The organism is Streptomyces odontomachicola (assembly GCF_039605595.1).
Taxonomy (GTDB): domain Bacteria; phylum Actinomycetota; class Actinomycetes; order Streptomycetales; family Streptomycetaceae; genus Streptomyces.
Map to the genome: position 1 here is coordinate 1 of NZ_JBCFOK010000002.1, position 225,039 is coordinate 225,039.

At 72.0% G+C, this 225,039-nt stretch carries 213 protein-coding genes, 1 pseudogene and 1 riboswitch (1 of these 215 only partly in view); of the genes and pseudogenes, 106 read left to right on the forward strand and 108 right to left on the reverse strand.

Annotation, left to right across the window (positions count from 1 at the left end; translation table 11 throughout):
- Positions 1–184: 184 nt before the first annotated feature.
- Positions 185–1,585 carry an MFS transporter gene (locus ABEE00_RS02680; protein ID WP_345743556.1) on the forward strand — a complete coding sequence of 467 codons (1,401 nt, stop codon included), beginning with the start codon at positions 185–187 and terminating at the stop codon, positions 1,583–1,585.
- A gap of 61 nt (positions 1,586–1,646) precedes the next feature.
- Complete coding sequence (locus ABEE00_RS02685) at positions 1,647–2,567, forward strand: LysR substrate-binding domain-containing protein (RefSeq protein WP_345743557.1); 921 nt, start codon at positions 1,647–1,649, stop codon at positions 2,565–2,567.
- Positions 2,568–2,570: 3 nt separating this feature from the next.
- Here ABEE00_RS02685 and ABEE00_RS02690 read toward each other — a convergent pair whose 3' ends face one another.
- Positions 2,571–3,323 (reverse strand): oxygenase MpaB family protein, encoded by a 753-nt coding sequence (locus ABEE00_RS02690; RefSeq protein WP_345743558.1) that lies wholly within the window; start codon positions 3,321–3,323, stop codon positions 2,571–2,573.
- Between the two features lie 152 nt (positions 3,324–3,475).
- Here ABEE00_RS02690 and ABEE00_RS02695 point away from each other — a divergent pair, with 152 nt between their 5' ends.
- From ABEE00_RS02695 to ABEE00_RS02710, 4 genes are all read left to right on the forward strand, one after another.
- Entirely contained in the window at positions 3,476–4,042 is a 567-nt protein-coding gene (locus tag ABEE00_RS02695; RefSeq protein ID WP_345744051.1) for a toll/interleukin-1 receptor domain-containing protein, read from the forward strand.
- Between the two features lie 32 nt (positions 4,043–4,074).
- A complete protein-coding gene (locus ABEE00_RS02700; protein ID WP_345744052.1) occupies positions 4,075–5,517 on the forward strand; it encodes a toll/interleukin-1 receptor domain-containing protein in 1,443 nt (480 codons plus the stop codon).
- Entirely contained in the window at positions 5,517–7,391 is a 1,875-nt protein-coding gene (locus tag ABEE00_RS02705) for an SPFH domain-containing protein (RefSeq protein ID WP_345743559.1), read from the forward strand. Before ABEE00_RS02700 ends, ABEE00_RS02705 begins: the two co-directional genes overlap by 1 nt.
- A 177-nt stretch (positions 7,392–7,568) precedes the next feature.
- On the forward strand, positions 7,569–8,984 hold the full coding sequence (locus tag ABEE00_RS02710; protein ID WP_345743560.1) for a M14 family metallopeptidase: 1,416 nt from the start codon (positions 7,569–7,571) through the stop codon (positions 8,982–8,984).
- A 74-nt stretch (positions 8,985–9,058) separates the two neighbouring features.
- On the opposite strand, the gene ABEE00_RS02715 is transcribed toward ABEE00_RS02710, so the two are convergent.
- Entirely contained in the window at positions 9,059–10,273 is a 1,215-nt protein-coding gene (locus ABEE00_RS02715) for a cation:proton antiporter (protein WP_345743561.1), read from the reverse strand.
- Positions 10,274–10,623: 350 nt separating this feature from the next.
- On the opposite strand from ABEE00_RS02715, the gene ABEE00_RS02720 reads away from it, so the two are divergent.
- The 4 genes from ABEE00_RS02720 to ABEE00_RS02735 all read left to right on the forward strand — a co-directional run bounded on the left by ABEE00_RS02720 (position 10,624) and on the right by ABEE00_RS02735 (position 12,819).
- Entirely contained in the window at positions 10,624–11,061 is a 438-nt protein-coding gene (locus tag ABEE00_RS02720) for a DUF7144 family membrane protein (RefSeq protein WP_345743562.1), read from the forward strand.
- 137 nt (positions 11,062–11,198) lie between these two features.
- Complete coding sequence (locus tag ABEE00_RS02725; protein WP_345743563.1) at positions 11,199–11,744, forward strand: GNAT family N-acetyltransferase; 546 nt, start codon at positions 11,199–11,201, stop codon at positions 11,742–11,744.
- Entirely contained in the window at positions 11,720–12,547 is an 828-nt protein-coding gene (locus ABEE00_RS02730; RefSeq protein WP_345743564.1) for a class I SAM-dependent methyltransferase, read from the forward strand. Before ABEE00_RS02725 ends, ABEE00_RS02730 begins: the two co-directional genes overlap by 25 nt.
- 80 nt (positions 12,548–12,627) lie before the next feature.
- A complete protein-coding gene (locus ABEE00_RS02735; protein WP_345744074.1) occupies positions 12,628–12,819 on the forward strand; it encodes a hypothetical protein in 192 nt (63 codons plus the stop codon).
- Between the two features lie 593 nt (positions 12,820–13,412).
- On the opposite strand, the gene ABEE00_RS02740 is transcribed toward ABEE00_RS02735, so the two are convergent.
- Positions 13,413–13,997 carry a TetR/AcrR family transcriptional regulator gene (locus tag ABEE00_RS02740; RefSeq protein ID WP_345743565.1) on the reverse strand — a complete coding sequence of 195 codons (585 nt, stop codon included), beginning with the start codon at positions 13,995–13,997 and terminating at the stop codon, positions 13,413–13,415.
- 71 nt (positions 13,998–14,068) lie between these two features.
- On the opposite strand from ABEE00_RS02740, the gene ABEE00_RS02745 reads away from it, so the two are divergent.
- A complete protein-coding gene (locus ABEE00_RS02745; RefSeq protein WP_345743566.1) occupies positions 14,069–14,962 on the forward strand; it encodes an NADP-dependent oxidoreductase in 894 nt (297 codons plus the stop codon).
- 262 nt (positions 14,963–15,224) lie between these two features.
- The gene (locus tag ABEE00_RS02750; protein WP_345744053.1) at positions 15,225–17,192 is read left to right on the forward strand and encodes an APC family permease; all 1,968 of its coding nucleotides are present in this window, start codon (positions 15,225–15,227) and stop codon (positions 17,190–17,192) included.
- A 45-nt stretch (positions 17,193–17,237) separates the two neighbouring features.
- On the opposite strand, the gene ABEE00_RS02755 is transcribed toward ABEE00_RS02750, so the two are convergent.
- Positions 17,238–17,942 (reverse strand): class I SAM-dependent methyltransferase, encoded by a 705-nt coding sequence (locus ABEE00_RS02755; protein WP_345744054.1) that lies wholly within the window; start codon positions 17,940–17,942, stop codon positions 17,238–17,240.
- A 191-nt stretch (positions 17,943–18,133) separates the two neighbouring features.
- On the opposite strand from ABEE00_RS02755, the gene ABEE00_RS02760 reads away from it, so the two are divergent.
- Entirely contained in the window at positions 18,134–18,739 is a 606-nt protein-coding gene (locus ABEE00_RS02760) for a dihydrofolate reductase family protein (RefSeq protein ID WP_345743567.1), read from the forward strand.
- Here the strand turns inward: ABEE00_RS02760 and ABEE00_RS02765 are convergent.
- The 3 genes from ABEE00_RS02765 to ABEE00_RS02775 all read right to left on the reverse strand — a co-directional run bounded on the left by ABEE00_RS02765 (position 18,736) and on the right by ABEE00_RS02775 (position 21,752).
- Complete coding sequence (locus tag ABEE00_RS02765) at positions 18,736–19,554, reverse strand: dienelactone hydrolase family protein (RefSeq protein WP_345743568.1); 819 nt, start codon at positions 19,552–19,554, stop codon at positions 18,736–18,738. The two genes, ABEE00_RS02760 and ABEE00_RS02765, sit on opposite strands and share 4 nt — an antisense overlap.
- Before the next feature lie 215 nt (positions 19,555–19,769).
- Positions 19,770–20,288, reverse strand: coding sequence for a flavodoxin domain-containing protein (locus ABEE00_RS02770; protein WP_345743569.1), 519 nt, complete (start codon positions 20,286–20,288; stop codon positions 19,770–19,772).
- 681 nt (positions 20,289–20,969) lie between these two features.
- Entirely contained in the window at positions 20,970–21,752 is a 783-nt protein-coding gene (locus ABEE00_RS02775; protein ID WP_345743570.1) for a helix-turn-helix transcriptional regulator, read from the reverse strand.
- 311 nt (positions 21,753–22,063) lie between these two features.
- On the opposite strand from ABEE00_RS02775, the gene ABEE00_RS02780 reads away from it, so the two are divergent.
- On the forward strand, positions 22,064–24,424 hold the full coding sequence (locus ABEE00_RS02780) for an MMPL family transporter (RefSeq protein WP_345743571.1): 2,361 nt from the start codon (positions 22,064–22,066) through the stop codon (positions 24,422–24,424).
- Positions 24,425–24,672: 248 nt separating this feature from the next.
- Here ABEE00_RS02780 and ABEE00_RS02785 read toward each other — a convergent pair whose 3' ends face one another.
- Both ABEE00_RS02785 and ABEE00_RS02790 read right to left on the reverse strand, forming a co-directional pair.
- Complete coding sequence (locus ABEE00_RS02785; RefSeq protein ID WP_345743572.1) at positions 24,673–24,903, reverse strand: hypothetical protein; 231 nt, start codon at positions 24,901–24,903, stop codon at positions 24,673–24,675.
- 434 nt (positions 24,904–25,337) lie between these two features.
- The gene (locus ABEE00_RS02790; RefSeq protein WP_345743573.1) at positions 25,338–25,988 is read right to left on the reverse strand and encodes a LysE family translocator; all 651 of its coding nucleotides are present in this window, start codon (positions 25,986–25,988) and stop codon (positions 25,338–25,340) included.
- Between the two features lie 149 nt (positions 25,989–26,137).
- On the opposite strand from ABEE00_RS02790, the gene ABEE00_RS02795 reads away from it, so the two are divergent.
- Both ABEE00_RS02795 and ABEE00_RS02800 read left to right on the forward strand, forming a co-directional pair.
- Positions 26,138–27,100, forward strand: coding sequence for a phosphotransferase family protein (locus tag ABEE00_RS02795; RefSeq protein WP_345743574.1), 963 nt, complete (start codon positions 26,138–26,140; stop codon positions 27,098–27,100).
- 89 nt (positions 27,101–27,189) lie between these two features.
- Positions 27,190–27,873, forward strand: coding sequence for a nucleoside/nucleotide kinase family protein (locus tag ABEE00_RS02800; RefSeq protein ID WP_345744055.1), 684 nt, complete (start codon positions 27,190–27,192; stop codon positions 27,871–27,873).
- 16 nt (positions 27,874–27,889) lie between these two features.
- Here the strand turns inward: ABEE00_RS02800 and ABEE00_RS02805 are convergent, their stop codons facing one another.
- The 3 genes from ABEE00_RS02805 to ABEE00_RS02815 form a co-directional block, all read right to left on the reverse strand.
- Positions 27,890–28,393 (reverse strand): hypothetical protein, encoded by a 504-nt coding sequence (locus tag ABEE00_RS02805; protein WP_345744056.1) that lies wholly within the window; start codon positions 28,391–28,393, stop codon positions 27,890–27,892.
- A gap of 165 nt (positions 28,394–28,558) precedes the next feature.
- The gene (locus ABEE00_RS02810) at positions 28,559–29,122 is read right to left on the reverse strand and encodes a class I SAM-dependent methyltransferase (RefSeq protein WP_345743575.1); all 564 of its coding nucleotides are present in this window, start codon (positions 29,120–29,122) and stop codon (positions 28,559–28,561) included.
- Positions 29,123–29,141: 19 nt separating this feature from the next.
- The gene (locus ABEE00_RS02815; RefSeq protein WP_345743576.1) at positions 29,142–29,822 is read right to left on the reverse strand and encodes a hypothetical protein; all 681 of its coding nucleotides are present in this window, start codon (positions 29,820–29,822) and stop codon (positions 29,142–29,144) included.
- A gap of 129 nt (positions 29,823–29,951) precedes the next feature.
- On the opposite strand from ABEE00_RS02815, the gene ABEE00_RS02820 reads away from it, so the two are divergent.
- Positions 29,952–30,791: an SDR family oxidoreductase gene (locus tag ABEE00_RS02820; RefSeq protein ID WP_345743577.1), complete on the forward strand. Its 840-nt coding sequence runs from the start codon at positions 29,952–29,954 to the stop codon at positions 30,789–30,791.
- A gap of 127 nt (positions 30,792–30,918) precedes the next feature.
- Here ABEE00_RS02820 and ABEE00_RS02825 read toward each other — a convergent pair whose 3' ends face one another.
- From ABEE00_RS02825 to ABEE00_RS02835, 3 genes are all read right to left on the reverse strand, one after another.
- Complete coding sequence (locus ABEE00_RS02825) at positions 30,919–31,161, reverse strand: hypothetical protein (RefSeq protein ID WP_345743578.1); 243 nt, start codon at positions 31,159–31,161, stop codon at positions 30,919–30,921.
- Positions 31,162–31,533: 372 nt separating this feature from the next.
- Positions 31,534–32,406 (reverse strand): helix-turn-helix domain-containing protein, encoded by an 873-nt coding sequence (locus tag ABEE00_RS02830; RefSeq protein WP_345743579.1) that lies wholly within the window; start codon positions 32,404–32,406, stop codon positions 31,534–31,536.
- Positions 32,407–32,466: 60 nt separating this feature from the next.
- Entirely contained in the window at positions 32,467–33,291 is an 825-nt protein-coding gene (locus tag ABEE00_RS02835) for a polysaccharide deacetylase family protein (RefSeq protein ID WP_345743580.1), read from the reverse strand.
- A 246-nt stretch (positions 33,292–33,537) separates the two neighbouring features.
- Here ABEE00_RS02835 and ABEE00_RS02840 point away from each other — a divergent pair, with 246 nt between their 5' ends.
- Entirely contained in the window at positions 33,538–34,464 is a 927-nt protein-coding gene (locus ABEE00_RS02840; RefSeq protein WP_345743581.1) for an NmrA family NAD(P)-binding protein, read from the forward strand.
- Between the two features lie 19 nt (positions 34,465–34,483).
- Here the strand turns inward: ABEE00_RS02840 and ABEE00_RS02845 are convergent, their stop codons facing one another.
- Complete coding sequence (locus tag ABEE00_RS02845; RefSeq protein ID WP_345743582.1) at positions 34,484–35,749, reverse strand: NADH:flavin oxidoreductase/NADH oxidase family protein; 1,266 nt, start codon at positions 35,747–35,749, stop codon at positions 34,484–34,486.
- A 130-nt stretch (positions 35,750–35,879) separates the two neighbouring features.
- Here ABEE00_RS02845 and ABEE00_RS02850 point away from each other — a divergent pair, with 130 nt between their 5' ends.
- Together ABEE00_RS02850 and ABEE00_RS02855 are read left to right on the forward strand one after the other, a co-directional pair.
- Positions 35,880–36,464 carry a TetR/AcrR family transcriptional regulator gene (locus ABEE00_RS02850; protein ID WP_345743583.1) on the forward strand — a complete coding sequence of 195 codons (585 nt, stop codon included), beginning with the start codon at positions 35,880–35,882 and terminating at the stop codon, positions 36,462–36,464.
- 17 nt (positions 36,465–36,481) lie between these two features.
- Positions 36,482–36,628 (forward strand): annotated as a pseudogene (locus tag ABEE00_RS02855) (GrpB family protein); the annotation flags it as partial.
- 29 nt (positions 36,629–36,657) lie between these two features.
- Here the strand turns inward: ABEE00_RS02855 and ABEE00_RS02860 are convergent.
- Both ABEE00_RS02860 and ABEE00_RS02865 read right to left on the reverse strand, forming a co-directional pair.
- Positions 36,658–37,545, reverse strand: coding sequence for an alpha/beta fold hydrolase (locus ABEE00_RS02860; RefSeq protein ID WP_345743584.1), 888 nt, complete (start codon positions 37,543–37,545; stop codon positions 36,658–36,660).
- A gap of 114 nt (positions 37,546–37,659) precedes the next feature.
- The gene (locus ABEE00_RS02865) at positions 37,660–38,304 is read right to left on the reverse strand and encodes a TetR/AcrR family transcriptional regulator (RefSeq protein WP_345743585.1); all 645 of its coding nucleotides are present in this window, start codon (positions 38,302–38,304) and stop codon (positions 37,660–37,662) included.
- Between the two features lie 100 nt (positions 38,305–38,404).
- On the opposite strand from ABEE00_RS02865, the gene ABEE00_RS02870 reads away from it, so the two are divergent.
- Complete coding sequence (locus ABEE00_RS02870) at positions 38,405–39,574, forward strand: FAD-dependent monooxygenase (RefSeq protein WP_345743586.1); 1,170 nt, start codon at positions 38,405–38,407, stop codon at positions 39,572–39,574.
- 141 nt (positions 39,575–39,715) lie between these two features.
- Here the strand turns inward: ABEE00_RS02870 and cpt are convergent, their stop codons facing one another.
- Both cpt and ABEE00_RS02880 read right to left on the reverse strand, forming a co-directional pair.
- On the reverse strand, positions 39,716–40,246 hold the full coding sequence (cpt, locus tag ABEE00_RS02875; RefSeq protein ID WP_451918497.1) for a chloramphenicol phosphotransferase CPT: 531 nt from the start codon (positions 40,244–40,246) through the stop codon (positions 39,716–39,718).
- 31 nt (positions 40,247–40,277) lie between these two features.
- Entirely contained in the window at positions 40,278–40,715 is a 438-nt protein-coding gene (locus ABEE00_RS02880) for an ester cyclase (RefSeq protein ID WP_345743588.1), read from the reverse strand.
- Between the two features lie 150 nt (positions 40,716–40,865).
- Here ABEE00_RS02880 and ABEE00_RS02885 point away from each other — a divergent pair, with 150 nt between their 5' ends.
- Both ABEE00_RS02885 and ABEE00_RS02890 read left to right on the forward strand, forming a co-directional pair.
- Entirely contained in the window at positions 40,866–41,297 is a 432-nt protein-coding gene (locus ABEE00_RS02885; protein ID WP_345743589.1) for a DUF6153 family protein, read from the forward strand.
- 88 nt (positions 41,298–41,385) lie between these two features.
- Positions 41,386–42,996, forward strand: a complete 1,611-nt coding sequence (locus tag ABEE00_RS02890; RefSeq protein ID WP_345743590.1) for a multicopper oxidase family protein — start codon at positions 41,386–41,388, stop codon at positions 42,994–42,996.
- Positions 42,997–43,006: 10 nt separating this feature from the next.
- Here the strand turns inward: ABEE00_RS02890 and ABEE00_RS02895 are convergent, their stop codons facing one another.
- Positions 43,007–43,495: a GNAT family N-acetyltransferase gene (locus ABEE00_RS02895; RefSeq protein WP_345743591.1), complete on the reverse strand. Its 489-nt coding sequence runs from the start codon at positions 43,493–43,495 to the stop codon at positions 43,007–43,009.
- Positions 43,496–43,600: 105 nt separating this feature from the next.
- Here ABEE00_RS02895 and ABEE00_RS02900 point away from each other — a divergent pair, with 105 nt between their 5' ends.
- Positions 43,601–44,005, forward strand: coding sequence for a VOC family protein (locus tag ABEE00_RS02900; protein WP_345743592.1), 405 nt, complete (start codon positions 43,601–43,603; stop codon positions 44,003–44,005).
- Between the two features lie 68 nt (positions 44,006–44,073).
- The gene (locus ABEE00_RS02905; RefSeq protein WP_345743593.1) at positions 44,074–44,559 is read left to right on the forward strand and encodes a pyridoxamine 5'-phosphate oxidase family protein; all 486 of its coding nucleotides are present in this window, start codon (positions 44,074–44,076) and stop codon (positions 44,557–44,559) included.
- Positions 44,560–44,577: 18 nt separating this feature from the next.
- Here the strand turns inward: ABEE00_RS02905 and ABEE00_RS02910 are convergent, their stop codons facing one another.
- Entirely contained in the window at positions 44,578–45,873 is a 1,296-nt protein-coding gene (locus tag ABEE00_RS02910) for an oxygenase MpaB family protein (protein WP_345743594.1), read from the reverse strand.
- 43 nt (positions 45,874–45,916) lie between these two features.
- On the opposite strand from ABEE00_RS02910, the gene ABEE00_RS02915 reads away from it, so the two are divergent.
- Positions 45,917–46,519 carry a TetR/AcrR family transcriptional regulator gene (locus ABEE00_RS02915; protein WP_345743595.1) on the forward strand — a complete coding sequence of 201 codons (603 nt, stop codon included), beginning with the start codon at positions 45,917–45,919 and terminating at the stop codon, positions 46,517–46,519.
- On the opposite strand, the gene ABEE00_RS02920 is transcribed toward ABEE00_RS02915, so the two are convergent.
- Positions 46,486–47,658 (reverse strand): Lrp/AsnC family transcriptional regulator, encoded by a 1,173-nt coding sequence (locus ABEE00_RS02920; protein ID WP_345743596.1) that lies wholly within the window; start codon positions 47,656–47,658, stop codon positions 46,486–46,488. The two genes, ABEE00_RS02915 and ABEE00_RS02920, sit on opposite strands and share 34 nt — an antisense overlap.
- A 138-nt stretch (positions 47,659–47,796) precedes the next feature.
- Here ABEE00_RS02920 and ABEE00_RS02925 point away from each other — a divergent pair, with 138 nt between their 5' ends.
- The 5 genes from ABEE00_RS02925 (at position 47,797) to ABEE00_RS02945 (ending at position 56,327) form a co-directional block, all read left to right on the forward strand.
- Positions 47,797–48,693 carry a polysaccharide deacetylase family protein gene (locus tag ABEE00_RS02925; RefSeq protein ID WP_345743597.1) on the forward strand — a complete coding sequence of 299 codons (897 nt, stop codon included), beginning with the start codon at positions 47,797–47,799 and terminating at the stop codon, positions 48,691–48,693.
- A gap of 57 nt (positions 48,694–48,750) precedes the next feature.
- Entirely contained in the window at positions 48,751–50,100 is a 1,350-nt protein-coding gene (locus tag ABEE00_RS02930) for an MFS transporter (protein ID WP_345743598.1), read from the forward strand.
- Positions 50,100–50,921, forward strand: a complete 822-nt coding sequence (locus ABEE00_RS02935; RefSeq protein ID WP_345743599.1) for an SDR family NAD(P)-dependent oxidoreductase — start codon at positions 50,100–50,102, stop codon at positions 50,919–50,921. Before ABEE00_RS02930 ends, ABEE00_RS02935 begins: the two co-directional genes overlap by 1 nt.
- The gene (locus ABEE00_RS02940) at positions 50,918–53,188 is read left to right on the forward strand and encodes a 2-dehydropantoate 2-reductase (protein ID WP_345743600.1); all 2,271 of its coding nucleotides are present in this window, start codon (positions 50,918–50,920) and stop codon (positions 53,186–53,188) included. Before ABEE00_RS02935 ends, ABEE00_RS02940 begins: the two co-directional genes overlap by 4 nt.
- A gap of 2,266 nt (positions 53,189–55,454) precedes the next feature.
- On the forward strand, positions 55,455–56,327 hold the full coding sequence (locus ABEE00_RS02945; RefSeq protein WP_345743601.1) for an SAM-dependent methyltransferase: 873 nt from the start codon (positions 55,455–55,457) through the stop codon (positions 56,325–56,327).
- Between the two features lie 7 nt (positions 56,328–56,334).
- On the opposite strand, the gene ABEE00_RS02950 is transcribed toward ABEE00_RS02945, so the two are convergent.
- Both ABEE00_RS02950 and ABEE00_RS02955 read right to left on the reverse strand, forming a co-directional pair.
- Positions 56,335–57,246, reverse strand: a complete 912-nt coding sequence (locus ABEE00_RS02950) for a helix-turn-helix domain-containing protein (protein ID WP_345743602.1) — start codon at positions 57,244–57,246, stop codon at positions 56,335–56,337.
- A 104-nt stretch (positions 57,247–57,350) separates the two neighbouring features.
- The gene (locus tag ABEE00_RS02955; RefSeq protein ID WP_345743603.1) at positions 57,351–57,584 is read right to left on the reverse strand and encodes a DUF397 domain-containing protein; all 234 of its coding nucleotides are present in this window, start codon (positions 57,582–57,584) and stop codon (positions 57,351–57,353) included.
- A gap of 489 nt (positions 57,585–58,073) precedes the next feature.
- On the opposite strand from ABEE00_RS02955, the gene ABEE00_RS02960 reads away from it, so the two are divergent.
- Both ABEE00_RS02960 and ABEE00_RS02965 read left to right on the forward strand, forming a co-directional pair.
- A complete protein-coding gene (locus tag ABEE00_RS02960; RefSeq protein WP_345743604.1) occupies positions 58,074–58,340 on the forward strand; it encodes a GlsB/YeaQ/YmgE family stress response membrane protein in 267 nt (88 codons plus the stop codon).
- Positions 58,341–58,438: 98 nt separating this feature from the next.
- Positions 58,439–58,594, forward strand: a complete 156-nt coding sequence (locus tag ABEE00_RS02965; RefSeq protein WP_345743605.1) for a hypothetical protein — start codon at positions 58,439–58,441, stop codon at positions 58,592–58,594.
- 53 nt (positions 58,595–58,647) lie between these two features.
- On the opposite strand, the gene ABEE00_RS02970 is transcribed toward ABEE00_RS02965, so the two are convergent.
- The 5 genes from ABEE00_RS02970 to solA form a co-directional block, all read right to left on the reverse strand.
- Positions 58,648–60,309 (reverse strand): gamma-glutamyltransferase, encoded by a 1,662-nt coding sequence (locus ABEE00_RS02970; protein ID WP_345743606.1) that lies wholly within the window; start codon positions 60,307–60,309, stop codon positions 58,648–58,650.
- Positions 60,310–60,473: 164 nt separating this feature from the next.
- On the reverse strand, positions 60,474–61,748 hold the full coding sequence (locus ABEE00_RS02975) for an MFS transporter (protein ID WP_345743607.1): 1,275 nt from the start codon (positions 61,746–61,748) through the stop codon (positions 60,474–60,476).
- Positions 61,745–63,574: a hydantoinase B/oxoprolinase family protein gene (locus tag ABEE00_RS02980; protein ID WP_345743608.1), complete on the reverse strand. Its 1,830-nt coding sequence runs from the start codon at positions 63,572–63,574 to the stop codon at positions 61,745–61,747. Before ABEE00_RS02980 ends, ABEE00_RS02975 begins: the two co-directional genes overlap by 4 nt.
- Complete coding sequence (locus ABEE00_RS02985; protein ID WP_345743609.1) at positions 63,571–65,631, reverse strand: hydantoinase/oxoprolinase family protein; 2,061 nt, start codon at positions 65,629–65,631, stop codon at positions 63,571–63,573. Before ABEE00_RS02985 ends, ABEE00_RS02980 begins: the two co-directional genes overlap by 4 nt.
- A 128-nt stretch (positions 65,632–65,759) precedes the next feature.
- A complete protein-coding gene (solA, locus tag ABEE00_RS02990; protein WP_345743610.1) occupies positions 65,760–66,896 on the reverse strand; it encodes an N-methyl-L-tryptophan oxidase in 1,137 nt (378 codons plus the stop codon).
- Between the two features lie 204 nt (positions 66,897–67,100).
- On the opposite strand from solA, the gene ABEE00_RS02995 reads away from it, so the two are divergent.
- A complete protein-coding gene (locus ABEE00_RS02995) occupies positions 67,101–68,057 on the forward strand; it encodes a MurR/RpiR family transcriptional regulator (RefSeq protein WP_345743611.1) in 957 nt (318 codons plus the stop codon).
- Between the two features lie 50 nt (positions 68,058–68,107).
- Here the strand turns inward: ABEE00_RS02995 and ABEE00_RS03000 are convergent, their stop codons facing one another.
- Positions 68,108–69,364 carry a DUF3326 domain-containing protein gene (locus ABEE00_RS03000; protein WP_345743612.1) on the reverse strand — a complete coding sequence of 419 codons (1,257 nt, stop codon included), beginning with the start codon at positions 69,362–69,364 and terminating at the stop codon, positions 68,108–68,110.
- Between the two features lie 107 nt (positions 69,365–69,471).
- Positions 69,472–70,428 carry an alpha/beta fold hydrolase gene (locus ABEE00_RS03005; RefSeq protein ID WP_345743613.1) on the reverse strand — a complete coding sequence of 319 codons (957 nt, stop codon included), beginning with the start codon at positions 70,426–70,428 and terminating at the stop codon, positions 69,472–69,474.
- 131 nt (positions 70,429–70,559) lie between these two features.
- Here ABEE00_RS03005 and ABEE00_RS03010 point away from each other — a divergent pair, with 131 nt between their 5' ends.
- Positions 70,560–71,144 (forward strand): TetR/AcrR family transcriptional regulator, encoded by a 585-nt coding sequence (locus tag ABEE00_RS03010; protein ID WP_345743614.1) that lies wholly within the window; start codon positions 70,560–70,562, stop codon positions 71,142–71,144.
- A 753-nt stretch (positions 71,145–71,897) separates the two neighbouring features.
- Here the strand turns inward: ABEE00_RS03010 and ABEE00_RS03015 are convergent.
- The 6 genes from ABEE00_RS03015 to ABEE00_RS03040 form a co-directional block, all read right to left on the reverse strand.
- Entirely contained in the window at positions 71,898–72,707 is an 810-nt protein-coding gene (locus ABEE00_RS03015) for an amino acid kinase family protein (protein WP_345743615.1), read from the reverse strand.
- Complete coding sequence (argC, locus tag ABEE00_RS03020; protein ID WP_345743616.1) at positions 72,704–73,780, reverse strand: N-acetyl-gamma-glutamyl-phosphate reductase; 1,077 nt, start codon at positions 73,778–73,780, stop codon at positions 72,704–72,706. The genes ABEE00_RS03015 and argC overlap by 4 nt, the downstream gene beginning before the upstream one ends.
- Positions 73,777–74,658 (reverse strand): ATP-grasp domain-containing protein, encoded by an 882-nt coding sequence (locus tag ABEE00_RS03025; protein ID WP_345743617.1) that lies wholly within the window; start codon positions 74,656–74,658, stop codon positions 73,777–73,779. The genes argC and ABEE00_RS03025 overlap by 4 nt, the downstream gene beginning before the upstream one ends.
- The gene (locus ABEE00_RS03030) at positions 74,655–74,855 is read right to left on the reverse strand and encodes a lysine biosynthesis protein LysW (protein ID WP_345743618.1); all 201 of its coding nucleotides are present in this window, start codon (positions 74,853–74,855) and stop codon (positions 74,655–74,657) included. The genes ABEE00_RS03025 and ABEE00_RS03030 overlap by 4 nt, the downstream gene beginning before the upstream one ends.
- The gene (locus ABEE00_RS03035) at positions 74,852–76,102 is read right to left on the reverse strand and encodes an isopropylmalate synthase (protein WP_345744057.1); all 1,251 of its coding nucleotides are present in this window, start codon (positions 76,100–76,102) and stop codon (positions 74,852–74,854) included. Before ABEE00_RS03035 ends, ABEE00_RS03030 begins: the two co-directional genes overlap by 4 nt.
- Before the next feature lie 117 nt (positions 76,103–76,219).
- Positions 76,220–76,849 carry a glutamine amidotransferase-related protein gene (locus ABEE00_RS03040; protein ID WP_345743619.1) on the reverse strand — a complete coding sequence of 210 codons (630 nt, stop codon included), beginning with the start codon at positions 76,847–76,849 and terminating at the stop codon, positions 76,220–76,222.
- A gap of 412 nt (positions 76,850–77,261) precedes the next feature.
- Between ABEE00_RS03040 and ABEE00_RS03045 the strand changes: the two genes are divergently transcribed.
- Positions 77,262–77,690 (forward strand): VOC family protein, encoded by a 429-nt coding sequence (locus ABEE00_RS03045; protein ID WP_345743620.1) that lies wholly within the window; start codon positions 77,262–77,264, stop codon positions 77,688–77,690.
- Between the two features lie 321 nt (positions 77,691–78,011).
- Here the strand turns inward: ABEE00_RS03045 and ABEE00_RS03050 are convergent, their stop codons facing one another.
- On the reverse strand, positions 78,012–78,248 hold the full coding sequence (locus ABEE00_RS03050) for a chaplin (RefSeq protein ID WP_345743621.1): 237 nt from the start codon (positions 78,246–78,248) through the stop codon (positions 78,012–78,014).
- Positions 78,249–78,497: 249 nt separating this feature from the next.
- Between ABEE00_RS03050 and ABEE00_RS03055 the strand changes: the two genes are divergently transcribed.
- Positions 78,498–79,100, forward strand: a complete 603-nt coding sequence (locus tag ABEE00_RS03055) for a TetR/AcrR family transcriptional regulator (RefSeq protein ID WP_345743622.1) — start codon at positions 78,498–78,500, stop codon at positions 79,098–79,100.
- 110 nt (positions 79,101–79,210) lie between these two features.
- Complete coding sequence (locus ABEE00_RS03060) at positions 79,211–79,597, forward strand: hypothetical protein (protein WP_345743623.1); 387 nt, start codon at positions 79,211–79,213, stop codon at positions 79,595–79,597.
- 10 nt (positions 79,598–79,607) lie between these two features.
- Here the strand turns inward: ABEE00_RS03060 and ABEE00_RS03065 are convergent, their stop codons facing one another.
- Both ABEE00_RS03065 and ABEE00_RS03070 read right to left on the reverse strand, forming a co-directional pair.
- Entirely contained in the window at positions 79,608–80,249 is a 642-nt protein-coding gene (locus tag ABEE00_RS03065) for a TetR/AcrR family transcriptional regulator (protein WP_345743624.1), read from the reverse strand.
- Between the two features lie 55 nt (positions 80,250–80,304).
- On the reverse strand, positions 80,305–82,008 hold the full coding sequence (locus tag ABEE00_RS03070) for a carboxylesterase/lipase family protein (protein ID WP_345743625.1): 1,704 nt from the start codon (positions 82,006–82,008) through the stop codon (positions 80,305–80,307).
- 232 nt (positions 82,009–82,240) lie between these two features.
- On the opposite strand from ABEE00_RS03070, the gene ABEE00_RS03075 reads away from it, so the two are divergent.
- From ABEE00_RS03075 to ABEE00_RS03085, 3 genes are all read left to right on the forward strand, one after another.
- Entirely contained in the window at positions 82,241–83,176 is a 936-nt protein-coding gene (locus tag ABEE00_RS03075) for a TauD/TfdA dioxygenase family protein (protein WP_345743626.1), read from the forward strand.
- A 69-nt stretch (positions 83,177–83,245) separates the two neighbouring features.
- Positions 83,246–83,455, forward strand: a complete 210-nt coding sequence (locus tag ABEE00_RS03080; protein ID WP_345743627.1) for a hypothetical protein — start codon at positions 83,246–83,248, stop codon at positions 83,453–83,455.
- A 102-nt stretch (positions 83,456–83,557) separates the two neighbouring features.
- The gene (locus tag ABEE00_RS03085) at positions 83,558–84,586 is read left to right on the forward strand and encodes an NAD-dependent epimerase/dehydratase family protein (RefSeq protein WP_345743628.1); all 1,029 of its coding nucleotides are present in this window, start codon (positions 83,558–83,560) and stop codon (positions 84,584–84,586) included.
- A gap of 9 nt (positions 84,587–84,595) precedes the next feature.
- Here ABEE00_RS03085 and ABEE00_RS03090 read toward each other — a convergent pair whose 3' ends face one another.
- The gene (locus ABEE00_RS03090; protein WP_345743629.1) at positions 84,596–85,801 is read right to left on the reverse strand and encodes a sensor histidine kinase; all 1,206 of its coding nucleotides are present in this window, start codon (positions 85,799–85,801) and stop codon (positions 84,596–84,598) included.
- Positions 85,794–86,561 carry a response regulator transcription factor gene (locus ABEE00_RS03095; RefSeq protein ID WP_345743630.1) on the reverse strand — a complete coding sequence of 256 codons (768 nt, stop codon included), beginning with the start codon at positions 86,559–86,561 and terminating at the stop codon, positions 85,794–85,796. Before ABEE00_RS03095 ends, ABEE00_RS03090 begins: the two co-directional genes overlap by 8 nt.
- 208 nt (positions 86,562–86,769) lie before the next feature.
- Between ABEE00_RS03095 and ABEE00_RS03100 the strand changes: the two genes are divergently transcribed.
- From ABEE00_RS03100 to ABEE00_RS03110, 3 genes are read left to right on the forward strand one after another with little or no spacing between them, the layout of a single operon-like run.
- Positions 86,770–87,453: a glycosyltransferase family 2 protein gene (locus tag ABEE00_RS03100; RefSeq protein WP_345743631.1), complete on the forward strand. Its 684-nt coding sequence runs from the start codon at positions 86,770–86,772 to the stop codon at positions 87,451–87,453.
- A gap of 17 nt (positions 87,454–87,470) precedes the next feature.
- Entirely contained in the window at positions 87,471–88,118 is a 648-nt protein-coding gene (locus ABEE00_RS03105) for a TIGR04282 family arsenosugar biosynthesis glycosyltransferase (protein ID WP_345744058.1), read from the forward strand.
- Positions 88,115–88,768, forward strand: coding sequence for a methyltransferase domain-containing protein (locus ABEE00_RS03110; RefSeq protein WP_345743632.1), 654 nt, complete (start codon positions 88,115–88,117; stop codon positions 88,766–88,768). The genes ABEE00_RS03105 and ABEE00_RS03110 overlap by 4 nt, the downstream gene beginning before the upstream one ends.
- A 51-nt stretch (positions 88,769–88,819) precedes the next feature.
- Here ABEE00_RS03110 and ABEE00_RS03115 read toward each other — a convergent pair whose 3' ends face one another.
- Positions 88,820–89,941, reverse strand: coding sequence for an epoxide hydrolase family protein (locus ABEE00_RS03115; RefSeq protein WP_345743633.1), 1,122 nt, complete (start codon positions 89,939–89,941; stop codon positions 88,820–88,822).
- A 53-nt stretch (positions 89,942–89,994) separates the two neighbouring features.
- Positions 89,995–91,539 carry an MFS transporter gene (locus ABEE00_RS03120; protein WP_345743634.1) on the reverse strand — a complete coding sequence of 515 codons (1,545 nt, stop codon included), beginning with the start codon at positions 91,537–91,539 and terminating at the stop codon, positions 89,995–89,997.
- Positions 91,540–91,590: 51 nt separating this feature from the next.
- Between ABEE00_RS03120 and ABEE00_RS03125 the strand changes: the two genes are divergently transcribed.
- A complete protein-coding gene (locus ABEE00_RS03125; RefSeq protein WP_345743635.1) occupies positions 91,591–92,175 on the forward strand; it encodes a CGNR zinc finger domain-containing protein in 585 nt (194 codons plus the stop codon).
- A 210-nt stretch (positions 92,176–92,385) separates the two neighbouring features.
- Here the strand turns inward: ABEE00_RS03125 and ABEE00_RS03130 are convergent, their stop codons facing one another.
- From ABEE00_RS03130 to ABEE00_RS03150, 5 genes are all read right to left on the reverse strand, one after another.
- Positions 92,386–92,871 carry a hypothetical protein gene (locus ABEE00_RS03130; RefSeq protein WP_345743636.1) on the reverse strand — a complete coding sequence of 162 codons (486 nt, stop codon included), beginning with the start codon at positions 92,869–92,871 and terminating at the stop codon, positions 92,386–92,388.
- 373 nt (positions 92,872–93,244) lie between these two features.
- A complete protein-coding gene (locus ABEE00_RS03135) occupies positions 93,245–93,721 on the reverse strand; it encodes a hypothetical protein (protein WP_345743637.1) in 477 nt (158 codons plus the stop codon).
- Positions 93,718–95,022, reverse strand: coding sequence for a molybdopterin-dependent oxidoreductase (locus tag ABEE00_RS03140; RefSeq protein WP_345743638.1), 1,305 nt, complete (start codon positions 95,020–95,022; stop codon positions 93,718–93,720). Before ABEE00_RS03140 ends, ABEE00_RS03135 begins: the two co-directional genes overlap by 4 nt.
- A gap of 221 nt (positions 95,023–95,243) precedes the next feature.
- Positions 95,244–96,614 (reverse strand): hypothetical protein, encoded by a 1,371-nt coding sequence (locus ABEE00_RS03145; protein ID WP_345743639.1) that lies wholly within the window; start codon positions 96,612–96,614, stop codon positions 95,244–95,246.
- 103 nt (positions 96,615–96,717) lie between these two features.
- Entirely contained in the window at positions 96,718–97,329 is a 612-nt protein-coding gene (locus tag ABEE00_RS03150; protein WP_345743640.1) for a SigE family RNA polymerase sigma factor, read from the reverse strand.
- Between the two features lie 453 nt (positions 97,330–97,782).
- Between ABEE00_RS03150 and ABEE00_RS03155 the strand changes: the two genes are divergently transcribed.
- The 7 genes from ABEE00_RS03155 to ABEE00_RS03185 all read left to right on the forward strand — a co-directional run bounded on the left by ABEE00_RS03155 (position 97,783) and on the right by ABEE00_RS03185 (position 104,332).
- Positions 97,783–98,385, forward strand: a complete 603-nt coding sequence (locus ABEE00_RS03155; protein WP_345743641.1) for a hypothetical protein — start codon at positions 97,783–97,785, stop codon at positions 98,383–98,385.
- Positions 98,386–98,473: 88 nt separating this feature from the next.
- Positions 98,474–99,274: a response regulator transcription factor gene (locus ABEE00_RS03160; RefSeq protein ID WP_345743642.1), complete on the forward strand. Its 801-nt coding sequence runs from the start codon at positions 98,474–98,476 to the stop codon at positions 99,272–99,274.
- Between the two features lie 2 nt (positions 99,275–99,276).
- Positions 99,277–100,518, forward strand: a complete 1,242-nt coding sequence (locus ABEE00_RS03165) for a sensor histidine kinase (RefSeq protein ID WP_345743643.1) — start codon at positions 99,277–99,279, stop codon at positions 100,516–100,518.
- A 151-nt stretch (positions 100,519–100,669) separates the two neighbouring features.
- On the forward strand, positions 100,670–101,044 hold the full coding sequence (locus ABEE00_RS03170) for a hypothetical protein (protein ID WP_345743644.1): 375 nt from the start codon (positions 100,670–100,672) through the stop codon (positions 101,042–101,044).
- A gap of 725 nt (positions 101,045–101,769) precedes the next feature.
- Entirely contained in the window at positions 101,770–102,117 is a 348-nt protein-coding gene (locus ABEE00_RS03175; protein WP_345743645.1) for a MerR family transcriptional regulator, read from the forward strand.
- A 279-nt stretch (positions 102,118–102,396) separates the two neighbouring features.
- The gene (locus ABEE00_RS03180; protein WP_345743646.1) at positions 102,397–102,600 is read left to right on the forward strand and encodes a cold-shock protein; all 204 of its coding nucleotides are present in this window, start codon (positions 102,397–102,399) and stop codon (positions 102,598–102,600) included.
- A gap of 229 nt (positions 102,601–102,829) precedes the next feature.
- Complete coding sequence (locus ABEE00_RS03185) at positions 102,830–104,332, forward strand: DEAD/DEAH box helicase (RefSeq protein WP_345743647.1); 1,503 nt, start codon at positions 102,830–102,832, stop codon at positions 104,330–104,332.
- 380 nt (positions 104,333–104,712) lie between these two features.
- Here the strand turns inward: ABEE00_RS03185 and ABEE00_RS03190 are convergent, their stop codons facing one another.
- Entirely contained in the window at positions 104,713–104,934 is a 222-nt protein-coding gene (locus tag ABEE00_RS03190; RefSeq protein WP_345743648.1) for a hypothetical protein, read from the reverse strand.
- Positions 104,935–105,047: 113 nt separating this feature from the next.
- A complete protein-coding gene (locus ABEE00_RS03195) occupies positions 105,048–105,758 on the reverse strand; it encodes a hypothetical protein (protein ID WP_345743649.1) in 711 nt (236 codons plus the stop codon).
- A gap of 373 nt (positions 105,759–106,131) precedes the next feature.
- Here ABEE00_RS03195 and ABEE00_RS03200 point away from each other — a divergent pair, with 373 nt between their 5' ends.
- Both ABEE00_RS03200 and ABEE00_RS03205 read left to right on the forward strand, forming a co-directional pair.
- Positions 106,132–108,474, forward strand: coding sequence for a collagenase (locus ABEE00_RS03200; protein ID WP_345743650.1), 2,343 nt, complete (start codon positions 106,132–106,134; stop codon positions 108,472–108,474).
- A gap of 117 nt (positions 108,475–108,591) precedes the next feature.
- Positions 108,592–109,305 carry a GntR family transcriptional regulator gene (locus ABEE00_RS03205; protein ID WP_345743651.1) on the forward strand — a complete coding sequence of 238 codons (714 nt, stop codon included), beginning with the start codon at positions 108,592–108,594 and terminating at the stop codon, positions 109,303–109,305.
- A 12-nt stretch (positions 109,306–109,317) separates the two neighbouring features.
- On the opposite strand, the gene ABEE00_RS03210 is transcribed toward ABEE00_RS03205, so the two are convergent.
- The gene (locus tag ABEE00_RS03210; protein WP_345743652.1) at positions 109,318–109,839 is read right to left on the reverse strand and encodes a hypothetical protein; all 522 of its coding nucleotides are present in this window, start codon (positions 109,837–109,839) and stop codon (positions 109,318–109,320) included.
- 97 nt (positions 109,840–109,936) lie between these two features.
- Positions 109,937–110,638 carry a hypothetical protein gene (locus ABEE00_RS03215; protein WP_345743653.1) on the reverse strand — a complete coding sequence of 234 codons (702 nt, stop codon included), beginning with the start codon at positions 110,636–110,638 and terminating at the stop codon, positions 109,937–109,939.
- Positions 110,639–111,308: 670 nt separating this feature from the next.
- Here ABEE00_RS03215 and ABEE00_RS03220 point away from each other — a divergent pair.
- The 7 genes from ABEE00_RS03220 to ABEE00_RS03250 all read left to right on the forward strand — a co-directional run bounded on the left by ABEE00_RS03220 (position 111,309) and on the right by ABEE00_RS03250 (position 121,519).
- Positions 111,309–112,055 carry a DUF2637 domain-containing protein gene (locus tag ABEE00_RS03220; protein WP_345743654.1) on the forward strand — a complete coding sequence of 249 codons (747 nt, stop codon included), beginning with the start codon at positions 111,309–111,311 and terminating at the stop codon, positions 112,053–112,055.
- Between the two features lie 281 nt (positions 112,056–112,336).
- Positions 112,337–113,974, forward strand: coding sequence for a phytoene desaturase family protein (locus tag ABEE00_RS03225; RefSeq protein ID WP_345743655.1), 1,638 nt, complete (start codon positions 112,337–112,339; stop codon positions 113,972–113,974).
- 238 nt (positions 113,975–114,212) lie between these two features.
- Entirely contained in the window at positions 114,213–114,416 is a 204-nt protein-coding gene (locus ABEE00_RS03230) for a cold-shock protein (RefSeq protein WP_345743656.1), read from the forward strand.
- Between the two features lie 293 nt (positions 114,417–114,709).
- On the forward strand, positions 114,710–116,470 hold the full coding sequence (locus tag ABEE00_RS03235) for a DEAD/DEAH box helicase (RefSeq protein WP_345743657.1): 1,761 nt from the start codon (positions 114,710–114,712) through the stop codon (positions 116,468–116,470).
- Between the two features lie 284 nt (positions 116,471–116,754).
- Complete coding sequence (locus ABEE00_RS03240; protein WP_345743658.1) at positions 116,755–118,167, forward strand: family 2B encapsulin nanocompartment shell protein; 1,413 nt, start codon at positions 116,755–116,757, stop codon at positions 118,165–118,167.
- 32 nt (positions 118,168–118,199) lie between these two features.
- Positions 118,200–120,395: a terpene synthase family protein gene (locus ABEE00_RS03245; RefSeq protein ID WP_345743659.1), complete on the forward strand. Its 2,196-nt coding sequence runs from the start codon at positions 118,200–118,202 to the stop codon at positions 120,393–120,395.
- Between the two features lie 323 nt (positions 120,396–120,718).
- The gene (locus ABEE00_RS03250; protein WP_345743660.1) at positions 120,719–121,519 is read left to right on the forward strand and encodes a bestrophin-like domain; all 801 of its coding nucleotides are present in this window, start codon (positions 120,719–120,721) and stop codon (positions 121,517–121,519) included.
- A gap of 178 nt (positions 121,520–121,697) precedes the next feature.
- On the opposite strand, the gene ABEE00_RS03255 is transcribed toward ABEE00_RS03250, so the two are convergent.
- Positions 121,698–122,114, reverse strand: a complete 417-nt coding sequence (locus tag ABEE00_RS03255) for a Fur family transcriptional regulator (RefSeq protein ID WP_345743661.1) — start codon at positions 122,112–122,114, stop codon at positions 121,698–121,700.
- A 278-nt stretch (positions 122,115–122,392) separates the two neighbouring features.
- Here ABEE00_RS03255 and katG point away from each other — a divergent pair, with 278 nt between their 5' ends.
- On the forward strand, positions 122,393–124,612 hold the full coding sequence (gene katG, locus ABEE00_RS03260; protein WP_345743662.1) for a catalase/peroxidase HPI: 2,220 nt from the start codon (positions 122,393–122,395) through the stop codon (positions 124,610–124,612).
- A gap of 180 nt (positions 124,613–124,792) precedes the next feature.
- Here katG and ABEE00_RS03265 read toward each other — a convergent pair whose 3' ends face one another.
- Together ABEE00_RS03265 and ABEE00_RS03270 are read right to left on the reverse strand one after the other, a co-directional pair.
- On the reverse strand, positions 124,793–125,785 hold the full coding sequence (locus ABEE00_RS03265; protein ID WP_345743663.1) for an aldo/keto reductase: 993 nt from the start codon (positions 125,783–125,785) through the stop codon (positions 124,793–124,795).
- Between the two features lie 307 nt (positions 125,786–126,092).
- Entirely contained in the window at positions 126,093–126,869 is a 777-nt protein-coding gene (locus tag ABEE00_RS03270) for an AraC family transcriptional regulator (RefSeq protein ID WP_345743664.1), read from the reverse strand.
- Positions 126,870–126,950: 81 nt separating this feature from the next.
- Here ABEE00_RS03270 and ABEE00_RS03275 point away from each other — a divergent pair, with 81 nt between their 5' ends.
- Positions 126,951–127,769 carry a sulfite exporter TauE/SafE family protein gene (locus tag ABEE00_RS03275; protein WP_451918486.1) on the forward strand — a complete coding sequence of 273 codons (819 nt, stop codon included), beginning with the start codon at positions 126,951–126,953 and terminating at the stop codon, positions 127,767–127,769.
- 200 nt (positions 127,770–127,969) lie between these two features.
- Complete coding sequence (locus tag ABEE00_RS03280) at positions 127,970–128,566, forward strand: STAS domain-containing protein (RefSeq protein ID WP_345743666.1); 597 nt, start codon at positions 127,970–127,972, stop codon at positions 128,564–128,566.
- Here ABEE00_RS03280 and ABEE00_RS03285 read toward each other — a convergent pair.
- Positions 128,541–128,969: an ester cyclase gene (locus ABEE00_RS03285; RefSeq protein ID WP_345743667.1), complete on the reverse strand. Its 429-nt coding sequence runs from the start codon at positions 128,967–128,969 to the stop codon at positions 128,541–128,543. The two genes, ABEE00_RS03280 and ABEE00_RS03285, sit on opposite strands and share 26 nt — an antisense overlap.
- 188 nt (positions 128,970–129,157) lie before the next feature.
- Entirely contained in the window at positions 129,158–129,595 is a 438-nt protein-coding gene (locus ABEE00_RS03290; RefSeq protein WP_345743668.1) for a hypothetical protein, read from the reverse strand.
- A 207-nt stretch (positions 129,596–129,802) separates the two neighbouring features.
- Here ABEE00_RS03290 and ABEE00_RS03295 point away from each other — a divergent pair, with 207 nt between their 5' ends.
- The 4 genes from ABEE00_RS03295 (at position 129,803) to ABEE00_RS03310 (ending at position 133,694) form a co-directional block, all read left to right on the forward strand.
- Positions 129,803–130,114 (forward strand): hypothetical protein, encoded by a 312-nt coding sequence (locus tag ABEE00_RS03295; RefSeq protein WP_345743669.1) that lies wholly within the window; start codon positions 129,803–129,805, stop codon positions 130,112–130,114.
- A gap of 72 nt (positions 130,115–130,186) precedes the next feature.
- Positions 130,187–130,633: a helix-turn-helix transcriptional regulator gene (locus ABEE00_RS03300; protein WP_345743670.1), complete on the forward strand. Its 447-nt coding sequence runs from the start codon at positions 130,187–130,189 to the stop codon at positions 130,631–130,633.
- Positions 130,634–130,638: 5 nt separating this feature from the next.
- Complete coding sequence (locus ABEE00_RS03305) at positions 130,639–131,064, forward strand: VOC family protein (protein ID WP_345743671.1); 426 nt, start codon at positions 130,639–130,641, stop codon at positions 131,062–131,064.
- Between the two features lie 185 nt (positions 131,065–131,249).
- On the forward strand, positions 131,250–133,694 hold the full coding sequence (locus ABEE00_RS03310; RefSeq protein ID WP_345743672.1) for an excinuclease ABC subunit UvrA: 2,445 nt from the start codon (positions 131,250–131,252) through the stop codon (positions 133,692–133,694).
- 70 nt (positions 133,695–133,764) lie between these two features.
- On the opposite strand, the gene ABEE00_RS03315 is transcribed toward ABEE00_RS03310, so the two are convergent.
- The 4 genes from ABEE00_RS03315 to ABEE00_RS03330 form a co-directional block, all read right to left on the reverse strand.
- Positions 133,765–133,908, reverse strand: a complete 144-nt coding sequence (locus ABEE00_RS03315) for a hypothetical protein (RefSeq protein ID WP_345743673.1) — start codon at positions 133,906–133,908, stop codon at positions 133,765–133,767.
- Positions 133,909–134,051: 143 nt separating this feature from the next.
- Positions 134,052–134,744 (reverse strand): hypothetical protein, encoded by a 693-nt coding sequence (locus ABEE00_RS03320; RefSeq protein WP_345743674.1) that lies wholly within the window; start codon positions 134,742–134,744, stop codon positions 134,052–134,054.
- Positions 134,741–135,343: a sigma-70 family RNA polymerase sigma factor gene (locus ABEE00_RS03325; RefSeq protein ID WP_345743675.1), complete on the reverse strand. Its 603-nt coding sequence runs from the start codon at positions 135,341–135,343 to the stop codon at positions 134,741–134,743. Before ABEE00_RS03325 ends, ABEE00_RS03320 begins: the two co-directional genes overlap by 4 nt.
- 324 nt (positions 135,344–135,667) lie before the next feature.
- Positions 135,668–136,660 (reverse strand): phosphatase PAP2 family protein, encoded by a 993-nt coding sequence (locus tag ABEE00_RS03330; protein WP_345743676.1) that lies wholly within the window; start codon positions 136,658–136,660, stop codon positions 135,668–135,670.
- A gap of 131 nt (positions 136,661–136,791) precedes the next feature.
- Between ABEE00_RS03330 and ABEE00_RS03335 the strand changes: the two genes are divergently transcribed.
- A complete protein-coding gene (locus ABEE00_RS03335; protein ID WP_345743677.1) occupies positions 136,792–137,940 on the forward strand; it encodes a beta-ketoacyl-ACP synthase 3 in 1,149 nt (382 codons plus the stop codon).
- Between the two features lie 126 nt (positions 137,941–138,066).
- Here ABEE00_RS03335 and ABEE00_RS03340 read toward each other — a convergent pair whose 3' ends face one another.
- Entirely contained in the window at positions 138,067–139,491 is a 1,425-nt protein-coding gene (locus ABEE00_RS03340; protein WP_345743678.1) for an FG-GAP and VCBS repeat-containing protein, read from the reverse strand.
- 233 nt (positions 139,492–139,724) lie between these two features.
- On the opposite strand from ABEE00_RS03340, the gene ABEE00_RS03345 reads away from it, so the two are divergent.
- Positions 139,725–141,014 (forward strand): alpha/beta fold hydrolase, encoded by a 1,290-nt coding sequence (locus tag ABEE00_RS03345; protein WP_345743679.1) that lies wholly within the window; start codon positions 139,725–139,727, stop codon positions 141,012–141,014.
- A gap of 22 nt (positions 141,015–141,036) precedes the next feature.
- Here ABEE00_RS03345 and ABEE00_RS03350 read toward each other — a convergent pair whose 3' ends face one another.
- The 3 genes from ABEE00_RS03350 to ABEE00_RS03360 are packed head-to-tail and all read right to left on the reverse strand — an operon-like array spanning position 141,037 to position 143,950.
- On the reverse strand, positions 141,037–142,326 hold the full coding sequence (locus ABEE00_RS03350) for a glycosyltransferase family 2 protein (RefSeq protein ID WP_345743680.1): 1,290 nt from the start codon (positions 142,324–142,326) through the stop codon (positions 141,037–141,039).
- Complete coding sequence (locus ABEE00_RS03355) at positions 142,323–143,663, reverse strand: beta-ketoacyl-[acyl-carrier-protein] synthase family protein (protein ID WP_345743681.1); 1,341 nt, start codon at positions 143,661–143,663, stop codon at positions 142,323–142,325. The genes ABEE00_RS03350 and ABEE00_RS03355 overlap by 4 nt, the downstream gene beginning before the upstream one ends.
- A complete protein-coding gene (locus tag ABEE00_RS03360) occupies positions 143,660–143,950 on the reverse strand; it encodes an acyl carrier protein (RefSeq protein WP_345743682.1) in 291 nt (96 codons plus the stop codon). Before ABEE00_RS03360 ends, ABEE00_RS03355 begins: the two co-directional genes overlap by 4 nt.
- 172 nt (positions 143,951–144,122) lie before the next feature.
- On the opposite strand from ABEE00_RS03360, the gene ABEE00_RS03365 reads away from it, so the two are divergent.
- Positions 144,123–144,791: a sterol desaturase family protein gene (locus ABEE00_RS03365; RefSeq protein WP_345743683.1), complete on the forward strand. Its 669-nt coding sequence runs from the start codon at positions 144,123–144,125 to the stop codon at positions 144,789–144,791.
- Here ABEE00_RS03365 and ABEE00_RS03370 read toward each other — a convergent pair.
- From ABEE00_RS03370 to ABEE00_RS03385, 4 genes are all read right to left on the reverse strand, one after another.
- Complete coding sequence (locus tag ABEE00_RS03370) at positions 144,679–145,764, reverse strand: NAD-dependent epimerase/dehydratase family protein (RefSeq protein ID WP_345743684.1); 1,086 nt, start codon at positions 145,762–145,764, stop codon at positions 144,679–144,681. The genes ABEE00_RS03365 and ABEE00_RS03370 overlap by 113 nt on opposite strands.
- Positions 145,764–146,954, reverse strand: coding sequence for a GNAT family N-acetyltransferase (locus ABEE00_RS03375; protein WP_345743685.1), 1,191 nt, complete (start codon positions 146,952–146,954; stop codon positions 145,764–145,766). Before ABEE00_RS03375 ends, ABEE00_RS03370 begins: the two co-directional genes overlap by 1 nt.
- Positions 146,951–148,384 (reverse strand): aminotransferase class I/II-fold pyridoxal phosphate-dependent enzyme, encoded by a 1,434-nt coding sequence (locus ABEE00_RS03380; protein WP_345743686.1) that lies wholly within the window; start codon positions 148,382–148,384, stop codon positions 146,951–146,953. The genes ABEE00_RS03375 and ABEE00_RS03380 overlap by 4 nt, the downstream gene beginning before the upstream one ends.
- Positions 148,385–148,698: 314 nt before the next feature.
- Positions 148,699–149,433, reverse strand: a complete 735-nt coding sequence (locus ABEE00_RS03385) for a hypothetical protein (protein ID WP_345743687.1) — start codon at positions 149,431–149,433, stop codon at positions 148,699–148,701.
- Positions 149,434–149,698: 265 nt separating this feature from the next.
- On the opposite strand from ABEE00_RS03385, the gene ABEE00_RS03390 reads away from it, so the two are divergent.
- Entirely contained in the window at positions 149,699–150,130 is a 432-nt protein-coding gene (locus ABEE00_RS03390) for a nuclear transport factor 2 family protein (protein WP_345743688.1), read from the forward strand.
- Between the two features lie 144 nt (positions 150,131–150,274).
- Here the strand turns inward: ABEE00_RS03390 and ABEE00_RS03395 are convergent, their stop codons facing one another.
- A complete protein-coding gene (locus tag ABEE00_RS03395; RefSeq protein ID WP_345743689.1) occupies positions 150,275–150,991 on the reverse strand; it encodes a type III effector protein in 717 nt (238 codons plus the stop codon).
- A gap of 171 nt (positions 150,992–151,162) precedes the next feature.
- Here ABEE00_RS03395 and ABEE00_RS03400 point away from each other — a divergent pair, with 171 nt between their 5' ends.
- Together ABEE00_RS03400 and ABEE00_RS03405 are read left to right on the forward strand one after the other, a co-directional pair.
- Complete coding sequence (locus ABEE00_RS03400; RefSeq protein WP_345743690.1) at positions 151,163–151,606, forward strand: Hsp20/alpha crystallin family protein; 444 nt, start codon at positions 151,163–151,165, stop codon at positions 151,604–151,606.
- Between the two features lie 202 nt (positions 151,607–151,808).
- The gene (locus tag ABEE00_RS03405) at positions 151,809–152,243 is read left to right on the forward strand and encodes a DUF2267 domain-containing protein (protein ID WP_345743691.1); all 435 of its coding nucleotides are present in this window, start codon (positions 151,809–151,811) and stop codon (positions 152,241–152,243) included.
- A 66-nt stretch (positions 152,244–152,309) separates the two neighbouring features.
- Here ABEE00_RS03405 and ABEE00_RS03410 read toward each other — a convergent pair whose 3' ends face one another.
- A complete protein-coding gene (locus ABEE00_RS03410; protein WP_345743692.1) occupies positions 152,310–153,575 on the reverse strand; it encodes an aromatic acid exporter family protein in 1,266 nt (421 codons plus the stop codon).
- Positions 153,576–153,764: 189 nt separating this feature from the next.
- Between ABEE00_RS03410 and ABEE00_RS03415 the strand changes: the two genes are divergently transcribed.
- Positions 153,765–153,923: a hypothetical protein gene (locus ABEE00_RS03415; RefSeq protein ID WP_345743693.1), complete on the forward strand. Its 159-nt coding sequence runs from the start codon at positions 153,765–153,767 to the stop codon at positions 153,921–153,923.
- A 107-nt stretch (positions 153,924–154,030) separates the two neighbouring features.
- Here the strand turns inward: ABEE00_RS03415 and ABEE00_RS03420 are convergent, their stop codons facing one another.
- Positions 154,031–154,816, reverse strand: coding sequence for an ArsR/SmtB family transcription factor (locus ABEE00_RS03420; protein WP_345743694.1), 786 nt, complete (start codon positions 154,814–154,816; stop codon positions 154,031–154,033).
- A 167-nt stretch (positions 154,817–154,983) separates the two neighbouring features.
- Between ABEE00_RS03420 and ABEE00_RS03425 the strand changes: the two genes are divergently transcribed.
- A complete protein-coding gene (locus ABEE00_RS03425; protein WP_345743695.1) occupies positions 154,984–156,369 on the forward strand; it encodes an MFS transporter in 1,386 nt (461 codons plus the stop codon).
- 29 nt (positions 156,370–156,398) lie between these two features.
- Here ABEE00_RS03425 and ABEE00_RS03430 read toward each other — a convergent pair whose 3' ends face one another.
- Positions 156,399–157,091 carry a DUF4232 domain-containing protein gene (locus tag ABEE00_RS03430; RefSeq protein ID WP_345743696.1) on the reverse strand — a complete coding sequence of 231 codons (693 nt, stop codon included), beginning with the start codon at positions 157,089–157,091 and terminating at the stop codon, positions 156,399–156,401.
- Positions 157,092–157,305: 214 nt separating this feature from the next.
- Entirely contained in the window at positions 157,306–160,377 is a 3,072-nt protein-coding gene (locus tag ABEE00_RS03435) for a DUF11 domain-containing protein (RefSeq protein ID WP_345743697.1), read from the reverse strand.
- A gap of 389 nt (positions 160,378–160,766) precedes the next feature.
- On the opposite strand from ABEE00_RS03435, the gene rph reads away from it, so the two are divergent.
- A complete protein-coding gene (rph, locus tag ABEE00_RS03440; RefSeq protein ID WP_345743698.1) occupies positions 160,767–163,442 on the forward strand; it encodes a rifamycin-inactivating phosphotransferase in 2,676 nt (891 codons plus the stop codon).
- Positions 163,443–163,473: 31 nt separating this feature from the next.
- Here rph and catC read toward each other — a convergent pair whose 3' ends face one another.
- From catC to ABEE00_RS03475, 7 genes are read right to left on the reverse strand one after another with little or no spacing between them, the layout of a single operon-like run.
- Entirely contained in the window at positions 163,474–163,782 is a 309-nt protein-coding gene (gene catC / locus ABEE00_RS03445; protein ID WP_345743699.1) for a muconolactone Delta-isomerase, read from the reverse strand.
- A 10-nt stretch (positions 163,783–163,792) separates the two neighbouring features.
- Complete coding sequence (gene catA, locus ABEE00_RS03450) at positions 163,793–164,677, reverse strand: catechol 1,2-dioxygenase (protein ID WP_345743700.1); 885 nt, start codon at positions 164,675–164,677, stop codon at positions 163,793–163,795.
- 31 nt (positions 164,678–164,708) lie between these two features.
- Complete coding sequence (locus tag ABEE00_RS03455) at positions 164,709–165,812, reverse strand: mandelate racemase/muconate lactonizing enzyme family protein (protein ID WP_345743701.1); 1,104 nt, start codon at positions 165,810–165,812, stop codon at positions 164,709–164,711.
- Entirely contained in the window at positions 165,809–167,248 is a 1,440-nt protein-coding gene (locus ABEE00_RS03460; protein ID WP_345743702.1) for an MFS transporter, read from the reverse strand. Before ABEE00_RS03460 ends, ABEE00_RS03455 begins: the two co-directional genes overlap by 4 nt.
- A 38-nt stretch (positions 167,249–167,286) precedes the next feature.
- Entirely contained in the window at positions 167,287–168,267 is a 981-nt protein-coding gene (locus ABEE00_RS03465) for a PDR/VanB family oxidoreductase (RefSeq protein ID WP_345743703.1), read from the reverse strand.
- 41 nt (positions 168,268–168,308) lie between these two features.
- A complete protein-coding gene (locus tag ABEE00_RS03470) occupies positions 168,309–168,860 on the reverse strand; it encodes an aromatic-ring-hydroxylating dioxygenase subunit beta (protein ID WP_345743704.1) in 552 nt (183 codons plus the stop codon).
- Positions 168,853–170,157, reverse strand: a complete 1,305-nt coding sequence (locus ABEE00_RS03475) for an aromatic ring-hydroxylating oxygenase subunit alpha (RefSeq protein ID WP_345743705.1) — start codon at positions 170,155–170,157, stop codon at positions 168,853–168,855. The genes ABEE00_RS03470 and ABEE00_RS03475 overlap by 8 nt, the downstream gene beginning before the upstream one ends.
- A gap of 262 nt (positions 170,158–170,419) precedes the next feature.
- On the opposite strand from ABEE00_RS03475, the gene ABEE00_RS03480 reads away from it, so the two are divergent.
- Genes ABEE00_RS03480 through ABEE00_RS03495 form a run of 4 tightly spaced genes read left to right on the forward strand, consistent with a single transcriptional unit; the run spans position 170,420 to position 173,242 of the window.
- Positions 170,420–170,950, forward strand: a complete 531-nt coding sequence (locus ABEE00_RS03480; RefSeq protein ID WP_345743706.1) for a flavin reductase — start codon at positions 170,420–170,422, stop codon at positions 170,948–170,950.
- A 23-nt stretch (positions 170,951–170,973) separates the two neighbouring features.
- Positions 170,974–171,273 (forward strand): hypothetical protein, encoded by a 300-nt coding sequence (locus ABEE00_RS03485; protein ID WP_345743707.1) that lies wholly within the window; start codon positions 170,974–170,976, stop codon positions 171,271–171,273.
- Positions 171,270–172,595, forward strand: coding sequence for an amidase (locus tag ABEE00_RS03490; protein WP_345743708.1), 1,326 nt, complete (start codon positions 171,270–171,272; stop codon positions 172,593–172,595). The genes ABEE00_RS03485 and ABEE00_RS03490 overlap by 4 nt, the downstream gene beginning before the upstream one ends.
- A 50-nt stretch (positions 172,596–172,645) precedes the next feature.
- Complete coding sequence (locus ABEE00_RS03495; protein ID WP_345743709.1) at positions 172,646–173,242, forward strand: nuclear transport factor 2 family protein; 597 nt, start codon at positions 172,646–172,648, stop codon at positions 173,240–173,242.
- A 61-nt stretch (positions 173,243–173,303) separates the two neighbouring features.
- On the opposite strand, the gene ABEE00_RS03500 is transcribed toward ABEE00_RS03495, so the two are convergent.
- On the reverse strand, positions 173,304–174,254 hold the full coding sequence (locus ABEE00_RS03500) for an AraC-like ligand-binding domain-containing protein (protein WP_345743710.1): 951 nt from the start codon (positions 174,252–174,254) through the stop codon (positions 173,304–173,306).
- Positions 174,255–174,476: 222 nt separating this feature from the next.
- Here ABEE00_RS03500 and ABEE00_RS03505 point away from each other — a divergent pair, with 222 nt between their 5' ends.
- The 5 genes from ABEE00_RS03505 (at position 174,477) to ABEE00_RS03525 (ending at position 179,345) form a co-directional block, all read left to right on the forward strand.
- A complete protein-coding gene (locus ABEE00_RS03505; protein WP_345743711.1) occupies positions 174,477–175,115 on the forward strand; it encodes a response regulator transcription factor in 639 nt (212 codons plus the stop codon).
- Positions 175,112–176,872: a PAS domain-containing sensor histidine kinase gene (locus ABEE00_RS03510; RefSeq protein ID WP_345743712.1), complete on the forward strand. Its 1,761-nt coding sequence runs from the start codon at positions 175,112–175,114 to the stop codon at positions 176,870–176,872. Before ABEE00_RS03505 ends, ABEE00_RS03510 begins: the two co-directional genes overlap by 4 nt.
- A gap of 51 nt (positions 176,873–176,923) precedes the next feature.
- A complete protein-coding gene (locus ABEE00_RS03515; protein WP_451918487.1) occupies positions 176,924–178,063 on the forward strand; it encodes an acyl-CoA dehydrogenase family protein in 1,140 nt (379 codons plus the stop codon).
- 143 nt (positions 178,064–178,206) lie between these two features.
- On the forward strand, positions 178,207–178,569 hold the full coding sequence (locus ABEE00_RS03520) for a hypothetical protein (RefSeq protein WP_345743714.1): 363 nt from the start codon (positions 178,207–178,209) through the stop codon (positions 178,567–178,569).
- Positions 178,566–179,345 (forward strand): SDR family NAD(P)-dependent oxidoreductase, encoded by a 780-nt coding sequence (locus tag ABEE00_RS03525; protein ID WP_345743715.1) that lies wholly within the window; start codon positions 178,566–178,568, stop codon positions 179,343–179,345. The genes ABEE00_RS03520 and ABEE00_RS03525 overlap by 4 nt, the downstream gene beginning before the upstream one ends.
- Here ABEE00_RS03525 and ABEE00_RS03530 read toward each other — a convergent pair.
- Positions 179,335–180,372 carry an amidohydrolase family protein gene (locus tag ABEE00_RS03530; RefSeq protein WP_345743716.1) on the reverse strand — a complete coding sequence of 346 codons (1,038 nt, stop codon included), beginning with the start codon at positions 180,370–180,372 and terminating at the stop codon, positions 179,335–179,337. The two genes, ABEE00_RS03525 and ABEE00_RS03530, sit on opposite strands and share 11 nt — an antisense overlap.
- A gap of 54 nt (positions 180,373–180,426) precedes the next feature.
- Complete coding sequence (locus ABEE00_RS03535; protein WP_345743717.1) at positions 180,427–181,152, reverse strand: SDR family NAD(P)-dependent oxidoreductase; 726 nt, start codon at positions 181,150–181,152, stop codon at positions 180,427–180,429.
- Positions 181,153–181,302: 150 nt separating this feature from the next.
- Here ABEE00_RS03535 and ABEE00_RS03540 point away from each other — a divergent pair, with 150 nt between their 5' ends.
- Complete coding sequence (locus ABEE00_RS03540) at positions 181,303–182,349, forward strand: Lrp/AsnC family transcriptional regulator (RefSeq protein WP_345743718.1); 1,047 nt, start codon at positions 181,303–181,305, stop codon at positions 182,347–182,349.
- A gap of 65 nt (positions 182,350–182,414) precedes the next feature.
- Here ABEE00_RS03540 and ABEE00_RS03545 read toward each other — a convergent pair whose 3' ends face one another.
- Complete coding sequence (locus tag ABEE00_RS03545) at positions 182,415–183,095, reverse strand: ankyrin repeat domain-containing protein (protein WP_345743719.1); 681 nt, start codon at positions 183,093–183,095, stop codon at positions 182,415–182,417.
- A gap of 189 nt (positions 183,096–183,284) precedes the next feature.
- Here ABEE00_RS03545 and ABEE00_RS03550 point away from each other — a divergent pair, with 189 nt between their 5' ends.
- On the forward strand, positions 183,285–184,565 hold the full coding sequence (locus tag ABEE00_RS03550) for an APC family permease (protein WP_345743720.1): 1,281 nt from the start codon (positions 183,285–183,287) through the stop codon (positions 184,563–184,565).
- A gap of 81 nt (positions 184,566–184,646) precedes the next feature.
- Here ABEE00_RS03550 and ABEE00_RS03555 read toward each other — a convergent pair whose 3' ends face one another.
- The gene (locus tag ABEE00_RS03555; protein WP_345743721.1) at positions 184,647–185,984 is read right to left on the reverse strand and encodes an amidohydrolase family protein; all 1,338 of its coding nucleotides are present in this window, start codon (positions 185,982–185,984) and stop codon (positions 184,647–184,649) included.
- Positions 185,985–186,160: 176 nt separating this feature from the next.
- Positions 186,161–186,769 (reverse strand): TetR/AcrR family transcriptional regulator C-terminal domain-containing protein, encoded by a 609-nt coding sequence (locus ABEE00_RS03560; RefSeq protein WP_345743722.1) that lies wholly within the window; start codon positions 186,767–186,769, stop codon positions 186,161–186,163.
- A 76-nt stretch (positions 186,770–186,845) separates the two neighbouring features.
- On the opposite strand from ABEE00_RS03560, the gene ABEE00_RS03565 reads away from it, so the two are divergent.
- On the forward strand, positions 186,846–188,096 hold the full coding sequence (locus ABEE00_RS03565) for an FAD-dependent monooxygenase (RefSeq protein ID WP_345743723.1): 1,251 nt from the start codon (positions 186,846–186,848) through the stop codon (positions 188,094–188,096).
- Positions 188,097–188,157: 61 nt separating this feature from the next.
- Here the strand turns inward: ABEE00_RS03565 and ABEE00_RS03570 are convergent, their stop codons facing one another.
- Positions 188,158–188,793: a GntR family transcriptional regulator gene (locus ABEE00_RS03570; RefSeq protein WP_345744059.1), complete on the reverse strand. Its 636-nt coding sequence runs from the start codon at positions 188,791–188,793 to the stop codon at positions 188,158–188,160.
- Between the two features lie 242 nt (positions 188,794–189,035).
- On the opposite strand from ABEE00_RS03570, the gene ABEE00_RS03575 reads away from it, so the two are divergent.
- A complete protein-coding gene (locus tag ABEE00_RS03575) occupies positions 189,036–190,280 on the forward strand; it encodes an amidohydrolase (RefSeq protein WP_345743724.1) in 1,245 nt (414 codons plus the stop codon).
- 33 nt (positions 190,281–190,313) lie between these two features.
- On the opposite strand, the gene ABEE00_RS03580 is transcribed toward ABEE00_RS03575, so the two are convergent.
- Positions 190,314–190,487 carry a hypothetical protein gene (locus ABEE00_RS03580; RefSeq protein ID WP_345743725.1) on the reverse strand — a complete coding sequence of 58 codons (174 nt, stop codon included), beginning with the start codon at positions 190,485–190,487 and terminating at the stop codon, positions 190,314–190,316.
- Between the two features lie 307 nt (positions 190,488–190,794).
- Between ABEE00_RS03580 and ABEE00_RS03585 the strand changes: the two genes are divergently transcribed.
- Positions 190,795–191,898, forward strand: a complete 1,104-nt coding sequence (locus tag ABEE00_RS03585; RefSeq protein ID WP_345743726.1) for a GNAT family N-acetyltransferase — start codon at positions 190,795–190,797, stop codon at positions 191,896–191,898.
- Positions 191,899–192,006: 108 nt separating this feature from the next.
- Here ABEE00_RS03585 and ABEE00_RS03590 read toward each other — a convergent pair whose 3' ends face one another.
- Entirely contained in the window at positions 192,007–193,212 is a 1,206-nt protein-coding gene (locus ABEE00_RS03590; protein ID WP_345743727.1) for a cytochrome P450, read from the reverse strand.
- A 259-nt stretch (positions 193,213–193,471) separates the two neighbouring features.
- Between ABEE00_RS03590 and ABEE00_RS03595 the strand changes: the two genes are divergently transcribed.
- Entirely contained in the window at positions 193,472–194,161 is a 690-nt protein-coding gene (locus tag ABEE00_RS03595; RefSeq protein ID WP_451918488.1) for a GbsR/MarR family transcriptional regulator, read from the forward strand.
- 68 nt (positions 194,162–194,229) lie between these two features.
- Here the strand turns inward: ABEE00_RS03595 and ABEE00_RS03600 are convergent, their stop codons facing one another.
- The gene (locus tag ABEE00_RS03600) at positions 194,230–195,510 is read right to left on the reverse strand and encodes an FAD-binding protein (protein ID WP_345743729.1); all 1,281 of its coding nucleotides are present in this window, start codon (positions 195,508–195,510) and stop codon (positions 194,230–194,232) included.
- 225 nt (positions 195,511–195,735) lie between these two features.
- On the opposite strand from ABEE00_RS03600, the gene ABEE00_RS03605 reads away from it, so the two are divergent.
- The gene (locus ABEE00_RS03605; RefSeq protein ID WP_345743730.1) at positions 195,736–196,164 is read left to right on the forward strand and encodes a VOC family protein; all 429 of its coding nucleotides are present in this window, start codon (positions 195,736–195,738) and stop codon (positions 196,162–196,164) included.
- A 61-nt stretch (positions 196,165–196,225) separates the two neighbouring features.
- On the opposite strand, the gene ABEE00_RS03610 is transcribed toward ABEE00_RS03605, so the two are convergent.
- Entirely contained in the window at positions 196,226–196,846 is a 621-nt protein-coding gene (locus ABEE00_RS03610; protein ID WP_345743731.1) for a GNAT family N-acetyltransferase, read from the reverse strand.
- Entirely contained in the window at positions 196,843–197,340 is a 498-nt protein-coding gene (locus ABEE00_RS03615) for an NUDIX hydrolase (protein WP_345743732.1), read from the reverse strand. Before ABEE00_RS03615 ends, ABEE00_RS03610 begins: the two co-directional genes overlap by 4 nt.
- Positions 197,341–197,462: 122 nt before the next feature.
- A riboswitch (cobalamin riboswitch) is annotated at positions 197,463–197,639 on the forward strand.
- Positions 197,640–197,676: 37 nt separating this feature from the next.
- Between ABEE00_RS03615 and ABEE00_RS03620 the strand changes: the two genes are divergently transcribed.
- From ABEE00_RS03620 to ABEE00_RS03635, 4 genes are read left to right on the forward strand one after another with little or no spacing between them, the layout of a single operon-like run.
- Positions 197,677–199,326 (forward strand): ABC transporter substrate-binding protein, encoded by a 1,650-nt coding sequence (locus tag ABEE00_RS03620; protein ID WP_345743733.1) that lies wholly within the window; start codon positions 197,677–197,679, stop codon positions 199,324–199,326.
- 1 nt (position 199,327) lies between these two features.
- Positions 199,328–200,275 (forward strand): ABC transporter permease, encoded by a 948-nt coding sequence (locus tag ABEE00_RS03625; protein ID WP_345743734.1) that lies wholly within the window; start codon positions 199,328–199,330, stop codon positions 200,273–200,275.
- Entirely contained in the window at positions 200,272–201,111 is an 840-nt protein-coding gene (locus ABEE00_RS03630; RefSeq protein WP_345743735.1) for an ABC transporter permease, read from the forward strand. Before ABEE00_RS03625 ends, ABEE00_RS03630 begins: the two co-directional genes overlap by 4 nt.
- Entirely contained in the window at positions 201,105–202,613 is a 1,509-nt protein-coding gene (locus ABEE00_RS03635) for an ABC transporter ATP-binding protein (RefSeq protein ID WP_345743736.1), read from the forward strand. Before ABEE00_RS03630 ends, ABEE00_RS03635 begins: the two co-directional genes overlap by 7 nt.
- A 22-nt stretch (positions 202,614–202,635) precedes the next feature.
- Here ABEE00_RS03635 and ABEE00_RS03640 read toward each other — a convergent pair whose 3' ends face one another.
- Both ABEE00_RS03640 and ABEE00_RS03645 read right to left on the reverse strand, forming a co-directional pair.
- Positions 202,636–203,544, reverse strand: coding sequence for a PDR/VanB family oxidoreductase (locus ABEE00_RS03640; RefSeq protein ID WP_345743737.1), 909 nt, complete (start codon positions 203,542–203,544; stop codon positions 202,636–202,638).
- Between the two features lie 12 nt (positions 203,545–203,556).
- Positions 203,557–204,186: an MSMEG_1061 family FMN-dependent PPOX-type flavoprotein gene (locus ABEE00_RS03645; RefSeq protein WP_345743738.1), complete on the reverse strand. Its 630-nt coding sequence runs from the start codon at positions 204,184–204,186 to the stop codon at positions 203,557–203,559.
- Between the two features lie 177 nt (positions 204,187–204,363).
- On the opposite strand from ABEE00_RS03645, the gene ABEE00_RS03650 reads away from it, so the two are divergent.
- Positions 204,364–205,011 (forward strand): TetR/AcrR family transcriptional regulator, encoded by a 648-nt coding sequence (locus ABEE00_RS03650; RefSeq protein ID WP_345743739.1) that lies wholly within the window; start codon positions 204,364–204,366, stop codon positions 205,009–205,011.
- 105 nt (positions 205,012–205,116) lie between these two features.
- Here ABEE00_RS03650 and ABEE00_RS03655 read toward each other — a convergent pair whose 3' ends face one another.
- From ABEE00_RS03655 to ABEE00_RS03675, 5 genes are all read right to left on the reverse strand, one after another.
- Positions 205,117–206,637 (reverse strand): AMP-binding protein, encoded by a 1,521-nt coding sequence (locus ABEE00_RS03655; protein ID WP_345743740.1) that lies wholly within the window; start codon positions 206,635–206,637, stop codon positions 205,117–205,119.
- Between the two features lie 170 nt (positions 206,638–206,807).
- Positions 206,808–208,046, reverse strand: coding sequence for a DUF4185 domain-containing protein (locus tag ABEE00_RS03660; RefSeq protein ID WP_345743741.1), 1,239 nt, complete (start codon positions 208,044–208,046; stop codon positions 206,808–206,810).
- Between the two features lie 207 nt (positions 208,047–208,253).
- The gene (locus ABEE00_RS03665; protein ID WP_345743742.1) at positions 208,254–208,724 is read right to left on the reverse strand and encodes an NUDIX hydrolase; all 471 of its coding nucleotides are present in this window, start codon (positions 208,722–208,724) and stop codon (positions 208,254–208,256) included.
- 55 nt (positions 208,725–208,779) lie between these two features.
- Positions 208,780–209,991 (reverse strand): M20 family metallopeptidase, encoded by a 1,212-nt coding sequence (locus ABEE00_RS03670; RefSeq protein ID WP_345743743.1) that lies wholly within the window; start codon positions 209,989–209,991, stop codon positions 208,780–208,782.
- A gap of 90 nt (positions 209,992–210,081) precedes the next feature.
- The gene (locus ABEE00_RS03675) at positions 210,082–211,548 is read right to left on the reverse strand and encodes an MFS transporter (protein WP_345743744.1); all 1,467 of its coding nucleotides are present in this window, start codon (positions 211,546–211,548) and stop codon (positions 210,082–210,084) included.
- Positions 211,549–211,684: 136 nt separating this feature from the next.
- Between ABEE00_RS03675 and ABEE00_RS03680 the strand changes: the two genes are divergently transcribed.
- Entirely contained in the window at positions 211,685–212,704 is a 1,020-nt protein-coding gene (locus ABEE00_RS03680; protein ID WP_345743745.1) for an Lrp/AsnC family transcriptional regulator, read from the forward strand.
- Between the two features lie 80 nt (positions 212,705–212,784).
- Positions 212,785–213,771, forward strand: coding sequence for an aminoglycoside phosphotransferase family protein (locus ABEE00_RS03685; RefSeq protein WP_345743746.1), 987 nt, complete (start codon positions 212,785–212,787; stop codon positions 213,769–213,771).
- Positions 213,772–213,800: 29 nt separating this feature from the next.
- Here the strand turns inward: ABEE00_RS03685 and ABEE00_RS03690 are convergent, their stop codons facing one another.
- Together ABEE00_RS03690 and ABEE00_RS03695 are read right to left on the reverse strand one after the other, a co-directional pair.
- Entirely contained in the window at positions 213,801–214,499 is a 699-nt protein-coding gene (locus tag ABEE00_RS03690; protein ID WP_345743747.1) for a class I SAM-dependent methyltransferase, read from the reverse strand.
- Positions 214,500–214,503: 4 nt separating this feature from the next.
- Positions 214,504–215,967 (reverse strand): MFS transporter, encoded by a 1,464-nt coding sequence (locus tag ABEE00_RS03695; protein WP_345743748.1) that lies wholly within the window; start codon positions 215,965–215,967, stop codon positions 214,504–214,506.
- A 55-nt stretch (positions 215,968–216,022) separates the two neighbouring features.
- Between ABEE00_RS03695 and soxR the strand changes: the two genes are divergently transcribed.
- From soxR to ABEE00_RS03715, 4 genes are all read left to right on the forward strand, one after another.
- Positions 216,023–216,448: a redox-sensitive transcriptional activator SoxR gene (gene soxR / locus ABEE00_RS03700; RefSeq protein ID WP_345743749.1), complete on the forward strand. Its 426-nt coding sequence runs from the start codon at positions 216,023–216,025 to the stop codon at positions 216,446–216,448.
- Between the two features lie 197 nt (positions 216,449–216,645).
- Positions 216,646–217,137, forward strand: coding sequence for a hypothetical protein (locus ABEE00_RS03705; protein WP_345743750.1), 492 nt, complete (start codon positions 216,646–216,648; stop codon positions 217,135–217,137).
- Between the two features lie 15 nt (positions 217,138–217,152).
- On the forward strand, positions 217,153–218,406 hold the full coding sequence (locus ABEE00_RS03710; RefSeq protein ID WP_345743751.1) for a DUF6973 domain-containing protein: 1,254 nt from the start codon (positions 217,153–217,155) through the stop codon (positions 218,404–218,406).
- Entirely contained in the window at positions 218,403–218,864 is a 462-nt protein-coding gene (locus ABEE00_RS03715) for a hypothetical protein (RefSeq protein ID WP_345743752.1), read from the forward strand. Before ABEE00_RS03710 ends, ABEE00_RS03715 begins: the two co-directional genes overlap by 4 nt.
- Before the next feature lie 37 nt (positions 218,865–218,901).
- Here the strand turns inward: ABEE00_RS03715 and ABEE00_RS03720 are convergent, their stop codons facing one another.
- Complete coding sequence (locus ABEE00_RS03720; protein ID WP_345743753.1) at positions 218,902–219,789, reverse strand: M23 family metallopeptidase; 888 nt, start codon at positions 219,787–219,789, stop codon at positions 218,902–218,904.
- A gap of 75 nt (positions 219,790–219,864) precedes the next feature.
- Positions 219,865–220,470, reverse strand: coding sequence for an ArsR/SmtB family transcription factor (locus ABEE00_RS03725; RefSeq protein ID WP_345743754.1), 606 nt, complete (start codon positions 220,468–220,470; stop codon positions 219,865–219,867).
- 268 nt (positions 220,471–220,738) lie between these two features.
- Between ABEE00_RS03725 and ABEE00_RS03730 the strand changes: the two genes are divergently transcribed.
- Positions 220,739–222,439 (forward strand): BCCT family transporter, encoded by a 1,701-nt coding sequence (locus ABEE00_RS03730; protein WP_345743755.1) that lies wholly within the window; start codon positions 220,739–220,741, stop codon positions 222,437–222,439.
- A gap of 76 nt (positions 222,440–222,515) precedes the next feature.
- Here ABEE00_RS03730 and ABEE00_RS03735 read toward each other — a convergent pair whose 3' ends face one another.
- A complete protein-coding gene (locus ABEE00_RS03735) occupies positions 222,516–223,334 on the reverse strand; it encodes an SAM-dependent methyltransferase (RefSeq protein WP_345743756.1) in 819 nt (272 codons plus the stop codon).
- A 151-nt stretch (positions 223,335–223,485) separates the two neighbouring features.
- A complete protein-coding gene (locus ABEE00_RS03740) occupies positions 223,486–224,415 on the reverse strand; it encodes an alpha/beta fold hydrolase (protein WP_345743757.1) in 930 nt (309 codons plus the stop codon).
- A 101-nt stretch (positions 224,416–224,516) separates the two neighbouring features.
- On the opposite strand from ABEE00_RS03740, the gene ABEE00_RS03745 reads away from it, so the two are divergent.
- A protein-coding gene (locus tag ABEE00_RS03745; protein WP_345743758.1) for a LysR family transcriptional regulator crosses the window boundary here: on the forward strand, positions 224,517–225,039 show its 5' portion. 422 nt of this gene lie beyond the right edge of the window; 523 of the gene's 945 nt are visible here — the first part of the coding sequence; it begins with the start codon at positions 224,517–224,519; its stop codon lies off the right edge, out of view.

Here is a 225,039-nt window from a genome sequence, read left to right on the forward strand (position 1 = left end):
GGCGGGGGGGCCGGGGTGGGGCGCGGTGTGGGGCGGGGGCGCGCCCCCCGCCCCGGGCCGCCCCGGGGGGGGCCCGCCCCCGTCCACACCGGCGAGGCGACAGGCCCCGCCCCCTTCTTACGAGGAGAGCACCGCACCCCCGCACACCCCGGCAGGCCCCACCCACCCCTCCAAGGAGTCGCGCATGCCAGCCAGCACCACCGACGCGAGAGCGGCCGAGGCTGAGTACGAGGCCGAGGCGGCCACCGACGTCGTCGCCCTGCGCAGGAGCGTCGCCGCGGGCGCCATCGGCGTGTTCGTGCACTGGTTCGACTGGGCCGCTTACGCCTATCTGGCCGGAACGGTCGCGACCGTCTTCTTCCCCGCGGAGAACAGCACCGCGGGGCTGCTCGCCGTCTTCGGCGTCTTCGCCGTGTCCTTCGGCATCCGCCCCATCGGCGCGATGGTGTTCGGGCCGCTCGGCGACAGGATCGGCCGCAAGCGCACGCTGTCGCTGGTCATCTTCATGATGTCCGGCGCGACCCTGACCATCGGACTGCTGCCCGGGTACGCCGCGATCGGGGTGACCGCTCCGGTCCTGCTGGTGGTCCTGCGGCTGATCCAGGGGTTCGCCGCGGGCGGCGAGTTCGGCAGCGCGGCGAGCTTCCTGGCCGAGAGCGCGCCCAGGAAGCGGCGCGGATTCGGCGTGAGCTGGCTGGAGGTCGGCTCCCTGCTCGGCTTCCTGACCGGCTCGTTCGTCTTCCTCCTGCTCTCCACCGCGCTGGACGGGGGCCAGCTCACCTCGTGGGGCTGGCGCATCCCCTTCCTCATCTCGGCACCGCTCGGCGTCATCGGCTTCATCATCCGCAACAAGATCGAGGACACCCCCGAGTACCGCACCCTGGAGGCGCACGACACCGTCCCGCGCAGCCCCGTACGCGAGCTCCTGCGCTCCCACAGGAAGCAACTCCTGCAGGCCATGGGCCTGATGACGGCCATGCACGTGCCCTTCTACATGGTGCTCACCTACCTGGTCACGTACGAGACCGACCACCTGCACCACTCCGCCGACAGCGCGGCCGCGCTCTCCACCACGATCTCGCTGCTCGGGCTCGTCCTGGTCCCGCTCTTCGGCTGGCTCTCGGACCGCGTGGGCCGCAAGCCGGTCTTCGTCGGCGCCACCACCGCGCTGCTGGTCCTGTCCACGCCGGCGTTCTGGCTCATGCGCTCCGGCATGGCCGGTACGTGGATCGGCGGACTGCTCCTGGGCGCCGTACTCGCCGCGATCCTGGGCACGTACGCGGTGTGGTCGGCCGAGGTCTTCCCGACCCGTACGCGGCAGAGCGGGCTGTCCATCGCCTACAACCTCACCGCGGCGCTGTTCGCGGGGACGGTGCCGTACCTGATGACCGTGCTGATCTCCGCGACGGGGAGCGTGCTGGTCCCTGGCCCCTACATGATGGTGTTCGCCGTCGGGGGACTGGTCGCCGCGCTGACCTTGAAGGAGACGGCGGGGAACGCGCTGCTGCGGCCGGAGGATGTGGCGGAGGCAGGGCATGAGCCGGAGGTGGCGGAGGCGTCCGGCGCTGTCGCCGAGGGTCGTTAGCGGGCGTCGCGGATAGGGTCGCCGCTGCACGGCTGACCGGCTATGGGCGCGAGGGGCAGAAATGACGTCACCGGTGGGATTCACCTTCGTACAGCTCCGGTATTTCCTGGTGGCCGCTGAACGCGCCTCCATGACGGAAGCCGCCACGGAACTGCACATCGCCCAGTCGGCCGTGTCGGCGGCCATCTACAACCTGGAATCCGAGCTGCGCGTCCAGTTGTTCATCCGCCGGCGCGGGCGCGGGCTCACCCTGACCCCAGCGGGGGAGCGGCTCAAGCAGCAGGCGCGCGAACTGATGGCTCGTGCACGGGACGTGGAAAGGGAGGCGCGCGGAGACAGCGGCGCCCTTTCAGGCCCCGTGGCCGTCGGCTGTTTCCTCACCCTGGCCCCGCATTACCTGCCGCCGCTGTTCAGCGAATGCATGAGCCGCCACCCCGGCATCGAGATCGACGTCCTGGAGGCCGAGACGGACCAGCTCGTCGACGCACTGAAGGCCGGGAGCATCGACTTCGCCCTGACCTACGATCTGGGTCTTTCGGCCCAATTGGACCTGCACAGCGAAACCATCGCGCAGGCCCCCGCGTACGTCATCGTCCCCGCCGACCACCACCTGGCCGACCGGGGCACCGTGGAACTCGCCGAATTGGCGGCCGAGCCCCTGGTGTTGCTCGATCTGCCGCACAGCCGCGACTATTTCCGCTCGCTGCTCACCTCGACCGGTACGGCACCGAATGTGCGCTACCGCACCCAGAGCTATGAAACCGTCCGCTCCCTGGTGGCCCGCGGCCTGGGCTATTCCGTACTGAACCAGCGCACCGCCACCGACCAGACCTACGGCGGCGGCCAGATCGCCCAACTGCAGCTCCGCGACCCGGGCCCGCCCCTGCAGGTCCAGATCGTGTCGGTGAAGGGAATGGCCCAGACACCGCGTGCGCGGGCGGTCATGCAGTTGCTGAGGGAGGAGGCGGAGGCGCGGCCGTGAAAATCAGCGGTAATTGGCCTTTGCCAGCCGTAGGAGGAGCGGGGCGATAACCCGCGCGGAGACGGTGGGATTCCCGGCGCCGACGACGCGGCGCAACGGCGGGTCGAGCATCGCATCGGCGCAGGAACGCACAACGGGAGCCAGCACTTTGGGCGCCCTGTTGGTGAGCACGTCGCGGGTGGCATTCCACAGCGCCGCGGCCTCTTCCGTGGGGGCGAAGTGCTCCCGCTCGTACGCGTCCATCCACGCGGCGAGCGCGTGCCAGGTGGCGGGCACATCGCGGATGTCCATGCGCTCGGCGAGGGCGAGATAGAAGGTGTGGGCGGCGGCCTTCTCGGCGTCGGTGGTGGCGCGGCTGCCGCGCCGGTCGCACCAGCGCATCGGCGCGACCTCGAAACAGGCGAGGACGTAGCGGAATTCGTCCTGGGAGATGTCGAACCGCGAATGCATCCGATTCATCGCCCCGATGACCTGCTTGCCGCGCTCGCTCTCCAGCCCCTCTTTGAAGAGGACGTACATCATGTCCCCGGTCGCTTTGGCACGGGCCGCCGGCGCGTCGACGAGCTCACCGCTCCCCGCGAGGGTCCGCGCGATGGAGGGAATGGCGAAGGTGCGGTAGAAGCCGAGATTGATCCCGAAGAGCATGTCCCACGCCAATTCGCCGGAGACCAGGGCGCGTTGGAGTATCGCGGCCTGCTGGAGGTCGAGCGATGACGGTGAGCTCATACAGGCACCGCTTTCCTGCGCCGGGTCCATGGTGACCGGATATGTGCCACCCAGGCCCGAGGCTACCGCCCCGCCGAGCAGGGCTCGGGGCGCGTACGTGATGAGCGCACCGCACGACGCGAGCGCATATGCGCCTTGCGATGAAGCGGGTGACGGGCCGTCACCACCGGGGTAGCGTGGACATGATGGACGGGGAGTCGATTCTGGGGGCTGTCGGGACGGTTGCCACGGTCGTGGGGACGTACTTCAGCTATGTCACCGTCAGAGGGCAGTTACGTCGCCGGCACAGGAGCTCCGCCGACGATGACGAACCCCCAGCCCTCCCGGAATCCGGGAGCTATGACGCCTTCATCTCCCACACCGAGGCGGACTCCGAGCCGGCCGAGAGGCTGGCCTCCCGCTTGCGCGAGGGTGGGCTGAACGTCTTTCTGGCCAAGTGGATCGGGCCCGGCCTGATCGAGTACCTGGAGAAGGAGCGGGCACTCCTCGCCTCAGCCAACGGGGTCCTGCTCTTCAGCCGCTCCAGCATGGCGGACGCCGCGATCCGCGAGGAGTACGCGGCCCTGCTCCAGCGCGTGCACTCCGGCGGGCGGCGGTTCGTCCCGGTCCTGGTGGACGACGTGGCACTGCCGCCCTTCGCCCGCATCCGCAGGCCGCTGGACCTTCGTGACGCGAGCGCGTCGGAGTACGAGGAGCACGTCGCGGCGCTGATCGGGGCACTGCAGCCGCTCCGGGATGATGCTTCCTGAGCGCCGGGCAGGAAGGCCGGAGCACGCCGGCCATCGATGTCTTCCTTTCCTACGCGGCCGACGACGCCGACCGGGCGCGGGAGTTGGCCGACCGACTCGCCCGGCGCGGGCTCCAGGTGTTCTTCGACGAGTGGCACATCCTCCCGGGTGACGTGGTGGTGCATCAGCTCGATGCGGCGATCCGCGCGTCCGCCAACGCCATCCTGCTCATCAGCCCCGCATCGGGCACCTCGCCGCGGGCCCTCGAGGAGTACGCGGCCTTGGCGACCGCCGGCGCACAGCATGACCTGCGCTTCATCCCCGTACTGGTCGGCGACGTGGACCTGCCGCCCTTCGCGGCGAACCGGGTCTGGCGCGACTTCCGCAACATCGTCCCGGAGGAGTACGAACTCAAGGTCGAGGAACTTGCCGCCGTCGTGCGGGGCGCGCCGCCAGACCCAGCCCTGCCAGAGGCGGGGGAGCCGGCAGCGGGGTCGGTGAGCCGGGAGAACATCGACGCCGCTCTGCCCTCCTCGCCGCGCCCGGTCACCGAACCGGAACGGCCCGCCCTCGTGGTCTGCTACGCCTCCGCCGACCTCGATTATGCCCAGGCCCTGATCGGCCAGTTGAGGGCCGACGGACTGACCGTCTGGTCCGTCGGTGATCTGCGGCCCGGGGACGCGCAGTTCTGGAGCATCCGCCAGCAGTTGACGTACGCCACGGCAGTGGTCGTCCTCATGTCGCCCCAGTCCCAGGACTCCGACGACATCACCCGGATGATCCTGGAAGGGCTGCGGCACGAACGGCCCTTCTTCCCGGTGCTCCTGGACGGAGAACGCAACTACCACCTGGCGCACACCTGGTACGTCGACGCACGCGACGGACGGCTCCTGAGCCCGCACGAACTGGAGATGCTGCGCCGGCTCGACGAAGCGGCAGCCGAACACCGGCCGCTCGACCCGGCCACGGTGCTGCCCGCGCCGCTCGAGAGCCCACCGGTGCGGGCCGTGCGTGTCCCCGCTTCCGTCTCCCTCGACCGGCTCCATCACGCCCTGTGCAGCGGCGAGTTGGAACACGCCGACCTGCTGACCACCGCCCTGGTACTGGAGGCGGCCGACCGGCTCGACGACGGCTGGATGCGCGAGCGGCACGCCCGCGGCCTGCCCCTCGACGTCCTTGCCGGGATCGACGCGGTCTGGTCGGCGCAGACACAGGGGCGGCAGGGCTTTCGCGCGCAAGCGGCACTGGCCGGGGTGCGCGCCCCGCGGCACGCGGACTTCCTGGCGCTGTCGGTGGCGTGCGGGTGGCGCGGGTCCGTGGACGACAGTGTGTCCCGGCATTATCGGGAGTTCGCCGAATTGGCCGGTCCAGGCCGCCGCACCGGCTTCTTCCCGACGCTGCGCAATCCGCAGTCCGAGGGATTCCCGGACTGGTACGACCAATGGATGTCCACGGTGCTGGCTACGCATCTGCGTTTGAGGAATGGGGGATCATAGTGCTGGATAAGCCATGGTATTTACTCAAGCGATTCCAGATCACCGCGGGTGTTCTGGTCGTGCTGGTGGTCATCGGAGTGTCCGTTCCGGTGCTGTTGTCCGTCATCTTTCCGGTGCTTTTCGTTGCAGCCGTAGTCTTCGCGAAGGGGTTCGTGTACATCTCCCGTGACAAGGTGGGCATCGTCACCCGGGAGTACGGCAGGGCCCATCCGGACTTTCGCAGGATCACGCCGCACACCACACGCGGCGTGCTGGCGCAGACGCTCCTTCCGGACCGCAGGCGCTGGTTGTTCCCGGGGTTGTACACGGTCCGTCCCGTGGACCGGGTGTACGTGCCGGAGGGCAGCATCGGCATGGTCATGGCCAAGGAGGGCCGGCGCCGTCCGCCCGGCCGCACCGTGGCCCTTCCGGTGGAGTGCGACAACTTCCAGGACGGCCAGGCGTTCCTGCTCGGGGGAGGTGAGCAGGGCAGGCAGGCCACGACGCTGAGCGGCGGCCAGTGGTACTCCATCAACACGGACCTGTTCGAGGTCACCACCGTGAAGCGCACCTACGTGCCGGCCGGCACCATCGGGCTGGTGCGCGCGCGAGAGGGCGGCATCCGACCGCCGGACCGCTTCTTCGGGCCGCACGTGGAGTGCAGCAACTTCCAAGACGGTGCGAAGTTCCTGGCAGGCGGCGGAGAACAGGGCCGGCAGATGGCAGTCCTGGCCGGAGGAGCGCACTACGACATCAACCCCGCGCTCTTCGACGTCACCACGGTGGACAACCTCGGCGGCGACTCACCGGACGCGGGCGGCGACGAGGTTACCGCCGAGCACCTGCGGGAGATCTCCGTACCGATCGGCTACACCGGCGTCGTGACCACGCTCGATGGGGGAGCCCCCGCTTCGGGTGACGATGAACTGGGGCCGGTAGTGCCCGGGCATCAGAGTTTCCGGCTGCCGTGGGTGTTCCTGGAGCGGGGAGGCTGCCGGGGCGTGCAGGCGGAGACCCTCGGCGAGGGCACCGTATACGCCCTCAACCCCTGGTTCGTGCGCGTCATGCTGATCCCCACCCGGGTCCTCATCATGGACTGGACCGAGAAAAGCGCCTCGCAGTCCAGGAATTTCGACGCGGACCTCGAACAGATCGTGGTGACCGTCCAAGGCCACAGGCTGCACGTGGAGATGAGCCAGACCCTGCAGATCCCCCGGGAATCCGCCCCCAAGCTGGTCCGTACGTTCGGCGGCACCCAGACCTCGGGCATCGGCGGCCTGGAGGTCGACCCGCTTCCTGTGCAGCGATTCGTGGAACGGGTGCTAGGGGCCACGGTCGAGTCGTACTTCAATGAGATCGCCGCCGCTACCAGCATCGCCGACTTCCTGAACACCTATTCCGAGATCCGCACCGACCTCACGGCGCAAGTGCGCAATGCCCTGCTGGCTTGGGGAGTGGAGGCCAAGCGCACGACACTGGGCCAGTTCCGCGCCGAGGACCAGGGGCTCAACGAAGCCCTCAAGGAGAAGTTCGCTGCCGAGACGCGCGGGGAAGTCCTCGAGGTCGAGCTCACGAACGAGCGGACCAGGGACGAGATCGACGAGATCCGGGTACGCAGCGAGCGCCGACGGGCCGCTCTCGAACTCGAAGCGGAGATCGAGGCGTTGGGCCGTGACAATGCCGCGGTGATCCGTATCGTCCGGGAGATCTCCGGAATGCAGGTGCCGAATTACATCGGCGGCGGGGACATCTCCAGCTATATGGAGGCCCTGCCGATGACCGCCGTGGGCAAACTCATGGACCAACTGCGAGAACTGCATTCGGATCAGCAGCTCGATACGTCCACATCACGACTGCGGCTGTCCAAGGGGGAGTCTCCCGAGGCAGAAGCCTGAGAGAGCGGAGAGCCGGCTCGAGGCGGCCATGCCGCCCGCGCACGGCGTTGAGGCGCTGCAACACCTCCCGTGGCCCGGAACAGGCCGGAATGCCCCTGTGCCCCGGCACCCCGCGCCAGCACGATGGTCCCGCACAGCCCACCCCCACCCGTCGCACTGGGAACCCCAGGAGTTGCGATGCCACAGGAGAATCAGCGCAGGAACCGCCGCCCCGCGATACGCCGCTTACGCAGCAGGACCGTCGCCGCAAGCGCCGTACTGGCTCTGGCGCTTGCGGTCCCGGTCACCGCGCAAGCGACTGCCGCGCCACCGGACAGCGGACGGAGCGGGCAGAGCGGACAGCAGGAGAAGACCGCGCAGGACAGACCGGCGAACAGCGAGAAGAGCTATCGGGTCGGCGGCGTTGGGACGCGGCAGGAGCGCAGCCGGATCGCCGCGACCGGAGTGTCGATCGATGCCGTACGCCGCGGCTCGGTGGTCATCACCGCCGACGCGGCCGGCGTGCGTCAGGTCAGGGAACTGGGCCACGCGGTGACCGAGCTGCCGGGGCCGCCGCGGCGTACGAAGGCCGGCCAGGCGCCCAAGCCGAAGGACTTCCCGCCCAAGGACTCCGGCTACCACAACTACGACGAGGCCATGAAGGCCGTGGACGGGTACGTCGCGAAGTACCCGGACATCATGAAGAAGCAGGTCATCGGCACCTCCTACCAGGGTCGCAAGATCGTGGCGGTGAAGGTCAGCGACAACGCGGCCAAGGACGAGGCCGAGCCCGAGGTCCTCTTCACCCACCACCAGCACGCGCGCGAGCACCTGACCGTGGAGATGGCGCTCTACACCCTGGGCGAGTTCGGCGCGCAGTACGGCAAGGACCCGCGGATCACCAAGCTCGTCGACAGCCGCGAGCTGTGGATCATCCCCGACGCCAACCCGGACGGCGGCGAGTACGACATCGCCACCGGCAACTACCGCATGTGGCGCAAGAACCGCCAGCCCAACCAGGGCACCAGCCAGGTCGGCACCGACCTCAACCGCAACTGGGCCTACAAGTGGGCCTGTTGCGGCGGCTCAAGCTCCAACCCGCGCAGCGAGACGTACCACGGTGCCAAGGGCGAATCGGCCCCCGAGGTCAAGGTCATCGCGGACTTCGTACGCAGCCGGGTGGTCGGCGGAAAGCAGCAGATCACCGCGAACATCGACTTCCACACGTACGGCGAACTGGTGCTGTGGCCCTACGGCTACACGACGAAGGACACCGCCGAGGGCCTCTCGCAGGACGACCGCGACGCGTTCGCGACCGTCGGCACGGCCATGGCCAAGAGCAACGGCTACAAGCCGGAGCAGTCCAGCGACCTGTACATCACGGACGGCTCGATCAACGACTGGCTGTGGGGCAGCCAGCGGATCTTCTCGTACACCTTCGAGATGTATCCCGGCTCGGGAGGCGCGGACGGCTTCTATCCGCCCGACGAGAAGATCGCCAAGGAGACCTCGCGCAACCGCGAGGCCATGCTGATCCTCCTGGAGAACGCGGACTGCATGTACCGCTCGATCGGCAAGGAGGGGAAGTACTGCAAGGCCGAGCGGCAGAGCTGACGGTTCAGGGCTGATGGCCCGGCCCCGCAACTCCCGTAATCAAGCCGGGAGGTGCGGGGCCCACCGCGCCGCGCTCACCAGCTCTCCGACTCCGTCGCGTACTCCTGCCCCGGCGAGGCCGCGCACTGGCGCGGGCGCAGCTTCACGGTGAGCAGGGGGAAGACGAGTACGGAGATCATCGCGGCGCCGACCAGGGACGCCGCCTCGGACCTGCCCAGCACGCCCTCGTCGACGCCGATCGTGGTGATCGCGACGACCAGCGGCAGGCAGGTGGAGGAGTACAGCGCCAGCGCCCCGCGGTCGGGTCCGCGCAGGTCGCGCGGCGCCAGCAGCCAGGCGGGCAGGCCCCGTACGAGGAGGAAGAGCACCAGGAAGGCCGGGAGGAGCAGCAGGGCCCGGCCCCCGCCGAGCAAAGCGGCGAGGTCGAACTTGATGCCAGTCACGATGTAGAACAGCGGCACGAGGAAGCCGAACCCCATCGCCTCCACCTTCCCCAGCACCTCCCCGCTGCTCTCCGGCGCCGCGCGCAGGAACACCAGCCGCGTGAGCACCCCGGCGACGAAGGCGCCCAGCAGCACGTCCAGGCCGAAGGCCTGGGAGAGCGCGAGCATCGCCACCAGGACGAGCATCACGAAGCGGACCGCGAACTGGCCGCTGGTGTGCAGCGTGCTGCGGATGATCCGGCTGAACCACGAGGGCCGCGGACGCAGCGCCCACCACACGGCCGCCGCGGTCACGGCCGCGAAGACGGCGAGCACCGCGGCCGAGGTCCCCGGCGCGCGGCCGCCGAGCAGCACCGCCATGGCGATGATCGGCCCGAATTCGCCGACCGCGCCGAAGGCCATCACCACTTTCCCGAAGCGCTCGCCCAGTTCCCCGCTCTCGCGCAGCATCGGCAGGACCGTGCCCAGCGCGGTGCTGGTCAGCGCGGTGCCGATCACCACGGCCTGGGAGCCGTCGCCGGCCGTGAGCGCCAGCCCGACCCCCAGCCCCAGGGCGAGGGAGAGCACCCAGGCCACCGAGGCCCGGCGCAGGACGGCCCCGCGGATGGCGGCGAACTCGATCTCGTAACCGGCCGTGAAGATGAGCATCGACAGGCCCAGTTCCGAGAGCGTGTCGATGACCTCGTCCTGCTGTGCCCAGCCCAGGACGTGCGGGCCGATGAGGATGCCCAGCACCAGCTCGCAGATGACCAGCGGCACGCGCACGTGGTACGCCGCGCCGTGCGCCAGCAGCGGGGTGAGTGCGGCGACGGCCATGATCAGGATGAGGGTCGGCGACTGGGTCATGCGGCCGCCCCCGCATCGCCCTGAGCACACGCGTACGTTCCCCCGCCACGCATCGGCACCCGGCCGCCACGCGTCGGCACCCTTCGCCCTGCCGGGGCGGAGGCCGGGGGAACGGTACGGACGCGCATCCTCCGAGCGTCGCGGCGGGGGAGGGGGAGCGCATGCGGGGCGGACCGGGCAGGGGAACGCCGGTGCCGCGCGCACCGGGCCGGCGCCGCGGGCGGCCGCTCGTCACTCGTATGGGCGCCACGAGATGGCCGCGCCCGGGAGGCCGCCGCAGGCTCGACCTGTCTGTCGCGCCGTCGGCGCCCTGCTGCGGACGCCCGGCTGGCACAGGGAGGAGCAGCGGCATGTCCGACACAGCCAAGAACTCCACGGGGACGAACTCCACGGGGGCCGCGCGGAAGGGCGGCGACGCCGACGCCTGGGCCAGCGGCGGAGTCGTCTTCGCCGGCGCGCTGATGCTGCTGGACGGCGTGCTGGGGGTGCTGGCGGGGATCGCGGGCATCGCCGAGGACGACGTCTTCACCCGCCTCGGCAGCTACGTCTTCAAGTTCGACCTCACGACGTGGGGCTGGATCCACCTGATCGTCGGCATCCTGGTGGCCCTGGCCGGAGTGGGCGTCCTCAACGGCTCGGCGTGGGCGCGCATGGTCGGGGTGGGCCTGGCGTCGGTGATGGTGATCCTCCAGTTCCTGTGGCTCCCGTACCAGCCGCTGTGGTCCCTGATCTCCATCGCGCTGGCGGTGTTCGTCATCTGGGCGTTGACGGCGCGGCGGTTGCCGTGAGGTTGCCTGGGGCGGCGGTCGCCGCGCCGTGCGAGACCGGCAAGGGGCGTCGGCGCCGCGGATAGGGCAGCCCGCGCCGCCGGAGGGCCGGCCGCTCGCTAGGCTCCCTTGTCCAACGGACCGGGGAGGAACCTCACATGAGCGGCACCACGTTGCCCTTTCCTGAGCGCATCGAGCTCACGGGAGAAGGCCTCGTCCTGCGTGACTGGACGGAGGCGGACCTGGCCGCGATGCCGGATCTGTTCGACCACCCCGACATCGCGTACTGGACGCCGATGGCGTCCCCCTTCGACGCGGCGGCGGCCCGCGCACGGCTGGACCGGGACCGGCAGCTACGCGCGGAGGGTACGACCATCTTGCTCGCCATCACCGTGGACGGACGCGCGCCGCTGGGCGAGGTGATGCTGCGGCGCGCTCCTGAGGGGATGGAGGTCGGCTACGCGGTCGGCCCGGCGCACCGCGGTCAGGGGCTGGCCGCGCGGGCGGTCCGGGTGGCGGCCGCGTACGCCTTCGAGCAACTGGGCGCGGAGCGGGTGGTCCTGGAGCTGGAGGCCGAGAACGGCGCCAGCGTCGCGGTGGCCTCCAAGGCGGGATTCCGCCTGCTCGACGTGCCGCTGATCGAGGGGGAGGAGAAGGGGCGGCCCTACACCCTGCAGACGTGGGGGCTGTCGCGGGCATCGTGACCCACACCGGGATCCCGACCGCCGCGCGCCCCCAGCGGGCCCGCTCCAGAGAGGCAGCCATGGCCGATCACATCGCGCAGTACGACGAGGACGCCGCCCAGCACTACTTGGGGCTTCCGCTGATCCGCAAGTACGCGGAGTACCCCACATTGAAGAACGCCGTCGGGAGTCTGCGCGGGAAGCAGGCGCTCGACCTCGCCTGCGGGACCGGCATCTACACCCGTGCCCTGCTGGAGTGGGGCGCGGAGCGGGTCGTGGGGGTGGACGCGGCCGCGGACATGCTGCGTGTCGCCGGGCGGCTCACGCCGGCCGGCGCGCCGATCACGTACGAGGAACACGACGTGCGGGACATGCCGTTCCTCGGCGCATTCGACGTGGTCACCGCTGTGTTCCTGCTCAACTACGCCCGCAGCAGGGAACAGCTCGACGCCATGTGCGAGCGGATCGTGGCCCACCTGAAGCCGGGCGGTCGCTTCGCCGGCAGCATCACGAACTCCGGCTACGACCCCGAGCACCCGCACGACACCCGCTACCAGGTCACGTACGGGCGCATGCCGCAGCACGCGGACGGCGACACCATGAGCTTCACCCTCTACGACCAGGACCGGCCGATCACGCTGGAGACCGTGTACTGGACCAACGAGACCTACCGCGCGGCGCTGAGCGAGGCCGGGCTGGTGGACGTCGAGGTGAGCGGCTGGCAGGTCTCGGAGGAGGGAGTGGCGGAGTACGGGGCGGAGTTCTGGGCCCCGTGGGTGGCATCACCCGCCCTCGCGGTGGTCACCGGCCGGCTGCCCGAGTAGCCGGGGCCTGCGGTGAGGCCGTGGCGTCTGGCGGAAATTCACGGGCGCGCGGCACCCCCCCCGTACGCGACACCCCCCGTATGCGGGGCCGATCGGCCCCCGGCCTCGCAGGTCACGAGGCCGCCGTGGTGCTCCTGCGGCGCCGGGCCGTCATGGTGCTGGTCTTCGTCGGCACCTTCGACGGGCCCTCCATCGAGCCCGCCACCCTCAGGCGCGAGACCACCGTGATGGTGCTGACCGTCGCCGTGGTCGTCGTCACCGGCAACCACTGAGGAGCGGCGGTCGGTGCTGACTGCCAGCCACCAGCCACTGACGACCGGCGGCCGCTGCTGACCGCCGACCACCGGTGACCCGAGTCGCCCAGGACGCGGGGCGCAGATCGAACTCACGCCGCCGAAGCCGGAGTTCCAGGAGACGTGGACCCTGGAATTCATCCGGCCCATCGAGGCGTAGCAGCGCAGGGACCGGATGGGGCGGCACGGGCCCGGCCCGGTCGCCCCATCGTTCGGAGCCCCGCTCGGGGCCTGCTGACGACCTCTTCAGTGCCCCGCGGCGCGCGCCTCCTCGCGTAAGCAGGTGGGGCAGGGCTGTGCGGGTGCGATCAAGTCCTCCAGGCAGCAGGGTTCTCGGCAGGTGCACGGTGGCCGGTGTCGGGACAGGAGCAGCAGCGCGCCGGCAGCGGCGGCCCTCAGGGTGGTGCGTCGTGTCATCGGGGCGCCAGCTGCCCGCGCGGATCTTGCGGCAACCTCCTTACGGGCGGCGGACATGTTGCATGTGCGACGGCCCTCACCGGTACGGGTGGAGCGGCGGGGGACAGGTGCAGGGCAGGCGCGCCGTCAGTGCGCGACGGCCGCCCCGCGCTAATTCACGGCAGTGACGCGCCTGCCGCCTCCCACGCCGCCCCGACCATCGCGAAGATCTCGTCCAGCGCCGCCTCCGGATCGTCCGCCTCGCGGGCCAGCGCGTACGCGTCGATCACGAAGCGCGCGACCGCCCGGCAGGCGGTGGTGGTCTGCGGCAGGTCGGGCGCCTGGTCGAGGGCGTCGGCCAGGGACTCCGCGTGGCGCAGGCGCATCGACTCCTCGTACTCCCGCAGTGCGGGCGTTCCCTCGATCATGCGCCAGACCGGCGCCGCGCCCTCCGCCGTGCAATGGCGTACGAGATCCCGAACCTCCTTGCGCAGCGCGGGAATCAGGGGCTCGTCCGGCGCCCTGTCGGTGACCGCGCCGGTCAGGCGCTGCTCGAAGTCCGCGTCCTGCGCGAAGACCAGCGCCTCCTTGGCGGGGAAGTGGGCGAAGAGGGTGGTCACGGCCACGTCGGCCTCGGCCGCCACCTCGCGGATGCCGACCGCCTCGTACCCGCGTTCCAGGAAGAGCCGCAGCGCGGTGTCGGCGATCTTCTGGCGGGTCGCGGCCTTCTTGCGTGCGCGGCGTCCGGGCGGCTCGGTCATGCCGTGACCCTAGCAGTTACGGAAGTGCAACGACTCAAAAACCCTAACGGTTAGTGCTACTGTTCCGCGGCATGAAGAGAGTGAGCTTCGCCGAATTCGGCGGCCCCGAGGTTCTCCGCCTCACCGAAGCCGAGGAGCCCCACGCGGGCCCCGGCCAGATCCGCATCGCCGTACGCGCGGCGGGCGTGAACCCCGTCGACTGGCGCCTCCGCGAAGGCCAGAAACTGGGCGCCCATCCCATCCGACTGCCCACAGGCGTCGGCCTGGACGCCGCCGGAGTCGTGGACGAGATCGGCGAGGGAGTCGAGGGCGTCGCCCTCGGCGACCCCGTGTTCGGCGAAGGCATCGACACCTACGCCGAGTTCGCCGTGCTGACGGCCTGGGCCCGGATACCCGAGGGGATTTCGTACGAGGAGGCGGCCGGCTACCCCTCCGTGGTGGAGACCGCGCTGCGCGTCCTCCGCGAGGTCGGCGTACGGAGTGGGCAGACGCTGCTGGTCAGCGGCGCGGCCGGGGGCGTGGGCTCCGCCGTCCTCCAGATCGCCCGGGACCGCGGCATCACCGTGATCGGCACGGCCGGCGCCGCGAACCAGGACTACCTGCGCGACCTCGGCGCCCTCGCGACCACGTACGGAGAGGGCTGGCCCGACCGCGTGCGGCGGCTCGGGCACGTCGACGCGGCGCTGGACCTGGCGGGTTCGGGCGTCATCCGCGAACTCGTCGAGCTGACCGGGGACCCGGGGAAGGTCGTCTCCATCGCCGACCTCGACGCGCCGCGGCTGGGCGTGCGCTTCTCCGGCGTGGCCGGGAGCGTGCCGGACGCGCTCGCCGAGGCGGTCGGGCTCATCGCGCGCGGCAGCCTGCACATCCCGGTCGCGAAGTCGTACACGCTGGCCGACGCCGCGGCGGCGCACATCGACAGCGCGGCGGGGCACACCCGCGGGCGCCGGGTCCTGATCGTCTGAACGCCGCCCGGGGCCCCTGAGCGACTGAACGCCCGGGGCCGGCTGCGCGTAGTCCTCACGCGGGCCCTCTCGTGGGGCCTCCCGTGAGTCCTCACACGGATCCTCGCGTGGGGACCGCGCGCAGCCCGGGCGTGCCCGGCGCCGTGCCCCGGCGCCCGGTGCCCTGTGCGTACGCCGCCGTGATGGATACTCGCTGCGGAGCGCGAGCGCACACGGCACCGACAGACACGGAGCACCCAGCATGACCAGCAGCGACGCGGCGATGAGCGAGGCCACCCACGCCCGCGGCGAGAGCCGGGACCGGTCCGGGAGGCTGCGGAGCTGGCTGCTGGAGGGGCTGGCCGAGCAGACGGCCCGTCACCCGGGCCCGCACGGCACGCCGGCGGCCGAGCACAAGGGCCACCCGTGGTGGCGGGTGATGTGCCTGACCGGCGTCGACTACTTCTCCACCCTCGGCTACCAGCCCGGCATCGCCGCGCTCGCCGCCGGGCTGCTCTCGCCGCTCGCCACCCTCGTACTGATCGCGCTCACGCTGCTCGGCGCCCTCCCCGTCTACCGGCGCGTGGCGCGCGAGAGCCCGCACGGCGAGGGCTCTATCGCCATGCTGGAGCGGCTGCTGCCGTGGTGGACGGGCAAGCTGCTGGTGCTCGTGCTGCTCGGCTTCGCCGCGACCGACTTCATGGTCACAATGACGCTGTCGGCGGCCGACGCCTCGGCGCACGTCGTGGAGAACCCCTTCGCGCCGAGCTGGCTGCACGGCGAGAACACCTGGATCACCCTCGTGCTGCTCGCCGCGCTCGGCGCCGTCTTCCTCAAGGGCTTCCGCGAGGCGATCGGCGTGGCCGTCGTCCTCGTCGGCACCTTCCTCACCCTCAACCTCGTGGTCCTGGCCACCGCCGCCTGGCAGGTCCTCACCCACCCCGCCCACATCGGCAGTTGGACCGACGCGCTCTCCAAGGGCCACTCCTCGCCGCTCGGCATGATCGCGGTGGCGCTGATCGTCTTCCCGAAGCTGGCCCTGGGCATGTCCGGATTCGAGACGGGCGTCGCGGTGATGCCGCTGGTACGTGGGGGTTCGGCCGACACCGAGGCGCGGCCCGAGGGGCGCATCCGCGGCACGCGGAGGCTGCTGACCACCGCGGCGCTCATCATGAGCTGCTTCCTGCTGGTCTCCAGCCTGGCGACGACGCTGCTGATCCCGCAGCACGAGTTCGCGCGCGGCGGCTCGGCCAACGGCCGCGCGCTGGCCTACCTCGCGCACGAACACCTCGGCAACGCCTTCGGCACCGCCTACGACGTCTCGACCATCGCGATCCTCTGGTTCGCCGGGGCGTCCGCGCTCGCCGGGCTGCTCAACCTCGTACCGCGCTATCTGCCCCGCTACGGCATGGCGCCCGAATGGACCCGCGCCGTGCGGCCGCTGGTGCTGCTGTTCATGGCGATCGCGGTGTTCATCACGCTGTGGTTCAACGCGAACGTGGACGACCAGAGCGGCGCGTACGCCACCGGCGTGCTGGTCCTGATGCTCTCCGCGTCCTTCGCCGCCACCATCGCGGCCCGGCACCGCGGCCACCGCGCCGCCATGGTCGGCTTCGGCGCGATCACGGCGGTCTTCGCGTACACCACCGTCGCGAACGTCGTGGAGCGGCCCGACGGCATCAAGATCGCCGCACTGTTCATCCTCGGCATCCTGCTCTTCTCCTTCGCCTCCCGCGTCCACCGCGCCTTCGAACTGCGCGCCTCCGACGTGACACTGGACGAGACGGCCGCGCGGCTGGTGGACCAGGCCGCGGGCCACGGACCGCTGCGGGTGATCGCGAACGAGCCGAACGAGCGGGACGAGGCCGAATACCGCGAGAAGGAGTACAGCCAGCGCGAGCAGACCCACATCCCCGACGGGCGGCCCGTGCTGTTCTTGGAGGTCACCGTGCAGGACTCCTCCGACTTCACCACCGAGCTGCATGTGCACGGGGTGGAGCAGTACGGCGCGAGCATCCTGCGCGTCGAGGGCCCCGGCGTCCCCAACACCATCGCCGCCGTCCTGATGATGATGCGCGACCGCACGGGCCGGGTCCCGCACGCCTACTTCAACTGGACCGAGGGCCACCCCCTCGGCCACCTGATCCGCTTCCTCGTCTTCGGCGACGGCGAGGTGGCGCCGGTGGCCCGCGAGGTTCTCCGCCGGGCGGAACCGGACCCGGAGCGGCGGCCGCGGGTGCATGTGGGGTAGAGGCGCGGGTGTACGGGGTTGCCTTGCGGGCTCAGAACCGGCTCATCAAAAGGGCCTGAACTCCTTGAAGTCCGGTGTCGCGGGCGGGATCGGCAGTCGGTAGGCGCGGGCCCGCGGACGGCCGTCGTCCTCGGCGGCCGTGCCGTCGGCCAGGGCGCCCGGCACAGGACACCACCCCAGGTTGGTCTCGAAGTACGCCGCGGCGGCGCTGACCGAGGACCACCACACGTCGTCCAGCACCACGACGCCGCCGGGCCGGACGATCTCGTTCAGGAAGTGCAGGTCGACGAACACGTTGTGGAAGTGGTGGCTGCCGTCCACGAACGCCGCGTCAGCGCCGAAGCCCGCACCGGCGAGCTTCGGGAGGAAGCGCTGCGACGGTTCGGTCACCAGCTCCGCGACGCCGTCCAGCCCGGCGCCGCACAGCAGCTCCCAGCCCACACCGTCGTACGCCGTGTACTGGTACGGATCGATCACCACATGCCGCGGGGTCGGAGCACCGGCGCGCAACAGCGCCTCACCGATGGCCAACGCCGAGCCGGCATAGCCGAGCCCGACCTCGACGACCGTGCCCGCGTGCTCCTCCACGAGCAGATCACGCACCTGATCGCCATCACGCCCCGGAACCGTCACGGTGCCGAAGTCCGGAGCCCCTTCGGGCCTCCGCGGCGGCCCCCGCTCGACAAGCTCACGCCGCACGGCGGCGACCTGCTCCGCCCACTCGTCCTCGGCCCCCTCGGACCACACCATCGAACTCACCGGCCACACTCCTCATCACTGCCGCTGGGGACACATGCCGGGGGCCACTGTGACATCTGGAGAGTCCGTGGAAGTGCGCGGCAACCTGTGGCCCGGCGCCGGGATTCCGCGCCGGGATCTCCTGCCCCGCTGATGAATTTCCGGCCGCCGTACGGTCCACCCTTCGACGAAGGGAGTGCGTCATGCGCAAGGTCATCGTGTGTACGTTCCTGACGCTGGACGGTGTCATGCAGGCGCCGGGCGGGCCGGACGAGGACGTGCAGAGCGGGTTCGCGTACGGCGGGTGGCAGAAGCCGGTGACGGACGACGAGGTCGGCGCGGCCATCGCGGATTGGTACAGGCACTGCGACGCGCTGCTGCTGGGCCGCAAGACGTACGAGATCTTCGCCTCGTACTGGCCGGCCGCCGACCCCGCCAACCCGTTCACCGACCGGATGAACAGCACGCGGAAGTACGTGGCATCGCGGAGCCTGACCTCCGTCGCGTGGCAGAACTCCACGCTGCTGGAGGGCGAAGCCGCCGATGCCGTACGCGAGTTGAAGGCGTCCGACGGCGGCGAGATCAACGTCGTGGGCAGCGGCGACCTCGCCCAGACCCTCATGCGGCACGCCCTCGTCGACGAGTACCGCCTGACCGTCCACCCGGTGATCATCGGCACCGGCAAGCGGCTGTTCGCCGACGGGGCGATCCCCACCGCGCTGGGGCCGGTCAGCGTCTCGACGACGAAGGGCGGCACCGTCATCGGCGTCTACCGGCCGAAGGGGAGGCCCAGCTACGACAGCTTCTAGGCGGCTCCGGCTCCGGCTCCGGCTTCGGTCCCGTCCCGGGAGGCTCGGCCCTGGCGCAGGTGCCGCGTCAAGAAGCGGGCCGCGGCCTCCCCCGCGAACTGCGGGACACCGGTGTGCCCGCCCATGTTCGCGTGCAGCGTCTTCTCCTCGGAGGCGAAGGCGTCGAACAGTTCCAGGGCCGCCTGCCGGTCGTTTCCCTCGTCGTCCCACTGCAGCAGGACGTGCAGGGGAAGGGTGAGCCGCCGGGCGTCCTCGTACGTGACGCGCGGCATGAAGCTCCCGGCGAAGAGGACGGCCGCCGCGATGCGCGGCTCGACCAGCGCCAGCCGGATCGCGATGGAGATGACGCCGCCCGAGTACCCGACCGGGCCGTCGGCGATCTCGGGCAGTGCCAGGAGGGCGTCCAGCGTGGCCTGCCACTCCGGTACCGCCTTGTCGACCAGCGGGAGGACGAGCCGGTCCACGATGTCCTCGCCGACCGGTTCGCCGGCCTCCAGCGCCCGGCGCAGGTCGGCGCGCGCCTGTTCGGCGACGGGGGAACGGGGCCGGTCACCGCTGCCGGGCAGCTCGATGGTCGCGGCGGCAAAGCCCTCAGCGGCGCACTGCCGGGCCCGGCCCAGCAGCCGGGGGTGCATCTTGTGCAGTCCGCCGGGGTGGCCGAGCAGGATCAGCGGCGCCGGCGTGAAGGAGGAGTCGGACGTGGAGTCGGACGTGGAGGCGGATTCGGGCGTCCACAAAGTGCCGGGAATCTCGCCCAGGATGAATTCGCGCTCGAGAACGCCGTCATCGAGGCGCCGCGCAGAAGCGAAGTGCATGGTCGGCATGGTCGTGCCTTTCGGGAGTGCGCTGAACGGCGCTCCCGGACGACCTATCGCCCGACCGTGACCCTGGAGGAGAGCACCCACGTCGATACGTTCACGGGTACCACCTCCTCGTTCTCTCGCACGGCCTCCGGAAAGGTAGCAGCGGCCGCCGTGGGCCGCCAACGGGTTTTACGGGGGCGTCGCGCGGGCCGAGGGGGCGGGGGCGCTTACGAGGACGTGTCCTCGCCGAATTCGGCGTCGAGTTCGCGGCCGATGCTGCGCGCCCATTTCTCGACGCGTTCGCGGTCGCGGAAGTCGCCGCCGCGCCCGGCGGCCACGATGCGCCGGGCAACCCAGCCGCGCGCGGCCTCGTCCAGGCGGCCGCCGAAGACGACGTGTTCGCGCGCGTCCACGCGGATGGTGGCGCGCTTCGCCTGGGGTACGAGGGGCAGCTCGCGTTCCGCCGCCGAACCGTCCAGCGGCCCGCTGCTGAACAACCACACAGGACGCCGGGCCAGTTGCCTGCCATGACGGCGCGCGAACCGGCGCGCGTCGCGGTGCCAGCGCCCCGCGTACAGGGCACCGCCCAGCACCACGGCGTCGTACGCCTCGGGCGGGGGCATCTCCGCGGCGGAACGAGCCCGCGCCACGCACCCGTGCTTCCGCAGGACGTCCGCGATCCACTCGGCGATCTCCGCCGTCGATCCGTTCTTGCTGCCGTACGCGACCAGCACGTGAGGAGGCACGCGATCACCCCGATCCGGTCCGTGCGAACGAGGGCCCGACAGCTTGAGTGTGGGTGCGGGCAGGGGGTTGGGGGAGGGGCCGCATGGCCCTGCTCTGGGGGTGCGGGCGCATCGCTCTGGAGGGTGCGGCGCATCCGGGTACGCGGCGCACCCGGCGCGCCGGGAATTCGCTCGCCGCGCCCCGTACGGATGGCTACCGTCGTCGGCCGTGGTGGACAGGGGAGATCCCGAAGATCCCAAGCCCGAAGATCCCAAGGAGGTCGTCCGGCGTGGCTACGACGCCGCGTCGCGGCGCTACGACGCGGCGTACGGCGGCCCGGCGAAGTATCGGCCGTGGCTCCTTGACCTGCGTAAAAGTTTCTTTCGACGCGGTCGTCTCCTTCTACGCCCTCATCCACCTCCCGCTGGCCGAACAGCCGCCCCTGCTGCGAAGATCGCCGGCTGGCTGCGTCCGGGAGGCTGCTTCGCGGCGACGACAGGGCATGGCGCGTGGACCGGCACCGAGCAGGGCTGACTCGGCAGCGGAGCCCCGATGTGGTGGAGCCACACGGACGTCGGCACGAACCGCGAGTGGATCACGCGGGCGGGGTTGGTGGTGGAGCGGGAGGAGTTCGTACCGGAGGGTGCTGGCGGGCATGCGTTCTTTTGGGCGCGCCGCCCCTGAACGGGCCCTGGGGTCGCCTACAACCACTCGATCGCCGCCGCCAGTTTGGACGGTGACAGGCCGAACATCTCGCGGGTCACCCGTGTCAGATGTGCCGAGTCCGTGAAGCCCGCAGCCGAGGCGGCGTCCGTGAGGGAGGCGCCGGCGCGGACCTCCCGCATGGCGCGGCGCAGGCGTTCCCAGCGGCGGCAGTGGGTGAAGGAGAGGCCCAGTTCGGCGGTGAAGAGGCGGCCCAGGCGCCCGGCCGAGATGCCCACGTCCTCGGCCAGGGACCGCAGCGTCACCGGGTCGTGGACCGTACGGGGCAGGCGGGCCAGCGCCTCCGCGAGCGCTGGATGGCGCGGGCGGCCCGCCTCGTACGGCAGGTCGCAGACCGCGGCGAGGAGCGGGGCGAGCGCCGCGACAACGTCCTCGCGCGTGGTACGGGGCGGAAGGTGGCGCATCGGGTCGCCGGGCGCACCGCTGTACGCCTCGGCCGCTGCCGCCCAGGTAGTGACGTCGAGACGGCTGTTGGGCGTCGGCGCCGTCGACGCGATGCGCGCGTCCAGGGCGCGCGCCGCCGTGCTGTGCGCGTCCAGCCACACCATGACGCCGTGTGCGCCGTACGACTCCGTGACGTGCGGCGCCCCCGCCGGTATCACCGCCGCCGTCACTTCGCGGGCCGGAGCGCCGCCGTGCGGGGTGCTCAGAGTGACAGTGCCCCCGTTGGTCACGAGCAGCATCTGCCAGGCGCTGTGGGCGTGGGCCGGGGCGGTGGAGAAGGGGCCTCGGTAGATGAGCCGGCCGGGTTCGAGGAGCACCGAACCGGGCCAGGTCCGGGCGCTGTTGGCCGCTTCGCCCGGGCCTCTCGGCCTCTCCGGCTTCGGGCTGTCCGGACGCCTCGCAGCCGCGTTCTGACGCACCGTCGGCCCCCTCGGCTCGACCTGCGAATCGCCGCCAGTTTAGGGCGGTTGCTGCGTACGGGGCCGGCGCGCGCAGCACGGGTCGTGCGGAAGGTGGCGGCTGCGTACAAGGCGGGGTGTGGTCGGGGCCGTGACACTCGGCGGTATCCCAGTGGCCCATCCACGAGAGGCCGACGCCCATGTTCGATCGGGACCGGGACGGGAACCGTGTGCATGCTGTGCTGTACCGCAGGCGGGCCCTCGTCCTGTGGATCAGCGCCGTGCTGATGGTGCTCGCCGCCGTCGGTGGGTTCGGGGTGGAACACCGGCTGCAGCACGGCGGGTTCACGGATCCGCGGGCCGAGTCGGCGCGCGCCGAGAAGGTGTTGTCGGAGCAGTTCCCGGGCGCGGACGACGATCTCGTCATCCTGCTGACCGGGCCTGGCCGTGAGCGCGCAAAGGGAATCGGAGCCGGCGGTGTCGACGACGCCCGAATCCGCCGTGTGGGAGCGGACCTGACCCACCGCGCCCAGCACGACCCCGGCGTCCGCGCCGCCACCTCGTACTGGACGGCCGGCGGCGCCCCAGAACTGCGCTCCACCGATCACCGCACCGGCCTCATCGCACTCTCTCTGCGCGGCAACGAGGACCGGCAGGCCAAGACGGCCGAACGGCTCGTACCCGAACTGCGCGCCCACGACGGCGGGCTCGTACTCCAGGCGGCAGGCAGCGCCCAGGTGCAGGCCGAGGTCGGCAAGCGCACCGAGCACGACCTGCTCCTGGCCGAGGTGCTCGCCGCCCCGGTCACCACCGTCCTGCTCCTGCTGGTCTTCGGCAGCGCGGTGGCGGCAGCCCTGCCGCTGGTGATCGCGCTGCTGTCCATCCTGGTCACCCGGGCCGTGCTCAACGCCCTGGCGAGCGCGGCCTCGGTGTCCGTGTACTCGATGAACCTGACCACCGCCCTCGGACTCGGCCTTGCCATCGACTACAGCCTCTTCGTACTCGCCCGCTTCCGCGAGGAGCTGCGCGCCGGGGCCGAGGTCCCCGAAGCGCTGCGGCGCACGCTGCGCAGCGCCGGGCGCACGGTCGCCTTCTCCGCGCTGACCGTCGCGTTGTCGCTGGTGGCGCTGCTGGTCTTCCCGCAGTTCTTCCTGCGGTCCTTCGCGTACGGCGGCATCGTCGTAGTGCTGACGGCGGCGGCCGGCGCGGTCCTCGTGCTGCCTGCGCTGCTCGCCGTGCTCGGGCACAGGGTCAACCGGTACGACGTCTTCGCGCGCTGGCGACGTAAGGCCCCTGTTGTCCCTGTTGCTTCGGGTTTCGCACCCCGTACGGCGTCCGAGGGTCGCTGGTACCGCTTCGCGCACGCCGTCATGAAGCGCCCGGCGATCTACGGCAGCGCCGTCGTGATCCTTCTCGTCCTGCTCGCCTCGCCGTTCCTCCAGGCGTCGCCCGGGCTGTTCGACGATCGCTCGCTGCCTGCTGGTTCGCAGGTGCACAGGGCGACGGAGCGGTTGCGCGAGGGGTTCGCGCCTGCCGCGACCCGTGCGATGCCGGTCGTCGTCGAGGGTGTCGGCGGGGGCGATGGTGTGGGCGGCCGGGACTTCGCGGCTCTCGACCGGTACGCCGCCGCGCTGTCCGGGGTACGGGGCGTACGTATCGTCTCCGGGCCGACCGGCGACTACGCGGGCGGGCGCCACATCCCCGTAACCGCCTCCTCCGCGCTCCAACAGCGGGGCGGCGACGTCCTGTTCACGGTCGTGTCCGCTGCCGCGCCGGACGATGACGCGACGGGCGCGCTCGTGCATCGCGTCCGCGCCCTCGATCCGCCGACCGCCGCCGCCGGAGTGGGCGCGGCAGGCGACAAGGTGAGCGTCTCCGTCGGCGGCCGGGCCGCGGACATCGCCGACAGCCGCGCAGCGATCGGCCGGGTCACTCCGGCGGCGGTCGGCATCGTCGTGGGCTCGTCGCTGGTGCTGCTGTTCCTGTTCACCGGGAGCGTCCTGATGCCGGTGAAGGCGCTGGTCCTGAACGTGCTCAGCCTCAGCGCCACGTTCGGCGCCATGGTCTTCGTCTTCCAGGACGGCCACCTGGACCTCCTCGTCGGCAGCCCGCCGCACACCGGGCACATCGACGCGGCCATCCCGATCCTCACGTTCTGCGTGGCGTTCGGCCTGTCGATGGATTACGAGGTCTTCCTGCTGTCCCGAATTCGCGAGCGCTACCTGCAATCACGCGACAACACCGAGGCGGTCGCGTACGGGCTCCAGCGCACCGGCGGCATCATCACCGCGGCCGCCGCGATCATCGCCGTGGTCCTGGTCATCTTCGCGATCTCCGGCGTCACGCTGCTCAAACTCCTCGGCGTCGGCCTCGCGCTCGCCGTGATCCTCGACGCGACACTGGTGCGCGCCATCCTCGTACCGTCCTTCATGCGCCTGGCCGGCCACGTCAACTGGTGGGCCCCGGGGGTGCTGCGGCGGGTGCATGGGCGGGTGGGGTTGCGTGAGGGGGGTGCTGATGAAGCGGGGGTTGGTGCTGGGGCAGGCGCGGAGGCGGGGGTGGCCTCTGCGCGGGGGCCGGCGCGTGGGTGAGGCGGGTGGTGCGTCACGGCCCGCCTTTGTGCTCAAGCGCCGCGCTGGGTATGCGTGTTGGTCGCCGGTCGCCGGTCGCCGGTCGCCGGTCGCCGGTCGCCGGTCGCCGGTCGCCGGGGCTCGGTTGCTGGAGCTCGAAGGGGCCGGCCGAGGTGGGCAGCGTGCTCGTGCTCTTGGTGTTGATGGGCCGGCGAGGCGCGGCCACGGAATGCTGACCGGCCAGAACGCCGGTAGGCCGGGAGGCGTGCTCAGTGGGTGAGCAGCAGCAACCCGCCCACGACGACGATGATGCCCACCGTCAGCAGCGCGACGAGCCGGGGGCTGCCTCCGGACCGCCCGTTCCCCGAGGTGGGGGCGAAGAAGAAGCCCCCGTCACCGCCGTGATGGTGCCCACCGTGATGCCCTCCATGGTGTCCCCCGAAGTGGCCGCCCCCACCGTGATGCCCGCCGCCACCGTGTCCGCCTGCGCCACCGTGCATGATCCGTCTACCTCGTGGGGTTGGTGTGCGGTTCCGTAGGCGCCGTGATGCGGTCATTGGCACCTACACGTACAGGGACGGGATGCGGGCGATGTCTGGTTCCAGCAGAGCGGAGGGGCGCGGGGCGGGCGCAGCCGCCGGCAACCGCACCTTGGGGGCGAACGCACTCAGGGCTGGGCGAGGCTGCATGGGGCGGCGCCCCGATCCGGGACCTCGCTACCGGCTGCCCCCGAGCTGACGGGACGAGCATGCCGCTCGTGGGCGGCGATCAGAAACGCAGGGCACCGCGCGACACCGGACACGCGCAGGTCAGCAGTCAGCCAGACGAACGCCCGACGGGGAGCCGCCCGACCTCGTCGGCCCCGGCACGCACCGAATCCGCGCTGCGAGCAGACGCACAGGAGCGACGCTCACCCGGGGAACACCCCACCGGCTCACCGCAGCGCCACCGCCGTCCCCGACCGCTCAGTCGCGATCTTCACGGCGAAGCCCGCCAGCGCGGTGCCCATCACGTACCGGTGCAGGCGCTGCCACAGCGGGTGGCGGGAGAAGAAGCCGGCCACGGAACCCGCCGTCACGATGAAGAACGCGTTGCCCGCGACCCCCACCGCGATCTGAGTCAGGCCCAACAGCAGCCCCTGGAGGCCGACATGGCCGCGGTCCGGGTCCACGAACTGCGGCAGCAGCGAGATGTAGAGGATGGCCACCTTGGGGTTGAGCAGGCAGGTGAGCAGGCCCATCAGGAACAGCTTGCGGTCCCCGTCCTGCTCCAGCTCCTGCGGCGCGATGGGGGAGCGTCCGCCGGGGCGGACCGCCTTCCACGCGAGCCAGAGCAGGTACCCGGCGCCGGCGAGCTTGATCGCCAGGTAGACCTCCGGCACCAGCGCGAAGACGGTGGCGATGCCGGCGGCCACGGCGAAGAGGTACGCCAGGAAGCCGAGGAACACCCCGGCCAGCGAGATCAGCCCGGCGCGGCGGCCCTGAGCGATCGAGCGGGAGACCAGGTAGATCATGTTCGGCCCCGGCGTCAGCACCATGCCGAGCTCCACCAGTGCGATTCCCGCCAGTGCTTCCAGCCCGATCACGGCACAACCCCCGTAAGCCCGTACGCTCGTTCGACGATACGCAACCTAGCAGGTCATGGCCGCCACCTTCCGTGGAAGTGCCGGTACGGAGGCGTCCTGGATGGTGCGATGGCCGGGTGAACCCTCACGAACCGGCAGCCCTCCGACCGTTGACGACGGCGTGGGTCAACCGGCACCTGGAACCCGGCGAACGGATCACCGCCACCGAACCACTGCACGGCGGCATCACCGCCGAAATGCGCAGGCTCACCATCGGCAAGCGGGGCGGAGGCACCCGTCACCTGGTGCTGCGCACCTTCGCCGACCCGTTCCGCGAGGAGCACGCCGAGGACTGGCTGACCGGAGAGGCCCATGCGCTGACGCTCCTCCCGGGGAGTGGTATCCCCACTCCTACGCTTGTCGCGGTCGATGCTGTTGCCGAGCAGTGCGAGTACCCGTCTCTGCTCATGACACATCTGGCGGGCCGGACGGTGCTCGACGACGAGGGGGCGGAAGCGCGCGTACCGCTGCTGGCCCGCCTACTCGTAGCCATCCACGCGGTGCGCCCCCTCGAACCGCCCCCGCCCTACGTGACGTTGACGACCGCCGACACCGTCGTGCCCCCGCGGGGCGCCGACGCGGCGGTCTGGGCTGCGGCGATCGACGTGATCCGCAAGCCCGCGCCGTCGTACGAGCCGCATGAGCCGCGTGAGCCGTACGAGCCGAATCGGGGGCGGTTTCTGCACCGGGACTTCCAGCCCGGGAACGTGTTGTTCGACGTGCCGCCGTCGGGGCCGGCGGACGCCCGGATCACCGGCGTCGTGGACTGGGCGCAGACCTCCTGGGGCCCGGCCGACCTCGACGTCGCGCATTGCTGCACCAATCTCGCGATGCTGCACGGCCCGGCGTGGGGCCCGCGGTTCGCCGAGGCGTACGAGGAGGCCGGCGGCGTACTGGCCGCGACCGCGAGCGAGCGGCTGTATTGGCGGGTGCGGGATGCGTTGGCGTTCTCCGAGGAGGTGCGGCAGGTGTCCCAGCCATGGCGGGAGGCGGGGAGGACGGAGCTGACCGCTCGTGTGGTGGAGGAGCGGTTGGATGCGTATGTGAGTGCCGTGATGGACGGGCTGGGCTGAGCTGGGCCGAGGAGCGAGATGAACGTGCCGTCGTACGAGATCTGACCGCGCGGGCCCGGTTCTGTCCGAGCATGAACGAGACTGATCCCATGACCCTGCACCTCATCTCCGTCATCGGCAGCAGTCCCGGGGTCGGCAAGTCCACCCTGTGTCGCGCGGTGGCCGGTTGGCTGAACGGCCTCGGCCTTTCCGTCGACCATTTCGAGGAGGCCGACATTCTCACGCGGTCGGCTTTTCGGCCCGTGGCCGAGGAGTTCGCCGAGGGGAATTCCGACGTTCAGCCCGCGACTTTGGTCGAGTGCACCCGCGCCTATGTCGCGGAATCACTCGCGGAAGGCCGGGATTACCTGGTGACGGATGCCCTTCTCCCTTTCATCCCGTCCCTCGTGGCGTGGGGGCACGACGAGAAGACCCTCGCCCACGTCATGGGCGAGCTGGCACGGGCCGCGGAACCGGCCCAGGTCACCGTGGCGTACGTCCACGACGATCCGGAGAAGGCGCTGCGCCGCGCGGTCGAGCGGGAAGGCGACGGGTGGGAGGGCTGGTACGTGGGGAAACTCGCCGGCTCACCCGGCACCCGGAATGTTCACGACCTCCCGTCGGCCGCCGCCCACCTCCGCTTCGAGGCGGCCTTGACCCGTCGCCTTCTCGCGCGTACGCCGTGGAATGTGCTGAACGTGGATGTGGGAGAGCTGAATGCGGAGGAGGCGTACGCCCACACCCGGCGGTGGTTGGCGACCGCTCTGGAAATGCCGGAACGGCCTTCCACGTAGTCGCCGCTGACGCCCCTCAGCGCTTCACGGCAAGTCCCCGCTCGTTGCGGGTGACCGTGGGCCATGGGCGTCGGGCGTGGTCGAGGGCCTGTTTCAACCAGGCGGTGATGCTGGGCAGTTCGGAACGGAGCGCTTCGAGGTCGATATGGAAGGCCTGCTCCTTTCCTATCTGCTGGAGGAATGCGGGCAGGTCGCGCAGCCGCTCGTGAATCCACGTGAGGGGGTCCTCGGTGAGGGCGGGATCGAAGACGCGCTGTCCGGGCTCGCCGTCCGTCACGGCCGGGTGCCAGTGGATGCGGTCGGCGCGCCCCGGGGCGGATTCCAGGAGGTCGAGCCGGCAGAAGGCGGGTTGCAGCACCCAGCGGTCGGAGGCGTACACGCTCCCCTCGTGCTGTTCGTCGACGACGCGGAATTCGATGCGCAGGCCGCGTTCCCGCACGTCAGGACCTTCCGGTGCCGCGGGATCGAGGAAGTCGATCTCCTCCGCCGTCAACGCCAGCTCCCCGAACTTCCAGATCATCTGCACCGCCCGCTCCCTTCCACAACCGCGTGATCGCGTACGGGGTCTCCCTACCCATCCACCGCGGGCCACACGGACCGCCGCCGCCGGCGAAGATGCCGAGGCCCCGCAGCAACGCGTCGGCCATGCCCGGGATGCCACACACGCTGCCCTTCGTGGGCGTACTCAGCGGCGTAATACGAACACCCGCAGCGTCCCCAGGTCGTAGTACACGGCATACCAGGTCCGCACCAGCACCTCCGCATCGTGCTGCGTGATGCCGATGGTGCGGCGGTGGGCCGGCAGCCGTTCGGCGAGTGGGGTGGTGAGGACGAGGTGGCCGCCGGGTGACAGCAGCAGGCGGGCGGCGGCGCGGAGCCGGGGGCGGTTGAGGAAGGCGTACGCGAGCCGGGCGGTGATCACGTCGTAGCCGGCGCGCGGCAGACCGGAAATGCCCTGGTCGATGTCGTGCTGGTGGAAGCTCAACCCCTCGCGGCCGCCGTGTCGTTCGCGGGCCAGGGCGATGGCGCTGGGAGCGAAGTCGATGCCGGTGACGTGGAAGCCCTGTTCGTGCAGGGCGCGCGCGTACTCCCCGGTTCCGCAGCCGACATCCAGCAGCCGCCGCCCGTCCGCCGCCCCCAAGTGGTCGGTGAAAAGGGCGAGTTCCTCGTCGGTGACGGGGCTGAAGTTCTTGCCGTCCCGGTACCAGCGGTGCCAGTGGTCCACCGGGAGTGCAGGTGGCGCAGGCATAGGGGACATCTCCCGTCGTTCAGGGCGCGGCGCGCGGGGCGGGAACAGTGCGGAGGCGGCGTACTGGGGAGCACAGCAGCAGCGCGGGCGGCACGAGCAGCAGCGCGGCCGCGAGCGCGAGCGCGGGGCGTGCGCCGACCGCGGTGGCCAGGGCGCCCGCGGCGAGGGCGGCCAGGGAACGCGGCCCGTACGCCAGCCACGTACCCACTGCCTGCTGTCGGCCCTGCATGCCGCTGTCGCAGGCGAGTTGGCGCACCGACCGCTGCGTCGAGCCGGTCGCGACCGCCGCGCCGAGCTGGAAGGCGAGGCCGGCCCCGATGGCGATCTGGCCGGTCAGACCGGGTACGGAGAGCAGAAGCGGAAGCTGCGCGGCGGGCGCGATCAGGGCCCCGGCGAGCATGACCCGGAACGGGCCGCGCCGCGGCACCAGGCGCCGCGCGAGCAGTCCGCCGCTGATTAACAACGGCAACCGTCGGTACCGGTCCACCACCGCACCCGCCAACAGCGCGGTGAACAACGGCGGCAACCGCTGCGCCGCAGTGAGCAATGCGGCCTGCCACACGCTCGCGTCCAGCACGGTGACGGCGATGAGGGGGAGCGCGACCGTGGAGACGGCGCCACCGCTGATGCTGATGGTGAGCGTGGTGAGGTAGTGACGCCAGTCGGTGCGCCAGGTGGGGTGGGGGGAGGTCACGGTCATGGTGTGCGGTTCGACTCACCGGCCGGTGGGTGGGTTTCGCGGCACATTGCGTCACGGCGGTGCGGCAAGGAAGTCTGCGCAGGGCCAAGGGAGTTGGCATCTCCCGAGGATCTCCTACCGTGTCGCGGCATGACGATCCTGATCATCGGCGGCAGCGGGTTCCTGGGTGCTGAGCTGGCCAGGCAGGCGGCAGCGGCCGGGCACACGACAGCCGCAACGTTCGCGACCAAGCCCGGCACCGCTCGCGGGGTCATGTGGCACGCCCTCGACCTGCGGGATCCTGCGAGTGTCGAAGCCGTCCTGACCGAGGTCGGTCCGCGCATCGTCATCAACGCGACGAGTGGCGGATCCGACTGGGCGGTGACGGCTGAAGGGCCTGTACGCCTGGCGATGGCAGCGGCGAAGTACGACTGCCGCCTCGTCCACGTATCCAGCGACGCGGTGTTTTCGGGCGCCCGCGTCCACTACGACGAAACCTGTCTCCCCGACCCCGTCACCCCTTACGGAGCCGCCAAGGCCGCAGCGGAGACGGGAGTCGGCCTCGTACACCCGCGTGCCGTCGTCGCGCGCACCTCGCTGATCATCGGCGAGCGGCGGTCCGCGCATGTCCGCCTGGTGCACGAGCTCGCGGCCGGCGCGCGAAGCGGAGTGCTGTTCGCCGACGACATCCGCTGCCCCGTACACGTTGCCGACCTGGCCGCCGCCCTGCTGGAACTCGCGGTCGGTGAAGGGGCCGGCGTGCGCCATCTGGCGGGTTCCGATGCCGTGAGCCGCTACGAGCTCGGCACCCTCATCGCCCAACGTGACGGGCTGGACGCTTCCCGGCTCACGGCAGGTCTGCGACCTACCGGCGCGCTCCCCGGCGCTCTCGACGTTCGCCTCGACAGCCGCGCCACCGAACGCGACGTGCACACCACGTTGCGCGGCGCTCGCCAATTCCTCGCCGTAGCAGGACGGTCGGGAGGCTGAAGGCCTCGCCAACAGCGGTGCCAATCCGGAGCGTTCAGGCAGACGGCCCCTCCGACGCCGTCCCGGTTTCCAGGAGAGGCGGAGGGGCCGCTGGGTCTTTCCTGCGGTGGGCTTTATGCCCGGTGGATCAGTGGTATTCCAGATCCGCCGAATCGTCCGTGTTCATCATGCAGGAGTAGCGCTTCCAGCTTTCGGGAGTGCCGAGTTCCTTGTGGGACTTGTCGACGGCTTCCATGCAGTTGTGGACGCCGTGGACCGTGTACTCCTTGCCAGGGGGCGGAGTGTCGGCCGCCTGAGCTGCGCCGACAGCGGCACCGGAGAAGGCCAGGATTCCGGCGCCTGCGATGGCCACGCGCTTGAACTTGCCCATTCTTTCCTCCCTTTCTCACATGCGCCGCGCGGCAGGCGGGCAACAGTGCCCGGCATTGCTGTGGTCGACCCGTCGTGGTCGCGACGGAAAGCAAGAGACCGGGGCCCGTGACCGGCCGCGCCAACGCAGTGCGCGCATCGGGGAATTCCCCGAGCGCCTGACATTCGCTACTCGATCACGCCGCGCGCCGCGCCCTCAAAGCCCCGAGGGCTCTTGTTACGGGGCCCTGACACCCCGTATGCGGAACTCCGACATGGTCACGGCGGAGAGCCCCGCGGCAGCGGAGAGGGCGAGTTAGGGCTGGATCCCCTGCGTCGTGGCCCGCGGCAAGGGGCAGGCGTCCTGTGTTGCGCGCTCCTAGGTTGCGCGTTCCTACGTTGCGCGCTCCGCCGCGTCCGGCAGGCGGAGCAGGGCGTCGGCTGTCGCCTCGTCCGCCGGGTGGAAGGCCCAGATGCGGTGGCCCTCGCTGCCCGGGAGGTCCAGGACGTGCTGGTCGAAGGCGAGTGTGGGGTACCCGTCGAGGGTCCGGTGGCGGAAGACCTTGCGGTCCATGGCCTTCTCGTACAGCCGGTGCTCCTCCCAGGCGGAGGCGAAGACCTCGCTGTGCGTGGCCAGTTCGCCCACGAGCTGGGTGAGGCGGGCCGCTCCCGTACCGGCGCCGGCCTGCGCGCGCAGAGCCGCCACCATGCAGCGCGCGACCTCGGGCCACTCGGTGAAGAACGACCGCGCGCCGGGGGCGAGGAACACCATGCGCGCGTAGTTGTCCCGCGGCTCCAGCCCGTCGTGGAGGAGGTCGCCGAGCGCGTTGGCGTCCACGATGTCGAGCCACCGGTTGACGAGGAGGGCGGGCACCGCCATGGAATCGAGGAGCCGGCGTACGGATTCCAGGCGGCCGCCGTCCATGGGACGGGACGCGCCCGCTCCGTCGGGAGAGGCGGCGAGTACGCGCAGGTGGCGGGCGGTGACGGAGTCCAGCAGCAGCGCCTCGCACAGCCCCTCCACCACCGCGCGGGACGGCCGCCGCTCCCGGCCTTGTTCGAGACGTACGTAATAGTCGGTGCTGATCCCCGCCAGCAACGCCACCTCGTCCCGCCGCAGCCCTGGCACCTGACGCCGTGCGCCAGCGGCCAGGTGGTGATCTTCGGGCCGCACCTGGCTCCGCCTGGCACGCAGGAAGGCCGCGAGGGGTGCGTCGTCCGGTACGGCGGCGCCGCGGTCCCGTGACGGGGTTGGAGGAGCCTTCATGGTTCCAGCGTACGAAAGTCCACGTCAGAGCCCCGGCCGGGCCATTCCGGGTGACACCGGTCAGTGGTGGTCGGGCGTGAGGAGGGTGCGCAGGTCGGCGATGCGGTAGCCACGGGCGTGGGCGGCTTCGATGATCCGCGGCAGGGCGCGGGCATCGATGACCCCGCCCCGGTCGTGCCGGTCGTGGGCCTGGCCCGGCTGGGTGCCGACGTGCATCTGGATGATCGCGCCCGGCCGGAGCGCGGCCACCGCGCGCCCGACCGCCTTGCGTACGGTCATGCCGCCCCGTGCGCCCTTCCAGCCGTTGGTGTCGGCGGTGAACTCGATGTCGGCGAAGCCGAGCCGGTTGACCTCGGCGATGGTCCCGGGGCTCGTCTCGCTGTAGGGGAAGCGGAAGAACGGCATCGGGGCCGTGCCCGTCGCCGCCCGGATCGCGTGGTCGGCCCGGAGCACTTCCTGCGCCCGCCGCTCGCGGGAGACGTTCTGGAAGTGGGGGTGGGTGTGGGAGTGGTTGCCGATGCCGTGACCTGCGGCGACGAGGGCGCGGGCCGTGCCCGGATGCCGCTCGGCGAAGTCGCCGGTGAGGAAGAAGGCGGCGGGGGCGTGATGGCGGCGCAGGGTACGGAGGACCGCGCGGGTCCCGTCCGTGTTCCAGGCGGCGTTGAAGGTGAGCGCGATCATGCGGCGGTGGGTGGGGAGGGTGCGGTTCTCCGAGCCGTACAGGTCTCGTACCGAGGTGGAGGGGGCGGTGGCGGCTGGCGAGCGAGTGGTGGAGGTGGGGGCCGGGGGAGCGGGACTGCTCGCGAGTGCCGTGGCGGCGAGTACGGCGGCGAGGGTGCGCAGGGTGGTTCCGGTCCTGGTCGTGGGCCTCGGGGGGAGTGTCACGGCGGCACGTTAGCGGGCGGGAGGTGGTGGGGGTGGGGTTATTCGTGGGGCTATTGGGTGGTTCGTGGGATGGGGGTTCGAGCGAGCCCTGCGCGTCGTACGGAGGTGGCTCGGGGTGGGAGTGGCGCTCCTACCCGGCCGTTCTGCTGGCCGCCTAGCGTCGCCAGCGCCTGCCCGTCAACGGCGCAGCTCAAAGGCGTGGCGCACCCCGCCGCGCCGCAACACTCAAGGAAAAGGGACACATCCATGTACGTCATCACCGGTGCCAGCGGTCGTACGGGCCGGGCCGTCGCCGAGTATCTGCTGAACGCCGGGCACCTCGTCCGGGTCCTCGGCCGCTCGGCCCGGCGGCTCGACGACCTCGCCGCGCGGGGCGCCGAGGTGCGGGAGGCCGAACCGGGCGACCCGGCCGCGCTGACGGACGCCTTCCGTGGCGCGGCTGGCGTCTACGCGGTGATCCAGCCCAACTACCTCCCCGATCACCCCGACTTCGGCGCCTTCCAGGACCGGATCGCGGCCTCCCTCACCCAGGCGGTCGCCGAATCCGGCGTCACCCGCGTCGTCGGGCTGAGCAGTTGGGGAGCGCGCCACGCCACGGGCACGGGCCCGGTCGCGGGACTCCACCGTTTCGAACAGCGCCTCTCACGCGTACCCGGGGTCGACACGCTGTGGCTGCGCGCCGGTTACTTCATGGAGAACCTGCTCGACCACGTCGACACCGCCCGCACCGACCACCGCATCAGCGCCCCCTTCGCGCCCGACCTTCCCCTGCCCTTCGTCACCACGCGCGACGTCGGAGCCCGGGCCGGGCGGGAACTCGCCACCGGGACGTGGCACGGTACGGAGGTCCTGGAACTCCAAGGGGAACGCGATGTGAGCATGCGCGAAGCGGTGAAGGTCATCGCGCACGCCGTGGGCGAGGACGCCCTCATTTACGAGCAGACCACCCTCCCCGACTTCCACGCGGAACTCCGCCGCAACGGCGTCTCCGACAACGTCGCCGCCATGATGGTGGAGGTCGGCGAATCCGTGAATTCCCGCCATGTGCGCATGGAACAGCCACGTACAGCTCGTACGACCACGCCGACTTCCATCGAGCGATTCGTGGAGGAGGAATTCGCTCCCCGGTTCCGCGCGGGCCGTGCGTCGGCGGCCGGCTCGCCTCGCGGCTGATTCCGTACGGAGCCGCTGATCACGCCGCCCTGTCCGCCTCCGTACCCGCGCGCCGACCGGCCGTCAGCCAGGCGCTGTACCGCCGCAGCGCCCGCCGCTGTTGGAGCTGTTCGCAGAGCAGGGCCCGGGCGGGGTGGGCGCGGGGCTTGGGGGCGGTTCCGCGGGCGAGGCGGTGCATCTGGTGGCGTACCTGCGCCATGGTCGCGGCCGAGGCGAGCGCCTTGTCCGACCAGGCCGCGCGCCGGAGCTCCCCGTCGCCTTCGCGGCCGCCGCGCCAGCGTTCGGGCAGGTCAGGGGTGAGGGAGAGCGCGGTGCCGATGCCGACGAGCGCGACCCCGCTGGCGAGCACCCGTTCCGCGGTCTCGCGCCGCGTGATGCCGCCGGTGAGCATCAACGGCAGCGGGCTCGCCTCGACCAGGTCCTTCGCCAGGTCGAGGAAGTAGGCCTCGCGCGCCTGGGTGCGCTCGTCGGCGGGCCGGCCGGTCATCGCCGGGCTCTCGTAGCTGCCGCCGGACAGTTCGACCAGGTCGACACCCAGCGGCGCGAGCATCTCGATCACCTGGCGCGCGTCGTCGGCGTCGAATCCGCCGCGCTGGAAGTCGGCGGAGTTCAGCTTCACCGCGACCGCGAACGACGGGGCGACGGCGGCGCGTACGGCGCGGACGACGTCCAGCAGGAGGCGGGTGCGGTTCTCCAGCGAGCCGCCCCACGCGTCGGTCCGCTTGTTGACCAGCGGGGAGAGGAACTGCGACAGCAGGTAACCGTGCGCGGCGTGGATCTCGACCCCGTCGAAGCCCGCCTCCTCCGCGCGGCGCGCCGTCACCGCGAACCGGCCCACCGTGGCCTCGATCTGCCCGGCCGTCATGGCGACCGGCCGCCCGAACCTGCCGCTGTGCCGGCCCAGGTCGACGCCCACGTCGGACGGGCCCCATACGACGCCCGGCATGCCGGCCTGCACCTGGCGGCCGGGGTGGTTGAGCTGCATCCATATCCGGCCGCCGCCCGACCTGCCCGCCTCGGCCCACTCGGCGAACGGCTTCAGCGGCGCGGCCTCGTCGAGTACGACGCCGGCGGGCCCCGTCAGCGCCTCGGCGTGCACCATGACGTTGCCGGTGATCAGCAGGCCGGTGCCGCCGGCGGCCCAGCGGCGGTACAGCGCCAGCAGGCGCGGGCCGGGCTGCTGGCCCGCGTCGGCCAGGTTCTCCTCCATGGCCGCCTTCGCGATCCGGTTGTCCAGCACCTGTCCTGAGTGCAGGGACAACGGCGAGAACAGTTCGCTGGTCATCCGAATCCCTCTCTGTTCGGGTTGGCGGCCCGGAGCGATCGAGGCCAGCCGGGGCGGTCGCCTAGAATGTGTACGCCGCTCACATTAGACGGAGAATGTAAGCGGTGCATACATGAGAGGGGTGTGGCCCGTGCCACAGGCGAGTACGTACCACCACGGCGACCTGCATGCCGCCTGCCTGCGCGCCGCGCGCGAACTGCTCGAAGAGGACGGCAGCGCCGCGCTGTCGATGCGGGCCGTCGCGCGCCGCGCGGGCGTCTCGCCGACCGCGCCCTACCGCCACTTCCCGGACCGCGAAGCGCTCGTCTCCGCGGTCGCCGCCGAGGGCTACCGCGAACTCGCCGAGCACCTGTCCGCCGCCCACCCCTCGCCCGCGACCCCCGACGAACTCGCGTCCGTCGCCGTCGCCTACGTGCGCTTCGCGCTCGACCATCCCGCGCTGTTCCGCGCGATGTTCGCCGAGCCCTGCGACCACGGCAACGAGGAGCGGGCCGCCGCGACCAGTGCTATCGCGGAGTACGTACGCGGCATCGCGCGCAGCGCCTTCCCGGGCGCCGACCCGGACGCGCTGTGGACCCCGGTGTGGGCGCTGGTCCACGGCCTGGCGTTCCTGCACCTCGACGGCAAGCTCGACGCGTCGAAGCCGGAGACGGTCGCGGAGCAGGTCCGCGGCGCGGTCCTCGGGTTGTTCGACGCTGTGGCGGCGGCGCGGTAGAGCTTCTCGAGGCAGCCGTGCCCGGGTTGTTCGTGACATGCGAGCACATCGGCGCGACAGCCGTTCCGGGTATGGCGGCCAAGCCGGTCATCGACCTGATGACGGCCGTCCACGACCTCACGCACGCCGCACCCCACAGGGTGGCGCTCGCCGGCCTCGGCTTCGACCTGCACGGCCCACACGCCGCCGCCGTTCAACTCCAGCGCTTGACGAATTCCATCGCCGCCGCATCGACTTCCGCCGGATGCGACGCGCTCAGGAAGTGCTGGCCGCCCTCGACGACCTCCAAACGCGCCTCGGGGGAGTGGGTGAAGAGCTGGATTTCCTCCTCCGCGTTGGCCACGGAATACACCTGGTCTGCTGTGCCGTGCAGCCACAGCACAGGGGCGGTGACCTCGTCCAGGCGGCCGTGGAGGCCGTCGCGGTCGCGGAGGTTGACCGTGCTGAGGCGCAGGCGGCGGCGCCCCGCTTCGCCGGCGTAATGCGCGCGGTAGGCGGCGAGCCAGAATTCCCGCTCTTCGGCCGATATCCCGCCCAGTGCCGTGTCGAATACCGCGTCCACGATCTCGTCCGGAACGACCCAGTCCTCGCCGACCGGTTCGGCGAGCGCGTCGATGAGCGGGGTGTTGAATTCGATGCCGTCCCAGCAGCCCAGTTCACGGCTGCGCGGGCTCTCGTAGTCCATCGACGTGCCGAGCGTGATCAGCCCCTTCACGACGTCCGGCGCGAGCAGCGCCATGCGCACCGCGATCCAGCCGCCCTGGGACGTCCCGAGCACGAACGCCTCGCGAATTCCGAGGGCTTCGAGGACTTGCAGGTTCGCGATGGCACTGTCCCAGTAGGTGAAGTGCCGGTACGCGGACCTCGTACGGCCGTGTCCGTACGGTTCGAGGGAGAGCAGGTTGACCGCGGAATTCAGCGCGGGATCGGCGAATTGCGGCCGGTAGAGATCGGCAGAGGTGGTGTACGAGTTGATGAGGACCAGCGTCGGGAGCGCGGGGTCGTACGGTTTGCCGAAGGTGTAGCCGATGCGGGACCCGCCGAGGTGCGGGATTTCGACGGTCTGCTCGTTCTGGCTCATGGGGCGTTCCTCCCGCGCGTGACGGACATCGAGATCATCAACTCCACGTGAGGCCCCAACTGCCGTGCCGGCGGGGTTATTCCGGTGGACCGATCCGGGGCCCGACCCGCTTGCTCACCGCGGCCCGGAACGGTCCCGCCACGGCCGCAGGGCGACGTCGGTGGCCTCGCGGACGCGTTCGCCGAGCCGCCCCGCGTCCCGGGAGAGCGCTTCGGGGCTGTCGAGCAGGGCTTGGAGCGCTCCCGAGACGGCGCCGACGAACGCCCCGACCAGCGCTGCCGCTTCGACCTCGTCGAGTTCGTCGGGGAAGGCGCCGTGCAGGCGGCGCGCGATGGTCCGCTCGGCCTCGCGCTGGAGTTGCAGGGCTCGGCCGCGTACCACCGGCACGGTCTGGATCAACCGCATCCGCACCCGGGTCAGTTCGCCGACCACGCCGAAGTCCGTCTCCGCGACATTCCGCAGCGCGCGCAGGAGCACGTCGGCCGGCCGCTCATCGGCCGCCCGGGTGGCGATCGCGTGCAGCGCGGCCTGCACGCGCGCGTCGGTGTCGGGGAAGAGCAGCTCCTCCTTGCTGGAGAAGTGGCTGAAGAACGTACGCGTACCGATTTCCGCGCGCGCGGCGATGGCGGCGACGGTCGTCTCGTCATAGCCGTCGCGCTCGAAGAGTTCGACCGCCGCGTCGATGAGCGCCTGCCGCGTACGTGCCCGCTTGCGCTCACGGAGCGTCTGCGTCTGCCCGCTGCCGTCCGGATTTCCCATGGCACAAGAGTACGCAACGAGTGCTAGTCTGCACTCACTGCAAGTCGGCACTGGATGCAGAAAGTTGGGCGCGGGAAGGCGTCCTGGCGGGGAGGTCGAGATGCACCACCGCACAGTGTTGATCTCTGGAGGCGGGATCGCCGGTACGACGCTGGCCCACGGGCTGGCCCGGCGCGGCTTCGCCCCCACGGTCGTCGAGCGGGCCGCGGGCGCGCGCAGCAGCGGAAGCCCCGTGGACGTGCGCGGGCCCGCGGTCGAAGTGGCCGAAGACATGGGCGTCATGCGGCAGTTGCGGGACGCCGCCACGCGGGTGGAGCGGCTGACCTTCGTCGACGGCGGCGGCCGGCCGAGGGGCGGCCTGCCCCTCGGCGCCTTCGCGCACGACGCCGACAGGGCGGTCGAACTGCCCCGCGCCGACCTCGCCGCCATCCTGTACGGGGCCGTGCGGGACGACGTCGAGTACGTGGCCGACGACTCCATCAGCACGCTGGAGCAGGACCCGCACGGCGTGGACGTCACCTTCGAACGCGGCGCCCCGCGGCGCTTCGACCTCGTCGTCGGTGCCGACGGCCTGCACTCGAACGTGCGCCGGCTGGTGTTCGGGCCTGAGCGCCGGTACGTCCGGCACCTCGGCATGTACGTGGCGACCCTGCCGTTGGGGCGGCCCGCCGAGAGCCCGTACGAGGTGCTCACGTACAACTCTCCGAACAAGGCCGTCTCCCTCCATCCCGGGCGGGGCTCGGCGCTGGTCGCGTTCATGGTCCGGCGGCGGGAGGTGACCGGGTTCGACTACCGGGACGTTGCGCAGCACAGGCGGCTGCTGCGGGAGGCGTTCGCGGGTGAGGCGTGGCGAACGCCCGAATTCCTCCAGCGACTTGAGGAGGTCCCGGACCCGGATCTCTACTTCGACGCGGTCAGCCGGGTCCGCCTCGACCGCTGGTCACAGGGCCGGGTGGCACTTCTGGGCGACGCGGCCTCGTGCGTCTCCCTGTTCGGCGACGGCTCCAGCCTCGCGATGGCGGGCGCGGCGACGTTGGCCGCGGAACTGGCCGCCAGTTCCGGTGACCATCGAGCGGCCTTGTCCCGTTACGAGGCCGCCCACCGGCGCTTGGCGACTCCGAAGCAGCGCCAGATGACGGCGGCGTCGAGGTTGCTCGTGCCAGCGACGAGGGCCGGGATAGGGGCCCGCAATGCCGCTACTCGTGTGTGGGCTGCCGCGGCTGGGGTGCGCGGGGGTGCTCGCAGGAGTGCGGCGGTGGGTGGTGGTTGAGGGTCCTGGTTCGCGAAAGGTTCGCCGGCTCCCGGCAGGGCTCGCGCGCCGGCGTCGCGTCTGCTCGCTGAGGGTGAGAGCCCCGCCCCGCGAAACGTTCGCCAACTCGCAGCAGCGCCCGCGCGCCGGCGACACGCTCGCTCACTTCACCCGCGCCGCGATGCTGCGCGCGCACTCCATCGCCTCCGCATGCGTGGTGTCGACCTCCAGGTCGTAGGTCACGCCCTGGTGGACCACCTCCGCCTGGGACGCGGCCATCCCCGCGGTCCGGTCGCCTCGTGCGAGCTCGCGGCCCGCGGCCACTGCCGCGTCACACCTCACCCCGACCCACAGCACCCGCAGTCCGCCCAACGCGCTCTGCCATCGCTGCTGCGAGTACGCGCCACCGAGGAAGACCTCGTCGACGATGACCCGGGCGCCCGCGCGGGCCATCGCGGCGACTCCCGCGATCCATGCCGCTTCCAGCGTCCGGAATTCAGGGCCGACGGCCACCTCTCCGTCCGGCGCGAATTCGATTCCGCCGTCCGACGTCCGCATGGACGCCGGCATCGCCTCGACCAGCGTGTCCGTTCCGAGCGCCAGCCACGGATCCGGCAGCACCGCCTGCAGGCACCGCACGATCCCGGACTTCCCCGAGCTGGAACCGCCGTTGACCACGATCACCTGTGTCATCACCGCGCCACAGTAGAGGCGCGCGGCCCGGTCAGGGTGCGAGCTGGCGCAAGAGGCCGCGGGTGTCCGTGCGTACCCACTCCTCCACGAGGCGTCCCCGGTCGTCGAAGCGGAAGATGTTCATGAGGTCGAACACGACACGCTTGCCGTTGGGCGGCAGCGGGCCGACCGGGGACTGGGTGAACTCGCGGACGAAGGTGCCCTCGATCCAGGTCTGGCACGCGATGTACTCGCCCTCGGCCACCACGATGCCGCGCCGGATCGACCGGTCGTCGAACGCCGCACGTACGGAGTCGAAGTACGCGCTGAGCCCGGCGAAATCGGAGTCGAAGCCGTCAGGACCGTGGAAGCGGAACTTCTCCGTGTCGAAGTACGCCGCCGCCTCGGCCGGTTCGTCGCCCGATAGCTCCAGCTCCCCTGCGCGAACCAGCCGTGCCACGAGTTCGTTGCGCGTGAATCGCTGGGTCATGACGCCCAGCCTGCCCCGCCCAAGTCACCCGATCCAAGGACGATTCGGGCCGCAGGAGCGCCCGCCGACCCCCGCACTGCGAACCGCGTAAACCCCCTGGGGGTAAGGTGCGGACACCGGTTGACGCTGAGGGAGAGGGAGTCCGGAGCGATGCGGGCAGGGCGTGGCGGAGGTGTGGGGCTCCGCTGGGTGTACGGGGTGCTGGGCATCCTGTGCGTCGCGTTCGCGCTGCTCGTGCACCACACGTTCCCGGGGACGAACGCTGCGGAGGGCGGGACCCGGGCCGCTCCAACCCCTGCGCAGGCCCCGGCCGTTCGCGTCGTCCCGAGCGAGGGCGACGGCGCGCACGCAGTCGCCGCGCGCCACCACGTACCCCCGAAGCACCCCGACACTCTGAGCTGCTGCACCCACACCACCCAGCTCTGCGCGGCGCCGAACATCGACTCCGTACAGCTCCTCGCGCCTGATCGGGACGAGCCGCACCCGTACGCCAACCAAGCGGCCGCACAAGGAGCTTCGCCCGCAAGCGCGGTGGGGCGCGCGCCGCCCGACCTCTTCCTCCTCTCTCTGCTGCGCAGATAGGCGCGCCCGGCAGCGGCGCGGCGGCACCGCATGTGCTGCTGCGGCGCCGCCGAGCGCCCGTCCAGCAGTCCTGAGAGAAGGAAGAAAAATGAACAGCATCAACCGTCGGTCCGTCCTGTTCGCCGGGCTCGGAGCCGCGGGCGCCGGCGCGCTCGCCGCCTGCGGGAACGGGACCAGCGGCAACGGGACCAGCGGCAACGGCGCCAGCGGGAACAGCGCGAAGAGCGCCCCGCGACTCGTCGCGCCCTCCAGCCCCGTGGTCGCCGGTACGGAGAAGAGGCGCAGCAGCACGGGGCGCGAGCGGAAGGTCTCGCTGACCGCCGCGCCCGCGAAGGTCGACTTGGGCGGCGGGGTGACCGCCAAGACCTGGGCCTTCACCGGCCGCGTACCGGGAAGGGAGGTCAGGCTCACCGCCGGGGACACCCTGGTCGCCGAGCTGGCCAACCAACTCCCCGGCGGGACCGCCACATCCGTGCACTGGCACGGCCTCCACCTGCGCGACGACATGGACGGCGTACCGCCGGTGACGCAGTCGGCCGTGCGGCCCGGCTCGGCCTTCACCTACCGCTTCGTCGCCGACACCCCGGGCACGTACTTCTTCCACCCGCACGTCGGCGTCCAGCTCGACCGCGGCCTGTACGCGCCGCTCATCGTGGAGGACCCGAAGGAACCGCTCGCGTACGACGACGAGTGGGTCGTCGTCCTCGACGACTGGCTCGACGGCGTCACCGGCACCCCTGACCAGGCCTTCGCCGAGCTCGAGAAGGGGATGGCAGGACACGGGAGTCACGGCGGTGGCATGGGCGGAATGGCCGGCATGCGGATGGGCGGCGCCGCGTCCTCATCCGGGGACGCGCCGGGCGACTTCATGCTCATGGGCGCCACCAGCGCACTGCTCGGCGGGGACGCGGGCGACGTGAAGTACCCGTACCACCTGGTCAACGGGCGCGTGGCCGACGACCCGGACGTCTACCGCGGCAAGCCGGGCAGCAAGGTCCGGCTGCGCATCATCAACGCGGGTTCGGACACCGCCTACCGGGTGGCCCTCGGCGGCCACAGGCTCACCGTCACGCACACCGACGGCTTCCCCGTACGGCATGAGGACGTGGACGCCCTGCTGGTGGGAATGGGGGAGCGGTACGACGTAATGGTCACCCTTCACGACGGGGTGTTTCCGCTCGTCGCCCTGGCCGAGGGCAAGAAGGCGAACGGCCTGGCTCTCGTACGTACGGGGTCCGGGCGCAGGCCCTCGCCGAGCGTGCGGCCGAAGGAGCTGGACGGCCGGATCGTGGCGGCGTCCGAGTTGCGGGCCGCGGACGACGTACGGCTGGAGAAAGCGAAGGCCGACGTCACGCACCGCATCCAACTGACGGGCGGAATGGCGAAATACGACTGGACCCTCAATGGTCGGCCATTCGGCATGCGGCACCCCGAGAAGAATCCGCTCCTGGTCGAGAAGGGACAGCGGGTGCGGCTCGATTTCGTCAACGACACCGACATGTGGCACCCCATGCACCTGCACGGACACACGTACCAACTCGGCGACTCAGGCCCCCGGAAGGACACCGCGATCGTGCTGCCGAAGCGGAAACTCTCCGTCTTCTTCGACGCCGACAATCCGGGTCAGTGGATGCTGCACTGCCATAACGCGTACCACGGGGAGGCGGGAATGATGGCGAACGTGGCGTATAGGGCCTGAGCTTCCGGCGTCACAGGGCGCGGTGCATGATGTGCAGCCCGACGTAACCCTTCGTCGGATGCCGGAAGCCTTCCGGGAGTGTGCCCAGCACCTCGAATCCGAGGGAACGGTAGAGCTGGACGGCATGCGTATTCGTCTCGACGACCGCGTTGAATTGCATCGCCCGGAATCCGGCCTCGCGCGCCCATTCCAGCGTGTACTCGCACAGCGCCCTGCCCACGCCCTTTCCGGAATGCGCCGGGTCGACCATGTAGCTGGCGCTCGCGATGTGCGAGCCGTTGCCCATGTGGTTGGCGTTCATCTTGGCCGTGCCCTGGACCGCTCCGGTTTCGTCGAGAGCGACGACCGTACGGTCCGGGGCCGGCAGCAACCACCAGTCGCGGCCCTGCTCCTGCGTGAGCCCGGGCGGAAAGGTGAAGGTCTCGCCCGCGGCGACGATCTCGTGGAAGAAGGGCCAGATGGCCGTCCAGTCGGTGGTGCCGGCTTCCCTGATGAGCATGCGGACAGAATGCCGGGAGGGCGCGCGGGATCGCCATTGCTTTTCGCCGCCCGAGATCTTCCGGCCGGGGCTCGCCCGTGCCCCTCCCCGGCTAGGATCCGGCGCATGGACGCCCTCTACCCGCGGCTGCTCGTCGAGGACTTCGACGGCGCGGCCCGCTTCTGGACCGACGCGCTGCGCGATGTGCTGGGCATCGAGCCCGTCAAGGTCATCCCCGCGGCCGGGTACGCGAACTGGGACCTGGACGGCGGGACCCTGCTCGTCCTCTTCTCCCGCCGCGCCCTCGCCGAGGCCGTCGGCACCGACGCGCTGCCGGCCGCCGCGCGTGCGCAGGACGCCGCGATGCTGGTCCTGCGCGTGACCGACGTGGACGACGCCGCGCACCGCCTCGCGGGACACGGCGCCGTAACCGTCACCGAGCCCCGCGACCGCCCGGAGTGGGGGCCGAATCTGCGTACGGCCCACCTGCGCTCCCCGGACGGGACGTTGGTGGAATTGCAGTCCTACTAGGAGCAGCGCTACGAGGAACGGCCCTACCAGCACCAGTCCTACCAGGAGTGGGAGAGGCGAGCCAGATCATGGACTCCGAGCAGATCGCGCAGGAACTGGCCGATGCCGGTGCGCTGTTGAGCCAGGCCTCCATGGCGCGGCTGGCGTACAACGGGCTCGACGGGCTGCCGCGCGTCGTCCCGATCGGGATCTTCTGGACCGGCGAGGAGATCGTCATGTCCACCGCGGCCACGGCGCCCAAGGTGAAGGCGCTGTCCACGCGCCCGGAGGTCGCCCTGACCATCGACGCGGGCGACAGTCCCGGCTCGGCCAAAACGCTGTCGGTGCGCGGCGTCGCGCACCTGACCATCGTCGACGGGGTGGTACCGGAATACCTCGCGGCCGCGCGCAAGAACTTCGACGCCGAGTACGCGGCAGAATTCGAGCGGAATTGCCGCGCCATGTACGACCGGATGGCACGCATCGCGGTGGAGCCGCAGTGGGCGCGGTTCTACGACTTCGGCGCGGGCCGCATGCCGCAGTTCCTCGCCGAACTCGCGAAGAAAACGAGCTGACCACGCACAACGGGCCCCTCAGGAAACCCCCTCCGCCCCCGGCAGCCGCCCCACCTCCGCCGCCTCCCCGTGGAACATCGACGCGAGCTGGCAGTCCTGTACGCGCGCTCCGTGCCGTTCCAGGCGTCGGCGGCCGCCGGGGAGTGCGCCGAGCAGGCGGTAGCGGAGGGTGTTGATGGCGAGGGACTGGGCCAGGGCCCACGGGAGGCGGGGGCGGAGGCCCAGCTCGCGCATGCCGGAGAGGCCCATGAAGGCGGTGAGGAGGCTCAACTGGCGGGCGCGCTCGTAGCGTTGGTGCAGGCGTTCGAGCGCCGGGGCGGCGTGCCCGAAGTCGCGTTCGGCCTGCGCGTCCATGGTGCGGCGGGCCAGGTCGCGCCCGGCCTGGGTCTGCGCGCCCGCGGCTAGCAGCACGTGGTGGTTCAGCCGGTGCCGTACGTTCTCCACGTCGGTCAGCCACTCCGGCGCGACGCCCATCAGCCGGCCCACGTACCGCCACAGGTGCATGAGATCGGCGCGCTGACGGCGGGTCAGCGGCACCCCGAGCCCGAGGCAGCCGGCGATCACGGTCGCGTCGAAGAGGCCGAGCGTGCCCGCCTGGTCGGCCTGGTTGATCGGGAGACCCCAGCGCGCGGTGTCCCAGCGCGGCGCGAAACGCGCGTTGACCAGCGCGTGCATGGCCCGTACGTGCACCGTCAGGCGCCAGCCCTCGGCGCCGGGCCGCAGCCCGCCGGAACGGGTGACGGCGTGCGACCACTTGGTCGTCTCGCCCAGGCGCCGCAGCGCCTCCCCGCCGGACAGGCCGCCGGTCAGCACGAGCAGGTCGGCCGGGCCGCCGAAGCGGTAGCCGCCGACGAGGGAGAGCAGGGTGAGGACGTCGCCGCTGTTGCGGCCCAGGTAGCGGTACGCGGCGGCGCCGCGCTCGATGCGCTCCCAGTCCACCCACTCGGGCACGGTCGTCGCGTGGTCCAGGAACTCGCGCAGCGCGGGCGGCAGATCCCCTGGCAGATCGGGGGCCGCGCGCAGGGCCTCGGTGATCTGCGCGTGCGTGACCCGGCCCGGGTCGCCCGCGGGCAGCCGCACGGCCTCGGCGAGGGAGGCGCCCAGCTCGTCGCGTTCGAGGAGGGCGGCGCCCAGGCGCTCCATGAGGGCCTCGTCGACGTCCTTGTCGATGTCGGCGAAGAGGAAGAGCGCGCGGGCGATCCTGCGGCCGCGCGCCTCCGCCTCCCGGAAGCGGGTGGGGAAGCGGCCCGGAACGCTCCCGGGAGCGCGGTCGGGGGAGCGGTCGGCCGCACGTGCCTCGCTGCTCTGCGTCATACGTCCGTTCTAACGCGAGGGATTATTCGCATACAATTCGCGTATGCGGAAGGCACCCCGGCAGGAGCGCTCGCGGCAGATGGTGGAGCGGATCGTCGAGGCGGGGAGGGCGGTGCTCGCGCGCGACGGATACGCGCGCTTCGCGACCACCCGGGTCGCCGAGGAGGCGGGCATCAGCCCGGGCTCCCTCTATCAGTATTTCCGCAACAAGGACGAGCTGCTCACCGTCCTCATGGAGCGCTACTGGGCGGAGCTGGGCGACCGCGTCGCGGCCTCGCTGGCTGACCATCTCACCGAGCCGCCCGAGCACTTGATACCGAACGCGATCGAGGCGCTGCTGTCCGCGCTGGAGCGGGAATCGCGACTCCTTCGCGTTGTGGTCGAGGAGGTTCCGCCCGCCTACAGCGAGGAGCACCTGCAGAATCTCCGGCGCCGCATCCAGGAGTTGGGCTCGGCCTACCTCGCCGGCCGCGCCCCCGGCACGCGGCGCGGAGCCACCCGCTCCTGGGTGCTGGTCTCCGCGATGGAGGCGCTGAGCGTCCGCTGGGTCCTCGACCGCCCCGCCATACGCCGCGAGGAACTGATCGAGGAGCTGACCCTCCTGGCCGCCAACTACACGGCGGGAACGGCGGGTTCGACGGACTGAGCGAGGTCGGGCGCGCCCTCCGCCCCCGCCACCTCCGTCGCCTCGCACCACGGATCGATCGGCACGCACCGGACGCCGCGCCCCAGCTCGTCCAGGATCCACCCCTGCCGCTTCACCGTACGCAGCACGATCGCGTGGTCGGCGATCTCCAGCTCCGGGCACTCGGCGCCGATGCGGGCCGCCAGGTCCAAGGCGGCGTCCACGGAGTGCAGCCACGTGCTGAGCAGCACGTTCGTCTGCCCGCTCGTGGCGGTCATCAGCCGCACCTCCGGCATGCGGCTCAACTGCCCGCGCACCTGCTGCATGCGCGCGACGGGAGCGCGCGCCCACAGGACGGAGGTGACGGGCCAGCCGGTGATGTTCTGGGACACCTCGCAGCGGTAGGCCACCGAGCCCGAGCGCTCCAGCCGGGTGAGCCGGCGGCGTACCGCGCTCTGGCTCGCGCCCAGCCTCCCGGCCAGCTCGGTGACGGGTGCACGGCCGTCCGCAGCGAGGGCGAGCAGCAGCCGGCGGTCCTGCGCCGACAGCGGTCCCGGCACGGGGAGCGGCCCGTGGGGGTCGCCAGCGGACGCCTGGAGCCTGAGCTGCTGCGGGCGGGAGAGCGCGTCCAGACGCCAGTCGCTCCCGGCCACCAGGATGCGCGTGCTGACCTGGGTGGTGACCCGTACGACGCCCGGCAGGCGGCTCACCTGGTCCAGGACGAAGCGGGAGAGCCCCAGCAGGTCGCGGGTGATGACGTTCGCGTGGATGTCGCGGCCGCTGGCCAGCTCCATGACCGACTTGGTACGCGGATCGCGGGCCAGCGCCTGTGCGACCTCGCCCCGGGCAGCGGGTTCGCAGTCGACGGTGACGAACGCATTGCACATCGACCGCCATTGAGCGGGACTCCCGGTGGCCGTCACCCACGCGGCGCCGCGCCGCGAGATGCGTGCCCAGCGCCGCGCTGCGGTCACCGCGCTCAGGCCCAGCACCTCGCCGACCAGCGTCCAGGGGGCGCGCGGGGCGATCTGGAGCGCGTGCGCGAGCGCGAGGCCGGTCTCGTCCAACTCGGTCTCGCCCCGCCCGGCTTCATCCAAGCCGGTCTCCCCGGTCTTGCCGATCTTGTCGGTCCCGCCGGGCTTCGCGGCGGAATCCTTCACGCTGCGATTTCCAGAGGCGTTATCCATCGATTCTCCGGGCCGCTGCACAGGGGAAAGCCACTATGGGCCGCGCCGTCGCACCGCACAAGGGTGGCGACGACACCCTGCACAGCCCTCTCTCGGGAGAACGGAGACCTCGTGGCGCACAGCGAACAACAGCCCTGGGAGTGGCCCGAGTCGGAGTGGCGCGGGCACGTCGAACACGTACGGGCCGGACGCTCGCTGGCCCCGCGCACCTGGCCCGACGGCGCCCGCTGCGCCGTCGCCTTCTCCTTCGACTCCGACCACGAGACGCCCGCGCTGCGCGACGGGCACACCACCCCGGCCAAGCTGGCCCAGGGCGAGTACGGGGCGCGCGTCGCCGTACCCCGGATCCTGGACCTGCTGGAGCGGCACCGCGTCCCCGCGAGCTTCTTCATGCCCGCGGTGTGCGCGCTGCTGCGCCCGCAGGAGGCCAAGGCGTACGTGAAGGCCGGGCACGAACTCGCCATCCACGGCTGGATTCACGAACGCAACACCCAGCTCACCGCCGAGACCGAGCGCGAGCTGCAACTGCGCTCGGCCGCCACGCTGGAGCAGGTCAGCGGCGTGCGCCCGGTCGGCATCCGCACCCCGAGCTGGGACTTCTCCCCGTACACCCTGGGCATCACCCGGGAGATGGGGCTGCTGTACGACTCCTCGCTGATGGCCGACGACGAGCCGTACGAACTCCTCGAGGACGGCGAGGAGACCGGCGTCGTGGAGATCCCCGTGGAGTGGATCCGCGACGACGCCCCGTACTTCATGATGGAGCGCTACGCCTCGCTGCGGCCCTACATCGCGCCGCGCGACGTGCTGCGCATCTGGCGGGACGAGTTCGACGCGGCGTATGCGGCCGGCGGAATGTTCCAGCTCACATTGCACCCGCACATCATCGGGCACCGGTCGCGGATCGCCGTTCTCGACGAGCTGCTGAGCTACATCGCGGGCCACGACGGGCTGTGGTTCGCCACGCACCGCGACATCGCCGAGCACTGCCGCCGTACGCACGGCTGAGGCCGCCGCCCCCTCATCTCGCCCGGATCTCACCCAGGAAGCGAGGACCCCCGCCTCGTGCGCACCGAAACCGACACGGCACCCAGATCCGCCACCGCCGCACCCCACAGACTGACGCCGGCCCAGCGCAAGGCCATCGTGGCCGGAACGATCGGCAACACCGTCGAGTGGGTGGACTGGGCGCTCTACTCCATCTTCGCCAAGGTCATATCCGATGTGTTCTTCCCCCGCGGCGACGGCGCCGCCGCGCTGCTCTCCACGCTCGCGGTCTTCGCCGTCGGCTTCGTGGTGCGGCCCGTGGGCGCGGCCGTACTGGGCGCCTACGCCGACCGCAAGGGCCGCAAGAAGGGCCTGACCCTCACGATCGGCCTGATGGCGGGCTCCGGTTTCCTCATCGCCCTCACGCCGGGGTACGGGGCGATCGGACTGGCCGCGCCGCTGATCCTGCTGGTCGCGCGGCTGGTCCAAGGGTTCTCTGCGGGCGGCGAGTTCGGCTCCTCCTCCGCCTTCCTCGTGGAGTCGGCCGCGCCCGGGCGCCGGGCCTTCGCCGGGTCCTGGCAGCAGGTGTCGGTCGGCGGCGGCGTACTGATCGCCTCCCTGCTCGGCACGCTCTTCACCTCGCTGCTCGGCGAGGAGGCGCTGCACGCGTGGGGCTGGCGGGCCGCGTTCGTGCTCGGCGGGCTGCTCGGGCTCGTGGGGCTGTGGCTGCGGGTGAGTGTGGAGGACACCGCGTCCTTCGCACGCGCGCAGGCGCATCGGGCCCAGCAGGCCCAGCAGGCCGACGTGGCAGGTCAGCGGGTGCGGAGGAACCCGCTCGCGGCCATGTTCAAGGAGCACCCCGGCGCCGCGCTGCGCGTCGTGGGCATCACCGTCGCCGGGACCCTCACGTACTACATCTGGGTCAACTACCTGCCCACGTATGCCAATCTGACCACCGGCATCCCGCTGGAGCGCGCGCTGCTGTCCCAGACGCTCTGCCTGATCGTCTTCGTCGTGCTGCTGCCCTTCGCGGGGCTGCTCTCCGACCGGTGGGGGCGCAGGCCGACGATGACCGGCTTCGCCGGGGGCTTCGTCGTCCTGTCCTGGCCCATGCTGCACCTCCTCGATGACAGCTTTCTGACGCTTTTCCTGGTCCAACTGACCGGAATGCTGCTGATTCTGGGCTACTCGGCGAACTGCGCGGTGGTCATGGCCGAGCAGTTCCCGCCCGAGGTGCGCGCCACCGGCATCGCCCTGCCGTACGCGCTGGCCGTCGCCGTGTTCGGGGGCGCGGCTCCGTACGTCACCACGTGGATGAGCGAGTCCGGGCACGCCGACAAGCTGTGGATGTACGTGTCCGGCGCGGCGCTGCTCTCGCTGGTGGTGTATCTGACGATGCCGGAGACGAAGGACAAGGAGTTCGTCTGATGAGGCATGTGCTCATCACCGGGGCCGCGAGCGGGATCGGGCGGGCCATCGCGGAACACTTCGTCGCGCACTTCGCCACGCACTGCGCCGAGCCCGGCGTCCGCCTCACGCTGGTCGACATCGACTCCCGGCTCCCGGAGGTCGCCGCACCGCTGGGCGCGCACCACCACGTGCTCGACCTCGCCACAGCCGAGGGCCCGGCGCACGCGGTCGGCGCGGCCTGGAACGGCCACGGCCCCGTGGACATCCTGGTCAACGCCGCGGGCATCTACCCGTCGCTGGACATGGACCAGCTCACGGCCGCCGCCTGGGACCGGATCTTCGCCCTCAACACCCGCGCCCCGGCCCTGGCCACGGCCGAGCTCGCCCGCCTGGCCTCGGCGGAGTCACGCCCGGCCTCGGTGGTCAACATCTCCTCCGGCGCCGCGTTGCGCGCCCGCCCCGGGGGTGGTCCGTACGCCGCGTCCAAGGCGGCCCTGGAAATGGCCACCCGCGCCGCGGCCCTCGAGTTCGGCCCTCTGGGAATCCGCGTGAACGCCGTGAGCCCCGGCTTCATCCCCGTGGCCAGCGACTGCAACCGCGTAAGCGAGGGTTACGCCGCCGCCGTCTCCGTCAACCCCCTGGGCCGCCCGGGCACCCCCGAGGACATCGCCCGCGCCGTCCGCTGGCTGGCGAGCGAGGAGGCGGCCTGGATCACGGGGGAGATCCTGCGGGTGGACGGGGGAAGCGGCACGGGCGCGTCCCACCTGCCGCGGTCGTGGCCGCCGGAGGGCGAGAGCGGAGCCGACGGAGCACCTGGCACGAAGGGACACCACGCATGACCGGCGACGACACCCCCGCCTACACCATCGTCGGTGCCGGAGCGATCGGCGGGACCCTGGCGCACAGCCTCGCTGCGGCCGGGCACGACGTGAGCGTGGTCGATGCCGACGCCGAGCATGTGGAGGCCATCCGCGCCGACGGGTTGACCATCCTGCGCGGGGAGGAACGCGACACCGTACGGCTGGACGCGGCCACTCCCGACACGTACCGGGGGCCTGAGCTGCGACGCGTACTGCTCAGCGTCAAGGCCCAGGCCACCGAGGCGGCCATGCGCTGGATCGCCCCGCGCCTGGCGCCCGACGGTTACGTCGTCTCCGTACAGAACGGCTTCAACGAGGAGCTGATCGCCCGGCACATCGGCGACGACCGCATCCTCGCCGCCTTCGTCAACATCTTCGCCGACGTGCACGCGCCCGGCGTCGTACGCGACGGGGGAGCGGGCGCCTTCGTCATCGGCGAGCCCGGTGGTGCGCCCGTTTCACCGCGCGTACGGGAACTCGTCCGTGACCTGCAAGCCTGGGGCCCCTGCCGGGCCTCGGACAACGTCGAGGGCTACCTCTGGGCCAAGGCCGCCTTCGGCGCCATGCTCTCCGCGACCGCCCTGGCCGACGCCCCCATGGCCGAGCTGATCGACCGTCACCGGCCGGCGATGTACGCGCTGGCGGCCGAGGTGTACGCGGTGGCCGACGCGCACGGTGTGCGGCTGGAGCGCTTCGACGCCTTCGACGCGCCCGCGTTCCGGCCGGGAAGCAGCGCCGCGGGGGACGACCCGGCCGTACGGGATGCCGCCTGCGACCGGCTGACCGCCTGGCTGCGCACGCAGCCCAAGGACCGCAGCGGCATCTGGCGCGACCTCGCCGTACGCCGCCGCCCCGTCGAAGTGACCGCCCACTACGAGCCCGTGATCGCCCAGGCGGCTCAACTCGGCCTGCGTACACCGGTGTTGAGTGCCGTACTGGACGGGCTCCGCGAACTCGAACACGACCCCTCCGGCATGTCCGAGACCCGCCTGGACCACCTCGACGCCCTGGCCCGGCTGCCCGCCGCCCCCGCCCTCACCGACGCCCAGGCCACGGCCGTACGCGACTGGCTGGACGATCACCGCGAGGCGATGGCCGACGACCTCGCCGCCTACACCGCGCACGAGAGCTCCAGCGAGGACGAGGACTCCCTCGCCACCTGCCTCACCTGGCTGCGCGGCTGGCTCGACACCTCGCTGGACACCTCGATCGGTGCGCCCGTCAGCGAGGAGGTGCATGCGCGGGACGGGGCGGGGGACGTTCTGGTGTGGCGGTACGCGGGGACCGGCGCGGGTGAGGGTGCTCGTGGTGGGGGTGGTGGCGGTGAGGGGACAAGTCCCGTACCACTGCTGCTTCTTGGCCACTACGACACCGTCTGGCCCACCGGAACCCTCGCGGAGTGGCCGTATCACCGCGAAGGCGACCGCATCACCGGCCCCGGCGTCTTCGACATGAAGGCCGGGCTCGTCCAGGCGGTGTGGGCGCTGCGCGCGCTCGCCGCGCTGGGCCTGCCGACTCCGCCCTGCACGCTGCTGCTCAACGGCGATGAGGAGACCGGTAGTCCGGCCTCCGAGGAGATCATCACCGCCGAGGCGCGCACGGCCGGCGCCGCGCTGGTCTTCGAGGCGAGCGCGGAGGGCGCGGTGAAGACGACCCGTAAGGGCGTGGGGCTCTTCACCCTGAGCGTGCGCGGCGAGGAGGCGCACGCCGGGCTCGACCCGGAACGGGGAGCGAGCGCGATCAACGAGATCGCCCAGCAGGTACGCGCCCTCGAGGACATCGCCGACCCCGCAGCCGGAACCACCGTCAACGTCGGCGTCCTGCACGGCGGCACCCGCAGCAACGTCACCGCAGGTCAGGCCGTCGCGCACCTGGACATCCGGGTGGCGACGGACGCCGAACGCGCCCGCGTGGACGCCGCGTTGAACGCCCTCGCCCCCGCCGACCCGCGTACGACGCTGAAGCTGGGCGGCGCCTGGAACCGCCCGGTCTTCGAACGCACCGACGGCGTAGCGCAGCTCTACTCCATCGCCCGCGCCTGCGCCGCACCCCTCGGCCTCGACCTGCGGGAAACGGCGGTGGGCGGCGCGAGCGACGGCAACTTCGTACTCGCCGCCGGCACCCCCGTACTCGACGGCCTGGGCGCGGTCGGAGGCGGCGCCCACGCGCGCGACGAGCACGTGAGCGTGAGCGGGATGACGGAGCGGGCGGCGTTGGCGGCGGGGGTGATGGCTGCGTTCGCTTGAGGGGCGGATGCCCTGGCTCGCTGTTTCTCGGCGCTAGTTGTGGGCGTTGGCCTCGGACTCCGCAGCGGGGTAGCTGTGACGTGGGTTCAGCTGAGAGGCCGATGCCCGTACCGCTGGACAGCATGCTGTGAGCGCTTGCGACTTCGCATCAAGCGCCTACTGCTATCTCGAGTTGAGCTGGAGTGCGCACTCTCGGGTACGCGTTCTTCAATATTCGCTTTAGGGAATTCGCTTTCCTTGCATGTGTTCTTGCAGCTGAAGCGGAGTATCGCTCTCCTCTTTGTTTTCGTGTCAGCTGCAGGCGCGATGAGGGTTTCGCGCGTAATCCTTTTGGGGCCTGCAAAGTGACATTCTTGTCGCCGTGTTCTGGCAGGTGCGCGACAACCCTGACGAGGGTGCAATGCGCTCAAGGTGCACGAGTGCAGATGGAGGGATCAATACTGGTCACTTCTATTCTGGCCCTGCTCACATCTAAAGGTTCGTCTCTGGCGATGCGACGCTGCGGCGGTCGCCGAGTTTTGCAAGGTCGACTTGCATGGATTGAGAACTTTAAGGAAATTCTGAGTAGCCGTAAACGATCGCTTCCGGAGTTGTACCCTTACCGCGGTGGCAGCCGCTGCTGCCGTATCACCTACGGCATGCAGTGGCCCCGGGAGTCAGCCCGGGGCCACCTGAAGGCAACAACACCAAGAAAAGGAGATCGTTGTGCCAACCCGAAAAGGCCGGGGACGTGTGCTCATGTCCGCGGCTCTCTCCAGGACTAGTATGCCTGGAGCCCGGCCTCCAGAAACCCGTTTCGGCCCACTGAGCATCAGGATATGTGGGCGTCTCGTCGTGGTGCTGGTGGTCATCCTTGTGGTCTGCGTGGTGATGCACCCCGTGCCGGAGGCCGTGCTCGGCTCACTTCTGGCCACTGTGCCCTTAACGGTGCACTGCTCCCGTGTCCGCTGGCTGCGTCGCCGCCATAGCTGACGCAGAGGCGGGGCGGTGGTTTCCGCCGCCCCGCCGGAGAGGGGATCATGGAGGCACCGAAGGAAGCAGAATGCGCACACTGCGGAAAGAAATTTCCGCAGCGCTTCGGTCCCGGTCGGCGAAAGGACTACTGCGAGCCGGCATGTCGTCGTGCCGCCCAACGCCTACGGGAGCGCCAAGCCGCCGAGGCGGGGAGACAGGGGCCTCGGCAGGCGGGATCGATCAGTGCCGACCTGGACGTTCTCACTGCTCGCCTGACGGAATACCAGCTCCGTGACGAGCCGCTGGACCGTCGCCTTCACTTCGCTGATCTGATTGAGCAAGAGGTTCGCTGCTACGTCTTCGCCGCGGTATACGACGCCAGGGCGGATGGCCTGGCCTGGCGGGACATTGCTTCCGCAGCGGGGGTGACCGAGGCCTCGGCCAGGTCTCGCTGGAGCGTCAACAAATGCGAGCGTGTGCTCAGATCCCGGCCGGTCATTCCCGAGTAGGCAGCAGTCTCGCGTTGCTCTGGCGCGGGGCCGGACGCGGCGTCGCCGACCCCGCCCCGGGGTGCGATCTTGAAATGGCGGGCGACCGTTGAGTTGTCGTTGTCGCCATTCGAGCCTCGAGAGTTCCCCAGCCACTGCCCAAGACCAGTGCTGCAAGGAGAAACAGCATGGTCGTAATTTTCGAAGAACCCATGCCTCACTTACCGCCGCCCTGCCGGACCCTGCCCGCTGAGTCACGGCTGGACTATATGGCGTTTTGCCAGCTACACCATGACGCGTACCTCGGCTACGTCCAATTGCGTACCGGAGACCATGAGGCTGCAGCAAGCATCGTGGACGCGGTTCTTGCCCAGTTGGGCGCGGACTGGCATTGGGTGTTGCGCAGTCCCTGCCCGGCGGCTGTGGCTTGGCGCTTGCTCGGATGGGTCGTTGATCGCCGTTGCTGCTGTTGTCCGGCGCACCCACCCGCTCGCGCTGTCTATGGCCTTCTGGATCGTGAAGAGGCCGATGTGCTGCTGCTTCATCGTCTGCTAGGACTGAGCGTCACGCGGACCGCATTCGTGATGGGCGTAGATCGCATCACCGTGTGGGCGCGCTTACGTGCCGCAGAGAGGAGCCTCACTCCGTGCTTGGCTGATCACTTTGGAACGTGCCTACCGGGCAGGCACAGAGGAAGTGACTAGCATATGGGGAGTTTGTTTCTCCCGCAGGTAGTGAGGAGTTGCACCCCTCGGTCGGATGTAAGCCCTCGTGGGGACTGGAGCGCTCACGGCTGGCCTCTCTACCATTGGTTCCTTCTTTCCATGCGGCCCGAGCAGGGCCTGGAAGAGGGGGCCGATGTGGGCGGGGAGAAATATCCGACGCAGGCTATCGATGTAGCAACACCCAGTGTGTCTCGCATGTACGACTTTCTGCTGGGTGGTGTCGAAAATTACCAGTCGGACCGCGATGCGTGCGCCGAGCTGTTGGAGATCGCGCCCAGCACGCAAGCCCTGGCCAGGAACAATCGGGACTTCCTGGTCCGCGTGGTGCGTACGCTCGTCGAGGAGTATGGCGTCGAGCAGTTCCTCGATCACGGCTCCGGCCTGCCGACACAGAACAACGTTCACCAAGTGGCCCAGCGGTCCAATCGGCACTGCCGAGTCGTCTATGTCGACAACGACCCCATCGTCCTCGCGCACGGGCGAACCTCCCTGGAGGAGAACTCCTTGACCGCGGTGATCGATGAGGACATGCGCAACACGGACAGAATTTTCGACCATCCGGAAGTGTGTCGCCTGATCCGGCCCGGCAGGCGGACTGCGGCGTTGTTCGTCTCCGTGTTGCACTGCCTGCCGGACACCGGCGATGGCCGAGAGCCGGCAGCCGTGGTCAAGAGGGTCAGAGATCGACTTGCGCCGGGCGACTTCATGGTCATCTGTCAACTGGTCAGTGACGATCGGCAGGTGCGCGAGGGGGTGACTGATCTGATGGCCAGGGCGACGCACAACACCTGGGGCAGGGTGCGCGAGCCGCACGAAGTTCGCCAGTACTTCGAGGGCCTCGAGATCCTCGAGCCGGGCCTGGTCGATGTTCTTGACTGGCGTCCGGATATCCCACCCCCACCTCAAGAGCGCCGAGCGACCGACTGGGTGGAGTGGGGCGGTCTGGCTCGCGTCCGTGCCTCGGAGATGTGAGGGCAGATCAGCAGCGATTGCGATACTCCTGGAGAGCACGCTCCAGTATCTCCTCGCTGTTCGCCCGTTTCGTGGCGGCGAAGCGCAGCTCGTTGAGTACGTGCCGGTATGCATCCACTTCGGTGGGGCGCGTCAGGTAGGTGGCGCTGGTGAGGTGCTCTATGTACACGAGTTCGGCGGGGCCGCCGTCGAAGAATTTCAAGTGAGTGATCGGATGGGGCGGCGAGACAGCGGCGCCGTTCTCGAACTCGATGACTCGTATGTTCACCCCCTGCACACGAGCTGCAAAGAGTAGATACTCAAGCTGTTGGCACATGACACTGGGGCCGCCCACCGGCCTTCGCAGGACACCTTCATCGAGCAGGGCATTGACTTTCGGGTGGCTTCCTTTCAACATCATTTTGCGCTGGGCCCGCATGTCCGTCTTGCGCTCGATCTCTTCCTTCGGGGAATCGGGTAGGGCTGCTGTGATCAGCGCGCGGGCATAGTCCTTGATCTGGAGAATCCCAGGCACCACATTGTTCTCGTATGTGGAGATCTCCTCCGCCGATCCCTCCAGCCCGATGAGGCGCCTGAGGAAGGCGGGGGTAACGTCGCTGTACTGCTGATACCAGGCTTCGTCGCTGATCTGTTTCAGCAGATACTCGATCTCCCGGTATTGTTCGGCGGAGACGCCGTAGTGCCGAGCAAGGTCCAGGACGTCCCGCTCCTTGGGCGGGCTCTCCCCGCGCTCCATGCGACTGATCTTGGAGATCGAACCGCGGATCACCGGCGCGACATCTTTGAGGGACAGCCCCCGGGCCTGTCGCAGCTGGCGGAGCTGTTCTCCGAGGAACCGTGAGGCTGCTTCGCGTTTGGCGCCCGGAAGTTGCGCCACCGGAGCAAGACCTGGCTCATCGGGTTGTGGAACTGCGGTCATGCGGACTCCCGTTGAGGCATACCGAGCGGGACTATGCCAGTCTTGCAGGAGGGAATCCGCATGTCCGCTGAATCTTAACTTCCGATGGTGGAAGATTCCGCGGTTCAGGAGATCAAGTGGTCGAACTCCTCGTCCTTCACACCTGTCACGAAGGCCGCCACCTCCTCGCGGGAATAGATCAGCGCAGGTCCGTCCGGGAAGCGGGAGTTGCGTACGGCGATCCTTCCGTCGGGAAGTTCAGCGACTTCCACGCAATTCCCATCACGCACGCTGGCGGTGCTCTTGGACCAGGAGACCCCAGGGATCATGCTCGCGGCAACGCCGTTGTCGAACTGCATATGCCGACCTCATTTCATGCGTGTCCGACGCCTCACAGGGGCAAGGTGAGTGGCCCGGGGCGCTGCTCCGGGCCTTACCTTGATCACGCAATCCCGTATGCAATTGCATGTGAGGCGACTTGTGAGAAATGCTAGCCAGGTCGCGCCTTCAGGGGAGCCCCTCGCGTAGGTGAGGGGATGAAACGGCACGACTTCAGTAGGGGAGGGCAAGCGCCCTGCCGCAGAATGCGGCTCAGGAAGGCGTACACGAGCCAATGCTTGATCATGTATCCCGTCCATGGCGTGGACCTGAGTCGCGGTTGCGCTCCCTTATCGCTACTGCGGTTGCTGTCCCGTTTCACCCGTCACGGCATCAGACGTTCTCCCCCGCACCGCCATCCGGCCCAACCCGAGGCCGCGGGGTGCCCGTATGGCGCGGTACGCATGTTTGGCATGATCGGGGCGGACCACCCGATCATGGTCGGAATCAAAGTGAGTGGAGGAGTCGCTGTGGGCATCATCGCGTGGATCGTGATCGGACTGCTGGCCGGTGCCATCGCCAAGGCGCTGATGCCGGGCAAGGACCCGGGCGGATGCGTGATCACCATGCTGATCGGCGTGGTCGGCGGTCTGCTGGGCGGCTGGCTCGGCAAGGTGATCTTCGGGGTGCACTCCATCAACGGGTTCTTCCACCTGTCGACGTGGATCGCCGCCATCATCGGCTCGCTGATCGTTCTGGGCATCTACCGCCTGGTCAGCGGCGGCGGGCGGCGCTGAGTTCCGCAGCCGACACGACTGCACAGTGGGCCCGGCGCCGCGTGAACCCTCACGCCACGGCGCCGGGCCCACTATGCTCCGGCCGGTGATCCTGCCGGTTGCGCGAGCTGGCCGGGCCGGGGCTGGACCCCGCCACGGCCCGCGCGGCCCGCACGGCCCGCGCGGCCCGTGAGGCACAGGCCACCGTCCGCGGCATCGAGAGCTACGTGCACCTCCCCAACTTCCTGATCGCCGCCGCCGAGCGTGAAATGTGAGCCGAAGCGCCGGCTCGACCCCGGCGTCCGCCAGATGAGCCGGACGAAACCCCCTAGGGCACCCTCGCCACCCCGCCCCCGCCGCGCGGGTCGGACCCCGAGCTGAGCCTGCCGTCGCGGGAGCGGCTCACGGCCTGGACTCGGGACATGTAGTCGGAGGCGGCGACGTCGTTGCCGTGGGAGCGCAACTGGGCGGCGAGCGCCGCGTGTTGGGCGGGCTCCACGTACACCGTGCGGTGCTCCTCGCTGTGTACGCGGGGGAGGGCGACGGCCGTCTCGGCGTCCGCGCCCGCGAACAGTACGGACCGTGCGACCTGGAACGTCGCCGTGATCAGCCGGCTGCCGCCCGGCGCGCCCACCGCCAGCGCGAGCCCGCCACCCGTGTGCGCGCCACCCGTGCGCCCGCCATCTCCGCGCTCGTCCTCGAAGGCGATCAGCGGCGCGCCCGTGCCGATCCGGGCGCCCGGCCTCAGGGAGTCGGGTGCGCCGGGGAGCGGGTTGTAGTGGCCGGTGAAGTTGTTGAGGAGGTAGCCGAGTTCGGGTACGAGGTAGGCGCTGCCGCCCACGGAGCCGGTGGAGTGGGTGATGCACACGGCGTGGTCCCCGTCGACGGCGGTGACGTGGGTCGTACCGTCGCCGGGCGCCTCCCCGCGTACGACCACCGGGTCGCCGGCGGCGATTGCGTCCGCCCACGCGTCGAGGGAGTCGGGGGAGAGGACCGCGCGCGTGACGCGGTCGGCGTCGGACGGGTCGGTCGCCTTGATGTAGCGGTTGTCGGCGAAGCTCGCCCGCATGGCCTTGGCCAGCGAGTCGGCGGTGTCCGCGTCGAGTTCGGTGGCGTCGATGCCGAGCCGGTGGGCGAGTGCCAGCATCTGGAGCACCTGGATACCCGGGCTGGGCGGCGGCGCGGTGAAGAGGGTGTGGCGGCCGAGCGTGTGGCGTGGTGCGGGGGTTTCGAGCGCTTGGTAGCCGGTCACGTCCTCGCGGCTGACCAGTGATTCTTCGCGTTCCAGGGCGTCGGCGAGGAGGCCGCCGAGCTGTCCGTGCAGGAAGTCGCCGAGCCCGGCGGAGGCGAGCCGGTCGAGGATGTCGGCGATCCAGGGCTGGGCGAAGCGTTCGCCGGCCTGGTAGCCGGAGCCGTCGGGGTGGAGGTAGCGGGCGGCGGCCTCCGGGTACGCGGCCGCCTTCGCGGCGAGGGTGGGGTAGCCGGGCCTGCTCGCGTGGGAGTCGCCGGCGGTCCCGGTCTGCCACCACCGCGCGAGGTAGGGGCTGAGCTCGAAACCGTTGCGGGCGAGGGCGGTTGCGGGGGCGAGTACGTCGTGCGTGCCGACGCGTCCCGACCCGTACCGCCGCAGCAGCAGGTCCATGGCGTCCACGAATCCCGGGACCATGACCGAGGCCGGACCCATCTGGTTGCCCTCGCTGGTGAGCGCGTAGCGCCCGAAGGTCTCCACCCGCCCCAGGAATTCCCCCGCCCACGCCGCGGGCACCGGCCGACTCCCGGTCGCCGCCTCGCCGTTGATCGCGGTCACGTGCCCCGTACGCAGATCGGCATGCAGTGCGAGGGCCGAGCCACCGAGCCCGCACATCATGGGATTGACGACGGCCTGCGCGAAGGCGGCGGCAACGGCACCGTCCACGGCGTTGCCGCCCGCGCGCAGCAGGCGCTCTCCGGCGGACGCCGCTTCGGCTTCGCAGGAGACGAGGACGGCCATGTGTGCTCCTCAACGGGGTGGGTGGTGGGGCCGGCTGCGCGAAGGCGGCAGCGACGGCGGCGCGCACCGCGCCGCCGCCCGCGCGCGGAGGCGCCCCGGCGGACGCCGCCTCCGCTTCACGGGGAGGGGCCAGGACGGCCATCAGCTCCGCTCACAGGGGGCGTTCACGCCAGCTCCCAGTTCCGCGTCTCCGGCAGCAGCCACGTCAGGACGACCGTCGTCACCGTGCACACCCCCAGCGCCGCGGCGATCGCGCTGCCGAGGCCGATCGCGTCGGAGGCCCAGCCGATGAGGGCGGAGATCAGGCCCGTGAACGCGGCGCCGAACTCGTAGCACACGCCCGCGCCCGAGGCCCGTACGCGGCCGGGGAACAGCTCCGTGAACAGCGCGCCCTTGCCCGCCGCCTGCGCGGCCATGAAGAAGCCGACCAGCAGCGACATCAGCAGGCCGAACCACGTCGCGCGCACGTCCAGGAGGAGGAAGAGCAGGCCGAACACAGCCGTGCCCAGGTAGAAGGCGGTGAACGCCCAGCGCCGGCCCACGGCGTCGTGCAGGTGGCCGCCGGCGATGTAGCCGAGCCAGTTGCCGAGGATCATCAGCCACAGGTACGTCGCCGTGCCGCTCACGCTCAGCCCGCGTTCCTGGGAGAGGTACAGCGGGATCCAGATCTGGATCGCCTGCGTGCTGCCCAGCCCCGTGGCGCCGAACAGCGCGCCGATGATCAGGCGACGGCGGAGCGGGGCGCGGAAGAGCTCCCGGTACACGCCCCGCGGCTTCTCGCCGGGCTGCTGCGTGGGCGGTGGCCCCACCCGCGGCGCGTCCCGCAGCGTACGGCGGATCACCGCGGCCGCGAGGGCCGGCAGCAGGCCGACGGCGAACATGACCCGCCAGGCCACGCCCGGTTCGAGGAACAGGTTGCTGAGCAGATAGGAGAGGTTGGCCAGCGCCCAGCCCACCGACCAGGCGGACTGGACCCAGGCGAGCTGCCGCCCGCGCCGCCCCGGTGTGGCGTACTCCGACATCAGCGCGGCGCCCACCGGCCACTCCGCGCCCAGGAACAGCGCCGAGAGCGAGACCAACAGCAGCAGTTGGACGAAGTTCTGCGCCAGGCCCACCAGGGCGGTGGCGACGCTGTAGCCGATCATGATGGCGACCAGGACGCGCACCCGCCCGTAGCGGTCGGCCAGCCGCCCGCCGATGATCCCGCCGACGGCGGTCACCACCGCGACCGTGCCGGTGACGACGCCGGCGTGCGTCCTGGTCAGGCCGAGCGCCAGGAGGATCCCGGCCATCGCCAGCGGCAGGACCTGCTTGTTGAAGCCGTCCAGGCCCCAGCCCGACCAGGAGGCCCAGGTCACGCGGCGGCGCAGCGATTCCGCCTGAGCGGGGTCCGACGTGGTCCCGGCGGGCGCGACGGACGCGGTGCCGCCGGCGCTCACCGGTCACCCCGCAGGCCGGTCCGAGCGTTGCGCAGCACCTCACGCGCTGCCTCCGTCGCCGCCCGGTCGACAGCGCCGTCACCGTCGAGGACCACCCCGTACACGCCCTCGGCCGCCGCACCGGTGACGCGGCCCTCGTACACGTCCTCGCGCACCCGTTCCGCGTCGCGCTCCCAGGGGTGGCCGTGGCCGCCGGAGCCGGGGCTCTCCACGCGCAGCACGTCGCCGGCGGCGAGGCGGACGCCCGAGACGCGGCCGTGGGCGAGGGGCTCCTCGCGTTCTCCGCCGCGCAGGACGGAGAAGCGGCCCGGCGTGCCGTCGTCCCCGCCATCCAGCCCCCACGGCGCGTACTGCTGCCGGTCGGCGTGTGCGGAGAACTCGGCGCTCTCGGCGAGTACGTGGATGTCGCGCCGCACCCCGAGCCCGCCGCGCCGCGCCCCGGCGCCGCCGGAGTCGGCGATGAGCCGGTACTGGTCGACCCGCAGCGGATACTCCAGCTCCAGCGCCTCGATGGGCAGGTTGGAGGAGTTGGAGACGTGCACCTGGACCGCGTCCATGCCGTCCAGGCCGCCCGTGCCCTCGCCATCGGGGCGGCCGCCGAAGCCGCCGGCCACTACCTCGGGATAGACGAAGTAGTCGTCGCCGCACTGCCCGGAGAAGGTCACGTACGTGATCGTGCTGTGGCATCCGGCCGGGACCCGGTCCGGCACCGCCTTGGCTAGGGCGCCGAGCAGTACGTCGGCCACGCGCTGGCAGGTGTCGGTGCGCGCGGTCACCGGCGCGGGATGCCGCGGGTTGAGGATCGAACCCTCCGGCGCCTCGATGCGTACGGCGTCGAAGAAGCCCCCGTTGGGCGGGATCCCGGGGTCGAGAACGGCCTTGACGGCGTAATAGACCGTCGCCTCCAGCGCGGAGCGCACCACGTTGATGCCGACGGGCGACTGCGGCCCCGTGCCCTGGAAGTCGACGGATATGTCCTCGCCCGCGATGGTGACGGCGGCGGTCACCGGGGTCGGCGGCAGCAGCCCGCCCTCGCCGTCCGGTTCGGCGTCCATGTGGTCGGTGAAGGCGTACGTGCCGTCCGGCGCGCTGCGCAGGGCGGCGCGCAGCCGTCGTTCCGCGTAGGCCAGCAGTTGCGCGGTGGAGGAGGCCACGGCGGGAGTGCCGTGCCGCTCGTGCAGCTCCACCAGGCGGCGGGCCCCGGTGGTGACGGAGGAGAGCTGCGCGAACATGTCGCCCCTGCGCTCCTGCGGCAGCCGCGAGTTGAGCGTGATGAAGGCGAGGATCTCGGGGTTGACCTCGCCCGCGCGGGCGAAGCGCACGACGGGGATGCGCAGCCCCTCCTGGAAGAGGGAGGTGGAGTCGCCGGAGTTGCTGCCCGGCACGCGCCCGCCGACGTCGGAGTGGTGCGCGATGTTCGCGCTGAAGCCGATCAGCGTCTCTGTGGCGCCCTCCCCCGCGAAGACGGGCGCGACGGCCGTGATGTCGGGCAGGTGGGTGCCGCCGGCGGTGTACGGGTCGTTCGTGATGTAGACGTCGCCGGGCCGCAGTTGGTCCGCCCCGGGGCTGTCCAGCAGCGCCCGTACGAGCCCGGCCATCGAGCCCATGTGGATCGGCATGTTCTCGGCCTGCGCGACGAGCCGGCCCTCGGCGTCGAAGAGGCCGGTCGAACAGTCGCACCGCTCCTTGATGTTGGTGGAGTAGCTGGCGCGGCGCAGCACCGCGCCCATCTCCTCGGCGATCGAGGTCATCGCGTTGCCGATGACCTGCACGGTGATCGGGTCGATGGGCTCCGCCGTGGCGGCTCCCGCGGTCGTGTCGGTCATCGGGCCTCCGCCTCGATCATGAGGTTTCCGTGGGTGTCGACGGTGGCCGTCCAGCCGGGCGGCACCACCGTGGTGGTGTCCAACTGCTCGATCACGGCCGGGCCGTGGATCCGGTTGCCGGCGAGCAGCCGCGCCCGGTCCAGTACGGGAGCGCGTACCGGCCCGGTGGCGGCGAAGTCGACCTTCCGGTGCTCGACGGTCGCCTCCCGTTCGGGCTCGGGACCGCCCCGCGCCAGCGTCGGCAGCTCGATCGGCGCGATCTCGCTGATCGCGGAGACGCGCAGGTTGACGAGCTGTACGGGGGCCTCGCGATGGGCGAAGCCGTACGCCTTCTCGTGCGCGACGTGGAAGTCGGCCAGCAACTGCGCCAGGCCCGCCTCGTCCAGCGACCGGCCCGGCCCCGGCAGCGGCACCGTGAGCTCGAAGTTCTGCCGCGCGTACCGCAGATCGGCCTTGATCTCCAGGGTGGGCGAGGCGTCCTCGGGCGCCTCGCGGGACAGCCAGCCGCGCGCCTCGTCCAGCATCTGCTCCAGGCGCTCGCCGATCCGCCCGAGCGATCCCGGTGCGGCCGGCACCAGGCAGGAGCGGACGAAGTCGGTGCGGATGTCGGTCGCCAGGAGGCCCAGGGCGCAGAGCGTGCCCGGGTTCGGCGGCACCAGCACGGCCGTGATGCCGACCTCGTCCGCCACCTCCACGGCGTGCAGCGGCCCCGCGCCGCCGAAGGCCACGAGCGTGTAGCGGCGCGGGTCCTCGCCGGCCTCGACCGACACCGCGCGCACCGCCCGCGCCATGTGCGCGTTGGCCACCTCGCCGATGCCCCGCGCCGTACGCGCGAGGTCCAGCCCCAGCGGCGTACCCACCCGCTCCAGCGCCGCGCGGGCCGCCGGCGCGTCCACCGCGAGCCGGCCGCCCAGGATCTCGCGGGGGTTGAGCCTGCCCCGTACGACATTGGCGTCGGTGACCGTGGGCTCCGTGCCGCCCCGGCCGTATGCGGCGGGGCCCGGCTCGGAACCGGCGCTGCGCGGGCCCACCGCGAGCGCCCCGCCGGGGTCGGCCGCGGCGATGCTGCCGCCGCCCGCGCCGATGGTCTGGATGTCGAGGGAGGGGGTGCGGATGGGGGTGTCGCCCACGCGCCGCTCGCCGGTCAGCAGGGCGTTGCCGCCGCGGACCAGGCACACGTCGGTGCTGGTGCCGCCCATGTCGAAGGTGATCAGGTCGCTCGCACCGGCGAGGCCGGCCACCCGGACCGCGCCGATGACGCCGGCGCTCGGGCCCGACAGCAGCGTGGTGACGGGCCGTTCGGCGACGGCCTCGGCGGAGACCAGGCCGCCGTTGGACTGGATGACCTTCGGGCCGACCGGGACACCCGCCGCGCGCACCCGCTCCACCAGCCGGTTCACGTACCCGGAAACGGGCGGGCCGATGAACGCGTTGGCCACGGTGGTGGAGAAGCGCTCGTACTCGCGGAACTCCGGCGCCACCACGCTCGACCTGCACACGTACGCGTCAGGCAGCCGCTCGCGCAGCATCTCCTCCACGCGCCGTTCGTGCTCGGGGGAGAGGTAGCTGTGCAGCAGGCAGACGGCGACGGCGCCGACCCCCTCCGCCGCCAGCCGGCCGGCCAGCTCCGCGATCTCCTCGGCGGAGGGCTCGGCGAGCACGGCGCCGTCAGCGCCCACCCGCTCGGCGATCTCGAAGGTGCGCGAACGGGGCACCAGCGGCGGCGACTTCCGCGCGAACAGGTCGTACAGGTCCGGGCGCCGCTGCCGCGCGATCTCCAGCACGTCGGGCACCCCGCCGGTGGTGACGCAGGCCGAGCGCGCGCCGCGCCGCTCCAGCATGGCGTTGGTCGCCACGGTGGTGCCGTGCCCCAGGTACGAGACCTGCGCGGGCTCCCCGCCCGCCTCGGCCAGCACCCCCTCGATGCCCGCGGCGACGCCGGCCGACTGGTCGCCCGCGGTACTGGGCAGCTTGAAGACCGCCAGCCGTCCCGTGCGGGTGTGGAGGGCCGTGACGTCGGTGAAGGTGCCGCCGACATCCACTCCTATTCGGATCACGTGTATGCCTGCTTTCCTGTGTACGGGGGTGTACGGGTGCGTACGGGGGTTGGGCGTACGGGGCGTACGGGGCGTGCGTGAACGGGCCGCGCGCGTACGGGAGTTGGTGACCGGGCCGGGCGCTCGGCTCAGCCGAAGCGGTGGACCCGCAGGTGCTCGATGCCGTGCGCGGTGCGGCCCTCCGTGAGCAGGTCGGCGGCGATCTCACCGAAGACCGGGGAGAGCTTGAAGCCGTGGCCCGAGAAGCCCGCCATCGCGAGCACGCCGGGCAGGCCGCTGACGGGCCCGAGCAGCCCGTGGTTGTCCGGGGTGTATCCGTCCAGGTAGGCGGCGGTACGCGCGGGCCCGGGGCGCAGGCCGCGCAGACCGCTCGCGGCGGCGGCTCCCATGCGTTCCCGGTAGTCGGGCTCGACCGCGCCGCTGAGCTCCCGCGGGTGGGAGACGACGGCCTTGGGGGCGTAGAGGTTCATCTTCACGCCGTGCCCGTCGTGCGCGGGGAAGAAGGAGTAGGCCGCGCTGCCACGGCGTATGCCGACGGGAAAGCGCTCCGGCGCGAAGCCCTCAGCGGCGGCCTCCTCGGGCTCGAACCACCCGAGCACGGCCCGCCGCAGCTCCACCGCCCGCGCCACCTCCGGCAGCAGGTCGGTGGTCCACGGCCCGGCGCACACCACCGCGGTGTCGAACCGCTCGCCGCGACCGCCGGCGGTGACGCGTACACCACCGTCGTCCGCTTCGAGCCCGGTCACGGAGGTGCCGGTGCGCAGCTCGGCCCCGTGCGCGCGGGCGGCCGCCGCGGCGGCGCGGATCGCGCGGTCCGGGCGCAGCAGGCCGCCGTGCGGGTCCACGACGGTGACGTCCTCGTCGTCCAGTTGGTGTTGCGGGTAGCGGCGCTCGGATTCCTTGCGGTCCAGCACGTCCACCGGCACCCGCCCGGCCCGGGCGACATCGAGGACCCGCGCCACGTCGGGGTGCGCCTCGGGGCCGACGGTGAGGGCGCCGCAGGGGTCGAACAGCGGCTCGTGCCAGGCGTTTTGGAGCTCCAGCCACTTTTCGCGCGCGGCTCGCAGGAGCGGTACGTACTGTGCGCCCTCGCGGTAGGCGAGGCGGAAGATGCGGCTGGCGCCGCCGGCGGCGCCGTGGTCGTGGCCCGGCGCGTACGGGTCGAACCCGACGGCGCCGACGCCGCGCCGCGCCAGGTGCCAGAGCACCATGCTGCCCATGGTGCCGGCGCCGATGACCGCGACGCGGGCCGGTGGTCGAAGCATCGCTGAGCCTCCGAAACGGAAGGGGTACGGCTGCGTCCCCTGGCGCGGGACGCAACTGCGTCAGGGAGAGGGGGAGTCGGGAAAGGGGCACGGGCCGCGCTGTTCTGCGGGTATGCAGGAGAACCGGCCGTCGGCCGGTGGCTGTGCACTGTGTCGACGATCCGTTAACGTAGTGGCGACTACGAGAAGGAGTCAATAGAAGTCGTGAACGCTACAGACTCGACAGATCCGGGACCCTCCCGCACGGTCCCGCTCCACGAACGCGTCGCCGCCATGTCCGCCCGACTCGCGCCCAGGGAACGGCTGGTCGCCGACTTCCTCCGCGACCACCCGGGCAAGGCCGTCTCGCTCTCCGCGGCCGAGCTCGGCCGCAGCACCGGGACCAGCGACGCGACGGTGATCCGCGCGGTCAAGGCGCTCGGCTACGCGGGCCTGCGCGAGCTCAAGCGGGACCTGGCCGAGGCGATGGCCGTACGCCGCGACCCCGCGCGCGTACTCGACCAGCGCCTGGAGCGCGCCGCCACCTCCTCGGCGCAGATCGGCGACCAGGTGCTCGCCGACGGCGCCGCACTCTTCCAGCAGGCACGGCAACTCCTGGACCCCGCCGCCTGGGAGAGCGCCGTCGGACTGCTGCAGGGCGCACGGTCGGTGCTCTGCTACGGGATCGGGCCGGCGGCCACGGTCGCGGAGTTCCTGAGCCTGAGCCTGACCCGGAGTGGCGTCTCCAGTCGCGCGATGGGCACCACCGGCTTCCGGATCGCCGACGCCCTCGTCCCCCTGGCCGAGGGCGACGTGGTCGTCCTGATCGCCCCGCTGCGCCGTTTCCGCGAGATGGGCGTGGTCCTCGACCACGCGCGGGACGTGGGGGCGCGCGTGATCCTCATCAGCGAAACGCTCGGCATGGCCCTGGAGGACCGCGTCGACGTCCTCCTCGCCACCCCCGAGTCCACGTCCGGCACGGCCGGCGAGACCTTCGTCCCCATGGCCCTGTGCCAGGGCCTGGTCATCGACGTAGCGGCCCGCACCCGCGACCGCGCCCTCACGGCCCACACCCTCCTCAACCGCCTGAGGGAGGAGGCAGCGGGCCCCGGGCTGGACTTGGGGGCGCTTCCTACGGGGGAGGGGGCGGTGGGGGAGTCGCCGGGTACTCCGCAGGAATAGGGGCGCCGCAGTACCTACGCGAAGCCCCGGGCGTCCGCCCCGGCCCGTCGTCACCGCCCCAGCGTGCGCAGCGGCCGGGTGATCGAGTCCGGGCTGATGCCCTTGCGCAGGGCGAGGATCAGGCCCGCCGCCTCGGCGTAGGTGGCGGCGTGGAGGATGCCTTCCAGGCCCAGGGCGTCCGCGGTGACGTCGAGGAGGGTGGTGTTGTCGCGTACGGCGATGACGGGGATGCGGCGGCGCAGCGCCTCCAGTACGGGGATGCCGCCCAGCGCGTCGGCGGGCGCGACCACCGCCACCACGTCGTCGATGCCCAGCGCCTCGCCGAGCAGGGAACCGCGCCGCTCCCCGGAGAGTTGGGGCGCACGGGCCAGGCCGACGAGTACGCAGGCCAGGCCGCTGATGGAGACCAGCTCTCCGGCTGCGCGCGCGTCCACGACGGGGTGGTCGAGCCGCAGGTGCCTGAAGTTCGTCATCGGCGCGTGCGCGGCCGGTACGCCGAAGGTGCGCACGAGCAGATGCGAGATGACGGCCTCGGCGCCGCCGACGGGGTTGGCGTGCTGCCCGTTGAAGTGGGCCGCGTAGTCGTCTTGGTCCAGCCCCTGCACGTTGGAGGTGACCGCCAGCGCGTTGGCGCCACGCGCGAGCAGGTGGCGCGCCGCGTCGAGCAGTACGCCGGGGTCCTGTACGTGGCCGACGTAGGCGCCCGAGGGCGCGCGGGCGCAGTGCGTGCCCAGGGGGCGCTCGGTCACCACGTAGTCGACGACGTCCACGCCGTGGACCGCGCGCACCGCGTTCATCACGTTCACGGCGTGCTCCACCTCGGCGGGGCGGGCCGCCTCGATGATGAGGCCCAGGCGGTTGGCCCGGGAACGGTGCAGCGCGGTCGCGCCCCGGCAGAAGGCGTCGATGCACGATCCCTCCGTGTACAGCACGCGTTCCCCGCAGCGGATGAAGTCGGAGGCGTTCACCGCGTTCGGGTTCGTGACCAGGAGGTCGGCGGCCTGGGCCAGCAGCGCCGTGACGGGCGCGGCGTCCCCGGCGTAACCGCCCAGCGCGCAGCCGATGCCGGTGGGCACGAGGCTGACCACCACATCGTGTGGTGAGGACGGGCGCGCGCTCGCCAGGGGCCCGGAGTGGGGGAGCGGCCCCGCGTACTCGGTGCTCTCCACCACGACCCGGCCCCCGCCGGCCTCGCTGACGTACCAACGCAGCGGCTCCTCTTGGAACGCGCCCTCGATCAGGGCCACCAGGGCGCCCACGTCGTGCGCCGCGGACCGGTCCAGCTCGTACCTGCGATGAGCGATCACCAGAGGGGCCTTCCCGGGCTGCGTGCGGGGGATGAGCGCGGGGCCGCGGCGCCACACTGAAGAGGTAGGCCAAGGGGGCGTGGGTGTGGGCCGCGCGCTCCGCGACTTCAGGCGTCGTCGGTGGTTTCGGTGATTTCGGCGATGAAGTCTGCTAGCGCGGCTGTGACAGCCTCGGGTTGTTCGTCGGGGATGAAGTGGCCGGCGTCGGGGACGATGACGCGGGTGGTGTTGTCGGCCCAGGGGCTGAGGGAGGCGGCCATGTCCGGGATGGAGCCGTGGCTGCTGGAGATTCCGAGGAGGGGCACGGTCAGGTGCCGGCGCTCAAGCGCCTCGCGGTTTTTGCGCGCTGACTCCGCGGCGTTTCGGTAGTACGCGAGGGACGCGGGCAGGCCGCCGTCGGCGGCGATGGCCGCCGCGTAGTGGTCGATCTCGGTCTCGTCGAAGGTGTCGGGATGCAGGGCCTTGGCCTTCAGGAACCAGCCGACGTACTCGCGTTCGCGGCCGGCAAGCAGCATCTCGGGCACATCGGGCACCATGTGGAATGCGAAGTGCCAGGTTTTCCATGCGCGTTCCGGGTCGGTGGGAATCGATTCCGGGAGAGTGATTCCGGGAATTCCGGCGTCGAGCAGAGCGACCCCGTGCAGGTCGCTCTCGAAGCTGAGGGCGAGGGAGAAACCGACCCAGGCGCCGATGTCGTGGGCGACCAGGGAGTAGGTCGACACCCCGAGAGCCTTCACGGCAGCGTGGACGTGCGCGGCGACCGTGTGCGTGTCGTAGCCGCGTACCGGGCGCTCGGAGTGGCCCTGACCTGGCAGGTCGACCGCGATGACGCGGAACCGGTCGGCGAGGCCGGGCATCACCTTTCGCCAGGCCCACCAGGTTTGCGGGAAGCCGGCGAGCAGGACCACGGCCGGTCCGCCCGGTCGTCCGCCTTCGACGGCATGCAGGCGTACGCCGTCCGCGTCGACCCAGCGGTGCGTGAATCCGGCCAGGTGGTGCAGGGGCAGGTCGCGTATGGGGTTGCTTTCGGAAGTGTGCGGAGTGCTGATTGCCGAGCCGGTCACGGGAGTCCTCCGTCGGTGTCAGGTGTGCGGTTGGGCCATGACCACGCTTGAAGGCTAGCACGTGTTGAACTGGCCAGTTCAAGATGGAATGATGCACAACACATACCGATTCGCAGGCAAGGAAGTACCGCGTGGCAGGCAAGAAGCAGTTCGACATGGATACGGCGCTCGACGACGCGATGATCCAGTTCTGGCGCGACGGCTACGGCGACACCTCGCTGGACGATCTGTCCCGGGCGACCGGCCTCAACCGCAGTTCCATCTACACCTACCTCGGCGACAAGGACACGCTCTTCTTGCGCTGCCTGGACCTCTATGCGGCGCGCTACGGCGAGAAGTACGACGCCGCCCTCTCGTGCGCGGCTTCGGACCCCGTTGCCGCGGTTCGCGCGTTCTTCGACGTAACCCTCGATCGCATTGCCGATCCCCAGGTGCCCGACGGATGCCTGATGGCCCAGTCGGCCATGGCAATTCCCGTATTGAGCCCGAGCATCGCCGCGCGCGCCAAGCAGGGCCTCGACGTCCAACGCCGGCGTCTGCGCGCCGCCTTGGAGGCCGGCGGACTGACCGAGCAGAACGCCGAGGCCTTCGCCGTGCACATGGCCGCTGTGAACCAGTCGCTCGCCGTCATGAGCAGGGCCGGGACGAGTCCGGAGCAGCTCCGGACGATCGTGGACGTGAGCGTGGACGCACTGTCGCAGGCACTGAGCGCGTGAGGAACGAAGGCCGACGTACCTGTACCGGTGATCGCAGCGCCCAAGGGGAGGCGGACAAACGGGACGTGAGGGTGCCGTGCGGTCGGTGGAGGGGTGCGGGCGCAGGTCGAGCGGTACGTCGTGAGCGGTCAGCCGCCCGCCGTCCTCGGCACGGAACGCGGGGACGGGGCTGGGCGTACGGCCAGGGCTCTGGCCCCAGAGCCGGTCGTCGGTGAACCGGGTGCCCGGCGGCGCGACGACGCTGACCGGCTCCTTCGCGTAGGCCCGCACGCCGAAGAGGGTCAGCTCGGCCGAGACCCGTACCTCGCGCCGGCCGCGCCGGGCGGAGACGGGCTGACCCGTCACCAACAGCCCGTAAGCCGCGCGTACGTCGGCCAGCAGCGCGCCGCTGACCCCGTCGCCGCAGCTCAGCGGCGTGGTGTCGGTGAACCGTACGAGGGTGAAGGTGCTCCGCGCGGTGAACCGCATCCGGTAGTGCCGCCAGCCCGGCGCGTGCGATGTGTCCGGCCTGCGCTCTCCGCTACGCGCGATGTGGACCGGCAGCGCGGCGAGTTGGAGCCCGGGCTCGTCGCCGTCGTCGCCCGTGAACCGCGGGCCCCGCGTGAAGTCCCCGTTGAAAATGCGCTGCCTGCCCATGTGCGGGCTCTTTACGTCGTCGCCGGTTCGGGGTCGGGTGCGGGTTCGGTCTGGGCCGGATCGGTTCGGATCGGTTCGCGTCGAGTGGTGTCGGGCGGTCGGGGCGTCGTCCTCCGGTCAACTGCCGGGCCACCGCGCCGTGATGGCCGTGCCGCCCTCTCCCGCGCACAGCTCGGCGATCGCCCCGCTGCCGATGGTGACCGCGTCCACGCCGCCGTCGATCGCCTCGTGAGCGGCCAGGAGCTTCTTGCGCATGCCGTCGCCGGTGTGGGCGTACGCGGAGGCAAGCGTGGCGTGGTCGATTTCGCGTACGGGGGCGCCGTGCAGGGCCACGTACGGGACATCGGTGACCAGGAGCAGGCGCTTCGCGTGCAGTGCCGAGGCGAGGGCGGCCGCGGCACGGTCGGCGTCGGTGTTCACCGTGCGGCCCTGGGGGTCGCGGGCGAGGGGCGTGACCAGGAGTGCCCGGCCGGGAGCGGGAGGGGGCTGCGGCAGGTGCTGGAGATCCACGTGGCGCGGCGGGCCGACGCGGTTGTCCAGTTCGACCAGGTGCTGCCCCTGCCACCAGAGGCGTTCGGCGGGGGCGGCCCGCAGCAGGCCGCGGTCGCCCACGACGGGGTCCAACGGCAGGTCGCGATGCGCCAGTTCGGCAGTGATGGTGTGCCGGATCCCCGTACTGACTTCGGCGATGTCCTCGAGGACCTGCGGTGTGGTGAGGCGGCTGCGGTTGCCGTAACGGTCGCGTACGAACACCGCGCGGCGGCCGTCGTGCCGTGCCCGCTCCTCCAGGGCGCGGGACCAGCCGTGCACCAGCACGAGGGCGTTTGCGCGCGCGACCGTGACCAGCTCGTCCCACCAGGGGGCGGGCAGCTCGTCGAGCACGCTGCCGCCGATCTTGACCACGAGCGTGTTCGGCCGGCCGCTCACGAGACCACCAGCGGCTGCGCGTCGAGCCCGGTGGTCTCGCCGTGGCCGAAACGGAGGTTGAGCACCTGTACGGCCTGGCCCGCCGCGCCCTTGAGGAGGTTGTCCAGGGCGCCGAGCGCGATGACGCGCCGGCCCTCGGCGTCGTACAGGGCCATGACATCGCAGTAGTTGGAGCCGGTGACGGCCTTGGGGGTGGGCGCCGGCACGGGGGCATCGCCGCGGTGCCGTACCCGTACGAAGGGATGCGGGCGGTAAAAGCGCAGGTAGGCGCGGCGAAGGGTGGCCGCGTCGAGGGCGCTGCGGGGCTCGTCGGTGAAGGCGTAGCAGGAGGCGAGCAGTCCGCGTACGGTGCCGGTCCCGTAGGCCGACATGGCGGTACGGGGCAGCCGTCCCGGCGCGTGCTCGGCGAAGAACCGGTCGACCTCCGCCGCGTGCCGGTGCCCGTCGGGCGCGTACGGGGTGATCGCGCCGCTGCGGTGCGGGTGGAGGTCGGCCTCGCGCAGGGCCAGCCCTCCGCCGCTCGACCCGCCCTTGGCGTCGATGAGCAGCGGGCCGAGCCGCAGGTCAGCGGCCCGCGCGGCCTGTACGAGGGGTGCGAGCGCGAGCAGCGCGGCGGTCGCGTAACAGCCGGGCAGCGAGATCAGCGCGGCGTCGGCCAGCCGCGCGCCGAGGAGTTCGGGCACGCCGAACACGAAGCGGTCGGCGAGTCCGCCGGGGCGCTGTACGTCGGGATACCAGCGCTGGTGCAGCGCCTCGTCTCGCAGACGGAACGCGCCGCTGAGGTCGATGACGACCGTGCCGTGGCGGGCGAGTTCGGGGATCACCGCGGCCGAAGTGACGGCGGGCGTCGCGCAGATGACGGCGTCGCAGACGCGGGCGAGTTGTGCGGCAGGAAGGTTCTCGATCACCGGATCGGGAGAGAGCCGCAGCCCGGGGTGCACAGCGGAGAGCCGCTGCCCCGCGTGCCGCTCACCACCCAGGTAGGTGAGGTCAAGGCCCGGGTGCCCGGCGATGAGCCTGATCGCCTCGCCACCGACCAGACCGGCAGCGCCCAGTACGCCGACTCGCGTCACCCCACCACCTCCCGCAGATGATCCGCGATCGCCTCGGTGATGTCCGCCGGAGCCGCGGCGGCCAAGGTCCGGTAGCAGGGGGCGTGGTTGATTTCGCCTATCAGGAGGCCTGCGCCGGTGGTGAACAGGTCTATGCCGTAGATGCCGGGGCCCAGGACGGCGGCGGCGCGCTGCGCCAAGTCCTCGCCCTCCGCTGTGGGGTGGTGCTGCGCCGTGCCGCCCGCGGCGGCGTTGCTGCGCCACTCCGTCCCCGAGGCGGCGAAGCGGGCCGTGGCCACCGGGCGTCGCCCGACCACCAGGCAGCGCAGAACGGGCCCCGGCAGCAACGGCTCGGCCAGGCAACTGCGTTCAAAGCCGTGCCCCAGGTCGTCGATGCAGTCGTAGAAGCAGTCGAGGGTGTCCCGTTCACGCAGCAGCAGTACGCGCCGGCCACCCCCTCCGTACAGCGGCTTGAGCACCAGCGGCAGGCCCAGCTCCTCGCAGGACCGGTGCAGGTCGTGGCGCGAGAGGACCAGGCGGAAGGCGGGAACGGGCAGCCCGGCGGCGGTCAGCGTGCGCCGCAGGTCGAGCTTGTTCTCGCACAGCCGGATCGCCTCGGGCCGGTTCACGGTGGGCGTCCCCGCCGCCTCCAGCAGGCTGGCGATCAGCCTGCCCCGTACGTAACTGCGGCTGCGGATGAGTGCCAGATCGAAGCCCGGTAGCCCGCTCCGGGGCCGGCCCAGGCACAGCGCCTCCTCGTTCACCCACTGCCCATGCAGGCCCGCGCGGGGAAAGTGGCGGAGGAGGCGCTGCTCCTCCCAGCCGAGACGGTCGCTGACCAGCGCGATGTTCGCGGTGGCCGGGGCGCTCCCGTGGGGCGGGAGGGTGTCGCTCGTCATTCGCCCCAGTCCCGTAACGTCGGCTCGACCATGGTGAGGTGAATACGGCCCGGAACGGTGGTTTCCGCTGCGGTGGTGTTCTCCACGCGCAGCGTGAGCAGGCATTCGGGGCAGCCCAGCGTCTCGCCCGCTTCCAGCGCGGGCAGCGTGAGGGGCGCCTCGCATTCCGGGCATGTGGCGTTCGGCGATGTGGTCACTGCGGCCTCGCTTCCGGGGAGGGCCTCTCCTCGGGGAAGGGCCTCGCTTCGGGGAATGGCGGGTGGGTGAGGGCGAATTCCTCGGCCAACTCCCGGATGGCGGCGCGGTCCAGCAGCGGGCGGCCGCAGTGTTCCTGCCGCTCCTTGAGCCACCGCGCGAAGTGCTCGGTGTCGATGCCCTTGGTGCCGATCCCCTTCGAGTCGACCCCTTTGGCGTCGAAGGCGTTGAAGGCGTTGAAGGCGTCGATCCTGTCGGAGTCCTCAAGCACCCAGTCCAGCAAGGGCGGTGAGACGCGCGTACGCACGCGCAAGGTGCGCGTATTGCCCACCTCTTCCGCCGAGATGTTCTCGTACGCGCCGGGATTCGCGAGCTGCCCCGGTATCTCGTACGCATACGAGTACGGGGTGAGCGGGCCCGGCACAAACGTGGACAGGTCCGCGCGGGCCTGTACTTCGTGGTTGAGGGCGGTGAGGTGCGTGAGGGTGTGGCGGGAGTCGCCATGGCAGACGCGCAGCGCGCACAGGAGTTCCGCGAGGGGTGTGTTGCCGCCGCGTTCGCCGATGCCGCCGACCGTCGCGGATATCCATTCCGCCCCGGCTTCGTAAGCGGCCAGTGAATTGCCGACCGCCATTCCCAGCATGTTGTGGCAGTGCACTTCGATTTCCCGTACGCCGGGCGTCGACTTGAGCCGCGCGGTCAGCTCGGCGCAGCGGGAGGGGGTGAGGCAGGAGACGGTCTCGGCGAGGCGGAAGCGGTCGGCGCCGGCTGCGAAACCCGCGGCGGCGTACGAGATCAACCGCTCCTCATCGGCGCGGGCCGCGTCCTCGCCGCTGAAGGTGACGTGCAGCGCGCGCCGCTTGGCCTCGCCGATGGCGTGCGCGGCGAGCTTGGTGAGATAGCGCAGGCTGGGGCTGCCCAGTTTGAGCGCGGCGTGCTCGGCGGAGGCCGGCAGGGACAGCATGACCGCCCGGCAGCCCAGGCCCTCCGCCTCGGCGAGCGCTTCGAGTACCTGCTGGCGGGAGCGCACCGTGATCAACGTGAGGCAGTTCTCCGCGCCCACGGCGCGGTGGGCGGCGGCGATCAGGGGCGCGTCGCCGGCGGGTGAGCGGGAGAGCAGGCCGACCTCTACGAGATCCACTCCGACCTGACGGAGCGCGCGGGCGATGGCGGCGGCATCGTCGGGGCCGAATTCGACGCCTGCCATGTGGGCGGAGTCCCGTAATGTCGCATCCGAAATCCGGGGCAGGGGAGGGGAATGGGGGGCGTGGGCGTCGGCTTGAGGGGGCCGGCCGCCTGTTGGGGTGTCGGGGTGTGTCATGGCGGATTCCTCCTCGGCCGTGCAGTCGGTGATGGCCGCGCGGAATCACGGGCCGGGGTGGGGGAGGGCCTGGTGGGCTCCTTGGTGTGCGGGTCTTGTGGCGTGGTGCGTTTGAGCCCCGTATCGCGCTGCGTATTCCAGGAAGCCGCGGAGAATGCGGCGGCCGTCCCGGCGGAATTCCAGATGCGCCTGGGCGCCGATGAGGCGGCCGTCCGTGGAACGGATGAATTCCACGGGGCAGTCCGCCGCCCGTCCGATCACGCGGAAGACGGTGGGCACTTCGCGCAGGTAGCGGGTATGGCGCTGGAAGAGCGAGGCGCGGGAGCCGACGTGGCGGAAGAGGGATTCGCGCGGGTCCAGCCGCACGTGGTGCGCTCCCACGCGCTGGTCGCCCTCCACGAGGCGGCCTCCGTGCGCCAGTCCCAGAATGTGCATTCCGCCGCACAGCCCGAGCACCGGCAGGTCGCAGCGGTCGATCAGCGCCGTGAGCCGTGCGTACGCGCCGCTGTCGGCCGGCACCTTCGTACCGCTCAACACCAATGCCTGGTGCCGGGATGTGAGACGGCACGGCGCATTACGGAACGCGACGATCTCGGTTTCCGCGCCCAACTCCCAGAGCCGCTGGCAAATCAGCCCGGCGGAGGGGCTGCCGTTGTCCACGACCAGCGCGCGCACGTCGCTTGCGCTGTTTGGCGCATAAGGGCCGAACTGGCCGCTTCCTATTGGACCGTGAGACATGGGATTGCCTCCCGCCGAGCCTTCGCGTACGTGGGCAGGGGAGCCGGAAAAGAGGGAGCGCCGAGCCCATGGGCGCCGCGAACGGACACGTTCCGATATGCGTCACGTACGTCCCCGGTGCCGATCACACCGCCTCCCACAACCGCGCCGGGAATACCGGCCCGCGTATGGGCACTGTGCCGCGCGGTACGGGGCCACGGAATGGGGTACGCAGCGGCGCACCGGCGCACACGTACGCCACACCGCGCGCCGGGGAGTGGCCGCGGGGAGCGGCGAAGCCGGCCGTTCCGGCTGTGCGGGCGGCAGCCGCCGTCACACCGCGGCGCCGCCACCGGTCAGAATCGGGGCCATGTCTGAGCAGATGAGCTCCCCGATCTGGCCCGTACTGCACTACGACGACACCCGCGCCGCCCTCCGCTTCCTCGTGGACGTGCTCGGCTTCCGGGAGGTGGTCGCAGTGCCCGACGACCAAGGGGATGTCGTACACGCCGAGTTGAGCTGGCCGGGTGGTGGCCGTCTCGTTTTCGGCTCGACCAAGCACACGGACAGCGTGCACGGGCGGATGAAGGCGGGGGAGAACGCTGTGTACGTCGTTGCCGGTGACGCCGACGGTGTCGACGGCGTATACGGACGCGTACGTGCCGCGCGGCAAGGGCGGGTGGTCGAAGCGCCGCACGAGACGCGGTTCGGCTCGGGCGTCTCCTCGTACACGCTCACCGTCGGCGATCCGGAGGGCAACCTCTGGACCTTCGGTACCTATGGCGGGGCGGAGGTGTAAGAACGCAGGCCGGTGTCCTACATCCCCGGCACGTACGGTGCGATGCCGAGGATCAGGATGTCGCGGTGGCCACTGGCGCCGTCGGGTCGGCCGGGGTGAGGCCGGTGGGGCGATGAGTGGAGAGACGCGGGCCGGGGGTCGTGGGGTGGCGCGTGTGCGGGGTGCGGTCCATGTGTTCCTCCTCCTCAACGTGGCAGGGCCGCAGCGTCGCAGGGCTGCGATGAGAATCGCCGCTCATGACGGACCCCGTAGCGGGACCCCATGGCGGAGCCCCCTGCGCCCGGCTGCGCTCGGGTACAGGGGGCCGTGTGGGGCGGCCGGTCAGCCGTTGGCGCAGTTGTTGCCGAAGGCGGGGTTGAGCAGCCCGATGATGTCGATGGTGTTGCCGCACAGGTTGATCGGGACGTGCAGCGGGATCTGGATGGTGTTGCCGGAGATGACGCCGGGCGAACCCGTCGCGGCGCCCTGGGCTCCGGAGTCGGCGGCGGCGCCGCCGGCGGTGGCGAGTACGGCCGCCGCGGCCAGGGTGCCCGCGGCGAGGGTGGTACGAAGACGCATGAGTGCTCCTACGTGGTGACGGGTGGGCGCACAAGACGTTCTCGCGCTCCGTCGCGGAGAAACCCACACCACACGTCGGCGGCCACAGTCCACACGAACGGGGGCACGCGGAGGCGAACGCGGCCGAGCGCACCGACGAGCGCCTAGGCCCTCCGCGAGAACCCAATCCGGTACGCGGCCGCCCCCAACGGCCGGAACGGTCCCGCACCCCGCCCCCGTTCCCGCACCCCACCCGCGTACCCTCGCCGCATGGCCGATGAGCAGGTGCGGGACGTGCGGCGGGGGCCGGGGCGGCCGCGGCAGGAGCGGGTGACGCGGGCCGTGCTGGACGCCGTCGTGGAGCTGGTGGCGGCCAGTGGGATGGGCGCGCTGACCATGGACGCGGTCGCGGCGCGCGCCGAGGTGAGCAAGCCGGCCATCTACCGGCGCTGGCCCACCAAGCACGACCTGGTCATCGCCGCGGCGGAGTCGCGGGTCGGACCGCTCACGGTGCCCGACATGGGCGACTTCCGCGCCGAGCTGCGGGCCGTGCTGAGCGCGCGCATGGAGGCCTACCGGCAGCCCGGGATCGACCGGCTGCTCGCCGGGGTGATCGGCGCGGCGGCCGAGGAGGGCGCGGTGCGCGAGGCGTTCCGCGCGTACGCGGAGCGCGTGACCAGCGAGACGCGGCACGTGCTGGAGCGGGGCGTGGAACGCGGCGACGTGCGCGCCGACGTCGCGCTGACGGACACCACCACCCTCATCGCCTCCGCGCTGGTCTTCCGCATGGTGGCCGAACAGCGGCTGCCGGACGAAGCGCTGGTGGAGTCGGTGGTCGGCCTGATCGGCCAGGCGGTCGCCGTCCGCCCCTGAGCCGTGTCTCGTGATGGCTCTCGGCCCGGCTCCGGCCGGCTCCGGGCGATCGGTTCGCCGGGCGCGAACGGATCCGCTGAGTGCCGGCTCGCCCAGGAGACTTACGCACCGTGAACTCACTCGCCCTGCCACGCCGTTCTCCGAAGCCGGCGTCCGTGCTTCTCGCCGCCGCTTCGGCCACGGTCATCGCGCTCGTCCTGTATCTCAACAGCGTGGACAACGGCACCATGTGCGCCAACCATCCGGTGAACGTGTCCTGGTCGCGCCTGGCACTCGCGTACGGGGGTCTGGCGATGGCGGTTGCCGGGCTCGTCATCGCCATCCGCGTCCGGTGGGCCGGGCGGGCCCCGTCCGGACGGCCGCGGGGCTCCCTGGCGATGGTGATCGTCGCAGTGCTGCTGGTGGCGATGGCGTGCCTCGCCGCCGTGTCCACGCACTCGGTGCTCGAGATGGCCGAGTTCTCGCGACAGCCCAACTCCCTGATGAGCTGCACATAGGCCGACCTGGTCAGCCGTGCCGCAGGGCGGCGGTGATGTACGCGCGCAGCAGGTCGTGTTTCCGCTCGTAGCCGAGCTCGTCGGCGATGTCGCCGATGCGCGTGTCGAACGCGCTCTGGGTGAGGGCTCCCACCGAGTACAGATACGCCCAGTGGTGGAACCCGGCGGGCTTGTCGGGCAGCGCGGTCTCGAGCGCCTCGATGAACCGGCGGCCCAACGGGTCGAAATGCTCCCGCGTGACGGGTCGTTCCCGGCTGGAGGGATCGGACGCCTCGCGCAGCATGAGGCGGGCGAACCAGATGAGCTCCGGGTCGTCGTGCAGCGCCAGCACCGGGTCGGTGAAGGCGCTGACGATCTGTTCGAGGGCGTCCTCGGCACGCAGGTCGGGGATCGCCTTCAGGCGCGCGAGCCGTTCGTCGTTGACGTACCGTCGCTCCTCGAAGATCGCCGAATACAGGCCGAGCTTCGAGGTGAAGTGGTAGACGACGAGGGACAGTTTGCAGCCGGCCTCTTCGGCGATCTGGCGCATGGTCGCGCCGTGGTAGCCCTCCCGCGCGAAGAGGCGTTCGGCGGCCCGCAGGATCGCCTGCCGCCGGCTGCCGCTCGCCCCACTCCGGCCGGCCGTCGCCTCGCCCACCTGGCCATCCCTCATTCCCGCGTCCGTCCGTCCAAGTATGGCAGCAGGGTCGCCGAGGGCTGTGGTCTGCTCATTCAGGCCCGCTCGACCAGAGTGGAGTAGGCCCGCTCGAGCCCTTCGGGAGCGCGGCCCGGACGTTGCCGACGAGCGCCTCCTCCACCGACCGTACGGTGCCGAACCCACGCTCCTCGAAGATCTCCCACTCCCGCCTGAGGAGGCCGGGGCTCGGCTCGATGGACCGGCCGAACCACAGGACGTTCTCGTCCTCCGCGTCGAACAGCGGCCATGCGTCGCCCAGTTCCTCGCCCCGGATGAAGGCCGCGTACCGCTCGCCCATCCGCGCGCTGACCCGCCGTACCTCCTCCCGGTCCGCCCCGTCGAAGGCGGGCCACCACGCGAGGTCGCGCTCGGAATGGTTGCGGAAGAGGAACGGGATGTCCCCGGTGTGCACGGCGCGGAGCCGGCCGTCGAGCCCGGGCAGGTCGTAGGAGAACTGGAAGAGGTGCACGGGGATGTGCTGAGCGCTGAGGTTCCGCGCGATCGCCAGCGACGGCAGCTTGAAGAACTCGAAGGACATGATGTCCGACAGCAGCAGCCCGGGCGCGTGGTCGGGGTGGAGTTCGTGGAATCGCCGGTAGACCTCCTCGGCGCCCTCCGCGCCGAACACCTGCTCCAGGACGCGCAGCACGTCCCTCCGTGAGCCGCGGCCGACCGTTTCGGAGTGCCCGCGGAAGAACTGCCACTCGTCCTTCGCGAACCCGATGGCCACCTCCAGCCCCGGCTTGGCGACGGTGTCCTCCGACAGATGCTGAGCCGGGGCCCGGGGAACCCAGTCCCCGTCGACGACCGCGCCCAGGGGTCGCCAGGCGAGGTGCTGGTCCGGTGGGAAGTAGCGGGCCAGCACGTTCTGGACGGCCAGCAGCCGGTCCGGGTCGACATCCTGGAGGCGCGCCGGGTCGTCGATTCCCAGCAGGTCGAGGTACATCCGCGCGACGGTGACGGCCTCAGGGCGCTGCTGCGTGCACCAGGGGTTGAAGGGGGACAGCGACTGCATCACCGCGCGCCGGAAATAGGGGTGGGCCTCCGGAATGGCCAGCAGGTGCGAGACCGCGGTGGCGCCGGCGGACTCACCGCCGACCGTGATGTTGTCCGGATCGCCGCCGAACGCCTCGACGTTCTCGTACACCCACTTCAGCGCGGCGAACTGGTCCTGCACACCGAGGTTCACCGCCTCCGGGAGGTCATCGCCCAGCAGCCCGAAGTGGACCCAACCGAGGGCGCCCATACGGTAGTTGGGCCGGATCACGATCATGTCGGACTCGCGCGCCAGGTTCGCGCCCCGTTCCAGCGCGAAGGAGCCGGAGCTGACCGCGTTCGCGCCGCCGTGGTAGTAGACGTACACGGGCAGGCCCTCGCGCGGCGCCGACTCCGGCACCCAGATGTCGAGGTAGAGGCAGTCCTCCGCCGCGTGGTTGTGGCGGTAGGTCGCGCCCGTGTAGCCGGGCCAGGCCATGATGCCGGGCACGCCGGGGTCGATGTCCCGCACGATGCGCTCGACGTCGCGCTGGTTGCCCGAGTTGACCTGGTACGAGGCGGGGCCCGGGCGGCTCGCGTCCCTGACGCCCTGCCACGGCTCGGGCGGCAGCGGCGAGCGGAACCGCAGCGGCCCGACCGGCGGCTGGGCGAAGGGGACGCCGCGGTAGACGACGACACCCTCCTCGTGGGTACCGCGGAGCAGCCCGGTGGCCACCCGCGTGACCGCTTGCGAGTCCATTGCGTGCATGGGATTCCTCTTCCTTCCGGATACGAGCTGAGCACCGGCCCGCGCGTCACCCTAATTTCTGACTGTACGTACGTACAGGGCTCACCTTCCCCGCACGCAGGGCGAGTCGAGCGTCGCCCAGGCGTCGCCCGCAAATCCGCGCGCCCCACCCTCTTGTCCACCCGCCTCCCAATATCGATACTGCCGGTTACGTAATTGGCAGTCGTCCTTGGGAGGGACCTCCATGCAGGCCGTCGCGAGCAACCCGGTCACCGATCCCCGACCGGTCGTGGACAAGCCCCTGATGCGGTACGGGAACCGCGTACTGGAACGTCTCGCCCCGGGCGCCGTGCCGACCGCGTACGAACTGCTCGACGTCGAGCCGCTCACCCCGCACTTCGGCGCCGTACTCGGGGGCGTGGACCTCACGGAGCCGATCGGCGACGCGCTCGCCGAGGAGCTGCGGCGGGCGCTGCTCGAATGGAAGGTGATCTTCTTCCGGGGGCAGAGCGGGTTCACCTCGGAGCACCAGCTCGCGCTCTCGGGCGTGTGGGGGCCGCCGGAGGCCAACCCGTTCTTCGCGCAGACCGGTACCCCCGGAATCTCCCGGCTCGCCAAGGACGCCAAGGCAGCGGGCAACAAGAACATCTGGCACAGCGACCACTCCTTCATGGCCAACCCCTCGCTCGGCGCGGTCCTGCGTGCGGTCGAGGTGCCCGCTGCGGGCGGCGACACGATGTGGGCCGACATGGGAGCCGCGTACGACAACCTGCCCGAGGACCTGAAGGCGCGCATCGAGGACCTCACCGCCGTCCACGACTGGGAGGCGAGCTGGGGCGCGCTGATGAACGAGGAGCAGAAGGCCGCCTTCCGCGAGAACTGGCCGCAGGTCGAGCACCCCGTCGTGGTCCGCCACCCGCGCAGCGGCCGCAGGACCCTGTACGTGAACGAGCCCTTCACCCGCTACATCAAGGGCCTCTCCGAGCGCGAGAACCGCGAACTCCTCGACATCCTGGTGCTCCAGGCGCGCGTCCCCGAGTTCCAGATCCGCTTCCGCTGGGAGCCCGGCTCGATCGCGATCTGGGACAACATCGCGGTCCAGCACTACGCGGTCAACGACTACTTCCCCCAGCGCAGGGTGATGGAGCGCATCGCCATCGCCGGGGTCCCGCTGTCCTGAATCGGTGTCCCGAGCATTGGCGGTGCTGGTGGCCTCGCGAGTCTCATCACGTTCGGGAGCACCTTGGGCGTGATCGCCTCGGCTCCCGGGCTGTCCTGGGTGATCCAGGAGCAGGGGTGGTGGGCGGCGATGTGGGCGCTGGCGGGGGTCGGGCTGGTGTGGGCCGCAGTGTGGGCGGTCCGCGCCGGCCGCACCACGATGCGGCGCCTCACCGCGTACGCCACCGGCCCGCAGCTCACCCGGCTGCCGGGCATCTTCGCCTCGGCGCTACGAGGGTGAGCCCGGCGGCTCCAAAGGCCCCGGACGCGCGGGTTCTTACCGTTCGCTGACGTGTCGCGCGCGTGCCGCCGGTGCGGGTGGCGGCGCCGCTAGCGTGCACGCATGCGAGTTCTGGTCACCGGCGGCGCCGGTTTCATCGGGTCCCACATCGTGCAGGCGCTGGAGGACGGCGGCCATGAGCCGGTGGTCCTCGACCGGGCGGCCACGGGGCGCGGCGTGGTGGGGGACGTGCGCGACGGGGAGACCGTACGCCGTGCGCTGCGCGGCGTGGACGCGGTGTGCCATCAGGCCGCGATGGTGGGCCTCGGCAAAGGGGTCAGCGACGCGGCGGCCTATGTGAGCAGCAACGACCTGGGCACGGCCGTGCTGGTGGAGGCCATGGCCGAGGCCGGGGTGGCGCGCCTGGTGCTGGCCGGTTCGATGGTGGTCTACGGCGAGGGGCGCTACCGGTGCGCCCGGCACGGAGTGGCGCGGCCCCAACCGCGCTCGGTGGCCGAGTTGGACGCGGGACGCTTCGAACCGCCATGCCCGCGGTGCGGCGCCGCGCTCGGCCCGGAGCTGGTCGACGAGGAGGCGCCGGCCGACCCGCGCAACGTGTACGCGACCACCAAAATCGCCCAGGAGCACCTGGCAGCGGCATGGGCCCGCGCGACGGGCGGGACCGCGCTCAGCCTGCGCTACCACAACGTGTACGGGCCGCGGATGCCGCGCGACACCCCGTACGCGGGCGTGGCCTCCTTCTTCCGCTCGGCCCTCGAACGGGGCGAGGCGCCGCGGGTGTTCGAGGACGGCGCGCAGCGGCGGGACTTCGTGCACGTCGCCGATGTGGCCGATGCCAACCGCGTGGCCCTGGAGGCGCTGGAGTCCGGAGCGGGCGCGGAGGAGGGCGGGCTGCGCGCGTACAACACGGGAAGCGGGCGGCCGTGCACGGTGGGGGAGATGGCGCGGGCCCTGGCTGACGCCTACGGCGGGCCGGTGCCGGTGGTCACCGGTGAGTACCGGCTGGGGGACGTACGGCACATCACGGCCTCCTCCGCGCGTATCGCGAGCGAGCTGGGCTGGCGCGCCCGTACCGGCTTCGAGGAGGGCATGGCGGAGTTCGCCAAGGCGCCCTTGGCCGAGGTGGGTTGAGCAGCCGGGTCAGGCCGCGGGGGAGGGGCCTGCGGCGGCCGGTGCCAGGGGCAGGGTGACCTCGAAGCGGCAGCCGCCGGGAACGTTGCGTACCGTCGCCGACCCCTCGTGCGCCTCCACGATCCCGCGCACGATGGCCAGTCCCAGACCGGCACCGGCCGGTGGCGTACGCGCGTCCGTGCCCCGCCAGCCGGTGTCGAACACGCGCGGCAGATCCTCGGCGGGGATGCCGCCGCAGCCGTCGGTGACCGAGAGCACCACCGAGCTGTCGCCGGCCCGCGCGCCCACCGCGACCGTGCCGTCGGGAGGGGTGCGGTGGATGGCGTTGACGAGGAGGTTGCCGAGCACGCGGGACATCTCCTTGCCGTCCACGTGCAGGGGCACGGGCGCCAGTTCCTCGCCTCTCAGGTGCACGCCGCGCTCGGCCGCCAGCGCGTCGGCGCCCGCCAGCGCGTCGCCGACCAGGTCGTAGGCGGAGATGCGGGTCGGCGAGAGCGCGAGGGAACCGGCCTGGATGCGGGAGAGTTCGAACAGGTCGCCGACCATGCCGGTGAGCCGTTCCACCTCGCCGCGGATGCGCTGGTGGTAGCGCGCCGGATCGTCGGCGACGCCGTCCTCCAGCGCCTCGGCCATGGCGCGCAGGCCGGCCAGCGGCGAGCGCAGGTCGTGCGAGATCCAGGCGACCAGCTCGCGGCGGGACGCCTCCAGGGCGCGCTCGCGCTCGCGCGAGGCCGCCAGCTTGCGGCTGGTCTCGGCCAACTGGTCGGCCAGCGAGGCGAGTTCGGCGGGCATGGGGAGGGCGGGGCGGGCGAAGCCGCCGTCGGGTGGGGCGGGGGCCTGGGGTGCTTGCGCGGCGGGTGCGGTGGGGGCCGTGTGATCTGTGGTCGCCTCCTCGCCCAGGCGCCGGGACGCCTGCTCCAGCGCGCGGTGCGCGCCGATGACCCAGCGCGCGAGCAGCAGGGCGGTGGCCGTGGCGGTGACCGCGGCCACGCCGCACACCGTGGTGACCACGCCGAGGTCATGCTCGTTCAGGAACATCGCCCAGGACACCGCCAGGGTGCCCGCGAGCATCGCCCCCACGGCGACGGCCGTCAGCACGGCCAGGGCCACGGCCACCGAACGGCGCAGCACCGCACGCAGCACCGCGGCGCCGGCCAGCCCGACGGCGGCGGCACCGAGCGCCGCGTACAGCAGGATCAGGGAGAGGTCACGCACGGGCCGCGCCTCCGCTCTCCGCCGCGTCGCCCGGCGCCGGGTCGCCCGGCGGCGGCTCCGCGCCGTCGAAGCGGTAGCCCACGCCCCACACGGTGGTGATCAGGCGGGGCCTGGCCGGGTCGGACTCGACCTTGTGCCGCAGCCTCCGTACGTGCACCGTGACCGTCGACAGGTCGCCGAAGTCCCACCCCCACACCGCGGCCATCAGCTCCTTGCGGCCGAAGGCCCGCCCGGGGTGCCGCAGGAAGTGCTCCAGCAGGTCGAACTCGCGCAGCGTGAGGGTGAGTTCGCCGCGCGCGTCGGCCGCCGTACGGGCAGCCGGGTCCAGGCGGATGCCGCCGCCGGTGAGTACGGGGCCCTCCGGGGCCGGCGTGTGGGCGCGGCGCAGCACCGACTCGATGCGCAGGACCAGTTCGCGCGGGCTGAAGGGCTTGGTCACGTAGTCGTCGGCGCCGATCTCCAGGCCGAGGATGCGGTCCTCCTCGTCGCCGCGCGCGGTGAGCATCACCACCGGCAGCGGGCCCGCTGCCCGCAGGTGGCGGCACACCTGGAGCCCGTCGAGCCCGGGCAGCATCAGGTCCAGCACCACCAGCGCGGGCGGCGCGGTCCGGGCGCGGGCCAGCGCGGCGCGGCCGTCGGCCACGCGGTCGACGGTGAAGCCCGCGCGTTCCAGATAGCCGGAGACGACCTCGGTCACCGTCGGGTCGTCGTCCACGACCAGGATCCGCCGGGGCTCGGGCGGTACGGGCTGCTGCTCCATGCCGCCGAGTCTCGCACCGTCGCCCCTGCTCGCGCGGCCCGCGAACGGGGCGGCCGCGGCGATGTCCGCGTTTCGTAAGGAGTCGGCGCCGGCGTTCGGCGGGACCCGGCGCGTGGCGTCGCCGGTGACGCGACCGGTGACTCGACGTCCGCGTTTCGTAAGGAGCCGATGTCCGTTTTGCCGGTCTCAGCTTCGTAAGGTGAGAAAGGTGATCGACACCTGCGAGTCCCCCAACTCACCGCCCCCGCGCGGCGATCTGGTGCTGCCGTGCCTGAACGAGGCCGGGGCGCTGCCCTGGGTGCTGGAACGCGTTCCGCGCGGCTGGCGGCCCATCGTCGTCGACAACGGTTCCGACGACGGCTCGGCCGACATCGCCCGCGCGCACGGCGCCCTGGTCGTCCGCGAGGAGCGCCGCGGCTTCGGCGCCGCCTGCCACGCGGGACTGCTGGCCGCCGAGGCCGACCTGGTCGCCTTCTGCGACTGCGACGCCTCGCTCGACCCGGGCGAGCTGCCGCGCGTCGCCGCCCCGGTCGAGCGCGGCGAGGCGCATCTGGTGCTGGCCAGGCGCCGCCCGACCGGCCGCGGCGCGTGGCCGCTGCACGCCCGCCTCGGCAACCTGGCGCTGGCGCGGATGGTGCGCCGGCGTACCGGCGTACGGCTCCACGACCTCGGCCCGCTGCGCGCTGCCCGCCGCAAGGACCTGCTCGGACTGGCGCTGACCGACCGGCGCAGCGGATACCCGCTGGAGATGGTGGTGCGTGCCGCCGACGCGGGCTGGCGCATCCGGGAGACCGAGGTCGCCTACCGCCCCCGCACCGGCGCCTCGAAGGTGACCGGCACCTGGCGCGGCACGTGGCACGCCGTACGCGACATGCGGGCGGTGCTGCGATGAGCCGGGGCAGTGGGCAGATGGAGGCTGTGGGCGAGACGACCGTGCTCGTGCTCGCCAAGGAGCCGGTGCCGGGCCGGGTCAAGACCCGGCTGACCCCGCCGCACACCCCGGAGGAGGCCGCCGGGCTGGCGCGCGCGGCGCTGGAGGACACCCTGCACACCGTGGCAGGACTGCCCGTACGCCGCCGCGTCCTCGTCCTGTCGGGTACGCCGGGACCGTGGCTCCCGTACGGGTTCGAGGTGGCCCCGCAGGCCGGAGGCGGGCTGGACGAACGCATCGCCGCCGCCTTCGCGCTGTGCAGCGGGCCCGCGCTGCTGATCGGCATGGACACCCCGCAGCTGTCGCCTTCCCTGCTGGCACCCGCGCTGGAGGCCGGGGCCTGGCGGGGGTGCGACGCGTGGTTCGGCCCGGCATGCGACGGCGGCTTCTGGGCCCTGGGCATGGCGCGGCCCCGGCCGGACCTCGTACGCGGCGTCCCGATGTCGGCGCCTGACACCGGGTCCGAGCAGCGCCGCCGCCTGGTCGAGGCGGGGCTGTCGGTACGGGACCTGCCGCCGCTGCGTGACGTGGACACGGCGCGGGACGCGGAGGCCGTGGCCGCCGAGTGCCCCGGGAGCCGCTTCGCCGCGGCCCACGCGCGCCTGACCAGGACGGTCACGCCGTGACCGCCCCCGTTCAGGCCCCGGCGGCCTGGTCGGCCGGGCCCTACGCCCGTGCGCTGCGGAGCGGGCGCGGTCCCCTCTATCTGCGGCGTACGGACGGATGGCTGCTGCCCCTGGAGGTGGAGCGCTGGTGCGCGCCGCCGGACGGTGCCGATCTCGGCGTACTGCGGCGCTGCGAGGGCGCGGTACTCGACCTCGGCTGCGGCCCGGGACGCCTGGTCGCTGCCCTCGCCGAACGGGGGCTGCCCGCGCTGGGCATCGACACCTCCCCGTACGCGGTGGCCCGCACCCGGCAGGCGGGCGGCAGCGCCCTGCGCCGCTCCCTCTTCGAACCGCTCCCCGGCGAAGGCCGCTGGAACACCGTCCTCCTCCTGGACGGCAACATCGGCATCGGCGGCGACGTCCCGGCGTTGCTGCGCCGGGTGGGCCAACTCCTGGCTGCCGACGGCCAGTTGCTCGTCGAGGCGGCGCCGACGGAGGTGGAGGAGAGCGTCCACGTCCAACTCCACGACGGCGGCACGGGAACCGGCCCTTCCTTCCCCTGGGCACGCGTGGGCCCCGCGGCACTGCGCCGGTGCGCGGAGGGGGAGGGGTGGCGGGTGATGGAGCAGTGGGGGTGCGAGGGGCGGGTGTTTTTGGGGGTGGGGCGGTGAGGGGTTGCTCTGCGCCGTGGGGCGCTGGCTTCCCAGGGGTGGCACGGACCGTCAGCGGAACAGGCGGAAGAACCCGCGCACCTGCTCGACCAGCGACTGCGGCTGCTCCAGCGCGGCGAAGTGGCCGCCGTGCGGCAGCTCCTCGTACCAGCGCAGGTCGGTGAAGCGCAGCTCGGCCTCGCGCCTCGAGGGGCGGGTGATGTCGCGCGGGTAGACCGAGAGCCCGGACGGCGCGGTCACCTTGTCCCGGAAGTGGGCGAAGCTCTCCCAGTACAGACGCGCCGAGGACGTGGCCGACGTGGTGAACCAGTAGACCGAGATCTCGTCGAGGATCGTCCGCCGCGACACCGCGTCCTCGGGGTGGCCGCCGTTGTCCGTCCACGCCCAGAACTTCTCGGCGATCCAGGCGGCCTGCCCCGCCGGGGAGTCGGTGAGGGCGTAGCCGAGCGTCTGCGGCCGGGTCGCCTGGATCGCCGAATATCCCCGGCCGGTGCGCCGCATCTCCTTCTCGGCCTCGATATTCGCCAGCTCCGCGGGCGTCGGGTCCTCGAACGTGCCCGCCGCCACGGATCCCAGGTTCAGGTGGACGCCGGCGACCCGCCCGGGCGCCACCTCGCCCAGTGCGCCGGACACCGCCGAACCCCAGTCACCGCCCTGCGCGCCGTAGCGTTCGTACCCCAGCGAGCCCATCAACGTGTCCCAGGCGCGGGCGGTGCGCGTGATGCCCCACCCGGTCGTCGACGGCTTGTCGCTCCAGCCGTATCCGGGCAGCGACGGCGCGACCACGTGGAACGCGTCCGCCGGGTCACCGCCGTGCGCGCGCGGGTCGGTCAACGGGCCGAGAATCTCCAGGAATTCGAGCACCGAACCCGGCCACCCGTGCGTGAGCACGAGCGGGAACGCGTCCGGCTCCGGCGAGCGTACGTGCACGAAGTGGATGCCCAGTCCGTCGATGGTGTCGCGGTATTGCGGGAACGCGTTCAGCCGCTCGGCGAACCCGAAGTCGTAGTCCTCGGCCCAACTGCGGCACAGTTCCCGCGCGTACGCCAGCGGCAGCCCCTGTGACCAGTCGTCCACCGGCTCGCGCTCGGGCCACCGCGTCCGCCGCAGGCGTTCCCGCAGGTCCGCGATCTCGGCTTCGGTGATGCGGGCCTCGAACGGCTCGGCGGACATGGCAAGACTCCTTGCTGGTTGCTGGTTGCTGGTTGCTGGTTCCTGGTCGCTGGTCAAGGCGTTGTCGGATCGGATGCGGGTGGACTGTCCGGTGGGCTCCCGCGCGCGGCGTCGGGTTCGGGGCGGCGGTGGGTGGCAGGGCGCCGGGTCAGGCCGAGGACGAATCCGGCCAAGGGGAGTGCCGCGAGTACGGCGAGGGCCACCGGTCCCGGCACGATGCCGGAGAGACCCGCGACAGCGGCCGGACCGATCCCGCCGCCCAAAACGTTCATGAAGGTGAACAGGCCCTGTGCTGTGTGGCGGTCGTCCGCTGCGACCAGCTCCGGTGCGAGGCCGACCAGTACGGCTTGGGTGCCGGCGAATCCGCACACGGTCAAGGCCGTGCCGACGACGACCGGGGCCGGCGTGGTGGAGACCGCGACCACGAGTACGCCGACGACGGTGAGTGCCGCGAGCCCGGCCGACACCTGCCAGCCGGTGAACCGGTCGGTCAAGGCGCCGACCAGCCGCCCGGCCGGCACCGAGCAGACGGCGGCCGGGACCAGGAGCACTCCGGCTTCCAAGGGGCCGCCGCCCGTGGCCTGTTCGATCAGGGACGGGGCGCGGAACAGCACCCCGTAGTAGCCGGCGAAGACGGTCCCGCCGATGAGCCCGGCCGCCAGGAAGCCACGGGCCGCGATCACCCGCCGCGGCACGAACCCGTCGGGCGTGCTGCGTACGCGCCACCACAGCCCCACGGCGGCGAGCGCCCCGGCGGCGGCCACGAGGAGCGTGACCGGAGCGGGCAGGCCGACCGAGTGCGCCTGCAGCAACGTGATCAAGGAGCCGGCGAGTACCGACAGCACGGCCGCGCCGACGATGTCGAGTCGCCCGGTCGAGCCGTTCCGCTCGCCGTTGCCGTTGCCGTTGCCGTTGCCGTTGCCGTTGCCGTTGCCGTTGCCGCTGCCGCTGCCGCTGTCCCTGCCGTTCAGCGTCAGCGCGCGTCTGCTCGGCCATGCGGCCAGAAGGAGGGGCAGCGCGAGGACCGGGATCGCGAGCACGGCACGCCACCCGAGCCATGCGGTCACCGCCCCGCCCAGCAGCGTCCCGCACCCCGACGCCGTCGCGCTGGCGGCCGCGATGATTCCCAGGGCGCGCATCCGTTGCCTCCCGGGAAGGGCGGTGGCCGCGGCGAAGACGGCGATCACGGTCGCGCCCGCCCCGGCACCGCCGACCAGCCGGCCGACGATCACGACGGACAGCGTCGGCCCGGCCCCGGCGAGCGCGGAGCCGGCGGCGAGCGCCACGACCCCGGCGACCAGGACCTGGAAGGGACTCCGGCGGGCCAGCAGCCGGCCCGCGACCGGCATCGCGAGCGCGGAGGTCAGCGACCACGCGGCGAGAATCCATGCGGTGGCCCCGAACGGCACAGCGAGCGCGCGGCCGACGGCCGGCAGGGCCACCGACGGCGCTCCCAGCGCCACGTACATCGGCAGCACCAGCATCCCCAAGGTCAGCCCCAGCCGACGCCCGTCCGGGGCACCGGCTCGCTCCGGCGCGCTGACCCCTCCCGACGGTATGGCCTGCGGTGTCGTCCCTTGCCGAGTACGCTGTGACATGCGAACGCTCCTTTACGTGTAACGCTACGGAGCAGTGAGGAGACACGTCAAATGCGGGATGCGTATCACAGTCCCCCGGTGGTCCAGGCGGCCGTCGACCTGGCCAACACCTTGATGCCGGTCAAGGGGGAGGACGCGCTCGAAACCGTGGAGCAGCTCCGGGAGTTCCTCGACGGCCATCCCGCGGTTGCGCCTCCGAGTTCGGCCGCGCATCAAGGGGCCGGTCGGCGGCATCTCACCCGCGCCGATCTGGCGGAGGTCCGCGCGTTGCGCGAGACGGTGCGTGAGGTGCTCGAGCGGGCGAACGCGGACGCGGACGATGTCGCGGCTCTGCTCAACGACGGTCTGCGTCGCAGTCGCGCCACCCCGGTACTGCGCCACGAGGACGACCGCTGGTGGACCGAGGTCACCGCCGACGCCGACCGCTGCGCGGCGCACCTTGCCGCGACCATGCTCAGCGCGCTGGCCTCCGTGATGGCCACGTTCGGTCCCGCTCGTCTCGGCGTCTGCGCCGGGACGGCCTGCCGGGCCACTTTCGTGGACCTCTCGCGCAACGGCTCGAAGCAGTACTGCACGCGAACCTGCGCACACCGGGCCAGCGTCGCGGCCTACCGGAGCCGGCGCAGCCCGAGTTGAGCACCGGCACCCACCCCTGCCGGGCCGGCTTCGGGGTTTCCCCGAGTCCGGCTTCCACGAACTCGTTCGCGGACACCGTGGCCATCCTCGTTGCGGAGATCCGCGCTGAAGAACCGTCCGCAGAGGGCCGACCGCCCTCCGCCATTCCTGCTCGGGCGGAGGGCGGCGGAAGCCGTCACGGGATCGGTGGCCCGTGGCGGCGTGTGCTCATCACGCTGGGGATTGCTGCCACAGTTGCTCGGCGCCCGGGGCGCCGCAAGGGAGGGTGAGGGCAGGGGCGTTGGGCTCGTCGTCGGTGATGCAGGCCAGGCCTACGGCCACGTTCCGGAGCGTGCTGTCGGGGGCGTTGGTGTCGAAGAACCAGGACTGGGCGGGCGGCGCCGAGCCACAGGAGCGGAGCGCGACGGGCTGGCCGATGGCCTGGAACGTGGCGCACTGCCCGGGGTACGCGGCGCTCTCCAGGGTCCAGCTTCCGGGAGCCACGCCCGGAGTGAGGTGGAAGCGCTCCGAGGGCAGCACCCCCTGCGGGTTCGAGGCCACCACCGGGTCCCTCGCGTCGAGATAGTTCTCGGTGGTGGCGTTCTGGAACGTCACCACCGGCCCACCCGGCGGAGCCGCCGCGGCGGTCCCGCACGTCGCCAGCGCGCCGCCGGCGGCCAGCGCCGTCACGGACAGGGCCACCGCAATCCTCTTCACACGCATCACAATCGATCCCTTCGCGGAGCTTCCACGGAGCCTTTCGCCGGAAATCTAGAGCCCGTTCAGTCCGCCCCCACAGGTGTTAATCCACCCTCCCGGGAATTGGCTGTTTATCTCCCCAGTGCGTCCCGCGGGAGGGATTCGATTCTTCGAATGCCAGCCCGGGAAAGCCACGGAAATCCCGCGGGCCGATAACTCACTTGAGTGAGGCGGTAGTTCGCACGTACGGAGGGACCGAACCCCGCCGCGTCTCCGGAACGCCCATGTCAGGACACCCGCCATCCGTCACCCGCCCGCAGGGGTGGCCGGAATGCGCGCCGAATGTCTTCGCCCGGCATGCATGTTCGCATCCCATTCCATCCCGCGACCGCTACGGGCGACTCCTTTTCCCCCGCGTACGCAAATCGCGCGCCCGTCGCCACCAGCGCACAACGCCCGCGCGCAGCACCCCGTAAAGCGACGGTACTCCACGTACCGCCACCCAAAACGCGGCGGCCAGTACCACGCACACCAGGGACAGCGCCCACCCGCGCGGATAATCCAGCGGCGTCACCGTCGGATTGGCCGAGGTGCCGAACCGCAGCATCACCGGCAGGGCGATCAGGGTCAGGCAGCCGCCGGTGATCAGCGCGCCCCGCTGCACCCCGCGTGCCGGGAGGCGGCGCAGTGCCGTCCCGCATGCCAGTACCAGCGGTACCAGCACCAGATCGTGGAGGCCCACGGCCCCGGCCAGCCACAGCAGTACGGGGCCGACCGTCCCCGCGTACGTGTCGGCGACCAGCAGCACGACGCCCGTGACCAGCAGCGCGAGGCCGCCAAGGCCCAAGCAGACGCGTAGCGTCCTCATGTCAGGACCTCCAGGCTGTGCACCCACTTCGTCTGGAGGACGCCGGGCCTGTTCGGCGCGATGATGCGGGCCGGAAATCCGTGATCGAGCGTGAGCGGGCGCCCGTTGAGATCCAGGGCCAGCAGAGTGAGCGGATCGCGGGCGTAACCCGAGGGCATCTCCGTCACCCGGTAATTGCCCGCGCGCTCCAACGAGACGACCCGCAGCGCCGCACCCCGCGGCGCGCCCGCCCGCTCCAGCAGATCGCGCACCCGCACCCCGCCCCACCGCGCCGACTTGCTCCACCCCTCCACGCATGCGATGGGCAACTCGGCCTCGTACTGCGGCAGTTGACGCAACTCCGGCAGCGACAGCTCGTACGGGTGCGGGCCCCGCACACGCAGCCGCCAGCCGCGCACGGTGGCGGGGGAGACCCGCGCCATGGCGGCGGTGCGGTTGACCGGCAGCCCCTGCGGGCCGTGGTCGGGGTGCCGGGGTGCGAGCACGTCGGCCCAGCGCAGCGGCGTGAACGACTGCCCCACGGTGGCCAGCGTGACCGCGCCGACCGCCGCGCCCACGCCCAACAGCAGCGAGCGCCGGTCGCGTTCGACGCCGTCCGCCGGTGACGTGGAGCCGGCCGTACGAGGCTCGGCACCCGTACCTGTAGCCGTACGCCGCCAATGCGCGGCGATCAGCGGCGCCTTCACCGCCAGGTGCAGCAGCAGGGAACCCGCCAGCACCCAGGCCAGCGCCCAGTGCACCTGCCGGAAGGAGAAGGGCCACGGGTACCACTGCACGGTGTTGAGCAGCCCCATGAACAGCTCCAGCAGCGCCGTGCCCACCAGCACCGCGACCGACAGCCGCTCCAGCGCATGCCGCACACCCCGCAGCACGGGCCACGCGAACAGCCGCGGATAGACCGTCCACAACTTCGCCAGCAGCAGCGGTACGGAGGCGATGCCGGTGGCCACGTGCAGACCCTGGGTGAGGCGGTACCCCCACACCGGCCGCGTGGGCAGCAACGCGCGCATCCACCCGGCGGGCTCCTGGAGGAAGTGGCTGACCAGGCCGGTCACGAAGCACAGCAGCACGGCGGCGCCGAGCCACCGTCCGATGGCCGTGGCGGTACGCGGATCGTGCAGGGCGCCGGCGAAGCGCACGAGGGGCCCGCGCGGCGCGTACCGCTTGAGCCGCCGCACCCATCCCGGTACCGGCAACACCGGTAGCCCCGGCACCGGTACCCGCCACGCCTTCGCGCCCCGCCCCCGCCGGGGCACCCAGGAGCGCCGGACCTTCGCGCCCTCACCGCGCCGCAACTTCATGCCCCCGCCTCAACCGGCTCGTACGGATGCCGCGCCCGGCCTGCCCGTACGGACTCCTCGTACGAACCACGCGTATGGACTCCCTGCGCGGGCCACGCGTATGGCCCGCTCGCACCCGCCGCCCGCACAGGTCGCGCCCCCCGAACTACCGCAAGAGGGCGACCCGTTGACGCGCCCCGGCCACCCGCCGCGCACCACCCCATCGCCGCTGCTCACCGCCCTCACCACCCCGTCATCAGCAGATGGTTGACCGCCAGGGCGAGCGTCGCCTGGGCCGTCAGCCACCAGCGGACCGTTCCGCGCGGGAGCAAGGCGGCCAGCGGCAGCAGCCACAGGGTGAAGGGCAGCCAGATGCGCTCCGTCTCGGCCTTGCTCAGCCCCGACGCGTCCGCCAGCAGCAGCGCCGCGAGCGCTCCCGTGGCGAGCGTCACCAGCGCGCCGCGCCGCAGTGCCGCCGCTCTGCGCAGCCCGGCTAGTACGGCCGGGCCGAGGACCACGCACTGCACCGCGAGGTTGGCCCACACGAAATATCCGTAGGGGCGGAAGCCGCCCGCGCCCTGGTAGTAGCGCTGATGCAGCGTCACATACCCCTCCCACCAGGAGAAGCCGCCCGCCGCGAAGAGCACGAACCAGCACGCCATGCCCACCCCCACGAGCACCACGGACAGCGCCAACGCCCGTACGGGCACGCGCAGGTGGCGGTGAGCGGCGACGAGGACCGCCAACGCCACCGCGCCCAGCAGCACCAGCCCGTACGAGAGGAAGCACAGCAGCCCGAACAGCAGCCCCGACCCCAGCGCGGCGAGCGGCGGCCGGCGCACCGTACGGGTGACGGCCAGCGCGAGCAGCGCGACCGCCCATGCCCCCACGGCGGTGAAGCAGCCGTCGGCGGAGACGCCCATCCAGACCGCGGCGGGAGCCAGTGCGAGGAAGGGCGCCGCACGCCGGGCCGGTACCTCGCCGCCCAGCGCGCGCAGCGTCACGATCACCGCGGCCGCCGCGGAGGAACCAACAAGGAGCACGAACACGCCCGCCCAGCCGCCCCCGTGCAGCCCCAGCCGGTCCAGCCCCACGAAGGTGAGCAGCGCACCGGGCGGATGCCCGGCCACGTGCGCGGGCCAGTGGCCGGGGGAGTCGATCAGGATGCGGCCGGTGAAGGCGTGCAGGAAGGCGCCCAGGTCGCGCACTTCGCCGACCGAGCCGAGGTATTCGTGCACCGTGGTCAGCCGCCCGGCCACTCCCATACGCCAGCCGTCGATCAGCGCCAGGGACGTGCTCCAGGCCAGCGCCGCGCCCCAGCAGGCCGGGGCCAGCGCGCGCGCCGGGAGCCTGCGCGCGGTTTCGGGCCCGTACGCCACCACCAGCGCGGCCACCACCAGCGCCGCCGGGGTGCCGGGCCCCGCGTGCGGGAACCAGTGCGCGTACAACGGCGGCCACCGCAGCACCAGTACCCCCTCGCCCTCCTCCAAGGGGCGCCCGATCAGCACGGCGAGGGTGAACAACAGCGCGCCCGCTCCGGCCGCGCACAGGTCGTAGAGGTTGCCGCGGGCCGTGCCACCGGAGGTGCCGGCCGCGTCCCGAGATGCGCTCACGCGCTCACCGTAGGCCGCTGACCAGCACCGCGGGCCGCTCAGCTCGCAGATGTCACCGGGCTGTCAGATCTCGGGAGCGGGTGCCGGGCGTGGCCTGAGGCTCTCATGCGTCGCGGGCGGGCTCGCGAGGCAGAGCCCGGGCCTCACCGGGCCGGACCCCGCCGACCCGCCCCTCCGCGCGCAGCTCCAACTCCGCCCGCAGCCGCGCCAACGCGCGATGCAGCGAGCTCTTGACCGTGCCCGGCGACATGCCCAGCGCCTCGGCGGTCTCCAGGGTGGTGAGCTGCTCCCACAGCCGCAGCACCACCACGCTGCGCTGGCGGGGCGTGAGTTGGCCCAGCACGTCGGTGAGCAGGGCACGGTCCGCGTACCGCGCCATCTCGTCCTCGGCCGTCGGCGCCTCGGGGAGCTGCTGCACCGGCACCTCGCGCAGGCGGCGCGAACGCCACCACTCCGTGCGCGTATTGATCATCGTGCGCTTGAGGTACGCGTCCACCAGGGACTTGTCGGCTATGCGGTCCCAGCGTCGGTACATGCGGATGAGGGCGGTCTGCAAGAGGTCCTGGGCCTCGGCCGGGTCGGCGACCAGCCGGCGCGCGGAGCGCAGCAGGGCGTCCTGCCGGGTGCGCACGTACTCCTCGAAGTCCAGCTCCCCGCAGCCGGACCCGCGCCCGCTCTCCTCCGGCCTGACTCCCTCAGGACACTCCGTCGCCATCGCTCATCTCTCCTGTCACCCCGTCGTCGTGCCTGTACGGGAGAACCTAGGCACCCGGTGTCGGAGCGGAGCAGCGACCGGCCAGCGGACGGCGCGCGATCAGCCATCGGTTGTGTAACAGCGGCGCGGGGTGGTGACGCGTGCGGTCTGCTCGCTGCGGCGCATGCGGCCCGGGAAGCCGCTGGGCACAGCATCACCGGCGGTGTCGCGCGGCCCTTCCGTACGCCGCCGGGGCTCCGCCGCGCGTCGCCATGGACCCCGGCGCGAAGGCCGTACGCTGCGGTTATGCCCGCCGCGCCCCACGCGTCCCTCCCCCCACCCGCGCCGCCGCCTTCCTCGCGCACTCGGAACGAGCAGCCGCGCGCAGCGAGCGCCCACGCGTCGGCGGCGTACCAAGGGCGGGGAAGCAGGCCATCGGGAGGACGCGTACGACGCATCGTCACCGCGACAGGCGTGACGGCCCTCGCCGGCGTCCTGCTCGCGGGCTGCACGGCCAGCGACGGGCTGCGCGACAACGGCCCCGCCTCGAAGGTCTCGGCGCCGCCCACTCCGTCCCCCGTGTGGCCCGACCTGCCCACCCCCTCGCCCTCCGGCGAGGAATGGGACGCCGGCGGGCCCTTCGACGTGGTGCCCGGGGTGCGCGCGCCGGACGGGGATCTGCGGAAGGTGCCGGCCCGCGACCTGCTCGCCGCCGACCGGAACCCGACCGTGGAGGGCATGCTGCGCAAGTGCCACGACGGGCCCTGCCGCCTGCGCAAACCCGTCTACCGCGACCTGACGGGCGACGGCAGGGACGAACTGGTCCTGGGCTACGCGGGCCCGGGCAACCGCATCCTGGTCGAGGTCTACCGCGCCGAGGGCAGCAAGGTCCGCCCCGTCCTGCTGCACTGGGGCGAACCGGGGCTCACCGCCGAGACCGTCGGGCGCGACCTCGTCCTGCGCGAGGTCCTCTACGGCGAGGTCTCCGCCGCCCGCTACCGATGGAACGGCACGATCATGAGTCACGTCTCCACCGAGAGCCGGCAGGGTCCCGCGGCCCGACCGCCCTCCCGATGAGTCCGCCGCGTCCCGCGCCCCGCCGACGTACGTACGTCCCCACCCCACACGCCTCATCGACCGCATCACGACACGAGGACCACGACTCATGACCCACGTTTCCGGCACGCCAGGAGCCGACGCCGGGGCCCGCCTGCTCTTCGTCGAGGACGACGAGGTCATCCGCTCCTCGCTGGGGCAGGCGCTGGAGCGGTACGGCTTCACCGTGCACACCGCCGACGACGGGCTCAGCGCGCTGGAACTCTTCCGTGAAGTGCGGCCCGACCTGCTGCTGGTGGACGTCATGCTGCCCGGCCTGGACGGCATCGGCCTGTGCCGCAGGCTCCGCGAACAGAGCCTGACCCCGATCCTCATGCTCTCCGCGCGCGGCGACCCCTTCGACGTGGTCTCCGGGCTGGAGGCCGGTGCCGACGACTACGTGACCAAGCCGTGCGAGAGCTCGGTGATCGTCGCCCGCATCCGCTCGCTGCTGCGCCGCGCGCACTACCCGCCGCCGCACGCCGCCGAGCCGCAGGCCACACCGACGCACTCCACGTACACCTACTCCACGTCCACGCCCTCCGCGCCGCTCTCCCCGGCGGAGAGCGAGGACGCCGACCCCGACCTGCTCACCTTCGGCGACCTCACCGTCGACACCCGCGGAATGGAGGTGCGCAAGGCGGGCCGCACCGTCGACCTCACCCCCACCGAACTGCGGCTGCTGCTGGAGTTCGCCGCCTCGCCCGGCGCGGTGCTGGAGCGCCAGACGCTGCTGCGCCGGGTGTGGGACTACGCGTGGGAGGGCGATTCGCGGGTGGTCGACATCCACGTACAGCGCCTCCGCGCGAAGATCGGCTCCGAGCGGATCGAGACGGTACGCGGCTTCGGCTACAAGCTCCGGCGCTGCTGACCGTGTCCCTCAGATGGCGGCTCGTGCTCGTGGTGGCGGCGGTGGCCTGCGCCGTCGCCGCGGTGGTGGGCGTGCTGGTGCACCAGTTCTCGTACGCGCGCGAGATGAGCCACGCGCGGCAGACCGCCCTGGTCCAACTCGACCGCGCGGTCAGCGTGTTCAGCCGCACCGGCAGCGTACGGGGCACAGGCGGCGCCCTCGACGACCCGGGCGTGCCGCCCCGGCTGCGCGAGCTCGTACGGGAGGGGCACCGCGGCACCGAGACCGGGCAGGACAAGTCGGGGCCCGGCATGTGGGGCGCCCGCCCGGCCGGTGACCGGATGCTGTCCGTGCGCGTCGACATGACCGCTTCCGAACACGACATCAAGTCCCTCGACACCAGCACCGCGCTGGCCGTCGCGCTGTCCGTGGTGGCCGCGCTCCCGGTCGTCGTGGTGATCGCCGACCGGATGAGCAGGCGCCTGCGTACGGCCGCCGGAACGGCCCGGAAGATCGCCGACGGCGACCTGGACGCGCGCATCGCCGCGCCCCGGCGCTCGCGCGACGAGATCTCCGAGATCTCGCACGCCGTGGACTCGATGGCGGCCGCGCTCCAGGCACGGCTGCTGAGCGAGCAGCGCTTCACCGCGGACGTCGCGCACGAGCTGCGCACGCCCCTGATGGGCCTGGTCGTCTCGGCCGAACTCCTGCCGCCGGGCGAGGAGTCGGCCCGGGTACGCGAGCGTGCCCGCGTACTGAACTCCCTGGTCGAGGAGCTGCTGGAGATCTCCCGCCTGGACTCGGGCGTGGAACGGGCCGATGTGTCCCGGTGCCGGATCGGCGCCGTGGTCGAGGAGTCGGTACGCCGTACCGAGGTGCCGGTGGAGATGGCGCGCGAGGGTGCGGCCGTGGCGCGTACGGCTGCCGGGGACGAGGTCGAGACCGACTGCCGCCGCCTGGACCGGATCGTGGCCAACCTCGTGGTCAACGCCCAGCGGCACGGCGCCCCTCCGGTGGAGGTGACGGTGGACGGCAGGACCGTGACCGTACGGGATCACGGCCCCGGCTATCCGGAGGCGCTGCTGGAGGCGGGCCCGCAGCGCTTCCGCAGCGGCACTCCCGAACGCGGCCGCGGCCACGGGCTCGGCCTCACCATCGCGCTGGGCCAGGCCCAAGTGATCGGCGCCACCCTCACGTTCGCCAACGCGCCCGACGGCGGCGCGCTGGCCACACTGCGCCTGCCCGCGCATCCGCCGCGCGACTGAGCGGCGGCCGATACCTCGCCGATACGCGGCCTCGGGAGGGCCGAGACGGGGCCTGCCTAGCGTGCGGAGCGTGGGTGCCGACCGGCGCCCGGGCCAGGTCCGATGAGACTCGGACGCCCTCCGCATCCTTCAAGGACTTCAAGGAGCAGTCATGCGCAAGCAGACCATGCCGTCCATGCGCCGCTTCCGCCGCACCGGTGCGCGCGCGGCCCTCGGCGCGACGGTGACCGCCGCGGCCCTCGCGGTGCCGGCCGGCGCGGCGTTCGCCATGCCCACCGACTACGTGAAGGAGGTCAAGGCCGACAGCGGCGAGACCCTCAAGCTGGACAGCAAGGCCTACACGGCCACCGTCTCGGACCCCGAGCACGGCGTGACCGGCCAGGTGAACCCCGACTCCGGTCCGGTGCAGAGCCGCATGGACCCGAACGGCACCTTCACCATGAAGCACACCCACGGCAAGACGAAGATCATCTACAAGCACGACGGCAGGACGGCCCAGACCTTCGCCTTCCCGATGGAGGCGTAACACCTGACGCTGGCACAGCGACCACGCGCGGCGACCACACGCACCGAACATGCAGCGGCCCCCGGCCTCAACTCCCTTGGCCGGGGGCCGCTTTCGTACGTCGGCCGCGGCCGCGAGGCCACTGCGGCAATCCCGTCCGCCCCCGGGAGGAGCCCGCTGGCGTCGGGAGCATGGCGGTGGCAGCCGGTGCAGTCTTCCGGCATACCCCGAGGTGAGAGTCCCGGAGGTCGGGCGCGAAGAAAATCTGTGATCGCGAGAGTAGACATGGGGGCGTCGTGGGGGTAACGTTCTTCTCGTACTCGCAGAGATCAAAAGAGCGGGGCAGATGATGGACTGCCCCGCATGCAGGTGAAGCAGGTTGTGGACCGGCAGTCGAGTGGCGTGGCCGGATGGTGAGGGCTCCGCCACTGGCTGCCGGGCTGGACGGCCCCAGGGGCCGCATGCAGTTCTGCAGGATCTAGCAGTGCACGACAGATCAGAAGGAGAAGGAGGAGAGATACGCCATCGGGATCGCCCGGGCAGGAAGGGTCCGCCCGGGTACCGCAGACCCCGGATTGGAAGGTGGTCCCCGGTCACGCAGCCGCGATCCCCGCACCCGTCCATACGGGCAGTGGTGCGGACAGAGAAAACCGGCGTCATAACAGCCGGAAGATGGTGTTGATCCCTTCGGGGCCCTGGTGCCGTACGGCGCCAGGGCCCCTCGACGCGTTACCCGAGAGGTGCCAGTGGCCGCAGACAACCCCACCAACCCGTCGAGCAACCTCGACGACGAGGACTACCCCGCCTTCACCATGGGGCGGGCCGCCGAGATGCTCGGCACCACCCCCGCCTTCCTGCGCGCCATCGGCGAAGCCAAGCTGATCGTGCCGCTGCGCTCCGAGGGCGGGCACCGCCGCTACTCCCGCTATCAGCTCCGGCTCGCCGCCCGGGCCCGCGAGCTGGTCGACCAGGGGACCTCCGTGGAGGCGGCCTGCCGCATCATCATCCTCGAGGACCAGCTCGAAGAGGCCCAGCGCCTCAACGAAGAGCTGCGCAACCGGCAGTCGGCTCCGGACTCGAAGGCCAGCACCTGAGCACCTTGTGAAAATCTCGTTCCGCCGTGACAGAAACACGAATAATGCGGAGTGAGGAGTTTTGGCACGGCGAATCCGAAGCGGGAAAAACGCGCGCTCGCCGAATCGCCCGTGTTACGGTTACGTCAGTTGCAGTTGTGGTTCCCCAAAAACTTGCAAGCGCTCCTCCGGGTCTCCTGGAGTGAGCCTTGTGCGGTTCGGTATTTCCGGAGGGTGATCATTGCGGCAGCTCCGGTCCCCGCGCACTGTGGGGCCGGGTCCGCCCCTGAAGGAGATATTTTGGTTACTGGCACCGTGAAGTGGTTCAACTCGGAAAAGGGTTTCGGCTTCATCGAGCAGGAGGGCGGCGGCGAGGACGTGTTCGCCCACTTCTCGAACATCAACGCCACCGGCTTCCGTGAGCTGCTCGAAGGCCAGAAGGTGAGCTTCGACGTCACGCAGGGCCAGAAGGGCCTGCAGGCGGAGAACATCGTTCCCGCCTGACGCTGACGCGTACGACGAGCTGGGGCACGCACCTGCGTGCGGGTCCCAGCTCGTTGCGTTATTGCACGCTCGCCGTACAGCGACGCTCCGGCGCATTTCATGACGACTCGGCAGCCATGTCGGCTCCGTTTAATTCGTCTTTTCTTCGGCTCGGTCTTGCGAATTCCCATGCGGCTGCGCAGCGCTGCGGTGCATTCCTCGATTCGTGCCGTATCGAGGAAGGTTCTGCATGAACCCCCCTGCTCGTATCACCGCTGATTCCTCCGCTTCACACAGCAGCACCGGCCACGGCCGTGACAACCGCCGCTCGCGTCAGGCCGACCGCCGCCGGGGCGGGTCCCCGCATTCGGGCCGGCCCCAGCGCCCGGGTGGTCGGGTGGCCGGCAAGGGCCGCCCCGCCGCCCCGCCGAGGGAGTTCGCCCTGCCGGACACGCACACCCCGCCGCTGCCGGCCGTCGGGACGTTCGCCGAGCTGGAGATGCCCGAGCGCCTGAAGACCACGCTGCACGCCCAGGGCATGAGCGCGCCGTTCCCGATCCAGGCCGCGACGCTGCCCAACGCGCTGGCCGGGCGCGACGTGCTGGGCCGCGGCCGTACGGGCTCGGGCAAGACCCTCGCCTTCGGGCTCGCGCTGCTGGCCCGTACCGCGGGCGGGCGCGCGGAAACCGGGGCCCCGCTCGCGCTCGTCCTGGTCCCCACCCGGGAGCTGGCTCAGCAGGTGACGACCGCGCTCACCCCGTACGCCCGCGCGCTGCGGCTGCGGCTGACCACCGTGGTCGGCGGCATGTCGATCAACCGTCAGGCACGCGATCTGCAGGCGGGCAGCGAGGTCGTGGTCGCCACGCCAGGACGCCTCAAGGACCTGCTGCAACGGGGCGACTGCCGCCTGGACCGGGTCGCGGTCACCGTCCTCGACGAGGCCGACCAGATGGCCGACATGGGCTTCATGCCCCAGGTGACGCACCTGCTCGACAAGGTGGACCCCGCGGGGCAGCGGCTGCTGTTCTCCGCCACCCTCGACCGCAACGTGGACGCGCTGGTGCGCCGCTATCTGACCGACCCGGTGGTCCACTCCGTCGACCCCTCGGCGGGGGCGGTCACCGCCATGGAGCACCACCTGCTGCACGTACACCCGGACGACAAGCGGCAGGCGACCAGGCGGATCGCCGCCCGCGACGGCCGGGTGATCATGTTCCTGGACACCAAGCACGCGGTGGACCGCCTCACCAAGGACCTGCTGGCACTCGGCGTGCGGGCCTCGGCCCTGCACGGCGGGAAGTCGCAGTCCCAACGCACGCGCACCCTCACGGCGTTCAAGTCCGGCCACGTGAACGTCCTGGTCGCGACCAACGTCGCCGCCCGCGGCATCCACGTCGACAACCTCGACCTCGTCGTGAACGTCGACCCGCCCAGCGACCACAAGGACTACCTGCACCGCGGCGGACGCACCGCACGCGCCGGGGAGTCCGGCACCGTGGTCACCCTCGTCCTCCCCGGGCAGCGCCGCGGCATGGACCGCCTCATGGCGCAGGCGGACATCACCGCGCAGCAGACCCGGGTCCGCCCCGAGTCGGCCGACCTGAGCCGCATCACCGGCGCCCGGACACCCTCGGGCACCGCCCTCACCGTCGCCGACACCGAGCCGCCCAAGCCCGCCGTCCCCGCGCAGCGGGCGCGGCGCAGCCGGCCCGCACGCCAGCGGCACCGTTCCTCCTTCAGCACGGCCGCATAGCTCAGCGCCCAGACCGCAAGCGGATGAGCGTCCGCGTCCGACGCCGTTAAAAGCGCTCGCCGTACGACTTCGTGTCGTACGGCGAGCGCTTTTGGTTTCCGCAACCCGACCGGGGTTGTCCGTGAAGGATCTAACCGACGGCCGGGGCCGCATCCGTGCCCGGGTGTGATGCTTGCGCATTCTTGGGCACGGGCGCTTCGTTCTCTTCAAGGCCCTGAGCCTTGAAGGGGTTCGTCGCCGGAGGCGGCGAAGCCGCGGTAGCACGGCGGGGCGCCCCTTCCGGGGCGGAGAACAACGAGGTCACGTCGATGATGCGTCTCCCAATTGGGTGTGTGACAAGGCGCTGAAGGTACCGGCGTGCCGGGGCCGGGAGTTGAGTCCTACAGCTTGCTCATCTTGGCGTACGGACTCATGATCCGCTTCTGTGTCGAGGTGAAATCCACGAGCACCGCGAGCTCATCCTCGACGCCGATCACGCGGCCGAGTCCGTACACGTCGTGGGTGACCCGGTCGCCCACGGCAAACTGCTCGGGAGGCAGTGTGACCGGGGCCTTGAAGGGGCTGGTAGGCAAATACCGCTTCGGAGCGGCGGGTTTTGTCATCGCCACCAGTATGCGTCTGCAAGCGTCTGTGCGCCATGGCCTACGCTCCGCTCGGCGATGCCGGTCCGTGCTGTGCGCCGTGCCCCGGCTCAACGCTGTGCGCTGTGCCCCGCTCAGCGCACCGTCACCGTCACCGGATTCGACACCGCTCCCGCGCCGGTCATGCGCAGCTTGTTCGCGCCCTTGAGGCCGAGCTTCGCGCGGAGCTGGTAGGACCCGTCGGACTTCACCGTGGTGGAGGCGGGGAGGGTGGCCCACTTCTTGTTCTTGGCCTGGTACTGCTGGAGGGACACCTTGGTCCCCTTCTGTACGCCGGTGGCCTTGCCGCTCACGTGGAACTGCTCCCACGCCTTCACGGTCGTCTTGTCGGCAGAGGCCGTGAGCTTCGCGGCGTGCGGGGCCGGCTTGGCCTCGGCCTTCTCGACCCAGGAGGTCATGGTGCCGCCCGGGTGCAGCACGAAGTGGGCGCCGTTGTGCTCCCCGTAGGCCGGCTTGTCGCCGTTGGTACGCAGGGTGTCCCACACGATCGGCTTGCCGGTGTCCGGGTCCGGGGCGATCAGGTCGGCCTCGAAGACCTTCTGGCTCACCTTGTAGACCTTGCCGGTGAAGCCGCCCGCCAGCTTCTGGGTGCGTATCAGGGTGCGCTTGGCCGCGTGCTGCCCGTCAGTGGTGGCGGAGGCCGCAGCCGTGCTCTTCGCGCCGGTGTGTGCGGCGGGGGAGGGGGCGGCCACCGCGCTCGCGGCGGGCAGGAGCGCGGCCGCGGCGACGGCGGCGACGGTCAGCGTGGCGGTGCGGGAGACGGTACGGCGACGGTTCTCACTCATGGTCGGCTTCCTCGTGCTTCCAGGTAGAGGAACAGAACCGGACACACGCTTCCCCCGGGACGGACTTGGTCTTCTGCGCCCCAACTGCGGTGTGTGTCCGGTGCGTACGAGAACAACCTTATGGTGCCGCGCACGCCTTTGACCTGCAGTTCTGTAACAGGAGATCGACAGCGCTGGAACGGAGGTGCCACTGGTACAAGGACGAATCATTCGTCGGGACTTGTCGGTGCAATGTCACATTACTATGTTACGCGTCACATCCCGGCGGTCAGCGCTCTCAACTCCCGCCGGGGACAGGGCACTTGGTGCGTCGGCACTTGGTACGTCGCAGCACACCGCACACCACTGCCCCCTCATCCCACAGGAGCCTTCGGTGTCCTTACGCAGACCCGTACGCGCACACCTGCTCATCGCCGCCTTGGCCGCGGCCCTCCTCGCAACCGCCGTCCCCGCGGGACAGGCGGCCGCGCGGCCCGACGACGGTCGAGAGGAACGCACCACCGCCACCGCGCCGCACGCGCCGCGCGGCGCGAGCGGCACCGACCCGGGCGACAGGGTGAAGCGACTCGCCGCCGCGCCCAAGGCGAAGCCGAGTCCCGCGCCCCCGCCCGGCGGCCTGCCCCAGGGCCGCACCCCCGGCGCGCGGAACAAGCAGAAGCCCGGCGCCACCCGCCCGACCGCCGCCGGCGTCCCCTGCACGCTCGACGCCCTCACCCGCCTGAGCCCCGACGGCCTCGTCGCCTTCCTCGCCGACCCCGCGGTGACCGGCGACGGCTGCCTCCGCGACCTCCTGTGGACGTGGGACGCGCGGCTCGCCCCCGTGTTCTCCCCGGCCCACGCCCAGGCCGTCGCCCGCCGCATCGCCGCGCTCTCCGCGGCGCACGACGGCGCCAACGGCAGCCACCTGTACGAGATGTTCACGTACCTGCACGCGGCGGCGTACCACGACTTCTCGCGCTCCGAGATCGACCTCACCGACCCGGTGACCGTCGACGCCGTCCGCCGCGCAGCGGACGCCTTCGGTGCGGCACCCCGTACCTTCGAGGCCACCCGCGCCAACGCCGACACGCTGCGCGAGGCGCTCTACGCGGCCAGCTCACCCGGACTGCGGCAGCACCAACTCCCGCTGGTCAAGCGCGTGCTGGCCACCATGGACGCCCGTCACCCGGCGACGAACACGAGCGCCGCGTGGGGCGGTTCCGCGCTCGCCGCGCTGTCGGTGAACTACCTCGGCGTCTATCCGGGCAACAACGACACCGCCTTCCGCGACGCGGTCACGCGCGACGCCGCGTACCGCGCCGCCTTCCAGGACTTCGCCTCGTACACCCACCTCAAGGGCACGGCCAACGCGTGGGTCGTGCGCGACGCGCTCGGCGAATACGGGCGCTTCGGCCAGATCGACGCGCTCAAGCCGGACATCGTCCGCGACCTGGGCGCCCTCGTGGACACCACCACCCGCAACTTCGGCGAGGGCAGCCAGCCGTGGGCCAAGGTCGCCGGCTGGCTCGTCGCGTACGACGCCTGCGCGCCCTACCGGGTGTGCAAGGCGGACATCGAGCGCCGCATCTTCCCGCGCACCTACACGTACGACAGCGGCGGGATCAAGGTGCGCACCGCGCTGGACGAGGCCGCCGTGGACCAGCTCTACTACGCGAGCAAGCAGGTCAGGGCGCAGTTCCACCGCGTACTCGGCACCACGGAACCGCTCGCGGGGGACACCAACACCACCCTCAACATCGTGCTGTACGCCTCGCGCGCCGATTACGAGACCTACCACCCGCTGCTCACCGGCATGGGCACCGACAACGGCGGGATCTACATCGAGCGCGGCGCGACCTTCTACACCTACCAGCGCCGCGTGCCGCAGGACTCCTCGCTGACGCTGGAGGAGCTCTTCCGCCACGAGTACACGCACTACCTCAACGGCCGCTGGGCGGTGCCCGGTTCCTTCGGCGAGGGCCCCTGGTACGAGGGCGACCGCACGACCGCGATGGACGAGGGCACGGCCGAGTTCTTCGACGGTGCGACGCGGCACGAGGGGATCGCGGTGCGCAAGGCGCTGGTGCGCGGCGTCATCGCGGACACCGCGAACGGGCGGCCGCGCATGACCGTGCGGCAGCTCCTGCACGCCACGTACGACGGGGACGGCTTCCGCTTCTACGACTACGCGGGCACCTTCTTCGAGTTCCTGTGGCGCGAGCGCCCGGCCCAACTCGCCGCCATGTACGGGCATCTGCGCGGCAACGACGTCTCCGGCTTCGACGCCTGGCGCGAGCGGATGTCCGGCGACGGCGGTCTCCAGCGCGCGTACGACGCCTTCCTCGACGCGCAGATCGCCCGCGTGGACGACCTGTTCGTGCCCGACACCACCTTCCAGCCCCCGCAGTCGCTGAAGTACGGCGACGCCGGGGAGGCCGGCACGGCGCTGGCCTCGGCCACCGGCATCGGCGCCGAGTGCCGCGAGGCCGTACCGGGGCCCGGCAAGCGGCGCTTCGCCTGTACCGGCCGCATCACCGCCAACCTCACCGACGCCGGCAGCCCCGACGCGGTCTTCCGGGACATGAGCGGGACCGTCGACTACTACCTGCTGGAACGCAGCCTCAAGGCCGGCAACAACTTCCCGGACATGAACTGCTCCTTCGGGAGGACCGACATCTGGTCCAACGGGCGGGCGGGGACGGCTCCTTACTCGTGCGAGGGCCCGCTGCGGAGTTGAGGTTGCCGAGTCTGCGAAATCCCTTGAGTCCGCGCAGGTCCATCCCCTGGTGAAACGTGACATTGTACGCTGTTCCTCCGCGGGCTCCCGGCGCCGCGGAGTCCCGGAGGAGCAGCGATGGGTTCCCTCGACCGGCATCTGATCCCCGTACAGGAGCGGCTGCGCGACAAGGTCGCCCACGCGCTGCGCGCCGCGCTGATCTCCGGCGAACTCCGCCCGGGCCAGGTCTACTCGGCGCCCGGCCTTGCCGCGAACTTCGGGATCTCCGCCACCCCCGTGCGCGAGGCCATGCTCGACCTGGCACGCGAAGGGCTGGTCGAGCCGGTGCGCAACAAGGGCTTCCGGGTCACCGAGGTCAGCGAGCGCGACCTGGACCAGTACACCGAGCTGCGGGTGCTCATCGAGGTGCCGACCATCGGCAAGGTCACCGAGACCGCGTCCCCGGAGCAGCTCGCCGAACTGCGCCCGCTGGCCGACGAGATCGTCCGCACCGCACGCGCCGACGACCTCATCGGCTACCTCGACGCCGACCGCCGCTTCCACCTCGCCCTGCTCCTCCTCGCGGGCAACGAGCGCCTGGTGGAAACCGTAGGCGACCTGCGCAAACGCTCCCGCCTGTACGGCCTGACCGGCCTGTCCGAGCAGGACAGACTGGTCGCCTCGGCCGAGGAGCACCACGAACTCCTCGACCTCATCCTCGCCGGCGACAGAAGCGCCGCCGAGCAGTGCATGGCACGCCACTTGGGCCATGTGCGCTCGCTGTGGGCGCGGCCGGAGGGAGCGGCGCGGTCGGAGGGGGCGGCCGGGACGAATCCCGGCCGTACACGCTGAGCCGTCAGGGGCTTATGCCGCTTCCGCCTTCTGGCGCTGTTTCCGGATGAGGCCGTACAGGTCGAGCGGGGTCACGTCGCCGGGCAGGCGGCCGTCGGTGAACAGGTTGACGCCGCCGCGCTCGTAGGCCCGGTCCACCAGGGCCGAGCAGATCAAGTGGCCGCTGCTCGCCACGTAACCGCGCAGCAGCCGGGACGCGAGCGGCAGCTTCAGGCGCAGGGCGGCCAGCGCCAGGTAGTCCAGGAAGCTGTACGGGGTGCCGATCAGGTTCGTGGCCTGCTCGCATATCGCGGACGCGTGCTCGCGCGGGCACGAGTACCAGGCCACACGCGCCGCGTCGTACTTGGACAGCAGGGCGCGCTCGGCGCCGCCCGGCATCGCCTCGACGACCTGCCCTTCGCCCACGTACACGAAGGCGTGCTGATAGTCGGCGAAGCCGTCACCGTTGAGCCACTGCCCGAGCCGTATGAGCCGGCCGACGTTTCCCGTGATCTGAGTGAGCCCGAAGTCGCCGTCTTGTGGTGCGTACGTCATTCCGTCCTGCCTCCCGGATTTCAGCCCCCCTCCGAGGAGTTCTTCCCACCGATGGCGCGAACGGAGCGTGAGTGAACGGCTCCCGACGGGCGTTCACTCACCCGGAGCCGCTGCCGTGCCCCGTGGTGACGTAGGCGGACGGCGAGGCGCCCGTGGCCTCCAGCACGGGGTGCCTGCGCTCGGGAACGTCGACGTGCGGGGCCGAGCGCACCTCGAGGGTGACGGTGCCGCAGGAGACCTCGCGGGCGCTGTCGTTGAGGACGGTCGTGGACAAGTGCCGCAGCGCGGCGGCGTGCACGGCCATGATCTCCCAGCTATTCGCGTCGTCCGGCTCGGTGAGCAGGAGGCGCGCGGTGGTGTTCAGCGCGCGCAGGCGGGGGCGCTGCGCCTTGCGCTGGTGCCGGGGCAGGCAGCGCCAGGCGGAGTTGCCGACCGTGACCAGGCGCCAGAGCCCGTTGGTCGTCGGGTCGGCGTCGTAGAACCGCAGCCCGTAGCGGCCCACCAGCCAGTACGAGGCGGCGAGCGCCAGCGCCAGGAGTACGTCGATGCCGGTCCACCACCACACCAGGTGGCGCCCGCCGCACAGGTGGGAGCCGAGGTAGGCCGCGGCGCCGCCGACGCCGCCGAAGACCGCGCCGGAGGCGAGGAGCACGGCGACGACCGCGGGCAGCATGCCGATGCCGTCCTCGGTCTCCAGGGACGTCAGGCCCCGCCAGTGCGGGGCCAGATAACGCGCCAGCCGTGCCGGTCTGGGGGCGGGTTCGGTGATGGCGATCCCCTTCGCCCAACTGACGGTCATGAGCGCTCCTCCTGCGTTTATCTGCACGACCGGACGCTTCATCGAACGATCGCGCCATAAAAGAAGAGGCGGCACGTTGCGCGAAAGCACCCAATTGTCGGATGGGTATGCCGAGGAATTCCACTGAAACAGCCGCATCGACGGCTCCACCGCATCCGCGAAATCACATGGTGCGCGTCCTTGCGGAGACACCTCGCGTGACCCCACTGTGCTTTTCGGGAAAACCGCGAGTGGCGTCGTGTCAGGCAGTACGAGAAGTACGACTAGCGCCCCCTCGTACCACCGGAGCTCGTGCGGGGGAGCCCGGGCACGAGGCCTGATTTGCGGAGGCGGGGCCGCGAGACCACTCATTCGGCGGGCAACGCGGAACACCGGTCCGGTCGTTCACCGGAGGTGAAAACACGGAAGATCCTCAGGTCCCAGCAGGAGCAGCAGTGGGACCCCGATGAGGTGATGCAGCTACAGGTACCCGTAAAAGGCTCACGAATTCACGGACCGTGCACCGATCTGCTCGACTCCTTCGACAGGGAGATGCAGGAGATCCAGACGAGCTTCCACCGGAGGATTTCCCCCTTGCTGCCGGAGGGGGACGAGAGCGCCGATGACGCATAACGGGGGAGAGGGACTTCCCGGGTACACGCCGTACCCGCCGTACCCGCCGTACACATCCGTGCCGCCGGAGAATCCGGATGCGGACGGTGTGCCGCACGACGCGCATTACCCGGTCGAGGCGGACCCGGATCCGGATCCGGCCGAGGAGCTGCTGTACCTGGACGACGAACTCGCCGAGCTGCTGGCCGCCTCGGCGGCCGACGCGGTCGGGGGCGCCGGGGGCGTCGGTCCTGACGGTGCCGTCGGGGACATCGGAGACACCGCGGATGTGCCGCGCCCCAGCGCGCCCCCGTCCTCGCACCGCCGCCCACCGCGGCTGCTGTCCAAACAGAACTGGCTCAGGGGCGCCAGCATCGGGCTCGCGCTCCTCACCTCCGTGGTGGTCATCGCGGTGAGCGTGTTCGGCGCCGTGGTCTCCTACTCGCCCCTGGAGCACGCCGCGGCCCAGGCCGCGCCTCCTGAGGTCGCGCGCTGCTGGCCGCTGCTGATCTTCGCCCCGTGGCTGGTCGCGTACTTCACGATCCTGCGCGCCACGCTCCACCGCAGACGCGCGGTACGCGCATGGCTCCTGGTCGTCTTCTGCGTCGCCCTCGCCGCGGCGCTCTGCGTCAGCGAGGCCCCGCAGACGCTCACCGGCGTCCTGGTATCGGGGCTCCCCCCGGTGGCCGCACTGGCCTGTTTCGCCCAGCACATGGGCCAGCTCTCCCTCACCCGCCCACCCCGCTCCCACCGCACCCCACCGGCCCACCGCCACCGCCCGGATCCGGGGAACGGGGGTGGAGGAGGGGGAGTGAAGGAGCTCTGAGGGGTGCGTGGGCCGACACGTGCTGGGGTGCGCAGCGGGGGCCGTTGCGGCGGCCCACTCGCTGATCAGTCAGTCGAGGGCGGCGAGCGAGGGGTACGTCGGCGTCGGCACTCGCCGCCCGCACGCCGGAAGTCTTCGGACCGGAGGCAAGTCCATGAGTTGGGGGCGCGCCCGGTGCGGGTATGTGGGGAGGCCGGCGGGGGCTGCGCCCTCGTTTATGAGCGTCATTCGATCGTCTGGAGGACTCTGTGCAACGCTCCTCTTCCGTTTCCTCAGCAGCCGTGGACGCCGGAGCCGGGCAGGTGCCCGGAGCTGGCCGTTCCTCCTACGACGTGGTCGTCGTCGGTGGTGGGCACAACGGGCTCGTGGCCGCGGCGTATCTGGCTCGCGCCGGGCGGAGCGTGCTCGTGCTGGAGCGGCAGGGGCACACCGGGGGCGCGGCCGTCTCGGCGCGGGCCTTCAGCGGCTGGGACGCGCGGCTGTCGCGCTACTCGTACCTGGTCAGCCTGCTGCCGCGGAAGATCGTGGACGACCTGGGGCTGAGGTTCCGCACGCGCAGGCGCCGCATCGCCTCGTACACGCCCACCGTCGCGAATGGCCGGGCCACCGGGCTCCTGGTGCAGGACGACGAGGCGCGGACCCGCGAGTCCTTCCGCGAACTCACGGGCTCCGACGCCGAGTTCGACGCCTGGCAGCGCTTCTACGCGATGACACAGCGCGTCGCCGAGCGCGTCTTCCCCACCCTCACGGGACCGCTGCCCGGCCGCGCCGAGCTGGAGCGGATCGTGGACGACAGGGAGGCGTGGGAGGCGCTGTTCGAGCGCCCGCTGGGGGAGACGATCGAGGAGCGGTTCTCCCACGACCTCGTGCGGGGCGTGGTGCTCACGGACGGGCTGATCGGCACCTTCGCGCACGCCCACGACCCGTCGCTGCTGCCCAACCGCTGCTTCCTCTACCACGTGATCGGCAACGGCACCGGCGACTGGGACGTGCCCGTCGGCGGCATGGGCGCGCTCACCGACGCGCTGCGGGACGCGGCCCTCGACGCGGGCGCCGACATCCGCACCGGTCACGAAGCCGTACGCATCGACACCGACGGCGCCCGTGCGGAGGTCCGCTATCGGGCGGGGGAGTACGAGGGGACGGTGGCCGCCGGTTCCGTCCTGGCGAACGTCGCCCCCACCACGCTCGACCGCCTTCTGGGGGAGGAGCCACAGGATGGCCGGCCCGCCCCCGAGGGCGCGCAGCTCAAGGTCAACATGCTGCTGCGGCGGCTGCCGCGCCTGCGGGATCCCAAGGCCGACCCCCGCGACGCCTTCGCCGGCACCTTCCACGTCGCCGAGTCCTACGGCCAGCTCGAGGACGCCTACCGCGAAGCGGCGGCGGGCCGGATGCCGGATACGCCGCCGTCGGAGATCTACTGCCACTCGCTCACCGACCCCTCGATCCTCGGGCCCGAGGCGGCCGGGCGCGGCTGCCACACCCTCACCCTGTTCGGCCTGCACATGCCGGCCAGGATCTTCGAGGGCGCCGGGGACACGGCCCGCGAGGAGGCGCTGCGCGCCGTGCTGGCGCCGCTGGACGCCTGCCTGGAGGAACCGGTCGAGGAGTGCCTGGCGACCGACGCCGACGGCCGCCCCTGCATCGAGGCCAAGACCCCGCAGGATTTGGAGGCGGACCTGGGGCTCCCGGCCGGTCACATCTTCCACCGCGACCTGTCTTTCCCCTACGGCGGTACGGAGGAGGACGCGGGCACGGAGAGGGGCGCGGGCACGGGCAGGTGGGGCGTGGAGACCGCGTACGCGAACGTCCTGCTGTGCGGGGCAGGCGCCGTACGCGGCGGAGGCGTCAGCGGCATCCCGGGCCACAACGCCGCCATGGCGCTCCTCGGCGCATCCCACGGGCCGCAGCGGCGCTGACCCTGGGGAGTCCCTGACCTGCATGGATCCACCAGTACGGATCACCGCGGCCGTCGCCGTGTTACCGTTTACCCCAGTTGCAGTTGTGGTTCCCATGTACTTTGTGTGCGCCTGCTGGTTCTTGAACCTTTCAGGCGCACTTTTGTTTTTCCGGTGCATTCTCCGGATGGGGTTACTCAGCACGCGACCGAGGTCCGCGCAGTGCGGATCTCCGGCACTGCCCCGAAGGAGACAGAAGATGGCTACCGGCACCGTGAAGTGGTTCAACAGCGAAAAGGGCTTCGGCTTCATCGAGCAGGACGGCGGCGGCGCCGACGTCTTCGCCCACTACTCCAACATCAACGCCACGGGCTTCCGTGAGCTGATCGAGGGGCAGAAGGTGGAGTTCGAGGTCGTGCAGGGCACCAAGGGCCTGCAGGCGGACGGCATCACCTTCGTGTGATCCGCGCTCTCGGGCGCGCCTAGCGCCCACGGGCAGGGGCCGCAACACGCTTGCGGCCCCTGCCTCTTGTTGAACAGCCTTTTCCGTACGCGCACGCCGGACCATCCCGCACCCCGCGCGTACGACGGCGCTCCGGCGCCCCTCCCGCGCCCCGGCCCCTCGTCCCGAGACGGAGCCCGTACGACGGCAGCGGGAATCCGCTCGCTATTTCCCGGCTCGTTCTTGCGATCGCTGCGCGGTTGTCCGCCGCCGCAGGTCTTCCTCGAGACGCGCCGCTACGAGGGAGGTTCTGAATGAGCCCCGACCGCGAAGACAACCGCAGTCGCCAGCGCACCACAGCCCCGCAAAGCCGCCGCTCCCGCCGCCCGCGCAACTCCGCCGAGGGGCGCGCCGAGGGCCGGCCCGCGTCGGACCGTTCCACGACGGAACGCCCGGCGACGGAGCGCCCCGCGACGGAACGGACTGCGGCAGACCGGTCCGCGAAGGATCCCGCCAAGAAGCGCACGGCGCAGGCGCAGGGCCGCCCGAAGCGCCGCACGAAGGCCCCGGCCTCGCAGCGCCCCGTACAGGCCGGCCCGGCGAACGGCACGGGACCGGCCGACGACGCGGAGCCGGCGGCCGAAACCGAAGCACCGCCCGCCGTCTCCACCTTCGCCGAACTCGGGCTCCCCAAGGCCCTGTTGGCGGCGCTGGAGCGGGAGGGCAAGTCGGCCCCGTTCCCGATCCAGGCCGTGACCCTGCCCAGTTCGCTCGCGGGGCGGGACGTCCTGGGGCGCGGACGCACCGGTTCGGGCAAGACCCTCGCCTTCGGTCTCGCGCTGCTCGCGCGTACGGCGGGGGAGCGGGCCGCGGCGCGGCAGCCGCTCGGCCTCGTCCTCGTGCCCACCCGTGAGCTGGCCCAGCAGGTCGCCGACGCGCTCACCCCGTACGCCCGTGCCCTGTCCCTGCGGCTGGCGACGGCGGTCGGCGGCATGGCCATCTCCCGGCAGAGCAGCAGGCTGCGCGAGGGCGCCGAGGTGCTCATCGCCACCCCGGGGCGGCTCAAGGACCTGATCGAGCGCGGCGACTGCCGGCTGGACCAGGTGCGCACCACCGTCCTCGACGAGGCGGACCAGATGGCCGACATGGGCTTCCTGCCGCAGGTCACGGCCCTGCTGCGGCAGGTGCGCCCGGACGGTCAGCGGATGCTGTTCTCGGCCACCCTGGACCGCGACGTGGACCGCCTCGTACGGAATTTCCTCACCGATCCCGTCGTGCACTCGGTCGACCCCTCCGCCGGTGCCGTGACGACCATGGATCACTACGTGCTGCGCGTCGCGGACGAGGACAAGCACGAGACAGCGCTGCGCATCGCCGCGCGCGACGGGAGGGTGCTGCTGTTCGTGGCGACCAAGCGGGGCGCCGACCGGCTGACGAAGCGCCTGCTGGCCAGCGGGGTGCACGCGTCGGCGCTGCACGGCGGGAAGTCGCAGAATCAGCGCAACCGCACGTTGGAACAGTTCAAGACCGGACCGGTTACGGCGCTGGTGGCCACCAACGTGGCCGCGCGCGGCATCCACGTCGACGACCTCGATCTGGTCGTGAACGTGGACCCGCCCAACGACCACAAGGACTACCTGCACCGCGGCGGCCGCACCGCCCGCGCCGGTGGCTCGGGCAGCGTGGTCACCCTCGTACTCGGTGAGCAACAGCGCGAGATGAAGCGGCTGTTCAGCGCGGCGGGGGTCACCCCGAACACCCTCAGGGTGCGCCCGGACGACGCCGAACTCGCCCGCGTCACCGGCGCCCGCGAGCCCTCCGGCATACCGGTGACCATCGCCCCACCGGCCCAGCCCGCGAAGGAGACCCCCAAGCGCCGCTCCGGGGGCGGCGGTTCCCCGGCCCCCGCGGGCCGCGGCCGCCGCTCGCGCCGCGGTGGAGGATCCCGCACGGGCTCCGCGGCACCCCGCACGTCGGGCTCGGGCTCCGCCCCTTCCACTTCTCGCACCTCTGGCTCCGGTTCGTCCGCTCCCTCCCGCGCTCCGCGCTCCCGCAGGGGCCGCAGGGCCGCCTGAGCGGCCCGGAGGCCGCGTACGGCGCCCCTTCGCCCCCTGCTCTCGCGTACGTACGTGAGAGCAGGGGGCGTACGTATGCGAGAGCACGGAACCACCGGCCGTCTCGAAGAGCCGTAAGCCCGCGGAGGGTATCGCGCCGAGATGTCTTCAAGAAGTGCCCGTGACCAGCGGATTCTCACCGGACCGTCACGCGGCGGCCCAAGTTGATCATGGATTCGCGCAGGTCCTAATGTGACGAGTCGACAGGCGGTGCCCGGCCGCCCGTAGTTGACCGGAGGATATGCATGACCACCCTGCCCCAGCCTCAGGCCGGAGAGGCTGAGCAGCCCCCGCAGTCCCTCAGCACCGCCGCCGCGCGGCAGCTCGCGACCACCACCAAGTCCGCCCCGCAGATGCAGGGCATCACCTCGCGCTGGCTCCTGCGGGTCCTGCCGTGGGTGCAGACCGAGGGCGGCGTCTACCGCGTCAACCGGCGCCTGACCTACACCGTCGGCGACGGCCGCATCGAGTTCGAGCAGACCGGCGCGAACGTCCGCGTCATACCCCCGGAGCTCGGCGAACTCGGCATCTTCCGCGGCTTCGAGGACTCCCAGGCGCTCTCCGCGCTGGCCGACGCCTTCACCCAGCACGACTTCGAGGTCGGCGAGGTCCTGGCGCGCCAGGGCGAGGACGTGCAGTACGTACGCCTGATCGCGCACGGCCGCGTACGCCGCACCCGTGCGGGCAAGTACGACGAGGACTCGGTGATCGAGACCGTCGCCGAGGGCGACCGCTTCGGCGAGCACGCGCTGTCCGGCGAGCCCGCCACATGGGACGCCACCGCCACGGCGCTGACCTCGGGCACCCTGCTCCAGCTCCACCGCGACGACTTCGAGCGGCTCGTGGAGCGCACCCCCTCGCTGCGCGAACACGTCACCGCCTTCCGCGCGATGTCGGCGCACGAGCAGAACAAGCACGGCGAGGCCGACATCGCCATGTCCTCGGGGCACAGCGGCGAGCCCGTGCTGCCCGGCACGTTCGTGGACTACGAACTCAAGCCGCGCGAGTACGAGCTGAGCGTCGCGCAGACCGTGCTGCGGGTGCACTCCCGCGTCGCGGACCTCTACAACAAGCCCATGAACCAGACCGAGCAGCAACTGCGGCTCACGGTCGAGGCCCTGCGCGAGCGCCAGGAGCACGAGCTCGTCAACAACCGCGAGTTCGGGCTGCTGCACAACGCCGACTACAAGCAGCGCATCCGCACACACTCCGGTCCTCCCACCCCCGACGACCTGGACGACCTGCTCGCGCGCCGCCGCAGCACCCGCGTGATGCTCGCCCACCCCAAGGCGATCGCCGCCATCGGCCGCGAGATGAACCACCGCGGGCTCTACCCGGCCAACGCCGACTTCGACGGCCAGTCCGTACCGGCCTGGCGCGGCGTGCCGATCCTTCCCTGCAACAAGATCCCGGTCACCGAGCAGGGCACCTCCTCGATCCTGGCGATGCGCTTGGGCGAGGACGACCAGGGCGTCGTCGGCCTGCACCAGACCGGCATCCCGGACGAGATCGAGCCCGGCCTCAACGCCCGCTTCATGGGCATCGACGACAAGGCCGTCATCTCCTACCTGGTCTCCACCTACTACTCGGCCGCCGTGCTGGTCCCCGACGCGCTCGGGGTCCTGGAGGACGTCGACGTCCACCACCGCCGCGGCTGACCCCGGGCGGACACAGAGGAGGACGAAAGACGATGGCCAAGCCCTTCGAGCTGCCCGACTTCTACGAGCCGTACCCGGCCCGCCTGAGCCCCCACCTGGAAGAGGTCCGCGTCCACTCGCGGGCCTGGGCGGGGGAGATGGGCATGCTCGAAGGGTCGGGCATCTGGGACACCGCCGAATACGACGCGCACGACTACCCCCTGCTGTGCGCCTACACCCACCCCGACGCCTCCGCCGAGCGGCTGGCGACGGTCACCGACTGGTATGTGTGGGTGTTCTTCTTCGACGACCACTTCCTGGAGAAGTACAAGTACACGCGGGACACCGCCGCAGCGCGTGAACACCTGGAGCGGCTGCGGGAGTTCATGCCCGCCGACCCGGCCGCGCCCATGCCGGAGCCGCGCGACCCGGTGGAGACCGGCCTCGCGGACCTGTGGCGGCGCACCGTCCCGCACATGACCGACGGCTGGCGCGAGCGCTTCACCGAGGCCACCGCCGCCCTGCTGGACGAGTCGATGTGGGAGCTGTCCAACATCGAGATCGGGCGGGTCTCCAACCCGCTGGAGTACATCGAGATGCGCCGCAAGGTGGGCGGCGCGCCCTGGTCGGCCGGGCTCGTGGAGTACGCCGCGCACGCCGAGGTGCCCGCGCAAGTCGCCCGCTCCCGGCCCCTGTCGGTACTGCGCGACACCTTCTCCGACGCCGTACACCTCCGTAACGACCTCTTCTCCTACCAGCGGGAGGTCGAGGAGGAAGGCGAACTCTCCAACGGCGTCCTCGTCTTCGAGACCTTTCTGGAGTGCACCACCCAGGAGGCAGCGGACAAGGTCAACGAGCTGCTCACGGCCCGGCTGCACCAGTTCGAGCACACCGCGCTGACCGAGGTGCCGCCGCTGTGCGCCGAGCACGGGCTCACGCCCGACGAGCAGGTGCGCATCGCCGCGTACACCAAGGGCCTCCAGGACTGGCAGTCCGGCGGGCACGAGTGGCACCGCCGCTCCAGCCGCTACATGCGCGAATCGGGCCCCGGCCCGGACGGCGGCCCCCTCCTGCCCACCGGGCCCACCGGCCTGGGTACGAGTGCGGCCCGCCTCGCGGAGTCGTACGCGCACACCATGCCGCAGCGACTGCGCAGCCACACCCACGTACAGCAGCCCGCCGCCGGGCTCCCGGAGCCCGATCCGCACATGCCGTACGCGGCGAAGCGCTCGGCGCATCTGGACGGCGCCCGGGAGAAACTCGTGCGCTGGTGCCGGGAGTTCGGCATCACCTCGGAGGGCGTGTGGGACGAGGCCAAGCTGCGCGCCGCCGACCTGCCGCTGTGCTCGGCCGGCATCCACCCGGACGCCACCCCCGAGGGCCTGGACCTGACCTCGGGCTGGCTCGCCTGGGGCACGTACGGCGACGACTACTACCCGCTCGTCTTCGGGCGCACCGGCAACCTGGCAGCGGCCAAGCGCTACACCGACGGCCTGGCGGACTTCATGCCGCTGGACGCCGGTACGCCGCCGAGGCCGCCGGGCACGGCGCTGGAGCGCTCTCTGTACGACCTGTGGGTGCGCACCGCCGCGCCGATGACCCACCAGGCGCGGGCCACCTTCCGGCGCACCATCACCGACATGACCGCGTCGTGGGTGTGGGAGCTGGTCAACGCGGCCGAGCGCAGGGTTCCCGAGCCGGTGGACTACATCGAGATGCGCCGCAAGACCTTCGGTGCCGACCTCACGATGAGCCTCTCGCGCATCGGGCACGGCGGCGTGATCCCCGACGAGGTCTACCGCTCCCGCCCGGTGCAGGCGCTGGAGCACTCGGCGGCGGACTGGGCGGGGCTGGTCAACGACGTGTTCTCGTTCCGCAAGGAGATCGAGTTCGAGGGCGAGATCCACAACGCGGTGCTGGTAGCGCAGCGCTTCCTGGACTGTACGCAGGCTCAGGCGCGCAGGATCGTCGACGACCTGATCGACGGCCGGATGCGGGAGTTCCAGCACGTGCTGGAGGTGCAGATCCCCGCGCTGTGCGAGGACCTGGACCTGCCGCAGGAGACGCGCGCCGCGCTGGACCGTTACGCGGCGGAACTCCAGAACTGGATGTCCGGCATCCTCGTGTGGCACCGCGGCTGCCACCGCTACGACGAGTCCGAACTGCGCCGCGACATGGGCGGCTTGGGCACGGCGGCGACGCTGGCCACGTCGGTGACTCGGGCGCGGGTGGGGGCGCTGGGGGTGTGAGCCCGGGCTCGTGGAGGTCCGCACCGGGAGGTCGGTCCCGGAGCGGGCCACGCGTCGCGCACGTCCTGGATTCCCGTTTCCCGCACGTCCCGGACCACGTTTCGCGCGTCCCGGACCCCCTCTTCCGCACGTCCCGGGCGGACGTCCCGAACGGCTCGGGTGAAGACGGCGCGAGAAGGCGGCGTGGCGGATCTGCCGTACGGGGGACAACGGCGTGCCCGCGCGGGACTCGGACCGGAGCGGGCAGATGATCTCGGGGGAGAGAGCTCCGGGCGGTGTGGAGCGCTCGGCCGTGCCCGCCCGAGGTCCGTTGTGGAGTCCGCATGCTCGCCGTGCCCATCGTCGTCGTCGTTCTTGCCCTGGTGGCCGCTTTCGTCGCCCATTTCTGGCTGCGCGCCCGGGTGGCGGGTGAGGACGAGGACGGGCTGAAGCTGAGTGACATGGTCGGCCCGCTCCAGACACTGACCGTGCTGCTGCTCGCCTTCACCCTGGTCACCGCCTCCGGTTCCTACCGGGCGGCGGTGCAGCAGGCCCGGGTGGAGGCGAACGCGGTGGACCACCTCAACGAGGTCTCCGACTACGCCCCGGCCTCCGCGCGCCGGCAACTGGGGGCCGACATCGCCTGCTACGCGCGGGCGGTGCGCTCCTACGAGTGGCCCGCTATGCGCGAGGGCGACAGTTCGCCGGTGCCGAGCGTATGGAGCACTCATCTGCGCTCGGACTTCAAGAAGCTGATGGACGAGCCCTCCTTCGGCATGCTGGTGTCCGCCGACAACGAGCGCGCCAAGGCCCGTCAGGAACGTCTCGCCGAGGCCAACCCGGCCATCCCCGAGCCGGTCTTCTGGTTCCTGCTCGTGTGCCTCGTACTGACCTTGGTGGCCCTCGGCCTGGCGCTTCCGCGCCGCCGCGCGGCCGCCCAGCTCACCGGGATGGTGGTGTTCGCGGTGCTGCTGGGCGGTGCCCTGGTGATCATCCGCGACGTCGACTACGCCTTCGGCGGCGCCGTCAGCGTCCAGCCCACCGCCATCAGCGACGTCGCCCGCCAGGCGGCCCGGGACTACGCCACCGACCACGACATCTCCCAACTGCCGTGCGATGAGAAGGGGGCGCCGAAGAGCGCCTGAGGCTCCGCCCCGCGTCTTCCCCACCGCGCCCTCCGTGCCGCCGCACGGCGCGGCCCTCGCCGGGCCACGGCGCGGACAGCCGGACGCGGATCATCGACGGCATGCGTACGCCGGAGCCTGCCGCGAAGGTGAAGTCACCGCGCTCCTCGCCGGAGCCGAAGCCGTACCCACCGCGTTCCTACGCCGCCCGGCACTCAGCGCAGACGCCCCGGAAGGTGACCTCGGCCGCGTGCACGGTGAAGCCGAAGCGCTCGGCGTCGGGGAGGGCGGCGAGGGGGTCCCCGCCGGGGTGGACGTCGCGGATGGTGCCGCACCGCGAGCACACCAAGTGGTGGTGCGGACGGTGGGCGTTGGGGTCGTACAGCTTGGCGCGGCCGATGCTGGAGACCTCGGTCACCTCGCCGAGCGAGACCAGTTCGCTGAGGGTGTTGTAGACGGTCGCCCGCGCTATCTCGGGCAGCAGGACGGAGGCGCGTTCCAGCACTTCGTCCGCGGAGAGGTGGACGTGCTCGCCGTCCAGCACCTCGGCGACCACCCGGCGCTGCGCGGTCATCCGCCAGCCGCGTTCGCGCAGCCGTTCCAGCAGGTCACTCATGGCCACCACCCGTCGGTGCGACGCCCGATGAAATTCCGTGAAAACGGTATCCGTGCGCCCTGGTTCTCGTATTGACTTGGACTATGTCCACCGTAAGATCGGCTCCAGCGTGAGCCAAGGGACAGGACGGCGGCAAGGACATGCCCGTGGCGGTTCGACAGACGTGCCCGTGCGGACGGGCGAGGGCGGTGCCGCCGACCACCGCTTCCCTTACGGCCGTTCCCACCACCCCCAGTTACCCAGCAGCACCGTGAACCGTCTGGCCCGGAAGGATTCCCATGCCCGAGAACAATGACGCCCACGCCGCAGAGGCGACCTCGGAAACCGGCGGCTGTCCCGTGGTGCACGGACGCGCCCCGCACCCGACGCAGGGCGGCGGCAACCGCCAGTGGTGGCCCGACCGGCTCAACCTGAAGATCCTGGCCAAGAATCCCCCGGTGTCCAACCCGATGGGCGAGGAGTGGAGCTACGCCGAGGCGTTCAAAACCCTCGACCTCGCGGCGGTCAAACAGGACATCGCCGAGGTACTGACCGACTCCAAGGACTGGTGGCCCGCCGACTTCGGCCACTACGGCCCGCTGATGATCCGCATGGCGTGGCACAGCGCCGGCACGTACCGCATCAGCGACGGCCGCGGCGGCGCCGGTTCGGGCCAGCAGCGCTTCGCGCCGCTCAACAGCTGGCCTGACAACGCCAGCCTGGACAAGGCGCGGCGGCTGCTGTGGCCCGTCAAGCAGAAGTACGGCGAGAAGATCTCCTGGGCCGACCTGCTGGTCCTCACCGGCAACGTGGCGCTGGAGTCCATGGGCGTGCAGACCTTCGGCTTCGCCGGCGGCCGGGTGGACGCCTGGGAGGCCGAGGAGGACGTCTACTGGGGCCCCGAGACCATCTGGCTCGACGACCAGCGCTACACCGGCGACCGCGAGCTGGAGAACCCGCTCGGCGCCGTGCAGATGGGCCTCATCTACGTCAACCCCGAGGGCCCCAACGGCAATCCGGACCCGATCGCCGCGGCCCGCGACATCCGTGAGACCTTCCGGCGCATGGCGATGAACGACGAGGAGACCGTCGCCCTCATCGCCGGCGGCCACACCTTCGGCAAGACCCACGGCGCGGGCCCCGACTCCAACGTCGGCGCCGACCCCGAGGCCGCGCCGATGGAGCAGATGGGCCTCGGCTGGAAGAGCACCTTCAACACCGGTGTCGGCAAGGACGCCATCACCTCGGGCCTGGAGGTCACCTGGACCACCACGCCGACCCAGTGGGGCAACGGCTTCCTCAAGAACCTCTTCGAGTACGAGTACGAGCTCACCCAGAGCCCGGCCGGCGCCAACCAGTGGGTCGCCAAGGACGCGCCGGAGATCATCCCGGACGCGCACGACCCGGAGAAGAAGCACCGCCCGACGATGCTCACCACCGACCTGTCGCTGCGCTACGACCCGGTGTACGAGCCCATCGCCCGGCGCTACTACGAGAACCCGGAGGAGTTCGCCGACGCCTTCGCGCGCGCCTGGTTCAAGCTGACGCACCGTGACATGGGCCCGGTCGTGCGCTACCTCGGCCCCGAGGTCCCCAGCGAAACGCTGATCTGGCAGGACCCGCTGCCCGAGCGCACCGGCGAGCTGATCGACGAGGCCGACGTCTCCTCCCTCAAGGAGAAGATCCTCGGGACCGACGTCACCGTCTCGCAGCTCGTCTCCGCGGCCTGGGCCTCGGCCTCCACCTACCGCGGCAGCGACAAGCGCGGCGGCGCCAACGGCGCCCGCGTGCGCCTGGAGCCGCAGCGCAGTTGGGAGGCGAACGACCCGGACTCGCTCGCGCAGGTGCTGCGCGCGCTGGAGGGCGTCCAGGAGTCCTTCAACTCCTCGGCCACCGGCGGCAAGCAGGTCTCGCTCGCCGACCTCATCGTGCTCGGCGGCTGCGCCGCGGTGGAGAAGGCGGCCAAGGACGCCGGGTACGACATCCGGGTGCCCTTCACCCCGGGCCGGGTCGACGCCGCCGAGGACCAGACCGACGCCGAGTCCTTCGCGGCGCTGGAGCCCGAGGTCGACGGCTTCCGCAACTACCACGGCAAGGGCAACCGCCTCCCCGCCGAGTACCTGCTCGTGGACCGCGCGAACCTGCTCACCCTCAGCGCTCCCGAGATGACGGTGCTGGTGGGCGGGCTGCGTGTGCTCGGCGCCAACCAGGGCGGCTCCCAGCACGGCGTGCTCACCGACCGCCCCGGCACGCTGACCAACGACTTCTTCCGCAACCTCCTCGATCCGGGCGTCACCTGGAAGTCGACCTCGGAGGCGCAGGACGAGTTCGAGGCCCGCGACGCCGACGGCAAGCTCCGCGGCACAGGCACCCGCAACGACCTGGTCTTCGGCGCCAACGCCGAACTCCGCGCCGTGGCCGAGGTCTACGCGAGCAACGGCAGCGGCGAGAAGTTCGTCAAGGACTTCGTGGCGGCCTGGGACAAGGTCATGAACCTGGACCGCTTCGACCTGGCGTGAGCCGGTGGTACGGGGTTGGGGCGCTGATCCGTACGCCCTGACCCCGTACGCATCGCTTCGTACGCGTTGAACCGTGAGCCGCGCCTCCGTCCGGGGGCGCGGCTCACGGCTGTTGAGGTGCTGGTGGCCGGTCAGTTGGCGCTTGGTGTCAGCCGGTGTCGTGCGCGTCGAGCCCACCGGCTAACCCCGAGCGACCTCAGCGGTGTGCGCGGGGGTGTAGCGCTCGCCCAGCACCTGGTCGCTCAGCGGGTCCAGCGCGGCCAGCGCCTCGGTGTCCAGGGTGAGTTCCAGCGCGGCCGCGTTCTGCTCCAGCCGGGCCGGGCTGCGGGTGCCAGGAATGGCCGCCACCGCCACCCCGAGCCGCTCGGCCTGGGCGTACACCCAGGCCAGCGCCGTCTGGGCCGGGGTGGCGCCCAACCGCTCCGCCACCTCGCGCACGGTCTGCGCGATCTTCTCGTTGGCCTCGCCCGCCTCGCCTGCGAAGCGGGGGTTGGTGCGCCGGAAGTCCTTCTCGCCCAGCGTGGAGCGGTCCAGGGTGCCGGTCAGGAACCCGCGCCCCAGCGGCGAGTACGGCACCAGCCCGACCCCCAGCTCGGCCATCACCGGGGTGACCGCCTCCACCTCGCGGGTCCACAGCGAGTACTCGCTCTGCACCGCGGTGATCGGATGCACCGCGTGCGCCCGGCGCAGCAGCTCGCCGTCGACCTCGGACAGGCCCAGGTGGCGGACCTTGCCCGCCTCGACCAGCTCGGCCATCGCCCCGACGGTCTCCTCGATCTCCACGTCCTGGGGTGGGCGGTGGGCGTAGTACAGGTCGATCTCCTCGACGCCCAGCCGCAGCAGCGAGGCGTCGCAGGAGCGCAGCACGTAGTCCCGGGCACCGCGGATGCGGCGTGCCCCGTCGCCGGCGCTGCGGTCGATGCCGAATTTGGTGGCCAACTGCACCTGGTCCCGGCGGCCGTGGACGGCCCGGCCCACCAGTACCTCGTTGTGCCCGGTGCCGTAGGAGTCGGAGGTGTCCAGGAACGTGATGCCCAGCTCCAGGGCCCGGTCGATGGTGGCCAGGCCGCCGTCCCAGTCGGCCGAGCCGTAGCTCTCGCTCATCCCCATGCACCCCAGGCCCATCGCGCTGACGGTGAGACCGGGCGAGCCCAGCGTGGTTCGGGTGATCATGCGTGGATACTCCTCCTGCCCGGCGGGCCGGGCGGTACCTCGAGCACTGACGAACGCTCCCGAAACTAGGACTTGGAGCGCGCTCGAAGGCAAGCAGGAGGACCGGCCCCCGTCGGCGGGCCGGGCGCGGCGGGAGCGGGTGAGGGTGAAGCGGCCCACCGGCAACAGGTCGCCACAGGACCCGGACACCGCGTGACGATCAAGATCAATCTCACCGGGATTTCCTGCACCTCAACTACTCCCACCCGCGCACGCGGGGCTCGTCAGCCATGGCTGCCCGGGCGCATCAGGCACACCTGATCCACCGTCATTTCCTCGTTTGAGCCGCGCCGGAGAAGCGCGAAGGCGGCACCCCGAAAGCCCGGGTGAACGCCGCCGTGAAGGCTGCGGGGGTCGCGTAGCCGAGGCGGCCCGCCACGTCGCCTACCGAGGCGGTGCGCAGGAGGGGGACCGCCGCGAGGAGGCGGGCGCGGGAGCGCCATACCGCGGGGCTCTCGCCGGTCTCGGTGCGGAAGCGGCGGGTGAAGGCGCGTTCGCTGAGGGACGTGCGCGCGGCCCAGTCGGCGTTGGTGACGCCGGCGTCGGGGGCGGCGAGATAGGCGCGGCACAGTTCGGCCAGGTCGGGCGAGGCCGGCACGGCGACGTGGAAGGGGAGCGGGGAGCGCGCGGCGATCTCGTGCAGCAGCAGCCCGGCGATGCCACCCTCGCGCCCGGAGAGGCTGTAGTCGGGCCCGAACTCCACGGCGGCCAGCAGCAGTTCGCGCAGCAGCGGCGGTACGTCCACGACCGTGCAGGTGGCGGGCCACCAGGGCACCGCGTCCGGCTCGATGTACAGGCTGCGGGTGCTCACCCCCAGCATCCGCACCCGGTGCTGGGTGGCCGCCGGGATCAGCACCGCGCGCTCGGGCGGTACGGTCCAGCTCCCCTCGGCGGTGTCGACGACCATGGTGCCGGTGGCGCCGTAGAGGAACTGCGCGCGCCGGTGCTCGTGCCAGTCCAGCAGGTAGCCCGGCGGATAGTCGGTGCCGAGTGGCAGCACCGCGCGGTCCACGTGGTCGACGGTGTCCAGCGGGATGTTCTTCACCCCGCCACTGTAGTTCCACCGCGTGGCCGAGACGCGAAAGAACCCTGCCGACCATCGCATGCGGGAAGCACGCCGCCCCTGATGGAGTTGTCTCCTGTGAACGACATAGCTTTGCTCGGAATCGGGCTGCTCACCGGTGTGACAACGGTCCTGTTCGGCTTCGGCGGCGGCTTCGTCGCCGTACCGGTCGTGGTGTGGGCCGACGCCGCGCTGGGCGCCGACGCGATGCGCGTGGCCACCGCGACCTCGGCCCTGGTGATGCTGGTGAACGCCGCGTTCGCCACCGCCGTCACCCAGCGCAGGGTCCTCGCGGGGCTGCGCGGCAGCGGCGTACTGATGCTGCTGATGGCCGTCGGCGGCGCGGTCGGCGCGCTCGCCACCCGCTACGCGCCGGACGGACTCGCCCACTGGGCCTTCATCGCGTACGTGGCGCTGACCATCATCGATTTGCTTCTGCGGCCCGGATTCCTTCGCCCGGCCTCCCCGGTGGGGGACGACGGAGAGGCGCCCCGCCCCCTGCCCGCCGCGCTCGGCGCACCCGTCGGCGCCGTCGCGGCCTTCCTCGGGGTGGGCGGCAGCGTCATGACCGTCCCCGCGATGCGGCGGGCCGGGCACCCCATGAAGGTGGCGACCGCGCTGGCCAACCCCCTCACCTTCGTGATCGCGCTCCCCGCCGCCGCGGTCTTCCTCGGCAGCGCGTCCGCCCCCAGTGCCGCGCACACCCCCGTACACCTGGCGGGCCTGATCGACCTGCGGGCCGCCGCGGCGCTGCTCCTCGGCGCCCTGCCCGTGATCGCCCTGCTGCGCCGCCGCCCGCCGCGCATCCCCGACCGCGTCTACGCCTGGTCCTACATCGGGCTTCTCGGGGTGGTGGTGCTCGCGATGCTGGTGGCGGGCTGAGCGCTCTTCGGGGCCCCGACTTCTCCTAACACGTACGGCCTGCCGTATGCGGAGAATTCCCGAACATCGCCCTGATCGAGGGGAGTTCCTTCACCACGCGATCATATCTGGTTACGGTCGGCAGCATTACGGGGTGAGGTCAGGCAGCGGCCCTTCCCGGAACCGCCCGGTTTCTCTCTCCGTTTCCTGTGGAGCCGACCATGCCCGTACCGGACTTCGACGTTGCCGACTGGTTCGACGGCACCGACGGCGTCGACCTCGCCGACTGCACCGTGCTCGCCGTGAGCGAGGAGATCGACCTCAGCAACGCGGACCTCGTCGAGGCCGAGCTGAGCCGGCGGCTGCGCGCCTGCATCACCGCGACGGTGATCGTCGATGTGCGGGCGACGCTGCTGACGGTCACCGGCGTCGCCGTGCTGGAGTCCCTGCACGCGCTGGCCGGGCGGCAGGGGGTGCGGCTCCTGGTGGTGCCGCGGTATCCGCTGGTGCGGCGGGTGTTGCGGCTGACGGGGGCGGATCGGGTGCTGAGCGTCCATCCCGGGCGGGAGTCTGGGCCGGGCTCCAGCCTGAGCTCGGGCTCAGGCCCCGGTCCGAGCTCGGGCTCAAGCTCCGGTGCGGGTTCGGGCCCAAGCTCCGGGCCGAGCTCAGGTCCGGGTTCGGGGCCAAGCTCCGGCCCGCGCCCCGACCCCGGCTCCGGCTCGCGCCCCGATCCCGGTTCCGGGCCGCGCCCCGGTCCACAGCCCGGCCCCCACCCCGTACAAGGCCCGAAGCTCAGGCGACCCCGAGCTGCTGGTTGAGGTACTGCCCGTCGGAGCACACCCAGTACTCCGCGAAGCGCCCGTCCTCGTACCGCAGGATGTCGTTCCCGCGGAACACGACCTCCGTGCCGGGCGCGGCCGTCGCACCGGGGAATCCGCCCTGGTAGAGCCCGCGCCCGACCCAGCGCGCGGAGAGCAGGTCACCCTGTACGAGGGGTCCCACCTCGGGTGCGAAGGTCAGCTCCTCGAAGCACTGGTGGCTCATCGCGATGAGGTCGGCGATGCCCTGCGGACCGCTCAACTCGCCCTCGGTGCCCGGCTGGATCGCGCCGTGGTGGATGGCGAAGCCGGGCGCGACGATCTCCGGGGCGACGGAGAGGTCCCCGCCCCACAGTTCCCCCAGCCAGCGCACGTACAGCGCGCGCATCGTCTCCTCGGCCATCGCTTCTCCTTCCGGCACGGCGGCGGCACTCCGGTCACGCCGGGCACCCGGGATCGCCGGGTTCCGGCAAGTGCCGCCCTGTGTCTGCAGTGTGCATGTGGTCTCCTCTCATCTATCACGCCGACCTCAACTGACGCGTGGGTAACCCGGGTTGGGGCGGACACACAGCGCGCTTTACGAAGCGTGCTTTACGAACGGCTCTTCCGGTCCGGGCCCTGCTCCAACTTCCGCTTGCGGCGCGCGATGCTCAGAAGCCTGACGAGCGAGATCGCGAAGGGCCCCGCAGCGAGCAGGATCGCCCCGTTGAGCGGCCTGCCATTTGCGATATGACCTGCGACGATGAGTGTGCTGAAAGCGAGGAGCAGCACCGGAGCCATCCATATCCGCCACCAGGACTGCGAGCGCAGTTCGGCGTCCTGGCGCGTTCTGGCGTCGGCCATGCGCATGTCCATCTCCTGCGGAGACTTCCGCAGCACCATGACGACGGGGACGCAGCACAGGGCGAGCATCGCCGACTCGATCACGATGCCGCCGGTGTCGCCCTTGCTGATGGCCTTCGCGAGCAGGAACGCGAAGAGCACGGCCAGGGCGCCCGCGAGGATGCAGATCTTTTTTCTGGGGTTCACGTCTTCTCTCCGATCGCCAGCCCCCTGACGGGCGGGGACGCTAGGCGACGGCGGAGAGGCGGAGAAAATTGATCACGGGGTTTCGTTGCATGTCTCACGTAAGTCGGTGCGCCCGGGCCCTGGTCCTCATCAGCTCAGTGGCCCCGAATGCCGGAGTGGTTACGCGACGTTGCAGAATGTCGGCATCCGCGTCGTGGGAGGGGCTCGATGGCGATCTACGCCTTGGTGCTGTGCGCGATCACCGTCTTCTGGCCGTTGATCGCCCTCATCCGGCTTCCGTGGCCCCTTGCCGCCGCGGTCTTCTCCAGCGCCGTTCTCCTGCTGAGCATCGCCGCTGTGGCCTGGATGCTTGCCCAAGGGGGCGACGGGTTCATCTTCGCGGTGTTCGGCCCCAGCCTGCTGATCGCCTCGTGGCGGCTGCGCCAGAGTCTGCGCCGCCTCGCCCGTGCCGGGCGGCAGGGCGGGACCCCGCGGCGCCCATCCCTCCGTAACGGCGGGAGACGGCTTCCCCAGGGGTAGCGGCACCGCCGGGGAGGCCGCCGTGCTGTTCGCCGGAGCCGCTCTGTCGTACCCCCATGCGATCCTGAAAACGTGACCCTGGAAGATCTCGTCCGGCTGCGCCGGGCCCGTGACCTGATGGACCGCGCCTACGCGGAGCCGCTCGATGTGCCCGCGCTCGCGCGCGCCGCGCTGATGTCGCCCGGCCACTTCTCGCGCAGCTTCCGTGCCGCGTTCGGGGAGACGCCGTACGGCTATCTGATGACGCGGCGCATCGAGCGCGCCAAGGCCCTGCTGAGACGCGGCGACCTGTCGGTGACCGAGGTGTGCTTCGCGGTGGGGTGTACATCGCTGGGCTCCTTCAGCACCCGTTTCACCGAGCTGGTCGGCGAGAGCCCCAGCGCCTACAGGGCGCGCGAGCACGACGCGGGCGCCGCCGTGCCGGCCTGCATGGCCAAGATCCTCACGCGTCCGGTCAGGACGACTGCGGGAACGGTCAGGAATGGAGAAGCCATACCGGCGCCGCCGCCCGTAGCGTGACAGACATGACAGACACGGACATCACGCTCTCGACCTGCTTCATCGCCGTCGACGACCACGAGAAGGCGCTCGCCTTCTACCGGGACATCCTCGGCCTGGAGGTACGCAACGACGTCGGCTTCGAGGGGATGCGCTGGGTGACCGTCGGCTCGCCGGCGCAGCCCGATGTGAGCATCGTCCTCGAACCGCCCCTGGCCGACCCCAACGCCTCGGAAGCCGACCGCCGGGCCATGGCCGAGCTGCTGGCCAAGGGCCTGCTGCGGGCCGTCCTCTTCCACACCGACGACTGCGACGCGACCTTCGAGAAGATCAGCGCGGCGGGCGGCGAGGTGCTGCAGGAGCCCGTGGACCAGCCGTACGGAGTGCGCGACTGCGCCTTCCGCGACCCGGCGGGCAACATGCTGCGCTTCACCCAGCCCAAGGGGAAGTGACCCGGAGGGGCCGGGTCCGCGCAGGGCCGGCCCGGCCCCGCCGAAACCCGGTCCCGCTTCCGTACCCCCGGCATTACGCTGCCGAGAACCCGAACACGCATCCGGCTCGCCCCGCGCGGCCGGATGCGCTCGGCAGTACCCATCGCGGGCCCTCGCGGTCCCGCACGACAGGTGGAGAGAAGAGCATGGCCGCGAGCACCGAGCCCAGACCCGGAGCCGAGCCCGAGCCGCAGTCGCCCGCGCCCCGGCCCGTACCGGAGGCGCACCCCGCCCCGCACCCCGCCGACACCCACGACCTGATCCGGGTGCACGGCGCGCGCGAGAACAACCTCAAGGACGTCAGCGTCGAACTGCCCAAGCGGCGGCTGACGGTGTTCACCGGGGTCTCGGGGTCCGGCAAGAGCTCGCTGGTGTTCGACACCATCGCCGCCGAGTCCCAGCGCATGGTGAACGAGACCTACAGCGCCTTCTTGCAGGGCTTCATGCCCACCCTGGCCCGGCCCGAGGTGGACGTGCTCGACGGGCTGACCACCGCGATCACCGTGGACCAGCAGCGGATGGGCTCGGACCCGCGCTCCACGGTGGGCACCGCGACCGACGCGTACGCGATGCTGCGCATCCTCTTCAGCCGGCTCGGGCAGCCGCACGTCGGCCCGCCGGGCGCGTTCTCCTTCAACGTCGCCACGGTCAGCGCGAGCGGCGGCTTCACCGTGGACCGCGGCGAGGAGAAGACCAGGACCGAGAAGGTGAGCTTCACCCGGACCGGCGGCATGTGCACGCGCTGCGAGGGCCGCGGCACGGTCTCCGACATCGATCTGGCCGAGCTGTACGACGACGCGAAATCGCTCGCCGAGGACCCCTTCACCATTCCCACCTACACAGGTGACGGCTGGGTGGTACGGGTCATCCGGGAGTCGGGGTTCTTCGACGCGGACAAGCCGATCCGCGACTTCACCAAGAAGGAGCGGCACGACTTCCTCTACCGGGAGCCCACCAAGGTCAAGATCAACGGGGTCAACCTCACGTACGAGGGCCTGATCCCGAAGATCCAGAAGACCTTCCTGTCCAAGGACAGGGAGTCGATGCAGCCGCACATCCGGGCCTTCGTGGACCGCGCGGTCACCTTCGCCGTCTGCCCCGAGTGCGAGGGCACCCGGCTGAGCGAGCTGGTCCGCTCCTCCAAGATCAAGGACCTGTCGATCGCGGACGCGAGCGCGATGGAGATCCGCGACCTGGCCGAGTGGGTACGGGGGCTGGCCGAGCCCTCGGTGGCGCCGCTGCTCACCGCGCTGCAGCAGAGCCTCGACTCCTTCGTGGAGATCGGCCTCGGCTACCTCTCGCTGAACCGCCCCTCGGGCTCGCTCTCCGGCGGCGAGGCGCAGCGCGTGAAGATGATCCGGCACCTCGGCTCCTCGCTGACGGACACCACGTACGTGTTCGACGAGCCGACCATCGGCCTCCACCCGCACGACATCCGGCGCATGAACACCCTGCTGCTGCGGCTGCGCGACAAGGGCAACACCGTGCTGGTCGTGGAGCACAAGCCGGAGGCCATCGCGATCGCCGACCATGTCGTGGACCTCGGTCCGGGGGCCGGTACCGAGGGTGGGACGGTCTGCTACGAGGGCACCGTCGAGGGCCTGCGCGCCTCCGGCACGATCACCGGGCGGCACCTGGACGACCGCGCGGAGTTGAAGAAGTCGGTGCGCGAGCCCACCGGAAAGCTGGAGATCCGGGGCGCCACGGCGAACAACCTGCAGAACGTGGACGCCGACATCCCCCTCGGCGTGCTCACGGTGGTCACCGGGGTCGCCGGATCCGGCAAGAGCTCCCTGCTGCACGGCTCCATCCCCGCCTCCGAGGGCGTCATCGCGGTCGACCAGGCCGCGATCCGCGGCTCACGGCGCAGCAACCCGGCCACGTACACCGGGCTGCTCGACCCCGTACGCAAGGCGTTCGCCAAGGCCAACGGGGTCAAGCCGGCGCTGTTCAGCGCCAATTCGGAGGGCGCGTGCCCGCAGTGCAAGGGCGCCGGCGTCCTCTTCACCGACCTGGCGATGATGGCCGGTGTCGCCGCGCCCTGCGAGGAGTGCGAGGGCAGGCGCTTCCAGTCCTCGGTGCTCGAATACCGCTTCGGCGGGCGGGACATCAGCGAGGTGCTGGCGATGTCGGTGGACGAGGCGCTGGAGTTCTTCGGCGCGGGCGAGGCGCGTACGCCGGCCGCGCACAGGATCCTCGAGCGCCTGCACGACGTGGGGCTCGGCTACCTGACACTGGGTCAGCCCCTGACGACGCTCTCCGGCGGCGAGCGGCAACGCCTCAAGCTCGCCACTCATATGGGTGAAAAGGGCGGCGTCTACGTCCTCGACGAGCCGACCACGGGCCTGCACCTGGCCGACGTCGAACAGCTCCTGGCCCTGCTCGACCGCCTCGTCGACGCGGGCAAGACGGTCATCGTCATCGAACACCACCAGGCGGTCATGGCCCACGCCGACTGGATCATCGACCTGGGCCCGGGCGCGGGCCACGACGGCGGCCGCATCGTCTTCTCGGGCACGCCGGAACGGTTGGTCGCCGAGCGGGCGACGCTGACGGGGGAGCACTTGGCGGAGTACGTGGGGAGGGGCTGAGGGGCGTAGGTGCGGGGCGGGGCGATGATGCCCCGCCCCGGGCAAAGCTGGGGCGCCGACAGCTACATGGTCAGACGCGCTTCTGGACCCAGAACACGGCGAGGCTGACCACGCCGGTGCCCAGCCCATAGCAGACGCCGCGCGCCATGTGGGCAACTGCCGTCCGGCGGTTTCGGCGTACGCCGCGGAGCGCCCGCCGGAGAAGTTCTGCCATGGTCCTGCGCCAAGACCGGTGTTCGGCATCACCGTTCACGACAGATTGTCCTTTCTCCAGGGAACCGATCGCGAGGAGCCCATCCGGCCACGGCCAGGAGTCTGAAAGCGGGGAAGAGGGCTCCTCGCCTGTAGGGGCTTGGGCTACCTCCAGGTGTTGCCTTGAGCGTTGAACTGGTGGAACTGGGCGGCCAGACGGCGGTCCGGGCGGCTGAGGATGATGCACGAGTCAGCCCCCGAGGTCGCAAGGCGGTTGACTTCCATCTCCAGCTCGCCCGTGGGAGCGGTGGCCCGGCTGCACCCGGAGGTGCGCACGAAGCGGGTCATCCTCTCCACGTTGGTGAAGAAATCGTCGTCGAGAGCAGGTGAGCTGGGCTCAAGCAGCGTGTCCGTCACCTGATGGATCCAGTGCTGCGCTTCCCGGCTCTCTCCGCGGGCCAGATGGTGCAGGTGGAGGCAGTAGGCAGCGCCGCGGTGTCCGGCTCCCGCGGCCAACTGCCACCAGAACTGTGCGCTCTCGAAGTGCTCGGTGAGGTAGAGCAGGCAGGCGAATACCACAGCGCCGTCGACGTCGAGCTGGTCCTCGGTGAGCTCGGTGGAGGCGTCGGGGTCCTGAGCCAGACGGTCGACGTGTTCGGCGGCATCCGGCCTGTTGAGGTACCAGCGGCAGACCACGGACAGCTGCTGACCGGCGCGGGCGGCATGGAGCATGTCCGGTGCGGGGGTGGCGTCGGCCGCGTCTTCAGCGAGCCGGCGCAGTGCGGCGCCGACGTCGAACCCGTCGGCTGGGGAGGTCGGGATTCGAGCGTGGGCCAAAAGGCCGTCGATGGTGGTCACTGGCCGGCTCCTTCCTTTCCCCGTCGGGGCTCTTCCGGGAGATTCAGATGCACGCGGAGGCGCTCCTTGCCCTTCCGGCAGTGGTAGACGACGGTGCGCGGGTCCAAGCCCATGTAGCGGGCGATCTTCTTCGTCTCGTACCCGAGGAGGTAGCGCAGGACGATGACGGTGAACTGGCGGGGCGGAAGTTCCAGAATCGCCTCGTAGAGGCCGCGGGACCCGGTGCTGAACTCCAGCCCATGCCGAACGGCCTTCAACTGCTGGGCTATAGGACCGTTGATGACGAACGCCGCGCGCCGTTGATCGTGTCGCAGACGGTCCGTGACGCATCGGTGCAGCACCGCGAGGGCCTGTTCTTCCAGGTCGTTCTGCTTCAGCAGCTGGTTCCAGCCGGCCAGAATCTTCAGGAAGACCTGATGGACGACCTGTTCGGCGGCCCTCCTGCTGCCGAGGTGGATTTCGGCGAAGGCGTGGAAGAACTCCTGGTGCCCGAGGTAGAAGCCTTCGAAGTCCAGCGGCAGGTTGGTCGGTGCGTGGACGGTCTCGCGGTGGCCGCCGTCCTGGGGCGATACGTCCTTGCTGACGTCGCCATCCTTCACTCGTCCTCCAGGGGTCCTCACCGCAGCCTCACCGTTGAGAAGCGGTGGTCGTCGGGTGCGGGCTGCCGGCCCGCACGAAGGATCAGTTGATCCCTTGGCACCACCATGGCGATTTCGCGGTCCGCAAACTCATCGCCCTTCAAATATCAGTAAAAGATCGTGTGGTGCGTACGGATCCTGAATCCATGATGTGCTCATGCGTCCGTCTTAAGGGGCCTGGTCAGCGGAATCGTCAGAAGGAGTCGTGAAAGTGTTCAGAAGGCGCCAGTGAAGAGGTTGCCACCAGCGAGTTGAGGATTACCCAAGGCGGGTAGGTGGGCCGCTTCAGTCAAAACCGGAAGAGAGCCGCTGGCTCACGGTTTCGTCTGATCGCCTGCGCTTGGTGTTGGCATCCTGGCGAGAACGTGCGCGCTCCCACGCCCCGTTGAGGCGCGGTGCCACATAGCAACCGGCGGCTGCCAATAGCAGGCCCGCCAGTACGTCGACCGCGTAATGCCAGCGCAGGTACAGGGTTGAGGCTCCGATGGCCAGGAGCAGCGGGGAGTGGAGCCAGAACGAGGGGCGGGTGTCGCGCCATAGGAAGCAGGCTGCGACCGTCGTGCCGGCGATGTGGAGGCTGGGGAAGGCGTCCACGTTGATGTTGTGGGCCATGTAGCGCGCGGTCCACCACGTGTTGAGCGGGGTGGCGAAGTGGCCCGCGAGGCCGAAGCGGGGGCCGGCGGCGGGCAGCAGGAAGTAGCACAGGAAGCCCGCGCAGTGGACGAGGATGAGGCCCAACAGGAGGTCGGAGAGAGCGCGTTCGCGGCGCCGCAGGAAAAGGTGGAGGCCGAGGGCGAGCGGCGGCAGCCATGCGCAGGAGTACGCCAGGCCCAGCACCGCGGTCAGCGCGGGATGCACCAGCGGGGCCAGCATCGGCACCGGGTCGTGCCCCGCGAACAGCCAGCGGTCCGCGTACGCGAGCTGCGCGTCGTAGTGCGCCGGGTGCAGCATCGGCACGGCCCAGCGGAGCTGCGGATACAGACCCAGGCACAGGGCCAGTGCGATCAGGTCGCGGGCGCTCCGCGTCCACCGGCAGCCGCCCTCGTACGCCGTCTCGTGCCACACCGGGCAGCGCAGCGCGCCCGCGCCCCACACCGCGAGCAGCAGCGCCGCGGCGACCAGCCCCGAACGGGCGTCGGGATGCGCGACGGCCGCCGGGCGCAGCACGCCGAGCACCGCCAGTAGGAGCAGGAACGGCAGGACCGCGATCTCTTTGGGGTCCAGCCGCAGTACGGGGGTGAACGCGGTGGTGCGCGGCCTGGCCGTGCGCGGAGGCATTTCGACCCTTTCGCCGGTGTGTGGTCGAGATGTCTACCAGAGCGCGTGCGCGTACAGGCCGACCGGGCAACGCCGGGGTGTAACGCGCGAAATGCGCGGTCCTCCGCGGGCTTGCGGCCAGGATGAGCGGCGTGACCGAGAACCAGCACCCGGTGGATCCCTCCGCCTCCGTACGACCTGACCTGCTCGTACGGCCCGAACTGCTCGTACGCCGTGACCTTCCCGTACGCCACGGCCTTCCCGCCCCCGCGTACTCGCGGCTGGCCGCCCTCGCCGCGTACCGCCCCGCACGCGGCGTGGAGAGCACCGAACTCGCCCCGCGCTGGGGCGTGGACGCGCAGTGGATTGAGCGGCGCGTCGGGGTGCGCAGGCGCGGCGTCGCCGACGCGGAGGAGACGGTGAGCGCGATGGCCGCTGCCGCCGCGCGCAAGGCGCTGGCCGAGGGCGGCGTTCCCGCGGGGCGGGTGGACGCGGTGGTGGTGGCGGGGTGCTCGGCGCGTTCCCCGATGCCCAGCACCGCGGCGCGGGTGGCCGCCGCGCTCGGGCTGGAATCGCCCGGAGTCTTCGACCTCAACGCGGCCTGCGCCGGGTTCTGTTACGCGCTCGGCGTGGCAGACGGGCTGGTCAGGGCCGGTACGGCCGGGTGCGTACTGGTGGCGGGCGCGGAGCGGATGAGCGACTGGGTCGACCCGGGGGACCGGGACACCGCGCCGGTGTTCGCCGACGGCGCGGGCGCCGCGCTGGTGACCGCCGCCGCGCACCCGGGAATTCACCCGACCGTGTGGGGCAGCGCACCGGAGCTGGCCGACCTGATCACGATCCCGGACGGCGGGACCGAGGCTGACACCGGCACCGAGGCCGGCACCGAGGCTGGCACCGAGACCGGGACTGGGGCCGGTGCCGAGGCCGGGGGCGGCCCCGACGGTGAGCGGTGGCTGCGGATGCAGGGGCGGGCCGTGTACCGGTGGGCGCTGGACGGTCTCGCCGACGTCGCCCGGCGTGCCTGCGAACGCGCCGGGCTGCACCCGCACGAGCTGCGCGGCTTCGTACCGCATCAGGCCAACCTGCGCATGATCGAGGCCATCGCCGCGCAGCTCGGGGCCGAACACGCCGTGCTGGCGCGGGACATCGTGGAGGCGGGGAACACCTCGGCGGCCTCGGTACCCATGGCCCTGGACGCGCTGCGGCGCCGCGGCGAGGTGGCCCCCGGCGACCCGGTCCTGCTGCTCGGCTTCGGCGCGGGGCTGAGCTATGCGGGGCAGGTGGTGCGGGTGCCGTGAGGGGGCGCGAGGCGTGCGGCCCGGGCCGATGTGTGCTGTCGGACGCCCGCGCGGCCACCCGGGCGGCCGCGCCGAGTGTCCTCGACGCGGCCCCACACGTAGTCACGCGGCGTGTGACTCCCGCGCTCAGCGCGCCAGCGGATTCCCGAAGAAGTCCGCGCCGGCCGGCGGGCCGAAGTAGGCGGAGCCGCGGCCGGTCACGCCGCGGGCCGTGCTGGGGAGGTTCCAGACCGTGCCGTGGCCGTTCTCGCCGATCGCGGAGGCGGTGAGGTCGGCGCGGCCGTCGCCGTCGTTGTCGGCGAGTACGAGCTCGGTGCCGAAGTCGTCGCCGCGCTCGGCGTGACCGGGTACGCCCTCGCTGTTCTCGGTGAAGTACAGCGCGTCCTTGGTGCTCACACCCTCGGCGGTGCCGCGCAGCACGGTGACCGCGCCCGCCTCCTTCACCGCGCGGGAGCCGCGGCCCAGGGTCTCGCCGGGGGCGCCGACGGCCAGTTCGCCGTACCCGTCGCCGTCCGTATCGCCGATGGCCAGGCCGAGACCGAACTTGTCGCCCGGCTCGTCGGTCGCGGGTACGCCCTCGGTGTCCTGGGTGAGGGTGACCGAGGGGCGCCCGCCGCCGGGGCCCGAGGCCGAGCCGTAGACCACGGCGACCCGGCCCGACTTCGGGTCGGCGGCCGCGAGGTCCGCCTTGCCGTCGTGGTCGATGTCGCCGAGCGCGGTCTGCGAGGAGCCGGGGTAGCCGTCGCCCGCGGGCACGCCGGGGACGTCGACGAAGGAGGAGAGCCCGGTGCTCCTGCCCGCCGCCCACTGCGCCGCCGCACGCCACTCGGGATCGGCGGCCTTCTCGGTCTCCGCGACCAGATCGGCACGCCCGTCGCCGTTCATGTCACCGGCCCGCAGCTCCTGCGACCAGCCGTGCAGGCCCGGTACGTCGCTCACGCCCGCGTTCCGCCCGGCGCGCGTGAGCGGCCCCTTGATCACGCGTACGCCCTCGTTGTGCGTCGTGGCCAGGTCGAGGTGGCCGTCGCCGTCGAAGTCGGCGGCGGCCAGCGCCCGGCCCACGGCGTGGTCGGGGTCGGTGTCCGCGGGCGTGCCGGTGTCCGGCGTGCTGCCGTCCCGCAGCCCCGAGGAGCTGCCCCACAGCAGGGTGACCCCGCCGAACGCCTCCTGCCCGTCCGCGATCCTGCCGGGCACGCCCACACCGAGGTCGCTGTAGCCGTCCTCGTCGAAGTCGCCGGCCGTCAGCGCGCTGCCGAAGTTGTCGGAGTCGCCGTCGTCACCGGGTACGCCGGGGGAGTGCTGGCCCAGGTCGGCGCGCCCGCCGCCCAGCCGCCCCTGGGCCGAGCCGTACAGGACGGTCACCCGCCCGCTCTTGAGGCTCGCGTACGTGGCCACGTCCCCGTAGCCGTCGCCGTTGAAGTCCCCGCGAATGCCCGAGGGTGAGGAGGACTTGCCAGAGGGCGACTTTCCGGACCCGGCCGCCGAGGCCGGACCGGCCCCCGCCGTCATCAGCCCCGCGGCCAGCACACCCGAACTCGCCGCAACCGTCACTAACTTCACTGCACTGCGCATACGAAGTGATTCCCCCATGCGGCTCAAGCCGCTCTCAGGACACATTGGTGTGCACTCTCTCCACACCCAGACACAACGGAACGCCGTCCGGTTGCATATGGACCGCAATCGCTCAACTCCGCGCACAGCGCGAGCACATGGAGGCAGACCCCACCTCAGGTCCGGGTGCTGGCCGTCTACTGCGGTGAGCACTCCGCGACCAGGCTCGTGCCATGACCACACCTCGCACGGCCACACCTCGCACGCCCACACCTCGCCGGGCGCGCCGCCGCCTGACCGCCGCGGCCCTCGCCGCCGCCTTCCTCGTACCGTCCGCGTACGCCATCGCCCCCGCCGCGGCCTCCGTACCGCAGTCGTCCGCGCAGCACCACTCGCACACCCAGGACCAGAAGCGGGCCAGAGGCGCGCTGCTCGGCGTCGAGCGGCTCGCGCACAAATCGCGGGCGCAGATCGACGCGCTGCTGGCGAAGGCGAAGGTGAAGGCCCCGGCCGCGCGGTACGGGGGCACCCTGTACCGGCTCACGTACGCCACGATCACTCCGCAGGGCGCGCCCACCACCGCTTCGGCGCTGCTGGTGCTGCCCGACGGCGGCGGGAAGAAGATCGCGACCGTGTCCGAGACGCACGGGACGACCGGCTACCGCGGGTACGCGCCGTCCGGCGAGGACAGCCTCTCGGGGCTCGGCGCGCTGCTGTACGCCGCGGGCGGCCGGGCCGTCGTCGCGCCCGACTACCTGGGGCTGGGCAGCGGTCCTGGCCGCCACCCCTACATGGACACCCGCTCCTCGGTGTCCGCCTCGCTCGACGCGCTGCGCGCGGGCCGCACCGCCGCCGGGCAGCACGGCAAGCGGCTGACCGGCGAGGTGTACGTGACCGGCTTCTCGCAGGGCGGCCAGGTCGCGGTGGCCCTGGCGCGCGAGATCCAGCGCGGCGCCGCACCGGGCCTGAGGCTGCGGGCGCTGGCCCCGGTGAGCGGCCCGTACGCGATCGGCGGCGAGGAGCTGCCCGGCATGTACGACGGCCGGGTGGCCGGCACCTCGGCAGTCTTCTACCTCTCCTACTTCCTCACCGCGCAGAACCGCCTCCACCCCCTCTACTCCGACCCGCGCCAGGTCTTCCGCGCGCCCTACTCCGCGCGCGTCGAGGGGCTCTTCGACGGCAGCCACAAGGACGAGGAGATCAGTGCTCAACTGCCCCGCACGATAGAGAAGTTGCTGACACCGAAGTGGTACGCGGACTTACGCCATCCGACAGGAGCCCTGGCACGCGTGGTGCGGCTCAACGACGGGATGTGCGCGTGGGGGCCGCGCGTACCGGTGCGGCTGCACACCTCGCACGGTGACCGCGATGTGCCCCGGGGCAACACCGTGCGCTGCGCCAAGGACATGGCGGCACACGGCGTCAAGGCCACGGTCGTCGACCATGGCGAGGCCGACCACGGCGGCACCTACCGCGAGGCGGTCGGCGAGAACGCCCGCTGGTTCGCCCGCCTCGACGACTGAGCGCTGTCCGCCCTCCGGCAGGTCACCAGTCGCCGTCGGCCATCTCCCGCCGCTCGCCCTCGCGTTGCTCCCCGCGCCCGTTCTCCGGTACGCGCCGCGGCCCGGGCAGCCATGCCCGCAGCCGCTCCCGGGTACGAGGGCGGGCGCGGGTCCGGTCGCGTACGCCTCTGCGGGCGCGCGGCGCGGGCACCCGCGCGCTGCGCCCCTTCCCCGTACGGGACTCCCGCCGCTCCAGCGCGTACGAGCGCAGCACCAGGGCGCACAGGAGCAGCACCGAGAGCGGGTGCGCGAGCGCGTCGGGCCAGGTCCGGTGGCCGACGGCCCGCCCGGTCACCCACCTCCCCGCGACGGCCAGCGCATAACCGAGCAGCCCGGGGAGCGAGCCCGCACAGGCGGCGGCGGGCGGCACTACGTACAGGAAGCACAGCCCCATCAGCGCGCACAGCGCCAGCGGGAAGGGCATCGCGGTGCGCAGCGACTTGGTGTGGCTCTGGGCGATTTCGGACCAGGAGGCGTACGTGCCGCAGCGGGCCAGCCGGGTGGCGTCGGCCGTCACCAGGCGGCCGCCTCTGCGCCGGACCTCGCGCGCGAGGGCCCGGTCCTCCAGCGCCTCGCGGCGTACCGCGCCATGACCACCGGCGGCCTCGTAAGCGGACCGGTCGAAGACCAGCAACCGGCCCTCGGCCGCCGCCCGTTCGGGCCGCCGCGTCATCCACAGCGGCAGGAAGCTGAACCGGCACCACGGGGTGAGCGGCCGGACGAGGCGTTCCCGCACGCCGTGCGCGGTGCGGGTGAGATGCGGGGCCAGCAGCCCGGCGCGGTGCTCGCGCAGCGCCGTGACCAGGGAGGCGAGCGCGTGGGGCGAGGCGAGGACGACGTCGGGGTCCAGGAAGACCAGGGTGCGGGACGCGGGATGCGCGTGGTCGGCGAGTCGGCGGCGGGCCTGCGGCCTGCCCGGTCGGCCCGGCGGTGGGGGAGCGCCGCGGTGGAGGCGTACGCGCGGGTCGCCCGCGGCCACGGCGCGCGCCGTCGCCGCCGTGTCATCGTCCGACCCCTCGTCCAGCACCAGCACTTCGAGCAGCGGCACACCGCGCTGTGCCCGTACGGACTCCAGGCACGGTCCGATGCGGTGCGCCGCGTTGCGCGCGGGCACCAGCACCGAGACCGGCTCGTCGAGCGGAGCGGTGACCTCGGGGAGCGGACGCGGCGCGAAGCGCGCGGTGAACGCGGAGTGCGCCGTGGCGGCCGCACAGCCGGCCGCGGCCCACCACAGCGGAGCGCCCCACACGCTCGGATCGCCCCATGCGCTCATGCGACCGAGGGAGCGGGCTCGGCGGCTTCGGCGGTCCCGCCGGGCGCGTTCGGCGCGGGCCGTTCGGCGGCGCGGAAGGCGAGTGCGGTGTTGTGCCCGCCGAACGCCGCCGAGGTGCTGACCGCGGTGCGCAGGTCCGTCGGCCGCGGCGAACGGGCCACCACGTCCAGCGAGATGGCCTCGTCGAGCTCCTCCAGGTTCGCCGTCGGCGGGATGGTCTGGCGGTGCAGGGTGAGCACCGTCAGCGCGGCCTCGATGGCCCCGCCGGCGCCCATGGTGTGCCCGAGCGCTCCCTTCGCCGCGGTCACCGGCGGCACCCTGCCCGCGCCGAACACGGCCTCCAACGCGCGCGCCTCCACCGCGTCGTTGAGCGGGGTCCCCGTGCCGTGTGCGTTGACGTGGTCCACATCGCGCGGCTGCCATCCGGCCTGGGTCATGCACAGGCCGAGCGCCTGGCGCAGCCCGCGGCCCTCCGGATGCGGGGCCACCATGTGGTGCGCGTCCGTCGCGCAGCCGTGTCCCGCCAGGTAGGCGAGCGGCCGCGCCCCGCGTGCCTCGGCGTCGGCGCGGCGCTCCAGGAGCATGAGCCCGGCGCCCTCGCCCAGGACGAAGCCGTCGCGGCCGGCGTCGAAGGGGCGGGACGCGGCCGCGGGGTCGGCGCGCCGCGTGGAGAGCGCGCCGAGCTGTGAGAAGGACACCGCGCTGATCGCCGACCTGCCGCTCTCCGCGCCGCCCGCGAGGACCGCGTCCACGGTGCCCGCGCGCAGCAGGTCGGCGGCCAGCCCGATCGCCATCGCGCCCGAGGCGCAGGCGGCGGCGGGGCACATGACCGGGCCCTGCGCGCCCAGGTCCAGGGCGACTTCGGCCGCGGCTGATGTGGGCAGCGAACGCGGCAGCGAGGTCGGCGGCACCAGACCTGCGCGCCCGTCGGCGATCTTCTCGCACACCCCGGGAACCGCCTCGAAGCTCGCGGTCCCCGCGCCGATGAGCACCGCGAGCCGCGGGCCGCCGCGCAGCGAGGGCGGCAGCCCCGCCTGTTCGACGGCCTCGCGCGCCGCGACCATCGCCATCTGCGCGGGACGGTCCAGCCGCCTGCTGAGTACCCGGCCCAGTTCGGCCTGCGGCTTCCAGTCGACGACGGCGCAGGAGAAGTCGGTGTCCAGGCCCTGCAGAAGGGGGTCGCGGGCGGCCAGCCCGCAGCCCGCGTTCACCCCCTCCCAGGTGCTCCTGCCGTCCTGGCCCGCCGCCGTGACCAGGCCGAGCCCGGTCACGGCCAGCTCGGCGACCGCGGGTGCGGGCACCGGGGGTTCGGGCGCGGCCCGCTGGGGCGCGGTCACCGGCCCGGCTCGGCGTAGACCTCGGTCCCGGCCCCTGCCTCCGCGCCCGCTGCCGCCGCCGCGGGCGCGCCGGCCTCCAGTTGCCGGGCCGCCTCCTGGAGCGTGGTGGCCGCGCCGACCTCGCCCAGCCGTACGCCGGTCTCCTCCTCGGCGATGACGACGAGCTCGGCCAGCGAGAGCGAGTCGAGTTCGAGCTCGGCGAACGTCGTCTCGGGCCTGACCAGTTCGGCCGGAACGTCGAAGTCGTCAATCAGGTGCCGCGCGATTGCCTCGAATTGGGGTGACATCGAAATCTGTGCCTTTCCTCGGGTACTGCCGTGTCCTGCTGTACGGGACCGTGTGCTGCCGCGCGACGCGGGAGAACACACGGAGAATGTGCCGCGAGCCGTGCGCTGTTACGGTGCTGGGCCGCCGCGAACGCTACGGGAGAAGAACGGAAAACCAGGGAGGCGAGGCGCCGTGCGCCGTGCCGATTATCTGCGGGATTCACCGCCGATGTTCACCAATCGCCGGCTGGATCGGCTGAGCCGGGTCCACCCGGCCGTTCCGGCACTTCTGTATCTGCCGCTGATTCTTCTCCTGACGGCGCTCGGACTGCCACGCTCCGGTGCGCTGAGCGGAGTTGGGCTGTGGCTGCTCGGATATCTGCTGTGGACGCTGGTCGAATACTGGGTGCACCGCAGCGTTTTCCATTTCTCCGCGAAGTCTCCCTTTACCCGGAGGCTGCACTGGTTGATGCACGGCGTTCACCATGAACACCCGAATGACCCCTACCGGCTGGTCATTCCGCCCGCGGTGAGCCTCCCCGTGGGCGCACTCGTCCTGTTCGGCCTCCGCCAACTCCTGGGCCCGGACGGCTGGATGGCGGCAGGAGCCGGCTTCGGCGCGGGCTACCTGGCGTACGACATGCTGCACTTCGCCCTCCACCACCACCGGGCACGCTCGCCGCTGCTGCGCGCGCTGCGCCGCCGCCACCTGCGCCATCACTTCGAGGACGAGCGCCGCGGCTTCGGCATCAGCGCCCCCTACTGGGACCGCGTCTTCGGTACGGCGCCGCCCCGGCGCCCTGCGCGCCCTCCGCGCCCAACACCCCCGCCAGGCCCTCCCGCAGACCGGTCAGCGGGGTGAAGCGCAGCTCGCGCACCGCGCGGTCGATGGCCAGCGTCCAGTCCTGCTGCCGTGCCTCGCGCAGCTTGTCCCGGTTGAGCATGGTCGTGCGGCCCAGCGCACGGGCCGCCGACTCGCCGGCCCACGCCGCAGCCTGGGCCAGCGCCGGGGGTACGGGGAGGGTGCGCGGCGCCCTTCGGCCCAGCGCGTGGGCCAGTTCGCGGCCGATGCCCTCGTAGGTGTGCACCTCGCCGTCGCTGACCTGGTAGACGCCGCGGCCCGCCGACGCGTGGTCCCCGCGCGCCGCTCCCGTACCGGCGCCCGCGCCCGCCCTCGTACCCTCCAGGCGCTCGGTGCCCTCGCCCGCTGCGTGCAGGGCGCGGCACAGGTCGCCGACATGCACCAGGGAATAGCGGCGCGGGCCGCGGCCGCAGGTCAGCAGCAGTCCGGCGGCCACCATGGAGCGCAGCGCCGGCACGAACTCCCGGTCGCCGGGCCCGTAGACGATCGGCGGGCGCACGATCACCGCGTCCAGCCAGCCGGCCGCGGCGCGCAGCGCGAGTTCCCCGGAGAGCTTGCTGCGGCCGTAGTGCGAGACGGGTGCGGGCGGCGCGCACTCGGCGCGCGGCCGCCCGTCGAGCGAGGGCCCCGCCGCGGCCAGCGAGGAGCAGTACACCAGCCGCGGCGACGCCGGCAGGTGCCGCAGCGCGCCGAGCAGCCGGCGGGTGCCCTGCCCGTTGACCTGCTCGTATCCCGCTGGGCTGGGCGCTTTGACGGCGGCCGCCAGATGGAAGACGCACTCGACATCGCGTACGGCCTCCGCCAGCCCGGCGCCGCTCGCCACATCGCCTCGTACGACGCGGTCCACCGGCGCGTCGGCTGCCAGCCGGGCCGGATCGCGCACCAACACGCCGACCTGGTGGCCGCCTTGGGCGAGCCGGCGTACGAGGTGGGAACCGACGAACCCGGTCGCGCCGGTGACCAGCACCCGCATCAGGACTGCACCGGCGCGGGGGCGGCCGAGGCGGCGCGCTGTGCGGGGATCGGGCGCCGGTAGATGCGGTGGGTGCGGTAGACGCTGCCGCCGGCCGCCTCGATGGCGCGGTTCACGGAGGTGTTGTCCTCCAGCGTCCACGACAGCTCGTACCTGCGGAAACCGCGCTCCAGGGCGAGCCGCTGCAACTCGGTGTAGAGCACCGTCTCCAGGCCGCGGCCCCGGAACTCGTGCTGCACGCCCAGCGCCACCAGCCGCCCGGTGTCGATGCGGCGCATGCCCCGCACCAGCCGCAGCAGACCGAGCGGCAAGCCCCAGGTGGTGAGCCTGCCGCGCACCGGGCGCAGTGCTTGATTGAGGTCTGGCACGCCCAGCGCGAAGGCCACCGGCTCCCCGTCGACCTCGGCGAACAGGGCGAGCCCGCGCCGCACCAGGGGCTTCAACCGCGCGGCGAGATGCGCGAATTCGCGGTCGCTCATGGTGACGGCGCCCCAGTTCCGCGCCCAGGCCCTGTTGTAGATGTCCCGGATGCGCGCCGCCTCGCGCCCGAAGTCCGCCGGATCCAGCGGCCGCACCGTGACACCCTCCAGCCGCCGTACGGCATCGGCGAGCCGGCCGATGCGCTCGGGCAGCCGCCCCTCGGGCTCCGCGTGCAGCAGCCAGGAGTACAGATCCTTCGCCTTGGTGAAGCCGCAGCCCTCCAGCAGACCCGGATACGAGGGCGGGTTGTACGCCGTCATCAGCGTCGGCGCGTGCGCGAAGCCGTCCACCAGCAGCCCGCACTCCTCATTGGTGGTGAACCCGAGCGGGCCGCGCAGCGTGGCCGCGCCACTGTCGGCCAGCCACTCCTCGGCGGCCTCGAAGAGCGCGGCGGCCACGGTGATGTCCTCGGCGCACTCGAAGAACCCGAACACCCCGTAAGGGGCGCCCTCCTCGTCCACGAACCGCGGATCCCGGGCCACCGCGATGCGCCCCAGCACGGGGGCTCCGCGCCCGGTGCCGCGCCGCGCCAGGAACAGCCGCGCCGAACCGGTGTCGAAGAACGGATTCCGCCGCGGGTTCAGCAGCATCCGCTGCTCGCGCTCCAGCGGCGCGACCCAGTACGGGTCATCGCGGTAGAGCCGCTGCGAGAGCCGCAGGAACGCGGTGAGCTCCGCCCGCCCGCGCACGGGGGTGACGTGCGTCTTCATGAGGGGTCCGGCCGTGAGGAGGGGGTGGTGCCGTGTGTGGGGGTGTGTCCGTGCGCGGGGGTGTGCCCGGGTGTGGCTGTCCCCTGCGTGGTGCTCCCCGAGGTGGACCGGCGCTGCGGTGGGGGCTGTGGTGCGGACTGGTGTGGGGGTTGCTGTCCGGGCTGAGCCCCGGGGTGCTCTCCGGGGTGGGCCCCGGGCCGGTCTGCGGGGTGCGGTCGGGGTTGCTCCGGGGGTTGTGCGGGGAGGGTGCCCAGGCGCCTGGCGCAGCGCGCGATGGTCTCCAGGACGCGGTCGATCTGCTCGTCCTCGTGCACGGCCTGCGGGCACAGCCGGATCAGCGGCCTCGCCACGGCCGGGGGCAGCACCACATTGGTGAACACGCCCTCCGCCACCAGTGCCTCCCACAGCGAGAGGCAGCTCGCGTCGTCGGCGCAATAGAGGGGAATCACCGGGGTCTTGTCATGCCCGGTGTCGAAGCCGAGGCCGCGCAGCTCCCCGTGCATGCGCTCGGCCAGCCGCAGCACCCGGCGGCGGCGCTCGGGCTCGGCGCGGATGATGCGCAGCGAGGTCAGCGCGGCGGCAGCGGCGAAGGGCGGCAGCGCGGCCGAGTACATGATCGGCCGGGCGCTGTAGCGCAGATGCGTGATCACCTCGCGCGGGCCCGCCACGAACCCGCCCAGCGAACCGAAGCACTTGGAGAACGTGCCGGTCAGCACGTCGATCCCGTCCTCGGCGCCCAGGTGCTCGCCCGCGCCGCGCCCGTGCGCCCCGAGCATGCCGATGTCGTGCGCGCCGTCCACCAGCACCCGCGCCCCGTACGCGTCGGCGAGCTCGGTGATGCGGGGGAGCGGCGCCAGGTCGCCCTCCATCGAGAACAGCCCGTCGGTGACGACGAGCACGCCTCCCTCCGCGTCCGCCCGCGACGGGGTGGCCTGGAGCATCTGCTCCAAGTGCCCGGTGTCGCAATGCCGGTAGCGGCGGTGCCGGGTGTAGCCGAGCCGCACACCGTCATTCAGCGAGGCGTGATTGAACGCGTCGCCGAGTACGACGTCGTGGCGGGTCAGCAGACCCTCCAGGGACAGGCTCGCCTGATAGCCGGTGGTGGTCACCGCGGCGGATTCCCGGCCGAGGAAATCGGCGAGTTCCGCCTCGAGTTCCTCGTGCAGGGTGAGCGTTCCGTTCAGGAGGCGGGATCCTGAACACGTGGTGCCGAACTCCTTGAGCGCGCTCCCCGCCGACTCCAGCACACGGGGATCCGAGGACAGCCCCAGATAGTCGTTGCAGCCCGTCATGGTGAGCTGCCGCCCGTCCAACTCGGCGCTGCCGTCGGGGCCGCGCGCCGAGAAGGGCCGGTAATACGGATCCCTTCCGGAGTCCAGCAGCGCGTGATATCTCGACACGGCACGGCAGTTGTCGAACACATCACCCATGGCAACTCCCCATCGCGAACGGCTTTCCCGGTGGCGGTTTCTGATTCCGCGCGGACAATGCGGCCAGCGGGACGATTGCGCGCCAGGCTATGCACGCGCCGCGCCACGGGGAAAGAGTGCTCACTCCATCAGCGGATTACGGGGCGGGGCGCGGGCACGTTTCCCCGCACGCGGAATCCGTGGAACCGCGCCGTCAATCGCCGGAAAACAAAAGGGAGTTGTGCGGGGCGCCGGGAAACGGAAACACACGCCGTTTCCCGCGCGCCGCGCGAGCCGCGCCCGGAGTGTCGCCGGCGCCTCAGCGGGTCAGCGCCTCAGCGGGTGAGTGCGTGGCTGAGCGCGCCGACGTACGGCCCCGCGTCCTCGCCCGGCACCCGCCAGCGGAAGGTCGCGCCCGCGCCGTCCACGTACGCCAGCGTGCCGCCCTCGCGCTCCTCGCCGGTCAGGTCGAAGACGGCGACCCGCCAGTCGTGCGCGCCGGGCCGCACCCTTCCGGCGTTCTCGAAGCCGCGCGGGACCACGTTGAAGGCCGAGTTGCCGTCCCCGGCGTCGATCGTGCGGCCGCTACGGGTGATCCACCGCCAGCCGCCGTGCTCTTGGGGCGTGGCCTCGTCGGCCGAGGCGGCGCCGACCGCCTCGGCCCGCACGGCGACGATGGTGAACAGGTCCTTGTCCGGCGCCTCTCCGGTGGCCATGCTCGTGTCGAGCACCGTGCTCGGGCTGAGCGCGAGCGCGCCGCGCCCCGATGTGCCGACGGTGGTCACGGTCCTGCCGAGCCTCAACTGCCGGGTGCCCGCGGTGGCGGAGGGGCTCGCGCTCGCTCCCTGGACCGCTTCGTCGGGATCCGGGGCGCACTCCGGGATCCACTCGTCCCGGGACTCCCGCGCGGCCTCCGCGCACCCCGGGTCCTCCGTGCGCCGCTCCTTCGACGAGGGCTTCGCGCCGCCCGCCTCGGCGTTGGCGACGTTCTCCGCGCTTCCCGAACAGGCGGCGGTCAGCGACAGGCAGGCTCCGGCGGTGAGGACGGCGGCGAATGTACGGATGTTCATGACCCCCCTTGCTGGCTGTCGCGCCCGCAGAATGCTAACGCTCCGCACCCCGCCCGACCCCCATTTCCTCACTCTTCGCACCCGGCCGGGTGTGTGCTGTGAGGGCGCAACTGGGCGGGGGAGGGGGTGCATTGGTTTCCCGGTGTGACCCGAGTTGCGGCTAATCAAGTTTGACTAATGGGGGAGTCGCCCGTACCTTTCCGTCGTCGGCCGCGCCCTGGTGGGCGGCCGAGGGGGTTCGCCGGATCGCAGAGGAGGGGGCCGCATGACCGTTCTGCCGGAGACCGGATACACGCCGACCGAGGAGGACCGGGCGGGACTTGACGCGTGGTTCGCCGCGTACGACGCGGCGAGCGGGAAGCGGGACACCGAGCGGATGGCCGCGATGGCGGTCTTCCCGCTCAATCTGGTGAGCGACGACTCCGCGGGCGACGGAAGGTCCGCGCAGTGGGACCGCGAACAGTTCGTGCGGACCATGACGCAGGTCATGGGCGAGAGCGGCGAAGAGGACATCGCCTTCGACTCGGTGCGCACCCCGGTGTTCCTCTCACCCGCGATGGCCGTGGTCTTCACCGACTCGACCATGACGGTGGAGGGGCGGACACAGCAGCTCAGATACGCCGACATCCTGGTCAAGCGCGGCGGCGAGTGGGCGTTCCAGACGATGGTCCAGCCGGGGTGGGGTGACGGGCTGTAAGACCGGGCCCGGTGTAGTGCGTGGGTGGTACGCGGCGGTGCGAGGGGCACGGCCGCGTACCACCGCGTGCGCGCGTCGGACGGCGATGAGCCGTCGGCGCCCGACACCGCAGTGAAGGACCGCAGTGAAGGACCGTGGTGAAGGTCAGCCGGACCGCCGTTGCGCGTCGCTGTCGTGGCGGAGCCGGTCGGTCTGCCGGGTGAGCGCGTCGATGCGCCCGGCGAGGTCGGGGTGTTCGGCGGCGAGGTGTCCGCGGGAGCGGGCCAGCGGCTCGATCAGCCGCGCCGCGTCGTCGTGTCCGAGCGCCCGGGTCAGCGGCGTACGGGTGGCAGCGGGAAGGTCGCTCAGCGCGGTGACGGCGGCGGCGAGTTGTCGCAGGTCGGCGGCGTTGTCGCGGGCCCAGGCGGTGACCGTGCGGTCCGCGGCGCGGCGGTCACGGGTGGCCTGGATGCGCTCCTCGCCGGTGCTGTCGGGGGCGCCGGGGCGCTGCCGCAGGTAACGGCGCTCGGCGGACTGGCGGTTGGCGACGCCCAGGGGGTGCGCGAGGTCGGCCCAGCTCGCACCCGCCGCGCGCGCCGTCTCGATCAGCCCGGTCTCCCAGTCGCCGAGCTGGTCCCTGACCTGGCGCAGCAACAGGAGGGCCGCCAGGGCCTGTTCGGAACTCGTCCGGCTCGGCTGCCGCTCGGGCCGCGCCCGCTGCGCGGTGCGCACGGCCTCCTCGATCGCCTCCAGCGCCGCCTCGGCCGCGGGGAAGGAGGCGGGAGGGGACTTCTCCCGCGCTGCCCCGGCCCCTGTCCTGGCCCCGGGTCTTGTCCCCGGCTTCGCCTTCTCGTCCGCCGCCTTCCGGTCGTCCCGGCTCATGCGCCACCTCCGCTCGCGCTGTCGCCGTACCGGTGCGTCACCGTACCGATGTGTCGCCGCATCGATGACGCCCCTGCTTGTCATCGTCCGGATGACATGCTACAAGAAGGGGACAGCAGGAAGCAGCGCATTGGGCAGGCGACTGGCCCGTCAAAATGGAGGTGTTTCCCGATGCTGATGCGCACTGACCCCTTCCGCGAGCTGGAGCGGCTCACCCAGCAGGTCTTCAACGGCGGCACGGGTTCCGGTACGTGGTCGCGGCCCTCGGTGATGCCGATGGACGCCTACCGCGACGGCGACGTGTACGTGCTGGCCCTGGACCTCCCCGGCGTCGACCCCGACGCCATCGACATCGACGTCGAGCGGAACATGCTCACCGTCAAGGCCGAGCGCCGCCCGCTCGCGCGCGGCGAGGAGGCCCAGGTGGAGCTCGCCGAGCGCCCGTTGGGCGTCTTCTCGCGCCAGGTGATGCTGGCCGACACGCTGGACACCGAGCGCATCGACGCCCAGTACGACGCCGGCGTCCTCACCGTGCGGATCCCGATCACCGAGCGGGCCAGGCCCCGCAAGATCTCCGTCGGCGGCGGCGCCGACCGCAAGGAGATCAGTACCTGAGGCCGGGTCACGCGGGCGCGCGCCGGGTCAACCGCCGCCAGGCCACGGCATGGTGCCCGGCCGCGCGCCCAGCACATCCACCGCGGCAACCGCCGCACCACCCACCGCACTCACCCGGCGGTCCGTACGGCCGGTGGCCCGCCGTCGGCCACCGGCCCGGACGCCGGAACAACCCCATAGAGAGAAAGGCACTCGTTCACCGATGCAGCCCACACAGGCGTTCTTCAGCCACGCGCCCGCCATGTCCTACGCGCGGATGCTGGAGCGCGTCCGCTACGACGGCGCGTACTCCACTCGCGAGCGCGCCGAAGAAGTCACCTGCCGCGTCCTGGCCGCGCTGGGCCGGCGCGTCACCGGCGAGGAACGCGTGGAACTCGCGGCCCGTCTGCCGCACGAGGCCGCGCAGATCTTCACCGCCGAGATCCCCGAGGCCGCCCCCCTCACCGGCTGGGCCTTCGTGAAGGACCTCGCGGTGCGTACCGGCGGCCACCTGGCCACCACCCGCTGGGACGTGGGCTCCGTCCTCGGCGTCGTCGGCCGCCTCGCGGGACCCGAGCTGCTGGAGCGGATCCTGGCCCAGTTGCCCTCCGGTTACGCCATCCTCTTCGGCCGCGCCGAACTCACCCAGGCCGCCTGAGCGGTGCCGATCGCCTGACCGGCGCGGGCCGCGTGCCCGCGCCGCGGCCGTCGTGCCGTACGCGGCTCACCGGCGCCGGCCTGAGGCGCCCTCGCCTTCCGCCTCCCGTTCCGCTTCCGGGTGCAGGGCGCCGTTGGCGTGGGCGTACGAGAACTCGTCCACCAGCCGGTCGGCGTCGGTGAGCAGTACCCCGTACGTGGCCCAGTGGCCGGAGGAGTCGTCCCCGGCGCCGTCGGTGAGGTCCTCGTGCTGGTCGCGGGCGCTGTCCAGGACGCCCTTGACCGGGTTCTCCTCGTCCGGCTCGCCGGGGTGCGCGCCCACGTGGACGGGCGCGAGCGCCAGGGTCTCCAGCAGCTCCGCGTACCCGGTGAGGAAGCGGGCCGCGGGCGCCTCGGTGTGCTCGTCGTCGAGGATGCGCAGCAGCGCGTAGCAGATGCTGCGGAGCTGTTCGCCGGCCCGGGAGAGGGATTCGACCAGGGTGCGGTAGCCGCGGAAGGTGGTCGGGGTGGGGCGGCGGCGCAGGAGGCGGCGCGGGTTCCAGACCACGCTCTCGGCGCCGGAGTCGACGGCCTGGCGTGCGCTCTGGGCGGTCCTGTCGAGCTGCCGGGCGCGTTCCAGCCAGTCCACGACGGTGTCCCGTTCGGGCATGCCGGAACGCAGGCCGGCGGCCATGTCGTCGAGCAGTGACTCCAGCGCGTCGGACATGCTGGTCACGCCCCGCCGCGCGGTGCGGTAACGCAGCGGCGGCAGTACGGCCAGGGCCACGGCGACGCCGACCGCCGCGCCCAGCACCGCCATGGAGATGATCTGCCACAGGGTGGCGGTCGGCGTGCTCGACAGGGCGTTGAAGGCGAACACCGCCGCGACCGCGACCTGCATCCCCTGGCTGCCCAGCCGCTGCCAGCGCCCGATGACCAGGGCCGCGGCGAGCATCGCGGCGAATCCCCAGGCGTTCTGGCCCACGAAGGGGCCCGCGACCCCGGCCGCCACCACGCCGATGACCACGGCGAGTACGTAGCGCAGGGTCTGCATCAGGGTGCGGTACGCCGTGGACTGCACCACCAGCAGGGCCGTGAAGGGCGCGTACGTGGGCTGCGGCGAGGCGATCGCGTACTTCGCCAGCACCCAGGCGACCACTCCGGCCAGCCCGCTCTTGAACAGCAGGAACAGGGTCTCGCGCTCAGGGCCCGCGTACTCCCGCGCCCTGCGCAGCGCGTCGGCGAGCCGGCCGAGGGACCGCCGCACGCGGCTCCCGGAGGTCGCGGAGAACCGCGGTGTGCCGCCGGTGTCGCCTGTGCCGCTCGCTTCGCGTTCCGTTTCCGTACCGGGCAAGGGCAGCCCCTTCCTCGATTGCTCGGCTCACGGGTCCCCGGGGGCCGGGGGACAAACCCCCTGGCCGGTCCGGCGTACGCCGCGTGCGTGCGGGCCGGCCGCGTACGTCCGGGTGTTTTCCGGGCCGGCGCCCGGGGACCCGGCGGGGCGGACGCGCCGGACATTCCGCCGAGTCGAGGAGGTGCCGGAATGGGTCACGAGAGGACGCCGCGCGAGGAAGAGCGCGAAGCCGAGCGCGGAAAGCTGGCCTCGGAAACCATCGAGGAACGGCACGCCAAGGAGGAGCGCGCGCAGAAGAAGAAGGAAGGCGAGGAAAAGGGCGAAGGCTCCCGGGCCTCCGGGGAGTAGCCGCCGCGACCGCGAGCGGCGGGCCTCGCCGTCGCCCCCCCCGGCGCTCGGCGACGGCTCGTCCGCCCGCTCGCGGGCCTGCGCCGCGTCCCCGGCGCGGCGCTGTGTCAGCCCTTCTCCAGGATCGTCTTCAGCTCGGAGAGCATCATGATCCAGCCGCCGCTGACGCCCTCGAGCATCTTGGAGTCGGGCGAGTCGAAGCCGTCGTGCGTGATGGTGAGCTTCAGGCCCATCCCGGGTTCCTCGCCGGGCTCGATGTCGAAGGTGACCTTCGAGCGTTCCTTGACCGCCTCGGCGAACTCCTCGTCGCTCATGCCGAACATCTCCTGGTGCATCGGCTGCAGCGTGTGCCAGGTGTAGGCGAGCCGCTTGCCGGGCTCCGACTCGGTGACCACCTGTCCGAGGTCCTGCGGTTCGCCGCCGTCCTCGACGGGCCACAGCACCTTCGAGCCGACCTTCCAGTCGGAGGAGGGCGCGAAGCCGCCGTGGTACTGCTTCAGGAATTCGGGGCTGGTGAGCCCCTCCCAGAGCCTTTCCGGCGTGGTGTGGATGTAGATCGTGTAGACGAACTCCGGCTTGCTCATCGTCTTTCCTTCCAGGGAATGCTTGAGATTGCTGAGCGCGGCCACCCGGTCTCGGTCGTACTGCCCGATCCAGCGGCCGGAGATTTCTTGGATGGGTACGGGGTTGAGGTAGTGCAGCCTTTCCCGGCCGCTCCTGACCGCCGTGACCAGACCTGCGTCCTCCAGCACCGCCAGGTGCTTGGAGACCGCCTGCCGGGACATCTCCAGGCCCGTGCACAGCTCGCGCAGGCTCTGCCCGTTCCGCTCGTTGAGACGGTCCAGCAGCCGCCTGCGGCTCGCATCCGCGAGCGCCTTGAACACCTCGTCCATGTCATCCAACCCCCTCACCCTCAATTTGGCAACCATTTGGTTGCATGTCAACCGGCGGAGGGGGCTGACCAGGCAGCCCGGCACTGCCTCACCGGTTAACCATTGACCCCTTAAATAATCCTGCCTAGATTCGCCTGATCGCGAAGGGAAGCGGCAACCGAGCAGGGGTGGGGCGGCAACAGATGGACGGCGTGGGCGAGTCGGGGCGTGGCGGATCCGTGGCCGAGGGGCGTTCCGTACGGCGCTGGCCCGGCGTCTTCGCGCTGCTGGTGATCGTGCTCATCTCGTACGTGGACCGCGTGAACGTCTCCGTGCTGATCACCGACCCGGCCTTCACCGAGCACTTCGGCATCACGGGTAACCGCACCGCGCAGGGCGCGCTGACGACGTTCTTCCTGCTCGGCTACGGGCTCGCGGCCTTCCTGCTCATCCCCTTCTACGAGGCCCGGCTGGGCGTGCGGCGCGGACTGGTGGTCTCCGTGCTCACCTGGGCGCTCTTCACCCTCGCCTCCCCGTACGCGTTCGGCGCCCTCGTGCTCACCGCGCTGCGCCTTCTGCTGGGGGCGGCCGAGGGGCCGCTGTTCTCGCTCAAGACCATGTACGTCAAGGAGCACTTCGCGCCGCACGAGGTCGGCAAGCCCAACGCCGTCAGCTCGATGGGCGTCTCGCTCGGCACCGCGGTCGGGCTGCCCCTGGTCGCCTTCCTGGTCCAACGCTTCGACTGGCACGCCTCGTTCCTCGTCCTCGCACTGCTCAACGCCGCCGTCGGGCTGCCGCTGGTGCTGCTGTGCATCCCGCGTACGCGGCGCGGTACGCCCTCAACTCCCCAGGCGTACGGTGCTGGTGACGGGCAGTCAGGTGGTCCGTCTCCCGCGCCCCGGGCCTCGCGCCGTGCCTCGCGTGCCGCGGTGCGGGCCGCGCTGCGCACGCCGCGGCTGGGGTGGATCGTGATGATCGAGATCGCGACCCTCGCCTACCTGTGGGGCAGCACCTCGTGGCTGCCCAGCTACCTCATCGACGAACGGGGCTTCTCGCTCGCCCAGAGCGGCGCGCTCTCCTCGCTGCCGTTCCTGATGAGCCTGGCGTCCGGCCTCCTCGGGGGCTGGCTCATCGACCGGATGCCCGCGCGGCGGGTGCCGCTGCTGTTCGCCGCGGGCAGTGTGGGCACCGGCGTGTGCGTGGCCGTGGTCATCTCCGCGGGCCCCGTGTGGCTGGCCGCGGCCGGCCTCATCCTGGCCAACGGCTTCTGGGGGCTCCAGAGCCCGGCCATTCCCACGCTCGTCCAGCAGTACGCCGAGCCGGGTGGGGTGGGCACCGCGTACGGCATCGTCAACGGCGCGGGCAACCTCGTCTCCGCCTTCATGCCGGCCCTGATGGGCATGGCCATCACCGCCACGGGCGGTTTCGCCGCCGGGTACACCCTGCTGCTGGGCACGCAGGTCATCACCCTGTTCTGCAGCCTGTGGCTCCTGTTTTCCCCGGGCCGCGGCGGGGAGGGCGAGCGTCAACTGCCCCCGCACACCGACGGGGCCGGGCTCACCGCGAGTGGGTGAGCCCGGCCCCGGAGGTCCGCCGGCCCTCGTTACGAGATGGGGTCGGGGTGGATGGGGTGGACCCTGACGTCGCTGTAGGAGTCCTTGATCCCGCCCGAGGGCCACTTCACGTTCACGGAGGCCGACTCGTGCGGCACGGTCACCTCGATGTCGGTCGGGTTGGCCATGGCGTCGCCCGAGGTGTCCGCCGGGTAGGAGATGTTGAAGCCGGCACGCTGGCCGGACTTCAGGACCGCGACGCGCGGCTGGTTGTCATCGCGCTGGATCGGGCTCGAGGTGTTGTCGCGGTCCTTGAGCATGACCTTCGGGAAGCCCGTCACCGAGCAGGTGCCCGAGCTCGTGTTGGTCAGGTAGACGAAGACGTTGCCGTGCTGCGCGTCGGGCTTGCCGTCCTTGGCGGTCACCTTGAGGTCCGCGTTCTTGCAGAACGTGTTCTGCTTCGCGTCCTCGCCCGCACCGCTCCCGGAACCCGCCTGAGCCTCGGTGCCCTTGCCCGCTTCCGCCTGCGCGTCCCCGGCCTCCGCGCCGCCGGCCGACGAACCGCCGCCGTCCGAGGAGCCGCCGCCCGAGGACGAGCCGCCCTTCGCGGAGTCCGACTGGGCGGAGGAGGAGCTGCTCGGCGCGGACGAGTCCTTCCCCGAGTCCCCGCCGTTGCAGGCGGTGAGCGAGAGCGCGGCGGCGACGCCGAGGGCGGCGAGGGCCGCGGTGCGGGTGTGCTTCATCGGGTTCCCCCAAGAGTGGTGTGGCGCGTGTGGTGCATGTGGTCTGCACTCTTTGTATCCCGCAACCTGTTACAGGCGGTCCCGCGCAAGGTCATCGTTCTGTCACGGGCGCGCGGCCTCCCGTAACCCGCGCCCGTGGGCGGCCTCCAGGAGGAGACCGCCCACGCGAGAGTCCGCAACCGCCCTCGTCAACGCCCCTGTCGCCTACCTCTCATCAACTCCCGCGCCGCCGCAGCGCCCTGGCCGCGAAGCCTCCCGCCACGATGAGCAGGGCGGCGAGGAGGCCCGCGCCGAGTGTCCCGGCGGACAGGCCGGTGCCGGGGAGGGAGGACGGCTTGTCCGGGGGCGTGGTCGGAGGGCCGCCCGTCGGGTGCGTCGGCTGCGGCGTCGGCGTGTCCGTCGGCGTGGGAACGGGGGAGTCCGTCGGCGAGGGAGTGGGCGAAGGCGTGGGAGGCGGAGTGGGGGTGGGTGTGGGCGTGACCGTCGGACTCGGCGTGGGGGTGGGCGTAGGCGTCGGGGTCGGCGTGGGGGTCGGCGTGGGCGGGGGAGTTGGCGTGGGCGTGGGCGTGGGTGTCGGCGTGGGCGTGGGTTTCGGCGTCGGGCTGGGGCTCGGGCCCGGTGACGGGCCCACCTCGTCCACCACCCACGGCGCCTCCGTGGGCAGCAGCGGCGTCCTCGTACCGTCCCCGCGCAGGCGGTCCCCGGCGATGGCGATCTTGTTCCAGGTCCGCTCGCCGCCCTCGAACGGGGCGCCGTCCTGGCCGTGTTCGGGCACGTCCATCGGCCAGTCCAGCGTGTAGCGTTCGCCGGCCTCGAAGACGTGGCCGCCGAAGTCGAAGCGCACGGACCGGATGCGCGACCAGTCCGTCACCTCGCCCGCCGGTACGAAACCGGGGTCCGGCTTCCCGTCGCACTGGAAGGGCGCCGACTTGTCCGGTGTGCCGTCCATTTCGGGGCGGCAGGGGTCGTCCTTCACCGAATAGGTGATGGTGACCGGCGCACCGCCCGCGTCGATCGGGCCCGTCAGCACGGGGCGCCATGCGCTGGTCGAGGCGTCGTCGTAACGGCCGCTGGTGACGCCCTTGGTACCGGGGGCGGGGAGGATGTCGTAGGCGACCACGTTGGTGAGGCGGGTGTTGCCGAGGTTGCCCAGCACCGAGCGGTAGGTGACGCTGCCGCCCGCCGTCGAGCGGCCGACCTCGTCCTCCTGCCCCGGGACCTCGGCCGAGCCCTTGTAGTCCCCGTCCTCGTCGCCCCTGACCTCCTTGCCGACGGAGAGCAGCGAGGACTGCGCGATGGCGAAGTCGTCGGTGGCCTCGGCGACGTTCTCCGCCGTGTTGCCGTCGCCGTCGATGTCGTGGGTGTCCGTCCGGCGGGTGTTGACGGGGCGCTGCGCGTCGTAGAGGCCGAGGCGGTTGCCCTTGTAGTCCGCGGAGGAGGCGGTGCCGCTGTACGTGCCGCTGTCGGCGCCGGGCCTCACCCTGGTGCTGAACTCGTACTCGCACGAGGAGTCGTCCGCCGGGATCTCCGCGCCCGCCCTCGCCGTCAGCTCAAGCCGCGTACGACCGTCAGGACCTGCGGAGACCCGCTCGTCGAAGTCGCCGGCCGCGGGGCAGGAGGACGGCTGGTCCGGGGCGAGCCGCCAGGATCCGGGCTGGTACTCCAGCCGGCTCGGTACGAGGTCGACCACGCGCGGGCGCAGCGGCGAGGACTCCGTTCTGTAGGCGTCATTGGTGATCTTCACCCGCCATACGTGCGTACCGCCCGGCGGTACGGGAGCCCCGCTGGTGCTCTTGCTGACCTGCGGCTGGGACACCTCGGGCGCGACGCGGAAGGAGGCGCAGGACTCCTCGCGCGCGGTGCCACCGCCACCGGAGGCGCCGTCGAGCCGGAGCTGCGCGCAGTTGCGGACGTCGCCGCTGCCGCCGGGCACCGCGTCGGCGTCGGCGCGCCCGGTGACCTGCCCGACCAGGCGGGAGTTGGCGGCCATGCCCGGCACGACGATCTCCACCGAGGTGAGATCGCCCTTGTACGGCCTCAGGTCCACCTGTTGCTGACTGGGCGTCAGCGTCCGTCGGCTGCCGTCGGAGAGCGTGACGCGCACGGTCCAGTCGCCCGCGTACGTGAAGCCGTCCGGCTTGGACAGGCGCAGCGACTCCGCGTCGAAGCCGCGCGGCACGGCGTCGGTGAGCCGCGCGTCGGCCGCGGTGTCGCCGGTGTTGCCGAAGCGCAGGACGTAGGACATGCGCTGGCCGTCGGCGGCCAGTTCGGTGTCGGAGGACTTGTCGAGCGTGCCGGTGACCGTGCCCTCGCTGCCGCCGGAGACCGCGGTGGTGACGCTGTCGGAGGCCGAGATCTCCGTGCTGTCGGGGCCGTACGGATCGCCGCTGACGGTCGCCCTGTCGGTGAGCTTCACCCCGTCCGCCGCGTCGGCCGGAACCCGTACGGTGATCTCCCGCACCACCCCGTACGGATAGCTCTCGACCTGCCCGAACTGGTTGCCCGGTCTGTCGGTCTCGGTGTCCACCGGCCAGCTCACCGTGCGGGTGTCCGGGTCGTAGGCGTAGCCGGAGGGCGTGGCGTCGACGAGCTCGACGCCCTCCGGCAGCACGTCCGTGAGCCGGGCGCTCTCCAACGCGAGGTTGCCGCGCGGGCGGTTGGCGTCGTGCGGGTCGTTCGTCGCCGTGATCTTGTACGTGACGGTGTCGCCTGCGCGTGCCGACGCGGGGCCCTCCTTGGTGATCGCCGGATCCGGCTGCGCCGTCACGTCCACGGCCGCCTCGTCCGTACTCGGCGAAGTCCCGTTGGACGCCGTCGCGGTCATCGTCGCGCGCTGCGGCCCCGGCGGCGTCCAGTAGTCCTCGGTAGGCCAGCTCACGGTCAGATGTGAGCTCTGGCCCCCGGCGATCGAGCTGTACGTGACGGTGACCGAGCCGTCCTCGGCGCGCCGCACGTCGGTCACGCCCGGCGGATACGGCTCCGCGATCTCGCCCTTGCCGGAGGCGCCGGGCGGCGGGGTGAAGGTGACCTGCACGTTCTGGCAGCCGCCCGGGATGGAGCACTGGATGAGCCCGTCGTACGAGACGTTGTCGCCCGAGGGGACCGGGGAGGTCGCGGGATCCAGGCGTACCGTCATGCGGCTGTCGGCGTGCGCCGTGTCCGCGCCGCTCCAGGGCACGCCCACGGAGATCAGCAGCATGGCGAGCAGCACCGCGAGGAGCGCGCCGGGGGAACGGCGCGGATCCTGACGAGACGTCAGGCGGGGCGGTGACAGGGGCAGATGCACGGCGCTCTCCAAGGCCCGGGCGGCACTGTGGGCTCACCAACCGTGAGCCAGGCCCGCCCGAGAGCAGCGCTTTGGCCTGCGGAATGACCCGTGTTTCACCCTTGCGGAGGGGCGCGGAATTCGCCGGGGTGCTGAGGGCGGTACTGGGGCGGTAGCGGGGGAGGGGTGACGAGGCGCCCGGTGCCCTGGAGCAAAAAGAAAAGCAAGGAGAATTCGCTCTCCTCGCCACTCTCAACATATAGCGCACAGGGGGGCTTGCGGCAAGGCCCCGGGTAGCGCGCAGAATCATCCGCCTAAGGCCACAACCTGCGGAAACGGGGTACGAGAGTGTTGCTGTCGACGCATGCGGGATGCGTGGAAGCGGGATGCGCGAAGGCGGGGGTGTCGCAATGACCGAGCACTATGTGCTGGACCTCCGCGACGTCGATGAGACGCAGGGCGAGATCGTCGGCGGAAAGGGCGCGCATCTGGGCGGGCTCTCGCGGATCGGGGGAATCCGGGTGCCGGACGGATTCTGCGTCACGACACACGCCTTCCGGCGGATCATGGAGGAAGCGGCGCTCGCGGGGCAGACGCCGTCGCTCGACGCTCAATTCGACGAGCTCTCGCGCGCGGATCCTGACGACCGTGCCACGATCCGCACGCTGAGCGCGCGGCTGCGCCGGACGATCGAGGAGGCGGCCGTCCCCGACGACCTCGCTGCGGAGATCACCCGCCCGCTCGCCCGGTTCGGGGAGCGGGCCGCGTACGCCGTCCGCTCCAGCGCGACCGCCGAGGACCTGCCGACGGCCTCCTTCGCCGGTCAGCAGGACACGTACCTGAACGTCGTGGGGCAGGCGGCGGTCCTGGAGCATGTGCGGCGGTGCTGGGCCTCGCTGTTCACCGAGCGGGCCGTGACGTACCGGCAGCGCAACGGCATCGACCACCGTGCGGTCCGCATGGCCGTGGTCGTGCAGCGGATGGTCGTCCCCGAGGCGGCGGGCATCCTGTTCACGGCCGACCCGGTCACCGGCAACCGCAAGACCGCCACCGTGGACGCCGGCTTCGGCCTCGGCGAGGCGCTGGTGTCAGGGACGGTCGACCCCGACGTGTTCACCGTGCGCGGCGGCGAGGTCGTCGGCAGGACCATCGCGGCCAAGCGGCGCGCCGTACACGCGCTGCCGGACGGCGGCACGCGGGAGGTGGCGGTCGACGCGCGGCGGCAGGAGGAGCCCTCGCTCACCGATGCGCAGGCGGTGCGCCTCGTACGGCTCGGGCGGCGCATCGAGGCGCACTTCGGCAGTCCGCAGGACATCGAATGGTGCCTGGCGGACGGCGACTTCCAGATCGTGCAGAGCCGTCCGATCACGACGCTCTTCCCGGTTCCCGAGGCCGGTGACCAGGAGAATCACGTCTACCTCTCCGTCGGCCACCAGCAGATGATGACCGACGCCATGCGGCCGCTGGGGCTCTCGGTGTGGCGGCTGACGGCCATGGTGCCGATGCACGAGGCGGGCGGGCGGCTGTTCGTGGACGTCACGCCGCGGCTGTCCTCGCCCGAGAGCCGCGCGGCGCTGCTGGACCTCGTGGGGAGGGGGGATCCGCTGACCCGGGACGCGGTGGAGAGCGTGCTCGGGCGGGAGGACTTCGTACTGTCGCGCCCCGAGACGGGTCCCGCCGAGGCGCCTGCCGGGAGCGCACAGGACCGCGCTGCTCCCTCTCCGATCGAGACCGATCCGGACGTCGTCGCGCGGCTGATCGAGCGCGACGAGGCGTCCGTCGCGGAGCTGGAGCGCGGGATCCGTACGAAGAGCGGGCCCGAGCTGTTCGACTTCCTGCTGGAGGCGTTCACCGAGCACAAGCGGAACCTCGGCGACCCGCTGAGCATGCAGGCGATCATGGCGGGGATGGAGGCCACGTGGTGGCTCAACGACAGGCTCTCGGAGTGGCTGGGCGAGAAGAACGCGGCCGACACGCTCACGCTGTCCGCGCCCGACAACATCACCTCCCAGATGGGGCTCGCACTGCTCGACGTGGCGGACGCGGTGCGGCCGCATCCGGAGGTGGTGAAGTTCCTGGAGGAGGTCGGGAACGCGGGGGAGGTCGGGAACGCGGGGGATGCAGGAGGTGTCGGGGGCCAGGGCTTTCTTGACGCGCTGGCCGAGTGTGCGGGCGGTGGCGAGGCGCGCGCGGCGATCGAGTCCTACCTCGACCGGTACGGCATGCGCTGCGTCGGCGAGATCGACATCACGCGGCCGCGCTGGGCCGAGCGCCCCGCCACGCTCGCGCCGGTGATCCTCGACAACGTCAGGAACTTCGCGCCGGGAGCCGCCGGGCGGCGCTTCGAGGAGGGGCGGCGGAAGGCGGAGCGTAAGGAGCGCGAGGTGCTGGCGCGCCTGCGCGAGCTGCCGGACGGGGAGCGGAAGGCCGACGAGACGAAGCGGATGGTCGACCGCGTACGGACCTTCATCGGCTACCGGGAGTACCCCAAGTACGGCATCGTCAGCCGCTACTTCGTCTACAAGCGGGCCCTGACGGCGGAGGCCGCGCGGCTCGTGCGGGCCGGGGTGCTCGCCGAGCCCGAGGACGTCTTCTACCTCACCTTCGAGGAGTTCCACGACGTCGCGCGCTCGCGCCGGGTGGACGCCCGGCTCATCGAGCAGCGCAGGGCGGCGTACCGCGCGTACCAGGCGCTCACCCCGCCCCGGGTGCTCACCTCCGACGGCGAGGCGCTCACCGGGTCGTACCGGCGCGACGACGTACCGGCCGGCGCCCTGGCCGGCCTCCCGGTGTCCGCCGGCACCGTCGAGGGCAGGGCCCGCGTGGTCCTCGACATGGCGGACGCCGACCTGGAACCGGGCGACATCCTGATCACCCCCTTCACGGACCCGAGCTGGTCCCCCTTGTTCGTAGGCATCGCGGCCCTGGTGACGGAGGTGGGAGGCCAGATGACCCACGGCGCGGTGATCGCCCGCGAATACGGCCTCCCGGCGGTCGTGGGCGTACAAGGCGCGACCGAAGCGATCCGGGACGGGCAGCGGGTGCGGGTGCACGGGACGGAGGGGTACGTCGAGATCCTGTCCTGAGATCCCGGCATACCCCGCAGCGGACGGGGCCTCAACTCCCCGCGTCCGCACCCCCGTTCCCCGCGTTGATGTCCGACGGGTGCGTGGCCAGGGGCGTGATGTCCATGGTCATGTACGGGAACAAAGGCAGGCCCCAGAGGACCTCGTGCAGCTCCTCGTTGTCTCGTACGTCGAAGATGCTGAGGTTGGCGTACTCGCCGGCGCGGCGCCATATGTGGCGCCAGACTCCCTTGCGCTGGAGCTCCTGGGCGTAGGCCTTCTCGCGGCTGAGGGTGTCGGCGCGTACCTGCGGGTCGAGGTCGGCGGGGATGCGGACCTCCATCGTGACGGCGAACAGCAAGAGGGGCTCCTCAGGCGGGGTCGAGGGTGAAGTCGTAGGTGACCTCGTGGCCCTCGCCGGTCGTGGCGGGGGCGGGGGTCAGGATGAGGTCCGGCTTTACCGCGTGGGCTATGTCGTCCGTGATGTGGGAGTCCCCCTCGAAGTAGAGCTGGGTGGTGACGCGTTCGTGCCCCGCGGCTGAGACCTTCAGGTGCAGGTGGGCCGGGCGCCAGGCGTGCCATCCTGCGGCCGCGATGAGCCGGCCGCAGGCGCCGTCCGTGGGGATACGGTACGGCGCGGGCTCGATGGTGCGGATGCCGAAGTGGCCCTGCGCGTCGGCGAGTACCGTGCCGCGCAGATTCCATTCCGGCAGCCCCGGCGCGTACTGCGAGTAGTAGCCGTCGTCGTCGGCCTGCCACATCTCGAGGACGGCTCCCGGCAGCGGCGTACCGTCGACCGAGGTCACCCGCCCCTGGAAGAGCAGCGGCGTGCCCCGCTCGCCGGGACGCATGGGGAGCGCGGTGTGCGAGGGCAGTTCGGGAGCGCCGGGTACGTAATAGGGCCCCTCGATCGTGCCCTTGCTGCCCTCCCTGCTCTCGTGCGCGACCTCCTCGACGACGTGCTCGACCCACACGTCGAGGAAGAGCGGCCACTCGCCGTGCTCGCCGACCCGGATCAGCCACGCCTTGAGCGCGTCGTACTCGGCGTAGCTCAGCCGGTGCCGGCGGATGATCTCGTGCGCGGCGGTGAGGAGTTCGGTGACCAGGGTGTGTACGCGGTCCTGGCTGGTGGTGGCGGTGGAGCGGTCCTTCTGGGCGAAGGCGGCGGTGGCGGCGTTCCCGGACCCGGTCGCCGTGGCGGCGGGCGTGGCAGTGGCTGTGTCCTGTTGCTCGGATGTGCGGTCGGTCGCGGTCATGCTGCGGCTCCTGTCAGAGAAGGGGGAGGGATCAGGTGTCCTGGCGGTAGCGGGTCAGCTTCTCGGGGGCGAGGTCGATGCCGAGGCCGGGGGCCGCGCGCGTACGGAGGACGCCGTCCTCGATGCGGAGCGGCTCGGCGAGCAGGTCGTCACTCATGTCGAGGTAGTTGGAGAGCTCGCCGGCGCGCCGCGAGGTGGCCTCGAAGGCCGCGCCGAAGGCGGCCGCGCACAACGAGCCGATCTGGCCGTCGATCTGATTGCCCATCACCACTTCGGCGCCCAGCGCTTCGCACGCGTACAGCACGCGCTGGGAGGACGTGAAGCCGGTGCGGGCGGTCTTGATGCTGATCGCGTTCGCCGAGCCGCCCAGCAGTTCGCGGGTGACCTCGCCCGGACGGGTCGCGCTCTCGTCCGCGACGAACGGCACCGCGCAGCGCTCCACCAGCCACCGCCGCCCCAGCACGTCGTCGGCCGGGCACAGCTCCTCGGCGAGGGTGAGGTCCAGGTCGTCCATGGCGCGCAGGGCCCGCGCGGCCTCGGAGGGCGACCAGCCGCGGTTGCCGTCGACGTACAGCTCCACGCCGTCGCCGAACTCCTCGCGCAGCACCCGGCAGACCTCCACGTCCTGCTGGAAGGGCCGGCGGCCGACCTTCACCTTGAACGTGGTGATGCCGTAAGCCTCGCGCATCCGGTGCGCCTCCTCGACCGTCGCAGCGGGCGTGGAGAAGCCGAGCATGTGCGAGACGGCCAGGGAGTCCCCGTACCCGCCCAGGAGTTCGGTGACCGGCAGTCCGGCCGCCTGACCTGCGATGTCCCACAGGGCCATGTCCACGGCCGACTTGGCGGCCGGATTGCCGACCGTACGGTGCAGCCGCGCGTGCACCGCCTCCCGCCGTACGGGGCTGAGGCCGAGCAACTGCGGCGCGAAGAGCTCGCGTACGGCGGTCACGATGGACTGCTGGGTCTCGCCGTACGTGAACGGGCGCGGCGGCGCCTCTGCGGTGCCGACCAGCCCGTCGTCGGTGTGGACGCGTACGAGGACGTGCTCGGCCGCGTGCACCTCGCCGCTCGCGAACCTCAGGGGCTTGCGGTACGGGATGGCGAAGGGGATCGCCTCCACGTCGGTGATCTTCATGTGTCCTCCGGTGTGTTCCGGGGCCTCGTACGGGGTGTGACGCGGGCGTTGGCGGCACGCGCAGGCTCGGGCTCGGACTTGACCTCTGCGGGTGCGGGGTCGGCGCGCCCTCGTACCCGCCCCCGCCCTCGTACCCGCACGGGCGCCGTCTCCGGCAGCGCCGCCAGGCACAGCAGGGAGAGGACCAGCAGCGCGGCGAGGTAGTAGCCGACGCCGAGGGCGCCGCCGGTGCCGGAGACGATCCGGTTGGCGATCACCGGGGAGATCCCGCCGCCCAGCACGGCGCCGAGGTGGTAGCCGATGCCGAGCCCCGACTGCCGCTGCTCGCGCGGATACAGCTCGGCGAAGTACGCGTACATGGGCCCGAACAGCACGCCCGTGACGGCGAATCCGCAGATCACGGCCGTGTTGACGGCGGCGACCGTGCCGGCCGAGGTGACGTGGAACATCGTCAGCGCGGACACCAGCGACAGCCCCGCACCCGCGAGCATGACCGGCTTGCGGCCCACGCGGTCGGACAGCCAGGCCGAGCCCAGGTTCGTCAGCGCGTGGCAGAACAGGGCGACGAGGCTCCCGTTCACGATCGGCTGGCGGGGCAGCCCGAGCCCCTCGGGCGCCGCGGCGGTGGCGTACGAGAGCATGAAGGTGGCCAGCGCGAACGTGCTCGCGTTCAGGCCCACGTTGACGCCGGCCGTGAGCGCGACCCGCCGCCAGTTGTGCCGCAGCACCTCCAGCATCGGCAGGTGCGCCGCGGTGTGTCCGGCGCCCCGCGCCCGCATCTCCCGGAACGCCGGGCTCTCCGCCACGCCCCGCCGCACCCACAGCCCGACGGCCGCGACGAGCCCGCCCACCAGGAACGGCACGCGCCACCCCCAGTCGGTGACGGCGTCCTGCGGCAGCGTCAGGACCAGGGCGAACGCGAGATTGGCGAGGATCATGCCGACGGGCGAGCCGATCGCGGCGAACGCGCCGTACAGCCCGCGCCGCCGCTCCCCGGCGTGCTCGATCGCGAACACGGCGGCACCGGCGTTCTCCCCGCCCCGCGCCAGGCCGTGGCACATGCGCAGCACGACGAGCAGGACGGGCGCGGCGACGCCGATCGCGGCGTACGTCGGCAGCAGGCCCATGGCCAGGGTCGCCAGTCCCATGGTGAGGAACGCGGCGAGCAGCGACACCTTGCGCCCGCGCCGGTCGCCCACGGAGCCGAACAGCACGGCGCCGAGAGGCGCCAGCACGAAGCCGATCGCGAAGGTCGCCAGGCTCATGAAGGTGCCGAACCAGGCGTTGCCCGTGCGGAAGAACACCTCGCCGAAGACGAGCGCGGCGGCGGTGCCGTACAGGGCGAAGTCGTAGAACTCCAGGGCCGTTCCGACGCCGGCGGCCGCGCCGATTCTGAGCACGCCGGGCGGGGCGTGGGTGTCCCGGGATGGATCCATGGGTCTCCGTAGGTTCGTGGCCGGCCGCGAGGGGCGGCTCAGTAGAGCTCGATGACCAGGCGGTCGGTCCGTGCGCGTGAGACGCACAGGGCGATCTGCGTGCCGGACGCCCTGTCGGCGGCGGAGAGGCAGTTGTCCCGGTGCTCCGGCGTCCCCTCCAGGACCCCGGAGACGCAGGAGCCGCAGATGCCCTCCTCGCAGGACTTGAAGACCTCGACGCCGCCCGCCTCCAGCGCGGAGAGGATCGACTGACCTGCGCGGACGGCGAAGACCTCGCCGGTGTCCAGCTCGACGGTGAACGCGCTGTCGCCCTCGCCTCCCTCCGCGCCGGCGGCCTCGAAGTGCTCGGTGGCCACCCGCGCGTCTCCTACGACCGGGGCGAAGGCGGCGGTCACCTGGTCCATGAAGCCGCGCGGACCGCAGGTGCACACGTACGAGGAGGACGTGAGCCGCGACGCCTCGCGGGCCAGGAGCGCGGGCCGTTCACCCCGCCCGCCCCCGAAGTGCAGGCGCACACGGTCGGCGAACGGGACCCCGTACTCCAGCAGCCCGGTGAAGGCCGCCTCCTCCCGCGTGCGGGCGACGTAGTGCAGCTCGAACTCGGCGCCCCGCGCGTGGAGTTCGTACGCCATGCTCAGCAGCGGGGTGATGCCGATGCCGCCCGCGACGAGGAGGTGCCGGTCGGCGTCCTCGGCGGGGGAGAGCAGGCTGCGGGGCGCGCCGATCTCCAGGCGGTCGCCGGGGCGCACCGTGTGCAGGGCTTCCGAGCCTCCGCGCGAATCCGGCTCCCGTTTCACGGCGATGAGCAGGGAGTCGAGGTCGGCGGGCGGGCCGCACAGCGAATACTGGCGCAGCACTCCGGTCGGGCCCGTCACGTCGATGTGGGCGCCGGCCCGGTAGGGCGGGAAGGGCGCGCGGTCGGGGCGTACGAGGCGCAGCGTGCGGATCGCGGGGGTCTCCTCCACCACCTCGTGGACCAGCACTTCTATGCTCCCGGCGTTCCACGTGCCGGCGTTCATGCCCCCGGCGTTGGTGCTCCCGGCGTTCCGCGTGCCGGGGTTCACAGCAGGAATCCGGCCGCCGGGACCGCGTCCTCGCCGTCGGCCAGGCGCACCACCTTGAGCGCGATGCGGTCGCCGTCCTCCGCGAGCCGGATGCGGTGCGTGACCTCGGCGGCCCACAGGTCGTGGCGGCCGCGCTTGTAGGCGACCAGCACCTGCGCGGAACGCAGGACGACCCCGGTGTCGGATATCTGCTCGGGCACGAAGCGGGAGACGGTGCGCACGGTGCGGGCGGCGTCCACGGCGGCGATCGCGTAGCCCTCCGTCATCCGGGCCACCCGCATCCGGCGCATGCGCGCGTCGTCGTAGACCATGTTGAGCGCGTCGGCGAAGTCGCGGGCCTCGGGGCAGCCTTGGGCCGGCGCGTCGAGGGGGATCACATAGTGCGCGTCCTCGGCGTACAGCTCCTGCCATTCCTCGTACGCGGCGCCGTCGAGCAGCGCCGCCTCGTGCCAGACCAGGGCGATCGCGCGCAGCACGCGCGGGTCGTCGAGCGCCGGGCCGAAAACAGCGGCGGTCGCCGGGGCCGGCGTCGTGGGGGCGTCAGTCATCGCGCATCATCTGCTTCCACTGGGCGTACGCCGCGCGCATGCCGGTCTCGTCGGTGACGTGGGAGGTGGGCCGGCCCTCGGCGCCGGCCGTCTCGCGGCCGAGCCCGCGGTTGACCAGGATCGGCATCTCGGCCGCCGCCTGGGCCCCGCGCTGCACGCGGTCCCACCCCTCGGCGTCGTCCGGGGTGCCGAAGCCGAAGGGCCCCTGGAAGTGCTCGTGGATGCGCAGGCGTTCGCGGTTGACCGGGCCGGCGATCTCCTCCGGTGCGTCAGGGCCGATGGCGATGTGCTCGATCACGGTCTCGTCCACCGACACCGGGCGCAGGACGCGCAGGAAGGAGTTGGAGAGCGAGACGTTCGGGAAGAGGTTGAGGTTGAACCCGGTGCCGTGCACGGCGCGCACCAGCCTGCGTACCGCCGCGTCGTCGAGCCCGGCCGCCCTCAACTCCGCGACCAGCCCGTCGAATCGGGGCTGGAGCGGTTCGGAACCGTCGTCCGCCTCGAGGTCGGCGTGCTCAGGCACCATCTGCATGACGCTGTGGCCGTTGCCCAAGTCGTGCGTGAGCGCGGCCGGATCGGTCATGAACGACATCATGTCGGCGGTCTCCGCATCCACCGACGCCATCCACGAGCGGTGCACGATCGGGAAGTGGTAGCCGTCGGTGGTGTTCTCGAGCTGGATCTTCCAGTTGCCGCGGAAGCGGAAGCGGTGGGTGCCCAGCACCTTCACCGGATAGCCGCCGCCCTGCCGCATGAACCGGTCGATCCACAGCCGTACGTCGCCGAGGAACTCCTCCAGCGGTTCGACCTCCCCTTCCGCGGCGAAGGTCGCGAAGACCATCCCGCCGTACGACTCCGTGCGCAGCCGGCGCAGGCTCAGCTCGCTCTTGTCGAGCACGCCCTCGTACCCGTCCGGATAGGGGATGCCGCGCAGCGTGCCGTCCAGCCCGTACGACCAGGCGTGGTACGGGCAGGTGAAGCCGTTGACCTGGCCCGACTTCCTCTCGCACAGGCTCGCGCCGCGGTGCCGGCAGCGGTTGAGGAGGGTGTGCACGCGGCCCTTGCGGTCCTTGGTCACGATGACCGGCTGCCGGCCCACGTATGTCGACTTGAAGCTGCCCGCGCGCGGCAGTTCGCTCTCGTGCGCGACCCACACCCAGGTGCGCTCGAAGATGGCGGTCAACTCCCGCTCGAAAATGCCGGGATCCGTATACATGCGCCCCGCCACGCGGTCCTCGCGCACCAGGTCGTGCGGTGCGAGGGCGTGGACGGTCCGCGCGGTGAATTCAGCGGTCATCGTGCCTCCGTCGGTCGGTGCACACGACGCTAGGCAGCCGCCGGCGAGCGGCCAATTGGGAATGCCCTCGAAAGGAATAGGGGAAATCCTGAGCGGCGGCGGAAGAACTCTCGATACCGCCGCACGGCCCCCGCGCCCTACCGTCGGAGAACCGGAACGGGATACCGGCCGGAAACCGGCGTACCACCGGGACGGCATACCCCGCGTACCACCGGAACGGAACACCGGCATACCGGCGTATCAGCAGGAAGAAAGGGCGGCCGTGCAGACGAACGAAACCACCCAGCAGCAGCGGGAATTCCGCGACGCGATGGCGAACCTCTCCGCAGGCGTCAACATCGTCACCACGAACGGTCCGCGCGGCCGCGCGGGCATCACGGTGAGCGCGGCGTGCTCCGTCACCGACACCCCGCCCACGATGCTCGTCTGCGTCAACAGGTCCAGCCGCAGCCACGACGTGTTCACCGGCAACGAGCGGGTCTGCGTCAACGTCCTGGGACCCGGACAGCAGGAGGTGGCCCGCGCCTTCGCCGGCGGCGTGCCGCCCGAGGAGCGTTTCGCGGCCGGCGGCGACGTGTGGGACCACACGCGGGACGGCGTTCCCGTGCTGAAGGGCGCGGCCGCCTCGGTGGTCGGCCGGATCACCGGGACCGCGCGACGGGGCTCGCACACCGTGATGTTCGTCGAGGCCGAGCGCGTGGTCCTCGGCGAGGAGGACGCCGGGGGCCTGGTCTACTTCCGGCGCCGCTTCCACTCCCTTCCCGCATCGCTGCCCGCTTCGCTGACCGCGTGAGGACGTGAGGGGAGGGGCACGCCGTGGACGGAACCGAGCGCATGACGCTGACCTGCTACAACGACACGTTCAACTACGGCTGGCGGCACGTGGACCTGTTCACCCGCGACGCCCGCGGCCGCGAACTGAACTGGGTCCACTGGGCGGTCCCCGAGGACGGCCCCGCAGCGGCCGACGCCGCCACCGCCGAGGTCGAGCCCCTGCTGCGGCGCGCCTCCGACTGGCGCCACGGGGTGAGCGAGGCGGGCATGGACTACTGGGAGGCGGATGTGGTGTGGGACGCGGGGGAGTCCGGCGCGGTGGGGGAGGGCGAGGGCTCATGACGTTGTGGCAACCCTGGTCGCTCACGGAACTGGTCGCGGACCTCGCCGCGGGGTGCACCACAGCGGACGCCGCGCTGCGCCGCTCCCGCGAGCGGATCGCCGCGACCGAACCGCGCGTGCGGGCGTGGGTGGAGCACGGGGGCGGGGCCCTTACGCCGCAGGTCACCGCCGACGCCGCTGGTACCGCAGACACCGATCCGCCCCGCCCCGTACGCGGCCCTCTTGCCGGAGTCCCCTTCGGCGTGAAGGACATCATCGACGTCGCCGGTCGCCCCACCCGCTGCGGTTCCGCACTGCGCGCGGACGCCCGGCCCGCCGCGCAGGACGCCGCGATCGTGCGCGCGTGGCGGGAGGCCGGGGCCGTGGTCGCGGGGAAGACGGTCACGACCGAGTTCGCCTTCTTCGCACCCGGGCCCACCCGTAATCCCGCCGCGCTGGAACCGGAGCACACCCCGGGCGGCTCCTCCAGCGGTTCGGCCGCTGCGGTCGCCTGCGGCCAAGTACCGCTCGCGATCGGCTCGCAGACCGCGGGGTCGGTCACCCGCCCCGCCGCGTACTGCGGCGTCGCCTCGCTGGTGATGACGCACGGGCGCTTCCCGACCGACGGCGTCGTCGGCCTCGGCCCGAGCCTCGACAGCCACGGCCTGTACGCGGCCCGCACCGCCGATCTCGCCCTCGCCTGGCGGGCGTTGACGGGCGAGGACGCCTCGGGCCAAGTGGGTACAAGGGCGGGTACGGGGAGCGCGCCCCGCATCCTGGTGTGGAGCGCGGCCGCGGTCGGCGGGGTGAGTGACGCCATGCGGCAGGCGCTCGACACGGCCCGCGGGCGGCTCACGGCGGCGGGCGCGACCGTCGACGAACTCCCCGAGCCCGCGGAACGGCTGGTCGCCGAGCTCACCGCCGCGCATCCGGTGATCATGGCGTACGAGGCGGCCCGCGAACGCGCCGCCGAACTCGCCCGCGCCGACCGGCTCAGCGCCCCGCTCTCCGCCCTTCTGCGCACCGGCACCGCGACCCCGCGCGAGGAGTACGAGGCGGCGCTGCGCACCGTCGAGGCGGGCCGCGCCCGGGTGTCAGCGCTGTTGACCTCGTACGACGTCGTCCTCGGTCCCGCGGCGCCGGGTGCGGCACCGGCCGGGCTCGACGCCACCGGCGACCCCGTGCTGAGCAGGGCCTGGCAGGCGCTGGGCCTGCCCGCGGTGACGGTGCCGGGGCTGCGCGACGAGGCGGGACTGCCGCTCGGCCTCCAGGCGATCGGCCCCGCGCGGGGCGAGGCGCGGCTGCTGGCGCGCGGCACGTGGATCGAGGACGCGCTGAGGTGAGTGGCCCGCGACTCCGAACGACAGCCTGAACGGAACGAAAGGACGCAGCCATGACCGTGCGTACGACTGACCGGACGACCGGCGAGGAGCCCCCGCCGAGCAGCACCCTCGCGGCGCTCGCGCAGCGCGTCGAGACCCTGGAGGCGGAGGCCGATATCCGCAGGCTGCAGGCCCGCTACATGTTCCTGTGCGACACGCCCTGCCCGGAGTTCGGCGTACGCGACGACGCGCACCGCATCGACCTGATCATGGAGCTGTACGCCGAGGACGCGGTCTGGGAGGGCGTGGGGGAGTATTACGACGGCCAGTTCGGGCGCGCGGAGGGAGCCGCCGCGATACGGGCGCACTTCGAGCGCTTCTGGGCGGCGGGCCATGAGCCGCGGCTCGTCCTCAACGCGCACTATCTGACCTCGGAGCAGATCCACGTGGACGGCGAGCACGCCACGGGGCAGTGGATCCACATGCAGCCCTGGCTCTACGCCGACGGCTCGGGCCTGCTGCGTTCCAGCCGTCTGAACAACGCCTTCCGGCGCACCGCCGACGGCTGGCGCATCACCCGCACCCGGACGGAGAACGTCATGGTCGCCCCGCTCCCGGGGCACTTCGCGGAGAGCCGTCCGTCGGCTTCCGTGCTGATGCGCCCGTGAGCAGGGCCGAGGGCCGGACCGGGCCCAGGACGCCGAACCAGCCCCGGGACGCGGCCCGGGTCTAGGACGCCGACCCGCCGGCCAGCGCCTCGCGCCGGTACTCCCCGGGCGTGCGCCCGTACGCCGTCTTGAAGACGCGGCCGAAGTGGCCCACATCCGGCAGGCCCCAGCGTGCCGCGATCACGCCGATCGGCTGGTCGGCGCAGGACGGGGAGGCCAGGTCGCGGGCGCAGCGCTCCAGGCGCCTGGCGCGGATCCAGCTCGCGACCGTGAGGCCCTCGGCGGCGAACAGCTTGAAGAGGTAGCGGCGCGAGATCCCGTGCGCCTCGGCGATCGCGTCCGGGGTCAGCCCGGGGTCGGCGAGCCCGCTCTCGATGTGGCCGCGTATCCGCAGCATCATCGTCTCCTGCGGCGAGGCGGGTCCGGTCCGCTCCAGTGCCTCGGCGACCAGCGCCGTGAGCAGCGACACCGCCCCGTCCACCAGGCTCGTGCCGGCGGGGCCGCAGCAGATCTCGGACCGTTCGCCGAGCGAGCGCAGGAACGGGCCCACCACCGCGCCCACCCCGCCGTCCGCCGGAAGCCGCCGCGCGGTGACGCCCCGCATCGCCTCGGGGTGCACCGGCAGCATGGTGCGCGGCAGCGACATCAGCACGGTGCGGAAGGGCTGGCCGTACGTGAAGGAGTACGGGCGGGTGTTGTCGCAGATCGCGAGGTCGCCCGGCCCCAACGTGGCCCGCACGCCGTCCTGTTCCACCTCGCAGGCGCCGCCCACCTGGAGCGCCACCTTGTAGTGGTCCTTCTCGCACCGCGCGGTCGGGCGCACCGTGCGGCGCACCCGCAGCGGGTCGGCGCTGATGGAGCTGAGCCGCAGCCGTCCGAAGGCGTCACTGGTGGCCGTCCCGTGGAAGGGCGCACGCGAGGCCGCGCGGATGTCGACACCGCCGAAGATCCCCGACACCCGGTGCGCCCAGTGCGGGAAGCGCTCCACCTCGGCCACGGCGTCGGTCGACACGTACGTACGCAACGGTGCACCACCCGCCCGGGATCGGAATCGGCTCGGAACCGGATCAGTATCGAGGAACCGAAAGTTTCATTGCCGCCCGTCGCCCGTAAAGGCCCCGGCGGCCGTCCCGTGCACGCGATGGCGGACCGGCGTGCACGCGCTACGGGGCCGGGCCGCGCCCCGCCGCCTAGCCTCGGCGGCGCCCCTGTCGCCGCGCGGAAGCGAGTGAACATGAGTGGTGATCCGAGCTGCCCCGCCGACCTCGTCTACGTACTCGACGACGACGAGGAACTGTGCCTCTCGCTCGCCTGGCTCCTGGAGTCCGTGCACATCCGCACCGAGCACTTCACCCAGGCCGAGACCTTCCTCGACGGGCACGACCCGGACCGGCCCGCCTGCCTTATCCTCGATGTGCGGATGCCGGGGGTGGGCGGATTCCACGTGCAGGAGATCCTCAACTCCCGCGAATCCGCGCTGCCGGTGGTCTTCGTCTCCGGACACGGCGACATCCCCATGTCGGTGCGCGCGCTGCAACACGGCGCCGTGGACTTCCTGGAGAAGCCGTACGACCCCCAACACCTGCTGGACACCGTGCAGAACGCGCTGCGCGTGGCCCGGGAGCGGTACGCGCGGAGGGCCGAGCGGCGCGCGCTGCGGGAGCGCACGGCGCGCCTGAGCCCGCGCGAACGGGAGATCCTCAACCAGGTCATCTCGGGTGTGCCGAGCAAGGTGATCGCCCGCCACCTGGGCATCAGCCTCAAGACGGTGGACGCGCACCGCGCCCGCATCCGCGAGAAGACCGCGTCCGAGACCCTCGGCGCGCTCATCGGCGACATGATGCGGTGCGGGCTGCGGGAGGCGGAGCTGTGAGCGGCCAAGCCCGGGGCTCCCGTCCGGACCTCTCCGCCCCTGACCTCACCGACTCGGACCTCCCCGCCCCCGATCTCCCCGCCCCCGATCTCACCGCCCCCGATCTCACCGCCCCCGATCTCACCGCTCCCGACCTCACCGACTCCGACCGCGCGCGCCTCTTCCAGGCCGTCGACACCTGCACCCTCGTGCACGACGCCCGTACGAAGGACATCCTGTGGGCCAACCCCGCCGCGCGCTCCGCCCTGGGCTTCACGCTCGACGAGCTGCGGCCGCTCAAGGCCCCGGACATGAGCTCCCCCGCCCGGCAGTACGCGCGGCACATCGGCGTCGCCTGGCTCCAGGAGGCGGTGGAGCAGGGGCGCAGCCGTACGGAGTGGTGCTACCGCTCCAAGTCCGGCTCCGACATCCTCAGCGAGGCGGTGGCGGTGCGGGTCGACCTGGACCGGGGGCCTGTCGTGATGGTGCAGTTCCGCGACATCGCCGAGGAGAAGGCCACCCGCCGCGACCTCGACCGCACGGAGGGCCGGCTCCAGGCGTTCCTCCGCCATCTCGACGAGGGCATCGTCGTGCTGGACGACGACGGCCGCGTGCTGTTCGCCGGCGAGTCGGCGGGGACCCTGCTCGGCCGCGACCCCGAAGCGCTGCTCGGCGCGGAGTTCACCGGATTCCTGGCTCCGGATTCGGCCTCCCTGCTGCGTACGGCACTCGCCCGTACGTTGAGGGCCGGCCCTCCCGCTGACGAGCGCTACCGTCTCGCGGTGCCCGGCGGCGCGGGCGGCGCCGAGCGGTGGTTCGCAGCCCGCTGCCGGCACATCGAGATCGACAACGACCTGCGCGGACTGTTGCTCCTCTTCCACGACATCACCGGCACCGTGCGCGCCGAGGAACAGCACCGCCGCGACGTCCAGCACCTCAACCACCTGGCCAGGTACAACGCGATGGGGGACATGGCCATGGCCATCGCGCACGAGGTGAGCCAGCCGATCGCCGCCGCGCACAACTTCGTCGCCGGGGTGCTCGGCCGCCTGGACACCGCCGCGTGTCCCGAGCCGCTGTCCTGGGGCCTGGACCACGCGGCCCGGCAGCTCGCCCGCGCGACCTCGATACTCTCCAGCCTGCGCGCGTACGTGGGCCGGCTGGAGGACTCCAAGCGCCCCGTCGACCTCAACGACGTCGTCGCCGACTGCGCGTACTTCGTGAACCTCCGCGCCAAGGAGCTGGGCGCCGAGGTGCGCTGGGAGCACACAGCCGACGAGTTGCCCGTGCACTGCGAGAAGGTCCTGATCGGGCAGGTCGTGATGAACCTCGCCTTCAACGCCCTGGAGGAGATGGCCCGTTGGCCCGCGGAGCGCCGTACGGTCACGATCGCCACCCGGCGCAGCGGCGGGAGCGCCGAGGCGGAGGTGCGGGACGCCGGGAGCGGCCCGCCCGCGCTCCCGGACGGGCGGATCTTCGACGGCGCGTTCACCCCGAGGGACACGGGAAGCGCGAACGAAAGCTCCCCGGTCGACGACAGCTCCCCGGCCGACGGCAGTTCCCCTGCCGTCGGCAGCTCCAAGCCCGGCGGTCACGGCCACGGCATCGGCCTCGCCCTCAGCCACCGCATCATCACCCGGCACGGCGGCGACATCCAGGCGCTCGCCAACTCCCCGCAGGGCGCGGTCTTCCGCTTCCGGCTCCCTTTGCGGGAATCTCTCGGAGTACCCGAAGCCTCACCCGAAGCATCAGGGAAATCCCCTAACCGCTCCATCTGAACACCAATTGAGGGGCACACACCCCGCGCCTAGTTTTGGAGCATGACGCAGATGCTGGATTCACCTCGCACGCCGCCGGAGGAATCGGCCTTCCAGTCGGTTCTGGACCTCGTCGCGGAGCGGAGGGAGGAATTCGACAGCGCGCGGTACGTGCCCCGGGACGTGATCGCCGAATTCAAGAGGGCGGGACTCTACCGGGCGAGCGCCCCGCGCCGCTTCGGCGGCGAACCGATGCCCCCGGCGGATTTCCTCCGGCTCATCGAGCGGATTTCGGCGGTGGACGGCTCGGCGGGCTGGGTCGCGAGTTTCGGTTCCGCGCTGACCTACCTCGCGGCCCTGCCCCTGGAAACCCAGGCGGAGTTGTACGCGGAGGGCCCCGACGTGGCCTTCGCCGGGGGCCTCTTCCCCGTACAGCCCGCCGAGTCTGTCCCCGGCGGATACCGCGTCACCGGACGGTGGAAGTTCGCCAGCGGCTGCAAGGGCGCGGACGTCCTCGGCGTCGGGATCAAGGCGGGCGAGGACGCCGCGGGCCGCCCCAGGACCGCGGTGCTCAGCCCCGCGCAGGTCGAGATCGCCGAGAACTGGGAGGTCGTGGGCCTGCGCGGCACCGGCAGCCACGACCTCGTGGTGGACGGCGCCGTCGTGCCCGAGGAGTGGACCTTCGTACGCGGCGGCGAGCCCACCGTCGACGAGCCGCTGTTCCACTACCCGGTCGTGCCCTACGCCGCGCAGGTCCTGGCCGTCGTCGGGCTCGGCGTGGCCCGCGCGGCGCTGGACCACGTCATCGCCGAGGGCGGCAGGGCCAGTTACACCGGCGGCCCGGTCGCAGCCGACCGCGCCGCGTACCGCATCGGGGTCGGCCGCGCCGAGGCACGGCTGCGCTCGGCCCGCGCCTTCTTCTACGAGACCACCGAGGAGGTGTGGGAGTCGGTGGCCGCCGGGACCCCCGCCACCCAGCAGCAGGCCAGCATGCTGCGGCTGGCGGCGGTCCACCTCGCCGGGCAGTCCTTCGACGTCGTACGCGCCGCCTACCAACTGGGCGGCATCCGCGCCATCGCCGACGGCAGCCCGCTGCAGCGCCACCTGCGCGACGCGTCCGTCGTGCCGCAGCACGCCTTCCTCCAGGAGGGCCTGTACGACGGCGCGGGCGCGGTCCTCATGGGGGTCCAGCCGTTCCCCGGCTACCCGTGATCACCTCGCACGGGACCTCATACATGATCTTGTACGGGAGCCCGTACGCGATCCCGTACGCGATCTCGTACGGGACTCCGTACGAGACCCCGTACGGCACCGTCAGGCACATCTGATCCGCTCGACCGAAAGGCACCACCGACATGTCAGCTTCCCCCGACGCGCCCCTGCGGGTGCTGTTCTGCATCGGCGTCAACCAGAACTTCTTCGACCTGCCGACCGGGCAGGGCACGGCCGTGTGGGAGGGCTTCACCAGCATGCTGCGGCAGCTTCACGAGCTGCCCGGCGTCGACGTGCTGGGCACGATGGACGACGACCAGCACATGGTGGGGCCTTCGGGCTCCTGGCCCTGGACGAGCTATGTGCTGGCCGACGTCGTGGACCAGCCCACCGTCGCCGCGGCCTGCAACCTCTTCCGCACGGTGCGGGTGGGGGAGTACGGGCTGTGGCGGTACATGAAGATCGAGGCCCGCGTCGGCCGCCCCCTCCCGGACGTGACCAGGTGAGCGCGCCGGAGGACGGGGCGCGCGCGGAGGGCCAGCCGCCCCGCGTCGCCGTGGTGACCGGCGCGGCGGGCGGCCTCGGCGGCGCGATCGCGACGCGGCTCTACGACCGCGGCTACCGTGTCGCGCTCACCGACCTGGACGGCGAGGCGGCCGGCGCGGCCGCCGAACGCCTCGACCCCACCGGCGAGACGGCGCTGGGCCTGGCCCTGGACGTGCGCGAGCGGGAGGAGTTCGTCCGCGTACGGGACGAGGTCGCCGAACGGTGGGGCGCGGTGCACCTGCTGGTGAACAACGCCGGGCACTCCAAGGTCGAGTCGCTGATGGACATCTCCCCGGAGAGCTTCCGCGACGTGGTGGGCACCAACCTCGACGGGACGTTCTTCGGCTGCCAGGTGTTCGGGCGCTACTTCGCCGAGCGCGAGTACGGCCGCATCGTCAACATCGGCTCGCTCGCCGGGCAGAACGGCGGCACCGCGACCGGTGCGCACTATGCGGCGGCCAAGGGCGGCGTGGCCACGCTGACCAAGGTGTTCGCGCGGGATCTGGCGCCGCGAGGGGTCACGGTGAACGCGGTTTCGCCGGGCCCGCAGGATCTGCCGGTCGTACGCCGTACGGTCGCCCCGGACAAGCTCGCGGAGACGGAGGCGATGATCCCGGTGGGACGGCTGGGCCGTCCCCAATTCATCGCGGACATGGTCGTGTTGCTTGCCGCCGAGCACGCCGACACGGTGACGGGGGCGTGCTGGGACGCGAATGGGGGCCTTTTCATGCGGTGAATCCGGCGTGTGCGCGGGCTGGTCGGGGCGCAGCAATCCCGTACAGGGAGGCGGCGTTGGCGGAGGCGAACCGTACGCGCTCCTCGTCGGTGGCGAAGTGGGCCAGGAAGGAATCGACTTCCTTCCTGGCCGGCCGCTGGAACGGGTAATCGGTGGAGAACAGCAGGCGGTCGGCCGGGGTGACGGACAGGGCGTGCCGCAGCAGTGCCGGGTTGAGCATTCCCGAGGCGGTGAAGTGGAAGTTCTCGCGGACGCATTCCGCCACGGAGCGCCGCAGGCCGGCGATGCGGGAGAGGCTGTCGGCGCGGTCCAGCCAGAAGAGCAGCATCTCGCCCCAGTGCCCGAGCACGATCTGGAGCCCGGGGTGACGGTCGAAGGTCCCGCGCAGAATGAGCCGCAGCGCAGCCGTCGCGGCGTCCATGTGCCAGCCCCAGCCGACGGTGGCCAGTGCCAGATCCGTCATCGGGCCGAATCCGCGGTACGAGGCGTCGCGCACGGCCTCCGAGGGAATCTGCGGGTGCAGGAACACGGGCTGGCCGAGGTGCGCGGCGGCGGAGAAGAAGTCGTCGTAGACGGGATCGTCGAGGAAGAGGTCTCCCGACCGTCCGTAGACCATGGCGCCGACGTGTCCCCTTCCCGCGGCCCTTTCCAGTTCGCCCGCGACGTCCTTCGGCGAGGACATGGGGAGTGTGGACAGGGCGCGAAAGCGGGCTGGATCTTCCTCGACGGCTGCCGCCGCTCTGTCATTCGCGGCGCGGCACAGCGGCAGGGCCTCCCTTGGCGGGAGCGGTTGGACTCCCGGAGGGGTGAGGGAGAGAACCGCGAGGTCGATTCCTTGGGCGTCCATCGCCGCGATGCGCCCGGCTCCGAGATCCTCCAGGCGTTCTTGATGGTCGCCCTGCTCATTGAACTGGAGGCTTTCGTCGGGGTGTTGCAGGGAGCGGAGGGCGGAGGTCAGCTCCGGCATGGTCCAGTGTTCTTCGATGGCGATGAGGGGCGGGGTCGGCGGATTGGGCGGGGTCGGCATGCGTACGGTCTCCTGAAAGGTCTTCCGAGGGGCTGGCGGCTGGGGCGGCCGGACTCACCAGGGGACGGTCTTGCCCCAGCGGTCGAGGTAGGCCGGGCCCGGCGTGCCCAGCCGGGACAGCACGACGTCGACCAGCAGCGGAGCGCTCTCCTCCACGGTGTAGGTCGCGTCGGAACCGCCGAGCGCGGTGCGGATCCAGCCCGGCGCCAACAGGAGGAATGCGCGCTCCGACGCGCTCTGCCGGGCCGCGAAACTGCGCAGGAACATATTGAGCGCCGCCTTGCTGCCGCGATAGACCTCGCGTCCCGCACGGGTGTTGTTCGTGATGCTGCCCTGTCCTGAGGACATCGCCCCGATGAGTCCGGCGGGGGAGACGAGGTCTTCGAGCGCTTCGATGACGCGCATGGGGCTGAGCGCGTTGGTGACCATCACCTCGACGAAATCGGCCGTGGGAACGGAGCCGATGGGGGTGTGCTCATTGTTGGTGGTCCCTGCGTTGATGAAGAGCATGTCGAGCGGGCGCTTCTGGTTTTGCGCGAGGCGTTCGTGCAGGGGCGCCAGTTGTCCGTGGTCGTTGATGTCCAGATGCTCGACGGTGACGCGTCCGCCGGCCCGGTCGGCGAGGTCGTGCAGGGGTGTGTGCGCGGTGGTGTCACGGACCGTGCCGATGACATTCCACCCCCGGTCGAGCAATTCCTCCGCCATCGCGTGACCGAGACCGCGCGAGGCCCCGACGATGAGGGCGGTGGGCGTGTGCTGTGGTGCGGCGGTTGATGACATACGGGGTCAACTCCGATATCTGCGCGGGGAATTCGGCGAATCAGTGCAGCCGTTGCGGTGGCGCTCCGGCTCTGCGGCCGTGCCTCGGCAGTCTGTACGCCGCTCCCGCACCGGAGCGAGCGCGAGCGCCCCGTTCGTAGGATTGCCTCCATGGCAGGTGCATCCATGTCCGAATCCTTCGCGGTGCAGCCCGATGATGTGCGCATCATTCGCGCCCTCCAGATCGCCCCGCGCGCCTCCTTCGCCTCGATCGCGGGCACGCTCGGGCTCGCCGAGAGCACCGTGAACCGCCGGTACCGGCGGCTGTGCGCCGAGGGCGTCATCCGCGTCGCCGGTGTGCTCAACCCGGGCGCGCTGGGCCAGAGCAGGTGGCTGGTGCGGCTGCGGTGCCGCCCCGGCAGCGCGGGGGCCATCGCCGCCGCGCTCGCCAAGCGCGAGGACGTCAACTGGGTCGCCCTGAGCGCGGCGGGCTGCGAGATCACCTGCGCGACTCAGTCACGCACCAGGCAGCAGCGCGAGGACCTGCTCGGCCAGCGGCTTCCCCGTACGGCGGCGGTGCTCGACATCAACGCGTTCGCCATGCTGCGCCAGTTCATGGGCGGCCGCGGCCACTACTGGAGCGCGCTGGAGGGTGTGCTGTCCCCGGAGCAGGAGGCCGCGCTGGGGAGCGAGGGAACGCCGTTCACCGAGTCGCCTGTGGTGGCCCGCGAGCCCGCGCGGCTCACCGGGGAGGACGAGATGATCCTCGACGCGCTCGCCGCGGACGGCCGGGCCGGCCTGGTCGACCTCGCCGCCGCGGCGGACTCCACGCCGGGGCGCGTGTCACGGCGCCTGCACGCGCTGGTCAGGCGCCGGGTCGTCCACATCGACGTCGAGATCGCCGCGGCCGCTCTGGGCTACCACGCACGGGCCAACCTGTGGCTGCGCGTGCACCCGTCGGCCGTGAAGACCTTCGGTCGCGCGCTGGCCGAGGAACCGGAGATCGCCTTCGCCGCTGCCACCTCCGGGCCCTGCAACCTGCACGCCGTCGCGCACTGCCGGGACCTGGACGAGCTCTTCGAGTTCACGTCCGACCGCATCGGCACCATGGACGACCTGCAGAGCATGGAGGTGTCGCCCGTACAGCAGCACATCAAGCAGGCGGGCACGCTGCTCTCCGGCGGCCGCCTCACCGCGCCGGCGGAGAGCGGACGCTGAGCCGTACGCCGTCCCGGCCCGCGGTGAGAGCGGTGAGACCTGTGGCCGCGCCATCCGCTGAACGGCTACGCCGGCGGCGGTGGCGCCGGTCTGCGGTCTTCCTTGGTGTACCCCTCCGGAGTCACCCGGTAGAAATCGCCGGCGTCCGCGTCCATGCGCGAGTGTGCGTGTACGTGGAGGTGCTCCGGCACGTCCCCGTACCCCTCGGCGAGCCCGTAGGTGAAGCCGCCCAGCATGCCCACCACCTTGAAGGCGATCTCCACGGCCGGGCCCTCGGTGAGCGGGGCCAGCGGCGGCAGCAGATGCTCGGCCTTCTCGAAGCAGTCCCCCGTCGTCTCGCGCAGCAGCGTGTGGAAGTGGTGCTCCAACGCCTGCGCGGGGGAGGGGAGTGGGCGTACCACGACCGGTTCCAGCAGCTCCAGCAGATGCGTGTGCCCCTGCTCGCGCGCGATGTCCACGGGGCGGCGCCCGTCGCGGGTGAGCTGGGTGCGCCAGGCGCCGTGCGCGATCAGCCGCGAGACGACGGCGAAGTCCGCGCCGTGCCAGGCCGCCTGGTGCAGCGGGGCGAAGCCGCTGCGCTGGCCCGGGCGGGGGAGGTTGACCCGCCGCGGATGCTTGCCCAGCTCCTCGAACAGGTCCGGCCACCGCGCGTCCCGCGCCGCGTCGGCGCAGCGGTCGCGCTCACGCAGATACCAGTCGTTGTAGCGCTCACGGTCGGTGAGGCCGTCCCATTCGATACTGATCACGCCGACACGCTAGCCGACGGGCCCGGAGCGGCCCGTGCCGGTTGCCGTCGCCACCCGCGCCCCTCGCCGTTCACCGGCATCGCGTACCTTCCCGCTTGCCCGGCTGCACCCCGAACCAGAGCGGGCCCCGAGCCGGACTCCGTACCCCCAACCCGCCCCCGCCCCCGCCCCCGTACGAGGAGAAGAGCGATGCCCGCACAGCCCCCTCCCACCAGCGGCGATCCCGCGCTCAGCCGGCGTCTCGGTGTGCGGGACGCGGTGGTGATCGGGCTCGGCGCCATGCTGGGCGCGGGGATCTTCGCGGCCTTCGGACCCGCGGCGCGCGCGGCGGGCTCCGGGCTGCTGCTCGGGCTCGCCCTCGCCGCGGTCGTCGCGTACTGCAACGCCACCTCCTCCGCGCGGCTCGCGGCCCGCTATCCGGCGGCCGGCGGCACCTACGTCTACGCCCGCGAACGGCTCGGCGACTTCTGGGGCCACCTGGCGGGCTGGAGCTTCGTCGTCGGCAAGACCGCGTCCTGTGCCGCGATGGCGCTCACGGTGGGCGCGTACGCCTGGCCCGGGCACGAACGCGCCGTAGCGGCGGCCGCCGTCGTGGTGCTCACCGCGGTCAACTACGCCGGGATCCAGAAGGCGGCGTGGCTGACCCGCGCCCTGGTCGCGGCGGTCCTCGCGGTGCTGGCCGCGGTCGTGGTCAGCGCCTTCGCCGGCGGCCGGGCGAGCACCGCGCACTGGGAGTTGGGGGCCGACGCGAGCGTGGTGGGGGTGTTGCAGGCGGCGGGGCTGCTGTTCTTCGCCTTCGCCGGGTACGCGCGGATCGCCACGCTCGGCGAGGAGGTACGCGATCCCCGGCGCACCATCCCGCGCGCGGTTCCGGTCGCGCTCGGCGTCGCCCTCGTCGTGTACGCCGCGGTGGCCGCCGCCGCGCTGTCCGTCCTCGGCCCCGAGGGCCTGGCCCGCGCGACCGCGCCGCTGGCCGACGCCGTACGGGCGGCGGGAGTGCCGCAGTTGGCGCCCGTCGTACGGGTCGGCGGCGCGCTGGCTGCCGTCGGCGCGCTGCTCTCGCTGATCCTGGGCGTCTCGCGTACGGCCCTGGCCATGGCCCGCGACCGGCACCTGCCGCACGCGCTGGCGGCGGTGCATCCGCGCTACCGGGTGCCGCATCGGGCCGAACTGACCGTCGGCGCCGTGGTGTTGCTCGCCTCCGCCACCGCCGACCTGCGCGGCGCGATCGGCTTCTCCTCCTTCGGCGTACTGGCCTACTACGCCCTGGCCAACGCCTCCGCGTGGACGCTGACACGCGGCGAGGGCCGTCCGCCGCGTGTCGTCCCCGCGCTGGGGTTGGCGGGCTGCGTGCTGCTGGCCTGCACTTTGCCGCCTGCTTCCGTGGTGGCGGGTGGCTGTGTGCTTGGGCTGGGGGCGGTGGCGTACGGGGTGCGGCGGGTGCTCACTTCGCGGCGTACGAGGGAGTGAGCGCGGCGGCGTGCGGGCTGAGGGCGTGACCCCGGACCTGCCCCCACAGCAGGCCCGGGGAGTTCGTGCGGCAGTGCTGCGTCAGTGGCGGGGCTTGGGCACCCGGTGGCCGGCGTGGATCACTGTGGTCGGGCGCTTGAGGGTGGCGACGTGCTTGAGGGGGTCGGCGGCGAGGAGCACCGCGTCGCCCGCGTACCCGGGGGCGAGGCGGCCCGACGTACGCTCCCTGCCGAGCAGGCGCGCCGCGCTCGTGGTGACCGTGCGGATCGCGTCCAGCGCGGGCAGCCCCGCCTCCCGCATCAACTCGGCCTCGCCGCCCACGGGTTCGACCTTCCCGCCCGAGGAGTCGGTGCCGGCGGCCAGCGGCACACCCATCTCGTGGGCCGCGCGCACGGCCTCCTTGAGTACGGGGAGATAGGTGCGGCCGCGCTCGGCGAGCACCGGGTCGTCGGAGTCCACGAGCCCGGCGATCGCGGTGAGGGTGGGCGTGAAGTACGTATCGCGGCGGCGCATTTCGCGCAGCGTGCGCTCGCCCACGTACACGCCGTGCTCCAGGCTGCGGATGCCCGCCATCACGGCGTCGTGGCAGCCGCGCTCGCTGTAGCTGTGGCACAGCACGCCCGCACCGCCGCGGCGCGCGGCGTCCACCACGACCGAGAGCTGCTCGCGGTCGTACACCTGGGCCAGCGGGTCCTGGTCCGGCAGCCCGGCGCGCTCGTTGACCCGGGTCTTGACGATGTCCACGCCACGGTCGAGGTTGACGCGCACGACACGGCGCAGCGCGTCGGCGTCGCGCACGCCGTCCTTGCGGCGGGCCAGCTCGGCCAGTTCGGGGTCGGCGAGCAGCGTGTCGGCCAGGTCGGGCGTCACGAACACGCCGGCCGCGCGCAGGTCGGGGGTCTGCTGCGGTGCCTGCTTGGCGAGCTCGCGTACGGCGATGTCCTGGAAGAAGTCGGTCGAGCCGCTGCGCGCGCCGGTCGCACCCGAGGTGAGCGCGTCGCGGGCCTCGGCGACGGTGTTGAGGTGGATGTGCGCGTCGGTGAGGCCGGGCAGCACCCAGTGGTCGTGCGCGTCCACCACCGTTGCGCCGTCGGGGACTTGGGCGCGCGCCGAACGGGTCGCGTCCCGGCTGCCCGCCGCGGTCACCGTCCCGCCGACGATCACCACGACGGCGTCCTCGGTGACGTGCCCCGTGGCCGGGTCGAGCAGCGTGCCGCCCTCGATGACGAGGTCGCCGCCGCGGGGGCGGGTGCCGGGTGAGGCTTCCGGGGCGCCGGCGTCCGCGGCGTCGGCGCCCGCGGCGTACGCGGAGGTCGCCGTGGTCAGCGCCGTGGCCGTACCGGCGAGCGCGGCGGCGCCCGCGAGGATCCCGCGGCGGGTGAGCGCGGAGGGCGGCGGCGGGGCGGGATCGACGCACATGGGGCGGCTCCTGACTTCGGCACTGCGGCATTTCGGCGGGGAGGGGCGGGGAACGGGACGCGCGGCCGCACCCACGGCGCATTTTGTATACCGAGGCGAGAGCGCAGGCAAGAGGCGTCAGGAACTATGCCGCTTGTGCGGGGATAAGTGGCCCGGGTTGGTATACCGGGCGGCGCTCACCGCGAGGCGGCCCGCGACGCGCCCGGTGATTCGCCCCGCGAGGCCGTGCGGCGTTCCAGGCCCTCCACGATGAGCGCGAGCCCCGCCTCGAACGCCGCCTCGTGGTCGATCACGGGCAACTCGGCCGGCCGGTCCGCGCCGGCGCCGGAACCGGCCTCGGCCTGTTCCTCCAGCACGCTGCCGACCGTGAAGCGGCCCGCGGCCAGCATCGCCATCTGCGCGTCCCGCTCGGGCACTCCGGATTCGACGAGGAAGTCCATCTTGTGCCGGAGCCGGTCGAGGTCACTGGCGGGAGTGCTGCCCGCGTGCAGGCGTGCTCCGTCCCGGCGCATCAGCAGGGTGCGGCGGAAGCTCCGCGTGTTCTCCAGGAACCACTCGCGCCAGTCGTCCCCGTCAGCCGGCAGCGGGGCGGCCGCATGCGGTGCCATCGCCGCGTCGGCCATGGCGGCGAGGAGTTCACTCTTGGTGCGGAAGTGCCAGTAGAGCGAGGGCTGTTCGACGCCGAGCCGCTTCGCGAGCCGCCGCGTGCTGACCGTGTCCAGGCCCACCTCGTCGAGCAGGTCGAGCGCTTCGGAGACGACGATCTCGCGGTTCACCTTGGTCATGTTGACGAATCTATCACTGATAGGTGACGCTGACGCCGACCCAGAACCATTCACTGATAGATTTCGGGGTGAGGCCATGACCAGCGGACCGGGAGCGCGCTCCCTGCGGATCCTCGTCGCCGGCGGCGGCATAGCGGGCCAGGCGCTGGCCTTCTGGCTCACGCGGGGCGGCCACGAGGTGACCGTCGTCGAACGCTCCCCGGCGCTGCGGGCCACCGGGGCGCAGGTCGACCTCAGGGGGCAGGGCGTCGAGGCCGTCGAGCGGATGGGGCTGCTCGGTGAAGTGCGCGCGAAGCTGGTGGACGAGGCGGGCGTCGCCTTCGTGGACGCGCGCGGCAGGGCCAGGGCCACGATCCTGGCCAACACCTCGGGCAGGGGCCGCCAGAGCCTCACATCCGAGTTCGAGATCATGCGCGGTGATCTGGTGCGCATCCTCCACGACGCGGCGAAGGACGACGCCGAGTACGTCTTCGGCGTGAGCGTGGACGGCTTCGAGCAGGACGCGCGGAAGGTCACCGCGCACTTCTCCGACGGCACATCGGGCGCGTACGACCTCCTGGTGGGCGCGGACGGGCAGGGCTCGCGCATCCGGCGGGCGCTCCACCCCGCGGGGTTCGACCCGTACCGGCGGCTCGGCATCCACATGGCGTACTGGTTCGTCCCGCGCATCGCGTCCGACAGCGCCATCCGGGACACGTACATGGCCCCGGGCGGCCGCCAGATCATGCGCCGCAGCCACGGTCAGGACGAGACCCAGGCGTACTTCGTGCTGAGGGAGGAGTCCGCGGAAGCCTCGGCGGTCCACCGGGAACCCGTCGAGCGGCAGCGGGAGTTCTGGGCGGGCAGGTTCCGCGACGCGGGGTGGCAGGCCGGGCGGTTCATCGACGGGATGGGGACGAGCCCGTTCTTCCACTCCCAGGAGGTCGTCCAGGTCCGCACCGGCACCTGGTACGAGGGGCGCGTGGTCCTCGCCGGCGACGCCGCGCACTGCGCCTCCCCTTACAGCGGGATGGGCGTCTCGGGCGGACTGGTGGGCGCCCACGTACTGGCCGGCGAGATCAACCGGAACCCGGGCGACCTGCCGACGGCGCTGGCGCGCTACGACAGCGTGCTGCGGCCCTTCACCGACACGATCCAGGGCGGCGTGAACCCGCGTCTCCTGCGCCTGGCGATGCCGAGGTCCCGGCGTGCGATCGGCGCCTTCCGCGCCGCCGCCGGGCTGGCCTGCCTCCTGCGCGTCCCCGAATTCGCCGCGCGCTTCGCGAAGGAGGACCGGGGCGGAGGTTGGCGGCTTCCCGAGGACCCGGCGCCCGTGAGCGCGGCCTGAAGGGGGCCCGCGTCAGAAAGGGATTCGTGTCAGGGGCACTCGCGTCAGAAGGGGACTCGCGTCATGCCTCCGGCAGGCTCCGCAGCGCCGCGATCCGACTGTCCCGCACATGCAGCAGCGTGCACGCCGCCGCCGTCTCCTCGTCGCCCGAGGCGATGTCGGCGAGCATGCGGTGGTGCTGGTCGCGCATCGGCTGGGGCTCGGTGTTGAGGCCGAACAGCAGGCGCAGCTGCCACACCAGGGGCTCCATCGTGCGCTCCAGCAGCCCGTTCCCGCTGAGCGTCACGATGTGCCGGTGGAAGCCGATGTTGGCGGTCACCTCCGGCTTGCCGCCCCCGTCGGCCGCCGCGGCGTCCGCGTGCCGCAGCGCCGTGCGCAGGGCATCGAGACCCGGCGGCTCCTGCGGCGCGTACGCCGCGACCCGGCGCGCCGCCAGGCGGCTGGCTTGCACCGCGAGCGGTTCCCACACCTCGTACAGCTGCTCCACGTCGGAGCGCCGGAGCCGCCGCACGCGGACGCCGCTGTGCGGGAGGAGTTCGAGCAGCCCCTCGGTGACCAGGGCGCGCAGCGCCTCGCGCACCGGCACCCTGGACATCTCCAGCTCCTCGGCGACCTCGCGCTCCACGATGCGCGCGCCCTGCGGATAGCGCCCGTCGATGACGCGCTCGCGCACCGCGTCCCGCGCCCGCTCTCCCATCGGCGCGCGTGCCGCCGCCGGTTCCGTGCCCTCGCCCACTGTGTCCCCGCACCTCCCGTCGGCTCCCGTCGGCGGCCACGATACGTCCCGTTCGCTGGTATACGGTCCGCGCCGGGGTGGGGTGGGGAAGGGGCACGTGGTCCGGTCCTTCTGGCGATTCCTGCGTACGGTGTCGAGCCGGGCCCTCGTTTGGTATACAAAATGGGTCGCCCCATCACCGCGAACGCAGGAGGCCGCAGGCCGTGACTCCCCCCGCAGCGGGCGCCGCCCGCACCACCGTCTTCCGCAACGTCCGTCCCGTCGGCGGCGGTTGGCAGGCCACCGGCACGGACGTGAAGCCGGTCGACCTCGCCGTCGTGGACGGGAGGATCGCCGAGCGGCCGGTCGGCGCGTACGAGACCGTGGAGTGCGGCGGCAGGCTCGCGCTGCCCACGCCCGTGGACGCGCACATCCACCCGGACAAGACCGCGTGGGGCGAGAAGTGGTTTTCGCGCAGGCCGGCCGACGGCATCGCCGACTACTGCGAGCAGGACGTCGAGCTCAACCGCCGCCTGGCCACCCCCGTGGGCGAGCGCTCCCGGCGCCTGATGGCGCACGCGGCGGCGCAGGGCACCCGCGGCATGCGCGTGCACGGCGACGTCGCCCCCGCGTACGGACTGGAGGCGGTCGAGGGACTGCACGCCGCACGCGAAGCGCTCTCCCACCTGCTGCACGTGCAGATCACCGGCTTCCCGCAGCACGGCGTGAACCGCGCGCCGGGCACCGACAAGCTGCTCGAACGCGCCGCGCGCGAGGGCCTGATCGACTACGTCGGCGGCATCGACCCCGCGGGCTTCGACAACGCGGGGGAGACCGGGGGCGACTCCGTGAAGGCCCAGCTCGACACCGTCTTCGGCATCGCCGAGCGGCACCGCCTCGGCGTGGACATCCACCTCCACGATCAGGGGGAGACCGGCCTCGGGCCGCTGCGGGAGATCATCGCGCGGACCCGCGCGCTGGACATGGCCGGCAAGGTCACCGTCAGCCACGCCTTCTGCGTGCCTGCCTTAAAGGGCCGCGAATTCGACCGTACGGCGGCCGACCTGGCCGAAGCGGGGATCTCCCTCACCACCGTCGCACCCGACGCGCAGCGGGTGCTGCCGCTCAAGGAGCTCGCGGAGCACGGCGTACGGGTGGGTGTCGGCTCCGACGGGGTGCGGGACTCGTGGAGCCCGTACGGCAACGGAGACATGCTCTACCGCGCCCACCTGCTCGGCTTCTGCCTCGACGCCCGCCTCGACGAGGAACTGGCCCGCTGCTACCTCACCGCGGCACACGGCGGCGCCGAACTGCTCGGCCTCCCGGCCGCCGACCTCAGCGTGGGCGCCCCCGCCGACTTCCTCCTGGTGGAGGGCGAATGCCTGCCGCAGGTCGTGGTGGACATGCCGCGCCGCGACATGGTGGTGCGGGCGGGGCGGATCGTGGCGCGGGAGGGCAAGTTGGTGTGAGGGACGGGGCGTCGAGGCGCGGCGGCGTGCCGCTCACGCGTCGGGGTCGTAGGAGGCCGCCGCGGCGATGAGCAGCACGGCGGCGCCCCCGCCGATCACCCCGTACACCTCGGGACCGTCCCCCGCGTAGGCCCTGACCAGGGCGAAGGCGAAGACTCCGAGGCCGGCCAGCAGCAGGATCAAGGGCTTGAGCCTCCCTTTCCGCATGCCGCCAGTGTGGCGCCGGAACCCTGTCCCCGGCAGCCCCCGAGGGGCGACGGACGCCCAACTCCGGGGCGCACGGCGCGCATCACCCCCGCATACGGAGCGGCGGGATTCGGTTTGTGTCACAGGGGTATCCCGGAATGTCTGCAGAACTCCTGCAAGTTGGGGAAACACGTACACGTGGCGTAACCGTTGATGGCAGAACTAAGGGAAGGATGCCGACGACGCGTCACAGGGAACCACGGCGGATTGGGGGGTGGTCGCATGCGATCCCTGAGGAGTGAACCCGGAAGGTTAGGGGCGACCTGAGGTGCGGATCACGATCCACAGACCACAGGAGCTGAGCGCCGCGCTCCGTACGGCCTGGCACGGGGCGATGGACGCGTCGCCCGACTACGGAAACCCCTTCCTGGCACCGGAGTTCGCCGCGGGCATCGGCAGATACCGCGGGAACGCGCAGGTCGCGGTGTTGCACGAGGACGGGGAGCCGGTGGGCTTCTTCCCGTACGAGCGCTCGGCACTCGGCGTCGGGCGGGCCATCGGGCTCGGGCTCTCCGACTGCCAGGCCCTGGTGCACAGGCCGGGCGTCGCCTGGGACCCCAAGGAAGTGCTGCGGGCCTGCGGGCTCTCGGTCTTCGAGTTCGACCATCTCGTCGAGGCGCAGGCGCCCTTGGAGGAGTACGTCACCGGCACCTTCGCCTCGCCGGTGATCGACCTCAAGGAGAGCACAGGGAACTCCACGTACGCCGAGTGGCTCCGCCACGCGTACCCCGGGCACGCCAAGACGACCCTCAAGAAGGAACGCCGGCTGGCGCGCGATGTCGGCGAGCTGCGCTTCGTCTTCGACGAGCGCGATCCGGGCGCGCTGCGCACGCTCATGGAGTGGAAGTCCGCGCAGTACCGCAGGACGGGGCGGATGGACCGCTTCGCCAAGCCGTGGATCGTGGACCTGGTGCGCAGCCTCGCCGAGGTGCGCGAGGAGCACTTCACCGGCGTCCTGTCGGTGGTGTACGCGGGCGACCGGCCGGTCGCGGCGCACTTCGGCCCGCGCTCGCGCGGCGTGCTGGCCGCCTGGTTCACGGCGTACGACCCGCAGTTCCACCGCTATTCGCCGGGGCTGATGATGCACCTGCGGATGGCCGAAGCCGCGGGCCGCGAGGGGGTGCGGCTGCTGGACATGGGCCGCGGCGACTACGAGTACAAGGACTGGCTCAAGACGCGCGAACTGCGCGTGGGCGAGGGCTTCGTGACCCGCCCGCACCCGGTGGCCGCGGCCTACCGGGCCTGGCGCAGGCCGGTACGCGGCCTCCGCAACGTGGTCCTCGCCCACCCGCAATTGCGCGAACCCGCCGACCGGCTCCTGAAGACGGTCGGAGAGCTCCGCACCTCGGAGGGGCGGCGGGGAGGGGGCTGAGCCAGCCCCTTCACCGAGTCACTGAGCGAGCGGCCGGGCCGGAGGCCTCATGGCCTCCGGCCTCCGGCCTCTGACGGCGCGCACCGAGGGGTCGGAGGACGCGCGCGCTCACGCGTCCCACGTGACCGGCAGGCTCTTCACGCCGTAGATGTCCGCGATCTCCGGGCGCAGGGCGACCTCTTCGGGCGGTACGGCCAGGCGGAGCGTGGGGAAGCGGGTGAGCAGGGCGGGGAAGGCGACGCGCATCTCGACGCGGGCCAGCTGCTGGCCCAGGCACTGGTGGATGCCGTGTCCGAAGGCCAGGTGTCCGCCGCCCTGCCTGCTCAGGTCGAGGACGTGGGGGTCGGGGAAGCGCTCGGGATCGCGGTTGGCGGTGTGGTACGAGAGGATCACCGGCGAACCGGCCTCGATGGTCTGGCCGCCCAGCTCCACGTCCTCCAGCGCGGTCCTCATGAACGACTTGGCCACGGTGAGATACCGCAGCAGCTCCTCCACCGCGCGGTCGGCGAGTGCCGGCTCGGCGCGCAGGGCGGCCAGTTGGTCCGGGTGGCGCAGGAGCGCGAAGGTGCCGAGGGCCAGCATGTTCGCCGTGGTGTCGAGCCCGGCCGCGAGCAGCAGCAGGCCGACGCCCTGGAGCTCCTCGTCGGTCAGGTCGGTGTCGGTGAGGTCGCTGAGCACGTCGTCGGTGGGGTGCGCGCGCTTGGCCGCCACGAGCCGCGCCACGTACTCCTGGGTCGCGGTGTAGGCGGCCATCAGCTCCTCGTCGCCGGTCTCGCCGTTCATGAACTTGTCGACCTGCTCCTGGAAGAGGCCCCGTTCCTCGTACGGGACGCCGAGCAGCTCGCAGATGACGATGGCCGGGAGCGGCTTGGCGAAGGCGGTCACCAGGTCGGCCGGCGGCCCGGCCTTCTCCATCGCGTCGAGCCGGTCGGCGGCGATCTGCTCGATCCGCTCGGTGAGCAGCCGCATGCGCCGCACGGTGAACTTGCCCATCAGCGGCTTGCGGTAGCGGCTGTGCTCGGGCTCGTCCATGAGCAGGAACTCGCCGGGCGGCGCCGGGGGCGCCTTGAGGTCGCCGTAGTCGATGGTGGGGTGGACCATCAGTTCGCGGCGCGAGCTGAATCGCTGGTCGGCCAGCACCGCGCGGACCAGGTCGTACCCGGTGACCAGCCAGCCGGGCCGCCCGCCGGGGAACGTGTAGCTGCTGAGCGGTGCGTGCCGCCGGGCCTCCAGCAGCTCGGGCGGCGGGTCGAAGGGGCAGCCGGCCGGGCGCTCCGTCGGTATCGCCGTGAGGACGTGCGGGGCTTCGCTCATGAACGGCTCCTCGTCTTCGTCTCGTGCGCATGCGGCGTCATCGCGTGCGCGAGCCATGTGCCACGTGTCGCGTCATCGCGATCGTGCATCTCGCGATATGACGCGTTCGGGCATGCTTGAAAGCTATGGCGCGTTCGGGGGCGAGTCAATCGTCCCGATTCCCAACTCCCAGGCAGGGCAAGGGAAATTGATGCAATGACGCTGAGGCCGAATGCAATGCGGCATTGCAATGGCTGGCGGCGAAGGCAATAGTCACGGCATGCCAGGAGGACGGTTGACCCAGCAGGAGCGTCAGCGCATAGCGGCGGGCCTGACCGACGGACTCTCCTACGCGGAGATCGCCAGGCGGCTCGGCCGCCCGACCTCGACGGTCACCCGCGAGGTCGCGCGAAACGGCGGCCCCGGCGCCTACCGGCCCCAGCAGGCGCACCGCGCGACGGCCCGTCGGGCACGCCGCGGCACGCCGGCACCTCCCCGTACGGCCGGACCGGCGGGCGGGCCGGCCGGGGAGGAGGACGCCGGCGCGGAGATCGTCGAGCTGGCGGTCCGCACCGGGCTGCCGCGGATGACCGCGCGCGTGCACGTCGACCTGCTGCTGTCGGAGGACGGCAGGCGTACGGCGGCCGAGCTGGTCAGCAGGCTGCGGGTCAGCCCCGCCTCGGTGTCAACGGCCGTCAACTACCTCGTCGACTACGGCTATGTGCGGCGCGAGCGCGATCCGCTGCGGCGCCGCGACGTGTACGTGGTCGACGACCAGGCCTGGTACCACTCCGTCGTGCTCAACACCCGGCAGACCCTGGAGACGGCGCGGGCAGCGGCGGCCGTGGTGGAGACGGTCGGCCACGACAGCCCGGTGGGGCGGCGGCTGTCCAAGGCGGGGGCCTTCCTGGAACGCGTCAGCCTGGACATCCTCGAATCCGCCGACCGCTGGCGCGACGTGCTGGAGTGAGGAACTGGAGTGCGGAATCCGCCGCCGGGCCCGCCGCCGCACGTGCTCCCGCTTCGCGCGCGTACGCCTCACGGGCGCCGGAACCACCGGTCCAGCATCGCGTTGCGGAACGTCCCCGCGGGGTCGAAGCGGGCCGCCAGCTCCTCGAAGTCGGCGTAGTGCGCGTACAGTTCGCGCAGCTCATCCGGGGGAGTCGTGAACAGCTTCCCCCAGTGCGGGCGGGCCGCGAAGGGGGCCAGCGCGCGCTCGACCGCGCCGATGACCGGGGTCACGGCGGCGGAGTCGGGTGCCCAGGTGAAGTGGAAGGCGACCGCGTCGCGCGCGTACGCCGGGCTCAGCCAGAGGCCGTCGGCCGCGAGGGTGCGGATCTCGCCGGTCCGCAGTACGGGCGCGATGCGCTCCTTGATGCGGTCGAGCGCGTCGAAGGCAGCGACGGCGTCCTCGCGCGCGACGTAATACTCCGACTGCAGCTCCTGCCCGCTGCTCGGCGCGAACTCCCGGCGGAAATGCGGCAGTCGGGCGTGCCACGGTCCCGGCGCGCCGAGCTGCCGGGTGCAGTGGTCCGGCGCGCTGCCCGGCGCCGGATGGCGGGGCCCGTCGGCGAGGGTGGCGCCCAGCCAGCGGGGCGGCGGCGCGGGACGCGGCCCCTCAGGGCCCACGCGCCGCTTGAGCCACGCCTGCCCGATCCGCTCGCCCCGCCAGTCGGTGAAGAGGCTGACGCTGTACGCCGCGGCCATCACCTCCGCGAAGTGCCGCCGCAGTCGCGCGTGCGGCAGCCCCTCGTACACCCACTGCTGCACCTCGAATCCGGGTACGAGGTCGAGGGTCAGGCGCGTGACGACGCCCAGCGCGCCGAGGGCGACGACGGCGCCGGGGAACTGCGCGTCTCCGCGGTGCAGCGTGTGCAAGGAGCCGTCGGCGGTGACGAGTTCGAGCCCGCGTACGGCGGAGGCGAGCGTGCCGTTGCCGTCCCCCGAGCCGTGCGTGCCGGTCGCACAGGCGCCGGCCACCGAAATGTGCGGCAGCGAACCGAGGTTGTGCAGGGCGAGCCCCCTCGCGTGCACTGCGTCGGCGAGCTCGCCGAAGGGGGTGCCCGCGCCGACGGTGACGGTGCGGGCCGTTTCGTCCACGTCGATGGTGCGGGGGAGATCCGCGGTGGAGACCAGTACGCCGTCGGTGTCGGCGATCGCGTTGAAGGAGTGCCCCGTGCCGAGGGCGCGCACCGTGCGGTGCGCGGAGACGAGCTCCTGGAGCTCCGCGACGGAGGCGGGGGAGCGCACGTGCCGCGCCGAGAAGCGGATGTTGCCGGCCCAGTTGGTGAGGGGGCCCGAGGTGAGTGCGTGGTCCACGGCGTGGCTCCTCGTGCGTCGGCCGCGTACGGCAGGCTTCCTGCGGCGGCCTGATGCGTACGGCGCTCGGACGGCTGATCCTCCTGGGCTCGACAGGGCTGATCAACCGGACGGACCGAATCCGCTCCCTTCCCCTCCCTGCTCGCTTCGATGATTGATCGCGCCGGGAAACAGCCCGGTGATAAAAGGATTTGAGCGGGAAAGTCGTCCTGTTACTGTGCGCGCATGCCAGTTCTCAGACAGGTGCAGATCACCTTCGACTCCGCGGATCCCGAGCGTCTCGCCCGCTTCTGGTGCGAGGTGCTGGGGTACATCGCCTCGCCGGCCCCGGAGGGGTTCTCCACATGGGAGGAATTCAACCGGTCGCGGTTTCCCGGGGGCGAGGGGTCGTGGTTCGCCTGCAAGGATCCCTCGGGCGTGGGGCCGCGACTGTTCTTCCAGCGCGTTCCCGAAGGGAAGGTCGCCAAGAACCGCGTGCATCTGGACGTGCGGGTCGGCACCGGAATGGTCGGCGAGGAACGCCTGGCCGCGCTCGAAGCGGAATGCGCACGGCTGGTCCCGCTCGGCGCCGTACGCCAGCGGCTCCTGTACGACGGCCACGATTCCTGCATCGTGATGCAGGACATCGAGGGCAACGAATTCTGCCTCGACTGAGCCCTCGATACGGATCAGCGACTCAACCGCTCAACGGCACAGCGGCTCAACGAATTCGTGCTCAGCGACTCAACGGCCCGGTGCTCCACCGCGCCATGAAGAGCGCGTGTTCGCCCGCCGACTCCGTACCGGCGTAGAGCGAGGTGTCCAGGCCGCAGAAGACGAAGCCCATCCGCAGATAGGCCCGGATGGCGGGGGCGTTGACATTGCTGACCTCCAGCCACACATGGCCCGCGGCGCATTCCCTCGCGAAATCGAGGGCGTGATTCATCAGGGTCCGGCCCACGCCCCTGCCCCTCCAGGCAGGGGCGACCTCGATGTCGCAGATAGTCAGTCGCGCATTCCACGCGTCGAAGGAGCACTCCACGAATCCGCACGGTTCGCCCCCGGCGACGGCGACCACCTTCCGGCGCAACCCCGAGCTGCCCGCGTCCTCCTCGCCGTCCTCCTCCTCGGGAAAGACCTTGTGGAGCGGAGGATCCACCGGGGTTTCGCGCAGGCTGAACCCCTCGCCCGTCACGGCGACTTCGTACACGGAATCCGTCGTGAAGGACCCGTCGAGCCGCGCGAGCGCCTCGTCGTCCTCCGGCCGGGCGGGGCGGTAGACCACCGTCTCCGCCGAGCCCGGATTCCTCGCGGCATCGGTGTCCGCGCCCGCGCACGCGTCGGCATTCGGCTTCATGGCTCGACGGTACGTCCGCCCTCCCGCGCATGATCGCCTTCGCGCCAATGGGCCAGCACGACCCGTACGGCGCTGGAGACCTGTTCCTGCTGCGTACGGTCGGCCCAGCGGTGCGCGTCGTGTTCGTGGGGTGCGAGCTCGACCGGGGCCTTCTCGTGGAGGGCCGTGGCGGTGAAGTTGAACTGGCGGGTCTTCCTGCCGCTCCTGGACAGGTAGTCGAAGTGGCCCAGATAGGCGCCGATCCCGGCGAGCGCGAGGCCGGTCTCCTCGGCGACCTCCCGGTGCAGGGCCTCGGTGAGGGATTCGCCCTCCTCCACGCCGCCCGAGGGCAGTTCCCACAGGCCGCCGAAGTAGTCGTCGGCGGTGCGGTGCAGCAGCAGTACGCGGTCCTCGCGGTCCGCGATGACGGCGCCGACGACGTGCTTGGCGACGCCGTCGGCGCGTGCGGCCCGCAGGAGGGCGTCGAGCAGGGCGGTGTCGAGGGGTGTGTTCACGTCACGGGCTCCTTACGGGACTTGGGCTCGGCCCCGTACGTCGTAGGACCGTGCAGGACACCTCGTACCCGCCCCCGCGGCGCGCATCCGCGCACCCACCCGACCGGCCCTGCCCCGCGTACGTCAGAATGACCGCGTCACAAGGCGACGGGGATCAGGAAGCCGGTGCGAGTCCGGCGCGGTCCCGCCACTGTGACCGGGGAGCGGACCCCAGAGCAGGCCACCGCACGCGGGGAAGCGCGTGGGAAGGCCGGGGCGAGCGTCGATCCGGGAGTCAGGAGACTGACCCGTCGCCGGTCCACCGCACGGGGCGAGGACACCCCGGGAAGGATCGCGTTGCACACCTGTACCCACACCTGTGCCCACGCCCGCGGGTCGTCCCGTGCCACGCCCCGTACGCCCGCGGCGCACACGCCACCTGAGGTCCGCACGCCGGCCGCCTCCCAGGCACCGCCCGCGGCGCGTGCTCCCGGCAGGCGCGCCCTGCTGGCCGGTTCGGGAGCGGCGGCGCTCGCGGCGGCCGGACTGCTCTCCGGGTGCGGAGCCGGGTCCGGGGGCGGCGGGGACGCGCGGCTGCGGGCCGCCTTCGCCGCGGGCGGCTCCCGCGAGACCCTCGACCCGCACGTCGCGCCGAACTTCGTGGACCAGGCACGAGCCAAGGCCCTCTACGACACCCTGGCCACCTACAAGGACGACATGTCGGTGCGCGCCCGGCTCGCCGAGCACTGGGAGAGCGACGCGTCAGGCAAGCGCTGGCACATACGTCTGCGCAAGGCGGAGTTCCACGACGGCCGGCCCGTGACCTCGAAGGACGTGCTCTACAGCTACCGCAGGGCGGCCGACCCCGGGACCGGTTCGCCCTCCCAACAGCTACTCTCCGCCATCGACTTCGACGCCAGCAGGGCGGACGGCGAGCGTGCCCTCACGCTCGTGCTGCGCAGGCCCAACTTCGACTTCCCGACGGCCTTCGCCGGTCCCGGCACGGAGATCATGCCCGCCGGTACGAAGGACTTCCGCAGGCCCGTCGGATCGGGCCCCTTCACCTACGGCTCCTTCACGCCCGGCGGGAACGCCCTGTTCCGGCGCTGGAAGGGCCACTGGGCGGGCGCCCCGCGCGTCGCCGAGCTGGAGATCGTCCCGGTCAACGAGGAGGCGGCGCGGGTCAACGCGCTGCTCTCGGGCCAGGTGCACTTCGCGCACGACCTGGGCGGACCCTCCGTACGGCGGCTGGCGGGGCAGGACTCCGTACGGGTGCTGACCTCGCCGCAGGCCACCATGCAGAACGTGCTGCTGCGCACCGGCAAGGCGCCCTTCGACGACCCGCGCCTGGTCGAGGCGGTGCTGCTCGGCGTCGACCGCGAGGAGCTGGTACGGGTCGCGCTGGCCGGGCACGGGGGAGTGGGCGACGACCTGTTCGGCAAGGGGCTGCGCGGGTATCCCGAGCGCCTGCCGCAGCGGAAGCGGGACGTCGGCAGGGCCCGTGACCTGGTGCGCAAGGCGGGGGCCAAGGGGCTCGGCTTCACGTTGCAGACCAGCACCGTGGACGCCACATGGGAGGCGGCCTGCACGCTGATGGTGCGTCAGCTTCGCGAGACCGGGCTGGAGCCGAAGGTGCGCACGCTCGCCTCCACCACGTACTTCAGCGAGATCGACAAGCGCGGCGTGGCCTCCTTCAGCAGCACCTCCACGCTGCCCGTCTCGGACTTCCTGGAGCAGCGGATGCGCGGGGGCGCGGCGCGCAACCAGACCGGGTTCGCCGACGAGCGCTTCGACGACCTGCTGGGGAAGGCCCGTTCGACACGGGACGAGGGGGAACGGCTGCGGCTGCTCGACCGCGCGCAGCGCATCGCGCGCGACAAGTCCGGGATGCTCGTGTGGGCCTTCTCGGACGCCAACGACGGTGTCGCGGACGCGGTGCGCGGGATGCGGGCCGCGCCGCCCAACTCGCACGACTGGGCCAGGTTCGACCGCGTCGAACTCGTCTGACGTGCGCCGGTACGCCGCACACCGCACGCTCCTCGCGCTGGCCCAGTGCCTCGTGGTACTGGTCGCCGTCTTCGCGCTGGGCTCGCTGCTGCCCGGCGACACCGCCGACGTCCTGCGCGGCGACCGGGGCACGCCGGAGCAGGCGGCAGCGCTGCGCGCGCAGTTGGGGCTCGACCAGCCGGTGTGGCACCGCTTCCTGGACTGGCTCGGCGGGCTGTGCACCGGTGACCCGGGCCGCTCCCTCATCACCGGCATGCCGGCCGGCGCCGAGGTGGGCCACCGCTTCGCCGTGTCGCTGGTGCTGGCCGTGCCGGCGCTCGCCGTGGTGCTCGCGCTCGCCCCGCTGCTGGGGATCGTGAGCGGGCTGCGCGAGGGCAGCGTGCTGGACCGCGTACTGAACGGGGCGGCCGTGCTGCTGCACTCCGTACCGGAATTCGTCCTCGGTCTGCTGCTGATCGCCTCGCTCTCGCTCGCCGCCGGACTTCTGCCCGCCACCGCCGCCGGGCTGGACGGCGCGGGACTGCTGGCCCAGCCCGCCGTACTCGTGCTGCCCGTCGCGGTGCTGGCCGCGCGCCAACTGTGCGACCTGGCACGGCAGATACGCGCGGGTGTCGCCGCGCGCCGCGACGGGCCCGTCGCCGAACATATGCGGCTGCTCGGTCTGCGGGAGCGCGCCGTGGTGCTGCGCCATGTGGTGCCCAACGCGCTGGCGCCCGCCACGCAGCAGTTCGCGCGGTGTGTGGAGGGGCTGTTGGGCGGGGCGCTCCTTGTCGAATCGCTGTTCAGCATCCAGGGCCTGGGCACGGGCTTCGTCCAGGCCGTCCAGAACCGGGACACCCCGCAGGTCCAGCTCTACGCGCTGCTGTTCGCGGGCACGGCGGTGGTGGTCAACCTCTTCGCGGATCTGGCTGCGCACCGGCTGGCGCCGCGGCGGGAGGGGGTGGCGTGAAGTCCCTCATGGCGCGTGGTCCCTCGGCCCGTGATGGGCTCGTGCTGCTGCTGTTGGCCGTTCCGGTGCTGCTCGCGCTGTGCGGGCCGCTGTTCGCGGGGCCGGCCGATCCGCCGCGGTCCGGGGCCGGCGCCGCGCTGCCCTCCCAACCTCCAGGCGCTGGGCACCCGTTGGGCACCGACGTGCTCGGGCGCGATGTGCTCGCGCTGGTGCTGCACGGGGGAGCCTCCGTACTCGGGACCTCGCTGGGCGCGCTCGCCGTGGGCTATCTGCTGGGCGTGCCGCTGGGGCTGCTGGCCTCCGGGTCCCGCCGGCTGCTGAACGAGACGGTCATGCGCACCCTCGACGTGCTGCTCGCCTTCCCCGGGCTGCTGGTCCTGATGACATTGGCCGCCACCGGGCACCGCGCCTGGCACTGGCTGGTGCTGGCCGCCGGTGCGCTGCAAGTGCCCGCGATCGCCCGGCTGGTACGGGGTACGGCGCTGGCTCCCGGCTGCCGCACGGCCGTCGAGGCGCTGCGCATGCAGGGGCGCGGCTGGGCGTACATCCACCTGCGCCACCTGGCCCGCGAACTGGCCGCTCCCGTCGCCACCGACGCGGGCAGCCGCTTCTCCATCGTCCTCTACCTGCTGGCCTCGGCCAACTTCCTCGGCCTGGGCCTGCCCTCCTCCTCGCCCGACTGGTCGGTGCTGATCGAGCGCAACAGCGACGCGCTGTTCGGGCAGCCGTACGCCGTGCTCGTGCCCGCTGGGCTGCTGATGGCGCTGTGCGTCGGCGGCAACCTCGGCGTCGACCGCGCCCTCGCCCGCCTCAGGGAGACCTCCCGCCCATGCTGAGCCTGCGCGACCTGTCCGCCCACGCCGTCGACTCCGGCGGTAGGCCCGTACCCCTGCTCTCCCGCGTCGACCTCACCGTCCCCGCCGGAGCCGTCACCGCGGTCATCGGCCCCTCAGGCAGCGGCAAGACCACCCTGGGCCTGGCGGCCCTCGGCGCTTCCCGTACGGGGGTGTCCCTGACCGGCGAGGTGTGGCTGGAGGACCACGAGCTCCTGTCCCTCCCCGAGGCCCGGCGCCGGTCCCTGCGCTCCGGAGCGGCAGCCCATCTGCCCCAACACCCGGAGACGGTGCTGGATCCCGTACGCCGGGTGGAGGGGGCGCTGCGGGAGCTGGCGGGGCTGCGGGGGAGGGGAGCAGGGGTGACGCGGGCGGAGCGGGACGCCGCCGTCGAAGGGGCGCTGCGGCTTGCCGGGCTTCCGCCCTGCCTTGTGCGGCGGCGGCTTCCGCATCAGCTCTCCGGTGGGCAGCAGCAGCGGGCCGCGCTGGCCTCGGCGCTGGTCACGGGGGCGCGGCTGCTTGTGCTGGATGAGCCGACCAGTGGGCTCGACCCCGCCACGGTCCGGGTGTTGGCCGACAACCTCGGTACGCTGACCGAGGCGGGGGCGGGGGTGCTGTTGCTCAGCCACGATCTGGCGCTGGTGCGGGAGTTGGCCGTTTCCGTGACGGTGCTGGAGCAGGGCCACGTGGTGGAACAGGGGCCGACCGCGGAGGTGCTGGGCGGTGGCGCGCACGCCCTGACGCGTGCGCTGGTGGCGGCCGAGACGCGGGCAGGGAGGGGAAGGACAGGTCCCGAGCCCACCGGGGGCGCCAGCGCCGAGGGTGTGAGCGCCACCGCCCTCGCCGTACGCCGCCGTACCGGCCCCTCCCCGCTCGCGGGCCCGGTCACCATGGCGTTCCCGCCCGGCAGCAGGACCGCGCTCGTCGGCGTCTCGGGCGCGGGGAAGACCACCTTCGGGCGCGCCCTCGCGGGGCTCACCCCCGCCACCGCCGGGCGGGTCACCCACGAAGGGCGCGCCCTCCCACGTCGCGCGGAACGGCGAACGGCGGGGCAGCGCAAGATCGTTCAGTACGTGCACCAGAACAGCGCCGACTCCTTCGAGGCGCACCGGCCCCTCCTGGGCCAGCTCGCCGCAGCGGGGCGGCTGTTGCGGGGGCTGAGCGCGGAGGAGGCGGAGCGCGAGGCGGCCGAGACCGCGGACCGCATGGGGCTGGACGAACCCCTCCTGCACCGCACCCCCGGCACGCTCTCCGGCGGCCAGCTCCAACGCTGCGCGCTGGTCAGGGCGTTGACGGCCCGCCCCGCGCTGCTGGTCTGCGACGAGGCGACCTCGGCCCTGGACGCCCTGGCCAGGGAACGCGTACTGACCGCGCTCCCCGACCTCCTCGCCCCCGCCGGAACCGCCCTCCTCCTCATCACCCACGACCAGACCGCCGTGAGCGAACTCGCCGACACCGTCGCCGTCTTCGAGGCGGGGCGCTGCGTCCGGCACGGACCGGCATAGGGCCCGCTAAGTCCCACACGTCTCACAGATCGAGGACGAGGCGCGCGGAGCGGGACCGCGAGACGCACGCGTACATGCGGCCCTCAGGGGCGCCGATGTCGTCGCGGTGCTCGGGCTCGCCGTCGAGTACGCCGAGTTCGCAACTGCCGCACACCCCTTCGCGGCAGCCGGCCGACACCGCGTAACCGGCCCCGTCCAGCGCCTGCAGCAGCGTCTCGTCCTCCGGCACCCGGACCGTGCGCCCCGACCGCGCGCACACCGCGTCGAACGCGGTGTGCGGCGCGAAGACCTTGGGCGCGGCGCGGAAGCGCTCCGTGTGCAGCCGCTCCGCGGGGAACACCGCCTCGGCGGCGTCGAGCAGCGAGGCGGGGCCGCAGCAGTACACCCGCGCGCCGGGCGCGAGGCCGGACGCCAGCGCGGCCAGGTCGGGCCTGCCCTCCTCACGGGTGGCGACGACCCGTACGTACGCGCCGAATTCGGCCCGCAGCTCCTCCGCGAAGGGCATGTGCGCGAGGGAGCGCCCCACGTACACGAGTCGCGCCGGGACGCCGGAGGCGAGCGCCGCGCGCAGCATCGGCAGCAGGGGCGTGATGCCGATGCCGCCGGCGAGGAAGAGGTACTCAGGCGCCGGCAGGAGCGGGAAGTGGTTGCGCGGGAGGGAGACGCCGAGCCTGCGGCCGGTGCGCAGGAAGCGGTTGATGTACTCCGAACCCCCGCGGCTCAGCGGCTCGTCGCGCACCGCGATGCGGTAGCGCGAGCGGTCGCCCGCATCGCCGCACAGCGAATACTGGCGGGTGAGCCAGTTGGGCAGGCTCACGTCTATGTGCGCTCCCGGCTCCCAGGGCGCCAACGGCCCCTCGGCGCCGCGCAGGACGAGGGAGACGACGTCCTCGGCGACGTGTGCCATGTGGTCGACAACGGTCTGCTGCATCGCCGGTCCTCCTCAGTAGAGCTTGCGGTAGCCGTCTTCCAGGCCGCGTTCCAGCTCCCCGGGGTCGACGCCGAGCCCGAGCTGGTCGGCGACGACCTCGCCGACCGTGGGGAGCTCCTCGGCGAGCGCCTGGCTCGCCGGGTCCCACAGCCGCGAGCGCAGCAGCGCGCGGCCGCAGTGGAAGTAGACCTGCTCCACCTCGACGATGAGCGCGAGCACCGCCTCCCTGCCCTCGGCCTGCATCCGGGCCAGCACATCGGGCTCGTCGGTGGCGTAGGCGCGCCCGTTGACCCGCAGCATCTCCCGCGAACCGGGTACGAGGAAGAGCAGGCCGATCCCGTCGTTCTCGGCGAGGTTGGTGAAGGAGTCGGCGAGCTTGTTGCCGGGCCGGTCGGGAATCGCCAGCGTGCGCTCGTCGAGCACCTTCACGAAGCCCGGATAGTCCCCGCGCGGGGAGCAGTCGGCGCGCCCCGCCGCGTCGGCCGTCGCCATCGACAGGTAGGGCGAGTGCGCGATGAAGCGGTGCGTGTGCGCGTCGACGTGGTCGAGGATCTTCGCCTCGGCGACGGGCTCGGGCGCGCCGAGCCGGGCGCGGACCTCGGCGTGCGACAGGCGCCGCGGGCGGGTGCGGGTGTGCGACACGAGGGCTCCTTCCGATGGGCGGGGAGGCGGCGCGGTACGCGGCACGGCGCGGCGCCATGCCGTGGGCGGCGGTAGGACGTACCGCTCCGCCGCAGGTCATGGCAGTATTGTGAGCAATCATTCAGGTCCCGCGCTACTCGCTTTCGAGGCGCTGCCCAGGACTGCCAGGAGGTGCCCGTGACATCAGGCGACCGCAGGCTCCAGCCGCGCAAACAGCCGCGCCAGGCGCGCGCCGAGCTCACCCGGCAGCGCATCCTCGACGCGGCTGCTCACGTTTTCGCGGAGTACGGCTATGCCGCGGGGACCACCAACCGGATCGCCGAACAGGCCGGGATCTCGATCGGTTCGCTGTACCAGTACTACCCGAACAAGGACGCCATCCTCGCCGAACTGGTCGGCCGGCACCTCGCCGACGGGGCGGAGGCCATCGGGGAGGCCATCAGGAGGAGCGAGGAGGCGGAGCCGCCCGGGACGCTCGAGGACACGGTCCGCACTCTCATCAGGACCGCGGTCGAGAACCACCTGGAAGACCCGCGACTCCTGCGCATCATGGCCGAACAGGCGCCGCGCTCGCCCGAGTTGGTGGAGAGGGTCGCGCAGCAGGAGCAGGCGCGCACGGCCTACGTACGGGAACTCATCGGCCGCTATCCGGAGGTCCGGGTGGCCGACCCCGCCGTGGCCGCCCGGCTCGTCGTCGCCACGGTCCAGTTCACCGTGCACAGCCTCATCGCCGCCCCCGATCCCGTGGACGTCGCCGCGTTCGAGAACGAACTCGTCAGCATGATCACCCGCTATCTCACCGGGGGACCGGCCGGAACGGCGTAGCGCCGCACCCGCGCGGCGGCGTGACGCTCCGCGGAGCAACGGCGGGCGCGCCGGGGCCACTTCGCCCCGCGGTGTGGCCCCGGCAGCCGGCCGTCGTGCGGGGATTCAGCCCGCCAGGCTCGTGCGCAGGTGCTTCTTGTCGGGCTTGCCCACGGGGGTCAGGGGGATCTCCGCGAGCTGATGGAGCGTCCGGGGCGCGTACATCGGGCCCTTGTGCCGCGCGACGAACTCCCGCAGCACCTCGTGGTCGACCTTCCGCCCCGGCGCCGGGACGAGGGCCGCGTGCACCTCCTCCGCGCCGTTCTCCGCCGGCACGCCGAACACCGCGCAGTGGGCGATGTCGGGGTGGGTGAGCAGCAGGTCCTCCAGCTCGCTGGTGTAGACGTGGCCGCCGACCACGATGACCATGTCCTTGAGCCGGTCGACGATGTAGAGGTAGCCCTGCTCGTCGAGGTAGCCGACGTCGCCGGTGCGCACCCAGCCGTCCCGCAGCACCGCCTCGGTGAGCTCGGGCTGCTTCCAGTAGCCGCTCATGGCCTGGCCCGAGCGCACATGGATCTCGCCGGTCCCGCCCGGCGGGAGGTCGGCGCCCGTCTCGTCGCGCACGACCACCTCCACGCCCGGGATCACCTTCCCGGCCGGGGCCTGGCCCTCGCGCGGCAGGTCGCCGTGCTCGTGGGGGCCGAGCACGGTGACGTGGCCCGCCTCGGACTGGCCGTAGCCGCCGAACAGCACGGGACCGAACACCTCGTGGGCCTGGCGCAGCCGCGCCGCCGAGGCACCGCAGCCGCCGTACGTGATCCGCTGCAGGCTGCTCAGGTCGGTCCAGCGCACAGCAGGTTCGTCGAGCAGCCGGTACAACAGCGGCGGCAGCAGCCAGAGATGGGTGATCCGCTCCCGCTCGACGGCGGCAAGCACCTCGCCGGGGTCGAATTCCTCGTGCAGCACCACGGAGCCGCCCGCGAGCAGGGTGGCGTCGGCGATGTTGCCCGCGACGTGCGCGAGCGTCGTGCAGGCCAGGAAGCGCGGCGGCTCGCCGGCGAAGACGGAGCCGAAGGCCAGCACGTCCTTGTACGGCGCGTGCGCCATGCGCACGCCCTTGGGTATCCCGGTGGTCCCGCCGGTGTGGCGTATGCACCAGTCGTCCTCGGGCCGCGCCGCCCCCGGCACCGGCTCGGGCCGGTGCCGCGCTGCGTGCGCGAGCAGATCCTCGCCGAGCGGGCCCGGCCCGAGGCTCAGCACCTTCGGCGGGTGTACGCGGGCGAGGAGCTCCTCCGCGTACTCGTGCAGCGCGGGATCGACGATGAGCACTCCGGTGTCGACGCTGCGCACCACGTGGGCCAGGGCCTCAGGGGCCATGCCCTGGTAGAGCAGGACGACGCGGGCGCCGATGTGGTTGGCCGCGTAACGGGCGGCCAGCACCTCGGGGCGGTTGCCGGAGAGCAGCGTGACGGTGGTGCCGCGGCGCACTCCGCGCAGGGCCAGCTCCCTGGCGTACCGGTGGATGTCGTGGCGGAAGTCCCCCGCGGGGATCTCGCGGCCGTCCGCGGCGGTCAGCACCGTGCGGTGGGGGTCGCGGGACAGCACGTCGAGAATCGACTCGACATAACTCTCAAAGGCTCCCATGAAGTATTCCTCCCTACTTTGGTAGGTGATGGGTACTCCCTGGTAACGCTAGCCACTACACCAGTTGTAGAAGTGGCGGCGCTGTGAACCCTCGGTCATGGCGGGGCAATATCCCCCATGACCAGGCAATATCCCTGTACGCTGCGCGTTCTCGCCGCTCCGTGGAGTGCTCAGATGCCGGGGTCGAGCCGCGTGCGCCACTGGCTCACGACGTAGTTCTCGTTCGTGTCGTAGGGCGCCTGCGGGTTCCAGTTGCTGACGGCGATCTGGAAGTTCTCGAAGGTCGAGCCGGGGAAGATGAAGCCCCCGTAGGGGTTGCCCTGCACGGACTCGGGGTCGCTGGCGGGGTTGCTCCCGCTGGCGTACACCATGGTCTGCTCGGTGCCCTGGAAGAGGTCGGAGGTGGGCAGCGGGAAGACCTGGGCGCGGATGTCCTCGAGGTTGTGGTCGTTGTTGGGCTGGAACCAGCTCAGCGCGTACTTCCCGCCCATCGCGCGGAAGCAGATCTCGCCCCAGAAGCGCGTCTCGGTGATGGAGGTGGGCTCGTTGCCCCACGCCCACTGCCCGTTGGCGTTGCCCCAGCCCTGGTAGGCGTACTTCGGGCCCCAGCCGGACTCGGCCGCGTCCTTGTCGGTCTTGTCCAGATCCGACTTGAGGACGCGGAAGAGCAGCAGCCCCGAGTCCCGGTAGCGGTTGAAGACCGTCGACATGACGTAGACGTACGGGTCGTCCCCGGTGTCGGCGGCGTAGGTCTTCTGCTGGAACTGGAAGCCGAACAGCTCCCGCGGCCACTGCCGCAGGTACGTCCAGGTCTCGCCGTTGTCGGTGGACTTCCAGAAGTCGGTGTGGTGCGTGTCGTAGATCGGGCCGCGCATCAGGTGCATGTAGAGCGTGTCGCCGACGCGGAAGACGTCCGAGGGCAGCGCCGTGGTGTACGGGCCGCCCGGCTTGCCCACGTGGTCCTCGGGCACCAGCCCCTTCGCGTGGCCGGGGCGGTCACTGACCGCGCCGTCGATGACCACGGGCCCGGCCGCCGCGTCCGAGTGCGAGCGCAGCCCGGTCGGTCCGCGCCAGTCGTCGCCCTTGGGGTGCTCGGGCGAGGGCGCTGGTGTGCCCGCGCCGTACGTGTCGCCGCCGATGAACAGCAGGGAGCCGTCGGCCAGTTGCACCGGGATGCACAGGTCGACGAAGTGCGCCCCGAACTTCCCCGTCAGGTCGGGCCCGGTGAAGCGGCCGACCTTGCGCGCGTTGGCCCGCGCCAGCCTGTCCTTGCCCGCGTGCGCGATCCCGGACCCTGCCGTGCCGACGAGTGCGGCACCGGCCGCCAGGCCCAGCCCGGCCTTGAGGGTCATCCTCCGGCTCACCAGCCCGAGTTCGCCGGTCGAGCGGGTCTCTCCGGGTTCCGGCATGTGTGATTCCCCGTTCCTGATCGATGGTCGCGATCGATGGTTCGCGATCGGTGGAGTGATGTGGAACGTCCCCCGTACGGACGCCCGCTGCCGCGGCCCTCACGGGGCCGGAGTTGCGGCAGATGTCCACCGAGTCTGAACCTGCGAACGGGAGCGGTTCAACAACATCGGGGCGAAATGAGAAATCGTTTACACGGGTGCGCCGCATCAGTCCACGTGCGGATACTCCCCATTGAGCCAGTGGCCGATCTGGCGCCGCATCGAGGGGTGGATGTCCAGCGCGTCGAGCCGCTCCGGGAGCGCCCAGCACACGCCGTCCGCCTCGTCGTTGACCGCCGGTGCGCCGCCCACGGGACGGCCCAGCACGGTGACCTCGTACGCCTGCCGGATCTCGCCGTCGGTGTAGGCGACGATGTGCCGCGGCGGCGAGTACACCCCGAGCAGGCCCGTGGCCTCGGCGATGATGCCGGTCTCCTCCTCGCACTCGCGCACCGCGCACGCGCTCGGCGACTCGCCGAGGTCCATCGCGCCGCCGGGCAGCGCCCACTGCCCGGTGTCCCGCCGCCGCTGGAGCAGGATCGCGCCGTCCCCGGGCCGCACGACGAGCATGTTGCAGGCGGGGACGAGGGAGTTGGGCTTCGGCGCTTCGGGGTCGTACCAGTATTCGGTGCGGCCCATGGGATCACTCCTCGGTTCGTGCTCGTGCTGTGTGACGGGCGCTGGGGAATCCGCCTCAGTCTCCCAGGGGTCGGGCCGCGCCGGTCTTCTGTGCCCCGTACGGCGCACGCGCGGCTGCGGCATCCAGCAGGCGGCGGCGCTGCGTGGGGTCCCTCGCCACCTCGGCACCCACCGTGGCCAGCGCGGTCGCGGCGTCCAGCACCGCGCGGTCGGCGCCCGCGCTCGTGCCGTACCGCGCGAACTCGGCCGTGTGCTGGCGCGCCCCGCCGGTGTCGTAGCCGATCGTGGGGTGCAGCGAGGGCACGTGGCGCGAGACGTTGCCCATGTCGGTGGAGGCCAGGACCTCGCCGTGGCGGAGGGTGACGTCGCGGCCCAGGGCGCGGGCCGCGCGCACGTACGCGTCCGTCAGGAAGCCGTCCTGCCGCAGCTCGGCGAAGTCCCGCCCGTGCGTCCGCAGTTCGAGCTCGGCGCCGGTGGCCAGCGCGCCGGCCTCGAAGCAGGCGCGCACCCGGCGCTGCGCCGCGGCCAGCTCTTCGAGGGTGGGCGCCCTGACCTCGTAGCGGGCGCGGGTGAGGGAGGGGATCACGTTCGCGGCCTGGCCGCCCTCGGTGTGGATGCCGTGCACGACCGTACGGGGCGGGAGTTGCTGGCGCAGCAGGCCGAGCGCGGTGTGCGCGAGGGTCATCGCGTCCAGCGCGTTCACGCCCTCCCAGGGCGCGACGGCCGCGTGGGCCGGGGTGCCGCGGTACGCGATGTCCCACGCGCCGATGGCCAGCGAGGACGCGCCCGCGCTGTCCTCCGGCGCGGCGTGCGCCATCATCGCCGCCGCCACGTCGTCGAACACGCCGGCCTCCAGCAGCAGCACCTTGCCGCCGGTGTCCTCCTCGGCCGGGGTGCCCACGAGCTTCACGGTCAGGCCGAGTTCGTCCGCGTGGCGGCCGAGCGCGAGGGCCGCGCCGACCGAGGCGGCGCCGTTCACGTTGTGCCCGCAGGCGTGGCCGAGCCCGGGCAGCGCGTCGTACTCGGCACACAGCGCGACCACCAGCTCCCCGCTGCCCCGCGTCCCGACCAGCGCGGTCGGCACCCCGCCGGCACCGCGCTCGACCGCGAACCCGCCGTCCTCCAGCAGCGCGGCGATCTTCGCCGCCGACTTGTGCTCGCCGAGGGCGAGTTCGGGCTCGGCATGCAGGCTGTGACTGAGCGCGAGAAGGGGGTCACGCCAGGGGGCGAGAGCCGCGGCGAGGTCGGGGTGGGTTGTACTGGGCACGAGGGCTTCTCCTGATTCTGTACGGGGTTTCGGCTCGGGCCCGGTGCGTGGCCTGGCGCGGGGCCTCGTGTTCGGTGGTTCAGCGCGGGGTCAAGCGCCGGTCTGCTGTGCGTGAGGCGGCCGCGTCGCCGTTTCCTCTCCGTGCGCGGGACCGCCCCGCGCACCCCCGCGACCCCGGCGGTAGCCCAGCGCCAGCACTCCGCCCAGCGCCGCCACCCCCGCGCACGTCCACCAGGCCCACAGGTAGCCCTCGTACGCGATGTGGCCGGTGGCGGGCTCGCGGTGGGCCGCGAAGAGGGCGCCGATCGCGGCGGCGCCGATGGCCGCGCCGAGGGAGAGGGCGAGTTCGTTGATGCCGACGGCCAGCGCGGTCTCGTGCTCGGCGACGGCCTCGGCCGACAGCGTGCGCGTGATCGACTCGAAGAGCCCGGTGGCCAGGCCCACGACCAGCGCGGCGGCCACGTACTGCGGCAGCGTGGAGTGGAGGACGGCCATCGCGGCGAAGCCCGCCGCGCCCACGCAGCCGGCCGCCGCCAGCACCGCGCGGTCGCCTGCCCGGCGCGCCAGCCGCGGCGTGAGCGAGGAACCGGCGAACCCGGCCAGCACGATCGCCAGCGCCACCACCGCGATCGCGCGCGGCCCGAGCCCCATCCCGTACCCGGTGGCGGACGGCGAGGCCCCGAGGAAGGTGGCGTTCGCGCCCAGGAACCCGATCGTGCCGAAGGCCGCGCAGAACGTGCACGCGCTCACCACCGCGAGCCGCGGATTGGTCAACAGCCGCACGCTGACCAACGGTTGCGCCGACCGGCTCTCCACCCGCACCCACCACACCAGCGCGATCAGGCTGCCCGCCGCCAGCCCGAGAGTCGGTGCCGAGGCCCAGCCCCAGGTGCTGCCCTGCGCCAGTACCAGGACCACGCCGACCAGGCCCGCGGTCAGCAGCAGCGCGGCACCGGTGTGGAAGTGGCCGCCGTACGCCGCCGCGCCCCCGGGCAGGACGAGCCCGGCGAGCAGGGCCAGGAGGCACAGCGGTACGGCCGCCCACAGACCCGCCTCCGCATGCCCCTCGCTGAGCAGCCCCGAGGCCAGTCCGCCGAGCCCGATCGACACCAGCAGCACGCCGACGAGCAGGGCGATGCCGGAGCGGCCGCGTTCCGGAGCCCGGGTGCGCAGGATGCCGACCAGCAGCGGGAAGAAGCCGACCACGGCGCCCTGCAGCACCACGCCGACCGCCAGCGTCGCGGGCGCGGGCCAGGCCGCCATCAGCAGCGATCCGGCGGCAACCGAGGCCAGCGCCCAGCGCAGCAGCCTGCGGTGCCCGTGCAGATCGCCGAGCCGGGAGAGCAGCGGGGTCAGCGCCGCGAACGCCACCTGCGAGAGCAGGTAGATCCCGTTCTGGCCGACACCGTCGATGTGCAGCCGCGCGCCGAGCGCGGGCAGCAGCGGGGTGAGATACCCCTGCACGATGCCGCTGGAGAGCACCACCAGCGCCATCGCCGCGAGCATGCCGCGTCCCGAGGACACCGTGTACGGGAACGCCGTGCCGCGCGAAGTCATGGCTTCACCCCATCTGCGAGTCGGTAACCGTCGCCTGGCAGCCGCGCAGCACCCGGTGCGGCGGCGACGGCTACTGTGCGGTGACCCGGCCGTACGATCGGCGGAATCGCGGGAAACGGACGCAGGGAGCGCGGCGATGCCAGAAACGGACACCCCCAGCGAACTCGATCTCGCCCTGGCCCACGCGCTGCAACTGCGGCCGCGCGCCTCCTGGGCCGAACTCGCGCCTCCGCTGGGCGTCTCCGCGAGCACGCTCGCCCGCCGCTGGGCGCGGCTGCGCGAGGCCGGACTCGCCTGGGTGACCGCCGCGCCGGGCCCCGCGTACGCGCGCAGCCGCTGCACCGCCTTTGTGCTGGTGCGCTGCGCACCGGGCGCGCGGGAGCGGCTGATGCGCGAGCTCGCCGCGTACCCGCAGGTGGCCACGGTGGAGGCGGTGACCTCCGGCGGTGACGTGCTGCTGGACGTGCTCACCCCCGACCTGCCCGCGCTCGGCGCCCTGCTCACCGGCGAACTGGAACACCTCGACGGGCTGACCTCCCTCTCCTGCATGATCGCCACCTCGCTGCGGGTGGAGGGGAGCCGGTGGCGGCTGCGTTCGCTGGACCCGGCGCAGCGGACCGCGCTGCGGGAGGGCGACCCGCGCCCGCAGGCCGAGCGCACCGGGGGCGGCGAACTGGACGCGCTCGACCGCGCGCTGCTCCGCGAACTCCTCCACGACGGGCGGCTGACCTGGGCCGAACTCGCCCCGCGCACCGGCGCGAGCACCGCCACCGTGCGCCGCCGCCTGCGCCGCCTGGAGTCCTCGGGCCTGGTCACCTTCCGCTGCGACCTGGCCGAGACGCTGGCCGGCCGCCCCGTACCGGTCACGCTGCTGGCCCGCGTGCCGGCGCCCGACGTGGACGCCGCGCACCAGGTGGTGGCGGCCCTGCCCGAATGCCGCCTGGTCGCGGCCGTGACGGGGCCCGCCAACATCCTCGCCACGCTGTGGGTCCACGACCTGTCCGACCTGCACCGCGTGGAGTCCGCGCTGTGTACGCGGCTGCCCGGGCTCACGGTGACGGACCGGATCGTGGGCCTCTACACGGTCAAGCGCATGGGGCATCTGCTGGACCGGGAGGGGCGGCACGAGGGGGTGGGGGAGTTCGGGCCGTGGTGAGGGAGTTCGCCGTAGGACGGCTGCCACGGCCCGCTCGTAATTCCGTCGCCCCGCCGCAGCCCGCGTGGCACCCTCACCGCATGCCTGAATCACCCGAATCACGCGGAATCCCCGGCTCGTTCGCGTTCATGACGCCCGAGCAGATCGCCGAGCGGACCTCGCGCGCCTTCGGCGCGGCCGTGGGCGCGGGGCGGGAGTTGGGCCTCGCCGTGGACGAGGCGGTGGTGCTGCACGACGTGTTCTCCGTGGTCGTGCACCTCGCGCCCTCGCCGGTGGTCGTACGGGTGCCGACCGTGCTGCCTCCGTACGTGGACCCCGACACGCAGGCCGCGCGGCAGCGCACCGAGCTGGACGTGGTGGCCTGGCTCGCGGAGCGCGGCACGCCGGTGATCCCGCCGAGCCCGCTGGTGCCGCGCGAACCGGTGCGGCGCGACGGCTTCTCGATGACCTTCTGGGAGTTCACCGAGCAGGACGCCGCCGCCGAGCCCGACTACGTACGGAACGCGGCCCTGGTGGCGGAGCTGCACGACGAACTGCGCGCGTACCCGGGCGAGTTGCCCTTCCTCTCGGCCGCCGAACCGCGCTTCGTCACCGACGGCCTGGCGGCGCTCGCAGGGCGCCCGGACCTCCTGGGCCCGGACGACCTGGACCGCGCGCGGCGCGAGTGGGCGGCGCTGGAGCCGCTGGTCGGGTCGCGGGCCGCGTTCGAGGCGGAGTTCCCCGGCGCCGGGCTCCAGCCGGTGCACGGCGACGCGCCCGCGGTGAACATCGTCGCCGGTGTCCGTGGGCCGCTCCACTCCGACTTCGAGCTGGTCACGCTCGGCCCGCCGGAGTGGGACCTCGCGGCCCTCGGGCCCGAGTGCGAGGCGGCCTACGACGTCGCGGCGCGGCGCCTGGGACTGCGGGCACCGGACCCGCGCGTGCTGCGGTTCGTGAACGCCGTGGGCATGTGCCGCATGGTGGCGTGCCTCTCCCTCGTACCCCGGCTGCCCCTGCTCGGCGAGGCGTTGAAGCCGGCCGTCGAGCAGTGGCGCGCGACGCCTCCCGCCGCCCAGGGCCTTTTCTGACCCCTTCCGGGATCGCTGCGGTTCCGGGATTACTGCGGGTTGCGCAGCCTGACCGCCACGAAGCTCGGCACCGTGCGCAGCTTCTCGTAGCGGCGCGGGTCGGTGTCCCGGGCGCCCTCGGTGGCCTGAGGCTCCGTCAGGTGCTCCAGTGCGAACCCGGCGCCGAGCAGTTCGCCGAGGAAGGTCTCCATCGTCATGCGCCAGTAGTCCATGGCGAAGGCGTCGCCGAAGGGGAGTCGCACGCGCTCGTGCGTGAAATAGGAGCCGCCCGTCATCGTCCAGTCGGCCGTCGGGTGCGTGATGGACAGGACCAGCGCGCCGCCGGGGCGCAGCACTCGCCGCACCTCGGCGAGGAACTGCGCGCGGGCGTCCAGGTGTTGGTAGACCAGCGCAGAGACGGCGAGGTCGAAGGAGCGGTCGTCGAGGAAGCCCAGCGGCTCCTCCAGGTCGTGGTGGTGCAGCACGGCCCCGTCGCCGAGGCGCTCGCGCGCCGCGTGCAGCAGGCTCTCGCTGCCGTCCACCCCGACGACCTGCCGGGCGCCGAGCCGCAGGAGCTCGTCCGCGTAGTGCCCGGCCCCGCACCCCAGGTCCAGCACCCGCAGCCCGCCCACGTCACCGGCCAGCCCGAGCATGGCGGGCCGGTCGGTGTACGCGTTGTACGCACTGACCGTGGCCCTCTCGGCGAAGGCCCGGCCCATGTCCCCGTGATACGCGGTCTCGGCTCTCATCGGGTCAGGGTGCCAGGGACGTACCGGACGGCGCACCGGCGCGCGGCGGCACGCGCTCCCCGCGCCAGGCCGCGGTGCCGCGCCACACGCACCAGGCGCCCAGCACCCCCGCGAGCCCGATGCCGCAGAGCGACAGGCGCGCCTGGCCCTCGGTGGCGGGCCCGCCCAGGTGGACCAGGACGCCCGCGGTGGCCGAGCCGACGGCGTTCGAGACGAGCTGAACGGTGTTGATGGCGGCCGCCGCCGTCCCGCCCTCGCTCTCGGACCGTACGCCGCTCATGACGCGGGTGGCCGCGTGCGGCCAGGCGACGCCGATGCCCGCGCCGCCCACCAGCAGCGCCGCGATCCAGCCGAGCGTGGAGCCGAGGCCCATGGCCCGCGCGGCGAGCAGTCCGGCCGCCACGAAGCCGAGCGTGATGAGCAGCGGCCCGGCGGAGGCGACCCGGCTCCTGGCGCGCGGTCCTGCCACGCCCGCGCTGGGGATCTCGCCCAGTGTCCAGCCCAGCGCGATCGCCGCGCCCGCGAACCCGGCCGCCAGCGGAGGGAGGTGGGCGAGCCGCTGACCGAACAGCGGGATGAACGCCTCGATCTGCGAGGCCACCGACAACAGCGCGATCGCCCCGTAGCACCACGGCAGGGGAGAGGTGCGCGAGAAGGCCGAGGGCGGCAGGATGCGGCCGCCGCGCCGCCTGTCGTACGCGAGGGCCAGCAGCGCCGTGAGCAGCGCGCCGCCGAGCAGCGCGCCCAACAGGGCCGTTGACCCGGTGATGTTGCCGATGCTGACCAGCAGCACGGCGCACACCAGCAGCGCGACGGTGAGCGCCGAGGGGACCGGGGGCGCGTCGCCGCCGCGGTCCCGTTCCGCCGGGACGGCCCGCGGGACGACGACGGCGACCAGCACGGTCGCGGCGAGCAGCGCGGCCATCGCGCCGCGCCACATGCCGTACTGCGCGAACGCGCCGCCCAGCGCGGGACCCAGGAAGGTGCCCACGCCCCACATGCCGGACACCAGCGCGGTGCCCAGCGGCCACAGCCGCTCCGGCAGCAGCGAACGGATCAGCGCGTACCCGAGCCCGGACAGCAGCCCGCCGCCCAGCCCTTGTACGAAGCGGCCCGCGAGCAGCACCGGCATCGACGGGGCCAGCGCGCACGCCGCGGTGCCGAGCGCGAAGGAGCCGAGCGCCACGAAGTAGGTGTTCCGTGCGCCAAGTCGCGGCAGCACGGCGCCGACCAGCGTCGAGGAGATCACCGAGGCCAGCAGGAAGACGGTGGTCACCCACGCGTAGAAGCGCGCGCCGCCGATCTCCTCGACGGCCGCGGGCAGCAGGCTCGTGGTCAGGAAGACATTCGTCGCGTACAGCCCGACACCGCCCGCCAGCACGACGGAGGCGCGCCGGTGGCGTCCGCTCAGCAGCGCGCGCCAACTCCCGTGCACGGCAGGGGTGTCGGGATCGAGATCCTGGGACATGGGCCGAACGTAGAACCTCATGTGCACATGAGGTCAATGCCGTACCGTCCGCACCATGGCCAACGCGCACACCCAGCTCACCGTCGGCGAGGCCGCGCACCGCAGCGGCACGACCGTCGCCACGCTGCACCACTACGAGCGGCTGGGGCTGCTCACCCCGCACCGCACCTCCGGCAACCAGCGCCGCTACCCGCGGCACATGCTGCGCCGCATCGCCCTGATCCGGATGGCCTCCAGCGTCGGCATCCCGCTCGCCGACATCCGCGAGGCGATGCGCCACCTCCCCGAGGACCGCGCGCCCAACCGCGCCGAGTGGCAGCACCTGACGGGCCTGTGGCGCGAGGCGATCGAGGACCGCATCACGACACTCCAGCAACTCCGCAACCAGTTCATCGACTGCATCGGCTGCGGCTGCCTCTCCATGAGCCGCTGCGCGATCGTGAATCCGGAGGATCGGATGGCGGGGGTCAACGGGGGCTGAGCTGCGGGGTGTTGGGGTCTCCGCGGGTTCCCGGTGGGGCCCGAGGAGCGGAGTGAGGCGTCGCCTCTGGAGAAGTGACGGAGTTTCCGTGCGGGGGAGTGGAGGCGCCTTCATTGCCAGGATTTGACGTGTAGTCTGCCGAAGCTTGACGTGTCATGGCGCTCGTGAGGAGCGGCAGGTGAATCGGGGGAGCCACGGTGGACTCGTTCAATGCGGAGTGGGACGCCCTGCGTGCGCAGGGGGAGGCCCGGCGGGACGCGCGGACGAGGCTCGCTTCGGCGGCGTCGGCCGCCGGCGGCAACGGTCCGGGGGACGGCGACCGTCTGGCCACCGATCCCGCGGCGAAGGAAGCGGCGGCGGCATACCTCCAGGAGCAGATGCTGCCGCACCTGCGGAGCGCGGGCCGGATGGGCGGAGAGCCCGGCGAGCGCTCGCAGCGGGGGTCGCCCGGCGCCACCCTGCATGCCTGGAAGTCCTGGCAAGGTGTCGAGGACGCCCTGCGCGCATGGGGCAAGCAGGTGCGCAATCTCGAGCAGCGGCTCCAGGGCGAGCGGGACGCCCTGCGCGGCGCGATGGTGCTCTACCAGACGCAGGACGGGATGGTCCGCGACACCTTCGCGCCGGGGAACACGCCCCCGGTGCCCGGATTGCCGGGGAGCGGGCCCACGGGCCTGCGGCCGGTCGGCTGACGGGGCGGCCCGGCGATGGCACTCTCCTACCGCGACATCATGACCGCCGACCTCGGCGAGCTCGAGGACGCGGCGGACGCGTGGAAGCGTATGAGCAAGCGTTTCGGTGAGCTGCACCGCGACTACAACTCCCGTGTGCGGGGCCACCTTTCCGGCAGTCACTGGGCGGGCCTGGCGAAGGTGCGGTACGACGAGGTGGCCGAGGTCTCCGCGGGCGAGTTCGACAACGCCGAGAGCCAGGCGGACGGCATCGCCAAGGTGCTCACCGAGGGGTACGAGGACCTTGCGGCACGCAAGAAGGCCCTGAGCCGCAAGGTGGCCGAGGCGGAGGACGCCGAGATGGGCGTGGACGGCGAGGGCCGCGTCACGCTCAATACGGCCGCTCTGTCGGACGCCCAGCGGCAGGCGAGACGGCAGGACCCCTCGTACGCCTCCGAGATGGACGGCAGGGTGAAGGAGTGGCAGGCGGCGCTCGACAAGGCTGTCGAAGCCGTGAACGAGGCGGATGCCGCGCTCAAGGCGGCGCTGGACGCCTCCGTCGCGCCTCCGGGCAGCCGCAAGGCCGGCATGCACGGCTTCAACCCGGCCAAGGTGGACTACGCGCCTCCGGGCTCGCAGGAGGACCTCGACCGGATCCTCCGCGAGCACCAGGTCTCCCCGGACCCGGACGGAATGGTCGGCTACCCCCGCAACTGGCTGATGCGGCAGCTCGTGGGCGGCGGCGTCGAGGTCACGGCCAAGGAGGCGGACATGCTCGACGAGCTGGGCGTGAGCGGCCTCCGTGACTTCCAGGGGATCCGCGACGACGCGTTCGGCACGGCGGACAAGCGGTTCCCCAGCGACGACCAGAACGACGACCACAACGACGCCTTCCGGCACGCGTACTGGAACGCGTTGATGACGAAGAAGTACGGCGCGGACTGGACGGAGAGGTACACCCTGGCCCATGAGGCCATCCCGGGGAACAACCCCGAGCGGGAGGCCATGGACCTGCACAACAACGAGATCGGCCGAAGGGTCGCCCAGGCCCACCCCGACGCGAGCGAGCAGGAGTTGGCGGACCTCATCGACAGGGCCGTGCGCGACGGCGACATGGTCGTGGTGCCCAAGGGCGGAGGCCGCCTGGCCTTCAGCGATCAGATCGGTCCTCAGGAGACCGGGGAACCCACGCTTCCTCCCCCGGAGCAGGGCGGGGAAGTCGGCTCAGGATCGACCGACAGCGGCGGTTCGGGCAGTGGCAAGGACAGCGGAGCGGGGAGCGGGAGTTGAGGCGTGGAGCGGGCGCGGCGGTCGTCGCGGTGTTGCTGTTGTGCGGGGCGTGCGCGGAGACGGGGGACCGGGTGAGCGAGGGCTATCAGATGAGTGGCGGGTCCGGGGTGTCCCACGACAAGGAACTGTCGCAGAAGTTCCGTGACTTGAGCGGACGTGGCGGTACGGCGAAGATCTCCGACCTCACCGATTTCGCGTGGGAGAAGGTGCACGTCTTCAGCGAGGGCGCGTCAGCGGAGCGCGTCGAGCGGGTGGTCGGCGAGCCGGTGCTGGAGGGCAAGCACTACTACGACGCGGGGAACCTCCTGGTGTTCGAGTACAACGGCAAGGTCTCCAGGGCCGTTTCGGTGGTCCCCGACGTGCTGGTGACGGAAGGGAAGAGCACATGGGGCGCGGACACCGTGCTCAAGCCCCAGTCGCACACCCGCCCCGCCCTGCTGCGGCTGACGCAGCCATAGGCGAGGCGGGAGCAGGCCAGGGCGAGGCGAGCGCTGGTCAGGCCCCCGGCGCGGGCACCCGCTCCACCGCTTTCTCGGCGGTCCCCGCCTCGAAGAGTTCGCCGCTCTTCGGTACCCCGACGCCCGTCCAGGTGAAGGGGATGCCGCTCGCGGTGTTCGGGTCCGGGGTGTCCATCAGTTGGAAGTGGAGGTGGGGTTCCGTGCTGTTGCCGGAGTTGCCGCAGAGGGCGATCGGGTGGCCTGCCCGTACGCGGTCGCCGGGCTGGACCTTCAGGGTGCCGGGGCTCAGGTGGGCGTAGAGGGCGTAGGTGTCGTCGCCCAGGTCGAGGACGACGTGGTTGCCGATCACGCGGCGCGCGCCGCCCACCGCGCGGACCAGTGACTCGATCATGAGCAGGTACGTCAGCGAGAGCCAGGACGTGCGGCTGAGGTGGTCGCGCTGGCCGTCCTCGACGTGCACGACGGTCGCTTCGGCGACCGCCAGCACCTCGGCCCCGTACGCGGGGAAGTCCGCGCAGCGGCGGGTCAGCGGCCACCAGCCGAAGCCGGGGCGCGAGCCCTCGGAGGGCTCGGCGACGATGTCGATCGCGTACGCCTGGCCGTAGGCGCGGGTCCCGTGGCTGGGGACCTTGTCGGCCGGGCTGTTCTGCGCCTTCCAGCGGCCGGTGACCGGCGCGGCCACCTCCGTACCCGCGTGGGCGGGGCCGGCGGCGCGCTCGTCCGCCGTGCGTGCCATGCGGCTCACCCCGTACCCGGACAGCAGCCACAGGCCGAGCGGGAACCACGTCGCCCAGAGGGGCACGTCGTCGGTGAAGAAGGTCGCGACGATCATCGCCAGATAGATCAGCAGGAAGACGCGGGACGCGGTCTCGGTGGCCTTGCGCAGGGACCGGGACCGGGGCGCGCCGGTGGTGTCGCTCTTCATCTGTTCTCTTCCCCCTGGATGCATGGATGCATGGATGCGTGGATGCGTGCAGTCCTGGTCCCGGGCCGCGCGTGGTCAGCGCCCGGCGGCGGTGAGCATGACCAGCAGCGGTACGACGCGGTCGGCCGGCACCTCGTAGCGCCCGCGGGCCGCCGAGTGCAGCCAGCCCGCGGCGGTGAGCTGCCGGAGGTGGTGGTAGATCTGCCCGGTCGTGCCGGTGCCGTCGAGCTCGGTGAGCTCGGCGGCGGTGTGGCGTCCCGCGAGGATCTCGCGCAGCAGCCGCAGCCGTACGGGCTGGCCGAGCGCGGCGAAGGGCTCGGCCGCCTCCGACCAGTCGCCGTCCAGGACGGTGTCCGTGGTCAGTCCGTACTGCCACTCGTAGCGCAGCCCCTCCGGCGTGCGGACGGCGCCGGTGAACAGCACGCCGCCGTTCTCGGCGCCGAGCTCGGCGAGCTGGTCCTTGAGGCCGTTGAGGGCCCACAGGTCCTCGCGGGGTGCGGGGGTCTGGTCCGGGGTGTCCGCCGTCTGCCGTTCGGCTCCCTGCCTGGACGCCGGCTCGGCCTCCTGCCCGGACGCGTGCCCGGGCCCCTGCCCGGACGCGTGCTCGGCCCCCTGCCCGGACGCCTGCTCCAGTGCGGCGAGGCGCCGCTCCAGTTCGGCGACGCGGTGCTCGAGATCCATGCGTGGGAGATTACGTAATTACGTAATCTCTGGCAAGCGGCCGTGAGCAGGGGCGGAGGCGGCCGGAGCGAAAAGCATCTGATTTGACCCATTGGTCCCCGGTCCCGCAGGCTGCCTGGTTGACGACACCGGCGGGCGCGCGCCGAGAACCACCGCGGCGACGAACGACGGCCCCTGGGCGCATGCCGGTGTTCGTGCTTGCCCCGCTGGCTTCCGGCGTGCCGTCCCCGGGTCACGACCCAGCAGTCAGCAGCGAGGGACAGCGAGCATGCCGAGCCCGCAAGAGAACACCGCGACGACCGTGGCTCCGGCCGCGGCCGCGGCGCCAGGGGACGACGAGGGCGAGGACGCGCCGAAACCGTCCGGTCCGGAGGGGAGACCGGAGGGCATACCCGGCGCGTCCGACGCCCGTACCGTCGAGGGTGAAGGCGAAGGCAGCGCCGACGGTGCCCGCAGCACCGGCGGCCTCCGCCGCACCGACCTCGCGGTGATGGTGAGCAGCGGCGGCCTGCTGGTCGCGTTCGTCATCGCCGCGCTGGTCGCGCCCGGCGCCACCGGCGGCGCGGTGACCGCTGCATCCTCCGCCGTGGGCCGCTGGTTCGGCCCGTTCTGGCAGGTCCTGCTGCTGGCGACCTTCGGCGTCGCCCTGGTGCTGGGCTTCTCGCGCTACGGCAAGGTGCGGCTGGGCGCCGCTGAGCGCCCCGAGTACCGGCGCTTCCAGTGGCTCGCGATGGTGATGTGCACCCTGCTGGCCGGCGGCGGCGTGTTCTTCGCCGCCGGTGAGCCGGTGCAGCACTTCATCGACACCCCGCCGCTCTACCGCGGCGCGGGCTCCGGTTCGCAGGGCGCGGCCGAGTCCGCGCTCGCGCAGAGCTTCGCGCACTGGGGCTTCCTGGCCTGGGCCGTCCTGGGCACGCTCGGCTCGATCGTGATGATGCGCGGTGCCGAACGCGGCATGCCGCTGCGCCCGCGCACCCTGCTCTACCCGCTGATGGGCGAGCGCGTGCGGCACTCCAAGCTGGGCGGGCTCGTCGACGTCATCTGCATCATCGCCGTGGTCGCCGGCACCGTCGGCCCGATCGGCTTCCTCGGGCTCCAGGTCTCCTACGGCCTCTCGCACGTCTTCGGCATCCCCGACGGCTACCCGGTGCAGCTCTCCGTGATCCTCGTGCTGACGGCCGTCGCCGTGCTGTCCGTGGTCACCGGCATCAACAAGGGCATCCAGTTCTTCAGCCGGCTCAACATCTGGCTCGCGGCCGCGCTGATGGTCGCCTTCCTCGCGCTGGGCTCGGTCGCCTTCGTCTCGGACGCCTTCCTCGGCGGCTTCGCCCAGTACGTACGGGACTTCGTGCCGCTCTCGCTGAACCGGCACGACCACACCTGGCTCAACCAGTGGACCGTCTTCTACTTCGGCTGGTTCCTCGGCTACGCGCCGCTGATGGCGATCTTCGTGGCGCGCATCTCGCGCGGCCGCACCGTGCGCGACCTGGTGGTCAGCTCCTCGCTGCTGGCGCCGGTGGCGACCATGGTGTGGTTCACCGTCTTCGGCGGCACCGGCATCTTCTTCGAGAAGAGCGACCCGGGTTCGGTCTCGGGACCGCTGAAGTCCTCCGGCATGAACGCCGGCGTCATCTCCATCGCGGACCACTTCCCGCTCAGCGGCGTGATCACCGTCGCGCTGCTGCTGCTCACGCTGACCTTCGTGGTGACCACGACGGACTCGATGTCCTACAGCATCGCCGCTGCCGGCACCGAGACCGGCGAACCGTCCGTGCTGGTACGGGCCTTCTGGGGCCTGCTCATGGGCGCGGCGGCCGCCGTACTGATCATCGTCGGTGAGGGCGGCATCACCGCGCTCCAGTCCTTCATCGTGATCACCGCGGTCCCCGTCGGCTTCGTCCTCCTGCCGACGCTGTGGACGGCGCCGCGCGTGGTGAAGGAGATGGCGGAGGAGCAGGGGCTGATGTAGGCGGCCTCCCGCTCCGACAGGCGCCCGACCGGGCGGCCCTCACGATGTACGCGGCGCCCCGCGGCGCTCGCGGTGCTCATGGCTTGCGGGCCACCGCGCCGTACATCGCGATGTCCCGGTCGGGCGCCTTTTCGTCGTCCGGGCCCGGGCGCCAGTGGTGCACCTGGACCACTCCGGGGGCGGTCAGGTCCAGGCCGCGGTCCGTGAAGAGCGCCTCCGCCTCGGCGCGGGTGCGCAGCCGCATGGGCATGCCCTGCGCCTCGTACTCGCGCGCCACGCGGCCCACCTCCTCCGGTGCGAAGTCGGCGGTGGCGATGGACGCGGCGAGGAAGGAGCCCGGCGGCAGCGGCTCCAGCAGGCGCGCGAGCAGGCCGGGCGCGTCGTCGCCGTCGAGCAGGAAGTGCAGTACGCCGATGACCGTCAGCCCGACGGGTTCGCCGAGGTCGATGGTGTCGCGGAAGCCGGGCGCTTCGAGGATGTCGCCCGGCTTTCGCATGTCGGCGTCGAGGTACGCGATACGGCCCTGCGACGTGCCGTCGAGCAGCGCGCGGGAGTGCTCCAGCACCAGCGGGTCGTTGTCGACGTAGACCACGCGGGCGTCGGGCGCGGCCTGTTGGGCCACCTCGTGCAGGTTGGGCCGGGTGGGCAGGCCGGAGCCGATGTCGAGGAACTGCCGTACGCCGTGTTCGCGCGCGAGCACGTGCGTGGCCCGGTGCATGAACGCGCGGTTGGCCCGCATGTGCACGGGGAGCGCGGGCCAGTGGCGGCAGGTCTCCTCGGCGGCGGCGCGGTCGGCGGGGAAGTTGTCGGTCCCGCCGAGGATGAAGTCGTAGACGCGCGCGGGGTGCGCGCCCGACTCCACCGCGGACCCTCGCTGTGCGTCCTGCCCGCCCATGAACCCGCCTCCGCTCCCGGCCGATCACACCGGCACGCCCGGCGCGGGGCCACCTTGCCGGGTGGGGTGGCTTCGTACAAGCGGGCGTGGGGGCGGGGAACTCGCGTCGTCCGGGGCAGCGTTGGCCCGGTGCGGGCGATTGGCGCGAGGGTCAGCTTGCCATCAGTGTCTCGGCGAGTTCGTGTGGGCGGGCCGCGAAGGGGCTGTGGCCGCCCGGCAGGGTGCGGACGGTGAACTGCTCGTTCTGCATGGTCTGGTCGGCCTCGGCGATCATCAGGTCCTGTACCGCGGTCGGCAGTGCGCGGTCGTCGGCGCAGCGTATGAAGGTGCGCGGGATGCGGCCCCAGCGTGCCGCGGTCAGGGTGACCGGGGTCGTGGGGAGGGCCAGGGGGAGGTCGGGACTGAGGGCCGAGCGCCAGCGGTCGAAGTGGTCGGCGGGGGTGTCGGTGTAGTGGGTGAGGCGCAGTTCCTCGACGTAGGCGGGATCGGAGGAGAGCGGGTCGATGCGCAGGGCGCCGAGCGCCTGGGGGTCGCCGAGGTGGAGGCTCTGGCCGTGGGTCGCGGCGTTCTCGGGGGCGTCGACGTAGTCGAGGAAGCGGGGGCGGCCGGCGGGGACGAACGCGGAGAGGTGGACGAGGTGGTCGACCAGCTCCGGCGCGCGCTCGGCCGCCAGGGCTGCGGGGCCGCCGCCCGCGCTGTGGGCGACCAGCACGACACGTCCGTAACGGCGCACGCGGCGCAGCGTGTCCAGCACGGCATCGGCGCAGTCGTCCATCGTCACGTCGGCGACCTGCGACTTCTCGGTCAGCAGGCCGGGTCTGCCGGGCAGCAGGTACCCGCTGGGCAGCGGGGCGGCGAAGCCGTGCCCCGGCAGATCGACGGCCACGCTCGCCGCACCCAGCCCGGCGAGCGCGCGCTGCGTCGCCGCCCACTGCCACGAGCCGTGCCACGCGCCGTGCACGAGGACGAAGACGGTGTCGTACGGGGCGGTTCCGGCAGGGCTCTCGGCGTTCTCGGCGTTCTCGGCGTTCACGGTGCTCGCGGTGCTCGCGGTGCTCGCGGTGCTCGGGGAGGGCGTCATGGCCCCATCCCACCCGGGGACCGGCAGCCGCATCCAGCGGAAGATATGGAACGCTGGCCTGCGATACGTACGGGATATCGAGTACCACGAAGGGGCTGGTCATGGAGGCGCGGCATCTCCGCTACGCGCTCACGCTCGCCGAGCACGGGCACTTCGGCCGCGCCGCCCGCGCCCTGGGCATCGCGCAGCCCCCGCTGTCCAAGCAGATCGCCGACCTGGAACGGGAGTTGGGGGCCCGGCTGTTCGCGCGTACGCGGCAGGGCGTGTTCCCCACCGCGGCGGGCGAGGCGTTCCTCGCGCGGGCGCGGCGGTCGCTGGCGGAGATGTCGGCGGCCGCTGTGGACGCCGCGCGTGCGGCGCGCGGCGAGACGGGCAGGCTGCGCCTGGGGTTCATCGCCTCGGCGCTGCTCGCCCCGCTGCCGGACGTGCTGGGCCGGTTCGGCCGCGAACGGCCCGACGTGCGGCTGGAGTTGCACGAGATGGCGTCCAGCCGCGGCGCCTCCGCACTCATCGCGGGGGAACTGGACGTGGCCGTCACCCTCGGACCCCCGCGCGGCGCCGGAGCCGAGCGGCTGGTGTCCGTACCCATCGGGCACGACCGCCTGACCGCCGTCGTCGGCAGCG

Coding starts and splice junctions, on each gene's coding strand:
- ABEE00_RS03460 (WP_345743702.1), bottom strand. CDS start 167,248: ATGGATCCATCCCGGGACACCCACGCCCCGCCCGGCGTGCTCAGAATC.
- ABEE00_RS03605 (WP_345743730.1), top strand. CDS start 195,736: ATGCCAGTTCTCAGACAGGTGCAGATCACCTTCGACTCCGCGGATCCC.
- ABEE00_RS03560 (WP_345743722.1), bottom strand. CDS start 186,769: ATGACCAAGGTGAACCGCGAGATCGTCGTCTCCGAAGCGCTCGACCTG.
- ABEE00_RS03105 (WP_345744058.1), top strand. CDS start 87,471: ATGGAGGCTGTGGGCGAGACGACCGTGCTCGTGCTCGCCAAGGAGCCG.
- ABEE00_RS03050 (WP_345743621.1), bottom strand. CDS start 78,248: ATGCGTCTTCGTACCACCCTCGCCGCGGGCACCCTGGCCGCGGCGGCC.
- ABEE00_RS03265 (WP_345743663.1), bottom strand. CDS start 125,785: ATGATCACCCGAACCACGCTGGGCTCGCCCGGTCTCACCGTCAGCGCG.
- ABEE00_RS02970 (WP_345743606.1), bottom strand. CDS start 60,309: ATGGCCGTCCTCGTCTCCTGCGAAGCCGAAGCGGCGTCCGCCGGAGAG.
- ABEE00_RS03370 (WP_345743684.1), bottom strand. CDS start 145,764: ATGCGGGTGCTGGTCACCGGCGCGACCGGGTTCGTCGGTTCCCACCTC.
- ABEE00_RS02800 (WP_345744055.1), top strand. CDS start 27,190: ATGACCCTGCACCTCATCTCCGTCATCGGCAGCAGTCCCGGGGTCGGC.
- ABEE00_RS03740 (WP_345743757.1), bottom strand. CDS start 224,415: ATGACGCCCTCCCCGAGCACCGCGAGCACCGCGAGCACCGCGAGCACC.
- ABEE00_RS02950 (WP_345743602.1), bottom strand. CDS start 57,246: ATGACCGCAGTTCCACAACCCGATGAGCCAGGTCTTGCTCCGGTGGCG.
- ABEE00_RS02880 (WP_345743588.1), bottom strand. CDS start 40,715: ATGACCCAGCGATTCACGCGCAACGAACTCGTGGCACGGCTGGTTCGC.
- ABEE00_RS02685 (WP_345743557.1), top strand. CDS start 1,647: ATGACGTCACCGGTGGGATTCACCTTCGTACAGCTCCGGTATTTCCTG.
- ABEE00_RS02840 (WP_345743581.1), top strand. CDS start 33,538: ATGTACGTCATCACCGGTGCCAGCGGTCGTACGGGCCGGGCCGTCGCC.
- ABEE00_RS03230 (WP_345743656.1), top strand. CDS start 114,213: ATGGCTACCGGCACCGTGAAGTGGTTCAACAGCGAAAAGGGCTTCGGC.
- ABEE00_RS02895 (WP_345743591.1), bottom strand. CDS start 43,495: ATGCTCATCAGGGAAGCCGGCACCACCGACTGGACGGCCATCTGGCCC.
- ABEE00_RS03345 (WP_345743679.1), top strand. CDS start 139,725: ATGACCACACCTCGCACGGCCACACCTCGCACGCCCACACCTCGCCGG.
- ABEE00_RS03565 (WP_345743723.1), top strand. CDS start 186,846: ATGACCAGCGGACCGGGAGCGCGCTCCCTGCGGATCCTCGTCGCCGGC.
- ABEE00_RS03505 (WP_345743711.1), top strand. CDS start 174,477: ATGAGTGGTGATCCGAGCTGCCCCGCCGACCTCGTCTACGTACTCGAC.
- ABEE00_RS03725 (WP_345743754.1), bottom strand. CDS start 220,470: ATGGATCTCGAGCACCGCGTCGCCGAACTGGAGCGGCGCCTCGCCGCA.
- ABEE00_RS03235 (WP_345743657.1), top strand. CDS start 114,710: ATGAGCCCCGACCGCGAAGACAACCGCAGTCGCCAGCGCACCACAGCC.
- ABEE00_RS03730 (WP_345743755.1), top strand. CDS start 220,739: ATGCCGAGCCCGCAAGAGAACACCGCGACGACCGTGGCTCCGGCCGCG.
- ABEE00_RS03655 (WP_345743740.1), bottom strand. CDS start 206,637: ATGGGAGCCTTTGAGAGTTATGTCGAGTCGATTCTCGACGTGCTGTCC.
- ABEE00_RS03360 (WP_345743682.1), bottom strand. CDS start 143,950: ATGTCACCCCAATTCGAGGCAATCGCGCGGCACCTGATTGACGACTTC.
- ABEE00_RS03470 (WP_345743704.1), bottom strand. CDS start 168,860: ATGACTGACGCCCCCACGACGCCGGCCCCGGCGACCGCCGCTGTTTTC.
- ABEE00_RS03455 (WP_345743701.1), bottom strand. CDS start 165,812: ATGAAGATCACCGACGTGGAGGCGATCCCCTTCGCCATCCCGTACCGC.
- ABEE00_RS03285 (WP_345743667.1), bottom strand. CDS start 128,969: ATGGCCGAGGAGACGATGCGCGCGCTGTACGTGCGCTGGCTGGGGGAA.
- ABEE00_RS03305 (WP_345743671.1), top strand. CDS start 130,639: ATGACAGACACGGACATCACGCTCTCGACCTGCTTCATCGCCGTCGAC.
- ABEE00_RS03695 (WP_345743748.1), bottom strand. CDS start 215,967: ATGTCCCAGGATCTCGATCCCGACACCCCTGCCGTGCACGGGAGTTGG.
- rph (WP_345743698.1), top strand. CDS start 160,767: ATGACCGAGCACTATGTGCTGGACCTCCGCGACGTCGATGAGACGCAG.
- ABEE00_RS02735 (WP_345744074.1), top strand. CDS start 12,628: ATGCGGGGCCGATCGGCCCCCGGCCTCGCAGGTCACGAGGCCGCCGTG.
- ABEE00_RS03400 (WP_345743690.1), top strand. CDS start 151,163: ATGCTGATGCGCACTGACCCCTTCCGCGAGCTGGAGCGGCTCACCCAG.
- ABEE00_RS03185 (WP_345743647.1), top strand. CDS start 102,830: ATGAACCCCCCTGCTCGTATCACCGCTGATTCCTCCGCTTCACACAGC.
- ABEE00_RS02755 (WP_345744054.1), bottom strand. CDS start 17,942: ATGGTGTGGTCCGAGGGGGCCGAGGACGAGTGGGCGGAGCAGGTCGCC.
- ABEE00_RS03665 (WP_345743742.1), bottom strand. CDS start 208,724: ATGGGCCGCACCGAATACTGGTACGACCCCGAAGCGCCGAAGCCCAAC.
- ABEE00_RS03210 (WP_345743652.1), bottom strand. CDS start 109,839: ATGACGTACGCACCACAAGACGGCGACTTCGGGCTCACTCAGATCACG.
- ABEE00_RS03380 (WP_345743686.1), bottom strand. CDS start 148,384: ATGGGTGATGTGTTCGACAACTGCCGTGCCGTGTCGAGATATCACGCG.
- ABEE00_RS03675 (WP_345743744.1), bottom strand. CDS start 211,548: ATGACTTCGCGCGGCACGGCGTTCCCGTACACGGTGTCCTCGGGACGC.
- ABEE00_RS02690 (WP_345743558.1), bottom strand. CDS start 3,323: ATGGACCCGGCGCAGGAAAGCGGTGCCTGTATGAGCTCACCGTCATCG.
- ABEE00_RS02860 (WP_345743584.1), bottom strand. CDS start 37,545: ATGAGCCAGAACGAGCAGACCGTCGAAATCCCGCACCTCGGCGGGTCC.
- ABEE00_RS03120 (WP_345743634.1), bottom strand. CDS start 91,539: ATGTCACAGCGTACTCGGCAAGGGACGACACCGCAGGCCATACCGTCG.
- ABEE00_RS03115 (WP_345743633.1), bottom strand. CDS start 89,941: ATGTCCGCCGAGCCGTTCGAGGCCCGCATCACCGAAGCCGAGATCGCG.
- ABEE00_RS02825 (WP_345743578.1), bottom strand. CDS start 31,161: ATGGGCAAGTTCAAGCGCGTGGCCATCGCAGGCGCCGGAATCCTGGCC.
- ABEE00_RS03125 (WP_345743635.1), top strand. CDS start 91,591: ATGCGGGATGCGTATCACAGTCCCCCGGTGGTCCAGGCGGCCGTCGAC.
- ABEE00_RS02720 (WP_345743562.1), top strand. CDS start 10,624: ATGTCCGACACAGCCAAGAACTCCACGGGGACGAACTCCACGGGGGCC.
- solA (WP_345743610.1), bottom strand. CDS start 66,896: ATGCTTCGACCACCGGCCCGCGTCGCGGTCATCGGCGCCGGCACCATG.
- ABEE00_RS03475 (WP_345743705.1), bottom strand. CDS start 170,157: ATGACCGCTGAATTCACCGCGCGGACCGTCCACGCCCTCGCACCGCAC.
- ABEE00_RS02905 (WP_345743593.1), top strand. CDS start 44,074: ATGGACTCCGAGCAGATCGCGCAGGAACTGGCCGATGCCGGTGCGCTG.
- ABEE00_RS03350 (WP_345743680.1), bottom strand. CDS start 142,326: ATGAGCGCATGGGGCGATCCGAGCGTGTGGGGCGCTCCGCTGTGGTGG.
- ABEE00_RS03540 (WP_345743718.1), top strand. CDS start 181,303: ATGGCAGGTGCATCCATGTCCGAATCCTTCGCGGTGCAGCCCGATGAT.
- ABEE00_RS03390 (WP_345743688.1), top strand. CDS start 149,699: ATGACCGTTCTGCCGGAGACCGGATACACGCCGACCGAGGAGGACCGG.
- ABEE00_RS03160 (WP_345743642.1), top strand. CDS start 98,474: ATGACCCACGTTTCCGGCACGCCAGGAGCCGACGCCGGGGCCCGCCTG.
- ABEE00_RS03720 (WP_345743753.1), bottom strand. CDS start 219,789: ATGAAGAGCGACACCACCGGCGCGCCCCGGTCCCGGTCCCTGCGCAAG.
- ABEE00_RS03025 (WP_345743617.1), bottom strand. CDS start 74,658: ATGACGAGCGACACCCTCCCGCCCCACGGGAGCGCCCCGGCCACCGCG.
- ABEE00_RS03515 (WP_451918487.1), top strand. CDS start 176,924: ATGCTGGATTCACCTCGCACGCCGCCGGAGGAATCGGCCTTCCAGTCG.
- ABEE00_RS03150 (WP_345743640.1), bottom strand. CDS start 97,329: ATGGCGACGGAGTGTCCTGAGGGAGTCAGGCCGGAGGAGAGCGGGCGC.
- ABEE00_RS02710 (WP_345743560.1), top strand. CDS start 7,569: ATGCCACAGGAGAATCAGCGCAGGAACCGCCGCCCCGCGATACGCCGC.
- ABEE00_RS03065 (WP_345743624.1), bottom strand. CDS start 80,249: ATGAGGGATGGCCAGGTGGGCGAGGCGACGGCCGGCCGGAGTGGGGCG.
- ABEE00_RS03205 (WP_345743651.1), top strand. CDS start 108,592: ATGGGTTCCCTCGACCGGCATCTGATCCCCGTACAGGAGCGGCTGCGC.
- ABEE00_RS02725 (WP_345743563.1), top strand. CDS start 11,199: ATGAGCGGCACCACGTTGCCCTTTCCTGAGCGCATCGAGCTCACGGGA.
- ABEE00_RS03595 (WP_451918488.1), top strand. CDS start 193,472: ATGCCAGGAGGACGGTTGACCCAGCAGGAGCGTCAGCGCATAGCGGCG.
- ABEE00_RS02810 (WP_345743575.1), bottom strand. CDS start 29,122: ATGCCTGCGCCACCTGCACTCCCGGTGGACCACTGGCACCGCTGGTAC.
- ABEE00_RS03405 (WP_345743691.1), top strand. CDS start 151,809: ATGCAGCCCACACAGGCGTTCTTCAGCCACGCGCCCGCCATGTCCTAC.
- cpt (WP_451918497.1), bottom strand. CDS start 40,246: ATGACACAGGTGATCGTGGTCAACGGCGGTTCCAGCTCGGGGAAGTCC.
- ABEE00_RS03280 (WP_345743666.1), top strand. CDS start 127,970: ATGCCCGTACCGGACTTCGACGTTGCCGACTGGTTCGACGGCACCGAC.
- ABEE00_RS03170 (WP_345743644.1), top strand. CDS start 100,670: ATGCGCAAGCAGACCATGCCGTCCATGCGCCGCTTCCGCCGCACCGGT.
- ABEE00_RS02820 (WP_345743577.1), top strand. CDS start 29,952: ATGACGATCCTGATCATCGGCGGCAGCGGGTTCCTGGGTGCTGAGCTG.
- ABEE00_RS03555 (WP_345743721.1), bottom strand. CDS start 185,984: ATGTGCGTCGATCCCGCCCCGCCGCCGCCCTCCGCGCTCACCCGCCGC.
- ABEE00_RS02845 (WP_345743582.1), bottom strand. CDS start 35,749: ATGACCAGCGAACTGTTCTCGCCGTTGTCCCTGCACTCAGGACAGGTG.
- ABEE00_RS03680 (WP_345743745.1), top strand. CDS start 211,685: ATGCCAGAAACGGACACCCCCAGCGAACTCGATCTCGCCCTGGCCCAC.
- ABEE00_RS02915 (WP_345743595.1), top strand. CDS start 45,917: ATGCGGAAGGCACCCCGGCAGGAGCGCTCGCGGCAGATGGTGGAGCGG.
- ABEE00_RS03245 (WP_345743659.1), top strand. CDS start 118,200: ATGGCCAAGCCCTTCGAGCTGCCCGACTTCTACGAGCCGTACCCGGCC.
- ABEE00_RS03140 (WP_345743638.1), bottom strand. CDS start 95,022: ATGAAGTTGCGGCGCGGTGAGGGCGCGAAGGTCCGGCGCTCCTGGGTG.
- ABEE00_RS03250 (WP_345743660.1), top strand. CDS start 120,719: ATGCTCGCCGTGCCCATCGTCGTCGTCGTTCTTGCCCTGGTGGCCGCT.
- ABEE00_RS03420 (WP_345743694.1), bottom strand. CDS start 154,816: ATGGACGAGGTGTTCAAGGCGCTCGCGGATGCGAGCCGCAGGCGGCTG.
- ABEE00_RS03075 (WP_345743626.1), top strand. CDS start 82,241: ATGCAGGCCGTCGCGAGCAACCCGGTCACCGATCCCCGACCGGTCGTG.
- ABEE00_RS03690 (WP_345743747.1), bottom strand. CDS start 214,499: ATGAGAGCCGAGACCGCGTATCACGGGGACATGGGCCGGGCCTTCGCC.
- ABEE00_RS03535 (WP_345743717.1), bottom strand. CDS start 181,152: ATGTCATCAACCGCCGCACCACAGCACACGCCCACCGCCCTCATCGTC.
- ABEE00_RS02750 (WP_345744053.1), top strand. CDS start 15,225: ATGAGCGAGGCCACCCACGCCCGCGGCGAGAGCCGGGACCGGTCCGGG.
- ABEE00_RS03070 (WP_345743625.1), bottom strand. CDS start 82,008: ATGGACTCGCAAGCGGTCACGCGGGTGGCCACCGGGCTGCTCCGCGGT.
- ABEE00_RS02865 (WP_345743585.1), bottom strand. CDS start 38,304: ATGGGAAATCCGGACGGCAGCGGGCAGACGCAGACGCTCCGTGAGCGC.
- ABEE00_RS03190 (WP_345743648.1), bottom strand. CDS start 104,934: ATGACAAAACCCGCCGCTCCGAAGCGGTATTTGCCTACCAGCCCCTTC.
- ABEE00_RS03490 (WP_345743708.1), top strand. CDS start 171,270: ATGACGTTGTGGCAACCCTGGTCGCTCACGGAACTGGTCGCGGACCTC.
- ABEE00_RS03635 (WP_345743736.1), top strand. CDS start 201,105: ATGCTGAGCCTGCGCGACCTGTCCGCCCACGCCGTCGACTCCGGCGGT.
- ABEE00_RS03550 (WP_345743720.1), top strand. CDS start 183,285: ATGCCCGCACAGCCCCCTCCCACCAGCGGCGATCCCGCGCTCAGCCGG.
- ABEE00_RS02805 (WP_345744056.1), bottom strand. CDS start 28,393: ATGATCTGGAAGTTCGGGGAGCTGGCGTTGACGGCGGAGGAGATCGAC.
- ABEE00_RS03580 (WP_345743725.1), bottom strand. CDS start 190,487: ATGCGGAAAGGGAGGCTCAAGCCCTTGATCCTGCTGCTGGCCGGCCTC.
- ABEE00_RS02830 (WP_345743579.1), bottom strand. CDS start 32,406: ATGAAGGCTCCTCCAACCCCGTCACGGGACCGCGGCGCCGCCGTACCG.
- ABEE00_RS03275 (WP_451918486.1), top strand. CDS start 126,951: ATGGAGTTGTCTCCTGTGAACGACATAGCTTTGCTCGGAATCGGGCTG.
- ABEE00_RS02900 (WP_345743592.1), top strand. CDS start 43,601: ATGGACGCCCTCTACCCGCGGCTGCTCGTCGAGGACTTCGACGGCGCG.
- ABEE00_RS03640 (WP_345743737.1), bottom strand. CDS start 203,544: ATGCAGCAGACCGTTGTCGACCACATGGCACACGTCGCCGAGGACGTC.
- ABEE00_RS03530 (WP_345743716.1), bottom strand. CDS start 180,372: ATGCCGACCCCGCCCAATCCGCCGACCCCGCCCCTCATCGCCATCGAA.
- ABEE00_RS02885 (WP_345743589.1), top strand. CDS start 40,866: ATGCGGGCAGGGCGTGGCGGAGGTGTGGGGCTCCGCTGGGTGTACGGG.
- ABEE00_RS02940 (WP_345743600.1), top strand. CDS start 50,918: ATGACCGGCGACGACACCCCCGCCTACACCATCGTCGGTGCCGGAGCG.
- catA (WP_345743700.1), bottom strand. CDS start 164,677: ATGACCGCGACCGACCGCACATCCGAGCAACAGGACACAGCCACTGCC.
- ABEE00_RS03095 (WP_345743630.1), bottom strand. CDS start 86,561: ATGGAGCAGCAGCCCGTACCGCCCGAGCCCCGGCGGATCCTGGTCGTG.
- ABEE00_RS03330 (WP_345743676.1), bottom strand. CDS start 136,660: ATGCCTCCGCGCACGGCCAGGCCGCGCACCACCGCGTTCACCCCCGTA.
- ABEE00_RS03295 (WP_345743669.1), top strand. CDS start 129,803: ATGGCGATCTACGCCTTGGTGCTGTGCGCGATCACCGTCTTCTGGCCG.
- ABEE00_RS02870 (WP_345743586.1), top strand. CDS start 38,405: ATGCACCACCGCACAGTGTTGATCTCTGGAGGCGGGATCGCCGGTACG.
- ABEE00_RS02740 (WP_345743565.1), bottom strand. CDS start 13,997: ATGACCGAGCCGCCCGGACGCCGCGCACGCAAGAAGGCCGCGACCCGC.
- ABEE00_RS03375 (WP_345743685.1), bottom strand. CDS start 146,954: ATGAAGACGCACGTCACCCCCGTGCGCGGGCGGGCGGAGCTCACCGCG.
- ABEE00_RS03195 (WP_345743649.1), bottom strand. CDS start 105,758: ATGAGTGAGAACCGTCGCCGTACCGTCTCCCGCACCGCCACGCTGACC.
- ABEE00_RS03710 (WP_345743751.1), top strand. CDS start 217,153: ATGGCACTCTCCTACCGCGACATCATGACCGCCGACCTCGGCGAGCTC.
- ABEE00_RS03570 (WP_345744059.1), bottom strand. CDS start 188,793: ATGGGAGAGCGGGCGCGGGACGCGGTGCGCGAGCGCGTCATCGACGGG.
- ABEE00_RS03415 (WP_345743693.1), top strand. CDS start 153,765: ATGGGTCACGAGAGGACGCCGCGCGAGGAAGAGCGCGAAGCCGAGCGC.
- ABEE00_RS02815 (WP_345743576.1), bottom strand. CDS start 29,822: ATGACCGTGACCTCCCCCCACCCCACCTGGCGCACCGACTGGCGTCAC.
- ABEE00_RS03085 (WP_345743628.1), top strand. CDS start 83,558: ATGCGAGTTCTGGTCACCGGCGGCGCCGGTTTCATCGGGTCCCACATC.
- ABEE00_RS03590 (WP_345743727.1), bottom strand. CDS start 193,212: ATGAGCGAAGCCCCGCACGTCCTCACGGCGATACCGACGGAGCGCCCG.
- ABEE00_RS03495 (WP_345743709.1), top strand. CDS start 172,646: ATGACCGTGCGTACGACTGACCGGACGACCGGCGAGGAGCCCCCGCCG.
- ABEE00_RS03045 (WP_345743620.1), top strand. CDS start 77,262: ATGTCTGAGCAGATGAGCTCCCCGATCTGGCCCGTACTGCACTACGAC.
- ABEE00_RS03685 (WP_345743746.1), top strand. CDS start 212,785: ATGCCTGAATCACCCGAATCACGCGGAATCCCCGGCTCGTTCGCGTTC.
- katG (WP_345743662.1), top strand. CDS start 122,393: ATGCCCGAGAACAATGACGCCCACGCCGCAGAGGCGACCTCGGAAACC.
- ABEE00_RS02980 (WP_345743608.1), bottom strand. CDS start 63,574: ATGACCGACACGACCGCGGGAGCCGCCACGGCGGAGCCCATCGACCCG.
- ABEE00_RS03215 (WP_345743653.1), bottom strand. CDS start 110,638: ATGACCGTCAGTTGGGCGAAGGGGATCGCCATCACCGAACCCGCCCCC.
- ABEE00_RS02765 (WP_345743568.1), bottom strand. CDS start 19,554: ATGCACTTCGCTTCTGCGCGGCGCCTCGATGACGGCGTTCTCGAGCGC.
- ABEE00_RS02760 (WP_345743567.1), top strand. CDS start 18,134: ATGCGCAAGGTCATCGTGTGTACGTTCCTGACGCTGGACGGTGTCATG.
- ABEE00_RS02695 (WP_345744051.1), top strand. CDS start 3,476: ATGATGGACGGGGAGTCGATTCTGGGGGCTGTCGGGACGGTTGCCACG.
- ABEE00_RS03430 (WP_345743696.1), bottom strand. CDS start 157,091: ATGAAGCACACCCGCACCGCGGCCCTCGCCGCCCTCGGCGTCGCCGCC.
- ABEE00_RS03255 (WP_345743661.1), bottom strand. CDS start 122,114: ATGAGTGACCTGCTGGAACGGCTGCGCGAACGCGGCTGGCGGATGACC.
- ABEE00_RS03385 (WP_345743687.1), bottom strand. CDS start 149,433: ATGAACATCCGTACATTCGCCGCCGTCCTCACCGCCGGAGCCTGCCTG.
- ABEE00_RS03315 (WP_345743673.1), bottom strand. CDS start 133,908: ATGGCAGAACTTCTCCGGCGGGCGCTCCGCGGCGTACGCCGAAACCGC.
- ABEE00_RS02890 (WP_345743590.1), top strand. CDS start 41,386: ATGAACAGCATCAACCGTCGGTCCGTCCTGTTCGCCGGGCTCGGAGCC.
- ABEE00_RS03310 (WP_345743672.1), top strand. CDS start 131,250: ATGGCCGCGAGCACCGAGCCCAGACCCGGAGCCGAGCCCGAGCCGCAG.
- ABEE00_RS03395 (WP_345743689.1), bottom strand. CDS start 150,991: ATGAGCCGGGACGACCGGAAGGCGGCGGACGAGAAGGCGAAGCCGGGG.
- ABEE00_RS03465 (WP_345743703.1), bottom strand. CDS start 168,267: ATGAACGCCGGCACGTGGAACGCCGGGAGCATAGAAGTGCTGGTCCAC.
- ABEE00_RS02680 (WP_345743556.1), top strand. CDS start 185: ATGCCAGCCAGCACCACCGACGCGAGAGCGGCCGAGGCTGAGTACGAG.
- ABEE00_RS03135 (WP_345743637.1), bottom strand. CDS start 93,721: ATGAGGACGCTACGCGTCTGCTTGGGCCTTGGCGGCCTCGCGCTGCTG.
- ABEE00_RS02785 (WP_345743572.1), bottom strand. CDS start 24,903: ATGCACGGTGGCGCAGGCGGACACGGTGGCGGCGGGCATCACGGTGGG.
- ABEE00_RS02910 (WP_345743594.1), bottom strand. CDS start 45,873: ATGACGCAGAGCAGCGAGGCACGTGCGGCCGACCGCTCCCCCGACCGC.
- ABEE00_RS03735 (WP_345743756.1), bottom strand. CDS start 223,334: ATGGGCGGGCAGGACGCACAGCGAGGGTCCGCGGTGGAGTCGGGCGCG.
- ABEE00_RS03240 (WP_345743658.1), top strand. CDS start 116,755: ATGACCACCCTGCCCCAGCCTCAGGCCGGAGAGGCTGAGCAGCCCCCG.
- ABEE00_RS02745 (WP_345743566.1), top strand. CDS start 14,069: ATGAAGAGAGTGAGCTTCGCCGAATTCGGCGGCCCCGAGGTTCTCCGC.
- ABEE00_RS03520 (WP_345743714.1), top strand. CDS start 178,207: ATGTCAGCTTCCCCCGACGCGCCCCTGCGGGTGCTGTTCTGCATCGGC.
- ABEE00_RS02935 (WP_345743599.1), top strand. CDS start 50,100: ATGAGGCATGTGCTCATCACCGGGGCCGCGAGCGGGATCGGGCGGGCC.
- ABEE00_RS03660 (WP_345743741.1), bottom strand. CDS start 208,046: ATGCCGGAACCCGGAGAGACCCGCTCGACCGGCGAACTCGGGCTGGTG.
- ABEE00_RS02955 (WP_345743603.1), bottom strand. CDS start 57,584: ATGCAGTTCGACAACGGCGTTGCCGCGAGCATGATCCCTGGGGTCTCC.
- soxR (WP_345743749.1), top strand. CDS start 216,023: ATGGCCAACGCGCACACCCAGCTCACCGTCGGCGAGGCCGCGCACCGC.
- ABEE00_RS03610 (WP_345743731.1), bottom strand. CDS start 196,846: ATGAAGCCGAATGCCGACGCGTGCGCGGGCGCGGACACCGATGCCGCG.
- ABEE00_RS02715 (WP_345743561.1), bottom strand. CDS start 10,273: ATGACCCAGTCGCCGACCCTCATCCTGATCATGGCCGTCGCCGCACTC.
- ABEE00_RS02945 (WP_345743601.1), top strand. CDS start 55,455: ATGCGGCCCGAGCAGGGCCTGGAAGAGGGGGCCGATGTGGGCGGGGAG.
- ABEE00_RS03055 (WP_345743622.1), top strand. CDS start 78,498: ATGGCCGATGAGCAGGTGCGGGACGTGCGGCGGGGGCCGGGGCGGCCG.